The following is a 230,686-nucleotide window of genomic DNA, read 5'->3' as shown; positions in this document are numbered from 1 at the left end:
CGAGACCGGCGCGGACGCTCCCGGCGGGATCGACGACGACACCCCGCCGCCCATCACCACCAACCCGCGCGCGTTCCGGGCGCTCGTGCGCGGCGCGCTCTTCCGTCGCGTCGAGCTGGCGGCCCGCGAGCGCTACGCGGCCCTCGGCGCCCTGGGCGACCTCGACACCGAGGGCGCGGCCTGGGACACGGACCGCTGGGCGGACGCCCTCGACCCGTACTACGACGACCACGACGAGATCCTCACCGGCTCGCCAGCGCGCGGGCCGGGCCTGTTCCAGGTCACCGAACGGGCCGCGACGTGGGAGGTCCGCCAGCTGCTGGACGACCCGGCACGCGACCACGACTGGCGTATCGACGCCGTCGTCGACCTCGCGGCCTCGGACGCGGCCGGCGAGGTCGTGCTGCGGATCGCCGCCGTCGGGGCGCTCTGAGCCCACGTCCCGACGTCGACCGACGCGCTCCCAGGCGGCTCGGCAAGGTAAGCCAATCCTGCGTTTGCGCAGGTCAGGGCAGCCAAACCTGCGATGACAGATCCGCGGGCGGCCTCTACCTTTACCCCGTGACCACTCAGACGATCCCGGACCTTGGTCCCACGCGCATGGTGATCGACGGCGCGAGCGCCACACGCCTCAACTGGCTGCGCGCCGCCGTGCTGGGCGCCAACGACGGCATCGTCTCCATCGCCGCGCTGGTCGTCGGTGTGGCGGCTGCCTCGTCGTCGCTGTCGGCCATCGCGATCTCGGGGGTCGCGGGGCTCGTCGCCGGCGCCCTGTCGATGGCCTCGGGCGAGTACGTGTCAGTCAGCAGCCAGCGCGACGCCGAGCGGGTCCTGGTCCAGCGCGCCAAGGAGGGCGGCGGCTCGGGCGAGCACCACCTCACCAACGCCTGGCACGCGGCCGGGGCGTCGCTCGCGGCGTTCTTCGTCGGCGGGATCATCCCGCTCGTCGCGGTGCTCGCGACCCCAGCGGCCGCACGGGTCGTCGCGACGTTCGTCGCCGTCGTCGTCGCGCTCACGCTCACCGGGTACGTCAGCGCGCGGCTCGGTGGCGCGCCCGTCGCCCGCGCGATGGCGCGCAACGTCGTCGGCGGCGGGCTCGCCATGGCCATCACCTATGGCGTCGGCAACCTCGTCGGCCTGGCGTTCTGACGCACGGGGCGGCACCGCGGCGCCGTAGCCTGCTCCGGTGAGCAAGCCGCACCACACCCCTTCGGGCACCCCCGCCCTCGTCGCGCTCGCCGCTGCGGGCGTGCCCCACACCGCGCACGTCTACGAGCACGACCCCTCGACCCCGGTGGGCTACGGCCTCGAGGCGGCTCAGGTGCTCGGCATCCCGCCCGAGCAGGTCTACAAGACCCTCATGACCACGGTCGACGGCGCGCTCACGGTCGCGGTCGTGCCCGTGACGGGCATGCTCGACCTCAAGGCGCTCGCCCAGGCCGTCGGCGGCAAGAAGGCCGCGATGGCCGACAAGAGCGCCGCGGAGCGGGCCACCGGGTACGTCGTCGGGGGGATCTCCCCGCTCGGGCAGAAGACCGCACATCCGACGGTGGTGGACGAGACGGTGTGGCTGTTCGACACGGTGTTCGTCTCGGGCGGTCGGCGCGGCCTCGACGTCGAGCTGCCGCCCGACGACCTCGTGCGCCTGACCGGCGCGACCGTCGCGGACATCGCCCGCGGCTGAGCTCGCCCGCCGCCGGCTCGCGCTCCGTCAGCGGCCGTACGCCGCGAACGCGCGGTCCGTCGGCACGATCTCCTTGCCGAGCGGCATCAACGAGATCGGGATGAGCTTGAGGTTCGCGATGGCGAGCGGGATGCCGACGATCGTCACGGCGAGCGCGGCTGCGGTCGTGAGGTGCGCGATCGCGATCCACACCCCGGCGACGAGGACCCAGATGATGTTGCCGAGGGCCGACCAGCCACCGGCGTTCGGCTTGTCCACGATCGTCCGACCGAACGGCCACAGCACGTAGTTGGCGATCCGGAACGAGGCGATGCCGAAGGGGATCGTCACGATCAGCACGCAGCACAGGACGCCGGCCAGCGCGTACCCGACCGCGAGCCAGAATCCCGCGAGCACGAGCCAGATCAGGTTGAGGAGAGTCTTCACGCCCCCACTGTCCACCACCGGCGACGCCTCCGACATCGGGGATCGCCCTGAACCTGGCGCCGACCACCCCAGGGATCACCCCGGTAGGGTCGCCTCGTGATCTCCGACGACGAACGCGCCGAGGTCGCGCGCCGCCTCGCGCGGGTCCGCGACCGGATCGCCGCCGCCGAGGTCGCCGCCGGTCGCCCGGCGGGGTCGGTGCGTCTGCTGCTCGCGACCAAGACCGTGCCCGTCGAGCTGGTCCGGGCAGCGCTCGAGGCGGACAGCGTCGCCCGGGCTGCCCTGGTGACCCGCGACGGCGGGCACCCCCCCGTCGAGGCCGTGATCCTCGGGGAGAACCGCGTCCAGGAGCTCGTGGCCAAGGCGCCGCACCTCGCCGACCTCTCCCCCGAGCTGCACCTCATCGGTCCGCTCCAGTCGAACAAGGTCGCCGCGGCGTCCCGCTGGGCGTCGTGCATCGAGTCGGTCGACACCTTCGCGCTCGCAGGCCGTCTCGCCGGCCGTGCCGTGGTGTCCGGGCGCGTCCTCGAGGTCTTCGTCCAGGTCAACGTCTCGGGCGAGGCGACCAAGCACGGCGTGGCTCCCCGGCACGCTGTCGAGCTCGCCGTACAGGTCGCGGCACTCGGAGGCCTGCGGCTGCGCGGCCTCATGACGGTCGGCGCCAACACGCCCGACGAGTCAGCCGTCCGGGCCGGCTACGCGCTGCTGCGCGAGCTCAGCGAGGAGATCGTCCGCACCGGAGGAGCCAGCACCTCTGGCGCGACCGAGCTGTCGATGGGCATGAGCCGAGACCTGGAGCTGGCGATCACCGAGGGCGCGACGATCGTGAGGACCGGGACCGCGGTGTTCGGCACCCGGCCGCGCTGACGCGGCTGGAGCTGTTCCTCACGGGCCGACCGGCTGCGCACGCGGCCCGACCAGCCGCGCGGTCACCGCAGGGCCCCGACCAGCCGCGCGGTCACCGCAGGGCCCCGACCAGCCGCGCGGTCACCGCAGGGCTCCGACCGCCGCCCACGCCAGCGCACTGTCGACGAGCTCGGCTCTCAGCTGATGCGGGAGCGCTTCCACGGCGACCCATCCGAACCGCTCGGCGGCCGCATCGACGTCGCCGAGCAGCCCGCCGACGATGCGACCTGCATAGACGATGCGGATCGCGTGGGTGTCGGTCGACGCCGAGCGCCGGTTCGACGGGACGAGTGAGGCACGCCACGAGTCGACCCCGAGCACGTCCCTGACCTCCACGACGAGCGACGTCCGGGTCAGGACCTCGCGCCGGACCGCGGTCGGCGGGTCTTCCCCGAACTGGAGCGCACCGCCAGGCAGCGTCCACGCGGGTCCGTTGGGGCTGCGCCACCGCTCGAGCAGCACCCGGCCGTCATCGACACAGAGCGCGTAGGCCGCGACTCGTGTCGCGCGGTCGCGCCCCTCGACGGTCCCCTTCATCGCACTCCCTCCGAGGCGCGGCCACGATGCCGCGCTCTGGCACGCTATCAGGACGAGGAGGGCCCGCAGAGTGCCTCGTCCGGGTCGACGCCGGTCCGCGGGGTCACGCCTGGGACAGGCGCCGGCAGGGCAGGTGCGCCCGCCGCTGCGGCACCGTCAGGCACCGGGGCCGGGGCCGCGCCACTCCCGACAGCCGCCGGTGTCGGGGCGGGGACGGGGGCCGGTGCAGCCGCCGCCCCCGCCGTCGGCTCGACGACCGGTCCACCCACCGGCGCGTCGACCGCTCCGGTGATCGGCTCGTCGGCCGCGATCCGCTCCCACAACGTCGTCGCGTCGTCGGTCAACACGATCCGCCCCTTCGTGCCCGACCCCCACGGCACCGTCACGAACGTCACCGTCGACGGATCGATGCCGCGCAGCCCCCACGCCAGCCCGGGCAGCCCCGCCGCCAGCCCGTCGGACATCGTCAGGGAGCGAGTACCCGCGTCGAGAAAGCGGGCGAGGCTGACCGGGCTCGTCAGGACGTCTGCCGACAGGGCCTTGCGCACCACGGCCGCGATGAAGTCCTGCTGGCGCGCGATGCGCTGGACGTCGGAGCCGTCACTGCCGGTGACGTACCGCGCACGCACGTAGTCGAGCGCCTGCGGCCCGTCGAGGTCGTGCCAGCCGGCGGCCAGGTCCAGCTCGGTGTTGTCCTTGTAGTCCTTGAGCGCCGTCGGGACGCACACGCGGATCCCGCCGATCGCCTCGACCATGCCCTGGAAGCCGGCGAAGTCGACCAGGGCGAACTCCGTGACCGCCAGGCCCGTCGTGGCGGCCATGGTGGACATCGTGCACGCCGCGGCCAGGCCGACGTCCCCGGTGCTCCCCCCGATCGAGAACGCCGCGTTGAACTTGTCCGTGCGGGGACGCGACATCCTGCCCGCGGGGTCGCGATCGAGATGGCACGCGGGGATGCTCGCCTCCGAGTCGCGCGGGATCGACACCGCGTCGACCCGGCTGCGGTCGGCTGCGATGTGGACGACGATCGTCGTGTCGGCGCGCATCCCGTCGACCTCGCCACCGATCGCCGCGTTCTCACCCGAGCGCGTGTCCGAGCCGACCATCACGAACGTCACGGCTCGCCCCGCCGACAGGTCCGTCGCGGGCAGGTCCGTCGGCGACCCCGTCGGCGCGGCGATGAGTCCGTCGAGCGATCCGACGGTGCCGACGTTCCCGCGCAGCCGGGACACGGCGACCGCGGTCGCTGACCCGCCGAACGCGAGCACCGCGACGACCACGAGCGCGACGCGACGCCCCGCCGCCGAGCGGTCGCGCCGGGCGTGCGAGTGGCGCGGGGTGTGGGACGGGCGGGACCGCGCCAGATCGGGCATGGCGACACGCTAGGAGACCGACGACCGGCGCGGGCCTCGTTGCTGTGGACGGACCGTGAAGATGCGGTGCGCCCGGTCGCGGCCGGTCAGGGGACGCGTGCGGTCCACTCCGGGGTGCCGAACTTCGTGGCGACCAGCTCGGACGCGCGCGCCAGCTCGTCGTCGCTCAACGCGCCGTCGACCGTGGCGTACCGGGACCGGAAGTGCGCCTTGAACGCCTCGATGACCTGTTCGCGCGGGAGCCCGGTCTGCGAGCGCACGGGGTCGACGCGCTTGTTCGCGCTCGTCGTGCCCTTGTCGGACAGCTTCTCGCGACCGATCCGCAGCACCTCGAGCATCTTGTCGGCGTCGATGTCGTACGCCATGGTCACGTGATGGAGCACCGCGCCCCCGGCGAGGCGCTTCTGCGCTGCTCCGGCGATCTTGCCCGCGGGCGAGGCGATGTCGTTGAGTCCCGCGTAGGCAGCCGTGACGCCCATGTCGGCGAGCGCGCCCAGCACCCAGTCGTCCAGGAACGCGTAGGACTGCTCGAACGACAGCCCGTCGACCAGGGACGCCGGGACCACGAGGGAGAACGTGATGCAGTTCCCGGCCTCCATGAACATCGCGCCGCCACCCGAGATGCGCCGGACCACCGTGATGCCGTGCCGTGCTGCACCTTCGGGGTCCACCTCGTTGCGCAGCGACTGGAACGAGCCGATGACGACCGCGGGCTCGACCCACTCCCAGAACCGCAGCGTCGGACCACGCCTGCCGGCGACCATCTCCTCGCTCAGGACCTGGTCGAGCGCGGCATGGACCGCCGGGGGCAGGGGACCTGAGTGGATGAGCTCGAACGTCAGGTCCTGCCAGGAGGTCGCGTGGCCAAGAGCCCGGCGGACCGCGATCGCGACCGCCTCCGGGGTGAAGCCGACCATCGTGACGGGCGCAGACAGGGTGCCGTCGGCGTCGGCGGCCGCGAGCGCCTGCTCGATCGCGCTCGCCAGCTGCGGCACACGCGCGTCAGCCGCCTGCCCGACGAGCGCCGCGTCCATGACGGCCAACGCCTCGTCCGGGTCGAGGAAGAAGTCGCCGCTCACCGCGACGGCGGCCAACAGGCCGTCGACGACCTCGACCTCCGCAGCGACGAGCTTCCCACCGGGCACCTTGTATTCTCCGCGCACGGCTCCAGCCTAGGTGCCGGTCAGAGGGCCGCGGTCAGGGGGTGCCGGTCAGGGGGTGGCGGTCAGGGGGTGGCGGTCAGGGGGTGGCGGTCACCGGGGGGCCGAGGGTCGAGGCCGCGCGGGCCGCGACCGCCTGGAGGGCCGCATCGATCGTCCCGCCGGAGCCCAGGACGCCGACGTCCGCCTGCGCACCGTTCTGCGGCCGGGCGCTCGCGGTCCAGGTCACGATCGCGTTGCCGACGAGGATGTGCCCGTGGAGCTGTGGCTCGACGACGCCCCCGGCGGCCAGCTCGGTGCGCTGGACGAGCGAGGGGTACACGCCCTGCGCCTCGGTCGCGGGTGACGCCGTCGTGGTCGAGGTCGCGACGCCGGCATCCACCTGGCTGTACACGCCGCACGCGTCGACGGTCGTGACGAGGGTCCGGAAGGCGGCCTCGGCGCTCGGTACGTCCGGCAGCACCGTGACCTGCTGGGAGAGCTCGACGAGCGTCGCTGACCACGACCGTGCGTCGAACGCTGCGGGCGGCTCGGCCACGACGGTGCTCGCGACCGTGCAGGTCGCGGGCTCGATCGTCGATCCGGCAGGCAGCCCCCAGGCGAGCTGGCCCGAGGTGATGGCCGGGGCAAGGCCGGCCGCGGCGGCAGGGATCGCACCGACGACCTCCTCCTGCGAGGCGAAGAGCAGGGCGAGCGTCGTCGCGTCGAAGACCGGCGGCAGCGGGCGGGCCGTCGCGGCGGTGCCGGGGCTCGGGGTCGTGACGGGGGTCGGCGTCGCCCGGCCGGCGGTCGGCGTAACCGAGGTTCGCGCGTCATCCGCGCCTGGTGGCCTCTCGGCAGCCCAGGGCTGGGTGCTCGCGACAGCACCCGCGATGACGACGACGGCGGCGACGACCCACCACGGCCACGTGACACGTCGGCGCGCGCGGTGGCCCGCCGGTGCGTCCGCGTCGCGCGACACCCCGACCTCCCTTCTGCTCCGCCGTCAGCGCGGCGCGATGCCGAGGTGGTGCAGGCCCCAGATCGTCGAGTCGGTGAGCGCCTCCCACGACGCCTCGAGCAGGTTCGGGCCGACCCCGACGGTGCTCCACGACGTCTTGCCGTCGCTCGTCTCGATGAGGACGCGCGTCACGGCATCGGTCCCGTGCATCGCGTCGAGGATGCGCACCTTGAAGTCGATGAGCTCGAACTTCTCGACCTCGGGGTACACGTGGACGAGCGCCTGCCGGAGGGCGTGGTCGAGTGCGTTGACCGGGCCGTTGCCCTCACCGGTCGTGACGAACCGCCGGCCCCCCGCGTGCAGCTTGACTGTCGCCTCAGCGGTCGCCGCAGCTCCCCGGCTGCCATGGCGTTCGACGATCGAGCGCCAGCTCTCGACCTGGAAGTACTCGGGCCGCCCACCGTTGAGCTCCTCGACCAGCAGCAGCTCGAACGAGGCGTCCGCGGCATCGTACGTGTACCCGTTGGCCTCCGCGTCCTTGACGCGGTTGGTGACACGCGTCAGGAGCTCGCCCTGTCCGGCCAGGTCGAAGCCCAGCTCACGACCCTTGAGCTCGATCGTGGCCCGTCCGGCCATGTCGGAGATGAGCATCCGCATGTCGTTGCCGACCGCGAGCGGGTCGGCGTGCTGGTACAGGTCCGGGTCGACCTTGATCGCGCTCGCGTGCAGGCCCGCCTTGTGCGCGAACGCGCTGGCCCCGACGTACGGCTGCCGAGCGAAGGGCGCGATGTTGGTGATCTCGCTGATCGCGTGCGCGATCCGGGTCATCTCACGCAGGCCGCCCTGGCCGTCCGGGCCCTTCGCGAGCAGCTGGCGCCCCCCCTTCAGCTCGAGGTTCGCGACCACCGCGAGCAGGTCGGCGTTGCCGGTGCGTTCGCCGTAGCCGTTGACCGTGCCCTGGACGTGCGTGCAGCCGGCTCCGACCGCCGCGAGCGAGTTGGCGATCGCGCACCCCGAGTCGTTGTGCGCATGGATGCCGAGGATCGCGTTCGGGCCGACCGCGGCGCAGATCTCGGTGACGACCTGGGTGACGCCGTCGGGCAGCATCCCGCCGTTGGTGTCGCAGAGGGCCACGACCTCGGCGCCCGCCTCGAACGCCGCGAGCACAGCGGACCGGGAGTACGCCGGGTTGTCGCGGTACCCGTCGAAGAAGTGCTCGGCGTCCACGACGACGCGACGCCCCTCGCGCACCAGCAGCTCGACGGTGTCCGTGATCATCGCGAGGTTCTCCTCGCCCGTCGTGCGCAGCGCCCGCTCGACGTGCCGCAGGTCGCTCTTCGCCACGAGCGTCACGACCGGCGCCTGCGCGTCGAGCAGCGCCCTGACCTGCGGGTCCTGCCAGGCGACCGCACCAGCCTTGCGGGTCGCGCCGAACGCCGCGAGCACGGCGTTCTTCAGGTCGAGCTCCTTGGCCGCGCGGGCGAAGAACTCGGTGTCCTTCGGGATCGCGCCCGGCCAGCCGCCCTCGATGAACCCGACCCCGACCTCGTCGAGCAGGGGCGCGATCGCGAGCTTGTCCCCGACGGACAGGTTCATGCCCTCCTGCTGGGCGCCGTCGCGCAGCGTGGTGTCGTACACGTGGAACGGACGTGCGGTCTGGCTGGTCACGTGGGCGCTCATTTCCGGGGGCGGTGCTGGGGCCGTTCGCCGTCCTGGTTCCGCGGCGACCTCCGTACCGGCGAGGGGGTGGTGCCGGCGGGCGGGTCTGTGCGGGGACGACGTCGTTGGCGGGCGGGGGTGGTGCCCGACAACAAAAAGACCCCCCGAGGGTGCGGGAGGTCTGCGCGTCTGCGATGTGCAGGCGCGCTACTCGATAATGAGGTGGAGCGAGTGAAGGTGTGTCACAGGCCACATCATGCCACACGGCCCGCGGGGGGTCGCACGCCGGTCCACGGGCCGCGCGGCATACGTGGTGAGAGGGTGCTCGAGCCGTCAGACGAGGCGGTGGAGCCACCCGTGCCGGTCGGTCGCCCGGCCGTACTGGATGTCGGTCAGCTCGGCGCGCACCCGCATCGTGACGCCTCCCGCGGCGCCGTCCGCGACGGTCGTGTCGAAGCCCTCGCCCGCGAGGCGCCCGATCGGCGTGATGACCGCGGCGGTCCCGCACGCGAACACCTCGGCGACAGAGCCGTCCGCGAGCCCGCCCAGCAGCTCCGCGAGCGTGATCCGACGCTCGGACACCTCGTGACCGGCGTCGGTCAGCAGCCGGATGACCGATGAGCGCGTCACGCCCTCGAGGATCGACCCCGTCAGCTCGGGGGTCGACACGCTGCCGTCCGCGTGCACGAGGAACACGTTCATCCCGCCGAGCTCTTCGAGGACCGAGTTCGTCGCGGCGTCGAGGAAGCACACCTGCTCGCAGCCGTGCCCGTAGGCCTCCTGCTGCGGCAGCAGGCTCGCTGCGTAGTTGCCGCCGCACTTGGCCGCGCCCGTTCCGCCGGCGCCCACACGGTGGTAGTCCTGCGCGACCCAGATCGACACCGGCTGCACGCCGTGGGCGAAGTACGGGCCGACCGGCGAGGCGATGACGAGGAACTCGGCCTCGAGCGACGGCCGCACCCCGAGGAACCGCTCGGACCCGTACATGAACGGGCGAAGGTACAGGCTCGTCTCCTCGCCCGACGGGACCCAGTCCACGTCGGTCGACACGAGCGCCGTGATGGCGCCCAGGAAGTCCGCCTCGGTGAGCTCGGGCAGCGCGAGCCGGTGCGCCGAGCGCGCGAACCGTGCGGCGTTGGCCGACGGCCGGAACGTCCAGACGGAGCCGTCGGCGTGCCGATACGCCTTGAGCCCCTCGAAGATCTCCTGCGCGTAGTGCAGCACGGCGGTCGCCGGGTCGAGCAGCAGCGGCCCGTACTTCTCGACGCGGCGGTCGTGCCAGCCGTCGGCCAGGGACCACGACACGCGGGCCATGTGGTCGGTGAAGACCGTGCCGAACGTCGGTGCTGCCATGGCCTCGGCGCGCTCAGCAGCCGGGACCGGGGTGTCGCTGCGACGGATCTCGAAGGTCGACGTCGCGGGTGTAGATGTCGTGCTCATGATCGGAGGCCTTTCACCAGGTGCGGATGCTGACGTTACCGGTGAGGACGGCCGAGGAGTCAGGGGTCAGCCGGCGACGCGTGCCGCCAGGTCGGTGCCCACCTCGGCCGTCGACCGTACTCGCCCCGCTCCGGCGCCGCGGTCGACCAGGTCGGCGGCGACCGCAGCCTCGACCTTCGCGGCGGCCTCGGGCAGGCCCAGGTGGTCGAGCAGCATGGCGACCGAGAGCACGGTGGCCGTCGGGTCGGCCTTGCCCTGGCCGGCGATGTCCGGGGCCGAGCCGTGCACGGGCTCGAACATGCTCGGTGCGGTGCGGTCCGGGTTGATGTTGGCCGAGGCGGCGAGACCGATGCCGCCGGTGATCGCGGCGGCGAGGTCGGTGATGATGTCGCCGAACAGGTTGTCCGTGACGATCACGTCGAAGCGCGACGGGTTCGTCACCATGAAGATCGTCGCTGCGTCCACGTGCAGGTAGTCGACGGTCACGTCGGTGAACTCGGCGTTCACCGCGTCGACCGTGCGCCGCCACAGGTGTCCGGCGTACACGAGCACGTTGTGCTTGTGCACGAGCGTGAGCTTCTTGCGGGGGCGGGCCGCCGCGCGGGCGAACGCGTCCCGCACGACCCGCTCGACGCCGAACGCCGTGTTGACGCTGACCTCGTTGGCGACCTCGTGCGGGGTGCCGGCGCGGATCGCGCCGCCGTTGCCCACGTACGGTCCCTCGGTGCCCTCGCGGACGACGACGAAGTCGATCTCCCCGGGCTGCGCGAGCGGGGACGTCACGCCCGGGTACAGGCGGCTGGGGCGCAGGTTCACGTACTGGTCGAGGGCGAACCGCAGCCTCAGCAGCAGCCCGCGCTCGAGCACGCCCGACGGCACGCCCGGGTCGCCGATGGCGCCGAGCAGGATCGCGTCGTGGGTGCGGATCGCGTCGAGGTCCGTGTCCGTGAGGGTCTCCCCCGTGGCGTGCCAGCGCCGCGCCCCGAGGTCGAACTCGGTCGGCAGCACCCGGACCCCTGTCCCGACCAGCGCCGCGTCGAGCACCCGCAGACCCTGCTCGACGACCTCGGTGCCGATGCCGTCACCCGCCACGACGGCGAGGCGGATGTCACGGGCTGCGCTGTTCTCGACCATGTCGAAAGGCTACCGCTCGTCCCAAGGGTCGGGACGGTTATCTCAGCGGGTGGACGCATCCGGGTAGCGCAGCTCGAACTCCTCGAGCACGACGGGCAGGTCCTCGCTGAACGGCTGACCGCCGTCGTCCGCGGCGCGCCGCCGGAAGTACTCCTCATGACTCGTCCGCCAAGCTGCGAGCGAGCCGTCGCCCTCCCCCTCGGCCGCAGCGAACTCCTCGTCGACCTCACCGAACGGCACGACCCGCACCGACGTGGTCCGGATGAACGCCCGCGGATGTCCCCCGCCGTCGAGCAGGATCGCGGCGCTGCCGACCTCCGGCAGCTCCTCGCCGCCCGCCTCGAACTCCCACAGCGCGGTCGACGTCGCGGTCTTGGCCCCGCTCAGGACGTGCGCGAGCAGCTCGTCGGCCAGCTGGGGCGAGTCGCCGAACGACCACGCCGGCGGCGGCACGGCGCCCGACGGGGTCTCCCCCATCACGACGTCGAAGCTGCCCAGACCCTCATGGCCCTGGGCTGCGGCCCAGAACCTCGAGAGCTCGCCGTCATCCACCGTCTCGCTCATCCCTGAGTCCTCTCGTCGACCGCCGCCGCCCATCCTGCCCGACGATGGCCGCGTGCGCCGTCGGGACGCCGCGTGGGGCGCCCCGACGAACGGGACGCCCCACGCGGAGGTCGAACGAGGAGCCGGGTTCAGCGCCCGGCAGAGCCCTCGACGTAGTCGGTGTCGGCCGGCTTGACCCAGGCGAACAGCTTGCGCAGCTCGCGCCCGACCGGCTCGATCGGGTGGTTCTGACCCTTCGCGCGCAGCGCCTTGAACTCGGGGGCCCCGGCGTCCTGGTCGTCGATGAAACGCTTCGCGAACGCGCCGTTCTGGATGTCCCCGAGGACGGCCTTCATGTTCTCCTTCACGTCGGGCGTGATGACCCGCGGCCCGGAGACGTAGTCGCCGTACTCGGCCGTGTCGGACACGCTCCAGCGCTGCTTCGTGATCCCGCCCTCGTGGATGAGGTCGACGATGAGCTTCAGCTCGTGCAGCACCTCGAAGTACGCGACCTCGGGCTGGTAGCCGGCCTCGGTCAGCGTCTCGAAGCCGTACTGGATGAGCTGCGAGACACCGCCGCACAGGACGGCCTGCTCACCGAACAGGTCGGTCTCGGTCTCCTCGGTGAAGGACGTCTTGATCCCGGCGGCACGCAGGCCGCCGATCGCCTTGGCGTACGACAGCGCGAGCTCCCACGCGCCGCCCGAAGCGTCCTGCTCGACCGCGACGATGACCGGCACGCCGCGTCCGTCGGCGAACTCACGCCGCACGAGGTGGCCGGGGCCCTTGGGCGCGATCATCACGACGTCGAGACCCGGCTCAGGCTTGATGTAGCCGTAACGGATGTTGAAGCCGTGGCCGAAGACGAGCGCCGACCCGGGGTTCAGGTTGGGCGCGATCTCGTCGCGGTACAGGTGACGCTGGACCTGGTCCGGCGCGAGGATGACGACGACGTCGGCCCACTTGACCGCGTCCACGACCGGCAGGACCTGCAGGCCCGCGTCCTCCGCCTTGGAGCGCGACGGCGACCCCTCGCGCAGGCCGACGCGGACGTCGACCCCGGAGTCGTGCAGGTTGAGCGCGTGCGCGTGCCCCTGGCTGCCGTAGCCGATGACGGCGACCTTGCGGCCGGCGATGATGGACAGGTCGGCGTCGTCCTCGTAGAACAGCTCAGCCACGGTGGATCTCCTTGAGGTGTAGCGGTGGTGGGTCTAGCGGTGGTGGGTGTGACGTGCGGGGGCGGGTCTTCAGGCGGTGCGGGCGACCCGTTCGAGCGTGCGATCGGTGATCGACCGCGCGCCACGGCCGATCGCGACGGTGCCGGACTGCACGATCTCACGGACGCCGAACGGCTCGAGCGCGGCGAGCAGCGCGGCGAGCTTGGCGGGGCTGCCCGTGGCCTCGACCGTGACCGCGTCGGGGACCACGTCGACGACATGCGCCCGGAACAGCGTCACGACCTCGAGGACGTGCGTGCGTTGCGTCGTGTCGGCACGGACCTTGACGAGCATGAGCTCGCGCTGGACCGAAGACGCGTCCTCGAGCTCGACGATCTTCAGGACGTTGATCAGCTTGTTGAGCTGCTTCGTGACCTGCTCGAGGGGAAGCGCGTCGACGTCGACGACGACGGTGATGCGCGAGACGTCGTCGTGCTCGGTGGGGCCGACCGCGAGCGAGTGGATGTTGAACGCGCGCCGGGCGAACAGCCCCGCGACGCGCGTCAGCACGCCGGGCTTGTTCTCGACGAGGACGGACAGGGTGTGGCGGGTCATGACGGGTCCTCTCAGTCCTCGCGGTCCCACGCCGGGCTGATGCCCCGCGCGTACTGGATCTTGTCGTTGCTCACGCCGGCGGCGACCATCGGCCACACCATCGCGTCGCGCGAGACGGTGAAGTCGATGACGACGGGCTGGTCGTTGATCTCGAGCGCGCGCTTGATGGTCGCGTCCACGTCGGTCTTCGTCTCGCAGCGCAGTCCCACGCAGCCGTAGGCGTCCGCGAGCTTGACGAAGTCCGGGATCCGCACGGTGCCGTGGCCGGTGTGGAGGTCCGTGTTGGAGTACCGCTCGGAGTAGAAGAGCGTCTGCCACTGGCGGACCATGCCGAGCGACGAGTTGTTGATGACCGCGACCTTGATCGGGATGTCGTTGATCGTGCAGGTCGCGAGCTCCTGGTTGGTCATCTGGAAGCAGCCGTCGCCGTCGATCGCCCAGACGGTCCGGTCGGGCTGGCCGACCTTCGCGCCCATCGCGGCAGGCACCGCGTAGCCCATCGTGCCGAGCCCGCCGGAGTTGAGCCACGAGTTCGGCCGCTCGAACCGGATGAACTGCGAGGCCCACATCTGGTGCTGCCCCACGCCCGCGACGAAGATCGACTCCGGCCCGGACAGCTCGCTGATGCGCTGGATCACGTGCTGCGGCGCGAGGTGGCCGTCCGCCGGCTCGTCGTAGCCGAGCGGGAACGTCTCGCGCCAGTCGTCGATCTGCTTCCACCAGGCACCGAGGTCCGGCTTGCCGTGCTGCACGTGCTCGCGCGCCAGCTCGGGCAGGAGGTCCGCGAGGACCTCGCGGAGGTCACCGACGATCGGGACGTCGACGGCCCGGTTCTTCCCGATCTCGGCAGGGTCGATGTCGGCGTGCACGATCGTCGCGAGCGGCGCGAAGCTCGACAGCTTGCCCGTCACGCGGTCGTCGAAGCGCGCACCGAGCGACACGACGAGATCGGCCTTCTGCAGCGCCGCGACGGCTGCGACCGTGCCGTGCATCCCGGGCATCCCGAGGTTCTGGGGGTGCGAGTCGGGCAGCGCGCCACGGGCCATGAGCGTCGTGACGACGGCCGCGCCCGACGCGTCGACGAGCTTGCGCAGCTCGGCCGAGGCGCCCGACCGGATCACGCCGCCCCCGACGTACAGCACCGGGCGGCGTGCCGTCGCAAGCAGCCGCGCTGCCTCACGGATCTGCTTGGCGTGCGGCTTGGTCACGGGGTGGTAGCCGGGCAGGTCGAGCGTCTGCGGCCAGCTGAACGTCGTGTCCGCCTGCATCGCGGACTTCGCGATGTCCACGAGCACGGGTCCCGGGCGGCCGCTCGCGGCGATGTGGAACGCCTCGGCGATCACGCGCGGGATGTCGTCCGCGTTCGTGACGAGGAAGTTGTGCTTGGTCACCGGCAGGGTGATGCCGACGATGTCCGCCTCCTGGAAGGCGTCCGTGCCGATCATCGACGCGCCGACCTGGCCGGTGATCGCGACCATGGGGATCGAGTCCATGTTGGCGTCGGCGATCGGCGTGACCAGGTTCGTCGCGCCCGGACCCGACGTCGCCATGCAGACCCCGACGCGCCCTGTGGCGTGCGCGTAGCCGGACGCGGCGTGGCCGCCGCCCTGCTCGTGCCGCACGAGGATGTGCCGCAGCCGGGTGGAGTCCATGAGCGGGTCGTAGATCGGCAGGATCGCCCCGCCGGGGATCCCGAAGACGACCTCGACCCCGGCCTCCTCGAGCGAGCGGACGACCGACTGCGCGCCAGTGAGGCTCTCGGGCCCGATCGCCGTGACGGACGTCGGCGCGGCCGAGATGCTCGGCTCGACGGGACGCGCCTCGACGGTCGGGCGGGGGACGCCTGCGCCGAGGTCGGCGTGCGTGGGGGCGCCGGGTGGGGGACCTGGACCATGTTTCTCCCTGGCTTCGCTGCTGGTGGAGCTCGGGTGGTGCTACCTGCCTGGCTGGGTGCCTGCATGAAAAAGCCCCTCGGCCCTGGCACGGGCTGGTCGAGGGGTGAGCGCGCTGACGAGGCCTGACGCGATGCCTCAGTCGGCGCGCCCGGTAACTACTACGAGGAGGATCGTCTGCACGCGAGGGACTCTACGCCGCCCGTCACCGCGATGTCACCTTCCACCCCTGTCGTCTCACATCGTGGTTCACGTGACCGCAGTTCGGACACGGCGGTACACCCGCGTCTCCCACGGCCGCAGGACGATGTCGCCGTCCGGCACCTCGGCGTAGTTGCCGAGCACCAGGTCGCCGCGCACGTCCGCACCCCAGTCCTCGAGCGACACCGTCCGCTCCTCGCGGCAGAAGCTGCCGAGCACCAGGAGCTCGACCCCGTCCAGCGAACGAGTGAACGCGTAGACCGACTCGTCGTCCGGCAGCAGCATCGTGAAGTCGCCGAACGCCACGACCGGGTCGTCGTGCCGGAGCGCGATCAGCCGCCGGTAGTGGTGGAGCACGGACCGAGGGTCCGCCCACTCGGCCTCGGCATTGATGCTCTCGTGGTTCACGTTCACGGCGAGCCACGGCGTGCCCGTCGTGAACCCCGCACGCGGCGACCCGTCCCACTGGACCGGCGTCCGCGCGTTGTCGCGGCTCATCGCCGCCAGCCCGGACAGGAGCGCGTCGTCCGTCAGGTGACCCGACGCGCGGGACTGCTCGACATACCGCAGCGACTCGATGTCCCGGTACTGGTCCAGCCGCGTGAAGTGCGCGTTCGTCATCCCGAGCTCCTCGCCCTGGTAGACGTACGGCGTGCCGCGGTGCAGGTGGAGGACGGTGGCGAGCATCGTGGCCGACTCGCGGCGGTACACGGTGTCGTCGCCGAACCTCGACACGATCCGCGGCTGGTCGTGGTTGTCCCAGTAGAGCGAGTTCCAGCCGACGTCCGCGAGCCCCACCTGCCAGCGCCCGAACGACGCCTTGAGATCGGTCAGGCGAAGCGGTCGCACGTCGAACTTGTCGCCGGGGCGGTGGTCGAGCCCGACGTGCTCGAACTGGAACACCATGTCGACCTCCGCCCGGGCGGGGTCGGTGAACAGGCGCGCGTCGCCGATGGTCACGCCGGGCATCTCCCCCACCGTGAGCAGACGGTCGGGACGGCCGGCGAACACCTCCCGGTGCATCTCGGCGAGGAACTCGTGGATCCGTGGCCCGCACGTGTACGCGGCGCTGCCGTCGCCGTACGCACCGGTCGTCACGGGGCCGTCGGGCAACGACGTGTCCTTGGAGACCAGGTTGATGACGTCCATGCGGAACCCGTCGACGCCCCTGTCGAGCCACCAGCGCATCATGGCGTGCACCGCTCGGCGCACGTCGGGGTTCTCCCAGTTGAGGTCCGGCTGCTTGCGGCTGAACAGGTGCAGGTAGTACTCGCCGCTCGACGGGTCGAGCTCCCACGCCGGGCCCGAGAAGAACGACGCCCAGTTCGTCGGCTCGGCGCCCGGGGCCCCCGCCGTCATGCCGGCACGCGGCGGCCGCCACCAGTACCAGTCGCGCTTCGGGTTGTCCGTCGACGACCGCGACTCGACGAACCACGGGTGCTCGTCTGACGTGTGGTTGACGACGAGGTCCATCACGAGGCGCATGCCGCGCGCGTGCAGGGCGGCGACCAGGGCGTCGAGGTCCGCGAGCGTCCCGAACACCGGGTCGATGTCCTGGTAGTCGCTGGTGTCGTAGCCGTTGTCGTCCTGCGGCGAGCGGTACACCGGCGAGAGCCACAGGACGTCGACGCCCAGCTCGGCGAGGTGGTCGAGCCGGTCGAGGATCCCGCGCAGGTCCCCGATGCCGTCGCCGTTCGAGTCCTGGAACGAGCGCGGGTACACCTGGTAGACGACCGCGCGGGTCCACCAGGGCGCGTTCTCGGGGGTGAACGTCACAGGGCCTCCTCAGCGGCGGCGACCCGCTGGTCGAGCGCCGGCAGCCCGTCGATGCTCGTGGCGTTGCGCGTCGCGCGGTAGGCCGCGAGCTCCGCGTCGGTCGCGCCGGAGCCACCCTGGGGGGAGACATTCACGTGACCGTCCGACGCGAGGGGGGCGGTCCCGACGAAGAAGACCGGCTGCGCTTCGATGAATGCCGACAGCCGAGCGCCGATCTCCGGGTGAACCTTGCTCATCGCTCCGCTCCGTCTCGCTGGGATGCGCCTCGCCGGGTCCCGGCGACCCGCCCGTGCCGGACCTGCACCTCAGATCAGCACGGCACCCTTGGACGCCGACTGCACGAGCTTGACGTACTTGGCGAGCACGCCACGGGTGTAGACGGGCGGCAACGGCTCCCAGCCGACCTTGCGCGCCTCGAGCTCGGCGTCGTCGACCAGCAGGTCGAGCCGGGCGTTCGCGACGTCGAGACGGATGCGGTCGCCGTCGGCGATGAAGGCGATCGGACCCGCGTCGACCGCCTCGGGGGCGATGTGGCCGACGCACAGACCGGTCGTTCCTCCGGAGAAGCGCCCGTCGGTCAGCAGGAGCACGTCCTTGCCGAGCCCCGCACCCTTGATGGCCCCGGTGATGGCCAGCATCTCCCGCATCCCCGGGCCGCCCTTGGGTCCCTCGTAGCGGATGACGACGACGTCACCGGCCACGATCGTGCCGTCCTCGAGCGCATCCATCGCGGCACGCTCCCGCGTGAACACGCGCGCCGTGCCCTCGAACACCTCCGAGTCGAAGCCCGCCGACTTCACGACCGCGCCGTCGGGCGCGAGCGAGCCGTGCAGGATCGTGATGCCGCCCGTGCGGTGGATCGGGTTGTCGAGCGCCCGCAAGATCTTGCCGTCCGGGTCGGGCGGCGCGATGTCCGCGAGGTTCTCCGCGACCGTCCTGCCCGTCACGGTCAGGCAGTCGCCGTTGATGAGTCCGGCGTCGAGCAGCGCCTTCATCACGACCGGCACGCCGCCGACCCGGTCGACGTCGGCCATCACGTAGCGGCCGAACGGCTTGAGGTCACCCAGGTGCGGCACCTTGGCGGCCACGCGGGTGAAGTCGTCGAGCGTGAGGTCGACCTCGGCCTCGTGCGCGATCGCCAGCAGGTGCAGCACCGCGTTGGTGGAGCCGCCGAACGCCATCACGACGGCGATGGCATTCTCGAACGCCGGCTTGGTCATGATCTGCCGCGCGGTGATCCCCTGGCGCAACAGCTCGACGACCGCCTCACCCGAACGATGCGCGAACGCGTCCCGGCGGCGGTCGGCCGACGGCGGCGCGGCGGACCCGGGCAGCGACATCCCGATGGCCTCGGCGACCGACGCCATCGTGTTGGCGGTGTACATGCCGCCGCACGCGCCCTCCCCCGGACAGATCGCCCGCTCGAGGCGGTCCAAGTCGCCGCGGCTCATGAGCCCCTTGGCGCACGCGCCGACGGCCTCGAACGCGTCGATGAGCGTGACGTCCTTCTCGGTGCCGTCCTCGTACTTGACCCAGCCCGGCATGATCGTGCCCGCGTACAGGAACACGCTCGCGAGGTCGAGCCGCGCGGCCGCCATCAGCATGCCCGGCAGGGACTTGTCGCAGCCCGCGAGGAGCACCGACCCGTCGAGGCGCTCGGCCTGCATGACCGTCTCGACGCTGTCCGCGATGATGTCGCGGCTCACGAGCGAGAAGTGCATGCCCTCGTGGCCCATCGAGATGCCGTCGGAGACCGAGATGGTGCCGAACTCGAGCGGGTAGCCGCCCGCCGCGTGGACCCCCTCCTTGGCCGCCTGGGCCAACCGCTGGAGCGACAGGTTGCAGGGCGTGATCTCGTTCCACGAGCTCGCGACGCCGATCTGCGGCTTCGCGAAGTCGTCGTCGCCGAGGCCGACGGCGCGGAGCATGCCGCGCGACGCCGTGGCCTCGATGCCGTCGGTGACGGTTCGCGAGCGGGGCTTGATGTCGATGCCGGGTGCTGCGGCGGATCCGGAGGCAGAGTCGGAGGTCACGGTCATGGTGGCGAGTCTAGGTCGGCCCTCAACCCCTGCGCCTGGCGGGCGGGGACGGCCGGGCGCGGCGCTGCTGTCAGTCGCGCGCCTGCCACGTGCAGATGCACACCTCGTTGCCCTCGCTGTCCGCGAGGACCCAGAACGCGGGCGCTCGGCGGTCGCTGACCAGGTGTCCACCTGCGGCGATCGCCGCTGCGACACGGTGCTCGGCGAGGTCGTGCGGGACCGTGAGGTCGAGGTGGATGCGGTTGCGCTGAGGGCGCGGGACGTCCATCTGCTGGAACCACACGGACGGCCCGAGGCCCGCGGGGTCGACGAGTGCCGGTGACGGGTCGTCCGCGTTCGGCAGCTCCTCGGGCGCGTACCCGAGGACCGCCTGCCAGAACGGGTAGACGCCCGGGATGTCGAGCGCATCGATCGCGATCTCGAGGGTCGCGAGGACTCCGGTGTCCGACGTGATCCCGAGCTCGTCCGCGATCGCCGTGATGGCTGCGGCCAGGGCCACGTCCTTGCTCGTGAGCCCGCCGGCGTCATGGGTGGTCACCGACACCTGGACGGACGGGTAGCTCAGGTGGACGTCCGGATGGTGACCGGCGGTCTCTGCGGCAGCACCGATCCGCGTCGTCAGCTCGAGCCCGCGCTCGAACGAGCCCGTGCGGAACGACGCGTGCAGCCGGTTCAGCAGGACGCGCCAGTGCCTGGCGTCGACCTGATCGGTGGCTTGCGAAGAAGTCAGCATGGTCGTCATGACCCTCAGCGTGGCACCCGCCGCCGACATCCGCGCGGCGCCGTCGGAACAGGGTTGCAGTTGACGTAGCGTCAACTTGTAGCGTCGGATCGTGACGGCGGACCGCCCGCCGTCGGAGGTGGAGGTGGGTGCCGTGCTCGACGAGGCATGGAGCATCGGTGACGTCGCACGGCTCTCGGGCGTCACGTCGCGCACGCTGCGGCACTACGACAGCATCGGGCTCCTGACGCCCGTCGGGACCGCTCCCGGTGGGCGTCGGCTCTACGGGCGCGACGAGCTGGTCAGGCTCCAGCAGATCCTCGTCCTGCGTGAGCTGGGCGTCGACCTGCCGTCGATCGGTCGCGTCGTGCGATCCGGCGACGACCGCCGCGCGCAGCTCGCTGTGCTGCGGCAGCACCACGAACGGCTGCTCGCCGAGCGCGACCGGTACGACCGGCTCGCAGCGACGGTCGCCAGCACCCTGCAGTCTCTGGACGGAGGACGAACCATGGCAGCGAAGGACCTGTACGCAGGCTTCGACAACAGCGAGTACGAGGTCGAGGCGCGCGAGCGCTGGGGCACCGAGGCGGTCGACCGAGGCGCCTCGGCGTGGGAGCGGCTCGGCAAGAGCGGTCAGGCCGAGCACCAGGCCGAGGCCACAGCGATCGGCGAGGGGCTCGCGGCGTGCCTGGCCGACGGGCTCGGTGTCGACGACCCCCGCGTCCAGTCGCTCGTCGCCCGGCACCACGCGCAGGTCGCGCTGTTCTGGGTCCCGAACCGCGAGTCGTACACCGGCCTGGGCCAGATGTACGTCGACGACCCGCGCTTCACTGCGACGTACGACGCGTTCGCGCCCGGGCTCGCTCCGTACCTGCGCGACGCGATGGCCGTGTTCGCCGCTGCCCAGCTCACCTGACCGACGCCCGCGCGTCTCGCGTCCGCGGGACCAACGGCCCACACATCGACGACCGGCCCAAGGAACGCTGGAGGTACCTGGTCGCGCCGATCCGCAACCTGGTACCCCCACCGGGGCGTTCTCCGACCGCTCGACACGGTTGGGGGGCGCCCCGGCCCCATGTCCGAGACCGTCCGGTCGGGCCACAGCGCTCGGTGAGCCAGGCGCCGCCGCTCCTAGCCGAGCTGGGCCGCGCGGAACTCGTCCTCGAGCAGCCCCATCGCGATCACGTCGCACCACCGCTCGCCGTCGCGGGCGGCATCACGCAACCGCCCCTCGACCTGGAAGCCGATGTTCTCGTAGATCGCGCGGGCCCGGGTGTTGATGCTCAGCACGTCGAGACCGACCCGGTGCAGCCCGATGCCGTCGAACGCCAGGCCGAGAACCAGCGCGATCGCCTCCGTGCCGTACCCCCGACCGCGGTAGGCGGGCCGCATGACCAGCCGGATGTTCGCGCTGCTCACGACCTCGTCGATCTCCTTGAGCACGATCTCCCCGAGGTACTCGTCCGAGCCGTTCGCGGTCACGGCGAGGTCGACGCGGCCGTCGCGCGCCGACACACCGGCGCACCAGGCGTCGATCTCCGGTCGGGTGAAGACGGCGGTCGTGCCCGTGAGCCGGTTGCTCTGCGGGTCCTGGACCATCTCCCACATCGCGTCGGCATCCGTCGCACGCACCGGCCGGAGTCGGATCATCTCGCCCTCGAGCGTCGGCTTCTCCATCGATCAGCCCTTCTGGTCGTTGCTCCCTAGGGCGAGCCTAGGGAGCACCTGTGACCATCATGTAACAGATCGAGCACAGCGCCCTGCACCGCGCGCGGACGGCTCACGCCGAGGCGACGCGCTCCAGCACGAGCTCCCGGACGCGTCCGGCGTCGGCCTGCCCGCGGGTGGTCTTCATGACCGCGCCGATGATCGAGCCGACCGGTCCGAGGTTGCCCGACCGGATCTTCTCGGCGATGTCGGGCTGCGCGGCCAGCGCGGCGTCGATCGCGGCCAGAAGGGGACCGTCGTCGGACACGACCTCGAGGCCCCGCGCGACGAGGACCTGCTCGGGGCCGCCCTCACCCGCGAGCACACCCTCGAGGACCTGGCGAGCGAGCTTGTCGTTGATGCGTCCGGCATCGACGAGCGACTGCAGCTCGCCGACCTGGGTCGGGGTGATCGGCAGGTCGGCCAGCTCGACGTCCAGCTGCTTGGCCGTCCGGGCCAGCTCACCCATCCACCACTTGCGCGCAGCGGCCGGGCTCGAGCCCGCCTCGATGGTCGACGCGATGATGTCGATCGCCGACGCGTTGATGACGTCGCGCATCTCGGCGTCCGCGAAGCCCCAGTCGCCCTGGAGCCGGCGGCGGCGTGCCGCGGGCATCTCCGGCAGCGCGGCGCGGATCTGCTCGACCCACGCGAGGTCCGGCGAGACCGGCGCGAGGTCCGGCTCCGGGAAGTAGCGGTAGTCGTCCGAGTCGGACTTGATGCGACCGGCCGTGGTGATGCCGGTGTCCTCGTGCCAGTGCCGGGTCTCCTGGGTGATCGAGCCACCCGCGTCGAGGATCGCGGCCTGCCGCGAGATCTCGTAGCGCACCGCACGCTCGACCGAGCGGAACGAGTTGACATTCTTCGTCTCGGTACGTGTGCCGAGCGGCGAGTCGGACGTCGCCCGCAGCGAGAGGTTGACGTCCGCCCGCACGTTGCCGCGCTCCATGCGCGCCTCGGACACGTCGAGCGCACGGAAGATGTCCCGCAACGTCTGCACGTAGGCGCGCGCGACCTCCGGTGTCCGCTCGCCCGCACCGGTGATGGGTCGGGTCACGACCTCGACGAGCGGGATCCCCGCGCGGTTGTAGTCGATCAGCGAGTACTCAGCGCCCTGGATGCGCCCGGTGGCCCCGCCGACATGGGTGTTCTTGCCGGCGTCCTCCTCCATGTGCGCGCGCTCGATCTCGACGCGGAAGACCGAGCCGTCGTCGAGCTCGACGTCGAGCCACCCGTCGAAGGCGATCGGCTCGTCGAACTGCGACGTCTGGAAGTTCTTCGGGACGTCCGGGTAGAAGTAGTTCTTGCGCGCGAACCGGCACGTCTCGGCGATGGAGCAGTTCAGCGCGAGCCCGATGCGGATCGCGTACTCGACCGCCGTACCGTTGACGACCGGGAGCGCACCCGGCAGGCCAAGCGACACCGGCGAGACCGCGGTGTTGGGCTCGTCGCCGAACACCGCGATCGACGGGCAGAACATCTTGGTGCGCGTGCCCAGCTCGACGTGGACCTCGATGCCGAAGACCGGGTCGTAACGGGCGACCGCGTCGTCGTAGTCGACCAGGTCGACCTCGCGTGTGCCGTTCGTCGTCGTCACCGTGCCACCTCCAGCTCGGGGGCCTTCGCGAGGATGGGGCCGCCCCACTGCGCCTCGAGCAGCGCCTCGAGCGCCGCACCCACCCGGTACAGCCGGTCGTCGGCCTTCGCCGGCGCGAGGACCTGGAAGCCGACCGGCAGGCCGTCGTCGGAAAGGCCGTTCGGCACCGACAGGCCCGGGATCCCGGCAAGGTTCGCGGGGATCGTCGCGACGTCGTTGAGGTACATCGCGAGCGGGTCGTCGAGCTTCTCGCCGAGCTTGAACGCCGTGGTCGGCGCCGTCGGCGACACGAGGACGTCCGCCTGCGCGAACGCTGCCGCGAAGTCACGCTGGATCAGCGTGCGCACCTTCTGGGCGCTGCCGTAGTACGCGTCGTAGTACCCGGCCGACAGGGCGTAGGTACCGAGGATGATCCGGCGCTTGACCTCGTCGCCGAATCCTGCGCCGCGGGTCGCGGCCATGACGCGCTCGGCAGTGACGTTCCCCTCGGACGGCTCGACCCGCAGGCCGAACCGCATGCCGTCGAACTTCGCGAGGTTGCTCGACGCCTCGCTCGGGAGGATCAGGTAGTAGGCGCCCAGCGCGTACTTGAAGTGCGGGCACGACACCTCGACGATCTCGGCGCCGGCGCCGCGCAGCACGTCGAGCGACTCGGTGAACCGGGCGCTCACGCCCGCCTGGTAGCCCTCCCCCGTCAGCTCGGTGATGACGCCGACGCGCAGGCCGGTCAGGTCGCCCGACTGCCCCTGACGCGCCGCGGCGACCAGCCCGGGCAGCGGCTCGTCGATCGAGGTCGAGTCGCGGGGGTCGTGGCCGCCGATGAGCTCGTGCAGCAGCGCCGAGTCGAGAACCGTCCGGGTCACCGGGCCCGCCTGGTCGAGGCTCGACGCGAGCGCGATGAGGCCGTAGCGCGACACGCTGCCATAGGTCGGCTTGACGCCGACCGTGCCGGTGACGGCGGCAGGCTGACGGATCGACCCACCGGTGTCCGTGCCGATCGCGAGCGGCGCCTCGTACGCGGCCACCGCCGCGGCGGACCCGCCACCGGAACCACCGGGGATCCGGTCGAGGTCCCACGGGTTGTGCGTGTTGCCGTAGGCGGAGTGCTCGGTGCTCGACCCCATGGCGAACTCGTCCATGTTGGTCTTGCCGAGGATCGGCAGACCCGCCGCCCGGATCCGCGTGGTGATCGTCGCGTCGTACGGCGGGATCCAGCCCTCGAGGATCTTCGAGCCTGCGGTCGTCGGCATGCCCTTCGTGACGACGATGTCCTTGACCGCGATGGGCACCCCCGCGAGCACGTGCAGCTGTTCGCCGGCGGCGCGTCGGGCGTCGATGTCGCGCGCCGTCGCGAGCGCCTCGGCCCCGTTGACGAACAGGAACGAGTGCAGTGCGGGCTCGACGTCGGCGATGCGGTCGAGGTGGGCCTGGGTGGCCTCGACGCTCGACACCTCGCGCGAGGTCAGCCGCTCCGCGAGCTCGGCGGCGGTCAGCCGCGTGAGGTCGGTCATCAGTCCTCCTCCAGGATCTGCGGGACGAGGAACTTGCCGTCCATCGCCGCGGGCGCACCGGCGAGCACGTCGGCCACCGGCAGCGACGGCTCGGGGACGTCCGCGCGGAACACGTTCGTCAGCGGGAGCGGGTGGCTGGTGGCGGGCACGTCGGCCGTCGCGACCTGGCTGACGCTCGCCACGGCGTCGACGATCACGCGGAGCTCGCCCGCGAGTCGATCGAGCTCCGCAGGCGTCAGGTCGATCCGGGCCAGGGCTGCCACGCGCGCGACCTCGTCGCGAGAGAGGGTGGACATGGCCTGCAGTCTAGAGCGTGCGGTCGCCACCGGGCTGCGCGGTCCGCGTCAGCCGGTGCGGTCGACCGCCGCCATCACCAGCGCGAGCAACGCGTCCGCGTACGCGTCGCCCGCGACGCTCGCCCGGAACCCTCGTGGGCCCCGACCGGGCAGGTCGACAGTCACCTCGTACCCGTCGTCCACGCGCGCCAGGCTGCGAAACGTCCCGCCGAGCAGCTCGCGCAGCTGGTCCTCGCCCGGCAGCCAGACCGCGTCCTCCTGCGAGACCGAGTCCAGGGCCCACTCGGTCGTGCCGTTGAACCCCAGCACCGTCCCCGTCGGGAACTCGTGCGCCTCGATCGTCATCTCGCTGATCGTGAAGACCTCACCGAGGAGCCCGGGGCGTCGGATCGTGAACCGGTCGCCCGACCGCGGGTGCCAGCGCAGGCCGGCGGCCCTGAGCTGCTCTGCGCGGTCCGCGGAGATCATGCCGACATCATCTTCCCGGACGCCCCCGACCGCACGCGGCACAGACCCGAGCGGTCCGGTCCGGCCGGCTCCCGACGGGAGCAGAGTCGGCAACCGGCGCGCGCGGCGGGTCGCGACTACCCGAGCACCGCGCCCGCGAGCTTCCGCACAGGGCGTGCCACGTAGTCGTACGACTCGGCCGGGCTGAACCCGAGCGCCTCGTAGAGCGCGATCGCACCGGCGTTGGCGTGCTCGACCTGGAGGAACGCCCGGCGCGCACCGCGGGCGGTCGCGGCGCGCACCGCCGCGCGAGTCAACGTCTGCGCGACGCCACGCCGACGCGCGTGCCCGGCCACGACCAGGCACGCGAGCGCGACCCAGTCGTCGGCGAACGCGGCGCGGATCACCCCGACGGGCTCCCCGTCGGGATCCGACCCCGAGGGGTCCGTGGGCGCGTACGCCGTGAGGTAGAGCGCTGGGCTGCCCGCGAGGATCGCGACTGCCGTCGAGCGGTCGGGGGCCGACCCACCGGCCTTCACGTCGAGCCAGCAGCGCACCCAGTCGTCGTCGGGCTCGTCGGCCGCGCGCACCGTCACCAGGGACGATCCGGACGCGTCGACCGGCGCGTCCGCGAGCGCAGCCAGATCGGTGCGCACCATGACGATCGCCCCCGACACGCGGTCGTAGCCGCGCGCCCCGAGGATCGTGCCGAGCCCGGCCGGCCGCGACTCGCGCCCGATCCGGAAGATGCTCGGCCGGCCGGCACGCGCGTACAGGTCCTCGACCTCGGCGATGCGGGCGGCGACGTCCTCGGGCTCGTCCGTCGCCACGACGCTGTTCGCGCGGCGCGTGAACCCGCCAGAGGCACCCGCCTGCCACCCCGCGACGTCGTGCACGACGAGCGGACGCCAGGTGGCCGTCTCGACAGTGGCACCAGGTGCCTCCGGAACGGTCCAGGTGAGCACGTGCAGCACGATCTCCTCGTGGTGCCAGTCGCGCTCGGGCACCCGGACGAACCCGAGGCGCTCGTAGAGCCGGTGTGCCGTCACCATGGCCTCCAGCGTCGAGAGCACCACTCTCTGGGCCCCGAGCACGACCGCCTCGCGCAGGCACGCGCGCACGAGCGCCTCGGCGACGCCCCGGCGCCGCGCCTCGGGCGCCACCGCGAGCATCCGGATCTCGACCTCGCCCGGCTCGGCGATCTCGGCGTACGAGGTGCCGACGGGCGCGAGCGTCACGGTCCCCACCACGACCGCGTCGTGACCGGGCTCGGGCGTCAGCACCGCGACCAGCAGTGTCGCCTCGTCCGCCCGGCGACGGGCGTCGAGCAGCTCCGCGCGGTACTCGTCGCCGTCGTCGATGAGCCGGTCCGCGTGGTACGCCTCGGCGGTCAGCGCCCCGGCCGCGGTGACCTCGGCGTCGGACTGCGCGACCCGGACCTCGATCTCACTCATCTGAGTGCTCCCCTTCAGGTGCGGCCTTCGGCCCGGGCCCGGCGGGTACGACGTCGGCCGGTCCGGCGTCCGCCGCCTCCTCGGGCGCGTCGCCGACGGCGCCCGGCCCGCCCTCGAGCAGCCGGACGAACTCGGGCTCGGCGAGAACCCGCAGACCGAGCTCACGCGCCTTGGCCTCCTTGGACCCCGCATTTTCGCCCACGACGACGTAGTCGGTCTTCTTCGACACGCTCCCGGCCGCCTTGCCACCACGCGCGAGGATCGCCTCCTTCGCCTCGTCGCGGCTGAAGCCCTCGAGGCTGCCCGTGACGACGACCGTGAGCCCGTCGAGCGTGCGCGGCGTCGACTCGTCGCGCTCGTCAGCGAGCCGCACGCCCGCCCGCCGCCACGCGGCCACGATCGCCTCGTGCCACTTGTCGGCCCCGTCGGGCTGCTCGAACCAGTCGCGCACGGCCGAGGCGATCGTCGGGCCGACTCCCTCGACCGCGGCGAGCTCGTCCTCGCTCGCGTCCCGGATCGCGTCGAGGCTGCCGAAGTGCCCCGCGAGCGCGCGCGCGGCCGTCGGGCCGACGTGCCGGATCGACAGCGCGACAAGCACGCGCCACAACGGCGTGTCCTTGGCGTTCTCGAGGTTCGCGAGCAGGTTCTCGCCGACCGCGTTGAGGTCGCCGGCGCTGCGCACGCGCCCCTTGACCTTCGAGGCGGTCGAGAGCACGAACTGCGGCACGCGTCGCAGGTCCTCCGCAGTGAGGGCGAAGAGGTCTCCCTCGTCGACCAGGACACCCGCATCGAGCAGGCTCGCGGCGGCCTCCCACCCGAGCGCCTCGATGTCGAACGCACCGCGCGACGCCACGTGGAAGACACGCTCGCGCAGCTGCGCCGGGCACGAGCGCGTGTTGGGGCAGCGGATGTCGACGTCGCCCTCCTTCGCCGGCGCGAGCGGCGTCCCGCACGACGGGCAGTGCGTCGGCATGACGAACGCGCGCTCGGAGCCGTCACGCAGCTCGACGACCGGTCCCACGATCTCCGGGATGACGTCGCCCGCCTTGCGCAGCACGACGGTGTCACCGATGAGGACGCCCTTGCGCCGGACCTCGCTCGCGTTGTGCAGCGTGGCCATCTCGACGGTGGACCCCGACACCAGGGCAGGCTCCATGACGCCGTACGGCGTCACGCGGCCCGTCCGTCCGACGTTCACCCGGATGTCCAGGAGCCGGGTGTTGACCTCCTCCGGCGGGTACTTGTACGCGATGGCCCACCTCGGGGCCCGGCTCGTCGCACCCAGGCGGCGCTGCAGCGCGATCTCGTCGACCTTGACGACGATGCCGTCGATCTCGTGCTCGACGTCGTGCCGGTGCTCTCCGTAGTGGTCGATCATCTGCTGGACCTCGGCGAGGTCGGCGGCGATGCGGGTGTGCGTCGAGACCGGAACCCCCCAGCCCGCGAGCAGGTCGTAGACCTGGGACTGCCGCTCGATCCCGTCGCCGCGGCGGCCGTCCCCCCACTGCAACGCGCCGACGCCGTGCGCGTACATGCGCAGCGGACGTGATGCGGTCACCCGGGGGTCTTTCTGCCGGAGCGAGCCGGCCGCGGCGTTGCGCGGGTTCGCGAACGGGGCCTTGCCCGCCTCCACCTGCGCGGCGTTGAGCTCGGTGAACGCCACGACGGGCAGGAACACCTCACCGCGGACCTCGATGAGGTCGGGGTGGGTCGCCGGGTCGCCGCCGAGGACGTCGGGGATCGTCCCGATGGTGCGGACGTTGAGCGTGACGTCCTCCCCCGTGCGGCCGTCCCCGCGGGTCGCGGCGCGCACGAGGCGACCCTTCTCATACAGCAGGGCGATCGCGAGACCGTCGATCTTCAGCTCGCACAGGTAGTGCAGCCCGCCGTCGGGCAGCGTCTCGAGGTCGCGGTGCGCGCGTTCGGCCCACGCAGCGACGTCCTCGGCCGAGAAGGCGTTGTCGAGGGAGAGCATGCGCTCGACGTGGTCGACGGCGCGGAACTCGGTCGAGAACGTGCCGCCGACGAGCTGGGTCGGCGAGTCGGGGGTGCGCAGCTCGTGGTGCGCGGCCTCGAGCGCCTGCAGCCGGCGCATCGTCTCGTCGTACTCGGCATCGCTCGCGGTCGGGGCGTCACGCACGTAGTACGCGAACTGCAGGTCCCTGACGCGTTCGGCCAGGCGGGCCCACAGGTGCCGCGCTGCGGTCTCGTCGAGGTCGGCGTCCGACCGGTCAGGCTCGGCGGACGACTCGTCGGCGGAGGTGTCGGCGGAGGTGTCGGCGGGGCTCACCCCGACATCATCGCGTGTCCCTCCGACACCTGCGCGCGAGCGGCACCGGGGTTTCACGACGGACCTCGGTCGGCGCGATCCGGTGTCCGACTTCCCTATAGTCGCTCCATGACTATCGAGATGGAGTTCGGCGCCAACGCGGACAACCCGGTCGGTTTCGCCACGTGGGCGTTCCTTCGCGAGCTGAAGTTCGGCCAGGGCGTCAACCTTGAGACCTCGTCCGTCAACGACCAGTACCTGGCCCTGGCGCGCACCGTGCGGCAGTTCCTCACGGGACGCTGGCTCGAGACGCGCGAGCGTCAGCGCGACGCCCAGGCGAAGTCCGTCGTCTACCTCTCGCTCGAGTACCTGCTCGGTCGCCAGCTCGAGAACGCCCTGCTGGCCGCGGACCTCGAGGAGGTCGCCGAGAAGGCCCTCAGCGACCTGGGCATCGACCTCGCCACGCTCCGCGACGCCGAGGTCGAGCCCGGCCTCGGCAACGGCGGCCTCGGGCGGCTCGCCGCCTGCTTCATCGACTCCCTCGCCACGCTCGGTGTGCCCTCGACCGCCTACGGCATCCGCTACGAGTTCGGGATCTTCCGCCAGACGTTCGTCGACGGCCGCCAGGTCGAGCAGCCCGACTCCTGGCTCGAGATGGGATCGCCGTGGGAGTTCCCGCACCCCGAGTCCGCCGTCACGGTGGACTTCGGCGGGTCGGTCGAGGACCACCTGGATGACGACGGCGTGACGCGCAGGCGCTGGGTGTCCGGCCACAGCGTCCTGGCGATCCCCTACAACTACATGGTCCCTGGGTACAAGAACGGCAACGTCAACACGCTGCGGCTCTGGAGCGCTCGGGCGACCCGCGCGTTCGACCTGCAGATCTTCAACTCGGGCGACTACGCCCGCGCAGTCCTCGAGCAGACCACCGCCGAGACCATCTCGAAGGTGCTCTACCCCGAGGACTCGACGCCGCAGGGCAAGGAGCTGCGGCTCCAGCAGCAGTACTTCTTCGTGGCCGCCTCGCTGCGCAACTTCCTGGACGAGGTCCTGCCGGAGGGCTTCGACCTGCACGGTCTGCCCGAGCGGGTCACGTTCCAGCTCAACGACACCCACCCGGTGATCGCGATCCCCGAGCTGATGCGCGTGCTGGTCGACGAGCGACGCTTCGGATGGGACGAGGCCTGGGCGATCGCGCAGCGTTGCTTCGCCTACACGTGCCACACCCTGCTGCCCGAGGCGCTCGAGGTGTGGCCCGTCGAGCTGATCGGCCGGCTGCTGCCGCGCCACCTCGAGATCATCTACCGCATCAACGACGAGTTCCTCGCCCGCGTCCGTGCGGCGCACCCCCACGACGAGCTGCGCGCACGGCGCATGTCCATCGTCCAGGAGCACCCCGAGCGCGCGGTCCGGATGGCCTTCCTCGCCACGGTCGGCAGCCTCAAGGTGAACGGTGTCGCAGCCCTGCACAGCCAGCTCCTTCGCGACAAGGTGCTCGCCGACTTCTCCGCGCTCATGCCGGAGAAGTTCACGAACGTCACCAACGGCGTCACGCCGCGCCGGTTCGTCCGGATGTCGAACCCCGGCCTCTCGGGTCTCCTGACGGAGGCGGTCGGCGAAGGGTGGGTCACCGACCTCGACAAGCTCAAGGGCCTCGAGCCCCTTGCCGACGACCCCGAGTTCCGGCGCCGCTTCCGCGAGGTCAAGGCCGCGAACAAGTCCCGGCTCGTCGACCTCCTCCAGGTGCGCGACGGCATCGAGATCTCGACGGACGCGATGCTCGACGTGATGGTCAAGCGGCTGCACGAGTACAAGCGCCAGATGCTCAAGGTGCTGCACATCGTCACGCTCTACGACCAGGTGACGTCGGGCGAGGTCGCGATCGCCGACGTCACGCCGCGCGCCTTCGTGTTCGGCGCCAAGGCGGCACCCGGCTACCGCATGGCCAAGGAGATCATCGCGCTCATCAACGCGGTCGGCCGGACGGTCAACTCCGACCCGGCGCTCGAGGGTCGCCTGCAGGTCGCGTTCCCGGCGAACTACAACGTCACGCTCGCCGAGACGCTGATCCCCGCCGCCGACCTGTCCGAGCAGATCTCGCTCGCCGGCAAGGAGGCCTCGGGGACGGGGAACATGAAGTTCGCGCTGAACGGCGCCCTGACCATCGGCACGCTCGATGGCGCGAACGTCGAGATCCGCGACCTCGTCGGGGACGACAACTTCTTCCTCTTCGGGCTCACCGAGCCCCTGGTCGCCGACCTCGTGTCGTCGGGCTACCGCCCGTCGTCGTACTACGAGCAGAACACCTCGCTCCGGAGCGCCCTCGACCTCATCGCGTCGGGGACGTTCTCCGGCGGCAACGCCCGCGAGTTCGAGCCGATCGTCGCGAACCTCCTGAACCAGGACAGGTTCCTCGTCCTCGCCGACTACCAGGCGTACCTCGATGCGCAGGCGCGGGTCGACACGGCCTACGCGGACCCGGACGCGTGGACGCGATCCGCCGTCCTCAACGTCGCACGCAGCGGCTTCTTCTCCTCGGACCGCAGCATCCGCGACTACCTGGACCGCATCTGGCACGCCACCCCGGTCGCGGGGCGCGGCTGAGCCATCCGAACGACGGACCCGTCCGACCGACCGACTAGCGTCGCCGGCCGAGAACCCCGACGACCACGACGGCCGCTCCGCCGAGCACAGCCGCGGTGAGCCCGCCCGCCACGACGGCGGGCGCTGCGCTCGCCACGACGACCTCGCGCGGGGCGCCGTCGACGGTCCAGGTGCACACCGACCGAGCCGGGAAGGCCGTGTAGTGGACGGCCGCGTCGTGGGTCCCGGCCTGGTAGGCGACGAGGCACGGCTCGGTCTGGACCCGCCCGGCGTCGAGAGCGGTCACGCCGATCCCGAGCCAGACGACGACCAGGGTGATGATGCCCGCGAGCGCGACGCCCGAGGCGACGAGGAGCACGAGCGCGCGCCTGGGAGAACCTTCGACGGGACGTGCCATGGGACTGGTCAGCCTTCCGCTCGTTCGGCGACGACGAGCGCCGCACGCACCACCCCGGCGAGCTCCGCGCGGGCCTCGTCGGGGGTGGCCTCCGCGGACGGCGCCCGCCCGAGCAGCACGATGCTCGCGAGGCCCGCGAGCGTGAGCCCGACGCGACGCCAGGGTGCCACGACGAGGTCGGCCTGCGCCGGGACGTCCGGGCCGGAGCGACCGGCGGTCGTCTGCGGGGGCAGCTCGAACCAGAGTCCGGTGCCCCGCTCACGGGCCTCGGCAAGGCGCTCCCACCCGCGATCCGAGAACCCCGTCACGTCGAGGGCGAGCGCGTCGGCACCCGAGCCGACGACAGGCGCGATCGCCAGCAGCGCCGCACCTCCGTGGACGACGACACGTACCGCACCCGCGGCTCGAGCCGCGCTCACGACAGTGCCGATCCGTTCAGCCGCGACCTGCGCCTCCACCGGGCGCAGCGCTGAGTACCCGGAGAAGCTCGGCAGCGCACCCGCGACCACCTGCGCCAGCAGCGGCTCGTCGAGCAGAAGCGTGACCTCGGCTCCCGGCACCGCACGCCGCACAGCCTCGACGTGCTGGCCGATCCCGGCGCCGAGCGACTCGGCGAGCTCGGCCACAGCGCCCCGGTCGGCCACGACGCGGTCGCCGCGCGCGAGGTACAGCGACGCAGCCAGGGTGAGCGGGCCCGTGACCGGGACGAGCAGCGGGCCCACATAGCCGTGCGCAGCGACTGCGAGCGCGTCCAGGTCCTCGCGCCGCAGCGAAAGGGCCCGGGCCTGGTCGCGGCCGGGCCGGTCCGCCAGCTTCCAGCCGTGCACGCCGAGCTCGACGGGCAGGTCGAGGAGAAGTGCCGCGGTCGAGCCTGTCGCGTCCGCCGCCGGACCACGCGCAGCCAGCCGCACGGCGAACGGGATGCCGGTGATCCCGTCGGGTGTCTCGGCGAGAGCTCCCATCACCACGTTCTGCGCCTCGAGGACGTCGGTGCCGGGCCACGGGCCGGAACCCGAGACCGCGATCACGCGCGCACGGCGGGGGTCGTCGCGTCGACGGTGGCCTGTGCCAGGACCTGCGAGTCGTCGTACAGGACCAGCGACTGGCCGGCTGCGACCCCCTGCAGCCGGTAGGAGCCTGCCGTGACGTCGACCTCGATCCCACCGTCGCGCAGCGCCCGTGCGCGGACGGCGACGGCCTCGCCGTGCGCCCGGACCTGCACCGCGCAGTCGAACCAGTCGCCGTCGGCATGGTCGCCCGCGAACCACACGCCGGACCCGGCGCGGATGAGCCCGACGTCGAGGTCGTCCGCCGAGCCGACCACGACGGTGCTGGTCACGGGCTCGATCGACAGGACGTACCGGGGCTTGCCGTCGGCGGCCGGTCGGCCGATCGCCAGGCCCTTGCGCTGACCGATCGTGTAGCCGTAGGTGCCGTCGTGCGTGCCCAGGACCTCACCCGCAGCGTCGACGATCGGTCCCGGCTGGGAGCCGAGGCGGTCCCGGAGGAAGCCGCGGGTGTCGCCGTCCGCGACGAAGCAGATGTCGTACGAGTCCGGCTTGGCCGACACCGACAGCCCGCGCTCCGCCGCCTCGGCACGGACCTCGTCCTTGGACGTCGCGTCGCCGAGCGGGAACATCGCGCGGGCCAGCCGCTCGGGGCCCATGACGGCCAGCACGTACGACTGGTCCTTCGCGGCGTCGCGCGCCCTGTGCAGCTCCGGTGGGGCACCGTCGGACCTGACGATGCGCGCGTAGTGACCGGTGCACACGGCGTCGAAGCCGAGCGCGACCGCCTTGTCGAGCAACGCCTCGAACTTGATGTGCTCATTGCACCGCACGCACGGGTTCGGGGTGCGACCCGCGGCGTACTCGGCGAGGAAGTCGGCCACGACCGTCTCCTCGAAGCGCTCGGACAGGTCCCACACGTAGTACGGGATCCCGATGACGTCCGCCGCGCGGCGGGCGTCACCCGCGTCCTCGATCGAGCAGCACCCGCGCGAGCCGGTCCGGAACTGGTCCCGGTTGCGCGACAGCGCCATGTGGACGCCGACCACGTCATGGCCCGCGTCGACGGCCCGGGCGGCCGCGACGGCGGAGTCGACGCCGCCGGACATGGCCGCGAGGACGCGCATCAGGCGGCCCCGCCCGACGAGTGGGCGGCACCGGCGAGCCCGGCGGCCCGCGCCCGGTCGACCACGCCGGGAAGCGCGGATGCGAGCGCGTCGACGTCGGACGCCGTCGAGGTGCGACCGAGCGAGAACCGCAGCGCACCGCGCGCGTCCACCTCGTCGAGCCCCATCGCGAGCAGGACGTGGCTCGGCTGCGGCACGCCGGCCTGGCACGCCGACCCCGTCGAGCACTCGATCCCTGCCGAGTCGAGCAGGTACAGCAGCGAGTCGCCCTCGCACCCCGGGAACGTGAAGTGGGCGTTGGCCGGCAGTCGCCGGGCCAGGTCCGCCGGCCCCCGCAGCACGGCGTCGGGAGCCACGTGACGCACAGCGGCGACGAGCTGGTCGCGCAACGCACCGACGCGGACGGCGTAGGCGGGCTGGTCCGCGACCGCTGCCTCGAGCGCGACTGCCATCGACGCGATGAGGGGGACGGCCAGGGTGCCCGAGCGGACCCCGCGCTCCTGGCCGCCGCCGTGCAGGACGGGGGTCAGCTCGAGGCCACGACGAGCGACGAGCGCACCGATGCCGCCCGGTCCCCCGACCTTGTGGCCGCTCACGGTCAGCGCGTCGAGGCCCGACGCCGCGAAGTCGACCGGCAGCTGACCGACGGCCTGCACCGCATCGGCGTGCACCGGGACGCCGTAGCGGCGCGCCAGAGCGACGACGTCATCGAGCGGCTGCAGCGCGCCCACCTCGTTGTTCGCCCACATGACGGAGATCAGCGCGGCCTGCTCGCCGTGCGCCTCGAGCTCGGCAGCCAGCGCGTCGGGGCGCACGACACCGTCCTGGTCGACGGGCAGCAGCACGATCTCGGCGCCGGCGTGCGCGGCCATCCAGAACGCAGGGTCGATGACCGCGTGGTGCTCGACCGCGGAGACGAGGATGCGCATCCGGGCGGGGTCCTGCCTCCGGCGCGCCCAGAACAGCCCCTTGACCGCAAGGTTGTCGGCCTCGGTACCCCCGCCGGTGAAGATGACCTCGCTCGGGCGGGCACCCAGCGTCGCCGCGATCTGCTCGCGGGACTCCTCGACGACGCGACGGGCCGCCCGCCCCGAGGTGTGCAACGACGAGGGGTTGCCGGTCCGGACCAGCTGCTCCGCCAGGGCCCGTGCCGCCTCGGGGAGCATCGGCGTGGTCGCCGCGTGGTCCAGATATGTGGTCACGCTGACGATTCTACGAACGACGCTGGCACTATGGGTCCGTGAGTGCCGACGACGCCAGCGCACCCCCGCTCGCCTTCAGTGGCCAGCGGCTGGGCTGGGCTGATCTCCCCCGCGCCGTCCGCAACCGGATCTCGACGCTCGCCGGTGCCCGCGTGACCGCCGAGTCGAGCGCCAACTCGGGCTTCAGCCCCGGTTTCGCGGCGATCCTCGAGCTCACCGACGGCCGCGGCGTGTTCGTCAAGGCCGTCTCTCCCGAGCAGAACCCGGAGTCCCCGGACCTCGCGCGCGCCGAGATCCGGGTCGCGGCCGCGCTCCCCCCGCAGGTGCCCGCCCCGCGGCTGTACTGGTGGCACGACGACGGCGAGTGGGTGATCCTCGGTTTCGAGGTCGCGCACGGTCGCCCGCCCGAGATGCCGTGGCGGCCCGACGAGCTGCAGCTGGTCCTCGACGCCCTCATCCCGCTGGCCGACGCCGAGCCGCTGCCCGGGCACGACCTGCCGCGGACCGACGTCAAGCTGGCCGGCGACTTCACCGGTTGGCGCAGGCTGCAGCAGCGGCCCGCCGACGAGATCGACGCGCTCGTGGCGAGGTCGGGAGAGATCGGCGCCTGGGCGCAGGCCAACATCGACCACCTCATCCTGTGGGAGGAGGACTCGCTGCGCGTCTGCACCGGACGCGCACTCGTCCACGGCGACCTGCGCGCCGACAACGCGATGATCGATCCCGACCACCACCGGGTCACGCTCATCGACTGGCCGCACGCCAGCATCGGCGCCCCGTGGCTCGACCTGGCCTTCATGCTGCCGAGCGTCGCGATGCAGGGCGGTGGCGAGCCGCAGACGCACTTCTGGTCCCACCCCGTCTCCGACGGGGTCCCTCCGCAGGACCTCCGGGCCGCCCTTGCGGGGCTGACGGGGTTCCTGACCGCGAGCTCGGTGCTGCCGGCACCGGTGGGGATCCCCAACCTGCGCCGGTTCCAGCGCGCGCAGGCCGCCGCCGCGCTGGAGTGGCTGCGCGAGCTCGCCTGAGCCCGCGCGGCGCCCGCACGGGCCCGCGAGCCGGTCAGCCCTTGAGGCGGCGCAGCTCCGCGGTCGCCTGCGGCAGGACCGTGAACAGGTCACCGACGATGCCGAAGTCGGCGATCTCGAAGATCGGCGCCTCCGGGTCGTTGTTGATCGCCACGATGGTTCCGGCAGACTGCATCCCGCCACGGTGGTGCACCGCACCCGAGACCCCGGCGCCGATGTACAGCTGGGGGGCGACCGTCACGCCGGTCTGACCGATCTGGGCGTCGTGACCGATCCACCCCTCGTCCGTCGCGACGCGCGTGGCACCGACCGCTCCACCGAGCACGTCTGCGAGCTCCTCGAGCAGCGCGAAGTCCCCGTTCGTGCCGCGGCCACCGACCACGACGACCTGGGCCGCCGCGAGGTCCGGACGCGTGGAGGCGGCGCGCTCGGTGTGCTCGGTCACCCGCACCCGCCGTGCGCCGTCGTCCACGGTGACGGCCTGTGCGACGACCGTTGCCGTCACGCGCTCGGCGGCAGGCTCGGCCTGCACCGAGCCCGCCTTGAGCGCGATGACCGCGAGGGGCGTGCGAACCGCGCAGCGCGTGTTCCACGTCCCCGCGAACACGGTCTTCGCGGCCACGACGCGGTCGTCCGCGACCTCGACCGCCGACGCGTCCACGACGACGCCCGCACCCGTGGCGAGGCCGACGCGCGCAGCGACCTCCTTGTTCTCGAACGACGACGTGAGCAGCAGCACCGAGGCCCCCGCGCTCTGCACGAGAGCCGTGAGCCCCTGAGCGAGGACCGGGGTCAGCCGGACGTCCGCATCGCCGACGTCCAGCCGGTGCACGGTCTCGACGCCGTAGGTGCCGAGCAGCTCCAGCGTCCGCGCGTCCGGGTCGGACCCGTCAGCGTCGGCGGTCCAGGCACCGTGCACGGTGCCGAGCGCGCGGGCAGCCGTGAGCAGCTCGAGCACGGGCTGGCGCAGCCCGCCGTCGGCGGCGTGGTCGAGCAGGACCAGCACGGGTCCGGTCACGGGGGTCGTCATCGTCGTTCGTCCTTCGGTCACGGTCTGCGGGCTCAGACGAGCTTGTTCTCGACGAGGTACGCAGCGAGCCGGAGCCCGGCGTCGCCGTCGTCGGTCACGAGGATGCGGTTCTCGCGCGTGGGGCGCCGAGCGGCGTCGACGACCTCGGTGCGCGCACCGGCGTCGCCCACGGTGGTCGCACCCACGCCGAGGTCAGCGAGCGCGAGGACCTCGACCGGCTTCTTGCGGGCGGCCATGATGCCCTTGAAGTTCGGGTAGCGGGGCTCGTTGGCCTGGTCGGTCACCGACACGAGCGCCGGGAGGGTGGCCTCGAGCACCTCGGTGGCATGGTCCAGGTCGCGACGCACGCGGGCGGTCCACCCCGACTCCGTGGCGTCGACCGTGAGCTCGCTCGCGAGCGTGAGCTGCGGCAGGTCGAGCTCGGCCGCGAGCGCCGCGGGGACGAGCGACGTCAGCCCGTCGAGCCCCGCCATGCCGGTGACCACGAGGTCGACGGGCGTCTCGGCACCGAGGCGTCGGACGGCGGCGGCGAGCACGGCGACCGTGCCGAAGACGTCGGAGCCGGCGATCGCGTCGTCGAGGACGTGCACTCCCGCGTCCGCTCCGAGCTGCAGGGCGCGGCGGACCGCGTCGACCGCGTCCGCGGGGCCGACCGTCAGCGCGACGACCTCGCCACCGTGCTGCTCGACGAGCAGGAGGGCGGCCTCGACCGCGTTCTCGTCGAGCTCGTTGATCGTGCCGTCGCCGCCGTCGCGCACCACGCGCCCGTCGGGACCGAGCGCGCGCTCCGACTGGATGTCCGGGACATGCTTGACCAGCACGACGATTCTCACCCGCGGAACGTTACCGTCCCGGGGCACAGGGGCTGCCGCGGTGTCGGCAGCTGGGACGTCCGCGGCCGTGTCGCGACGTGACCTCGGCCTCAGTCATGCCGCGTCATGCCCGATTCGGCGCTCAGGAGCGCCACACTAGGAGTCGTGAGCCCCCGCCCTCGGACCCGCCCGACCCCGCCCCTCGGGGTCCATGTCACCGCCGAGGGCGTCAGCGTCGCGGTGCTCGCCTCGCATGCGGACGCCGTGGAGCTCTGCCTGATCGACCCCGACCCGCGCTCCGCGACCGGGTGGAGCGAGCGCAGGATCCCGCTCGACGGTCCGCGACTGGGCGTCTTCTGGGCGTGGGTCGACGGCGTGCGCCCGGGCCAGCGCTACGGCTTCCGCGCACACGGCGCCTGGGACCCGGCCGCCGGGATGCGCTACAACCCCGCGAAGCTTCTGGTCGACCCGTACGCGCGCGGGCTGGCCGGGGAGGTCACCTACACACCTGAGACGTACGGCCAGGTCGTGGACGACGACCTCGTAGGCGACCCCTACGGGCCGGCCGACGAGCGGGACTCGCTGCCGTTCACGGCGCACGCTGTCGTGGTCGACCCTCGAGGTGGCAACGGCGAGCAGCTGCGTCCCGCGTGCAACCGACCCCACGTCGCGTGGGAGCACACGGTCATCTACGAGGCCCATGTGCGCGGTCTGACACAGTGCCTCGACGCCGTTCCTGAGGAGCTGCGCGGCACCTACGCTGGCCTCGCGCACCCCGCGACGATCGACCACCTGAGCTCGCTCGGCGTGACGACCCTCGAGCTGCTGCCGATCCACGCGTTCGCGTCCGAGCCGCACCTGATCGCCAAGGGACTCGTCAACTACTGGGGCTACAGCACCCTCGGCTTCTTCGCGCCGCACGCGCCGTACGCCACCGCCCAGGCCCGCGAGGCCGGACCCGCCGCGGTCCTCGACGAGATCCGGGCAGCCGTGCACGCGCTGCACGAGGCCGGGATCGAGGTCATCCTCGACGTCGTCTACAACCACACCTGCGAGGGGGGCCTCCCGGGCCAGCACCTCAGCCTGCGCGGGCTCGACGGCTCCCTGTACTACCGGCACGACGGCGGCTACCCGGCGACGCTCGCCGACGTGACAGGGACCGGCAACACCCTCGACTTCCGGCGTCGCGAGGTCGTCCGGCTCGCGATGGACTCGCTGCGCTACTGGGCCGACGAGGTCGGTGTCGACGGTTTCCGGTTCGACCTCGCCGTGACGCTCGGCCGCGCGCACGACGGGTTCGACCCCAACCACGCCTTCCTCACCGCGCTCGCGACCGACCCGCACCTGCACGGCCTCAAGCTCGTCGCCGAGCCGTGGGACGTGGGTCCGGGCGGCTGGCAGACGGGTCAGTTCCCGCCGCCGATGGCCGAGTGGAACGACCGGTTCCGTAACGCGGTGCGCTCGTTCTGGCTCGCGGAGCCGAGCCGTGCGGCGCACGGGCTGCCGGGTCACCGTGTCCGGGAGCTCGCGACGCGGCTCGCGGGCTCTGTCGACCTGTTCGGGCCTAGCGACCCCCAGCTGATCCGGACCCCGTCGGCGTCGGTCAACTACGTGACGGCGCACGACGGGTTCACGCTGGCCGACCTGGTCGCGTTCGAGCACAAGCACAACGCGGCCAACGGCGAGCAGAACCGCGACGGCGCGGACGACAACCGGTCCTGGAACCACGGCATCGAGGGTCCGCTCACGGTCGACACCCCGGGCGCGGACATCGTGCCGCTGCGTCGCCGCTCGATCCGCAACCTCTTCGCCACGCTCGTCCTGTCCGCAGGGACACCCTTGATCACGGCGGGCGACGAGATCGGCCGGACGCAGCGCGGCAACAACAACGCCTACTGCCAGGACAACGAGCTCTCGTGGGTGCGGTGGGATCTGTCGCCGTGGCGCTCCGACCTCCTCGAGACCGCGCGGTACCTGCTGGGCCTGCGTCGCGAGCACGCCGCCCTGCGCACGAGCGAGTTCTTCACCGGCGCGGCCCACGCACCCGGAGCACGGCCCGACCTGGCCTGGTACGGGGCGGACGGCGTCGCGTTCGACCACGCACGCTGGCACGACCCGGCGACCCGGACCTTGCAGATGGTGCGGTCCACGCCGACCGGCCCGGGCCCCGACGACACGTCGACGGTGCTGCTCGTCATCAACGGCTCGCTCGACCCGGTCGACGTGGCGCTGGGCGACGACCGGCCGACCCGGTGGGAGCTGGCGTGGGACTCCGCATGGGAGCACCCCGACGAGCGCTACACGGAGCTCAACGGCTCGCTGCCCCCGGTCACGGGTGACCGGGTCGTCGTCGAGCCGCTCACGCTGCGCGTCTACGTCGCGGTCTGACGCCGGCAGTCGTCGCGGGGCTAGTCTCCCGCCATGACCGACACCGACGTCGTCGTCCTGGGAGCGGGCCTTGCCGGGCTCGTCGCGACCGCCGAGCTCACCGCGGCCGGCCATCGGGTCGTCCTGCTCGACGCCGAGCCCCCCGCGAGCCTCGGCGGCCAGGCCTGGTGGTCCTTCGGCGGCCTCTTCCTCGTCGACTCCCCCGAGCAGCGACGACTCGGCATCAAGGACTCGGCCGAGCTCGCCCTGGCGGACTGGCTCGGCTCGGCCGACTTCGGGGCGGGCGAGGTCGACCGCTGGTCGCGCGCCTGGGCCGAGGGGTTCGTTGACTTCGCGGCCGGCGACCTCCGAGGCTGGCTGCACGCGCAGGGGGTGCGCTGGTTCCCGCTCGTGCAGTGGGCCGAGCGGGGCGGGTACCTCGCGGACGGCCACGGCAACTCCGTGCCGCGCTTCCACGTCACGTGGGGAACCGGACCAGGGCTGCTCGAGCCGTTCGTCCGCCCGCTGCTCTCGGCGCACCGCGACGGCCTGGTCGACGTCCGGTTCCGGCACCGTGCGACCGAGCTGGTGCTGACTGACGGTCGAGTCACGGGGGTGCGCGGCGACGTCCTCGCACGCGACGGTGCCCAGCGCGGCGCGCCCTCCTCACGGGCCGTCGTCGGCGCGTTCGAGGTGTCGGCGCACGCCGTCGTCGTCGCGACCGGCGGCATCGGCGCGAACCACGAGCTCGTGCGGTCGTCCTGGCCCGCCGAGGCCGGCACGCTGCCCGGTCGGATGCTCTCGGGCGTCCCGGACCACGTGGACGGCTCCGGGATCGACCTCGCGCGCGTCGCGGGTGGCGCCGTCGTGCACGCGGACCGCATGTGGCACTACCCCGAGGGCATCACGAACCACTCGCCCGTCTGGAACCGGCACGGCATCCGGATCCTGGCCGGCCCCAGCTCGCTGTGGCTCGACGCGGACGGCGAACGCCTCCCGGTGCCGCTGTTCCCCGGCTTCGACGCGCTCGGGGCGCTGCGGCACCTCACCCGACGCGGCGACGACCACTCGTGGTTCGTCCTCGACAAGACGATCCTGGGCGCCGAGCTCGCGCTGTCGGGCTCGGAGCAGAACCCGGACCTCACGGGCAAGGACCTCCGCCTGCTGCTCCAGCGGGCGCTGCCAGGAGCGGTCGGCCCGGTCGAGGCGTTCGCCGCCCAGTCGCCGGAGTTCCTGTGGGCCGACACGCCAGCCGAGCTCGCCGCGCGCATGAACGCGCTGTCCGGCAGCGACCGCATCGACGGCGCTCGGCTCACGCGCACGATCGAGCTGCGCGACGCACAGGTCGCGACCGGCCTGGGCAAGGACCTCCAGGTCGGCGCGACCGCCATGGCGCGCCGCTACGTCGTCGACCGCCTCATCCGCGTCGCCCCTCCCCACGAGCTGCTCGACCCCAAGCACGGACCTCTGCTCGCCATCCGCCTGTCCGTGCTGACCCGCAAGACGCTCGGTGGGCTGTTGACCGACACCCAGGCGCGCGTGCTGCGCCCGGACGGATCGGTGCTGACCGGCCTGTACGCGGTCGGCGAGGCTGCGGGCTTCGGTGGCGGCGGGGTGCACGGCCACCGCGCTCTCGAGGGGACGTTCCTCGGCGGCTGCCTGTTCTCGGGCCGGACCGCAGGGCGTGCGCTCGCCGCGGACCTGCGCGCGTGAGCCCGTGAGCCCGTGAGCGCGTGACCTCGCAAACCGCGCGAACTGACCGCCCAGGGTAGACACGGCCGACCGATCGGGCCCAGCAGATGACCAGGGGCACGACGTGTGGATAGGTTCGGACCGTGACCACGTCATTCCCTGTGCCGCCCGAGAAGCCTCGTCCCGCACCTCCCACGCTCGCCGCGGCCAGGGACGACGCGGCACCCGCCGTGGCCACCGCCCCCGAGGCCGGGCAGGGTCGCCGCAAAGCCGCCTTCGGGCCGGTCGGACCGCGGATCGGTCGCATCCCCGTGGTCGACGTCTCGCCGGTCGTGGAGGCCGGTCGCTGGCCCGCGAAGGCCGTCGTCGGGGAGGCCGTCCCCGTGCGCGCCACCGTGTTCCGCGAGGGCCATGACGCGGTCGGCGCGACGGCCGTCCTGGTCGGCCCCGACGGGGTCGACCGCTCGAGCGCACGCATGGTCGACGTCGCGCCCGGCCTCGACCGGCTGGAGGCCCGGCTCGTGCCCGACGCCCCCGGCGCCTGGGGCCTGCGCGTCGAGGGCTGGTCCGACCCCTACGGGACCTGGAGCCACGACGCGAAGATCAAGGTCCCCGCGGGGATCGATGTCGAGCTGATGCTCACCGAGGGCGCCCTGCTGCTCGAGCGCGCCGCAGCGGACGCACCGGCCGACGACGCGACAGTGCTCACCGACGCGGCCCGCGCGCTGCGCGACGTCTCGCGACCGCACGAGGTACGGCTCGCCGCCGCGCTCTCGACGCCTGTCCGGTCCGCCCTCGACGCCCACCCGGTGCGCGACCTGGTGAGCGCGTCCTCGACCTACCCGCTCGTCGTCGACCGTCCGCTCGCTCTCGCGGGTGCCTGGTACGAGATGTTCCCCCGGTCCGTGGGCGCCCGGCACGACCCGTCGACGGGCACGTGGACGTCCGGCACCCTGGCCACCGCTGCGCTCGACCTGCCGCGCATCGCCGGGCTCGGGTTCGACGTCGTCTACCTCACGCCGATCCATCCGATCGGGACGACCTATCGCAAGGGCCGCAACAACTCGTTGGACGCGGTGCCCGGTGACCCCGGCTCGCCCTACGCGATCGGTTCGCCGGACGGCGGGCATGACGCGATCGAGCCGTCGTTGGGCACGTTCGACGACTTCGACGCCTTCGTCGCCGAGGCCCGACGGCTGGACCTCGAGATCGCGCTCGACCTCGCGCTGCAGTGCTCGCCGGACCACCCCTGGGTCACGAGCCACCCCGAGTGGTTCACGACCCGCGCGGACGGCACGATCGCCTACGCCGAGAACCCCCCGAAGAAGTACCAGGACATCTACCCCCTGAACTTCGACAACGACCCCGAGGGCATCTACGCGGAGATCCGGCGGGTCCTGCAGGTCTGGATCGACCACGGCGTCACGGCGTTCCGCGTCGACAACCCGCACACCAAGCCGCTGCCGTTCTGGGAGCGGCTGCTCGCCGACGTGCGCGCGGCACACCCGGACGTCATCTTCCTGTCCGAGGCGTTCACCCGGCCCGCCATGATGATGGCGCTCGCCCGCATCGGCTTCCACCAGTCGTACACGTACTTCACGTGGCGCACGACGAAGGTCGAGCTCGAGGAGTACCTCAGCGAGGTCTCAGGCGAGCAGGGGTCCTGGCTGCGCCCGAGCTTCTGGCCGACGACGCACGACATCCTCCCGCCGCACCTGCAGAGCGGCGGGGTCGCGGGCTTCGCCGTGCGAGCGGTCCTCGCCGCGCTGGGCGCGCCGACGTGGGGCATCTACTCCGGCTACGAGCTCGTCGAGAACGTGCCGCGACCCGGTGTCGAGGAGCAGATCGACAACGAGAAGTACGAGTTCCGACCGCGCGACTGGTCCCTCGGCGACGACCTCGGCATCGCGACGCTGCTGCAGCGGCTCAACGAGATCCGGCGGGCGCACCCTGCGCTGCGCCAGCTGCGCAACCTCACGGTGCACCCGACCACTGACGACGCGCTGCTGTGCTTCTCGCGCCGCCTGGACGCCGAGCACTCCCCGACGGGCGCCGAGGACGTCGTGGTCGTCGTCGTGAACCTCGACCCGCACGCCGGGCACACCGGTACCGTCCACCTCGACCTCGCCGCCCTGGGCCTCGAACCCGACGCAACGGTCATCGCGCACGACGTGCTGTCCGACGAGACGTACACGTGGGAGTCCGACGTGTTCGTGAGCCTCGACCCCGTCGTGCGCTGTGCGCACGTCGTGCAGATCGGCCCCAGATGAGCCCCGGCACGCAGCCCACCCCGGTGGTGCCGGCGGCCTTCGGCGGAGTCTCGACCGCGACCGGCCAGCTCGCGCTCGCAGCGCTCCCCAAGCACCGTCAGCCCGTCCCACCAGCACACCCGTCGGGCGACCCGTTGCGCCCGGGGCTCTCCGATGACCCGGAGTGGTACCGGTCGGCGGTCTTCTACGAGGTGATGATCCGGTCCTTCTCCGACTCGTCGGGGATCGGCAGCGGCGACCTGCAGGGTCTCATCGCCCGCCTCGACTACCTGCAGTGGCTCGGCATCGACTGCCTCTGGCTGCCGCCGTTCTACCCCTCGCCGCTGCGCGACGGCGGGTACGACGTCTCGGACTACACCTCGATCGCGGGCCAGTACGGGAGCGTCGCCGACTTCACCGAGCTCGTCGCCGCAGCGCACGAGCGCGGCATCCGTGTCGTCGTCGACGTGGTCATGAACCACACGAGCGACGCCCACCCGTGGTTCCAGGCGTCCCGGTCGGACCCGGAGGGGCCGTACGGCGACTTCTACGTGTGGAGCGACGACGCGACCCGCTACGCGGACGCCCGGATCATCTTCGTCGACACCGAGACCTCCAACTGGACGTTCGACGCGGTGCGACGGCAGTACTACTGGCACAGGTTCTTCAACCACCAGCCCGACCTCAACTTCGAGAACCCGCGCGTCGGTGAGGCGATGTTCGACGTCGTGCGGTTCTGGATGCAGCTCGGCGTCGACGGGTTCCGGCTCGACGCGGTGCCGTACCTGTTCGAGGCCGAGGGCACGAACTGCGAGAACCTCCCCGAGACGCACGGGTTCCTTCGCCGCCTCCGGGCGATGATCGACGCCGAGTTCCCGGGCCGCATCATGCTCGCCGAGGCGAACCAGTGGCCTGAGGACGTCGTGCACTACTTCGGCACCGAGGCCGAGCCCGAGTGCCACATGTGCTTCCACTTCCCGGTCATGCCGCGCCTCTACTACGCGGTCCGTGACCAGCGGGCGGCGCCGATCGTCGACATCTTGGCGGACACCCCGCCGATCCCCCGGGGCGCGCAGTGGAGCACGTTCCTGCGCAACCACGACGAGCTGACGCTCGAGATGGTCTCGACCGAGGAACGCGCGTCGATGTACGGCTGGTTCGCGCCCGACTCTCGCATGCGGGCCAACGTCGGGATCCGCCGCCGCCTCGCGACGCTCCTCGACAACTCCCGCAAGGAGCTCGAGCTCCTCCATGCGCTGCTGCTGTCGTTGCCAGGGAGCCCGTGCCTGTACTACGGCGACGAGATCGGCATGGGTGACAACATCTGGCTCGCGGACCGCGACGCCGTCCGCACGCCGATGCAGTGGACCCCCGACCGCAACGCAGGGTTCTCCACGGCGGACCCCGGCAAGCTGTACCTCCCGCTGGTGCAGTCGCTCGTGCACCACTACGGCCACGTCAACGTCGAGGCGCAGCTCGCGCAGCCGACGTCCTTGCTGCACTGGGTCCACGGCATGCTCACGGTGCGGCGTCGTCATCCCGCCCTCGGGCGCGGCGACTTCGAGGTGCTGCCCACGTCCAACGACGCGATCCTCGCGTTCCGGCGGTACACGGCGGACGAGACGATCCTCGTGGTCGCGAACATGGCAGCGACGTCCCGGGCGGCCAGCGTGCGCCTGCCGGGGCACGCGGGCGCCCAGCTGCACGACGTCTTCGGCGGGGCACCGTTCCCACCGGTCGGACCGGACGGCACGATGCAGTTCACGCTGGGGTCGCGCGAGTTCTACTGGCTCGTCGTCGACCCGGCCGCCGCGCCCGCCGGGTCGGTGTGAGCCTGACGGCCGGGAGGTCCGACGCCATGGATGCACGGGCTGTGACGCACGAGCCGCTCGACGACGCGCTGCTGGGTCTGCTGGGCGAGTGGCTGCGCGGCCGACGCTGGTTCCCGGCCAAGGGCGTCGCCGCCGAGCTGACCTGCGTCGGCGGCCTGACGCTGGTCGACCCGCTCGACGAGGCTGACGTCCGGATCGTCCTCGTGCGCACCGCCGCACCCGGTGTCGACACCGTCCTGCAGGTCCCGTTGGTGCTGCGCGCACCCGGCGGGGACCACGCCGAGCAGACGATCGGCACGCTGGGAGCCGACGCGCCGCGGGGCGGGCGTGCCACGTCCACCGCCGCACGGACCGACGTCGTCGACGGAGCCGGCGACCCCGCGTTCCTGCGGTCGTGGCTCGCAGCTGCGGAGGGCCTGGGGGCCGACGTCGACCCCTCCCGCGCCCAGGTGCTCACCGGCGAGCAGTCGAACACCTCGGTGCTCCTGCCCGGATCAGGGCAGGGGGGTTCAGGCTCGGCCATCATCAAGGTGTTCCGCGCCCTGGCCCCGGGAGCCAACCCGGACGTCGACGTGCCTCGCGCGCTCGCGGACGCCGGGTGGGAGAACGTCCCACGACCGCTCGCCTGGCTCGAGGCGACCTGGCCGTCGGGAGCCTCGACCGTCACCGGCCACCTCGGCGTCGTGAGCGCGTTCGTGCCGGGCGCGCGCGACGGGTTCGAGCTGGCCTGCGCGATGGCGGGTCGGGGCGAGCCGTTCGCGGACCTCGCACGCGAGCTCGGCGAGGTTGTCGCCGGGATGCACGACGCGCTCGGACGGGCACTGCCCGTCGCCGCCCCCCAGGCTGGTGCCGACCGCGCGAGCGAGCTGGCCGGAGCACTGCGCCGGCGGTTCGACTGGGCGGTCGCTGCCGTTCCTCAGCTCCGGCGGTACGCGGACCGTGTCGCGGCCCTCGCCGCGGGGACCCAGGCCGTCCGCGAGCCACCCGCACCCCAGCGCGTGCACGGCGACCTCCACCTCGGGCAGGTGCTCCGCGGCCGCGACCGGTGGTACGTGCTGGACTTCGAGGGCGAGCCACTGGCACCGATCGCGGCGCGCACGCGACCGGACCTCGCGCTGCGCGACGTCGCGGGGATGCTGCGGTCGATCGACTACGCGGCGGCGGTCGGAGGCGCGGGCGGTGCGGGCGGCGATGTCGACGATGGCGGCACGGAACGCACGTGGACCCCTGCCGGGGCCGACCTCGCGTGGGCAGAGCAGGCACGGGTCGCGCTGCTCGACGGCTACCTGCACGGCTCACCCGTCGACGGTGGCACCGCGATCCTGCTGCAGGCGCTCGAGCTCGACAAGGCGCTCTACGAGGCGGTGTACGAGGCTCGCAACCGACCCCACTGGCTCGGCATCCCGCTCGCCGCCCTCGACCGCCTGCTTCCTCAGCCGACTCCTCAGCCGAGCGAGCCCACCACCGAGCCCCGTCCCTGAACCGGTATCGGCTCGGGTCCGAGCTCGGCCTGCAGCCGCGCTCCTGACTGACGCGGGGCGAGCTCGCTCTGGAGCACGAGCGCGGCGGCACCGACGGCGGCCGAGTCCGAGGCGTTCGTGGAGATCGTCACTCGGACGGGGTGGCTCTGCCGTGCGAAGAACGCCGTGCCGAGCAGGTTCTCGACGGCCGGCAGGTACAGCGACCCGGCCAGCGCGAAGGACGGCCCGGTGAGCACGACGAGGTCGAGGTCCATGATGTTCGCGAGCGAGTGCGCCGCGACCGCCAGGTACCGCGCCGAGCGTTGGAGGATCGCGGCCGCGGCGGGCTCCCCGCGCAGGGCGGCCCGCGCGACGGCCGCGAAGCTCTCGGAGACGGGCCGTTCGGCAGGTCCGACGTCGAGCCCCGCGGCCCGCGCCGCGGCCACGACCGCAACGGGTCCGGCCAGGATCTCGACGCAGCCGCGGCTCCCGCACCAGCAGGGCGGTCCGTCGATGTCGACGCAGATGTGCCCGATCTCGCCGGAGTTCGAGCTCGCGCCCCGGTACACCGTCCCGTTGACCAGCACCCCGGCGCCGATGCCCGTCCCCATGTAGAGCGCGGCGAACGCAGACGTCGGCTCGATCCCACCGGCCCAGTACTCGCCGACGGCCGACGCTGTGGCGTCGTTGTCGAGCAGCACGGGCACCCCGACGCCGTCCTCGAGGGCCTCGGCGAGCGGAAACTCCGTCCACGACTCCATGGTCGGGGGCGTCAGCACCATGCCGACGGCCGCCGTGATGGGCCCGGGCGACACGACGCCGAGCCCGAGCACGCGGCTGCGATCGATCCCGGTGCGGGCGATCATGCCGTCGATCTCACGGACGATGCGGGCGACGACCTCCGCGGGGCTGTCCGAACCCGCGCCCGGCTTGCGCCACCGCGTGACGATCGCACCGCCGAGGTTGGAGACCACATACGTGATGCCCGCATGGTCGAGGTGGACGCCGATGGCGAACCGTGCGGTCGGGTCGAGCTGGAGCAGCATGCGGGGCTTGCCGCCCGTCGACTCGGCACGGCCGATCTCCAGGACGAGCCCCTCGTTGATCAGTCGCCGGACGACCGTCGAGATCGTGGCGCCGGTCAGACCGGTGGCGCGCGTCAGCTCGACCCGGCTGATGGTGCCGGCCGCGCGGATGACATCGAGGATCGCCGCTCGACTGCTGGTGTGCGCCATCCCGAGATTGGCACTGGTCACGCACTGCCTCCTCCTCTGCACGCACGACCTGTGCGTGAGTCGCGCACGGCCCGGTGCGTCACGTCCCCAACCTAACGATCTGACGACGACGACGGTGGAGGTCGACACGCGGGATTGACTTACTTTGTTCGGTTGCCTAAGAATGTCACACAGAGCGGGGCGGCCAACGCCACCGCCAGGGCACTGACGCCCGAGTCCCGCCGGCACGTCGAGGTGCCGGGCTGCAGAGAGGATCAACGATGTTCCCTCCCGCACGACGAACGCGACTGCTGACCGTCGCCGCCATCGCTTCACTCATCTCTCTCACCACGGCATGCGCCGGCGGAGGAGACACCTCCTCTGCCGACGCCGCGAGCGCGTCCGGAGGCTCGGGGGCCGCAGCCGCAGCAGCCCCGTCCGGCGACATCACCGTCCTGACGTGGCGGACGGACCTCGTGACCGACGGCACCTTCGACAAGTACAAGGCCGCGTTCGAGGCCAAGTACCCGGAGGTCACGGTCTCCTTCGAGGGGATCACGGACTACGAGGGTGAGGTCAAGACCCGCATGAACACGTCCGACTACGGCGACGTGCTGGCCATCGTGAACACCATCACGCCGGCGCAGATGCCCGACTTCTTCGAGCCGCTCGGCGATGCGGCCGCGATGGAGAAGACCTACCGCTTCCTCACCCCGAAGATCTTCGCGGGCAAGGTCTACGGCATCCCGGTCGTCGGCAACACGCAGGGCATCGTCTACAACAAGAAGGTCTGGGCGGACGCGGGCATCACCGCTGTCCCGACCACGTCCGAGGAGTTCCTCAAGGACCTCCAGGCGATCAAGGACAAGGACCCGTCCGTCGTCCCCCTCTACACGAACTACAAGGACGGCTGGCCCCTGACGCAGTGGGAGTCCCACCGCGGAGAGATCTCGGCCGACCCTGAGTTCGACAACAAGCTGGGCCAGGACGACGCCCCGTGGGCCGAGGGCACCGACCACTTCGTCATCGACTCGCTGCTGTACGACGCCGTGAACCAGAAGCTCACCGAGGCCGACCCGACGACGACGAACTGGGAAGAGTCCAAGAACCTCATCGCGACCGGCAAGGTCTCGGCGATGACGCTCGGCTCGTGGGCCATCTCGCAGATGCAGAAGGCCGCGACCGACGCGGGCAACCCGGCGTCGGACATCGGCTACATGCCGTTCCCCCACCAGAAGGACGGCAAGTTCTACGCAACCGTCGGCGGTGACTACGCCCAGGCCATCAACGTGAACTCCACGCACAAGGAGGCCGCGCGGGCCTGGATCGACTGGTTCAACACCGAGTCCGGGTTCGCGGACGCGCAGGGTGGGCTCTCCCCGCTCATCGACCCCAAGGCGCCGGCCACCCTCGCCGACTTCGAGGCGCTCGGGGTCGAGTACGTGCTGCAGAACCCGGCACCGGCGGGCAAGGAGTCGCTGGTGAACGACATCGACAAGGAGGCCGAGATCGGTCTCTACGCGCCCGAGTTCGTCCAGCGGCTCGTCGACTCCGCTCGCGGAGCCTCAGACGAGACGAAGCAGCAGATCTTCGACGACCTCAACGCCAAGTGGGCTGCTGCCCGGACCACGGTCGACGCCGGCTGACCCAGCCTCCTTCGACCGTACGTCGCACACCGTCGGTGAGTTCATGGAACACGTGGGAGAGTCCGCATGGCTGGAACCTTTGAGACCACCCGGTCGGGGCTGTCGCGACCAGGCCCGGCGGTGACGGGCCCTCCTGCTCCCCTGACGAAGAAGCGAGGGGGGTGGGGCTGGCGAGGGACGCCGTATGTGTTCCTCGCCGCCCCGCTCGTCCTGCTCCTCCTGTTCACCTACTACCCCGTGGTGAACATGTTCTGGTACTCCCTGACGTCCTGGGACGGCCTGGACAAGACGAAGGAGTTCGTGGGCCTCGACAACTACGTGGCGGTCTTCACACGACCCGACATCTTCAAGGTCTTCTTCGTGAGCCTGTTCTACCTGGGCGGGTCGGTCGTGCAGATGGCGCTCGCCCTGTACTTCGCGACGATCCTCAGCTTCAGCACGCGGTTCAAGAGCTTCTTCAAGGGGATCATCTTCTTCCCCTACATGATCAACGGCGTCGCGATCGCCCTGATCTTCGTGTACTTCTTCCAGCCCGGCGGAACCCTCGACTCGCTGCTCGAGCAGCTCGGCGCGGGAGGCCTCGTCCAGCAGTGGCTCGGCAACCCGAGCGTCATCAACGTGTCGCTCGCCGGTACCTCCGTCTGGCGCTACATGGGCCTGAACTTCGTCCTGTTCCTCGGCGCCATCCAGTCGATCCCCGGCCAGCTCTACGAGGCCGCCGAGATCGACGGCGCCAACCGGTGGCAGCAGTTCCGCTTCATCATCGCGCCGGGAATCAAATCGATCATCGGCCTGTCGTTCATCCTCGCGGTCTCGGGGTCGCTCGCGGTCTTCGAGATCCCCTTCATCATGACCGGCGGCGCGAACGGCTCGGAGACCTTCGTCATCAAGACGGTCAAGATGGCCTTCACGCACAACAAGGTCGGGCTCGCGTCGGCCATGGCCGTGGTGCTGCTCGGGATCGTCCTGATCATGACGTGGGTCCAGCGCAAGGTCGTCCCCGAAGAGAAGGTGAACCTGACGTGAGCTACGTCGCCAAGAGCGTCAAGTACGTCACGCTCGTCCTGGCCTCCCTCGTCACGATCCTGCCCATCGTCGTGATCGTGATGGCGTCGTTCAAGACGCACAAGGAGTTCTACGCGTCGAGCCCGCTGAGCCCCCGGCCAGCTGGTTCAACCTCGACAACTACGTGACGGCATTCACCAAGGGCCTCATGCTCCAGGGGTTCGCGAACACAGCCTTCATCCTGCTGTTCTCGATCACCGGGACCATCGTCATCGGCTCGATGGCCGCCTACGCGATCGACCGGTTCGAGTTCCGGTTCAAGAAGACGACAGTCGCCCTGTTCCTGCTCGCCACCCTGGTCCCCGGCGTGACGACCCAGGTCGCGACGTTCCAGGTCGTTCACTCGCTCGGGCTGTACAACACGCGCTGGGCCGCGATCGCACTCTTCATGGGCACCGACATCGTCTCGATCTACATCTTCATCCAGTTCATGCGCGGCATCCCCAAGGAGCTGGACGAGGCGGCGACGCTCGACGGCGCGAACCACTTCACCATCTACCGCCGGATCATCCTGCCGCTGCTCAAGCCGGCGATCGCGACGGTCGTCATCATCAAGGGCATCGGCGTCTACAACGAGTTCTACACGCCGTTCCTCTACATGCCCGCGCGGAACCTCGGGGTCATCTCGACGTCGCTGTTCCGGTTCCGCGGGCCCTTCAGCTCGCAGTGGGAGGTCATCGCGGCGGGCGTCATCATCGTGATCATCCCGACGCTGGTCATCTTCCTGTTCCTGCAGCGCTACATCTACAACGGCTTCACGTCGGGCGCCACGAAGTAGGGGCCTCCCGAGCGGGCCGACACCGCTCACACCCGCGTTGCGCGGACCAGGACCAGGCGCGCAGGGAACCAGACGGGCGCCCGCAGCCCGAGGCTCCCCCATGAGGTCGACGACGACGCTCACGCCCGCGGCCCGCAGGTGGACGATGGTGTCGGCGAGGCTGGGGGCGCTTGCAAGGTCCGGCTCCGACATAGCGGGAGGCGCTCCGTCGACACGTGATTCCTCGCTGGCTCAGCGGTCGCAGGACCGTCCGAGCGCAGTGTTTGACTTACTTTGTTCGCTTGCCTAAGAATTGACCTCACCAGGGTTTCTGCTCGGATGACCGCCCCACCTGGGCGAACGTCGACGGTGCCGCGCGACGTCGCGCGGACGACCACGAGCACCACCCCACGACAGCGGGAGCGGGCCGACGATGATCACGCAGGATCTGCACGACGGCTGGACCCTGCGCGCTGCCGGCGGCCCGGTCCCCGCCGAGATCGCCGCGGCGACCGTCCCCGCCCAGGTGCCGGGGAGCGTCCACACCGACCTGCTCGCGGCCGGGCTGATCCCCGACCCGTACCTCGATCTCAACGAGTCTGCCCTCGCGTGGATGCACCGCGCCGACTGGCGCTACGAGCTGCCCCTGACAGCAACGGCCCCGGCGGGTGACGAGCGCGTGGACCTGGCGTTCGATGGTCTCGACACGGTCGCGACCATCGAGCTCGACGGGGCGGAGGTCGGGCACACCGCCAACCAGCACCGCTCCTACCGCTTCGACGTCCGCGACCTGCTCGGCACGGGCGAGCACACGCTCGCTGTCCACCTCCGCTCGGCGCTCGAGTATGCCGAGGCCGAGCGCGAGCGGCTCGGCAGGCGCCCGTCCGCGTACGAGCACCCCCTCAACATGGTCCGCAAGATGGCCTGCAGCTTCGGCTGGGACTGGGGCCCCGATCTGCAGACCGCAGGCATCTGGAAGGCTGTGCGGCTCGAACGCTGGCGTACGGCCCGCATTGCCCAGGTCCGTCCGCTGGTCACCGTCGACGCGGAGGGGACCGGCCGGGTCGCTGTGCACGTGGACATCGAGCGTGCGGGCCTGGTGGACAACGACGACGTCGCACTCGTCGTGCGCGCATCCCTCGGTGGGTCGGGCGCCGCGTCCGGGGCCGTGCCCGCGCAGGTCGTCATCGCGCAGACCGTCATCGAACCCGGCGCAACCACCGCCGTCGTCCACCTCGAGCTCGCGCACGCCCCGCTGTGGTGGCCGGTCGGGCACGGCGAGCAGCCCCTCGTCGACCTCGACGTGACGATCGACGAGGTCGACGCCGGAGCGGGCGGCGCTCCGCTCGACGAGTGGCACCGTCGCATCGGCTTCCGCACCGTCGAGATCGACACCCGGCCCGACGAGATCGGTGCGCCGTTCACGTTCGTCATCAACGGTCGCCCCATCTTCGCCAAGGGTGCCAACTGGATCCCCGACGACCACCTGCTCACCCGGATCACGCGCGACCGCCTCGCTCGGCGTGTCGACCAGGCGCTCGGCGCGAACCTCAACCTCCTGCGGGTGTGGGGCGGCGGCATCTACGAGACCGACGACTTCTATGACGTCTGCGACGAGAAGGGGATCCTGGTCTGGCAGGACTTCCCGCTCGCCTGCTCGGCCTACCCGGAGGAGGAGCCGCTCTGGAGCGAGCTCGAGGCCGAGGCACGCCAGAACGTCGCGCGGCTGACCCCGCACCCCTCGCTGGTGCTGTGGAACGGCGGCAACGAGAACCTGTGGGGCTTCATGGACTGGGGCTGGCAGGAGAAGCTGGCCGGCGCCACGTGGGGCTACCGCTACTACACCGAGCTGTTCCCGTCCGTCGTCGCGGAGCTGGACCCGACCCGGCCGTACGTCGAGGGCAGCCCGTGCTCCCCCGGCGAGCCGCTCGACGCCGTGCACCCGAACGACCTCGACCACGGCACGCACCACCAGTGGGAGGTGTGGAACCGCGTCGACTACACGGTCTACCGCGACGAGATCCCGCGGTTCTGCTCCGAGTTCGGCTTCCAGGCTCCCCCGACCTGGGCCACCCTCGAGCGCGCGGTCCGCAACCCCGACGGCGCGCCGCTCAGCACGGAGGACCCCGTCTTCCTGCTGCACCAGAAGGCCGAGGACGGCAACGGCAAGCTCGACCGCGGGCTCGCACCGCACCTGGGCGTGCCCACCGACTTCGCCGACTGGCACTGGGCCACCCAGCTCAACCAGGCTCGCGCCGTCGCCTACGCGATCGAGCACTACCGGTCGTGGTGGCCCCGCACGGCCGGAGCCATCGTCTGGCAGCTCAACGACTGCTGGCCGGTGACGTCCTGGTCGGCGGTCGACTCGGACGAACGCCCCAAGCCGCTCTGGTATGCGCTCCGTCACGCCAACGCCGACCGGACGATCACGATCCAGCGCCGCGACGCCCACGACGTGCTCAGCCTCGTCAACGACACCAGCGAGACCTGGCGCGGCACCGTGCACCTGTCGCGTCAGCGCCTCGACGGGACACCGCTCGCGGCGGCCGAGCTGACCGCCCAGGTGGGCGCGCGGTCCGCCGCGACGATCGCCCTGCCCGACGACGTCCGCACGCCCGACGACCCCTCCGGCGAGGTGCTCGTCGCCGAGCTCGACGGCGTCCGGACCTCGCACACCTGGGTCGAGGACGTGGCGCTCCGTCTCGACCCGGACCCGATCGACGCGACCGTGACGCCGTTCGACGACGGCTACCGCGTCGAGGTCCGGGCCAGCTCGCTCGCGCGCGACGTGACCCTCCTGGTCGACCGCCTCGACCCGGATGCGCGCGTCGACGACGCCCTCGTCACCCTGGCTGCCGGAACGAGCGCAACCTTCACGGTCCGCACCACCGCCCGGCTCACCGCAGCCGAGCTCACCGGCCCGTCGGTGCTCCGGTCCGCCAACGACCTCGCCCGATCCCGCACGGCCGCAGGCCCCGACAGCGCGAGGTCGGCGGCATCGGTGCCGGCCCCGACGGTGCAGGTCGCCGCCGAGTTCGGCGGTCCGGTCGCGGGCTGAGGGGGCCGCGCGGTGCCCGGGCCCCCGGTGGCCGCACGGCTAGGCTGGCCGGCGTGACCAGCAGAGCAGATGCCGTCGGGCTCGTCCTCGCGCGCCCGGCGCGGATGCTCGGTCTCGAACCGTTCTTCGGGGAGCTCATCGCCGGCATCGAGGAGACCCTCGCGGGTGAGGGACGCTCCCTGCTCCTGCACGTCGTCCCCGACCACGAGGCCGAGATCCGCGCCTATCGCCGGTGGGGCCAAGGACAGATGGTCGACGCCGTCGTGCTCGTCAACCTTCTGACCGACGACCCTCGGATCGACGTCCTGCGCGAGCTCGCCATCCCGACGGTCGTCCTCGGCGGACCGCGTCGCGACCTGCCATTCTCGAACGTCGGCATCGACAACGCCCAGGCGATGCGCGACGCCCTCTCCCACCTCCTCTCGCTGGGGCACCTCCACCTCGCCCGAGTGAGCGGCCCGCAGACGCTCTTCCACACCCAGGCCCGCACCGAGGCGTTCGTCGCCGAGTGCGAGCGCCATGGCGCCCAGGGCACCGTCATCGAGGGCGACTACTCCGAGGCGTCCGGCACGCGCGCCACCCGCGCCCTCCTCGGCCGGCGGGGAGCGCCCTCGGCGATCATCTACGACAACGACGTCATGGCCCTCGCGGGGCTCGGGGTCGCCTCCGAGATGGGCGTCCCCGTCCCGGAGCGGCTCTCGCTGCTGGCCTGGGACGACTCGGCGCTGTGCCGACTGGCCCACCCACCGTTGTCGGCCATGAGCATCGACGTGCACGCCATGGGGATGCAGGTCGCCGACTGCGTGCTGAACCTGCTCGCCGGCGGGCCGGTCACGTCCCACATGGCTCCGCTCCCGCGACTCATCGCCCGCGGCTCCACGGCTCCCGCAGCGCCGTGACCTGAGGCGTTCGCGGGTTTCCGGTCGCGTCTCGGTGCACCGCGGCACCGTCGGTGGCAGGGTAGGGGAATGACCCGCCACGCGGCCGTTGCCGTCGAACCGCACGATCTCCGCGCCGTCGCCCACGGGACCTCCCACGCACCGCACTCCGTGCTGGGGCCACACGTCGGCGAGTCGTCCGTCACCATCCGCACCCTGCGGCCCCTGGCCGACGCGGTCGTCGTCGTGACGGCGGACCAGCAGGTCGCTGCGACGCACGAGCAGGACGGCATCTGGGTCGCGGTCCTCGCCGTCACCTCAGTTCCCGACTATCGGATCGACGTCACCTACGACAGCCTGACCACGCGTGTCGACGACCCGTACCGATTCCTGCCGACGGTCGGTGAGCTGGACCGCCACCTCGTCCGCGAGGGCCGGCACGAGGAGCTGTGGACCGTCCTCGGCGCGAACACCCACACCTACCCCAGCCCGCTGGGAGACGTCTCGGGGACGGCGTTCGCGGTCTGGGCGCCCAACGCCCGCGCGATCCGCGTCATCGGCGACTTCAACCACTGGCAGGGCTCCACGCACGCGATGCGTTCCCTCGGTGACAGCGGGGTCTGGGAGCTCTTCGTCCCCGGGGTCGGGGCGGGCACGCGCTACAAGTTCGAGATCCTCGGCCGCGACGGCTCCTGGCGCCAGAAGGCGGACCCGCTCGCCAAGGGCACCGAGGTACCGCCCGCGACGGCCTCCGTCGTCGTCGAGTCGCACTTCGCGTGGTCCGACGCCGAGTGGATCGCGACGCGGTCCAGCAGCGACCCGCACACCGGACCCCTGAGCATCTACGAGGTCCACCTCGGGTCGTGGCGTCAGGGCCTGTCCTACCGCGACCTCGCGACCCAGCTCACCGACTACGTCGTCGATCTCGGCTTCACGCACGTCGAGCTCATGCCCGTCTCGGAGCACCCGTTCGGCGGGTCGTGGGGCTACCAGGTCTCCTCGTACTACGCGCCGACGTCTCGGTTCGGCCACCCCGACGACTTCCGTTTCCTCGTCGACACGCTCCACGCGGCGGGCATCGGCGTCCTCCTGGACTGGGTCCCCGCGCACTTCCCCAAGGACGAGTGGGCGCTCGCCAAGTTCGACGGCACGCCGCTCTACGAGCACCCGGACCCCCTGCGCGGCGAGCAGCCCGACTGGGGCACGCTCATCTTCAACTTCGGCCGCGCCGAGGTCCGCAACTTCCTCGTCGCGAACGCGACGTACTGGCTCGAGGAGTTCCACGTCGACGGCCTGCGCGTCGACGCCGTCGCCTCGATGCTCTACCTCGACTACTCGCGCCAGCCCGGCGAGTGGCACCCCAACGTGTTCGGGGGCCGCGAGAACCTCGAGGCGATCGCCTTCATGCAGGAGGCCAACGCGACCGCCTACCGGAGGACCCCCGGCGTGATGATGATCGCCGAGGAGTCCACCGCATTCCCTGGCGTCACGAGCCCGACGGACGTCGGCGGTCTGGGCTACGGCCTCAAGTGGAACATGGGGTGGATGAACGACACGCTCCGCTACGTCGCCGAGGCGCCCATCAACCGCCGCTACCACCACCACGAGGCAACGTTCTCGATGGTCTACGCGTACTCCGAGCGGTTCATCCTGCCGATCAGCCACGACGAGGTCGTCCACGGCAAGGGTTCACTCCTGCGCAAGATGCCCGGCGATGACTGGCAGCAGCTCGCGGGCGTCCGCTCCCTGCTCGCCTACCAGTGGTCCCACCCCGGCAAGCAGCTGCTCTTCATGGGCTGCGAGCTCGGTCAGGGCACCGAGTGGGCCGAGTCCACGAGCCTCGACTGGTACCTCCTCGACCACGAGCCGCACCGAGGCGTCCAGAGCGTCGTGAGGGACCTGAACCGCCTGTACCGCGCGGTCCCCGCCCTCTGGGAGCTCGACCATGACCCGGCAGGCTTCGAGTGGATCGACTCCGGAGACGCCGACCACAACGTGCTCGCGTACCTCCGACACGACTCCAACGGTGGGACCGTCGCGGTCGTCATCAACTTCGCCGGCGTCCCTCACGAGGGCTATCGGCTCGCCCTGCCTCACGGCGGGAGCTGGATCGAGGCGCTCAACACCGATGCGCGCGACTACGGCGGGTCCGGGGTCGGCAACATGGGTGCTGTCCACGCCGATGCCACTCCGCATCACGGACGACCGTTCTCGGCAGTCCTGACCATCCCCCCGTTGAGCGGTCTCTACCTGATCCCCGAATAGGTCCCCGCACTCATCGCCGAGTAGCTCCCCGCGCAATCCCCGCTGGCGCCAGCACGTCCATCCAGGTCGCGCACTACCCACAACCCCGGTCGTGACCGAGGCGATCATCACCAGCGACGAACGCGTGCCATTCTCGGTAACGCCAGTGCCCGGCCGGCTCCCCCATCAGTGGAAACAGCCGCGCCTGCACAGAACTGCGTCAGCCGAGCCATCATCTCCGACGGACCGACGGGCGTGGCGAGCCAAACGCGCGCAACCCTCGTCGCCGACTCGACCGTCACGCAGACTCGACCGTCACGCAGACTCGACCGTCACGCAGACTCGACCAGCGCAAGCTGGCTCGGACGCGCCATCGAGCTCGGCCGAGCGACGACAACGCTGAACGGTGAACGTGAACGGTGAAGTCTGCGCGCAGATGGGCAGTCAGCGGGGTTGAACAAACAGAAAGAGCCACCCCTTGCGGGGTGGCTCTTTCTGAATGATGTCCGGCGGCGACCTACTCTCCCACACCCTGGCGAGTGCAGTACCATCGGCGCTGAGGGGCTTAGCTTCCGGGTTCGGAATGGGACCGGGCGTTTCCCCCTCGCTATGACCGCCGTAACTCTATGGAGATATGAAATCGGGTGTTCCCGTTCGTATCTCGGGAACCGCACAGTGGACGCGTAGCACACAAGTTGGTGTGATGAAGTTGTCGGCTTATTAGTACCGGTCAGCTTCGTGGGTCTTGAGTCCCCACTTCCACATCCGGCCTATCAACCCAGTGGTCTAGCTGGGAGCCTCTCGGGACAAGTCCCATGGAAACCTCATCTTGAAGCAGGCTTCCCGCTTAGATGCTTTCAGCGGTTATCCCTTCCGAACGTAGCCAACCAGCCGTGCTCCTGGCGGAACAACTGGCACACCAGAGGTTCGTCCGTCCCGGTCCTCTCGTACTAGGGACAGCCCTTCTCAAGTTTCCTGCGCGCGCAGCGGATAGGGACCGAACTGTCTCACGACGTTCTAAACCCAGCTCGCGTACCGCTTTAATGGGCGAACAGCCCAACCCTTGGGACCTACTCCAGCCCCAGGATGCGACGAGCCGACATCGAGGTGCCAAACCATGCCGTCGATATGGACTCTTGGGCAAGATCAGCCTGTTATCCCCGGGGTACCTTTTATCCGTTGAGCGACGGCGCTTCCACAAGCCACCGCCGGATCACTAGTTCCGACTTTCGTCCCTGCTCGACCTGTCAGTCTCACAGTCAAGCTCCCTTGTGCACTTGCACTCGACACCTGATTGCCAACCAGGCTGAGGGAACCTTTGAGCGCCTCCGTTACATTTTAGGAGGCAACCGCCCCAGTTAAACTACCCATCAGGCACTGTCCCTGATCCGGATTACGGACCGAGGTTAGATATCCAGAGCGACCAGAGTGGTATTTCAACGTTGACTCCACCGACACTGGCGTGCCGGCTTCACAGTCTCCCACCTATCCTACACAAGCCGCACCGAACACCAATACCAAACTATAGTAAAGGTCCCGGGGTCTTTCCGTCCTGCTGCGCGTAACGAGCATCTTTACTCGTAGTGCAATTTCGCCGAGTTCACGGTTGAGACAGCGGAGAAGTCGTTACGCCATTCGTGCAGGTCGGAACTTACCCGACAAGGAATTTCGCTACCTTAGGATGGTTATAGTTACCACCGCCGTTTACTGGGGCTTAAATTCTGAGCTTCGCCTTGCGGCTGACCCGTCCTCTTAACCTTCCAGCACCGGGCAGGCGTCAGTCCGTATACATCGTCTTGCGACTTCGCACGGACCTGTGTTTTTAGTAAACAGTCGCTTCTCCCTGGTCTCTGCGACCCTCAATGCTTCCCCCAGCTAGTGGGTTCACACGTCGGGCCCCCCTTCTCCCGAAGTTACGGGGGCATTTTGCCGAGTTCCTTAACCATGATTCTCTCGATCGCCTTGGTATTCTCTACCTGATCACCTGAGTCGGTTTAGGGTACGGGCGGCTTGAACCTCGCGCCGAGGCTTTTCTAGGCAGCATAGGATCACCCAATCATCCCGCGTTCGCGGTCACCATCAGCTCTCAGGCTTCACGAGAGGCGGATTTGCCTACCTCTCACCCTACAACCTTGGACGTGGACTACCATCGCCACGCTGGGCTACCTTCCTGCGTCACCCCTGTTAATACGCTTACCTACTGCCGGTTCGGGTCGCGCGCTCCCCCGTCCGGTGTCCCCGAAGGGACGATGGACGGCTTCGGGCGCTTAGCATCACCGGGTTCGGTATGGGCGGTTCTTCGCCGGTACGGGAATATCAACCCGTTGTCCATCGACTACGCCTGTCGGCCTCGCCTTAGGTCCCGACTTACCCAGGGCGGATTAGCCTGGCCCTGGAACCCTTGATCATTCGGCGGACGGGTTTCTCACCCGTCTTTCGCTACTCATGCCTGCATTCTCACTCGTGTGGCGTCCACCGCTGGGTCACCCCGCGACTTCACTCGCCACACGACGCTCCCCTACCCATCCACACGCCTGAACCCCGAAGGGCTGAGCTATTGTGTGAATGCCACAGCTTCGGCGGTATACTTGAGCCCCGCTACATTGTCGGCGCGGAATCACTTGACCAGTGAGCTATTACGCACTCTTTCAAGGGTGGCTGCTTCTAAGCCAACCTCCTGGTTGTCTGTGCAACTCCACATCCTTTCCCACTTAGCATACGCTTAGGGGCCTTAGCTGGTGGTCTGGGCTGTTTCCCTCTCGACTACGGAGCTTATCCCCCGCAGTCTCACTGCCACGCTCTCACTTACCGGCATTCGGAGTTTGGCTAACGTCAGTAACCTGGTGAGGCCCATCGGCTATCCAGTAGCTCTACCTCCGGTAAGAAACACGTGACGCTGCACCTAAATGCATTTCGGGGAGAACCAGCTATCACGGAGTTTGATTGGCCTTTCACCCCTAACCACAGGTCATCCCCTCGGTTTTCAACCCAAGTGGGTTCGGTCCTCCACGCGGTCTTACCCGCGCTTCAACCTGCCCATGGCTAGATCACTCCGCTTCGGGTCTAGAGCACGCGACTGAATCGCCCTATTCGGACTCGCTTTCGCTACGGCTTCCCCACACGGGTTAACCTCGCCACGTACCACTAACTCGCAGGCTCATTCTTCAAAAGGCACGCTGTCACCCCTGCTAGGGAGGCTCCAACGGATTGTAGGCACACGGTTTCAGGTACTATTTCACTCCCCTCCCGGGGTACTTTTCACCTTTCCCTCACGGTACTTGTCCGCTATCGGTCACTAGGTAGTATTTAGGCTTACACAGTGGTCTGTGCGGATTCACTCCGGGTTTCTCGGGCCCGGAGCTACTTGGGATCCCCTTCGGGAGGCCACGCCATTTCGTCTACGGGGGTTCCACCCTCTGTGCCGGGCCTTTCAATGCCCTTCGACTATAACGCGGCTTTCTGACTCCCTGATCGGACGGCAGTCCGAACGGAAAGGTCCCACAACCCCGCACACGCAACGCCTGCCGGCTTTGACACGTGTACGGTTTGGCCTGATCCGCTTTCGCTCGCCACTACTCACGGAATATCTCTTCCTGCCGGTACTGAGATGTTTCACTTCCCGGCGTTCCCTCCACGCACCCTATATATTCAGGTGCGGGTCACTGGACATGACTCCAGCGGGGTTTCCCCATTCGGAAATCCTCGGATCACGGTTCGTTTGCCAACTCCCCGAGGCTTATCGCAGGCTACTACGTCCTTCATCGGCTCCTAGTGCCAAGGCATCCACCCTGTGCCCTTATAAACTTGATCACAAAAACTATAAAGATGCTCGCGTCCACTGTGCAGTTCTCAAGCTACGAACGATCCCCGTCCTCCCCGGCGCCTACCCCCGCACTCACCCGCGCATCAGCGCAGACCAGCTCAAGGGGCGGTTCATCCGGACCCGACAGGCCCGTGTGCAGCCACCCTCACCCCCCGACAACCACCGACCACAGGTCGACGACCACCGAGACGATCTCCGGGTGACCCGAGCGAACCGGCCTCAGCCTGTTCCCTCAGGACCCAACAGCGTGCCCAGCCGACCACCCCTCCAGCCCCACCCGTTCCACCCCCGGGTAAACCCGAGGAGTACTAAGCCAGGACCAGCAGATGAGCCGGCCATAGTCGATGTTCCACCCGTGAGCTCCACCCCAGTCACAGACGGACCGGGCATGGGCCTGGACATCGCCACCGGCCACGAAGGACCGACGCGCCTGCCAGATGCTCCTTAGAAAGGAGGTGATCCAGCCGCACCTTCCGGTACGGCTACCTTGTTACGACTTAGTCCCAATCGCCAGTCCCACCTTCGACGGCTCCCTCCCGTAAGGGTTGGGCCACCGGCTTCGGGTGTTACCGACTTTCGTGACTTGACGGGCGGTGTGTACAAGGCCCGGGAACGTATTCACCGCAGCGTTGCTGATCTGCGATTACTAGCGACTCCGACTTCATGGGGTCGAGTTGCAGACCCCAATCCGAACTGAGACCGGCTTTTTGGGATTCGCTCCACCTCGCGGTATCGCAGCCCTTTGTACCGGCCATTGTAGCATGCGTGAAGCCCAAGACATAAGGGGCATGATGATTTGACGTCATCCCCACCTTCCTCCGAGTTGACCCCGGCAGTCTCCTATGAGTCCCCGGCATGACCCGCTGGCAACATAGGACGAGGGTTGCGCTCGTTGCGGGACTTAACCCAACATCTCACGACACGAGCTGACGACAACCATGCACCACCTGTACACCGACCTTGCGGGGAGCACATCTCTGCACTTTTCCGGTGTATGTCAAGCCTTGGTAAGGTTCTTCGCGTTGCATCGAATTAATCCGCATGCTCCGCCGCTTGTGCGGGCCCCCGTCAATTTCTTTGAGTTTTAGCCTTGCGGCCGTACTCCCCAGGCGGGGCACTTAATGCGTTTGCTGCGGCACGGAACTCGTGGAATGAGCCCCACACCTAGTGCCCAACGTTTACGGCATGGACTACCAGGGTATCTAATCCTGTTCGCTCCCCATGCTTTCGCTCCTCAGCGTCAGTTGCGGCCCAGTGACCTGCCTTCGCCATCGGTGTTCCTCCTGATATCTGCGCATTCCACCGCTACACCAGGAATTCCAGTCACCCCTACCGCACTCTAGTCTGCCCGTACCCACTGCAAGCCCGAGGTTGAGCCTCAGGTTTTCACAGCAGACGCGACAAACCGCCTACGAGCTCTTTACGCCCAATAATTCCGGACAACGCTTGCGCCCTACGTATTACCGCGGCTGCTGGCACGTAGTTAGCCGGCGCTTCTTCTGCAGGTACCGTCACTTTCGCTTCTTCCCTGCTGAAAGAGGTTTACAACCCGAAGGCCTTCATCCCTCACGCGGCGTCGCTGCATCAGGCTTGCGCCCATTGTGCAATATTCCCCACTGCTGCCTCCCGTAGGAGTCTGGGCCGTATCTCAGTCCCAGTGTGGCCGGTCGCCCTCTCAGGCCGGCTACCCGTCGTCGCCTTGGTAGGCCATTACCCCACCAACAAGCTGATAGGCCGCGAGTCCATCCCTGACCGATAAATCTTTCCAGACACACAGATGCCCGTGCGTCTCATATCCGGTATTAGCCGTCGTTTCCCACGGTTATTCCAAAGTCGGGGGCAGGTTACTCACGTGTTACTCACCCGTTCGCCACTGATCAGACAGAGCAAGCCCCGTCGTCACCGTTCGACTTGCATGTGTTAAGCACGCCGCCAGCGTTCGTCCTGAGCCAGAATCAAACTCTCCGTAGATGTCTACATGGCACCCCACCACCAAAGCGGCAGAGCAACCGACACACGAAACGACCCCACCCCCAAAGGGCAGGACCAGTTAATTCGGCTGTAGAGGAACCCTCCCACGGAGGCAGGAGAGATCCCTCAGTCAACCAAGACCCACCACCACGCAACCCCCACCCCGAACGGGACAAGAACCACACGACGATGAACCATCTTGGCATCGACTACTTGGCACACTGTTGAGTTCTCAAGGAACAGACGCGCATCCCGCAAGGCCCTTCGACCCGCCCGGAGGCAACCGTTCTAACTTAGCGGAGTGGACTCCCTCCGTCAACTTGCTCGTTTCCGAGCTCGCTGCGGGGGTACCATCTCCTCCCGGACACAACAGCGTCGTGGCGACAGAGCCGCCATCTGTGTTGAGCCGGGGGTGGTCGCCCTCCGGGACCAGCCACCGCTGCGGACCATCTCTGGTCCTTCTCGGTGTCCGTTCCTCCCTGCCGGGCGACAACGTGAACACTACGCAGCGCTCCGGTGAACCGTCAAATCGCTTCGACGTGACGCCGATCACGCGCATGGACCCTGACCAGCGCAGATACCCAGGATTCGGGCATCGGTGCGCTCAGTAGAGCGCGCTGGCCAGAGCCCGACGAGCCGGCCCGACCCGCGGGTCGTCGCTGCCGACGACCTCGAACAGGTCGATCAGCCGGAGGCGGACGGCCTCGCGCTCCTCCCCGGCTGTTGCGCGCACCAGGTCGATGAGGCGGGTGAACGCGTCGTCGACGTTCCCGCCGAGCACATCGAGGTCCGCGACGAGCAGCTGCGCATCGACGTCGCGCGGGTCCGCCGCTGCTGCAGCTCGAGCAGCAGGCAGATCGGCATCGGTCGTCCGCACCAGAAGGTTGACCTGGGCCAGACCCGCGCGGGCCATCCCGTCGCGCGGGTTCTCACGGAGGGCCTGGGCATACGCGTCCGCTGCTCCTGCCAGGTCGTCCCGTTCGATCGCGTCGAACGCGGCCTGGTGCAGCGGCGGGAGCGGCGGCTCCTCCGGTTCCGTCGGCGGCTCCTCGCTGGTCTGCGCGGATGCGCCGACGGTCCCGGTCACACCGTTGGCTGTCGCCGCAGCGATGACCTGGTCGAGCACGCCGCGCACCTGCTCGAGGGGGTGCTGTCCCTGGAACAGCGGCAGCGGCTGACCCGCGATCACCGCGACGACGGCCGGCACAGCCTGCACCGACACCTGGAACGCGGCCGCGACCTGCGGGTTGGCCTCGGCGTCGATGCGGGCGAGCACGAACTTGCCGGCGAAGTCGTCGGCAAGGGTGCCGAGGTCACGCGCGAGCGCGATGCTGACCTCGCTCCAGGACGCCCACAGCAGCACCACGACCGGGTGCTCGGTCGAGCTCTCGACCAGCGCACCGAAACCTGCCTCATCGACGTCGACGACGTACGCGCCAGCCACGGCCAGTCCGCCCGGGCTTCCCGGCGGCGGTGTGGCCGGACGCGTGAGCGCAGCGAGATCGACTGCACCACGGACGTCGAGGCGCGGGGTGTTGACGGGGGGCTGACTCATCGTTGCGACTCCTGCGTGTAGCGGTTCGTCACTCGCCGGTGACGGAGGTCAGAGAGTGCTCCGCTGCGAGCACCTGGATCTGCGTGGTCGTCGAGCCCGCCGGCGGCACGTAGAACGCGACGACGTCGGTCCAGGTCCGCACCGAGCTCTTCGTGACGCTCGCTCGACCGGCCAGCGCCGCCTCGAACGGGTCGTCGAGCGCGACGCTGCCCTGCGCGACCGCGATCGTCGTCTGGGTCGTCACGGCCCCCACGACGATGGCCCCGCCATCGGCGGTCGCAAGAGCGACGATGCCGCCGTCGACGGGCGTGTAGGTCTCGGTGACCGTCGCGACCGCCTTGAGGCTCTCGGAGTACGCCGCCCGCCTGGTCTCGATGTACGTGCGGAAGAAGTCGGCGGGGAAGGCGCTGGCGAACGTCGAGGCATCACCGTTGGCAAGGACGTCGGCGTACTGCGCGAGCGTCTCGGCCGGGCTGAGCAGGAGGCCGGTGGCATCCATCGCGACCGGTGCGCTGCCGTGGGCCGTGTCTGCGGTCGCCGGCATCTTCACGCCGGCACCGAGACGCGCCCAGCCCCACAGCCGGTACGGGTCGCGCGCGGTCGCCTGCGTGAGCACGAGGAGACGGGGTGCCTGGAGGTCGTCCGGCTGCTCGGTGACCACGAGCTCGGTCCGCGGCCAGGTCGTGGTGTCCGGCACCACGAGAGTCTGGGCCTGGGTGGGCAGCACGGTCGGCGGCTTGGCACCGGCGGTCGCCGTCGCGCGCACGTACTCAGCGGTCCGGATCGCGAGCGCCGGCCCGATCAGCCGTTCGGGGAGGCCCGCCGGGTCGAGCGTGGCGTCGGCAGCCGCGAGCACCTCGCTGATCCGCGACAGGACACCCTCCGACTGGGCGACGCTCAGCACCGGCAGCGCGACCGCAGGCGCCGCAGCGGGCTCGGGCTGCGGCAGCGATGCGGCACATGCACCGAGCGACAGCGCGAGTGCAGCAGTCACTGTCACTCGCGCGACGTGGCGAAGCCCGGCCCTCATCGGTGCGTCCCCTCGTCGGTGGCTCCTGCGGCGTCATCTGCTCCCCCGGCGTCATGCCCGGGAAAGCCCCATGCGCGGCGCCAGGCATCGGCGCGCGCGCTGGGCGGTTCACCCGATGGCTCGTCCGTCGGCTCGTCGGGGATCACGGGCTTGCCTGCAGACCACGTCGGGCGCAGCGCGGGTGTCCGGCGCGACCTGCCAGCCACGTCGGCGTCCGGCCGTGCGGCGTCCGACCGTGCGGCGTCCTGAGCCGAGGTGGGAAGAGCGACGCCAGGACCAGCAGCGGGGTGCTGCGACGGCGACTGACCCTGCGCACCGCCAGGTACCCAGCCGCCCGGTGCGACCGGGGTGCCGGCCGCGGCCCGCGCGGCACCCGGGACGGCCGCACGCCGGAAGTAGCTCGGCAGGGCGGCCGTCGAGGACGTCTGACCTGAGAGCACGTCCGGCGGCGCGGCGTGCGGGGGCATCGGCGCGGCGGACGGCTGACCGCGTCGAGTGCGCGAGTCGTCGACCGGCGGCGTCGACGTGGCGGCCGCAGAGATGTCGGGCTCACGTCCGCCACGAGGGACGTTCGCGCCTCGTCCTGCGTCGCGGTGCGCGGCGGCGTGGACGTCCGCCGGTACTGGACCTTCCTCCCGTGCCGGAGCGTCGGCGGGCGCCGGGCCGGTCGCCACGGGAGGACGAGCGTCGTCCACCCCAGCTGGAGCCTCGCGCGGGGTCTCACGTCCCGCTCCGGGGATCAGCAGCGGCTGCGCCCCGGTCGCGGGGGCGTCGGCCCCGCGGCTGCGTCGGCGCGTGGCCGCGCCGATGGCCGCCTCCGCCTCGCGCATCTGCCGGCGCGTGAGCACGACCGTCTGCGTCGCGTCGACCGAGACCGCGCCCGCTCCGGGGCTGGAGACCGCGACGGTCGGCATGGCGCCCGTGAGCACCGGGTGCCACTCGGGCTCCGTCAGGCCGCGTCGGGCACGGAGCCACAGTCGCGAGGCGAGACCCAGCCCAGCAAGGAGGAGAAGGGCGCCGCCGACGACGCCAGGCCACAGCCACGGTGTCGTGACGGTGCGCGGCCACGCGAGCTCGATGACCGGCGACGGCTCGCCCAGGCTCGCGACGAGCAGGCTCCAACGGCCCGGCTGAGCACTCCACGTGAGCGTTGCTGTGCCGTTGCCGGTCGCCTGCGCGACCCACAGGTCAGAGCCGGACGGGTCGGCGACCGCTGTGGTGGCGCCGGCGGCGGCATCGGCCATCGCGGACGCGGAGGGATCGGTCGCGGCGGGTTCGGTTGTGGCGGGCTCGGTGCCGGTCGACGCAGCGGGGGTCGGAGCCTGCGCGGCCACGGCCTCGGTCCGCAGAGCGTGCCAGCCCGCCAACCCGGTGACCTGGGCGTGAGCATCCGTGCCTACCCAGCCGGCGACGTCGGTGTCACGACCGACGGCGATCACCACGGGCGTGTCGTTCGCGGCGTGCACCGTGACCGTGACCGGGTCGCCGGCGAGCTCGAGGACCCCCGGGTCCGCGACCACCAGGTGCGCATCCGGCGAGGCCGTCGCAACCAGGATGTCGTCGCCCCGCCACACGGTCGACGAGGCGACCCCGAGGCCGATGGCCAGGAGACCGAGCACGCCGAGCACAGCGGCGATGAGTCGTTGGAGCACGCGGGATCCTCTCGAACGTGACAGTCCAGGATAGGCAGGTGCCCGCGGCCAGGCAGAACGAGCGTCCCCAGGGCCGCTCGTGACGAACCCGTACCGGGTGCGCACGAGGACCGTTACCCTGGCACCAGACTTGTCGCCGACCGAACCGGCGCCTCTCCCGAGGTCGTCACGGACCGGCGCCCGCGCGCTCAGGAGGATCTTTCGTGCCAGAGGACCGTTCGCCCTTCCCCGTGGTCAACTTCCGCGGTTACGACCGGGATGCGGTCGACGGTCGGCTCGCCGCGCTCGAGCAGGCACTCGCGGACGCGCGCGCGCAGGTCGAGTCGCTCGACTCCCGCGCGATGCAGGTCTCGGGCGAGCTGTCTGAGGCGCACCGCCAGCTCCGCGAGGCCGAGCGCCCCACCTACTCAGGTCTCGGCTCACGGATCGAGCAGCTGCTGCGGTCCGCGGAGGAGCAGTCGTCCGACGTCGTCCAGCAGGCCAACGCCCAGGCGTCCGACTCCCTGGCACGCGCCAAGCTCGCGTCGGGTCAGCTGCGGGCCCGCGCCGAGAACGAGGTCGCGGAGCTTCTTGCCACGGCTCGCCGTGAGGCCGAGGAGCTCCGGAGCACCTCGACGACGGAGGCCGAGAGCACGCTCACCGCTGCGCAGCGTCGTGCCGAGGAGCTCGTCGGGTCGGCAGAACGTGAGGCCGCGCGGATCCAGAGCGCCATCACGACCGAGGAGAGCGAACGTCGCAGCTCCCTCGAGCGCGAGCTCGGCACCCTGCGGGCCACGGTCGAGCGCGAGGCGACCGAGCTGCGGATCTCGACCGAGCGGGCCGCGAGCGAGCTGCGCGGCACCACCGAGACCGAGACGACTGCCCAGCGCGAGGAGGCCGAGCGGTACGCGCAGGATCTCCGACAGAGCGCGGACGCCGACACGACGGCCCTGCGCCAGCGCGTCGAGGCCGAGCTGGCTGCCGCCCGCGGCGACGCTGAGAGGTTCGCCGCGATGCAGCGCTCGGTCGCCGCGACCGAGGTCGCGGAAGCCCGGCAGGCCCTCGCGGCCGAGCTCACGTCGCAGCGCACGGCCGCCCAGGAGTTTGCCGACAACGTCCGGGCCCGGGCCGAGCGCGAGGCGGCAGCGCTGCAGCAGCGCGTCGCGGCCGAGGTCGCCGCGCTGCGTGCCGAGGCCGAGCAGTACTCCGGGTTCGTCCGTGCGAGCGCCGAGCGCGAGACGGGCGAGATGCGCGCCGCGACGGCCGACGAGATCGCGGCGCTGCGGACCGAGACCGAGCAGACGGTCGCTGCCCTGCGGCTCGAGGCGGAGACGTACGCCACCGAGCTGAGGTCCCAGGCCGAGCGCGAGACGACCGAGCTGCGCGAGCGGGCGGCGCACGAGACCAGCCACCAGCGCGACGCGGCCGTCCGGGCGACGGCAGAGCTGCGCGACACGACCCAGCGCGAGACGACCGAGCTCACCGAGCAGACGCAACGTGAGGTCGCCGAGCTGCGCGAGAGCACGCGCGTGGAGGTCGAGCGACTGCTCACCGAGGCTCAGCGGACGGCGGCCGAGCTGACCGCGACGGCCAAGGCGAAGGCCGACGCGCTGGTGCGGCAGACCGAGAAGACGCTTGCTGACGCCGAGCTCAGCATCGCGGCGCGTCACGAGGAGGCCGAGCGGTCGGACGCCGATCGGCACACGACGGCTCGGTCCGAGACCGAGCGGCTCGTCCGCGACGCCGAGGCGCACGCCACCGAGGCCGAGCAGCGGGTCGCCAAGGCCCTGGAGCAGGCCGAGAAGGTGCGGATCGACGCCGAGACGCACGCGAAGGAGCTGCTCTCCAACGCGCGGCGCAACGCCGACCGGGTGGTCGCCGAGGCGCGCGAGCACGCCGAGAACTCCCTGTCGGAGGCGATGACCGAGTCGGAGCGCGAGCGCACGAGCGCGCAGCGGCAGGTCGAGGACCTCAACCGCCAGCGCGAGTCCATCACGTCCTACCTCGACGAGCTGCGCAACCTGCTCGGCAACGACCCGATGCCGAGCAAGCAGGCGCTCGAGCGCGCGCAGAAGGTCGAGGCACAGTTCGCCGACAAGCAGACGGGCGCACAGCCCATCGTGCCCGCCCGCGGCGCGGGTGGCGGGACCGTCGGCACCGCGGACAGGACACCGGCCGGCCAGCCCGCATCCCGGCCGGCTGCTCGACCGGCAGGGAAGGGCCGCCCGGCCCCGGTCTCGGCGGCGGCCCAGGTCGGCAGCGACGCGCCGGCCGATGCCTCGCCGCGCCAGGAGCCGACCGGGCGCAAGGTCGGCGACTCAGCTGGTCACGGTGGCGCCGAGAACGCGGCGACCGGCGCCGACGACGGCCCTCGGGACGACACGGCCGCTGACCCCCAGAGCGAGTCCGGGCCGCAGGGCGACGCTGTCCCGCAGGGCGACGATGCACCGGTCCCCGGCCGCTGACACCGCGGGAGCCGCGACGATCGGCTCACGCGCGTGACCGCCCCCGGCGACAGCACCACCTGGCGCGAGCAGCGCCGGGAGGCAAGCGCCGTCCATGCAGACGCTCTGGAGCGTCGACGGGCGGCCGAGGCCGCCCGGGCTCACGCACTCATCGCCGACTTCCTCGTGGACGTCAAGGCCCGGCGGGTGGCGCCGGTCCCGCTGCAGGCGCGCAGCTACGACGGCCGTCATCGCTACCGGACCCCGCTGTTCGGGTGGTACCTCCGACGCGACAAGAACGTCGCGATCGGCACCGACGGGAACTACTACGTCCTCGGCGTCCCCACAAGCCTGCGGGCCCAGCTGCGCGGGACGTCGGTCGTCCCACGCGATGCGCCGCTCGTCGTCGGGGCCGGCGGCAAGGACGGCGAGTCGCTCGACCTCAAGGACGCGCTCGCCCGTGTGCTGAGCTCCTAGGCCGAGCTCCTAGGCCGAGCTCCACGGCAAGGCTCCCGGGCGCTCCCGGGCGTCAGCTCCGGGCGCGCTGGTCCTCCACGTCGGCCCGACCGGCGAGCTCGCTGATCGCGTCGGCCACAGCGTCCGGGTCCTCGATCGCGGTCAGGTGGCCGGCATGCGGGACGACGACGAGCTGCGATGCGGCAAGCGCCGCCACCATGTGCTCGGCCGCGGCGACCGGCGCCGCGACATCCTCGTCACCCACCAGGACGAGCGCCGGCCCCTCGAACTGGTGCAGCACGGCGGTGCGGTCGGGGCGAGCGGCCATGGCCCGCTGGGACCACGCGACGCCGGCCGCCGACTGCTGCCCGATGAGGGCGCCCACACGGTCGACGAGCTCGGGGTGCAACGTCCGGCTCGACTCCCCGAGGAGTGCCGTCGCCATCGGACGCACGGCGTCCACGGTCCCCGACGACTCGAGCTCCGCCGCGACCCGAAGCCTGTTCGCGCGCGCCGCGTCGTCGTCCGCGGTCGATCGCGTGTCGAGCAGGCCCAGACCGGCGACGAGCGCCGGGTGGCGGTCGAGCAGCGCCAGCGCCACGTACCCGCCCATCGACAGCCCGACGACGATCGCCCGCTCCAGGCCGACCGCCGTCAGGGTCTGCGCGACCGCGTCGGCCGCATCATCGAGCGACGGGGCTGACGTCCCCAGTCCTGCCGAGCGGCCGAGGCCCGGGAGGTCGACGGCGAGCACGGTGCGCGCACCGGCGACGAGCGGTGCCATGTCGTCCCACATCCGCGAGTCGAGCGGGAAGGCGTGCAGGAGCACCAGCGGCAGCAGATCGGAGGGGCCCGTGCGGTAGGTCAGGACGTCGAGTCGGGTCGTGGGTGTCATGCGGACTCCTCGGCCGGGTCGGTGACGGTTCCCGACCAGTGGGTGGGCAGCGGCAGCGGGTGGCCGGGCAGGACGTGTCCGACGATCTCGTCGAGCACGCGTCGGACGGCGGGCTCCCCCACCCACAGGTGCTTCGCTCCGTCGACCCCGATCACCTCCGCGTGCCGGACCCGTGCGAAGCGGGCACGCGCCTGCTCCGGTCGCAGGTAGTCGTCGAGCTCGGGAACGAGGACGACGAGGGGCTTGCCGAACGCGTCCCACGCGTCCAGGTCGGCGTCGGTCGCGCGGTGCAGCGGCGGCGACAGGAGGATCGCTCCCTCGATGCCCGGGTCACGGCCGTGCATGAGGGCGAGCTCGGTCCCGAACGACCAGCCGACGAGCCAGCGACGCGGGAGGTCGTGGAACTCGGCGAACTCGATCGCGGCGTGCACGTCGAACCGCTCCGCGTCGCCACCGTCGAACGTGCCTTCGCTCGTCCCCCGCGGGCTCGCGGTCCCGCGGGTGTTGAAGCGCAGCACGGCCAGGTCGGCGAGCGCGGGAAGGCGCCACGAGGCCTTGCGCAGCACGTGGGAGTCCATGAAGCCGCCGTGCGTCGGCAGCGGGTGGAGGGTCACGAGCGTCGCGGCCGGCCGCGCGGGGCCGCCGTCGGCGCCGAGCGGTCGAGCGAGCTCACCGACCAGCGTCAGACCGTCGGCGGTGTGCAGCTCGACGTCGTCGCGACAAGCGGGAAGGACCGTCAGCGACCTGATCTCGGCGCCGCCGGCCGGCCGTGCGTGGGGGTGCGTCCGTGGGGTGCTCATCAGGCTCGAGCCTACCGAGCGGGCCGCCGACGGTCGCGTGCCGCCCAGCACGCGACGTGCCAGTGGCGCCGGTCGGCGAGCGCCGCCTCGGCGCCGAACAGCCCGTCGGACGCCCAGGCGACGACGTGCGCCGTCCCCGGTGCGATGAGCTGGTCGCACCCTGGGCACCGGTACTCGCGGTCAGAGCCGGGCACGCGTTGCACGGTCCAGTCGCCGCCCGGACCGGTCTCGCTGCTGCGCCCGCCCCGCGCGCGATCCACGTCGAGCGGCACAGGCTCGACGCCGTACGGGCGCTTCGTCGACCTCCGGCTGCTCGGCATGGTGCCCATCCTCCCCCGATGGCTCGCGCGGCGGAGGCTCAGCCCAGGCTCGCGGCCGACTCGATCGTCGGGATCGCGTGGGCGCGGATGAGCTCGGCGTACCAGTGCGCCGAGTCCTTCGGCGTGCGCTCGAGCGTGTCGTAGTCGACGCGCACGATGCCGAACCGGCGGTCGTAGCCGTACGCCCACTCGAAGTTGTCCATGAGCGACCACACGAAGTAGCCGCGCACGTCGGCGCCGTGGTCGATGGCCTCCCCGACCGCGTCGATGTGGTCGTGCAGGTAGGCCACGCGGTCGAGGTCGTGCACGCGACCGTCCGGCGACACCTCGTCGTGGAACGCGGCGCCGTTCTCGGTGACGACGAGGGGCAGGCCCGGGTAGGTGGTGTGGAGGTCGACGAGGAGCTCGGTGAGGCCCTCCGGCTCGATGTTCCAGCCCATCGCGGTGTGCGGGCCGGGCAGCGGGAGCCACTCGATGTCGTCGGTCGCGGGCCAGGCGCTCAGGGCTGAGGACTTGTGGCCGTCGGGCCCCGGTGTGCCGTCGCCCGGCACGCGCACGGCGTCCGACTTCCGCACGAGACCGGTCGCGTAGTAGTTCACCCCGAGGACGTCGAGCGGGATCGAGATGAGGTCGAGGTCGCCCGGCTGCACGAACGACCAGTCGGTGACCGACGCGGTGTCTGCGATGACGTCCGCGGGATAGGCACCGTCGAGCAGCGGACCGAGGAAGACCCCGTTGGCGAGCCCGTCGATCCGACGCTTCGCGTCGAGGTCCGCCGGCGAGTCGGACGCCGCGCGGGTCACGTGCAGGTTGAGCGTGATCGAGATCTGGGCGTCCGGTCCGACGACGTCGCGGACGGCGCTCCCCGCGAGGCCGTGCGCGAGGTTGAGGTGGTGCACGGCGGCGAGGGAGTCGGCGTGGTTCTCGCGGCCGGGGGCGTGCACGCCGGCTGCGTAGCCGAGGTAGGCCGAGCACCACGGCTCGTTGAGGGTCGTCCAGATCTTCACCCGGTCACCGAGCACCTCGGCCGCCTTGGCCGCGTAGTCCGCGAACCGGTACGCGGTGTCACGCGCCGGCCAGCCACCCGCGTCCTCGAGCGCCTGCGGGAGGTCCCAGTGGTAGAGCGTGACGACCGGGTCGATGCCGGCGTCGCCGAGCTGGTCCACGAGGCGGGAGTAGAAGTCGAGGCCCTTCGGGTTGAAGGCACCCGAGCCCGTGGGCTGGATCCGCGGCCAGGCGAGCGAGAACCGGTACGCGTGCAACCCGATCCGCTTCATGAGGGCCACGTCGTCGACCATGCGGTGGTAGTGGTCCGCCGCCACCGCGCCGGAGTCGCCGTTGAGGACCTTGCCGGGAGTCGCGGAGAACGTGTCCCAGATCGACTGCCCGCGACCGTCCTCGTCGACGGCGCCCTCGACCTGGTACGAGGCGGTCGCCGAGCCCCAGAGGAAGTCGGCGGGGAACTGGCGTCCGGAGGGGCGCGCTGTCGTCATCGGTCAGTCCTTCGTGATGGGTCAGGGTGTGACGGGCGCCGGGTGCGGCACGGCGGCCCACTGCGTATCGAATCGATACGATACACGGCTCGGGCCCGACCCGCGAGGTCCCGACCCGAGCCGTGCAGCGACGCGCGGCGACCGCGCGAAGCTTCCTCAGACGGCGACCTCGACCGACGACTGACCGGCCGCTGCGCGCACCTCGGCGCCACCGATGACACGCACCGACCAGGGGCAGGTCGCGCCGGACGCGTCGACCCTGATGCGGTCGCCGTCGCGCTCGACCGTGAACGTCGCGCCCTCGGCGCCCCCCGGCCGCGGGACCGTCGTGACCGACCGGTGCCCGTCGGGGATCTCGAAGAGCTGCAACGTGACACCGTCGACGTAGTCGTAGTCGGGGCGGTCCGTCCGCGCACCCACCGGGAGCACCGTGCCCGGCCGGACCAGCAGCGGCAGCGAGTCGAAGCCGTGACGCTCGTTGACCCAGCGCGGACCCGTCAGGCGCTCGCCTGTCAGGAGGTGCGTCCAGGTGCCCTCGGGCACGTAGAACGACACGTCACCCACCGCGTTGAACACGGGCGCGACGAGCAGCGCGTCGCCGAGCATGTACTGCGTGTCGATCCCCGCTGTCCCCCGGTCGCCCGGGAACTCGAGAATCATCGGCCGCATGACCGGCGCCCCCGCGGTGTGCGCCTCGCCGCCGACGCGCGCGAGGTACGGCATGAGCGACAGCTTGAGCTTGGTGAAGAGGCGCGTGACGTCGACCGCCTCCTCGTCGAACGCCCACGGCACCCGGTAGGAGTCCGAGCCGTGCAGCCGGCTGTGCGAGGACAGCAGGCCGAACGCCAGCCACCGCTTGAACACCGCGGGGTCGGGAGTGCCCTCGAAGCCGCCGATGTCGTGGCTCCAGTAGCCGAAGCCCGACATCGCGAGGGAGAGCCCGCCGCGCAGCGACTCGGCCATCGACACGAACGTCGACTCGCAGTCGCCGCCCCAGTGCACCGGGAACTGCTGGCCGCCGGCTGTCGCGGAGCGAGCGAACAGCACCGCTTCGCCCTCGCCCTTCTCCTCCTCGAGCAGCTCGAAGACGGCCTTGTTGTACAGGTGCGTGTAGTAGTTGTGCATCCCCGCGGGGTCGGAGCCGTCGTGCCAGACGACGTCCGTGGGGATCCGCTCGCCGAAGTCGGTCTTGAACGCGTCGACGCCCATGTCGAGCAGACCCTTGAGCTTGCCCTGGTACCAGGCGGTCGCGTCCGGGTTGGTGAAGTCGACGAGGCCCATGCCGGCCTGCCAGAGGTTCCACTGCCAGACAGAGCCGTCCGGGTTCTTGACGAGGTAGCCCAGCTCGCGCCCCTCCGCGAACAGCGCCGAGCGCTGGGCGATGTAGGGATTGATCCACACGCAGATCTTCAGGCCCTTGGCCTTGAGCCGGGCCAGCATGCCCTCGGGGTCCGGGAACGTCGCGGGGTCCCACACGAAGTCGCACCAGTGGAACCGGCGCATCCAGAAGCAGTCGAAGTGGAACACCGACAGCGGCAGGTCACGCTCGGCCATGCCGTCGATGAAGCTCGTGACCGTGGTCTCGTCGTAGTCGGTCGTGAACGAGGTCGACAGCCACAGCCCGTAGGACCACTCCGGCACGCGAGCAGGTCGTCCGGTCAGCGCCGTGAGCTTGCGCAGGATGTCCTTCGGGGTGGGGCCGTAGATGACGTAGTAGCGCAAGGACTGACCCTCGACGCTGAACTGTGCCCGGGACACCACCTCGGTGCCGACCTCGAACGAGACCTTCTCAGGCTGGTCGACGAACACGCCGTACCCGGCGTCGGTCAGGTAGAACGGGACGTTCTTGTAGGCCTGGTCCGACGCTGTGCCGCCGTCTGCGTTCCAGATGTCGACCGTCTGGCCGTTCTTCACGAACGCGCCGAACCGCTCGCCCAGCCCGTAGACGTGCTCGCCGACACCGAGCGTCAGCTGCTCGCGCACGAAGTGTCGTCCGGCGGCGTCCGTGATCACGCCGACGCTGCGGGAGGTCGACGTCGTCAGCTGGCGGTCGCCCGTCACGAAGTCCACGTTCCACTCGCCCTCGGTCGCGACCCGCGCCGTCAGCGCACCCGAACGGAACGTCGCGACCGGTTCACCCGTGCGGTCGGGTCCAGACACCATGACGTCGGCCGAGCCGGCCGCGAGCTCGAACCTCGGGCCCCGGTTCACACCACCCTGGAAGTGCTCGATCGTCACCCCGACGACGTCCTCCATGGGCGAGTGGAAGGACACCGTCACGAGCGGACGGTTCAGGGTGTCACCCCGCTTCTCGAGCGGCCCGGTCGCGGCGTACACCGTGAGGGACTCCGGCTCCACGACCACGTCGTCGACCGCCTGGGGCCGCAGGATCGTGACGCCGGGCAGAACCTGCCAGTAGCCATCGTTGAACTTCATGACGTCCTCTCGATCAGCGCGATGGCGTCCTCGGGTCCGAGGTCGACCGCGCCCGTGGTGTCAGTACCTGTGAGCAGGTCTCGATGCATGCCGGCCAGCACGACGGTGCGCGGATCGGCAGTGAAGCTGTGCAGGGGCAGCACGCGCCATGGCTCCCGCTGTTCGCTCATCTCATCGTCGAAGCGTTTCGACATCCTAGAGCGTCCCGCTCGATCATGTCCAGGACGGAGTCCCATGAAAGTGGGCATCGGATCCCCCACTTGGCCGTCGAACCGCTTGCGCGTCGAATCGATCTGTCGCGCACCACGCTGGTCCCTCTCGGGGCCATTCTCGGCGCTAAGGTAGGCGCGGAGGCGCCCCGACGCGCCAGGCGGCGGCCACCCGGCCGGACGCACGACCGAGCAGACAGGCGCACGGTGGCAACGATCGACGACGTGGCGCGAGCGGCTGGGGTGTCGACCTCGACGGTCTCGTACGTGCTCTCCGGAAAGCGCCCCATCTCCGCGGCAACGCGCCTCCGCGTCGAGCGCAGCATCCGCGACCTGGCCTACCGGCCGCATGCCGGCGCACGCGCACTCGCGTCGAGCCGCACGAATGTCATCGGGCTCATGGCGCCGCTGCGGGTCGACGTGAACGTCAGCGTCATCATGCAGTTCGTGACCGGCGTCGTCACGGCCGCCCGAACCTTCGACCACGACGTGCTGCTTCTCACGCAGGACGACGCCACCGGGCTCGAACGCGTCGCCGACGGCTCGATGGTCGACGCGCTGATCATGATGGACATCGAGGCCGACGACCCTCGCGTCCCCGTCCTGGTCGGGCTGCGCCAGCCGGCCGTGCTGATCGGCCTGCCCCGCGACTCCGCGGGCTTGTCGTGCGTCGACCTCGACTTCGACGCCGCGGGACGGGTCGCGGTGAGGCACCTTGCGCGGCTCGGGCACCGGCGGATCGCCCTGCTCGGTTCGCCCCGGGCCGTCCTCGAGCGCCACACGTCCTACGCGGACCGCATGCTGCGGGGGTTCACGGCCGAGTCCCGGGAGCTCGCCCTCGTCTCGGTCGCCGTGTCCTGCGAGTCGTCGCACACAGGAGCGATCGCCGCCGTCGACGAGGTCCTCGCGAGCATGCCCGACGTCACCGCACTCGTGGTGCACAACGAGGTCGCGCTGCCGGCCGTCATCGCGACGCTGCGCGAACGCGGCCGCCGCGTTCCCGACGACATCTCCCTCGTCGCCGTGTGCCCGGAAGACGTCGCCGTCGGACAACCGCTCCCCCTCACCTCGGTGGACATCCCTGCACATGTGATCGGACGCGTTGCCGTGGAGATGGCGATGGCTCGGGTCGAGGGCGAACAACCGGCCGAGACGCGCCTGCTGCTCCCGGTCCTGACCGAACGCCAGAGCACGGCAATGCTGGACTGAGCCGCTCGATCGGTCGACCGCGGCTCTCCGAGCCGACGTCACCGACTCGCCGTCCCGCTACTTCACCGCACCGGCCGTGATCCCCCGGGTGAGCGTGCGCTGGAAGATCAGGAAGAAGATGACCGCCGGCAGCAGGCTGATGAGCGAGCCGGCGTTGATCGTCGGTGCGTCCATGAGGCGGTCGCCCTGCAGCGACGCGAGCGCCACCGGGATCGTCTGGGTGCGGTTGTCGATGAGCATGACGAGCGGGATGAAGAACTCGTTCCACGTCCAGATGAAGAAGAAGATGACCAGCACCGACAGCGTCGGACGGCTGATCGGGAAGACGACGCGCCACAGGACCTGCCAGCGGCTCGCGCCGTCGAGCGCCGCGGCCTCGAGGATCGACGGCGGGAACGTCCCGAACACCGACGACAGCAGGTAGGTCCCGAACGCGCTCTGGATGACCGTGAAGATGATGATCACCGACAGCTGGTTGTTGTAGAGCCCGGTCGCCTTCGCGAGGTAGTAGAGCGGGTAGATCAGCGCCTCCTGCGGCAGCATGTTCGCGAACAGGAAGATCGCGACGATCCACAGCCGGCCGCGGACGCGCCCGATGCCCAGCGCGTACGCGTTGAGCAACGACACCACCGTCCCGAGCAGAGCGACCGCGCCGCTGATGACGATCGAGTTGACGAGCTTCTCCGGGAAGTTGACGCGGTTCCAGAAGTTCACGAGACCGTCGGTGTACAGCTTGCTGGGCAGGCTCAGCGGACCGTTGGCGGAGTACTCGGCGGGCGACTTGAACGCGTTGAGGACCATGATCACGAACGGCACCATCATGGCGAGCGCGACGAGCACCGTCAGGGCCAGGACGACCCAGCGCAGCGCGCCACGGTGGAACCGGTCGCGCGGTCGGCGTGCGGCGACCGGTGACGGACCCGCAGGGTCCAGGACGAGGACGTCGGCAGCCATGTCAGCGGCCCTCCTTGCGCTCGCTCGCCGCTTGCGCCCGCATGAACACGGCGGCGACGACGATGACGATGAGGGTCAGGACGGTCGCGATCGCCGCACCGTAGCCGACCTGGGACTTGGGGAAGAAGTTCTGGTACGAGAAGTACGACGGCACGTTCGTCGTGTTCTCCGGGCCACCCTTGGTGAGCACGTAGATCGGGCCGAAGACCTTGAGCGCCGCGATCGTGCACGTCAGCGTCACGACGAACGTCTCCGGCTTGATCTGCGGCAGGGTGATCGCCCGGAACCGGTCCATCCACCCGGCACCGTCGAGCTCGGCGGCCTCGTACAGCTCGGGGTCGACCCGCTGGAGCGCCGCCATGAAGATGACCACCGGGTAGCCGATCTGCACCCAGATCATGACCAGCATGACGGTCGGCAGGGCGGTCTTCGTGTCGCCCAGCCAGTTGAGCGCGAGCGAGTCGAGGCCGATTCGGCGCAGGATCACGTTCAGGGCGCCGGTCTGGGGGTTGAGGATCCAGCCCCACAGGATGCCGGCGACGGCAACGGGCAGGATCTGCGGGAGGTAGTAGGTCGCCCGCAAGGTACTGGCGACCCGGCCGGGGAACCGGCGTCCCAGGTAGTCGAAGAGCACCGAGGCGAGGAGCAGGCCGAGGATGGTCGGGATGACGACCATGGCCACGATCATCGCTATGGAGTTGCGGAATGACAGCCAGAACGTGTCGTCCTGGAGGAGCCGTGAGTAGTTCTTGAGCCCGACCCACTTCGGGTCACCGATGCCGGCCCACTTCGTCATGCTGAAGTAGAGGTTCATGACGAACGGGACGAGGATCACCCCGACGAACAAGATCCCGCCGGGCAGCAGGTAGGGCCAGTAGCTGAGCTGTCCCGTCCGCTTGCGCCGTCGGCGCGCTGTCGCGCCGGACGCCTGTGTCGGCGCCTGCACCGCTGTCGTCATGTCGCTCGTCCCTCCCGATCGGGTCTCAGGTGCTGCTCGCGTGCGGCTGCGCGGGTGGCGCCGACCCCAGGAGTCGGCGCCACCCGCATGCACAGGTGCGGTGTCAGCCCGCGTTGGCGACGCCGTCGTCGTAGGCGGTGCCGATCTCCGTGAGCACGTCCTGCGGCGACTTCGACTGGTTGATCAGCGACTGGAAGCCGGCGACCAGCACGTCGTAGTAGCCAGGGACGGGCCAGTCCGGGTAGAACGCGAGACCGTCGTTGTCCAGCACGTCGTTGAACGCCGTGATGAGCTCCTGGCTCTTCGGGTCGGTGATGTCCGAGGCTGTCGCGGCGACCGGGAGCCCGCCATTGTTGCCGAGGATCGCCTGGATCTCGGGCCGCATCGTGATGTCGATGAAGTCGTACGCGAGGTCCTTCGCCTTCGACTTCGCCGGGACCACCCAGATGTTGCCCGACGAGCCCGCGTTGAGCTTGTTGCCCGGGAAGTTGAAGACGCCCCAGTCGAAGCCCGTGATGTCCGTCGTGAACCGGCCGTACCACCAGCTGCCGGAGACGAAGATCGGCGAGGTGCCGTTGATGAAGCTCAGACCTGCGTCCTCAGCCTTGAGGCTCGCGGAGTCCGTCGCGATGTAGCCCTTCCTGACCCACTGGTCGAACGTCTCGGCACCGTACTTCAGCGGGTCGGCCTGGAAGTCGACCTTGCCCTTGTACATCTGGTACGAGTCGACGAAGCTGCGGTCGGCCTTGCTGAGCGCGAGCTCGTAGTAGAGCTGACCCGCGGGGTATTCCGCGCCGGCCATCGCGAGGGGCGTGACCCCAGCGTTCTTGAAGGTGTCGAGGGCTGCCGTGAACTCGGCGAAGGACGTGGGCACGGCGATGTTGTTCGCCGCGAACATGGCCTTGTTGTAGTAGACCGTGACGAACTCGCCGTAGTTCGGGACGCCGTACCAGCTGCCCGACCCCATGACGCCCTTGTCGTCGTAGCGCGCTGTCGTCTGCAGGCTGGAGGCGAGCTTGGTGTCCCAGCCGCGCGTCTTGGCCACGTCCGTCAGGTCCGTGAGGAGCCCCTGCGAGGCGAGCAGGCCTGCGGTCGCGTTGCCCTTGTTGTACTCCATGATGTCGGGGCCCTGGTCCGAGCTGAGCACCATGCCCGCGGTCTGCTGGATCTGCTCGAACGCCTTCTGCTCGAACTCGACCTTGACGCCCGGGTGCTCGGTCTCGAAGACCTTGATCGACTCGTTCCAGGCCTTGCCCATCGCGCTGTCGGCGCCCTCGTAGTGCCACAGCTTGAGGGTCGTGGCGCCGGAGGTCGCCTCCGCCGAGGTCTCCGACGAGCTGCCCCCGCTGCAGGCCGTCAACGCGAGCGGGAGCGCCGCGATCGCGGCGACCAGTCCCAGGCGCTTGCTGAAACGCACCATCTTCGTCCTCCTCATTGAGTATTCGATCGTGTCATGCGGTTCGAGAGGGCGACCCGGGGAGGGCTCCACTCGATGGAAACATCAGTCCGGTGGGGGTCCCCCAGCACCTGGCTCGATTGCCTGGCGGGGCGACGGTGTCCCGGCCGAAGCGTTCATCGAAGCGCTTCGATGATTCGAGCATGCGCCTGAAGACGCGCGCAAGTCAAGTTGCGGAGTGTCACCGTTCGGTCACAGTCCCGGAGCCCGCAGTCGCCAGAGCGCCGCGCACCGCCCTCAGAAGAGGCGCGAGTCCACGTCGTCGACGCCGCGCATCGCGTCGTAGTCCAGGACGAGGCACAGGATGCCGCGGTCGGTCGCGAGTACCCTGGCCTGCGGCTTGATCTCCTGGGCGGCGAACACCCCGCGCACCGGCGCGAGATGCGGGTCCCGGTTCAGCAGCTCGAGGTAACGGGTCAGCTGCTCGACCCCGTCGATGTCCCCGCGGCGCTTGATCTCGACGGCCACCGCTACGCCGTCCGCGTCGCGGGCAAGGATGTCGACAGGACCGATGGCCGTCGGGAACTCACGACGGACCAGCGTGTGCCCGGCCCCGAGCGCCCCGATCTGAGCCGCGAGCAGCTCCTGGAGGTGCGCCTCGACCCCGTCCTTCACCAGGCCCGGGTCGACCCCGAGCTCGTGCGCCGAGTCGTGCAGCACCTCGTGGACCTCGATGACGAGCCGGTCGTCGCTCTTGGTGTGCTGCACCGTCCAGACCTCGGCGGCGCCGCGCTCGGTAGCGTCGTCATCGGGCGAACCGATGGCCAGCGTGCACGGCGGGCTCATCCAGTTGAGCGGCTTGTAGGACCCGCCGTCCGAGTGCAGCAGCACGCTGCCGTCGGCCTTCACGAGCACGAGCCGGGTCGCCAACGGGAGGTGGGCGTTGAGGCGCCCGGAGTAGCGGGCGGAGCACCGGGCGACGACGAGCCGCATCGACCCCTCCTTCAGATGACGTGTCCTTCAGATGACGTGTCCGTCAGATGACGTGACGGGCTGCCGGCGGCGCGGCCTCGAGCCATGACGCCAGTCCTGCATACGCCTCGGCGGACATCAGCAGGTCGAACGCGTCGTCGTCGGTCCGACAACGCACCACGAGCTGCCCCTCGTAGCCACGCGCGTCCGCGACCGCGTGGTGCTCGAGGACGAGCATGCCCGACCGCAGCCACGACCGGGTCGGACGCGGGGCCAGCGACCACCAGCGCCACCAGTACAGGCTCTCAGCGCCGTACTGGCCGATCCCGGCGATCCACGGTGCGTTCGGGTCGGTCGCACGGCTGAACGCGCACTCGAACGAACCGACGCGATGCGACAGCGTCCGCACCCGCGACGCGCCCAGGGCCAGCACGCCGAGCACCAGCAGCACGACAGCACCGAGCACGAGCGCAGCATGAGCACCCGTCACGGCCGGACCGTCAGTGCGCGGCGGTGTCCGTGGCGGCCTCGACCGAGTCCACCACGACCGTCACCTGGTCGGAGTCGACGGACAGGAACCCGCCGTCGACCATCCATCGCAGCGCCTCGCCGTCCGACGTCTTCACGCGCAGCTCGCCGCGTCGCAGGACCGTCAGCACGGGCGTGTGGCCCACAAGGATGCCGATCTCGCCGTCGGCGGCGGGCGCACTCACGAGCCGGGCGCGACCCGACCAGATCTTGCCGTCAGCAGCGACCAGGTCGACCTCGAGGTCAGCCATGCGGGACTCCTTAGGGATTGCCGGAACGCGGGTTCCGGGACGGGATCGAGGACCTACGGGGTCAGACCCCGTACTCCTTCTGGATCCGCGCCCAGTTGCGCTCGAGGTCCTCGAGGCCGCCGATGTTGAAGAACGCCTGCTCGGCCATGTGGTCGAACTCGCCGTCCGCGATCTTGCCGAACGCCTCGACCGTCTCCGCGACGGGGACCGTCGAGCCGACGACACCGGTGAACTTCTCGGCCATGTAGGTGTTCTGCGAGAGGAACTGCTGGATGCGGCGGGCCCGGGCCACGACGGTCTTGTCCTCCTCGGACAGCTCGTCGACCCCGAGGATCGCGATGATGTCCTGGAGCTCCTTGTTGCGCTGCAGGATCGACTTCACGCGCGTCGCCGTGTCGTAGTGCGCCTGGCCCACGTACCGCGGGTCGAGGATGCGGCTCTTGGACGCGAGCGGGTCGACGGCCGGGTACAGGCCGCGCGAGGCGATCTCACGGCTCAGCTCCGTGGTCGCGTCGAGGTGCGCGAACGTCGTCGCCGGTGCGGGGTCGGTGTAGTCGTCGGCGGGGACGTAGATCGCCTGGAGCGACGTGATCGAGTGCCCGCGCGTCGAGGTGATGCGCTCCTGGAGCTGGCCCATCTCGTCGGCGAGGTTCGGCTGGTAGCCGACCGCGGACGGCATCCGGCCGAGCAGCGTCGAGACCTCGGAGCCCGCCTGCGTGAACCGGAAGATGTTGTCGATGAACAGCAGCACGTCCTGCTTCTGCACGTCGCGGAAGTACTCCGCCATCGTCAGGGCCGACAGCGCGACGCGCAGACGCGTGCCCGGCGGCTCGTCCATCTGCCCGAAGACGAGCGCCGTCTTGTCGAAGACCCCCGCCTCCTCCATCTCGACGATGAGGTCGTTGCCCTCACGGGTGCGCTCACCGACGCCGGCGAACACCGAGACGCCGCCGTGGTCCTGCGCGACGCGCTGGATCATCTCCTGGATGAGGACCGTCTTGCCGACGCCCGCACCGCCGAAGAGGCCGATCTTGCCGCCGAGCACGTACGGCGTCAGCAGGTCGATGACCTTGATGCCCGTCTCGAACATCTGAGTCTTGGACTCGAGCTGGTCGAAGGCCGGCGGCTTGCGGTGGATCGGCCAGCGCTCGGTGATCTCGAGCTTCTCGCCCGGGGCCAGGTTGAGCACGTCACCGGTCACGTTGAAGACGTGTCCCTTGGTGATGTCCCCGACCGGGACGCTGATCGGCGCGCCGGTGTCCGTCACGAGGGCGCCGCGCACGAGGCCGTCCGTCGGCTTGAGCGCGATCGCCCGCACGAGCGAGTCGCCGAGGTGCTGGGCGACCTCGAGCGTCATGGTGAAGGACTTCTCGTCCTCGCCCTGCGACGACAGGTCGATGTTGACCGTGAGGGCGTTGTACATCTCGGGGATCTGGTCCGACGGGAACTCGATGTCCACGACGGGGCCGATCACCCGGGCGACGCGGCCGACTCCGGGCGTGCCCGACTCGGTCGGCGTGCCGTCGACGGTGGTGGCGGTCATGTCCTGCCTCGCTTCGCTCGACCGGAGCGGACTCCGGCGTGGTCTGGGTCGTGCGGTGCTGCTGCGCGTGCTGGGGTCAGGAGGCGAGTGCGTCGGCGCCCGACACGATCTCGCTGATCTCCTGGGTGATCTCGGACTGACGTGCCTGGTTCGCCAGCCTCGTGTACAGGCGGATGAGCTCTTCAGCATTGTCGGTCGCTGTGTGCATGGCTCGCTGCCGGGCCGCGAGCTCGGACGCCGCCGCCTGCAGCATGCAGGAGTAGATGCGGCTGCGCACGTAGCGCGGGAGCAGCGAGTCGAGCACGGCCTCGGGGCTCGGTTCGAACTCGTAGAGCGGGAGCACCTCGTTCGTGCCCACCGGCGCGACGCCCTCGACGACCTCGAGCGGCAGCATCCGGATGACGCGGGGGCGCTGCGTCACCATGTTGACGAACTGCGTGTAGACGACGTGCAGCTCGCCCACGCCGCCCTCGTCAGCGGGTGCCTGGAAGGCCTCGAGCAGGACGCCTGCGATCTCGTCGGCCACCTCGACGTCCGGGGCGTCCGACCCGCCGGTCCACTGGCCGGTCAGCGCGCGACGACGGAACGAGTAGTACGAGACCGCGCGGCGCCCGAACACGTACAGCGCGACCTCCTTGCCGGCGGCCTCGAGCCGCTCGACCAGGCGCTCGGCCTCGCGGATGGCGCTCGCGGAGTACGCGCCCGCCATCCCGCGGTCGGACGCCACCAGCAGCACCGCGACGCGGTTCGTGTCGCTGCGCTGCGAGAGCAGCGGGTGCGACACGGTCGAGTGCGTGGCGAGCGCCGAGACGGCGTGCGTGATCGCCCGCGACGCCGGGGTCGCGTGGTGCATGCGATCGCGTGCACGTCCGATCCGCGACGCAGCGATCAGCTCCTGGGCGCGGAACATCTTCTTCAGCGCCTGGGTCGACTTGATGCGCTGCTTGTAGACGCGCTGGGTTCCGGCCATCCTCAGGCCTTCTTCTGCCGGACGATCTGCTCCTGGTCGATCTCGACCGCCTCGTCGGCGACGTCGCCACCGACGAGCGGCGACCCGTCACCCTTGAGGAAGCCGTTGCGGAAGTCGTCGACCGCCGCGCCCAGTGCCGCCTCGGTGTCGGCCTCGAGCTTGCCCGACGACTCGATCGTCGTCAGCACGTCGCTGTTGCGCCGCAGGTGGTCGAGGAGCTCGGTCTCGAAGCGCCGGACGTCGGCGATCGGGACGTCGTCGAGCTTGCCCTTGGTGCCCGCCCAGATCGCCGCGACCTGGTCCTCGACCGGGTACGGGTTGAACTGGCCCTGCTTCAGCAGCTCCATGAGGCGTGCACCACGGGTCAGCTGCGCGCGGGAGGCGGCATCGAGGTCCGAGGCGAACATCGCGAAGGCCTCGAGCGAGCGGAACTGCGCGAGGTCGAGCTTGAGCGTCCCGGAGACCTGCTTCATGGCCTTGACCTGGGCCGCGCCGCCGACGCGCGAGACCGAGATGCCGACGTCCACGGCCGGCCGCTGGTCGGCGTTGAACAGGTCCGACTGCAGGAAGATCTGGCCGTCGGTGATCGAGATGACGTTCGTCGGGATGTACGCCGAGACGTCGTTCGCCTTGGTCTCGATGACGGGAAGGCCCGTCATGGAACCCGCGCCGAGCGCGTCCGAGAGCTTGGCACAACGCTCGAGCAGGCGGGAGTGCAGGTAGAAGACGTCACCGGGGTACGCCTCGCGGCCCGGCGGGCGCCGCAGCAGCAGCGACACGGCGCGGTAGGCCTCGGCCTGCTTGGACAGGTCGTCGAAGACGATGAGGACGTGCTTGCCCTCGTACATCCAGTGCTGGCCGATGGCCGAGCCCGTGTACGGCGCGAGGTACTTGAAGCCGGCAGGGTCGGACGCGGGGGCCGCGACGATCGTCGTGTACTCGAGCGCTCCGGCCTCCTCGAGCGAGGCACGCACGGCCGCGATCGTCGAGCCCTTCTGGCCGATCGCGACGTAGATGCAGCGGACCTGCTTCTGGGGGTCGCCCGTCGCCCAGTTGGCCTTCTGGTTGATGATCGTGTCGATCGCGATCGCGGTCTTGCCGGTCTGGCGGTCGCCGATGATGAGCTGGCGCTGGCCGCGACCGATCGGGATCATCGCGTCGATGGCCTTGAGGCCGGTCTGCAGCGGCTCGTGGACGCTCTTGCGGTCCATGACGCCGGGAGCCTGCAGCTCGAGCGCACGACGGCTGTGGGTCTCGACGTCGCCGAGCCCGTCGATCGGGTGGCCGAGCGGGTCGACGACCCGTCCGAGGTAGCCGTCACCGACGGGGACCGAGAGGACCTCGCCGGTCCGGCGGACCTCCTGGCCCTCCTCGATGCCGGTGAACTCACCGAGGACGACGACGCCGATCTCGCGGACGTCGAGGTTCAGCGCGAGGCCGAGCGTGCCGTCCTCGAAGCGCAGCAGCTCGTTGGCCATCGCGCCCGGCAGGCCTTCGACCTGGGCGATGCCGTCGCCGGCGAGGCTGACACGGCCCACCTCCTCGGAGACAGCTCGGGTCGGCTCGTAGGACTTCACGAAGCTGTCCAGCGCAGCGCGGATGTCCTCCGGCCGGATCGTCAGCTCAGCCATTGCTCTTCTCCTGTCGTGGCGCACGCGGTGCGTACGGTCAAACGTGTTCGTGGGACGTCGCGCGCGGCGCGCGGCGCGTCAGCTGGCAAGTTGTCGTCGAGCATCGGCAAGGCGGGCGAAGACGGTCGAGTCGATCACGTCGGGGCCGACCTGGACCCGCAGCCCACCGACCACGTCGGGCGCCACGATGACGTTGAGCTGGATCGCACGACCATAGGTCGCAGCGAGCACGTCGAGGAGGCGATCGCGTTGGGCGGGACTCAGGTCCGTCGCGGACGTCACGGTCGCGACCTGCCGGCTGCGGCGGTCAGCGACGAGGTCGCCGACGTAGCCGAGCGTCGCGACGTAGCGGCGACCGCGAGGAGCAGCGGCCGCGCGCCGGGCCACGACCTGCGTCGCTGCTGTGCCCTGACCGCCGAGGAGCCCGTCGACCAGGGCCACTCGTCCGGCTGCCCGGATCCGCGGCTCGTACAGCCCACGGCGCAGCTCGCGCTGCCCGGCGAGGGCCCGCGTGATCCGGAACAGCTCCTCTTCGACCTTCTGCAGGCCGCCGTCGTTCTCGGCGGACGCGAGCACCGCGTGGAACGCGAGCTCCTCGGCCGCGTCGCCCAGGTCGCCGTCGGTCGACCAGCGCGCGCCGACGAGGTCACGCACCAGCTCGACCGTGCGTGGGTCGGCGGCCGTCAGCAGACGCGCGGCAAGGGCGCCCTTCGCGTCGGCGTCGACCGACGGGTCGGTGAGCGTGCGACGCAACGACGCGGAGGAGTCCAGGGCGTCGACGAAGGCGAAGAGCTCCTGGCCCAACGTCAGCGCCCCCACGCCCGCAGCGGTCAGGACCGGCTCGAACCGGTCCCGGGCCGACTGCAGCGACGCCCGACTCGTGCCGCGCATCAGTTCCCCTTACCGGCGTTCGTCGTGGTGCTGGCCTCGAGCTCGTCGAGGAAGCGGTCGACGACGCGCGACTGACGTGCGGAGTCCTCGAGCGACTCCCCGACGATCTTCGACGCGAGCTGGGTCGCGAGCGAGCCGACGTCCGCACGCAGCGACACGGACGCCTGCTGGCGCTCCGCCTCGATCTGCTTGTGCGCCGTCTCGACGAGGCGCGCGGCCTCCTCGTTCGCCTTGGTCCTGTGCTCCGCGAGGATCTGGCTGCCCTCGGCGCGGGCGTCCTCACGGATCCGGGCCGCCTCGGTGCGGGCGTCCTGGAGCTGCTGGTGGTACGCGGCGAGTGCGATCGCGGCCTCCGCCTGAGCCGACTCGGCCTTGGCGATGCCGCCCTGGATCAGCGCGGTCCGCTCGTCGAGCACGGCCTGGAACTTCGGCAGGACGAACCGGTAGAACGAGAAGGCGATGACTGCCAGGACGACCGTCGACCAGAGGATGTCGTAGGGCTCGGGAATGAGCAGCGCGAGCCCGTCGGGCTCCCCTGTCGTCTCCGCGGCCGTGAGGACTGCCGCGGACAGCGCGGCGGCGATCACTTGAACAGGAACCCGGTGATCAGGCCGAGGAGGCCGAGGACCTCGACGAAGCCGATACCGATGAACATGGTGGTGCGCAGCTGGCCGGCGACCTCGGGCTGACGCGCGATGCCCTCGACGGTCTTGCCGATGAGGATGCCGAGGCCGATGCCCGGGCCGAGCACCGCAAGGCCGTAACCGATGGTCGCGATGTTGCCCGAGACCTCGGCGAGGACGGTGGTGGTTTCCGCAAGTGCCACGGTGACTCGTTCCTTCCGTTCGACGTCGGCCGGGCGGCCGAACGTCAGTTCGTGGTCGGGGACCGTGCGGCCCCCGACGGGGTGGGACTCAGTGCTCCTTCGAGACCGACAGGTTGATGTAGACCGCCGTGAGGATCACGAAGATGTACGCCTGGAGGGTCGCGACGAACACCTCGAAGAGAGTGAAGATGAAACCGCCGGCGAATGTCAGTGCGCCGAAGCCCTTCATCGCGGGAACGGCCTCGAAGATGAAGTACTGCGTCGCCGAGAAGCAGAGCGCCAGCATGAGGTGGCCAGACACCATGTTGGCCATCAACCGGAGCGCGAGCGTCGCCGGCCGGATGACGAACACCTGCAGGAACTCGACCGGGGTGAGCAGCACGTAGAGGAACGGCGGCACGCCCGGGGGGAAGAGGCTGTTCTTGAGGAAGCCACCAAGACCCAGCTCGCGGACGCCGGCGCTCAGGTAGGACACATACGTCCAGGCCGCGAGCATGAGGGGCAGCCCGATCAGCGCCGTGGCCGCGACGTTCAGGCCGGGGACGATCCCCATCAGGTTGAACATGAGGATCGCGCAGAACATGGTCGTCAAGAGGGCGACGAACTTCGGTGCCTTCTCCTTGCCGAGGATCTCCTCGGCGACGTTCACACGGACGAAGTCGAGGATCATCTCGACAACGTTCTGGAACCGTCCCGGGACGAGCGTGGCGCGACGCGCGGCGATCACGAAGATCACGATCAGCGCCGCCGCGGCGATGAAGCGCACGATCTGCAGCCGGTTGATCTCGAAGACCGTGCCGTCGAAAAGGACCGGTCCCGGGAAGATGTCGCCGATCGTCGGCGCGTGGAAGCCGCCGCCGTCACCAGTGGCAAAGGGCACGATCATCGCAAGGCTGGACAGTGCGTTCTCCGAGTCGTCAGCGGTGCCGCACGACCGCGTCACTGCGGGCACGCCGTCGTCACCTGGCGGTCATGGATGTGAGTGAGAGCCTAACCTATGCCCCGCCCTGCACCGGACCGCCTCCGGCCTGCTGGACGCCCGGTTCGACGTACGGAACACGCCCCCGGCTGACGGCCCGGTAGTCGAGGACCGCCGACCCGACGACCCCGACGAGGAGCACCACAGCGAGCACCGGCTTGTCGTAGAAGTCACGGTCCTGGATGAGCGCGAGGACGACGATCACGACGAGGACCTTGCCCAGCCACGCCCCCAGGACGACCGCCGCGAGCTGCTGCACGCTCGCGCGCGCCGTGACGAGCATCGAGATGATCGTCGTCCCCGAGAACACCAGCGCGAGGCCCACACCGATGAGGGCACCCCACACCCCGGGCCGGCCGGCCACGAGGGCGCCGGCCCCCACGCCGAGGACCGCGAGCGCGGCCAGGAGCACGAGCATGTCCCGCAGCGCGCGCCGGAAGACCGCGGCGGCCGCCGACGACGGGACGGGCTGGGCTGCGGACTGGCGTGGTTCGGTGGTCATCTGACGGTCTCCGGGGTGACGGGGGCGACGCGTGCGCCGCGCAGGGGGCCGAGCGTGAGCAGGACGGCGACGACGACGCCGACACCGAGAGCCACGAACGCGACAGTCGTCGAGACGACCACCAGCGCTGCACCGCCGAACGCGAAGACGGCGGTCCACACGTACATGATCGCCACGGCGCGTCGGTGCGAGTGACCGAGCGCGAGCAGCCGGTGGTGCAGGTGCATACGGTCGGGGTGGAACGGTGACCGACCGGCTCCGACGCGCCTGACGACAGCCAGCACCATGTCGAGGAGCGGGAGCACCAGGACGGCGAGCGGCAGCAGGATCGGGATGAACGCCGGGATCTGCTGGCGCGGGAGCACGACGGTCACGTCGATCTGCCCGGTGACGGTGATGGCCGCCGCGGCGATGACGAGCCCGAGCAGCATCGACCCGGAGTCGCCCATGAAGATGCGTGCGGGGTAGAGGTTGTGCGGCAGGAACCCGAGGCACGCACCGACGAGCACCGCCAGGGTGAGCGTCGCGAAGCTCGAGTAGTCCCCTGGGCTCGCGCCGCGGGTGAGGAGGTAGGAGTAGAGGAAGAACGCCGCTCCACCGATCGCGACCACCCCGGCTGCGAGCCCGTCGAGGCCGTCGACGAAGTTCACCGCGTTCATGGCCACGACGACCGTGAGGACCGTGAGCGCGAGCCACATCCGCTGCGAGCCGAGGAGCACGCCGGCGATCGGCAGCTGGAAGAGCTGGATGCCGTTCCAGGCCATGAAGCCGGCCGCGAGCACCTGCCCCATGAGCTTGGTGACCCAGTCGAGGTCCCAGATGTCGTCGGCGACCCCGAGCAGGCAGACGAGCGTCGCACCACCGACGACGCCCCACACCGGCCGAGGGTTCGTGAAGACCCCGCTCAGGAACGGGAGCCTCGACGCCATGGCCAGGGCAGCGAGCATGCCCGCGAGCATCGCGAGGCCGCCGAGGCGCGGCGTGGGGATCGTGTGCACGTCACGGTCCCGCAACGCTGTGATCGCGCCCGAGCGCAGCGCGATCCAGCGCGCCAGCGGCGTGAGCAGGTACGTCACCGCGGCCGCGATGGCCATGACGAGCAGATAGACCCTCACCGGTCGAGGTCACCCGGCACAGGTCGTGCGACGTCCGGCGCGGCGTCGTTGGGAGCGGCGTCGTTGGGAGCGGTGTCGTCGGGAGCGTTGTCGTCCGGAGCAGCGCCGTCAGGCGCGACGTCCTCGACCGGAGCCACGGCCCGCAAGGCCTCGAGAGAGATCGCGCCGGGCCGCACGATGCGCAGCACGTCGCCGGTCGCGTCGACGATCGTCGATGCGACGCCGCCGGGGATCTCACCGCCGTCGAGGAAGATCGGGACGGACGCGCCGAGCTGGGTGTAGGCCTCCTCGACCGTGCGGCCCGCGGCGCGGCCTGTGCGGTTCGCGCTCGACACCGCGAGCGGACCCGTGCGACGCAGCAGCGCGAGCGCGACCGGGTGGTCCGGCACGCGCAGCGCGACGGTGCCGTAGGTCTCGCCCAGATCCCACGCGAGCGACGGCTGCGCGCGCACGATGAGCGTGAGGCCACCGGGCCAGAACGCCTCGGCGAGAGCACGCGCGGAGTCCGGCACGTCCGTCGCGAGCCCGTCCAGGGTGCGCGCGTCGGGCATCAGCACGGGCGGCGGCATCTGGCGGCCGCGGCCCTTCGCGTCGAGGAGCGCCTGGACCGCGGACGGGGTGAACGCGTCGGCGGCGATCCCGTAGACCGTGTCGGTCGGGAATACCACGAGGTCGCCGCGCGAGATCGCGTGCACCGCCTCGTCGATCGCGGGGCCCCAGGTCGCGGGGTCCGTGGCGTCCTTGATCCGGATGAGGCTCACGCGTGCGAGTCTCCCACGACGTCCCCGCGGGCGGGGCCATCGGTGCCGGGAGGGGTCGGGACCGGGCTCGCGACGCGGCTGCGCCGAGCGACGACCATGCGCGCGCGCCCCGTGAGGTCGGGAAGGGTCCGGACGTCGTCGAACGCCCCGGTCGACCGCACGAGGTCGCGTGCCGCGTCGGCCTGCACCTCGGCGTGCTCCATCACGAACAGCCCGCCCGCTCGCAGCAACCGGGCGGCGGCCGCAGCGATGCCCCGCGGTACCTCGAGCCCGTCCTGGCCCAGGCCGTACAGCGCGACGGCCGGGTCGTGCTTCGCGACCTCCGGGTCGACGGGGATCGCGCCGGTCGGCACGTACGGCGGGTTCGACACCACGACGTCGACCGTCCCGTCGAGCTCGCCGAGCGCCGTGCGCGCATCCCCGCGGACGAGGCGCACCTCGAGCCCGGACCCGGCCACGTTGCGCGCTGCCCACTCGTGCGCAACCCGGTCCAGCTCGACGGCGTGCACCACGGCGGCGGGCACCTCGTGCGCCAGCGCGAGCGCGATCGCGCCCGAGCCCGTGCACAGGTCGGCCACGAGGACCGTCCCCGCTCGCACAACGACGGCGTGCGCCTCGGCGATCGCCACCTCGGCGACCTGCTCGGTCTCGGGGCGCGGCACGAAGACACCCGGTCCGACCGCGAGCTCGAGGCCGCGGAACGGTGCGCGGCCCGTCAGGTGCTGGAGCGGTTCGCGCGCCGCGCGTCGGACCACGAGCTCGCCGAGACCGTCGGGAGCGGGACGACCGAGGACCGCCGCCGCCTGGACCTGCCCACGGCTGACGGTCGTCCCCGCCTCGATGCCCATGAGGTGCGCGGCGAGCAGCTCGGCGTCGACCCGGGGGCTCGGGACACCCGCGCCTGCGAGCAGCACCTCGGCCGCGCGCAGCGCCTCGGCCAGCGGCCCGCCGGTCATGCGTTCGCGGCGGCCAGCTGGGCGGCCTCGTCGGCGTCGATCGCCGACCGCACGACCGGGTCCAGGTCGCCGTCGAGCACGGCGTCGAGGTTGTACGCCTTGTAGCCCGTGCGGTGGTCAGCGATGCGGTTCTCGGGGTAGTTGTAGGTGCGGATCCGCTCGGAGCGGTCGACCGTGCGCACCTGCGAGCGGCGCGCCTGGCTCGCCGCCGCGGCGGCCTCCTCCTGCCTGGCCGCGAGCAGCCGCGCGCGAAGCACGCGCATCCCCTGCTCCCGGTTCTGCAGCTGGGACTTCTCGTTCTGCATCGACACCGTGATGCCGGTCGGCAGGTGCGTGATGCGGACGGCCGAGTCGGTCGTGTTGACCGACTGCCCGCCGGGTCCCGACGACCGGTACACGTCGATCCGCAGGTCGTTCTGGTCGATGGCGACCTCGGCGTCGTCCTCGGGCTCGGGCAGGACGAGCACGCCGGCGGCCGACGTGTGGATGCGCCCCTGCGACTCCGTGACGGGCACCCGCTGCACGCGGTGGACCCCACCCTCGTACTTCAGGCTCGCCCAGACACCTTGCGCGGCATCGGCGAGCGTGCCGCGCGACTTCACGGCGACGTGCACGTCCTTGTAGCCGCCGAGGTCGGACCCGGTCGACTCGATGATCTCCGTGCTCCAGCCCCGCCGCTCCGCATACCGCAGGTACATGCGCAGCAGGTCACCGGCGAACAGCGCCGACTCCTCGCCGCCCTCCCCCGCCTTGATCTCGAGGATCACGTCGCGGCCGTCGTCGGGATCACGCGGGACCAGGACGCGTCGCAACCGCTCGGCCGCCTGGTCGGCGGCGTCCTGCAAGCTCGGCAGCTCCGCGGCGAACGCCGGGTCGGCCTCGGCGAGCTCCGTGGCGTCCTCGACGTCGTCGGAGGCAGCCCGCCACGTGCGGTAGGCCGCGACGACCTGGCCCAGCTCGGCGTACCGGCGACCGAGCTTGCGTGCGCGCGCGGCGTCGGCGTGCACCTCAGGAGCGGACAGCTGGCTCTCGATCATGGCGTGCTCGGCGAGCAACGGCTCCGCCGCGGCGAACGGGTTGCTCATGCGGGGGACCTCCAGGGTCCAGGTGCTGCGGGGTGCTTCGGGTGCCTGCAGACAAGCGAACAGCGCCGGCGCCCTGCGGACGCTGCCATGGAGGGCAGCCGTCCGCCGGGCACCGGCGCTGTCGAGTTGCTAGCTGGCGGCGGTCGTCTTCTTGCCGTAGCGCGCCTCGAACCGGGCCACACGGCCACCGGTGTCAAGGATCTTCTGCTTGCCCGTGTAGAACGGGTGGCAGGCGCTGCAGACGTCGGCACGGATCTCGCCCGACTTCTGGGTCGACCGCGTGGTGAACGTGTTCCCGCACGTGCAGGTGACCTGGGTCACCACGTACGCGGGGTGGATGTCCTTCTTCACAGAAACTCTCCTCGGTGGGTTGTCCCCGGGTCGCGAGCGAGAACCGCTCACGTGAACCGCGGACCGACGAATCATTGTGCCAGAACCGTGCGGGGCGTCGAAATCTTCCCGATCGCCCCGCCCGGTCCCGTCGTGCTCAGTCGTGCTGGTTGTTCGCTCCGGGCGTGGTCTTCTGCACCTGGAGCAGGAACTCCGCGTTGGACTTCGTCTTGCGGAGCTTGTCGAGCAGCAGCTCGATGGCCTGCTGCTGGTCCAAGGCGCCCATGACGCGGCGCAGGGTCCAGACGATCTTCAGCTCGTCGGGCGCCATGAGGATCTCCTCGCGGCGCGTGCCCGATGCGTTCACGTCCACGGCCGGGAAGATGCGCTTGTCCGCGAGCGAACGGGAGAGCCGCAGCTCCATGTTCCCGGTGCCCTTGAACTCCTCGAAGATGACCTCGTCCATCTTGGACCCGGTCTCCACGAGCGCCGAGGCGAGGATCGTGAGCGACCCGCCGTGCTCGATGTTGCGCGCCGCCCCGAAGAACCGCTTCGGCGGGTAGAGCGCCGAGGCGTCGACACCACCGGAGAGGATGCGCCCCGATGCGGGTGCCGCGAGGTTGTAGGCCCGCGACAGGCGCGTGAGGGAGTCGAGCAGCACGACGACGTCCTGGCCGAGCTCGACGAGACGCTTGGCCCGCTCGATCGCCAGCTCGGCGACGATTGTGTGGTCGGAGGCGGGGCGGTCGAACGTCGAGGCGATCACCTCGCCCTTGACCGTCCGCTCCATGTCCGTGACCTCTTCGGGGCGCTCGTCGACGAGCACGACCATGAGGTGGACCTCGGGGTTGTTCGCGGTGATCGCGTTGGCGATCTGCTGCATGATGATCGTCTTGCCGGCCTTGGGCGGCGACACGATCAGACCGCGCTGGCCCTTGCCGATCGGAGCCACGATGTCGATCACGCGAGGCGAGATCTTGTTCGGCTCGTTCTCGAGCCGCAGCCGCTCCTGCGGGTAGAGCGGCGTCAGCTTGGCGAACTCGGGGCGGTCACGCGCCTCGTCCGGGTGCAGGCCGTTGACCGTGTCGAGGCGGACGAGCGCGTTGAACTTGGCCCGCGCCGCGCTGCTCTGGGGCAGCTGCTCCCCCTCGCGCTGCTGGCGCACCGCGCCCGTGATCGCGTCGCCGCGACGCAGGCCGGCCTTCTTGACCTGGCCGAGAGAGACGTACACGTCGCTCGGTCCGGGCAGGTAGCCGGTCGTGCGGACGAACCCGTAGTTGTCGTGGATGTCGAGGATCCCGGCGACGGGCAGCAGGACGTCGTCCTCGTTGACCTCGATCTCCTCGTAACCGGCAAGGTCGCCGCTCGGGCCACGCGTGACGGCGCGCCCACGCTTGGGACGCTCGCGGTCGCGGTACCGGTCGCGGGACCGACGACGGCGGCCGCCGCGCTCGTCGGTGTCGTCGAACGGGGCCTGGCCCTGTCCGCCGGCCTGACCCTGGCCGGAGCCCTGGTTGGCGCCCTGGTTCTGCGTGGTGTCGCGCGCCTGTCGCTGCCCGGACTGCTGCCCGCCGTCCTGGCGCGCACCGTCCTGGCGCGCACCGTCCTGGCGCGCGCTGCCGTCCTGACGCTGGGATCCGTCGGCCCGCTCGCCACCGTCCTGACGCGCGGCCGCGTCGACCTGGGGCGGAAGGCCGATGTCCGTACCCGCGTCACCGCGCGGCGCTCCCGCACCCCGGCCCGATCGGCGCGAACCGCGGCGCTCAGCGGCGACGGTCCCGATCGCGTCGAGGGCGCGCGCGGCACGGTCGTCGCGGGTCTCCCCGGGCGCGAGACGCACGTCGGGGGCCCGCTCGGGCTGCACGCGCTCGGTCTGCACAGGCTCGCTCGCCGCACGCTCGGACTGGCTGCGCTCGGACGGCGCCCGCTCCGTCTCGACGCGCCCGGTCTCGACGCGCTCGGTCTCCACGCGCTCGGCCCGCACACGCTCGGCCCGCACGCGCTCGGTCCGCGGCGCGGCCTGCGCGACGGCGCGCTCGGTCTGCGGCGCGGCCTGCGCGTCGGCGTGCTCGACGGACGTGGTGGTCCCAGCGTGCCCGCCGCCCCGCTTGATCTTGATCGCGTCCATGAGGTCGCTCTTGCGCATCTTGGACGTGCCCGCGACGCCGAGCTGGGCGGCAAGCACCTGCAGCTCAGGCAGGCGCAGCGTAGAGATCGCTGCTCCGCGGGCGGATCCACCGGTGTTGGCGTTCCCGGTGGACTCGATGGTGTCTGTCACGAAGGACCCTTCCCCCTCGTCATCGGCCGGCGTCCTGATTCGGATCGTGGCCTACGCCCGGGCATGGATGCCGGGACGATGATGGAGCCGCACGTGCTGCGTACGACGACGTCTGCGCACGTGGGCTGGATCGCTCCCGCTCGTCGTAGCTCTCGCGGCATCCGTCGCCAGATGGACTGAAGATCATCTGGAGCGCGGCACGCCGGAACGGAGCACGAGGTCCGGGGAACGACTCATGTTAGCACCGCGGCACCGACGGTTGTCCCGGGATCCGCGTCGTCGCGCGGGCGTTCACCCGATGGGCTGACGTCAGCCGACCTGCCAGGCACGCGCCCCGTCCAGGTCGACGCCCGGCCGCAGCACCCGCCAGCCGCCCATCTGACCGCCGAACGCAGCGGCGATCGCCTCGTCCGCGTCGGTCCGGCCGTCATCGGTCCGGCGCGCGAGCGCGAGGACCGTAGGTCCGGCGCCCGAGACCACCGCCGCGACACCGCGCGCGCGCAGCGCGTCGACGAGCGCGAGGGAGTCGGGCATGACGGCCCGACGGTAGCCCTGGTGCAGTCGGTCGACGGTCGCAGGGAAGAGCAGGTCCGGGCGTCGGCCGAGCGCCTCGACCAGGAGTGCCGCGCGCCCGGCCTGCGCGGCGGCGTCCGTGTGCGGGACGGTCGCCGGGAGCACACCCCGGGCAGCCTTGGTCGCGAGCCGCGAGCCGGGCACGATGACGACGGGTTCGATGTCGGCGTGCACGGCGAGCCGGACGGCGCGTGGGCGCACCGCCGTCGGATCCGCGTCGTCGGCCTCGAGCCACGCGATCGTGGCGCCGCCGAGGATCGCGGGCGCGGCGTTGTCGGGGTGCCCCTCGAGAGCGCAGGCGATGGCGAGGACGGCGTCGTCGTCGAGTGCCTCGGGCTCGGCGAGCAGGGCCCGCGCGAGCAGCACGCCGCCGACGGCGGCCGCCGCGGACGAGCCGAGGCCCCGACCGTGCGGGATGCGGTTGACGCACGTCAGGTGCAGGCCCGTCTGCGGAGCCCCGACGTGGTCGAGGGCGAGCCGCAGCGCGCGCACGACGAGGTGGTCCTCGCCGAGGGGGACCTCCCCCGCACCCTCGCCCGTGACCTCGACCACGACGTCGGGCGATCCGAGCGCGCGCACGTCGAGGTCGTCGTGCAGCGCGAGCGCGAGGCCGAGCGCGTCGAACCCGGGGCCTAGGTTCGCGCTCGTCGCCGGCACGCGGACCCGCGCGTGGTCGTGCCCCAGCCTCATGTGCGGCGCCGCTCAGCCGAGCTCGAGCGCGTCGGCGATCGCGACGACGTCGGCGGACACGCGCATCGGCGTGACCTCCGAGCCGTCCGCCGTGCGCAGGGCCCACTGCGGGTCCTTGAGCCCGTGACCCGTGACGGTCACGACGATGCGTGCGCCCACGGGGACGCGACCCTGCGCGGCCAGCGCGAGGATGCCCGCGACGCCCGCGGCCGACGCGGGCTCGACGAACACCCCGACCTTGCTCGACAGGATCTTGTGGGCCGCGAGGATCTGCTCGTCCGTGACGGCCTCGATGAGACCGCCCGAGGTGTCGCGCGCGTCGATCGCCTGCTGCCACGAGGCGGGGTTCCCGATCCGGATCGCCGTCGCGATGGTCTCGGGCTCGGTGACCGGGTGGCCCAGCACGATCGGTGCCGAGCCCGCCGCCTGGAAGCCCCACATCGCGGGCGTCCGGGTCGCGACCGCTGGCAGCGAGCTGCCCGCGTCGAGCCCCGCGTACTCGCGGTAGCCCTTCCAGTACGCCGTGATGTTGCCCGCGTTGCCGACGGGCAGCGCGTGGATGTCGGGAGCGTCGCCGAGCGCGTCGACGACCTCGAACGCACCCGTCTTCTGGCCCTCGATCCGGTCGGGGTTGACCGAGTTCACCAGCTCGACGGGGTACGCCTCAGCGAGCTTGCGGGCCGCGACCAGGCAGTCGTCGAAGTTGCCGTCGACCTGCAGGAGCCGAGCGCCGTGCGCGATCGCCTGGCTCAGCTTGCCCATCGCGATCTTGCCGTCGGGGACCAGCACCGCGCAGAGCATGCCCGCCGCCGTCGCGTACGCCGCGGCCGACGCCGAGGTGTTGCCGGTCGAGGCGCACACCACGACCTTGGCCCCACGCCCCGCCGCCGACGAGATCGCGGTCGTCATCCCGCGGTCCTTGAACGAGCCCGTGGGGTTCATCCCCTCGACCTTGAGGTACACGTCCGCCCCGGTGAGCGCGGAGAGCGCGGGCGCGGGGACGAGCGGCGTGCCGCCCTCGCCCAGCGTGATCACGCGGCGCTGCACGTGCTCCGGGAGTCGGTCTGCGTACTCGGCGATGACTCCTCGCCACTGGTGTGCCATCAGGCTCCCTCGACTCGCAGGACAGAGATGACGCGGCGCACGGAGTCGAGCTCGGCGATCGCGGCGACCGTGCCCGCGAGCGCCTCCTCGGAGGCCTCGTGCGTCGTGATGATGAGGAGCGCGACGCCGTCGCGTCCCTGCGCCCCAGGCAGCTCGGGCACCTGGCGGATGGCCTCGATCGAGACGCCGCGGTCACCGAGGGTCGTCGCCACCTGCGCGAGCACCCCGGGACGGTCGGTCACGTCGAGCCGGATCTGGTAGCGCGTGCGGGCGGCCGACGCGGGCAGCACCGGCAGGGCCGCGTACGACGACTCGACCGGACCCCTGCCGCCGAGCACGCGGTGCCGCGCGACCGACACGACGTCGCCGAGCACCGCCGAGGCCGTCGGCGCGCCGCCGGCCCCACGCCCGTAGAACATGAGCTCGCCAGCAGCCTCGGCCTCGACGAACACGGCGTTGAACGCACCGCGGACGCCCGCCAGGGGATGGGCCACGGGCACGAGCGCGGGGTGCACGCGCACCTGGATCCCGTCGCCCTGGCGCTCGGCGATCGCGAGCAGCTTGATGACGTAGCCCGTGCGCTCGGCCCAGGCCACGTCGTCCGCCGTGACGGAGCTGATGCCCTCACGGTCGACGTCGTCGATCGACACCCGCGTGTGGAACGCGAGCGACGCGAGGATCGCCGCCTTCGCCGCGGCGTCGTACCCCTCGACGTCGGCCGTCGGGTCGGCCTCGGCGTAGCCGAGCGACTGGGCCTCGGCGACGGCCGCGTCGAGGTCGAGCCCCTCGGTCGCCATGCGGTCGAGCACGTAGTTGGTCGTGCCGTTGAGGATGCCCAGGACCCGCAGCACGCGGTCGCCGACGAGCGACTCGCGCACGGGTCGGACGATCGGGATCGCGCCGGCGACGGCCGCCTCGAAGTACAGGTCCACCTGCGCGGCGTCCGCAGCGGCGTACAGCGTGGGACCGTCCTGCGCGAGGAGCGCCTTGTTGGCGGTGACGACCGCGGCACCGTGAGCGATCGCGCTGAGCAGCAGGCTGCGCGCGGGCTCGATGCCGCCCATCACCTCGACGACGACATCGGCCCGCGTCACGAGCTCCGCGGCGTCCGTCGTCAGCAGCGCACGGTCGACGACGGGGTCACGGTCGGCCGCGAGGTCGCGCACGGCGACCCCCACGAGCTCGAGCGGAGCGCCGACGCGAGCCGCGAGGTCGGCGGCCTGCGTCACGAGGAGGCGCACGACCTCGGTGCCCACGACCCCGGAGCCGAGGACGGCGACCCGCAGCGGTGCGGGGCCCGGCTGCGAACGACCGGCAGCCGCCTGCCCATCAGGAGCTGTCACTGCGTCCGCCTCCGCCTCCGGGCCGCGCCCGGTCGGTCGTCGTGGTCAAGGAGTCCGGTCGACAGCTCGCCTCGCGGCGCTGTCCGGAACGCCTCAAAGGATAGGGGGCGTCAGCCCTGGTCGAGGGCCAGGAGGTCGTCCTCGGTCTCGCGACGGACGAGCACCCGGGTCGCACCGTCGGTCACGGCCACGACGGGTGGGCGTGGGACCTGGTTGTAGTTGGACGCCATCGAACGCCCGTAGGCCCCGGTCGCGGGCACCGCCAGCAGGTCGCCGGGTGCCACGTCGGCGGGCAGCTGGACCTCGTGCACGACGATGTCGCCGCTCTCGCAGTGCTTGCCCACGACGCGGCACAGCGCGAGGGGTGCCGAGCTCGTGCGCGACGCCAGCTCGGCGTGGTACTGCGCGCCGTAGAGCGCCGGGCGCAGGTTGTCGCTCATGCCGCCGTCGACCGAGACGTACGTGCGCACCCGCCCGTCGTCGAGCGTCACGGGCTTGACCGTCCCGACCGTGTAGAGCGTGCAGGTCGTGGGTCCGACGATGGCCCGACCGGGCTCGACGGAGACGCGCGGGAGCGCGGTGCCGAGCTCGGCGCACGCCGCGTCGACCGCCGCGGCCATGTCCTTCGCGATGCGGTCCGGGTCGAGCGGCACGTCGCCCGGCAGGTACGCGATGCCGTACCCGCCGCCGAGGTCCACCTCGGGCACGAGGTAGCCGGTCTCCGCTGCCAGCTCGGCGCGCAGCCGCAGCACCTTGCGCGCGGCCACCTCGAAGCCCGACGGGTCGAGGATCTGCGAGCCGATGTGGGAGTGGAGGCCGAGCAGGCGCAGCTCGGGGCGGGCCAGCACCGCCCGCAGCGCCGCGACCGCGGGGCTCGGCGCGCCGTCCGGACCGGGGACGAGCGACAGCCCGAACTTCTGGTCCTCGTGCGCGGTCGAGATGTACTCGTGCCCGCCGGCGTGCACGCCCGTCGTGACCCGGACCATGACCGGCGCGGGCTCGCCCCGACGTGCGCGGACGGCCTCAGCGATCCGCTCGACCTCGCCGAGGGAGTCGACGATGAGCCGCCCGACGCCGGCCTCGAGCGCTCGGGTGATCTCCGCGTCGGACTTGTTGTTGCCGTGCAGGCCGATGTCCGCGCCGGGGACACCCGCGCGCAGCGCGATCGCGAGCTCGCCGCCGGTGGCCGTGTCGACCCGCAGACCCTCCTCGTGGGCCCAGCGCGCGACCGCGACGGACAGGAACGCCTTGCCCGCGTAGTACACGTCGACGTCGGTCCCGATCGCGGTGAACGCCGCGGTGAAGGCTGAGCGGTAGGCGCGTGCCCGGGCCCGGAAGTCGGCCTCGTCGAGCACGTACGCCGGTGTCCCGTGCTGTGCCGCGAGCGCGCGCAGGTCGACGCCCGCGACCGCGAGCGCGCCGTCGGGCAGGCGCGTGGTTCCGCTCGACCAGGGCGCGCCCGTCACATCCGCTCCGGCGCGCTCACGCCCAGCAGCTCGAGCCCGTTCGCGAGGACCTGACGGGTCGCGTCGTTGAGCCACAGCCGCGTGCGGTGGGTGTCCGAGACGACCTCGTCCCCGAAGGGCGCGACCCGGCGCTGGTCGTACCACTTGTGGTACGACCCGGCGAGCTCCTCGAGGTAGCGCGCGACGCGGTGCGGCTCGCGCAGCTCGGCCGCGTGCGCGACGACCCCCGGGAAGCCGGCGATCTGCCCGAGCAGCACGGACTCCGAGGGGTGGTCCAGGAGGTTCGCGTCGAAACCGTCGGCACGGTCGACGCCCGCCTCGGCCGCGTTGCGCGCCACGTTGACCGTGCGGGCATGCGCGTACTGCACGTAGAAGACCGGGTTGTCGTTCGTCGCGGTCACGAGCAGGTCGAGGTCGATGTCGAGGGTCGAGCTCGCGGCGGACCGGGCGAGCGCGTAGCGGGCGGCGTCGATCCCGACCGCGTCGACGAGGTCGTCGATCGTGACGATGTTGCCCGCGCGCTTCGACATCCGGACGGGCTCGCCGTCCTTGACGAGGTTGACCATCTGGCCGATGAGGATCTCCAGGTTGACCCACGGGGTGTCCCCGAAGGCCGCGCACATCGCCATCATGCGGCCGATGTACCCGTGGTGGTCCGCGCCGAGCATGATGATGACGCGGTCGAAGCCGCGCTCGCGCTTGTCGAGGTAGTAGGCGAGGTCCCCCGCGATGTAGGCGGCGTTGCCGTCCGACTTGACGATGACGCGGTCCTTGTCGTCGCCGAAGTCGGTCGTGCGCAGCCACGTGGCGCCGTCGGCCTCGTAGATGTGGCCGAGCTCGCGCAGCCGCGCCACGGCCCGGTCGACCGCCCCCGACTCGTGCAGCGAGTCCTCGTGGAAGTACACGTCGAAGTCGACCCGGAAGTCGTGCAGCTTGGCCTTGATCTCGCCGAACATCTGGTCGACGCCGCGGGAGCGGAACACCTCCTGCGCCTCGGGCTCGGGCAGCGTGCGCGGGTCCGGCTGGCCGTCGGCGACCGCTGTGGCGATGACGGAGTCGGCGATGTCGGAGATGTACTGGCCGCCGTAGCCGTCCAGCGGCGCCTCGGCGCCCATCGCGCGGGCGAGCAACGACCGGGCGAAGCGGTCGATCTGCTCGCCGTGGTCGTTGAAGTAGTACTCGCGGGTGACCTCGGCCCCGGCCGCCTGCAGCAGCCGCGCGAGAGAGTCGCCCACCGCCGCCCAGCGCACACCACCGATGTGGATGGGTCCGGTCGGGTTCGCCGAGACGAACTCCAGGTTGATGCGCTCCCCCGCGAGCACCGTGCCGCGGCCATAGGCGGGCCCGGCGTCGACCACGGTGCGGGCGAGCTCGCCGGCCGCGGCCGTGTCGAGCGTGATGTTCAGGAAGCCGGGACCGGCGACGTCGACCTTCGCGACGCCCGGGTGGTCGCCCAGCCGGCGCGCAAGCTCCTCGGCGAACGCACGGGGGTTCGTCCCGGCCTTCTTGCCGAGCTGCATCGCGACGTTCGTCGCCCAGTCGCCGTGCTCGCGCTGACGGGGTCGCTCGACGCGCACCTGCGCGGGCACGGCGGACGGGTCGAGCGCGAACGTGCCGTCGTCGACGGCGGCCACGAGGGCAGCACGGAGGGCCTCGGAGAGCTCAGCGGGGGTCACCGGACAAGGGTAGCGAGCCGTCGGCGGGCCCCCGTCCGCCCCACGTGTCCTCGAGCATAACGGGCCGGCACGCGACCCAGCCTGCGGCGAGCAGCACCACGAGGGTCACGAACAGGAACCCGAACGGCGCCTCCCACCGACCCGTCGACCCATAGAGGACACCGACGAGCAGCGGTCCGATGGCCGCGATGGCGTAGCCCACGCCCTGCGTGAACCCTGAGAGCGAGACGGCACCGGCCGACGTGCGAGTGCGCAGGTTGATGAGCGTCAGGAGCAGCGGGAAGGTGCCGGGACCGAGCCCGATCAGCACCATCCAGAGTCCCACCGCCGCCGAGGGAGCGACCAGCAGCCCGGCGTACCCCACGACCCAGCAGCCGACGAAGGCGGTGGCGACCCAGAACGGGTTGCGCAGCCTCGTCGCCACGAGGGGCACGACGAGGGAGGCGGGCAGGCCGAAGATCGCGACGACCGCGAGCCACCGGCCGCCCGCGGCCTCGCCGAAGCCCGCGTCGATGAGGAGCTGCGGGATCCACGCAAAGATCACGTACGAGTTGAGCGAGTTCATCCCGAACGTCACGGCGAGCCCCCAGGCGAGCGGGCTGCGCCACACGCGCCCCTCCCCGCGGTGCCGCGAGTCGAGCGCCGGGGTGTGCCGGGGCGAGCGGCGCAGGACGCCCGCGAGCGCCGCGCGGGCCGTCGCCGACCGCACGACGACGACGAGCCACGGGACCGCCGCGACGACGCCGACCGCACCCCAGGACCCGAGCGCCACGCGCCAGCCGAGCCGGTTCGCGAGGGGGACGGCGAGCAGCGGCGGGATCGCCGTGCTGAACGACATCGCGACCGAGTAGACGGCGGTGACGGGGCCGATCCGGTCGGGGAAGTACCGCTTGACGAGCGGCGGGAGCAGGACGTTGCCCATCCCCATGCCCGCGAGCGCGATGACGGACCAGCCGAGGAAGCCTGCCGAGGTCGTCGCGGTCGAGCGCGCGACCTCGCCGAGCACCGAGACGAGCGTGGCGACGACCAGGGTCGGCTCGAGCCCGAGGCGCCGCGACACCATCGGTGCGAGCGAGCCGAACAGCGCGAACGAGGCGACGGGGATGGTGCCGAGCACGCCCGCGAGGGTCGGCGAGAGCGCGACGTCGACGCGCACGGCGTCGAGGATCGGGCTCACGGCGGCGACCGCGATCCGCAGGTTGAGTGCCACGAGCACGATCCCGACGAGGACGACGACGCGGCCTCGCCACCAGGCGGTGCGCCCTGTGAGTAACATCCGGACCAACTTCGCGCTCGGTCTGACAGGGCGGCGTCGGGGCGAGTGGTGCTGCACCGGCACATGTGACAAGGAGAATACCTGGGATGATTCGTCGCACCGGATTGATCGACGGCGCGGTCGACACGCTACGTGAGCGGATCACCGCGGGTGAGTGGCCGGTCGGCACGCGGATCCCGCCGGAACCCGCCCTCGCCGAGCTCCTCGGGGTCGGCCGCAACACCGTGCGTGAGGCCGTGCAGTCCCTCGTGCACGCCGGCCTGCTCGCACGGCGCCAGGGGTCCGGCACCTACGTGCTCTCGACCTCCGAGCTCACCGTGACCATCGGACGGCAGATCGCCGACGCGCACCAGCGCGACGTCGTCGAGGTCCGACGCAGCCTCGAGGTCGAGGCCGCCCGCCTCGCCGCGAACCGGCGGACCGCGACCGACGTCGCCCTGCTGCTCCAGATGCGGGACGCGCGGGCCCACGCGCACGCCCTCGGAGACCTCGACGCGATGGTCTCGACCGACCTCGAGCTGCACCTGGCGATCGCGCGCACGGCCCGCAACCCCGTGCTGCTCTCGCTGTACGAGAGCCTCCTGGACGCCATCAGCGCGAACATCCGGTTCAACTTCGAGCGGCCCGTGTCCAACGGGTCGGACGACACGGGGCACGACGACCTCGTCGCCGCGATCGGCGCGGGCGACGAGCCGCGCGCCGTCGCGGAGGTCGAGACGTACCTCTCGAGGCAGCTCGCGCGCGGCTGATCTCGCGCTGGTCGCGCGCGATCCCCAGCACGCGTCGGCGGCACCCGCCGACGCGTGCTGATAGTCTCGTGCACCGCATCAACTGCTGATCGATCGGCCATCTCCTCGGAGCTTCCGCGGAGCCGGGCCGGAAGGTTCGCCGTTGTCGCCGGCCCGCGTAGCTCAGTGGATAGAGCGTCCGCCTCCGGAGCGGAAGGCCGAAGGTTCGAATCCTTTCGCGGGCACCCCTCATCGCGTGGCACGACCGAGCGCCTGGCACGACGGCGTGCTGTCCCGCACCACCGTGGGTCGTTCTGGCCACGACTCCCCGGGAGGCCCCATGAGTCACGTCGCGCTCTTCGCCCTCGTCGTCGGCGCGGTCGGGATCGCCGCGCTGTGCCGCCGCTGGGGCTGGTCGCCGCCCCTCGTGCTCGTCGCAGCGGGGCTCGTCGTCTCGTTCGTGCCGGCGGTGCCGCGCTTCGAGGTCGACTCGACGATCATCCTCGAGTTCGTCCTGCCGCCGCTGCTGTACTCCGCGGCGCTGTCGAGCTCGTACCAGGACTTCCGCCGCTCGCGGAACTCGATCCTGCGGCTCGGCGTCGGGCTCGTGCTCGTCACCGCGGCCGCGGTCGCGCTCGTCGCATGGGCGATCGTCCCCGAGCTGCCGATCACGGCGGCCCTCGTCCTCGGCGCGGTCGTCGCGCCGCCGGACGCGGTGGCCGCTGTCGCCGTCGGCCGCCGGCTCGGCCTGCCCCGGCGGGTCATGACGCTGCTCACGGGCGAGAGCCTCATCAACGACGCGACGTCGCTCACCCTGTACAAGGTCGCGATCGCGGGCGTGGCGACCGGCGCGACCGTCCCGTCCACAGGCGTGCGTGTCTTCATGGTCGCGGTGCTCGTCGGCACCGGGCTCGGCCTCGTCATCGGGTGGGTCGTGCACCGCCTGCGGCTGCACCTCGACGACCCGGTGGTCGCGTCCACGATCGGGCTCCTCACGCCGTTCGCCGCGTACTGGGCCGCGGAGTCGCTCGGCGGCTCGGGCGTCCTCGCGGTCGTCGCCGCCGGGCTGTACCTCGGGCACACCGCGCCGCAGGCGGGGTATGCGACGCGGCTGTACGAGACGCCGGTGTGGTCGACGGTCGACCTGCCGCTCGAGGCGTTCACGTTCGCCCTCATTGGCGTCCAGCTCAAGTGGGTCCTCGGCGACGTCATCGCCTCCGACCAGGGGCTCGGCATCGCGATGGCGCTCTCGCTCGCCGTCCTCGCCACCGTGGTCCTCGTCCGACCGCTGTACGTGTTCGCGACAGCCCGGGTGGACCTCATCCGCCTGCGCGGCAGCCACCGCACACCCCACGACGCACTCTCCACCTCCGAGCACGCCGTCGTCTCCTGGGCCGGGATGCGCGGGGTCGTGACCCTGGCGGCCGCGGCCGCGATCCCGGCGACCGTCAACGGGGCACCGTTCCCCGCCCGGGCGACCCTCCAGCTCGTCGCGTACGCGGTCGCCATCGGGACCCTGCTGCTGCAGGGGCTCAGCCTGCCGTGGGTCATCCGGCGGCGGAGCGTCGAGGAGCACGACGACGCCGAGCGCGACGCGGCCCAGGAGGCCGCGCTGCGCCTCGCGACCGCAGCCGCTGCGCAACGGGTCATCGAGAGCAAGACGGCCGCGTGGTCGCGCGAGCTGGGCGCGACCCAGGCGAAGGCCGTGACCGACGCCCTCGTGCACGCAGGAAACGTGCGCGCACAGGCTGCGGCTGCGATGCTTGACCCAGCGCGCGGTGACGACGACCCCGCCCTTGCCGGTGCACCCGCCGCCCCGGTTCGAGGCAAGCGGGGCCACCGTCTTCGCCGCGAGATCCTCGCCGCACAGCGCCAGGTGCTCGTCGCACGGCGCGACGCCGGCGAGCTGGATGAAGCAGTCATGCGGCGCGTGCTGCGGGAGCTCGACCTCGAGGACGAGCGGATGTCCGCGTCGTGGCTCAACCGCGTGTGATCTGCGCCACAGGACTTTAGACACATCGAATCGGGCAATGCGTCGCATAGCCTCGTGTACGAGGTCAACGGAGATCTCGTTCACTCACCGACAACGTGGGGAGCACCCCGTGACCAGCTTGACCACCCCTGACGCCGCAATTGCTGGCGCCATCGACCAGCTCGTCGAGGGCGCGAACAAGGCCCTCGCCGAATACGCACGCTTCACCCAGGAAGACATCGACCACATCGTGCGGAAGGCGTCCGTCGCGGCGCTGAACCAGCACGGTGAGCTCGCGCTCCTGGCGGTCAACGAGACCGGTCGCGGCGTGTTCGAGGACAAGGCCGTGAAGAACATCTTCGCGTGCGAGCACGTCACCAACTCGATGTCCTCGCTCAAGACGGTCGGCGTGATCAACCGCGACGACCTGGCGGGCATCATCGAGATCGCGGAGCCCGTCGGGGTCATCTGTGGCGTCACGCCCGTGACCAACCCGACGTCGACCGCGATCTTCAAGGCCCTCATCGCCCTCAAGACGCGCAACCCGATCGTCTTCGGGTTCCACCCGAGCGCGCAGCAGTCGTCGGTCGCCGCGGCCCGCGTCGTCCGCGACGCGGCTGTCGCCGCCGGCGCACCCGAGAACTGCATCCAGTGGGTCGAGGAGCCGTCGCTCGCGGCGACGTCCGCACTCATGAACCACCCGGGCGTCGCGCTCATCCTGGCGACCGGCGGCAACGCGATGGTCCGCGCGGCGTACTCGTGCGGCAAGCCCGCTCTCGGCGTGGGCGCCGGAAACGTGCCCGCATACATCGAGAAGACGGCAAAGCTCAAGCGCGCCGTCAATGACGTCGTCCTGTCGAAGGCATTTGATAACGGAATGATCTGCGCCTCTGAGCAGGCCGTCATCATTGACGACGAGATCTATGACGCCGCGATGGCCGAGTTCGACGTCCTTCACGCCTACCGCGTGAACAAGAAGGAGAAGGCGCTCCTCGAGAAGTTCATCTTCGGTGTCGAGGCCAAGGGCAAGAACTGCGGCGAGGCCAAGCTCAACGCCTCGGTCGTCGGGCAGCTGCCCAGCTGGATCGCGGAGAAGGCCGGCTTCACTGTCCCGGCCGACACCTCGATCATCCTTGCCGAGGTCAGCGGGGTCGGACCGGACGAGCCGCTGACGCGCGAGAAGCTGTGTCCCGTGCTCGCGGTGCTGCGCGCCAAGTCGACCGAGCAGGGCCTGACCTACGCCGAGCAGATGGTCTCGTTCGACGGCCTCGGCCATTCGGGTGCGATCCACACGCAGGACGACGCGCTCATCGAGGAGTTCGGCAGCCGGGTCAAGGCGGTGCGCATCATCGTCAACGCGCCCTCGTCGCTCGGTGGCATCGGTGACATCTACAACTCGTTCATCCCGTCGCTGACCCTGGGTTGCGGCTCCTACGGCCACAACTCGGTCTCCAACAACGTCTCGGCGGTGAACCTGGTGAACATCAAGCGGATCGGTCGCCGCAACAACAACCTGCAGTGGTTCAAGGTCCCGGCCAAGACGTACTTCGAGCCGAACGCGATCCGCTACCTCTCCGACATGGCTGACGTCGAGCGCGTGACGATCGTCACCGACTCGACGATGACCACGCTGGGCTTCGTCGACAAGATCATCGACGTCCTCAACCGCCGGTCGAACAAGGTCGCGCTGCAGATCATCGACCAGGTCGAGCCCGAGCCGAGCGTCAAGACCGTGCAGGCCGGTGCCGCGCAGATGCGCCACTTCCGTCCCGACACGATCATCGCCCTCGGTGGCGGCTCGCCCATGGACGCCGCGAAGGTCATGTGGCTGCTGTACGAGCACCCCGAGATGGTCTTCTCCGACCTGAAGCAGAAGTTCTTCGACGTGCGCAAGCGCGCGTTCAAGTTCCCGGTGCTGGGGGAGCTCGCCAAGCTCGTGTGCATCCCGACCACGTCGGGCACGGGCGCCGAGGTCACGCCGTTCGCCGTCATCTCCGACCCGGAGACCGGCAAGAAGTACCCGCTCGCGGACTACGCGCTGACCCCGACGGTCGCGATCATCGACCCGATCCTGACCGCGAAGATGCCGCGCTCGCTCGCCGCCGACTCGGGCTTCGACGCCCTGACGCACGCGACCGAGGCCTATGTCAGCGTGTACGCGAACGACTTCACCGACGGCATGGCGCTCCAGGCGATCCGCCTGATCTTCGACAACCTCGCCCAGAGCGTCAACGGGGTCCCGGAGACCCCCGAGACGGCCGCGGCGCGCGAGAAGATGCACAACGCCGGGACGATCGCGGGCATGGCGTTCGGCAACGCGTTCCTCGGGATCGTGCACGCGATGGCCCACGTCGTCGGCTCGACGTTCCACCTGGTGCACGGCCGCACGAACGCGACCCTGCTGCCGCACGTCATCCGCTACAACGGGACCGTGCCGACCAAGCTCACGAGCTGGCCGAAGTACGAGAGCTACGTCGCGCCGGAGCGGTTCCAGCAGATCGCGGCCATGCTCGGCCTGCCGGCGACGACACCGGCCGAGGGCGTCGAGTCCTACGCCCTCGCGGTCGAGTCGCTGCGGGCCAAGGTCGGGATCCCCGCGTCGTTCCAGGCGCAGGGTGTCGACGAGCAGGACTTCATCGGCCGCCTCGACGAGGTCGCCATGGGGGCCTACGAGGACCAGTGCGCACCCGCCAACCCGCGGATGCCCATGCTGGCCGACATGAAGGACATCATGACGGCCGCGTACTACGGCACGTCGCTCGGCGAGGTGCGCAGCCGTCGGGAGCTCCCGGCCGCTGTCGCCGAGGTCGCCGAGCCCGTCGCCGAGGTCGCCGCCTCGACCGAGGGTGATGTCGTCACAGCCTGACAGCTCAGCGCCTGACCGAGCGCCCCGCCCCGCAGATCACTGCGGAGCGGGGCGCTCGTACGTCCGGGCCCGTCACCCGACCTGGGCCAGGACCCGCGACAAGGCACACTGGTCGGAGCACACCCATCACCGACCCTCCTGGAGGCGCTCGTGCGCACCGCGACCACCCTGACCGCCCGCACGACCGCATCGCTCGCCGCGTGCGCCGTCGCCGTGACCCTGGCCGTCGCCGGGTGCTCGGACGTGCGCGACCAGGCCGGCGCGCTGACGACGCAGGCGCAGTCCGCGGTGGAGAGCGCCAAGGCGCTCGCCGACGGCTTCGCGGCGCAGGTCGACCGCGCACGCACGGACCTGGCGGCGGCACGGACCGCGATCGACGACGCCAAGGCTCAGCTGGGCTCGCTCGACGCGACCGCTCGCGCGACCGCGCAGGACGCGGTCGATCAGGCCACGGCTGCCCTCGACTCGGCGAAGACCGCGCTCGACACCGCGTCCGCCGACGGCGCCGGCCCCGCAGCCGACCAGCTCGCCGCCGCCCAGAGCGCTCTCGACGCCGCACGCACGAAGCTCGACGCCGCCGCCGCGTCGACCGACGGCGGCGCCCGCAGTGCGATGGACGCGCTGGCCGCGCAGGTCGAGGCGCTGCGGGTCGAGGTCGAGAAGGCCACGACCCCCTGAGGTCTGTCCCGGCCTGCGCCGGGTGAATTACAGGATCAGCCACCGGAAGTGTTGTCTCTCGCCCCACCGCTGCCGATCCTCAGAGGTATGACCACCATCCGGCCCCCGGAGCGCATCACGCGCCATCATCACCTCGAGTGGTGGGTGGTGACCGCCTGGGGATCGATCGCCCTGGTCGTGGCGGCGGGCGTCGCGGCCGCCGCCGGCGTCGGCTGAGCAGCGGCCCGCGCACCGCCGCGGCTCAGGTGGTCCAGCCGCCCGAGCGGTAGGCCGGGGTCGCCAGCGCGAGCACGAGCAGAGCCGCCAACGATGCGCCTGCCATCACCCCCGTCATCGCCACCGTCGTGCCGCCCAGGACGCCGACGAGCGGGGCCACGGTCCCGGACACGAGAGCCTGCGTCCCGCCGATGAAGGCCGCCGCGGTCCCGGCCATCTCGCCGTGCCGGCCGAGCGCGAGCGCCGAGGCGTTGGGGGGCGTGACGTTGACGAGCGCGAGAGCGAGCCACAGGACGACGAGCAGCGCGGGCAGCCCGCCCGCGCCGGTGGCGCCGATGCCGAGGAGCACGAGCCCGAGCGCCAGCGACACCGGCACGATGACGCGGATGATCCGGATCGGCGCATAGCGCCGGACGAGCCAGGCGTTGACCTGCGCCCCGCCGACGAGGCCCAGGCCGTTGACGGCGAACAGCAGCGCGAACTGGTTCGCGGACAGCCCGTACCCCTCGCGCAGCACGAAGGGAGACCCGACCACGTAGCTCATGAGCCCCGCGGCGCCCAGACCCGGCAGGATGGCGAGCGCGAGGAAGTGACGGTCGCGCAGCAGCGTCCGGTAGCCCGCGAGCGCCGAGCTCAGGCCGCCGTCGCGCCGCCGCTCCCCCGGCAGCGTCTCGGGCAGCCGGCGCCACACCACGACCCACAGCCCGACGCCGAACACCCCGAGCGCGACGAACACGCCCCGCCAGCCGACCTGACCCGCGATGAGGCCGCCGATGCTGGGGGCGAAGAGCGGCGCGACCCCGATGACGAGCATGAGCCGCGACAGCAGCCGGGATGCGTCGGAACCCACGAACCGGTCCCTGATGACGGCCATCGCCACCACCGAGGCCGAGGCGTTGAAGAACCCCTGGGCGACGCGAAGCGCGACGAGCGGCAGGATCCCCGGCGCGATCGCGCACAGCAGCGAGGTCAGGACGTGCAGCGCGATGCCGACGAGCACGGGCCTGCGCCGCCCGAACCGGTCCGACATGGGACCGATGACGAGCTGTCCGACGGCGCCGCCGATCATCATCCCGGTCATCGTCAGCTGGACGGCCGCGGTGCCTGTCCCGAGGTCGCGCGCCACGTCCGGCAGCGACGGCAGGTAGATGTCGGTCGAGACCGCCGGGAGGGCTGCCATCGAGCCGAGCAGCAGGACGTACCTGGCATGGGGGCGGTACGTCGGGGTGGGCGTGACCGCGGGTGTGCTGGTGCTCATCGCAGCCGATCATCCCATCGCGACGAACGTGAGGCGAATCGATTCGATCGGCAGGGGTCGGGGGTCTGCGAGAGGCTGAGGCCATGTGTGGTCGGTATGCCTCGTTCCGGGAGGACCAGCAGATCGCCGACGAGTTCGCGATCGCCTCGGTCGCCGACGACGTGCGCCTCCTGCCGCCGTCGTGGAACCTCGCACCCACCGACCCGGTCCGGATCGTCGTCGACCGGCCCGAGCGCCTCGAGGACGGGACGCACGGCGCGCTCACGCGCCAGCTGCGCACCGCGCGCTGGGGACTCGTGCCGTCGTGGGCGACGGACCCGTCGATCGGCAACCGGCTGATCAACGCCCGCGTCGAGAGCCTGCTCGGCAAGCCCGCCTTCAAGCGACCGTTCGCGCTGCGCCGGGCGCTGCTCCCCGCCGACGGCTACTACGAGTGGCAGGCGCCCGAGCCGGGTGCGCTGACGCGGACGAAGCAGCCCTACTACCTCCACCCGGCTGACGGCGGGCCCCTCGCACTCGCGGGGCTCTACGAGTTCTGGAAGGACCCCACCAAGGCTGACGACGACCCCACGCGCTGGCTCGTGTCCGCGACGATCATCACGACCGCGGCGACCGGTGAGCTGGCGCGCATCCACGACCGTCGCCCGCTCATGCTCCGCCGGGAGGCGTGGGACGCGTGGCTCGACCCCGCCGTCGACGCCGCCGGGGCCATGGAGCTCGTGCTCGGACCCGTACCCGAGGTCGTCGCGACCGCGATCTCGACGGCGGTCAACGCGGTCGCCAACGACGGGCCCGAGCTCATCCGCCCGGTCGACTGACCGCGACCGGGTCGATCGCACCCGGCTCGTCGATCACGCCGCGCGAGTCAGGCCGATCGGTTCGCGACGCGTGGGTCACGCCGAGCGCAGCAGCACCGGGGCGATCGGCCCGATCCCCGCGAGCTCGCGCTCGGGCAGCGTCTCGACCACGAACCGCGCGTCGCCTGCGAGCAGCTCGCCCGTTGCCGTGTCCGTGAGGACGGCGCTCGGGTCGGCGATGTCCGTGAGCCTGGCCGCGAGGTTGACCGAGGGGCCGAACACGTCCCCGAACCGGGACAGGACCCGTCCCCACACGAACCCGACGCGCACCGGCGTCACGCCCCGCGCGCCCTCGGCGAGCCCCCGGCGACCTGCTCGAGCTCGACGTCGAGCTCTCCGCCGAGCTCACGGGCGAGCCCGAGCGCGACCTGCGCGCCCGTGACGACGTCGTCGGCCACGAAGAGCACGGCGTCGCCGATCGTCTTGACGACGCGGCCACCCGCGTTCGTCACGACGTTCCGGGCGGCGTACTCGAACCGCTGCACGAACTCGGAGAGGTCCGTCGAGCCGAGGCCCGCGGTCCGCCGGGTGAACGAGACCATGTCGGCGAACCCGACGGCCCGGGCGAGCGGCAGACCGTCCCGGTCGGCGCCGGAGGTGCGCTGCTCGCCGTAGTCGGCGGCGAGCCGTCCGGCGATCGCGGCGAGCTGGCGGCGCCACGCGTGCACGAGCTGCGCCTCGAGCAGGGGGGCGAGGTCGGCGAGCCGGTCGAGGACGAGGAGCCGGGCACTCGTGTCGTCGAGCCCGTACCGGGTGGCCATGTCCTCGACGAGGGCCTCGACCTGCCACAGCGCGAGGCGGTCGGCGGTGTGGCCGAGCGCCCGGGTCAACGACGACGCGGTCCGCAGCGCGAATCCCCGCTCACGGATCATCCGCGACACACGCCCGACCGCGTCGGCGTCCTGCTCGGTGAACACCACGTCGTCCGCCTCGGGGTGCGGGAGCCCCAGCGTCTGCCAGTACAGCCGGACGAAGTCGAGCGGTGCGTCGATCCGCCCCGCGAGGTCCCGCAGCGTCAGCGTGCGCGGACCCCCGAGCAGCACGTCGTCGAGCTCGGCGAGGGTCGAGGCAGCTGCCCCGGCGGGTGTCGACGTGGCGTCGACGGTCGGTGTGCCGTCGGTCGGCGCGTCGTCGGCACGCGCCTCGTCGGCAGGCGGCGAGGCGGCGGCACCCGCGGCAGTCGTCACGTGTGGAGGGTAGTTCACGTCGCCCGGATGTGATGCACGTCACCCGCGCGCACGTGCCGCTCCGTCCCGGTGTCGTCCACCACGACCAGGGCACCGTCCGGGCCGAGCCGCCGCGCGGTGCCCGTCACCTCGTCGCCGCCCGGCAGCTCGACGCGGACCCGGGTGGCGAGCGTCGAGCACACCGAGGCCACCTCGTCGGCGAGCCCCGACGAGTGCACGTCCCCGTCGTGCTCGCGCCACCGGCCCATCAGCTCGTCGAGCGCCGAGACCAGGGCGACGAGCAGGACCTCCCGGTCGACCTCACGCGCGCCGGCCAGCGCGAGCGACGTCCCGCTCGGGACGGGCAGCTCGTCGGCAGCCTGGGACACGTTGACGCCGATGCCGACGACGACCATCCGACCGGCGGACGTCTCGACCAGCTCGCTGAGGATCCCGCCCACCTTCCGCACGCGGCCCCACCCGTCCAGGTCGGCGTCGTCAGGGGCGGGGACCATGACGTCGTTGGGCCACTTGAGCGACGCCTGCACTCCCGCTGTGGCGCGGAGCGCGGTCACGGTCCCGAGGCCGGCGAGCAACGGGATCCAGCCGAACGACGAGATCGGCCCGTCGGGCTGCAACGCGAACGACACGGTGAGCGCGGCCCGGGGCGGCGTCAGCCAGGTCCGACCCGCACGGCCCTGGCCGTCGTCCTGGTGGTCCGCGACCAGCATGCTCGGTGCGGGCCAGTCGTTCGGCTCGGCGTGCAGCCGTGCGATGAGCTCACGGTTCGTCGAACCGACGCGGTCGAGGACCTCGACGCGCGCCAGCGGGCCCGCGGGCGCCAGGAGCAGCGACCTCACGACCGACGCTCGCAGCGGCCGACGCTCGCCGACCAGATCCTCGCCCTGCCCACCGGTCACCGCGTGCTCGCTCATGCCACCATCCTCGCGCGGACCGGGTCGAGACTCCACGGGTGGCGACCCGTCGGCGCGGCCTTGTCGGGACCCCACGAGCCCGCTGCCCCGACACGGTCGTCCGTCAGCATCCTGTCGGGCGGCTCGGACGTCTAGCCTCGGAGGGTGACCGACCCGACCCCCGCTGCAGGCCCGGCTGCTTCCCCGGCCGCTTCCCCGGCCGCCTCCCCTGCTGCAGACCCGAGCCCTCGGCTCAGCACGACCGCCGACAAGCTCGCCGACCTCGCGACGCGCCACGAGGCCGCCGCGGTGGCCGCTGAGGCTGCTGCGGCCGTCAAGCAGCACGCGCGCGGCAAGAAGACCGCCCGGGAGCGGATCGACGCGCTCCTCGACCCGGACTCGTTCACCGAGCTCGACGCGTTCGTCAAGCACCGCTCGGTCAACTTCGGCCTCGACAAGAAGCGGATCGCGGGCGACGGCGTCGTCGTCGGGCACGGGACCGTCGACGGCCGGCCCGTCGCCATCTACTCGCAGGACTTCACGGTGTTCGGCGGGAGCGTCGGCGAGGTGCACGGCCAGAAGATCACCAAGGTCATGGACCTCGCGCTGCGCATGGGCGTCCCGCTGGTCGGCATCAGTGACGGCGGCGGGGCGCGCATCCAGGAGGGTGTCGCCGGCCTGACGCAGTTCGCCGAGATCTTCCGGCGCAACGTCGCGGCGTCGGGCGTGATCCCGCAGATCAGCCTCATCCTCGGCCCCTCGGCCGGCGGCGCGGTGTACTCCCCCGCCCTGACCGACTTCATCGTGATGGCCGACGGCACCTCGAACATGTTCATCACCGGCCCCGACGTGATCCGCGCCGTCACGGGTGAGGACGTCGGATTCGAGGAGCTCGGCGGCGCCACGACGCACAACACGAGGTCGGGCGTCGCGCACTACCTCGCGGCCGACGAGAACGACGCGCTCGACTACGTGCGTTCGCTGCTGTCGTACCTGCCCGCGAACAACCTCACCGACCCCCCGACGTACGCGCACGAGTCGGATCTCGGCGTGACAGCCGGGGACGAAGAGCTCGACACGCTGGTCCCGGACTCCGACTCGCAGCCCTACGACATGCGCACCGTCGTCGAGCACGTGCTCGACGAGGGCGTGCTCCTCGAGGTGCAGCCGCTGTACGCGCAGAACATCCTGATCGGGTTCGGGCACGTCGAGGGTCACCCCGTCGGCATCGTGGCCAACCAGCCGCTCGCGATGGCGGGGACCCTGGACATCAACGCCGCGGAGAAGGCCGCGCGGTTCGTGCGGACGTGCGATGCGTTCAACCTCCCGGTCCTCACGTTCGTCGACGTGCCCGGGTTCCTGCCCGGTACCGACCAGGAGTGGAACGGCATCATCCGGCGCGGCGCGAAGCTCATCTACGCGTACGCAGAGGCGACCGTCCCGCTGGTGACGGTCATCACGCGCAAGGCCTACGGCGGTGCGTACATCGTGATGGGCTCCAAGCAGCTCGGCGCCGACGTGAACCTCGCCTGGCCGACCGCGCAGATCGCCGTCATGGGTGCGGGCGGCGCGGTGAACATCCTGCAGCGCGGCGCGCTCAAGGCCGTCGCCGACGCGGGCGGGGACGAGGAGGCCGAGCGGGCGCGGCTCACGGCCGAGTACGAGGACGCCATCGTCAACCCGTGGGACGCCGCCGAGCGCGGGTACGTCGACGCCGTCATCGCGCCGTCGCGCACGCGCGGGGAGATCGTCCGGGCGTTGCGGCTGCTGCGCACCAAGCGCGCCACGACGGTCCCCCGCAAGCACGGGAACATCCCCCTGTGAGGCAGACTCGACGCGTGAGGACATCATGAGCGACCACGACCACGACCACGACGAGCACGGCGAGCACGGGGACAGCCCGGCGCACGGCGCGGAGCCCCTGCACGGGGTCGACCCGAGCGACCTGCACGGCGTCGTGGACGCGCTGTCGGCGAGCCTGCACGAGTACATCGACGCTGCGGTCGGGGTGCGGGCCGAGTTCGGCGCGCACGAGGCCGACGAGGACCCGCGCATCCTCGCGCTCGAGTCGCGCGTCTCGAACCTGAACGCCGAGCTGTACGACGTCCTACACGACAGGCTCGGCCTGCACTCGGACCTGACCGGCATGACGTGGGACGACGGCACCGAGGCTGACGCCGACCTGCCCCCGCAGGAGGAGGAGCTCGACACGTTCCACCTCGGCTTCGTCGTCGGGCCGCCCGCGGGCACCTCGGACCTGTCGATGGACTCGGTGCTCGGGATCGTGGACGACGGCGGCGCCGAGATCGCCCGTCGCCTCACCGACCGTGGGTTCGACGTGACCGAGTGGGGCGCGTCGCGCGGCGTGCCGGTCGAGTTCGAGCCGGACGACGACGAAGAGGACGACATCGAGTGAACGGCCCCGAGCCCGGCGCGGACGGACGCGCGAGCGTCCGGGTCGTCCGCGGCGCACCCGACGACGTCGAGCTCGCGGCCCTCGTCGCCGGCCTGGTCGCCGCGTCGGGCCGGTCCGACGACACTGACGAGCCCGTGACGCGGTCGATGTGGGTGGACCGGGCCCGGGCGATGCGCGGCGACCCCGTGCGCGCCGCTCCGGGGCCGGACGCCTGGCGTTGGAGCCTGCGCGGCTGACGTGCGTGGTGCGTCGCGGGTCGCGAAACGCCCTGCTCCGGGCGCGGCCGACCGCTAGCCTCGCCGAGTGATCCGCGCCTGGTACGCCGAAGCCGTCGCCCCGCGGATCTCGATCCTCCGGCTGCTGCCCACCGCCGGCCCCGCCCTGGTCGCCACGCTGGTCACGCTCAACCTCGTGCTCGGGCTCCTGCCGGTGGCGTTCGTCGTCGCGACGAGCATCGTCGTCGGGCGGGTCCCGGCGGCCGTCGCGGGGGGCATCGGCTCGCCCGCGTGGGACACGCTCGTCCGGGACTTCGTGCTCGCGGCCGTCGCGTTCTGCGGTCAACAGCTGCTCGCACCCGCACAGGGCGCGCTCGGCGTCCGGATGAAGCGCCGCGTCGACGGCCTCCTCCGTGACCGGATGCTCGCGAGCACGCTGCGGTCGACCGGCATCGGCCCCATGGAGGACCAGGCCACCCTCGACGCGCTCAGCGAGGCGACCCGGCACATCGACTCCGACTTCCAGACGGGCGGGGACGCCTGCGCCGGCCTGCTCGCGCTGATCGCCCGGTACGTGCGGCTCACCGGGTTCACCGTCATCGTCGCGGTGGTGTCGTCCTGGGGTGCCGCGCTGGCCCTCGTCGCGGCCACGATGCTCTTCCGGTACGGGCAGCGCGGCGGGCTGCGCAGGTACTCGACCGTGTGGCGCGACGTCACCGGCATCCGACGACGCGCCGAGTACCTGCGAGACGTCGCGATGGGGCCCGGCAGCGCGAAGGAGATGCGCGTGTTCGGGTTGTCGGGCTGGTTCGGCGACCGGTACGAGGACGCGACGGTCTCGATGCTCGCCCCGGTCAGCGCCCGGCGGCGCGCGCTGTACCTGCGGCCCTACCTCGGGTACACCGCGGTCGGCCTGGCGATCGGCGCGGGCGTGCTCGTCGTGCTCGCACGGGGTGCCGCCGCGGGCGACCTGACCCTCACCGGTCTGACGCTCGGCCTGCAGTCGGTGGTCGCCGCCCTCCTGCTCGGGGAGTACTACCCCGAGTCCGACGTCTCCACGCAGTACGGCATGCAGTCCGTCAGCGCGCTCGAGGAGTTCGAGGCGCGCATCGCTCTCGCTCACGACCTGGGGCGATCCGACGGTGTCGTCGGCGTCCCGCCGACTGGCCACGGCATCGCCGTGCGCTTCCGTGACGTCGGCTTCCACTACCCGGGCAGCGACAGGACCGTGCTCGACGGTCTCGACCTCGACCTGCCGGCCGGCCGCAGCACGGCGATCGTCGGCATCAACGGCGCCGGCAAGACGACGCTCGTCAAGCTCCTCACCCGCCTGTACGAGCCGACCTCGGGCTCGATCACGTCCGACGGGGTCGACCTCGCCGACCTCGACGTCGCGGCCTGGCGGCGGCAGGTCAGCGTGATCTTCCAGGACTTCGTGCGCTACGAGCTGTCGGCGGCGGACAACATCGCGCTCGGCGCGGTCCACGTCCCGCGCGACGAGGCGGCCGTGCGCGTCGCGGCGGACCGTGCGGGGATCCTCGAGGCGCTCGACCCGCTGCCGCTGGGCCTGGCCACTCCCCTGTCGCGCGCCTACACGGACGGCACCGACCTGTCCGGAGGTCAGTGGCAGCGGGTCGCGATCGCCCGCTCGCTCTACGCGCTCGCAGCCGGGGCACGGGTGCTCGTCCTCGACGAGCCGACCGCGGCTCTCGACGTGCGCGCCGAGGCGGCGTTCTTCGACCAGTTCGTCGAGCTCACGCACGGGGTGACGACCGTGCTGATCTCGCACCGCTTCTCGAGCGTGCGACGCGCCGACCACATCGTCGTCATCGACGCCGGCCGAGTCGTCGAGCAGGGCTCCCACGACGAGCTGATGCGCTCGGACGGGCACTACGCGCGGCTGTTCCGGCTCCAGGCCGAGCGCTTCGCCGCGGGGCTCGACGCGGACGGCCGCCCCGGTGACGAGGACGACACCGCCCTCGCAGCACCGGATCGGGCCACGGCCGGTGCCACGACGACGGAGGACCGGTCATGAAGCAGACGCTTCGCGGCTCGTTCGAGCTCATGCGGCTCGCGTACCGCCTGGACCGGCGCCGTCTGCTCGTGGCGCTCGCGCTCATGCTGCTGCAGTCGTCCGCACTGCCGCTCGCCGCGCCCGCGCTGGCCGCAGTGACCGATGCCGCAGTCGACCACGACACGGGCGGCGCGAGCCTCGCGGCGGTTCTGGTAGCCGCCATGGTGATCGCCTCGCTGACCGCCGGGCACTTCGCGCACATCTTCTACTTCGAGCTCGGCGACCTCGCGGTCATGCGCCTCGAGCGCGAGCTCATCGACCTGTCGAACGCCTCGCCGGGCATCGAGCACCACGAGCGACCCGACTACGCCGACAAGATCCAGGTGCTGCGGACGGAGCTGGCCCGGTCCGGCTGGGGCTCGATGCAGGCGCTGCTCTCCAGCGTGGGGCTCGGCCTGGCGATCGTCATCACGGGCGTCCTGCTCGCGGGTCTGAACCCCTGGCTGCTCACGCTGCCCGTGGCTGCAGTCCCACCCCTCCTGCTCGGGCGTCGCGCGGAGGCTGCAGTCGCCGACGCACGGGAGCGCGCAGCCCTGGACAACCGGCGCGCGCGCCACCTGTTCGCGCTCGCCACCGACGCCGGCCCGGCCAAGGAGCTGCGCGTGTGCGGGCTGACCGAGGAGGTCAGGTCCCGGCACCTGCACGCGTGGGACAGCGCGACGGACACCCTCTGGCGGGGTGAGGTGCGCGCGAGCGTGCTGCGCGTCGCCGGTCAGCTCGCCTTCGCGCTCGCCTACGTCGGTGCGACCCTGCTCGTCGTGCGCGACGCGGTCGCCGGCCGCCGGTCGGTCGGCGACGTCATCCTGGTGATCACGCTCGCCGCGCAGGTCAACTGGCAGGTCACGTCGGCGGTCACGATCCTGCAGCAGCTCCAGCGCACGGCCCGCACGATGGCCGACCTCGCCTGGGTTCGCAGCGTCGTGCGCCCGCGCCGCGGACCGACGCCCGGTGGCGGACCGACAGTCCCCGCACCCGACGAGATCCGCACCGGGATCGCGTTCGAGCAGGTCGCGTTCACGTACCCGGGAACCGATCGGCCCGTCCTCGAGGGCGTCGACCTGGTGCTCCCGGCGGGCTCCACCGTCGCCGTCGTCGGCGAGAACGGCGCGGGCAAGACGACCCTCGTCAAGCTGCTGTGCCGCTTCTACGACGCGACCGCGGGGACGGTGCGCGTCGACGGGATCGACCTGCGCGACATCGACACCGCCGAGTGGCGCACCCGCATCGCCGCCGGGTTCCAGGACTTCTCGCGCTTCGAGCTGCTCGCCCGCGAGAACGTGGGCGTCGGGAACCTCCCGGACATCGCGTCGGACACCGCCGTGCTCGCGGGGCTGCGGCGCGCGCGCGCCGAGGGCGTGCTCGACCGGCTCGACGACGGTCTCGACACGCAGCTCGGCACGACCCACACCGACGGTGCCCAGCTCTCCGGCGGCCAGTGGCAGAAGCTCGCCCTCGGCCGCGCCATGATGCGCGAGGCTCCGCTCCTGCTCGTCCTCGACGAGCCGACCTCGGCCCTCGACGCGCAGGCCGAGCACGAGCTGTTCGAGCAGTACGCGCTCAACGCGCGCCGCGTCGGCGGACTCACGGGTGCGATCACCCTGCTCGTGTCGCACCGGTTCTCGACGGTGCGGATGGCCGACCTCATCGTCGTCGTCGCGGACGGTCGGGTCAGCGAGTCCGGCTCGCACGACGAGCTCGTCGCGCTCGGCGGGCTGTACGCCGAGCTGTTCGACCTTCAGGCGGCGGCGTACCGGTGAGCGGCTCGGTCAGCACGTCACCGCACCGGGCACAGCCGGGCTGACGCAGAGCCCAGCAGACGCTCGGTCGACCTGACGCAGAGCCGGTCGACTCGGGTCGCCCGCACCGGTGCCCGGTGGTAAGACGTGGAGTGTTCTCGCGGGGCAGCGAGGGGGGTCGTCATGCGCGTCATGCATCGGGTCACCGTCTTCCAGCGGCGGACGTCGCCGAGCGCCATGGTCTCGAGCCGCACCGGGCGGACACGGGCGGTGGCCAGACCCGCCGCGACCGGCGGGCCGCCCCCGGGCCCGTCGTCGACCGTGTCGGCAGCGCGGCCGCCGTCGACGGTGCCGCGCCCACAGCCGTGGTCGACAGAGCCGTTCCCGCCGACGGTCGGGTGGCGCCTCGGCGTGCTGCGCCGCGTGGAGGCCATGGAGGCCGAGCTCGAGATCTACGAGCAACAGCTCGTGACCGGCGCCACCGGGCTGCGGCTGCGCGCGACGCTCGACGCTGCGAAGACCGCCTGCGGGACGCGACCGTCGACCCTGAGCGAGGGCTGGTCGGGGTGCCGCGTCGAGCGCGCCTGGCAGCGCGTCCACGAGGCCCGGGCGCTCATGCCGGTGATCGCACCGGCGAGCGAGCTCCCCCGGCTTCGCACGTTCGCGAAGGACGCGGCCGCTGCGGGCCTGTCGAGGACCGACGGACGGCGCGTCGCGATCGAGGCCGACGCCCTCGGGTCGCGACTCGCCCTAGGCGATCCGCACGACGGTGACCGCTGGCTCATCTCCGACACGATCCGCGGCGCGTACGAGCGGGCCGACGAGCGGTACATCGCGCTGCGGGCGTGGCGCAACCGGCTCTACCTCACCGCCCTGGGCCGTCGCGGCGCTCGCGGGCCTCTGTCTCGCCCTCACGCACTGGCCGGCCGTCGTGCCGCTGTGCTTCGAGCAGGCGACCGGCACCGTCCCCGCGGACGGGACAGCACCGGCCACCGTCCCGCTGTGCCCCACAGGTCTGCAGGTCGCCGGAACCGCCCCGACGTCGCGGGACGTGCTCGTCGTGGTCGTCGCCGGCCTGGTCGGAGCCGTTCTCGTCGCGATCGCTTCGATCCGCAAGGGCTCCCCGACCACCTCCACCTACCGCCTGACGCCGGCGCTCACCGCGCTGAGGCTGCCGCTCGGCGGGATCACCGCGGTCGTCGGCCTGCTCCTCGCCCAGGGCGCGACGAAGATCGGGATCGAGCCGATCACGTCACAGGCGGAGCTCCTCATCGCCGCCGTGGTCTTCGGCATCGCGCAAGAGCCGATCACGAACCTGCTCGAGGCGCGGGCGCGCAAGGTGCAGGACGAGGCGACCGACACGGGCTCCTCGGACGCCGACTCGTCAAAGTGAGAGGGGGTCGCGCAGCCTGACGATATGGTCAAGCAATGACCACGATCACCTCAGGACTGGGCGCGACACGGCACCGCGACGCTTCTCCCATCGACGCGATCGCCGACGCCTACGTCGCCACCTCGGCGGCTCTCGACCCGCTGGCGGCGACCGCGATGGGGATCTCGGGCCACGACCACGAGATGACCGACCTGTCCCCGGCGGGCCACGCCGCCCGCGCCGACGCGGCCCGCGGCACGCTCGTCGCCCTCGACGCGCACGCCCCGAGCGACTCGACCGACGAGGTCACCCTGGCCGCGATGCAGGAGCGCCTCGGCCTCGAGCTCGAGCTCCACGCCTCCGGCGAGCTCCTCGCCGACCTCAACAACATCGCCTCACCCGTCCAGGGGCTGCGCGACGTGTTCGACCTCATGCCGACCGGGTCGATCGAGGGCTGGGAGAACATCGCCGCGCGCCTCAATGCCCTCCCCGTCGCTGTGGACGGGTACGTCGAGTCCCTGCGCGAGTCGGCGTCGCGCGGTCGCGTCGCCGCGATCCGCCAGGTCACGGATGCGATCGCGCAGGCGGGCGAGCTCGCCGACCCCACGTCGTCGTTCTTCACGTCGTTCGTGCACGGTCCCGCGGCGGACCTCGTGCTCGACGACTCGTCCTCGTGCTCGCTCGTGCGCGCCGAGCTCGAGCGTGGCGCGACCGCCGCCCGCGCCGCCTACGCGACGCTGACGGCGTTCCTGCGCGACGAGCTCGCCCCGCAGGCTCCCGAGGCCGATGCCGCGGGCCGTGACCGCTACGAGCTGTGGTCCCGCTACTTCCTCGGTGCGACGGTCGACCTCGAGGAGACCTACCAGTGGGGCCTCGAGGAGCTCGCCCGCGTCGTCGACGAGCAGGAGCGGGTCGCGGAGCAGATCGCCGGCCCGGGGGCCACGGTCGACCAGGCCGTCGCGGTGCTCGACGCCGACCCCGCGCTGATCCTGCACGGCACGGCCGAGCTGCGGGCATGGATGCAGGAGACGTCGGACGCGGCGATCGCCGCCCTCAACGGCACGCACTTCGACATCCCCGTGCCCGTGCAGACCCTCGAGTGCCTGATCGCGCCGACGCACAACGGCGGCATCTACTACACCAGCCCGAGCGACGACTTCAGCCGCCCCGGCCGCATGTGGTGGTCGGTGCCGCCGTCGGTCACGACGTTCAACACGTGGCGCGAGAAGACGACCGTCTACCACGAGGGCGTCCCGGGCCACCACCTGCAGGTCGGGCAGGCCGTGCACCAGCGCGACACCCTCAACACGTGGCGCCGGCTCGCGAGCTGGACCTCGGGGCACGGCGAGGGCTGGGCGCTCTACGCCGAGCGGCTCATGGCCGACCTCGGGTTCCTCGACAACCCCGGCGACCGGCTCGGGATGCTCGACGGCCAGCGCATGAGGGCCGCGCGCGTCGTCCTCGACCTCGGCGTGCACCTCGGCCTGCGGGCGCCTGAGCGGTGGGGTGGCGGGATCTGGGACGCGGACAAGGCGTGGACCTTCCTGCGCGCCAACGTCAACATGCCCGAGGCGTTCGTGCGCTTCGAGCTGCACCGTTACCTCGGGTGGCCTGGACAGGCGCCCTCGTACAAGATCGGCCAGCGACTGTGGGAGCAGGCACGCGACGACGCGGCTGCCGCGACCCGCGCTCGCGGCGAGGCGTTCGACCTGCGGGACTTCCACGCGCGGGCGCTGAACCTGGGTTCGCTCCCGCTGGACATCCTGCGCTCGGCACTCGCCTGACCAACCCGGCGATCGGCCGGGCCAGCAGCTGGCCCGGCCGAGACGGTCAGCCGAAGACGGCCGCGCCGTACTTCAGCAGGATCAGCGCGACGAGCACGATGAGCACCGCGGCAACGACGAACAGGTCGTTGTCGGCATCGACGAACTCCCGGACGGACCGCTCGATCCGCTTGGGCATCCACAGGTTGCCCTCGCGGATGTTGAAGTGCGTGAGCGTCGAGAACACGAGGGTCGTCGAGAGCGTCACGAGCAGGCACCAGGGGCACAGCGCGTGGATGACCATCATCGACTGCTGGAAGAGCCAGTACGCGAACAGCACGCCGATCGTGTAGACGACCTGCGCGGACATCATGAACCAGCGGGGGAACCGTGCGCCGCCGAGGCTCGCGACCGCGATCGTGATCACGACCGGCTCTGCGATCAGCCCGAGGAACGCATTGGGGAAGCCGAGCAGGCTCGCCTGCCACGAGAGCCCGACGGTGCCGCAGCTGATGACCGAGTTGATGTTGCACGCCAGCGTCGCGGCGGGGTCCCTGGCCAGGGCGATCGCATCGACCGACAGCACGAACGAGGCCGTCAGGCTGACGAGCGCCGAGAAGAGCATCGTGCCGAAGATCCAGCGCCGGGACTGGCGGAGCTCGTGGAACCGGCTTCTCGACTCCGGCAGTGCCTCCGGGTCGCTCACGTCGCTCACGTCGATCATCGCTGTTCGGTCCTCAGGTCGGGTGCTGGTGCCGGCTCGGGTCGGCCGGGGCGGCGGCGCGGACGCACGTGCCACCGCATCATCGCCCAGAACCAGGCCGCGGGTCGAGGGCCCAACGTCCCCGGCCTCGGTAGGCTCGCTCGCCGTGACCCGAATCGTCCTCGCCTCCGCCTCCCCCGCCCGCCTCGCGACCCTGCAGTCCGCCGGCATCGACGCGATCGTCGCGGTCTCGCGCGTCGACGAGGACGCAGCGCTCGCGGCCGCGCGTGAGCGGTTCGGCGCGATCGAGCCCGCCGACGCGGTGCTGCTGCTCGCGCAGGCCAAGGTCGAGGACGTCGCGCACTCGATCGCCGACCTCGCGCCCGACCTCGCCGACGCCGACGACCTGATCTTCCTCGGCTGCGACTCGATGCTCGAGATCCACGGCGAGATCGTGGGCAAGCCTCTCGATGCCGCCGACGCGACCGCGCGGTGGCGGGCGATGCGAGGCCGCAGCGGCGTGCTCCACACGGGGCACTGGATCATCGACGACCGCCTGCCGGTGAGCGACGGCGGCCAGGGGACGGCGGGGACCCTCGGCGCGACCTCGTCCACGGTGGTGCACTTCGCGGACCTGTCGGACGCCGAGATCGACGCGTACGTCGCGACGGGCGAGCCGCTCGTGGTCGCGGGCGCCTTCACGATCGACGGCCTCGGCGGAGCGTTCGTCACGGCGATCGAGGGAGACCACCACGGTGTCGTCGGGGTGAGCCTGCCGCTGCTGCGCGAGCTGCTCGGCGAGGTCGGCGTCCTGGTTCCGGACCTCTGGCGACACTGACGACTGCCGGCCCGCTGGGCGCCAGTTGTCACCTCCGCACAAACCGAGCGCGCCCGGACCAACGGTGGCGGCGCGTCGTCGTCGGATACCTCCAAAGGCGACGCGTCCACGCATAGGCGGTCCACCAATCTTCGCGGCGCGACCGCGGTGCGGGTGAGATGTCCGGGCCGCCCGCGTTACGGTGAGCCGTGCCCGCCATCTCCAAGGTCCTCATCGCGAACCGCGGCGAGATCGCTGTCCGCATCGCCCGTGCCTGCCGCGACGCCCGGATCGGCTCCGTCGCGGTCTATGCCGACACCGACCGCGAGGCGCTGCACGTGCGCGTGGCGGACGAGGCGTTCGCGCTGTCCGGTGCGCGGGCTCAGGAGACGTACCTCGACATCGCCAAGCTGCTCGACGTCGCGCGCCGCTCCGGAGCCGACGCCGTCCACCCGGGCTACGGCTTCCTCGCCGAGAACGCGGACTTCGCGCGGGCCGTCATCGAGGCGGGCCTCGTGTGGATCGGACCGCCCCCGGCGGCGATCGAGGCGCTCGGCGACAAGGTCAGCGCCCGGCACATCGCCGCCCGCGCGGGCGCACCGCTCGTCGCCGGCACGCCCGACCCGGTGACGGGCACCGCCGAGATCCATGCCTTCGCGGCCGAGCACGGCCTCCCGGTCGCGATCAAGGCGGCCTTCGGCGGCGGCGGGCGCGGGCTGAAGGTCGCGCGCACGTTCGACGAGATCGACGAGCAGTTCGAGTCGGCGGTCCGCGAGGCCACCGCGGCGTTCGGTCGCGGCGAGTGCTTCGTCGAGCGGTTCCTCGACCGGCCACGGCACGTCGAGACGCAGTGCCTCGCGGACGCCCACGGCACGGTCGTCGTGGTCTCGACGCGCGACTGCTCGCTCCAGCGCCGGCACCAGAAGCTCGTCGAGGAGGCGCCCGCGCCGTTCCTCACGGACGCGCAGAACGCCGAGCTCGTGAGCTCGTCCGTCGCGATCCTGCGTGAGGCCGGGTACGTCGGGGCGGGCACGTGCGAGTTCCTCGTCGGGGCCGACGGGACCATCTCGTTCCTCGAGGTCAACACGCGGCTGCAGGTCGAGCACCCCGTGACCGAGGAGGTCAGCGGGATCGACCTCGTGCGCGAGCAGCTGCGGATCGCGGCGGGCGAGCCGCTCGGCTACGACCACGTCGCGACCCGTGGGCACTCGTTCGAGTTCCGCATCAACGGCGAGGACCCCGCCGCGGGGTTCCTGCCGGCGCCCGGACGCATCACGCGCCTGCGGTTCCCCGCCGGGCCCGGCGTGCGGGTCGACTCGGGTGTCGTCGAGGGCGACACGGTCTCGGGGCTGTTCGACTCGATGATCGCGAAGGTCATCGTCACGGGATCCACGCGCGCGCAGGCGGTCGAGCGGGCCCGGCGCGCGCTCTCCGAGCTCGAGGTCGAGGGGATCCCGACCGTCATGCCGTTCCACCGCGCGGTGCTCGAGGAGGCCGACTTCGTGCCGGCCGACCCCGCAGAGCCGTTCCGTGTGCACACGCTGTGGATCGAGACGGAGTTCGGGGACCGGCTCGCGTCGCTCGTCGCTCCGACCCACGAGACCACCGCGGGTTCCAGCGGGGCGGGGGACGCCACCGACGAGGACGAGGACGAACCGATCGCGCTCGAGCGGGTCATCGTCGAGGTCGGCGGGAAGCGGCTCGAGGTCGTCCTGCCGGCCGCTCTCGGCTTCGGCCGCGGACGTCCCGGCAACCAGGCTCGTCGCCCCGTGCGCCGCCAACCCGTGAGATCGGTCGCGAGCACGAACGGCGCCACGCTCTCGTCGCCGATGCAGGGCACGATCGTGAAGGTGGCGGTCGTCGACGGCGCGGAGGTGGCCGAGGGTGACCTCATCGTCGTCCTCGAGGCCATGAAGATGGAGCAGCCGCTGCTCGCCCACCGCGCGGGTCGCGTCACGGGGCTCGTGGCCGCGGTGGGCTCGAGCGTGGGCGCCGGGACCACGATCTGCGACATCGTCGTCTGAGCATGGCGTCAGCGCCGCAGGGTGCCCCCCGGCACCCGTCACCTGGCGACGGCTGGGTGGAGTGCGCGTGCGGTCGCCGGCACTGGGGTCTGCACGGAGCGGCGGGCCTCCTCCTGGCGCGGCGCTCGCCCGAGGGGTCCGGGTGGGACGTCGTGCTGCAGCACCGGGCCCTGTGGAGCGACCAGGGCGGCACGTGGGGCATCCCTGGCGGAGCCCGGGCACCGGGCGAGTCCGCGGTCGAGGCTGCGCTGCGGGAGGCCGGCGAGGAGGCGGGCATCGATCCGGGGTCGGTCCGCGTGCTCGGCTCCCAGGTGCTCGACCACGGGAGCTGGAGCTACACGACCGTCCGCGCCGAGGCCGTCGGCCCGCTCGAGCCTCGCCCGACCGATGCCGAGAGCCTCGAGATCGCGTGGGTCGCGACCCACGCCGTGGCCGACCGCCCTCTGCTGACGGCGTTCGCCGCCGCGTGGCCCGGGCTGCGCGCTCAGGTGGAGGGCTCAGCGCCCGTCGCGTGAGCCACCGAGGTTGTGACGACCCTCACAGCGCGCGCATCGCGGACGGCCTCGCCCGGCTCGGCAGCCATGCCGTACAGTCGACGTAAGGTAAGGCACTCCTCACTTAGCCAAGCCTCACTCGTGACTCCTGAGACCCCTGCGGAAAGCTGCCATGCTCGCCAACTTCCTCATCGGCCTGCGCGAAGGCCTCGAGGCCGCGCTCGTCGTCGGCATCCTCGTCGCCTACGTCGTCAAGACCGGCCGGCGCGACCTGCTCCCCGCGGTGCGGGCCGGTGTCGCCGTCGCCGTGACCGTCTCGCTCGCCTTCGGCGCGGTCCTCACGTTCGGGCCGCAGGGCCTGTCGTTCGAGGCGCAGGAGGCCATCGGCGGGTGGCTGTCCATCGCCGCGGTCGGCCTCGTCACCTGGATGATCTTCTGGATGGCGCGCACCGCGCGCTTCCTCAAGTCCAACCTGCAGCACGGCCTCGACGCCGCCATCGCCGCCGGCAAGCGGGCCGTCGTCGTGATGGCGCTGTTGGCCGTCGGGCGCGAGGGCCTCGAGACCGCGCTCTTCCTGTGGGCCGGCGCCAAGGCGACCGGCACGTCGACGTCGCCGCTGCTCGGTGCAGCACTCGGGCTCGCCGCAGCGATCGCGCTCGGCTGGCTCGTGTACCGCGGGGCCGTGCGCCTGGACCTGCGGGTCTTCTTCGCGTGGACCGGGCTGTTCCTCGTCGTCGTCGCCGCCGGGGTGCTCTCCTACGGGGTGCACGACCTGCAGGAGGCCGGCATCCTGCCCGGGCTGCACGCGCTCGCGTTCGACGTCTCGACGTCGATCCCCCCGACGAGCTGGTACGGCACGCTCCTCAAGGGCGTCTTCAACTTCTCCCCCGCGACCACGTGGATCCAGCTCGCGGCGTGGGTCGCCTACCTCGTCCCGACCGCGACCGTCTTCATCCGCACGACCTGGGGCACACCGACCCGCGCATCCCGCCCCGCCGCTGTACCGGCCGGCGTCCCCGCCTGACCTCCCCCCCGCACCGCCAGCCCTGCCGTCCCGGAGGACACCCATGCCCCGCTCCGCCCTGTCCGCAGCAGCCTGCGCCGCGCTCGTCCTGCCGTTCGCGGCGGGCTGCGTCGCGAACACGCCTGCGAGTACGTCCGCGGCCGGGTCGGGCGCGGTGACGGTCGACTCGTCGGCGACCGCGTGCACGCTCTCGGCCGCCACGGCACCGTCCGGCACCCTGACGTTCTCGGTGACGAACTCGGGCACCGACGTGACCGAGTTCTACGTGCTCGCGGCGGACGGTCTGCGGGTCGTCGCGGAGGTCGAGAACCTCGGTCCCGGCCTGACCCGGGACCTCGTCGTGCAGGCCCGGCCCGGCACCTACGTGACGCAGTGCAAGCCCGGCATGGTCGGCGAGGGCATCAGGTCGGACTTCACCGTGACGGACTCCGGCACGACGGTCGGGCCGACGGGCGACACGGCCACCCAGCTCGCCGAGGCCGAGGAGTCCTACGTCTCCTACGTCAAGGACCAGGTGGGCACCCTGATCTCCGGAACCCAGGAGTTCGCCGCCGCCTACGTGGCCGGGGACGACGCCACGGCACGCGACCTCTACGCCGCGACCCGCCTGCACTGGGAGCGCATCGAGCCCGTCGCCGAGTCGTTCGGCGACCTCGACCCGTTCCTCGACCTGCGCGAGGCCGACCTCGAGGCGGGCCAGGCGTGGACCGGCTGGCACCTCATCGAGAAGGACCTGTGGGCCCCGGCTGCCGACGCGAACGGCGGCGTGGCGTACACCCCGCTCACGCAGACCCAGCGGGAGGCGGCGGCCGCGGGCCTCGTCGCGAACACCCAGGCCGTCGTCGACGCCGTCAACGCGCCCGGCTTCACCTTCGAGGCGTTCCAGATCGCCAACGGCGCGAAGGCCCTGCTCGACGAGGTCGCCACGGGCAAGATCACCGGCGAGGAGGAGATCTGGTCGCACACCGACCTGTGGGACGTCCAGGCCAACCTCGACGGTGCCCGCGTCGCGTTCGAGGTGCTGCGCGACGTCGCCGACGCCGCCGACCCCGAGCTCGTCAAGACCCTCGACGCGCGCTTCACCGACCTCGCCGCGCTCGTGTCCGCGCAGGGGTCGGCCGAGACCGGGTTCACGTCGTACGACGCGCTGAGCACCGACCAGGTCAAGCAGATCGCCGCCGCGGTCGACGCCGTGAGCGAGCCGCTCTCGCGCCTGACCGCCACCGTGACGAGCGCGTCCTGACCGGGCAGCCGCGCGAGGAGCGGACCGCCGTCGACGCCGACGAGCGCCATCCGGTCGAGGGGCACGCCGTCGAGGGGCCAGCCGTCGAGAGGCACAGCGTGTCGCGGCGCGCCCTGATCGGGTTCGCCGGGGGCGGGCTCGCGGCGATCGGCGTGGCCGCAGCCGGAGGGTTCGCGGCGGGCCGCGAGCGCGCCGGACAGACCGCGTCAGGGCAGCACGCGGGCGCCACGACGACCTATCCGTTCACGGGCACGCACCAGGCCGGCATCGTCACCCCGGCCCAGGACCGCATGTACATCGCGGCGTTCGACCTCACGACCACCTCGCGCGACGAGCTCGTCGCGCTGCTGCGCACCTGGACCGCCATGGCAGCGCGACTCACGCAGGGGCACCCCGCGGGTCCGTTCGGCCCGGCGTCCGGCCCGTACGACGCGCCGCCCGACGACACGGGTGAGGCGGCCGACCTGCCGCCCGCGGGCCTGACGATCACGTTCGGGTTCGGACGATCGCTCTTCGTCGGCACACCGGCACCGGACGGCACGCCCGGCGTGGACCGGTTCGGCCTCGCGCACCGGCTGCCCGGCGGGCTCGTCGAGCTGCCGCACTTCCCGAAGGACACGCTGGACCCCGCACGCAGCGACGGGGACCTCGTCGTGCAGGCGTGCGCCGACGACCCTCAGGTGGCGGTCCACGCGATCCGCAACCTCTCCCGCGCCGCGTTCGGGACCGCGGCGATCCGGTGGACCCAGCTCGGCTACGGCCGCACGTCCTCGACGTCGACCGCGCAGGCCACGCCCCGCAACCTGTTCGGCTTCAAGGACGGCACCGCCAACCTCAAGGCCGAGGAGCCCGCGGCGGTCGAGGAGCACGTCTGGGTGCCGGCCGCCGACGCCACCGCCGACGCGAGCGACCCCGGCACGGACTCCGCCTGGATGACCGGCGGCTCCTACCTCGTCGCGCGCCGCATCCGCATGGTCATCGAGACCTGGGACCGGACGTCGCTGCGCGAGCAGGAGACGCTGATCGGCCGCACGAAGGGCGAGGGCGCCCCGCTGTCCGGCGGCACCGAGCTCACCGAGCCCGATCTCGCGGCGACGGGCCGTGGCGACGCGCCGCTCATCGCCGCGACCTCGCACGTCCGGCTCGCGCACCCGAGCACCAACAACGGCGTACGGATGCTCCGACGCGGCTACAACTTCACTGACGGCAACGACTCGCTCGGCCGTCTCGACGCAGGGCTGTTCTTCATCGCCTACGTCCGCGACCCGCGCACGCACTACATCCCGATGCAGACGACGCTCTCGCGGGACGACGCCCTCATGGAGTACCTCCTGCACACCGGCTCCGGGCTGTTCGCCGTGCCGCCGGGCCTGCCGGCGGAGCTGCTCACGGCCGACGGGTCACCGCGTACCGGACCCGACGCGCCGTACGTGGGCCAGGCGCTGTTCGCCTGACGGCCACGGCGCCGCCGTCCCGGCCGCGCGGTACGGTGACCGCCGTGACCTCCATGCCTGACGGCTCGACCCGGCCGCCGGCCCCGCCGCGCACCCCGCTGTCCGCGCGGACCCGCGCGCTCGCCCGTGCCGCGGCCCGCGCCCGTGCGGCCCGGACCGACCCCACCACACCCCCGACGCCGGCACGGCGACCCGCGTGAGCCTCGTCGCCGTCCTCACGGTGCTGACCTTGGAGATGGTGCGAGCCGGCGGCCCGCTGGTCGACAGCGCCCCGATGGGCGGCTCCGCCGGCGCGACGACGGTCGGCGCGTACCTCCTGGCCGGCGTGGCAGCAGCCGTGCTGCTTCTCGCGACCGGCCGGCGCGTCACCGGGTCGCCGGACGGCCGCACGGTGCTCGCTGGAACGGTTGCCGCGGCGGTCGCCCGGCTCGTCGCCCAGGGGCTCGACGGTGAGGCCCGCGTCGTCGTCGGGCTCGTGGCTCTCGCACTCACGGTGGGTGTCCTGACGCTCACCGTGGCGTTCGTCGCCGGCCGAGCCACAGGTGGCCGGCAGGCCGCGCTCGGTCTCGTGCTCGGCTCAGGGCTCGCGACGGGGCTTGCGCTGAGCCTCGGGACGTGGGACGCCTTCTGGCGCCACGGGCCCGTGGGCTGGGTCGTCGTCAGCGTGCTGACGGTCGGTGCCGTGGCCCTCGCGCGCGTGCTGCGGGTCGACGGCTCCACCGGGCGCCCGCGCCGGCTGTGGATGCTCGGCCCGTGCCTTGCCCTCGCGACGACGGTCGTCGCCAACCCGGCGTTCGTCGCCGCCCAGACCGGCGAGCCGCTGCGTGACGTCGGGCCGGTGCTCGTGGTCGCGCACGTCGTCACGGTCTGGCTGCTGCTCAGCCCCCACCTGCTGACCGGGACCGTGCGCATCGCGGCGGCGCTCGCCGTCCCCGTCGCCGCCCTCGGCGCTCTCGTCCTGACGGGCGGCGTGGAGCTCGTTGCTGTCGTCGTGCTGCAGCTCGCCGTCGGCGTCGCCCTCGCCACCGGGCTGACGACGCACCGCGTCGCTCCACTCGGCGTTCCGGGCACGGCGCTCGCGGTCGGCGTCGTCGGCCTCGGGGTCGCCGTCCCGTTGCTCGTCGCCCTCGCTGACCTCGACGTCCCGCTCGGCCTGCCCGACCAGGTCGTCGCGCTCGCGGCAGGGCTCGCGCTCACCGTCGCCGGGCTGCGTCGTCGGGTTCCCGCGGCGCCGGTCACGGCCGGGTCGACGGACCTGCCCATGACGCCGGCCGAGCCTGCTCAGCCGTTCCGGTCGAACGCGATCCGCATGCTCGTCACTCCCGCGGTCGTGCTCGCCGTCGTGGGCTGGTGGCCCAGCTCGGCGGCCGCGCCGGCCCCGGCGCTCGCCCGCGGCGACTCGCTCGTCGTCGTCGACTGGAACCTGCACCACGGCGTCGCGCCCGCGGCCGACGTCGACCCGGAGCTCATCGCGCGCACGATCGAGGCGCACGACCCCGACGTCGTCACGCTCCAGGACGTCTCCCGCGGGTCGGTTCTCGGCGGCGGTCTCGACCTCACGACCTGGCTGTCCCACCGGTTGGGGATGCAGGTCGTCGTCGCCCCCGCCGACGACCGCCGGCGCGGGACCGCGATCCTCGCCCGGTCGGCGCTCACCGACCCCGTCGTGACACCGCGGCCGACCGGTGCGCTGCCGCAGCGGGCCTCGGCGGTGTCGGCCACCGTGACGCTCGCGAGCGGGACAGCGGTCCGCGTGACCTCCGTCCAGCTGCAGGATCGTGCTGACGACGACGCCCCGAGCCTCGACGAGCTGCACGCGCTCCTCGCAGCGTTGGAGGCAGACGGACCGGCGGTCCTGGCGGGCGACGTGTTCGCCGAGACGGGCTCGCCCGAGGCCGACGTGCTCGAGGGGGCAGGCTGGACGAGCGCGGTCGACCCTTCCGGCGCCCCCGCCCCGACCTACCCGAGCGACCACCCGCAGAGCGCGGTCGACGTGGTGCTCGCGCAGGGCCTGCAGGCGACGCACGCCGACGTGCCGACGACCCCGCGCTCGTCCGACCACCTGCCGGTCGTCGTGACGCTGCGGCCGATCGGCTGAGGACCTGCCCGACCTGACGACCGACCGACCACCCGGCCGGGCGCCCGATCGGACGCCGCGCGAGGAGCGAGCCGCGGGTCAGTCGTCCTGACGCTGGTGCAGCATCCGGGCGACCTCGGCGATCGACCCCGAGACCGACGGGTAGACGGTGAACGAGCTCGCGACCTCGTCGGCGGTGAGCCGGTGCGAGACCGCGAGCGTGATCGGGAAGATGAGCTCGCTGGCGTTCGGTGCGACGACGACGCCCCCGAGCACCTGCCCGGTCGGGTGCGCGAACAGCTTGACGAACCCGTGGCGCATGCCGAGCATCTTGGCGCGCGGGTTCTGGGCCAGCGCCAGCGTGCTCGTGACGTAGCGGGAGCCGGCCGCCTTGAGCTGCGCCTCGCCGTAGCCGACGGTCGCGATCTCCGGCTCGGTGAAGATGTTCGCGGCGACGGTCCGCAGCGACAGGGGCATGACCGAGTCTCCGAGCGCATGGGACATCGCGATGCGGCCCTGCATCGCGGCCACCGACGCCAACGGCAGCACGCCCGTGCAGTCCCCCGCCGCGTACACGCCGCGCACCGACGTGCGGGAGACCTTGTCGACCTCGACGTGGCCCGACGCGCTGAGCCGCACGCCCGCCTCGACCAGACCGATGCCCGACGTGCTGGGCACCGAGCCGACCGCCATGAGCACGTGGGACCCCTCGACGGTGCGTCCGTCGGTCAGTGTCACGACGACCCCGTCGGCCGTGCGCGTCGCGGACTGCGCGCGCGAGCGCGCCATGAGCGTCATGCCCTGGCCGCGGAACACCTCCTCGATGACGTCGGCCGCGTCGGCGTCCTCACCCGGCAGGACGCGGTCGCGGCTCGAGACGAGCACGACCTCGGAGCCGAGCGCGAGGTACGCCCCGGCGAACTCCGCACCCGTGACGCCGGACCCGACGACGATGAGCCGCTCGGGCAGGCTCGTCAGCTCGTACAGCTGCGTCCACGTGAGGATCCGCTCACCGTCGGGCTCGCCGCCCGGAAGCACGCGTGGGACGGCGCCGGTCGAGACGAGCACGACGTCGGCGTCCAGCGCGTGCTCGCGCCCGCCCGCCTCCGTGGCCACGACACGGCGCGGCCCGTCGAGCCGACCCGAGCCGATCACCATCCGGACACCCTCGCGCTCGAGCCGTGCGTGCACGTCAGCCGACTGCGCGGCCGCGAGCGCCTTGACCCGGACGTTGACCTCACCGAGGTCGACCCGATGCTGCTCCGACTCCCTGATCGCCCGGGTCCGGTCGAGGCGCGCGTGCGTGGCCGCGGGGGCGTCGAGGTGGATGCCCAGGTCGGGGGCGCGATCGGCGATCGTCATCCACTCGGCCGTCGCGATGAGCGTCTTCGACGGCACCACGTCGGTGAGGACGGCCGCCCCGCCCAGCCCGTGCCGCTCGACCACGGTGACGTCAGCGCCGAGCCGACGCGCGACGAGCGCCGACTCGTACCCGCCGGGTCCGCCTCCCAGGATGACGACGCGGCTCGACTGGAGGTCCTGATCGGGTGTGCCCACGTCGCCATTCTGCCCGGCGCGTGCCCACCCGGCCGTGCGGTGCCCGCCCGATGCGCGCGCAGGACCGGTCAGGGCCGATAACCTGACCGCCATGGCCGACCTCGACGACCCGATGACCGATCCCTTCGACGTGGCGCGACTCGCGGCGCAGTACCTGGCGGAGGTGACGGGCGTCGCGCAGCACGACGTCGCGCTCGTGCTCGGGTCGGGCTGGGGCGGCGCTGCCGACCTGCTGGGCGAGACGGTCGCGGAGGTCCCGAGCCACGAGGTGCCGGGGTTCATGGCACCCGCCGTCGTGGGCCACGTCGGGACGATCCGCTCGATCCGCATCGCGGCTCCCGACGCGGCGCCGGACGCACCCGCGCGCCACGCACTGGTCCTGGGGTCCAGGACCCACCTGTACGAGGGCAAGGGCGTGCGACCGGTCGTGCACGGCGTCCGCACGGCCGCCGTCGCGGGAGCCCGCACCGTTGTCCTGACGAACGGGTGCGGCGGCCTGAACCCCGCCTGGGGCCCGGGCACGCCGGTCCTCATCCGCGACCACATCAACCTCACGGCAACGTCACCGCTCGAGGGCGCCACGTTCGTCGACCTCACCGACCTGTACTCGCCGCGCCTGCGGGACCTGGCACGCACGGTCGACCCGAGCCTGGACGAAGGCGTGTACGTGCAGTTCCGCGGCCCGCACTACGAGACCCCGGCCGAGGTCCGGATGGCCGGTCGCCTGGGCGGCGACCTCGTGGGCATGTCGACGACGCTGGAGGCGATCGCGGCGCGGCACGCGGGGCTCGAGGTGCTGGGGCTCTCGCTCGTCACGAACCTGGCGGCCGGCATCACCGGCGAGCCGCTCTCCCACGGCGAGGTCATCGAGGCGGGGCGCGAGGCCGGTCCGCGGATCAGCGCCCTGCTGGCCAAGATCGTCCAGGCGCTCTGACCCTCTGGCGCGACGGCTCGTCCGCCCCGGCGGTGGCGCCCGTCGCAGCCCGGTGCTGCCCGGTGGGGCCGGGGTCGGTAGGTTGTGGGCATGTCGATCGTGCAGCCGGAACCGTGGGAACTGCTCGCCCAGCGCGTCGCCGCGTGGATCGAGGACGATCCGGACGCCCAGACCAGCGCCCAGCTGAGCGCGCTGCTCGCGACGGCCAGCCAGCCGCTCACGGACGTCGGTGCGCACCGCGACGGCTCGGCGCGCACCCCGCGCGAGGAGTCGCTGGTCCAGGACGTCGCCGGCGCACGTGCCGACCTCGCCGACCGGTTCTCCGGCCTGCTCCAGTTCGGCACCGCGGGGCTGCGCGGTGAGCTCGGCGGCGGACCGCACCGCATGAACCGCGCGGTCGTCATCCGCGCCGCGTCGGGGCTCGCGGACTACCTGCTCGGTGAGCTCGACGGGCTGACCCCGGCCCCGCGCGTCGTCGTCGGCTACGACGCCCGGCACCGCTCGTCCGACTTCGCGCTCGACACCGCGGCGGTGCTCACGGCCGTCGGCCTCGAGGTGCTCGTCCTGCCCTCGGCGTTGCCCACGCCGGTCCTCGCGTTCGCCGTCCGCCACCTCGACGCGGACGCGGGCGTGATGGTCACCGCGAGCCACAACCCGCCGCAGGACAACGGCTACAAGGTGTACCTCGGCGGCCGCGTCGTGACGGGGTCCGGTCAGGGCTCGCAGATCGTCCCGCCCGCCGACGCCGCGATCGCCGCGGAGATCGCCCGGGTCCCGTCCGTCGCCGCGGTGCCCCGCGCCGAGTCCGGCTGGACCGTCCTGGGCCCCGAGGTGCTCGACGCCTACGTGGCCTCGGTCACGTCCCTCGCCGACCCCACGGACGAGGCACGAGCCCGCGCGGGACGCGTCCGCATCGTGCTCACCCCGATGCACGGGGTGGGCGGCGTCACAGGCCAGCGTGTCCTGGCGACGGCCGGGTTCACCGACGTGCACATCGTCCCCGAGCAGGCCGAGCCCGACGGCGACTTCCCGTCGATCCCGTTCCCGAACCCCGAGGAGGCCGGCGCGATCGACCTCGCGACCGCGCTCGCGGGCGACCTCCGCGCCGACGTGGTCATCGCGCTCGACCCCGACGCCGACCGGTGCGGTGTCGCCGTCCGCGACCCCCGCGCCCGCTCGTACCGCGGTCCCGACACCGCTGCCGCCGAGGGCTGGCGCATGCTGCACGGCGACGAGGTCGGCGCGCTGCTGGGCCGGCTCGCCGCCGACCGGGCGCTGCGCTCACCCGCCGGCGCCGACGGGATGGCGCTGGCCAGCTCGATCGTGTCCTCGCGCCAGCTCGCGCAGATCGCCGCGTCGGCGGGCCTGCGTCACGTCCAGACCCTCACGGGCTTCAAGTGGATCTCCCGCGTCGAGGGGCTCGTGTACGGGTACGAGGAGGCCATCGGCTACTGCGTCGACCCCGCGCACGTGCGCGACAAGGACGGCATCTCCGCGGCGCTGCTCGTCGCAGGCCTTGCCGCCGAGCTCAAGGCCTCGGGTCGCACGCTCCTCGACGCGCTGGACGACCTCGCACGGGCCCACGGCCTGTATCTGAGCTCGCAGCTCGCCGGCCGCTTCGAGGACCCTGCCGGCATCGTCGCGGCGATGGGCCGGCTGCGGGCCGCGCCCCCGACGAGCCTCGACGGGTCGCGCGTCGTGGAGGTCGTCGACCTCGAGTCGGGTACCGAGGCGGAGCGGGACGGGCTGCCGCCGACGGAGGGTGTCCGGCTGCTCGCCGAGGACGGCACCCGCGTGATCGTCCGCCCGAGCGGCACCGAGCCAAAGGTCAAGAGCTACCTCGAGGTCATCGTCCCGGTGGCGTCCGCCGCGACCGACGACGAGATCACGGCGGCTCGCACGACGGCGCACGCGCGCCTCGACGCCGTCCGCGCCGACATGGTGAGCGCGCTGGGCCTCTGACCGCGGGGCCCCTGACCGCAGGGCCGAGACCCCTGGAGCTCGTGCCGGCCGGTTCCGGTCAGCTGCTCCGCCCGCACGACGCGGTGAGCGTCGTCGGGTCGGCCGTCGTGGACCCCGCGACGCCGAACGTCGCCGACGCACCCGGCTCCAGCTGGGCGTTCCACGACAGGCTCGCCGCGGTCACCGACCGGCCGTCCGTGGTCGGAGCCGCTCCCCACATGGTCCCGAACGTTTGCCCGTCCGCCATCGTCCAGGAGACCTTCCACCCGTCGATCGCGGCGGCGCCCGCTCCTGCATCGTCCGGTCGCCCCGGTCATCGTCCTGGGTCGACGGACGGCCGTGCGCGGAGCCTGAACGGCTCAGACCGGCCCCGACGCACGCGCCGGTCGCCCGCGCTGGCCCTGACAGTGGCGGACCCCCAGTGGGTCGTCAAAGCCCACCCACCGGGAACCGCACACTTCACCCGCAAACGGTCAGTCGCTCCCGGGGCGGGTGCCCACCGGGAAACCGTCGAGGATGGCCGCCGTGCCCGACAGTCCCAGCCGGGTCGCGCCTGCCTGGACCATCGCGAGGGCGTCCGCCGTCGTGCGGATGCCGCCCGACGCCTTGATGCCGAGCCTGCCACCGACCGTCGCGGAGATGATCTCGACGGCACGTGCCGTCGCTCCCCCCGCGGGGTGGAAGCCCGTCGACGTCTTGACGAAGTCCGCACCTGCGGCCTCGGCCGCGCGGCTGGTCTCGACGATCTCGTGGTCGCTCAGCGCCGCAGACTCGATGATGACCTTGAGCACCGTCGGTGCGGGGGCGGCGGCGCGGACCATGGCGATGTCCTCGCGGATCGACTCGAAGTCCCGCGCCTTGGCGGCCCCGATGTCGATGACCATGTCGACCTCGTCGGCGCCGTCCGCGACGGCCCGGGCTGCCTCGGCAGCCTTGATGGCGCTGCGGTGCTTGCCGGACGGGAAGCCGACGACGGTCGCGACCTTGAGACCGTGGGCGTCGATCGGCAAGAACGACGGCGAGACGCAGACCGCGTACACGCCGAGCCGGACGCCCTCCGCGACGAGCGCGCGGACGTCGGCCGCAGTGGCCTCGGGCTTGAGGAGGGTGTGGTCGACGAACTGAGCCAGTGCGAGCGAGTCGAGCGGATTGCTCATGCGCGGTGCCTTCCGATGGTGTCTGCTGCGAAGGCCGGGAGAATGACCCGGTCGATGAGGTCCTCGCGCTCGTCGTGGTGGAGGAATGCGTGCTGCGCGGCCGTCACCGTGACGTCGCACACGTCGGCGACGGTCCAGGCGGCCTGCTCGGCGAGGAGCGTCAGCTCGCGCGTGAGGGACGTCCCCGACTGCAGCCGGTTGTCGGTGTTGATCGTCACGGCGAAGCCGAGCCGCTTGAGCAGGGTCGCGGGGTGCCGGGCGATCGACGCGGCGGCCCCGGTCTGGACGTTGGACGACGGGCAGATCTCGAGCGGGATCCGCCGGTCCCGCACCCAGTGCGCGAGCAGCCCGAACCGTCCCCGGGCCTGCACGCCCGGCGTGCCCGCGTCGAGCAGCTGGACGTCGTCCATGATCCGCACGCCGTGCCCGAGCCGCTGCGTCCCGGCGAGGTGAACCGCCTCCGCGATCGACTCGAGCCCCCCGGCCTCGCCAGCGTGGACCGTCGTCGGGAAGCTCGCGTCGCGAAGCGTCTGGAAGGCCGACGCGTGACGGGACGGCAGGAACCCCGACTCTGCTCCGGCGATGTCGAAACCGACGACGCCGTTGTACCGGTTGGCGATGGCGAGCGCTGCGAGCTCGTCTCCGCGGTCCGCGTGTCGCATCGCCGTGATGATCGTTCCGATGCGGATCGTGCGCCCGTGCAGCGCGGCCTCGGCGACGCCTTCCTCGAAGCCCTCCTGGACGGCGTCGACGACCTGCTGCAGGGACAGCCCGCGCCGCTGGTGCTGCTCGGGCGCGTACCGCTGCTCGGCGTACACGACGCCGTCCGCCGCAAGGTCGATCGCCGCCTCGCGAGCCACCCTGTGGAGGTTCCCGACCGTCTGCATGACGGCGAGGGTGTGCGAGAACGTGTCGAGGTACTCCTGGAGCGACCCGGCGCTGGCGGCCGTGACGAACCAGTCAGCGAGCTCGGTCGGGTCGCTCGCGGGTAGGTCGTGGCCGATCTCAGCGGCCAGCTCGAGGATCGTGGCGGGTCGCAGCCCGCCGTCGAGGTGGTCGTGGAGCAGCACCTTGGGAAAGCCGGCGAACAGCCCGGGCGCAGACATCATGGAGCCACCGTAGCGGGCACGGTCAGCGGTAGTCGTCCGCATCGTCGTCCGGGATGTCGAGGACTTGTTCGACGACGTCCGCCTCGTTGGCGTCGTCACGCTCGTCAGGTCGCGCGTCCGACGGCTCGTACTCCTCCGGCTCGTCCGGGACGTCCGTCAGGTCGGGTTCGTCGACCTCGTCGGGGACCTCTGGAACAGTGGTCATGAGTCCTCCTGTGTCGTTCGAGCACCCGGCACCGCGTCCATCCATCGTGGCCCGGCTGGTCGCCGACCGCCACTCCCACCGGCCCCGCCACTCCCACCGGCCCCGCCGACCTCGCCGGCTACGGCCGGACCGGGAGGAGCGCCCAGCACGCGTGCGACCAGCCGCCGAGCGCCGGGACCGGGCCCCCGGGGCTCGTCACCTCGTCGGTCGTCAGGGGCAGGAGGCGGCCGCTCGACGGCTCGTACACGGTGAAGCCGTCGGCGGTGCGGGCCGTGAGGAGCACGACGTGCCGCGGGATCGCGGTGGCGAGCCCCATGGACAGGTCGCCGCCGGTGTACAACGGCACCGGCACCCCCCGGTCGAGCGCCCGTGCGGCGCGCGCGAGCACGACGGCCACCTCGTCGGACCGGGTGTCGTCGACGAGGACCGAGCGGTAGGCGACGCCGGGGAACCGCGCGACCCGGGCAGCCCCCCACGGGGGCGTGCCGAGCGCCCGGGGCCACGGGAGCAGGCCGAGCACCGCGCGAGCGGTGCTACGAGCCTTGAGCGCCTGCTGGAGATCGCCGAACCGCACGGCCGGGCCTGCGGCGTCGTCGACGCCGTCGAGCTCGGCGGGCCGGTACCCCGCCAGGGTGCGTCCGGTCACGAGCCAGTACGCGAGGGGCGGGTCACCGGCAGCTGCGAGCATCGCGAGCACGGACGAGCCGCACGTCGTGCCGTCGGTCTGCCGGGCAGCCGCCGTCCCGAGCCGCAGCATGTCCGTGCCAGGAGCCGGACGCAGGGGGTGGGTGACCTGGGCACGCTCGCGCGCGTCCAGCTCGCTCACCGCATCGACCAGCGCGTCCGCCGACTTCGCCGGCGCCCCGGCGAGCAACGCTCGGGCGTGCAGGTCAGCCGGGACCCGGTCGACGATGCCCACGGGGAGGACCGGCGCAGGCTGATCAGCCTGCTCGGCAGGCAGCGTCGGACCCCGCAGCCCTCGGAGCACCGACGTCAGCTGGAGGTGTCCGAGGAGGGGCATCGGACCAGTCTGCCGCACGTCCGACGCGCAACGACCGACGCGCAACAGCCGGACCGGCGGGCCGGGCCGGTGCGCGCTACGACGCCGCGATCCGGTCCAGCACGAGCGCACGGGGCGACGCGGCAGCCACCGAACCGGCGGCGCTGATCCCGATCGCGCCCTCGAGCGCTTCCCGGGCGCGCGCGAACCGCTCCGGGGTGTCCGTGTGCAACGTGAGGAGCGGCTGGCCCGCGCGCACCCGGTCGCCCGGCTTCGCATGCAGCTCGACGCCGGCGCCCGCCTGCACCGGGTCCTCCTTGCGCGCCCGGCCGGCACCGAGCCGCCACGCGGCGACCCCGACGGCCAGCGCGTCGAGCGAGTCGAGCACGCCGTCGGCCTCAGCGAGCACCTGCTCGCTCTCGCGCGCGACCGGCAGGGTCGCGTCCGGGTCCCCGCCCTGGGCCGCGATCATCCGGCGCCAGACGTCCATCGCGCGACCGTCGGCCAGCGCCGCAGCCGGGTCCACGTCCGGACGCCCCGCCGCCGAGAGCATCTCGCGCGCCAGCGCCACCGTCAGCTCGACCACGTCGGACGGTCCCCCACCGGCGAGCACCTCGACCGATTCCCGCACCTCGAGCGCGTTCCCGGCCGTGAGCCCGAGCGGTGTCGACATGTCGGTGAGCAGCGCGACCGTCAGGACGCCCGCGTCGGTCCCGAGCTCGACCATCGTGCGCGCGAGCTCGCGGGCCCGCGTCGCGTCCTTCATGAAGGCCCCCGACCCGACCTTCACGTCGAGCACGAGGGAGCCCGTGCCCTCGGCGATCTTCTTGCTCATGATCGAGCTCGCGATGAGCGGGATCGCCTCGACCGTGCCTGTCACGTCCCGCAGCGCGTACAGCTTGCGGTCCGCGGGTGCGAGCCCCGACCCCGCCTGGCAGATGACGGCACCGACGTCCTCGAGCTGCGCCATCATCTCGTCGTTCGTCAGCGCGGCACGCCAGCCGGGGATGGACTCGAGCTTGTCGAGCGTCCCACCGGTGTGGCCCAGACCGCGTCCGGACAGCTGCGGCACGGCGACGCCGAACACGGCGACGAGCGGTGCGAGCGGCAGTGTGATCTTGTCGCCGACGCCGCCCGTGGAGTGCTTGTCGGCCGTCGGGCGCGACAGCCCGGAGAAGTCCAGGCGCTCGCCGCTCGCGATCATCGCCGCGGTCCAGCGAGCGATCTCGGCCCGGTCCATCCCGTTGAGCAGGATGGCCATGGCCAGCGCCGACATCTGCTCCTCGGCCACGGCACCGCGCGTGTACGCGTCGAGGACCCAGTCGATCTGACCGTCGGAGAGGCGACCGCCGTCCCGCTTGGTGCGGATCACGTCGACCGCGTCGAACTGCTCGCTCATGAGTTCCCTCGTTCCACCAGGTCGTCCGGCCCGAACGCGTCGGGCAGCACCTCGGTCATCGGCTTGATCCCGCTCACCGTCTCGACGAGCAGGCCGGGCCCGCCGTGCTCCCACAGGAGCTGGCGGCAACGCCCGCACGGCATGAGCGCGGTGCCGTGGGCGTCGACGCACGCGAACGCGACGAGCCGGCCGCCACCGCTGACGTGCAGCGCCGACACGAGGGCGCACTCGGCGCACAGCGTCAGGCCGTACGACGCGTTCTCGACGTTGCAGCCGACGACGATCCGCCCGTCGTCCACGAGCGCCGCGGCACCCACCGGGAAGTGCGAGTACGGGGCGTACGCGTGCGACATCACGTCACGTGCGGCGGCCCGCAGGGCCTCCCAGTCGATCTCGATGGTCATCGACGCCGCCTCACTTCACGTAGGGGATGCCCTCGGCGGCCGGTGCGCGGACGCGTCCGACCAGGCCGGCGACGGCGAAGATCGTCACGGCGTACGGCGTCATCAGCATGATCTGGCTGGGGATCGGGGTGCCGATGATGCCGAGCACGACCTGCAGGTTGTCGGCGAACCCGAACAGCAGGGCGGCTGCGAGAGCACCCTTGGGGCTCCACCGGCCGAGGATCATGGCGGCCAGGGCGATGAACCCCTTGCCGCCCGTCATCTCCTTGCCGAACGCCAGCCCGGCAGCCACCGTGAAGAACGCCCCACCGAGGCCGGCCACGGCCCCGCCGAGCAACGTGTTGCGCATGCGCGTGCGGTTGACCTTGATGCCGACCGTGTCGGCCGCCTTGGGGTGCTCGCCGACCGCCCGCATCCGCAGTCCCCACCGGCTCCGGAAGAGCATGAGCTGCAGCACCGCGACCACGATGTACATGACGTAGACCAGGGCGGTCTGCTGGAACAGCACCGGGCCGATGATCGGGATCTTCGAGAGCCCGGGGATCGACAGGATGGGCAGCCGCGGCGGGGAGTTCCACGTCGCGGCGTTGACCTTGAGCACCGTCGAGAACAGGTAGCTGGTGACGCCGACCACAAGCACGTTGAGCACGACGCCGACGATGATCTGGTCGACCCGGTACTTGATCGAGAACAGGACCAGGAGGAGCCCGACGAGGACGCCCGCGACGGGGGCCGCGAGGAGACCGAGGTACGCGTTCTGCGTGAGCGTGGCCACGACGGCGGCCATGAACGCCCCCGCCAGCAGCTGACCCTCGATCGCGATGTTGATGATGCCCGAGTGCTCGCACAGCAGCCCGGAGAGCGACCCGAAGACGAGCGGGGTGGCGAGGAAGAGCGAACCGGCGAGGAGCCCGGTGACCGGGAGCGGGTTGACCTTGTCGGCGACCGCCCAGGTGAGGAACGCGAACACCTCGGCCAGGCCGAACACGATCGGGAGCCATGGCCCGACGTGCCGACGGGTCCGGGTCGCCAGCAACGAGACGACCGCGCACGCGAGAGCCACCAGGGTCAGGGCGATCGCCGTGGTCTTCGAGTGCACCTCCACGGGGGCGATCTTGAAGAAGTCCGTCCCGGTCGCGAACGTGAACGTGGTCGACTTCCCGCTGGCGGGCAGCAGGCCGAACAGCACGAGCGATACGACGGCGATGCCCCCGTACAGGGCGGGCGTGCGCCACTTGATCGGCTGGAGCGCCAGAGCGCGGGACGACGGCCCGGGTGCGGCCGCGGTTCCCCGCGGCGGTGCGGTCACGGTGCTCACGCGGCGACCTCCTTGACGGTGCGGCTGGCCCGACGGGACAACCCGGGGGTCGAGAGCCGGAACACGGATCTGACGAGCGGCGGCGCCGCGATGAACAGCACGATCAGGGACTGCACGACGAGCACGATGTCGATCGGCGTGCCGGTCCGGGCCTGCATCGCGAACCCGCCGGCCCGCAGCGCACCGAACAGGAGCCCGGCGAGGAACGTGCCGAGCGGCTTCGACCGGCCGAGCAGCGCGACGGTGATCGCGTCGAACCCGAAGCTCGCGGCGACGCCGGCTGTCAGCACCTTCTCGGTCCCGAGCACCTGCGCCGAGCCGGCCAGGCCGGCGAGCGCACCCGCGACGACCATGACCCAGACGTAGTTCGCGTTGACCGAGATCCCGGCGGTCCGCGCGGCCTTCGAGTTCGCCCCGACCGCCCGGAAGCGGAAGCCGATCGTCGACCGGTCCATGAGCCACCACACGCCCACCGAGGCAGCGATCGCCACGAAGAACCCGGCGTGCAGCCGGAACTGCCCGCCCAGCAGCAGCGGGTACAGCGCGCTGGACTTCAGCGGCGGCGAGATGGGGTTGTTGCTGCCCGGTCGTTGGAACGCCGACGTGGTGAGCAGGTAGCCGACGAGATACACGGCGATGTTGTTGAGCATGATCGTGACGATCACCTCGTTGGCACCCGTGCGCGCCTTGAGGAAGCCCGCGATGCCGGCCCAGAGGCCGCCGCCGATCGCGGCACCGAGCGCCGCGACCAGGACGTGCAGCCCGACGGGGAGGTTGAACGTGAACCCGACGTAGCCGCCGAAGATCCCGCCGAGGATGATCTGGCCCTGCGCGCCGATGTTGAACATGCCGGCCCGGAAGCCGATCCCGAGGCCGAGGCCCGCGAGGATGAGCGGGACCGCCACGGTCATCGTCTCGGTGATCGGCCTGATCGCGCGGACGAACGTCGGAGCGCCGGTGTCGAAGATGGATCCCTGGAACAGGGCGACGTACGCGTTGGACACCGCGTGCCAGGCTGCGGACAGGAAGTCTCCCGGCCGGGCGAACAGGTACGTGGCGCTCGACTGGACCGCCTCGTCGGCGGCCGCGATGAGGACACCGGAGATCACGAGGGCGAGAACGATCGCGAGGGTCGTGACCAGCCAGCTGCTCTGGAGCATCTCGCGCAGGAGCGTCTCGCTGCGCGAGGGCTCCGGCGCGGCCACCTCAGGTGCGGGAGCCGGCGCGGGCGTGGGTGCCGGTGCGGCTGCAGAGTGGCTCACGAGTTCTCCTCCTCGGCGGCACGGAGGTCGGCTTCGCCGAGGACCGTGTGGTGTTCGGCTGCGTGGGCCTCGGCCTCGTCGAGCGGCACGCCCGCCAGCATGAGCCCGAGCACGTCACGATGGGTTCCCGGGCCCACGATGCCGACGATGCGGCCGCGGTAGAGGACCAGGATGCGGTCCCCCAGGGCGAGGACCTCGTCGAGCTCGGTCGAGATGATGAGCACCGGCGTCCCGTTGTCGCGCTCGGCGATGATCCGCTTGTGGACGAACTCGATCGAGCCGACGTCCAGGCCGCGCGTGGGCTGCGACGCGATCAGCAGCCGCAGCGGGCGGGACATCTCCCGGGCGAGCACGACCTTCTGCTGGTTGCCGCCCGAGAGGGTCTTGATCGGGTCCTGGACCGAGGTCAGCCGCACGTCGAACTCGTCGGCACGCTGCGTGGCGTTCGCGGCGACCTTCGTGGGGTCGAGCGAGATCCCGGTCGCGAACGGGGGCTGGTCGTGCAGGTCGAGGATGAGGTTCTCCGCGACCGAGAACGGCTCGATGATGCCGTCGGTCGAGCGGTCCTCAGGGACGAAGCCCACCCCGGCGTGCAGCGTGTCCCGGACGCCTGCCCCGACCAGCTCGTCGCCGTCGAGGAGGATCGACCCTGCCACGGGCTTCTGCAGCCCGAGGATCGCCTCGGCGAGCTCGGTCTGCCCGTTGCCCTGGACGCCCGCGACCGCCAGGATCTCGCCGCGCGCGACCTCGAAGGACACGTCGTCGAGCTGGAGCACCCCCGCGTGGTCGATCACCGACAGGCCGGTGACCTTCAGGGCCACCTCACCCGGCTCGGCCGGCGTCTTGGCGACGCCGAGGTCGACCGCGCGGCCGACCATGAGCGAGGCCAGCTCGGTCTCGGGCGCGGTCGGTGGCGCGCTCCCGACGACCTTGCCGCGGCGGATGACGGTGATGACGTCGGCGACGGCGCGCACCTCGCGGAGCTTGTGGGTGATGAAGACGATCGACGTCCCGGCCGCCTTGAGCTGGCGCATGATGCCGATGAGCTCGTCGGTCTCCTGCGGGGTCAGCACCGCGGTGGGCTCGTCGAGGATGAGGATGTTGGCGTTGCGCGACAGCGCCTTGATGATCTCGACGCGCTGCTGGGCACCGACGGTGAGGTTCTCGACGAGGGCGTCGGGGTCGACGTCGAACCCGAACCGGTCGGAGATCTCGCGGACGAGCTTGCGCGCACCAGCCAGGTCGATGACGCCGCCGGCACCGCGGACGGGCTCGTGCCCGAGGACGACGTTCTCCGCGACCGTGAACACCGGGATCAGCATGAAGTGCTGGTGGACCATGCCGATGCCCGCGGCCATGGCGTCGCCCGGGCCGGCGAACCTGACCGGCGCGTCGTCGATCAGGACCTCACCGTCGTCCGGGTCGTAGAGGCCGTAGAGCACGTTCATCAAGGTGCTCTTGCCGGCCCCGTTCTCCCCGAGGAGCGCATGGATCTCGCCAGGGGCGACCACAAGGTCGATGTGGTCGTTGGCCACGAGGCTGCCGAAGCGCTTGGTGATCCCCCGCAGTTCCAGCTTCACGTGACATGGCTCCTTCGTCATGGTGGTTCTTGCACCCTAGTGGCGCGCGCGACGCCGCTGCGAGCGGCGGGCACACGCGCCGATGGCCCGAGCAGGCGACCTGCCCGGGCCATCGGTTCATGCTGCAGTGCTCAGTGCACGCGAGGTGCTCGGTGCACGTTCAGAGCGTCAGTTGGCGCTCGGCGAGTCGACCTTGAGGCTGCCGTCGATGATCGAGGCCTTGAGCGCGGTGACCTTGGTCTTGACGTCCGCGGGGACCTGCGCATCGAGGTCGTGGAACGGGGCGATGTCGATGCCCTTGTTCGCGAGCGTGCCGACGTACGGCTCCGAGGTGTACTGGCCGTCGGCACCCTGCTTGACGGTGTCGTAGACGGACTGGCCGATCTCCTTGATGACCGAGGTCAGGATGATCGACTTGTACTCGGGCGCCGTGTTGTACCAGTCGGCGTCCACTCCGACGATCATGACGTTGCCGGCGGCCTTGGCAGCCGCAGCGGCGCCGAGCCCGACCGGACCGGCGACGGGCATGATGACGTCCGCGCCCTGGTCGATGAAGCCCTTGGCGAGGTTCTGCCCGTTGGCCTGGTTGTCGAAGTCACCGGTGAACGAGCCGGTCTGCGCGGCCTTGTCCCAGCCGAGGACCGCGACGGTCTTGCCGAAGTCCGCGTTGTACTTCGCGACGCCGTCGGAGAAGCCGTCCATGAAGATCGAGACGGACGGGAGCTGCATGCCGCCGAACGTGGCAACCTTGCCGGTCTTCGAGGTGCCCGCGGCGACGTAGCCGGCGAGGAATGCGGCCTCCTGCGTGTTGAAGAGCAGCGGCTTGCCGTTCTCCAGCGTGACGGGCTTGAAGTCCGCGTCGGAGAAGGCGCTGTCGACGAGCGCGAAGTCGATGGTCTTGTTCGCGTTGGCCGCGGTCTGGATCGCGCCGGCGAGGTTGAAGCCGACGCCGATGATCAGGTTGCAGTCCTGCGACACGAGGTTGTCGACGTTGGGCGTGAAGTCGGTGTCCGCGGTGGACTCGACCTTGACCTCCTCGATGCCGAGGTCGGCCTTGGCCTTGTCAAGGCCCTCTGCACCCGACTGGTTGAAGGACTTGTCCTCGAACCCGCCGGCGTCCGAGACCATGCAGGCCTTGTAGCTGACGGCAGCCGCGGTCGTCGCGCCTGCGCTCGGTGCGGTGGTGGTCGTGGCCGTGGGCGCGCTGGCACACGCGGTCAGCACGAGCGCGGTGGCTGCGCCGAGCGCGGCCACCTGGATGATCTTCTTCACGCGAAACTCCCCGTTGTCGTCATTCGTCGCGACGTGAGCCGTCCGTGCCCGGAGCAACGCTGCACCAGACACGGACGGAGCCGCCCGGCGTCCATGCCCCGCACTGTAGTGAGCCGGGCGTTACGGGACGGTTACCGGGCGGTAGCCGCGGGCTTCCGTTATCCACTTGGAACAATCGGCCACGGGATGGGACGAGGCGTCCCGACCTTCGGGACGATCGCGCAGGTCAGGCGTGTCAGGCGCCTCAGACGCCTCAGGCGCGCCCGGCGAGCATGGCCACGCGGGCGAGAAGCAGGACCGCGGCGTCGATCGCCCGCTCGTCGATCCGCAGGTCGCCCTGGTGGATGTCGTACGAGCGCCCCCCCGGCCTGCGGGTGCCGAGCCGGGCCATGGACCCGGGGACCTTGGTCAGGTACCACGCGAAGTCCTCGCCGCCGAGTGACTGCTCGGTCAGCAGCACCGAGGACTCCCCCAGGACGTCGCGGGCCGCGGCCTCGAGCACGGCGGTCGCCCGCTCGCCGTTCTCGACCGGCGGGACCCCGCGCTGGTGGGTCACCTCGGCCTCGACCTCGTACGGCTCGACGACCTGCCGGACCGCGTCGTGGAAGACCTCCGACGCCTTCTCCCACGCCCGGACGTCGAGGCACCGCAGCGTGCCGCGCACCGTCCCCCGGGCGGGGATCGCGTTGTGTGCCGTCCCGGCGTGGATCTCGCCCCAGGTCAGGTTGACCCCCGAGCGCGGGTCGAGCCGGCGCCCGAGGATCGCCGGGACCTGGGTGACGACCTGTCCGAGCGCGAACACCACGTCGCCCGTCAGGTGGGGACGCGAGGTGTGCCCGCCGGGACCGGTCAGGGTCACGGCGACCTCGTCGGACGCCGACGTGATGGGACCGATGCGGGTGCCGACCTGGCCGACGTCGACCTTCGGGTCGCAGTGCACCGCGAAGATCTGGCTGACGCCGTCCAGCGCCCCCGCGGCGATCACGTCGAGCGAGCCGCCCGGCTGGACCTCCTCGGCCGGCTGGAAGATGAGCCGCACCCCGGTCGCGAGCTCACCCGCGGCGGCGAGCTCGGCGAGCACGAGGCCCGCACCCAGCACGCCGACGGTGTGGACGTCGTGACCGCAGGCGTGCGCGACGCCCGGCACGGTCGAGGACCACGCGAGACCGGTCGTGTCCTGGAGGGGCAGCGCGTCGAGGTCGGCCCGCAGCGCGACCCGGCGACGTCCCGTGGCGACCGGGGTCGGCCCGATGTCGCACACGAGCCCCGACCCGGGCAGCAGGTGCGGTGAGAGCCCGGCCGCCCGCAGCCGGTCGGCGACGACCCTCGTGGTGCGGGTCTCGGTGCGCGCGAGCTCGGGGTGCGCGTGCAGGTCGCGGCGGATCGCGACGAGCTCCGCACGGAGCGCATCGACGCGAGGGATCAGGCTGGCAGCGTCGGAGGGCACGCTCCGAGGGTAGTCGCGCGGGTCAGAGCAGGTCGTCGCGTCCGCGGGCGCGCCAACCGTCGACGGCTGCCTTGACCTGCTGCGCGTGCTCACGCGTCGTCACGAGCACCGCGTCGGGCGTGTCGACGACGACCGCCCCCGGCACGCCGAGCACCGTCACGGTGCGGCCAGAGCCGGGCACGACGAGCGAGCCGTCCGCGTCGATCCGCAGCACGAGCGCGTCGTCCCCGAGCGTGCTCGACCCGGTCGTGACCGAGCCTGCGCGCACGGCCAGCAGGCCCCCGAGCGACTCGAAGTCACCGACGTCGTCCCAGGTGAAGTCGCCCGGGACGACGGCGACCCCGCCCGCGGCGGCGACCGGCTCGGCGATGGCGTGGTCGATCGCGATCTTCGTCAGCCCGGGCCACACGCGTGCCAGCACCGGCTCGCGGTCGGGGCCGTCCCAGGCTCCGGCGATCTCGCGGAGCCCGTCGTGGAGCGTCGGGAGCTGGGCCGCGAGGTGGTCGAGCAGCACGCGCGCCCGCACGATGAACATGCCCGCGTTCCAGCGGTACTCGCCCGTCGCGAGGTAGGCGGTCGCAGTCTCCTCGTCGGGCTTCTCGGTGAACCCCGCGGCGTGGCGGACGTCCGGCGCGCCCTCGATCCCGAGCGGTTCGCCCGACCGCACGTACCCGAAGGCCGTCGACGGCTCGGTCGCGGCGATCCCGACGGTCACGAGGTACCCGGCCCGCGCCGCTTCGACACCCTGGCGCACCGTCTCGGCGAAGGCGTCAGCGCCCTCGATCACGTGGTCGGCGGCGAACGAGCCGAGCACGACGTCGCCGTGGCGCGCCTCGAGCAGCGCGGCCGCCAGACCGATCGCCGCCATGGAGTCGCGCGGGGACGGCTCGGCGAGCACGTCGCTCGCCGCCAGCTCGGGGAGCTGCGCCGCGACGGCCCGCGCGTGCCGCACACCGGTCACCACGAGGACCCCGCCGGGGCCGGTCAACGGCAGGAGCCGGTCGACGGTGCCCTGGAGCAGGGTCCGGCCCGTGCCCGTGAGGTCGCGCAGGAACTTCGGCTCGCCGGCGCGTGACAGCGGCCACAGCCGCGTGCCGGCACCGCCCGCCGGGACGACGGCGTGGAAGCCGGGGATCGGTGAGGTCATGCGGGCCAGGGTAGCGAGGAGCCGTGGGACCCCGTGCCACGCCGCCCGGGCCACGACGTAAGGTGACACCTCGTCAGGACGTGCGCCGCAGCACATGACGCGGCGCCGTGTTCACTACACTCGTCGGGAAGCGGACGTCGTCGTCCCTTCTCCGACTCGACATCGGCTCGCACTTCGACTCGCCAGGAGGCCTTTCCGTGCCCACCGCGCCGGCCGGCACGCTCTATCGAGGGCGTGAAGGCATGTGGTCGTGGGTCGCGCATCGCGTGACCGGCGTCCTGATCTTCTTCTTCCTGCTCGTCCACGTGCTCGACACGTCCCTCGTGCGCGTCTCCCCCGAGGCGTACAACGCGGTGATCGGCACGTACAAGAACCCGGTGATGGGCCTCGGTGAGGCCGGCCTCGTCGCCGCCATCGTGTTCCACGCCTTCAACGGCATCCGGATCATCCTCGTGGACTTCTGGGCCAAGGGCCCCAAGTACCAGCGGGTCATGCTCTGGGTCGTCATCGGCCTGTTCGTGGTGACGATGGCGGGCTTCCTGCCCCGGCACCTGATGAACGTGTTCGGAGGCGAGTGATGACGACCACCTCGATCCCCGCCCCGCGCTCGCCCCGGGTGCGCACGACCCGGCGCACCACGCGCGGCAACGCCGAGCTGTACGGCTGGATCTTCATGCGCGTCTCGGGCGTCGTGCTCGTCGTGCTGATCTTCGGCCACCTCTTCACGAACCTGATCGCCGGCCAGGGCATCAAGGCCGTCGACTTCGGGTTCGTCGCCGGCAAGTGGGCGTCGCCGCTGTGGCAGGTCTGGGACCTGCTCATGCTCTGGCTCGCGATGATCCACGGCAGCAACGGCGTGCGCACGATCATCAACGACTACGCCGAGCGTGACCACACCCGCCTCGTGCTGAAGGTCGTCCTCGTCGCGGCGTTCCTGATCACGGTCGTCCTCGGCACGCTCGTCATCTTCACGTTCGACCCGTGCCCCGCGGGCAGCCCGACCGACCTGCTGCCCTCGTTCTGCTCCGCCTGACAACCCCGAACCGCCTCGAGGAGGCATCGCCACCGATGCAGATCCACCAGTACGACGTCGTCATCGTCGGCGCCGGCGGAGCGGGCATGCGTGCCGCGCTCGAGTCCTCGACGCGCACGCGCACGGCCGTGATCTCCAAGCTGTACCCGACGCGCTCGCACACGGGCGCCGCGCAGGGCGGCATGTGCGCGGCCCTCGCGAACGTCGAGGAGGACAACTGGGAGTGGCACACGTTCGACACCGTCAAGGGTGGCGACTACCTCGTCGACCAGGACGCCGCGGAGGTCATGGCCAAGGAGGCCATCGACGCCGTGCTCGACCTGGAGAAGATGGGCCTGCCGTTCAACCGCACCCCTGAGGGCAAGATCGACCAGCGGCGCTTCGGCGGGCACACGCGCAACCACGGCGAGGCCGCCGTGCGCCGGGCCTGCTACGCGGCAGACCGCACGGGCCACATGATCCTGCAGACGCTGTACCAGCAGTGCGTCAAGAACGACGTCGAGTTCTTCAACGAGTTCTACGTGCTGGACGTGCTGCTCAGCCACGACCTCGTGACGGGTGAGGTGCCCGAGGGCGAGGACGTCGCCGTCAGCGGTGTCGTCGCCTACGAGCTCGCGACCGGCGAGATCCACCTGTTCCGCGCCAAGTCCGTCGTCATCGCGACCGGCGGCGCGGGCAAGATCTTCAAGACGACCTCCAACGCGCACACGCTGACGGGCGACGGCATGGCGCTCGTCTACCGGCGCGGCGTGCCGCTCGAGGACATGGAGTTCTTCCAGTTCCACCCGACAGGCCTCGCGGGGCTCGGCATCCTGCTCTCGGAGGCCGCACGCGGCGAGGGCGGGATCCTGCGCAACGCCGACGGCGAGCGGTTCATGGAGCGGTACGCCCCGACGATCAAGGACCTCGCCCCGCGCGACATCGTGGCGCGGTCGATCGCGCTCGAGGTCCGCGAGGGCCGTGGAGCGGGCCCCAACAAGGACTACGTGCTGCTCGACCTCACGCACCTCGAGCCGGCCCACATCGACGCCAAGCTCCCGGACATCACCGAGTTCGCGCGCACCTACCTGGGCGTCGAGCCGTACACCGAGCCCATCCCCGTGTACCCCACCGCGCACTACGCGATGGGCGGCGTGCCGACCACCATCCACGCCGAGGTGCTGCGCAGCAACGCCGAGGTCGTCCACGGCCTGTTCGCAGCGGGCGAGGTCGCCTGCGTGTCGGTGCACGGCTCGAACCGGCTGGGCACCAACTCGCTCCTCGACATCAACGTGTTCGGCAAGCGCGCCGGCATCGCCGCCGCCGCCTACGCGGCAGGTGCCCCGTGGGTCGAGATGCCGGACGACCCCGAGATCGGCGTCGTCGCCGAGCTCGAGGAGATGCGCACCCGCGCCGACGGCGACCGCGTCTCCGACGTTCGCCGCGACCTGCAGCAGACGATGGACACGAACGCCCAGGTGTTCCGCACGGCGGAGTCGCTGCAGCAGGCGCTGGCCGACATCCGCGCGCTGCAGACCCGGTACCGCAACGTCTCGGTCCAGGACAAGGGCCGGGCGTTCAACACCGACCTCCTCGAGGCCCTCGAGCTCGGATTCCTGCTCGACATCGCCGAGGTCGTCGTCGTCGGCGCCCTCAACCGCGAGGAGTCCCGCGGCGGTCACTTCCGCGAGGACTTCCCGAAGCGTGACGACGCCCAGTACATGCGGCACACGATGGCGTACCGCCGTCCGCCGGGCGCCGTCGCACCGTCGTCCCCCGTCGGCAGCGAGGCGGCGGCCGTCGTCGCGGCGACGAGCCGGTCCGGGGCCGAGGTAGCCACCAGCCGGCCGGGGGCGGCGACGCCCGGCACGTTCGACGTCGCGCTCGGGTACAAGCCCGTGGTCGTGACCCGCTACCAGCCGATGGAGCGTAAGTACTGATGACTGCCACTCTCGACAGCGCAGCCCCCACGCCCTCGCCGGAGCCCAAGCTCGGTGCGGTCCCGAGCTTCGACGTGACCCTGCGCATCCGCCGGTTCCTGCCGGAGTCCGGCAAGGACGAGGCGTACTGGGAGGAGTTCACGGTCACTGCGTACGGCACCGACCGGCTCCTCGACGCGCTGCACAAGATCAAGTGGGAGCACGACGGCTCCCTGAGCTTCCGGCGCTCGTGCGCGCACGGCGTCTGCGGGTCCGACGCGATGCGCATCAACGGCCGCAACCGGCTCGCGTGCAAGGTCCTGCTCAAGGACCTCAACCCCGACAAGCCGATCACGGTCGAGCCGATCAAGGGCCTGCCCGTGATCAAGGACCTCATCGTCGACATGGAGCCGTTCTTCGCGTCCTACCGCGAGATCATGCCGTTCCTGGTGACGAACGGTCACGAGCCGACGCGCGAGCGGCTGCAGTCCGTCGCGGAGCGCGAGCGGTTCGACGACACCACGAAGTGCATCCTGTGCGCCGCGTGCACGTCCTCGTGCCCCGTGTTCTGGACCGACGGGCAGTACTTCGGGCCGGCGGCGATCGTCAACGCGCACCGGTTCATCTTCGACAGCCGTGACGAGGGCGGGTCGCAGCGCCTCGAGATCCTCAACGACAAGGAGGGCGTCTGGCGCTGCCGGACGACCTTCAACTGCACCGAGGCGTGCCCGCGCGGCATCGAGGTCACCAAGGCCATCCAAGAGGTCAAGCGGGCGATGATCACCCGCGCGATCTGACGTGCCGTCCGGGGCCGAGCCACTCGACGAGGTTCCGCTCCCCGGCGGCAACGTCGGCGGCGTGGTGCGGGTCGGCGACACCGTGCGGCGGCCGACCGGTCCGTGGACGCCCGCCGTGCACGCCCTGCTCGCGCACGTCGCTTCGCGGGGGCTCGACGGCGTGCCGCGGGTGCTCGGCACGGACGCCGCGGGACGCGAGATCCTCACCTACCTCGACGGCGTCGTCATCGAGCTCGAGCACGTCACCGACGGTCAGCTCAGGTCCGGCGCCGCCTGGCTCGGCCGCTACCACGCGGCCGTCAGCGACTTCCGCCCGGGCCGCCTGCGCTGGCGGTTCGAGGACCGTGACCTGCGGCCCGGTGAGATCGTCTGCCATCACGACGCGACCGCGTACAACATGCTCGCGGGCACGGGCGAGCACCGCGACGACGTGGTCGGCGTCATCGACTGGGACGTGGCCGGGCCGGGCGTCCCGCTCGACGAGCTCGCCATGCTCGCCTGGAGCGGCGTCCCGTTCTACCGCCACGTCGACCCCGTCGAGGCCGCCCGGCGGCTGCGCGTGATCACCAACGGGTACGCGTCGTCCGCACGCTGGGCCGGCCCGGGACCGCTCCCGACACCGGCCGACGTCGCCGACCACATCCCCGTCCGGATGGGGGCCGCGACCGCTCGGATCGCCGCCGGGCAGCGCGCCGGGGACACCGGGATGCTCAACCTCGCTCGGATCGGGGAGCCCGCCGCCACCATCGCGGCCGTCGCGGCCTATGCCGAGCGTCTGCCACGTCTGCGGGCCGCGGTCGAAGCGCAGCCTCGCTGACCACGGCGGGACCCACGTCGGTGCTGCCGCCTGCGGGACGCTCCGGAGCCGCCCCTGCCACCGCGGCAGGAGGGTCGGCCGTCCATGCGGCGGCGAGCAGCACGATGCGGGCGATGAGGTTGATCCACACGAGCAGCGTCACGACGGCCGCGAACGACGCGAGCACCGCGTTCTGCCGGGCGCCGCCCGCCACGACCGACGTGCCGAGCAGTCGCACGACCCCCACGCCGACGGCGCAGATCAGCGCGCCCTGCCGCAGGTCCGGCCACGGCGGGTGGATGCCGGCAAGCACGCGCACCACCAGCACGAACGTCGCCGCGTCGACCACGAGCGCGACGCCGAAACCCAGGACGGTCGTCGCGACGCCGACCCCGGCGCCGAGCCCGACCAGGCGCAGCAGCCAGCCGGCGGCGGAGGTGACCGCAAGGCCGAGGACCGCGGAGACGAGGAACGCCAGCGCCACGCCGACGAGGCCCGCGACCTCGCGCAGCTTGCCGGTCAGCACGTTGCCGCCCGCGCTGCGCTCGTCGAACATCGCCCGGACGGCCGTGCGCAGCGCGGCCAGGGCCGACGTCGCACTGAGCAGGAGCACGACGACCGCAACGAGTCCCGCGACGTTGAGCCCGGCCCCGAGGACGAGCTCGTCCGGCTTGACGAGGCCGTCGCCCGACCCGGAGTCCACCAGACCCGGGAGCGAGGCCGAGACCGTGCGCAGGACGTCCTGGCGGAGCTGGGCGTCGCGACCGATGACCGCCACGAAGGCCGTGTACGCGATCGTCAGGGCGGCGAAGACCGAGAAGAGCGCCGCGTACGCGATACCGCCGGTCAGCACGCCACCACCGGCGGCACCGAAACGAGCGTTCGCCCGGCCCGCCCGGGTCAGCTGCCACCACGCGAGCACGGCCCGAGCACGTGCCACCGAGCCGCCCTTCACCCCGAGCGGCGCACCTGCTCCGGCATCAGCTCGTGGCGTCTCCATGCCGCGACCCTACGAGGAGCCCGGCACTCCGGCACCCGGTACGACGCGAGACCCGTGCAGACGAGCCGCCGCGACGTCAGCTGCCCCGGTCAGCGGGAAGTCCCGGACCGGGCGCCACACCTCGTCGTCGCCATACTCGTAGCTGTGGAACGCGTGGACGACGAAGGTCGCGTCGAACCGGCTCAGCTCGACGAACGCGAGGTCGAGGGCCGCCTCCGACACCTCGTGCGCGACGGTGACGTGCGGGTGGTAGTTGAAGCGCAGGCCCTGCTCGAGCGGACCGGTCCGAATGTGGCGCTCGAGCGCCTCGCAGCCCGCGATGCCCTCCACGACCTGGACGAACACGACCGGCGACACGGGACGGAACGTCCCGGTGCCCCGCAGTCGCAGGACGAACGGCCGGTGGTGCGACGCGACCTCTTCGAGGTGCCGCTCGACGGCAGCGAGATCGCCCGGCTCGACCGCGGTCGGCCCGAGGAGCGTGATGTGCGGAGGGATCGACGGTGCAGCCGGGTCGCCGACCCGTCCGCGCGCGGCCTGGAGCGTCGCGGAGTACGGCTGGGGCACCGTGACGGCGACGCCGATCCGGAGCTGCTCCCCCGACGTCTCCGGCAGGTTCACACCGCCCCCCGGACGCGCACCCGGCGGGGCAGGAACCCGCTGCGGTCGTACACGCGGGCCAACGTCCCGCGGGCGATGTCCCGCGCACGCTCGGCCCCTCGGCCAGGACGTCGTCGAGCGCCTCGGGGTCGGCAAGGTAGGCGTGCGCGCGCTCCTGGAAGGGCGTGATCGCCTCGACGACCAGGTCGGCCAGGTCCTTCTTGAGGTCGCCGTAGCCCTTGCCCTCGTAGTCCGCCTCGAGCGAGCGGATGTCGCGACCCGAGAGGGCCGAGAAGATCGTCAGCAGGTTCGCGATGCCAGGCTTGGCCTCGGCGTCGAACCGGATCTCCCGCTGGGCGTCCGTCACGGCGGACCGGATGCGCTTGGCGATCACCTTGGGGTCGTCGAGCAGCTCGATGATGCCGTTGGGGCTCGTCGAGGACTTGCTCATCTTGGCCGTCGGGTCCTGCAGGTCGTAGATCTTCGCGGTGGCCTTGACGATGTACGCGTCGGGGACGACGACGGTCCCCGGGCCGAACCGCGCGTTCAGCCGCTGCGCGAGGTCGCGGGCGAGCTCGAGGTGCTGACGCTGGTCCTCGCCGACAGGGACGAGCGCGGTGTCGTAGAGCAGGATGTCCGCGGCCATGAGGACCGGGTAGGTGAAGAGGCCGACGGTCGTGCCCTCGGCGCCCTGCTTCCCGGACTTGTCCTTGAACTGCGTCATCCGGCTGGCCTCGCCGAAGCCCGTGTGGCACGACAGGACCCAGGCCAGCTCGGCATGCTCGGCGACGTGCGACTGCACGAACAGGATCGACCGCTCGGGGTCGACGCCCGCAGCGAGGTACTGGGCCGCCGTGCGCCGGGTGCGCTCGCGCAGCACCGCGGGTTCCGGGGACACCGTGAGCGCGTGCATGTCCACGACGCAGTACAGCGGGTCGTAGGACTCCTGGAGCGCGACCCACTGCGTCAGGGCGCCGAGGTAGTTCCCCAGGTGCAGGGAATCGGACGTGGGCTGCATCCCCGAGAAGATGCGTGCTCTCTGCGTCACGGAAGACATTCGACCATTCTGTCAGTGCGGAGGGACGGGACCGGACACCAGCTGCGGATCAGGTCGCCTCGTCGTCGTAGGGTGCCTGCCCGGCGGCAGCCTGCCCCGACTCGACGGAGCCGCCGCCTGCTGCCGCTGACGCCGCACCGGCAGGCGCCGCGGCCGCGGTGCCAGCAGCGGCCGTGGTGCCAGCAGCGGCCGCCGTGCCGAAGGTCGTGGCGCGCTTGAAGCCGGTCACCGCGGGCATCACGTCGTCGAGCAGCGCGTCCCGGACGATGCGGCGCGGGTCGTACTTGCGCGGGTCGAGAGCGGCCCAGTCGACGTCCTTGATGTCCTCGCCGAGCTCGTCGTCCACACGGCTCTTGGTCTCCTGGAGGAACACCTTGGCGCGCTTGACCAGCTGCGCGAGCTGCTCCGCGTACTTCGGCAGACGCTCGGGGCCGATGACGAGCACAGCGACGACGAGCAGGATGATGAACTCGCCGCCGTTGATGTCGAACACGGCTTCAGGTTACCCGGTGGTCAGCTGGTCGCGGACTCGTCGAGGACCACGCGCACATCCCGCTCGGACGACGCAGTGCGCACCCGCAGCACGACGGCGTCGCCCGGGGTCTTGGCACGGATCGCCACGATCAGCTCGTCGGGCTCCGTGACCGGACGACCGTCGATCGCGAGGATGACGTCCCCCCGACGGATCCCCGCCCGGTCCGCCGGCCCGCCCGGCGACACGGCGGCCGTCGAGCCCTGGTCGTCGGTCGACACCTGGACGCCCTCGCCGACGTACCGCTGGTCGAGCAGCACCCCGATGATCGGGTACGTCGCGTGCCCTGTCTCGATGAGCTGCTCGGACGTGCGGCGGGCCTGGTTCGAGGTGATCGCGAAGCCGAGCCCGATGCTCCCGCCGGCGGTCGACAGCGACCCGGGCGGCTGGGCGATCGCCGAGTTGATGCCGACGACCTCGCCTGCTGCGTTGACGAGCGGGCCGCCCGAGTTGCCGGGGTTGATGGCCGCGTCGGTCTGGATCGCGTTGATGAACGCGGTGTCGGACGAGTCACCGGCCGACACCGGCCGGTTGAGAGCGCTGACGATGCCGGTCGTGACGGTGCCCTCGAGACCGAGCGGCGCACCGACCGCTACGACAGGGTCGCCCACGACCACGTCGTCCGAGTTGCCGAGGACCAGCGGCACGAGCCCGGTCCGGTCGACCTTGACCACGGCCAGGTCGTAGTCGGCCGTCGCGCCGACGACGGTCGCTGCGGACTCGCTGCCGTCCGCGAAGAGGACCTCGATGGTCGTGCCGGCCACGTCGCTGCCTGCCACGACGTGGTTGTTCGTGAGGATGTACCCGTCCTGGCGCAGGACGAACCCCGACCCGGTCGCTGAGCCGTCCGGGCCCGTGACCTGGATCGACACGACGCTCGGCAGGACCCGCGCCGCGATCCCCGCGACCGACTCGGGTGCACGGTCGCCCGCGCCCGTCCCGATCGCCGCCGGGAGCCCGGCGTCGACCAGGTGGTCGTCGGCGAGCAGCCGGGTGCCGACCACGCCTCCGATGGCACCGGCCACGAGGGCGAGCACGACGACCAACGCGATGCCGCCGAACGACAGCCCACGACGACGACCGGGCCGCTCGGCTGCGGAGCCGGCCACGACGACGGCCGGGGGCGGCGGGTATCCGGTCCCCCAGACCGGCGCGGGCGCCCCCACGTACGGTGTGCTCGGGGGCGGCGCGGCCGGGTCGGGAGCACGCCTCGACGGCGGCGCGAACGGGTTCGCGGGCTGCTCGGGGGTCGTCGGCTGCTCGGGGCTCGTCGGCTGCTCGGGGGTCGTCATGGCTGGACGAGCGTCTGCGTCATGGTGCCCCATCCTCGCGTGATCCGTGCGGGCACGCCTTGGTCGTACGCGTCGAGCGGGAACTGCGCGACCAGCGTCTCGACGTCGCCGGACCCGGTCGCAGCCACGACCTCGACGACGGTGTCGCCGGACTGCCATGCGGCGTGCCACGGTGTCGCGCCGAGCACGTACACCGTGCGGTCGGCGACGACGCGCCGTTCGGTCCCGACGAGCGCGTCGGTGTCGAGGCGGCCGTGCCGCTCCGTCACGACGAGCGTGCCCTCCGGGCCGACGAGGTCCACCTCGAGCGTCGTCTCGTCGAGGAGCCGGACGGCCGTCACCGTCCACCCGACGGGGACCTGCGTGGGCGCAGTCCAGCCGTGCGCCCTCATCCACGCGATGTAGTCGGTCGCGCCTGCGGTGCCGGTGTCGTCTGCGACGACCCGCACGAGCGGGTGCCACGACCCGGACGACACCGCACCCGAGGTGCCCGCGACGACGGCGGGCGCGGCGAGCGGCGTCGCTGCCCCGAGCAGCGCGAAGGACTGGGCCGGGCCGTCGGTCGGCAGGACGGCGGGCCCGTCACCCAGCGCGAAGAGCGTCACGACCATGACCCCGAGGCCGGTGAGCGAACCGACGGTGATCCGGCGGATGGACCGTCGAGCGGTCAGGTCGCCCGTCAGGGTGTGCGCGGGAACGCCCCGGTCGAGGCGGGGGCCCCCTCCCCACGAGGCGCCGCCGGCGGTCGGGTAGGCGAACGGGTCGACGCGCACCGGTCCGCCCTCGCGCGGCGCTGCGCCCGCGAGCGAGAGCAGTCGAGCCGTGAGGTCGGCGGTCGGTGCGACCGAGTCTGCCGAGGCCACGGCGCGTCGTGCCGCGCGCGCCGCCGCGAGCTCGGAGGTGCACAGGCAGCACGTCGCGACATGGGCCAGCGCGCGCTCGGTCGCAGCGGGAGACAGCTGCCCGTCAGCGAGAGCGCTGATGCGGTCGCCGAGGTGGCTCATGGCGCACCCACCTCCTCGACAGTCTGCAGCTCGAGCGGACCGGTGGGGGCGCGGTGCTCGAGCGAGACCCGCAGCCGGGCGCGTGCCCGGTGGATCCGCGAGCGCACGGTGCCCAGCTTGATGCCCAGGGTGACGGCGATCTCCTCGTACGACAGCCCCTCGATGTCGCACAGCACGACCGCCGCGCGGTACTCGGGCGAGAGGTCGTCGAGTGCGTGCTGCACGTCGCGGTCGAGGTTCGCGTGCTCGAACGCGCGCTCCGGGGTCGAGGGGCCCTCGGCGGTCGGGTAGCGGTCGGCCTCGTCCCCCATCACGTCCATCCGGATGCGGGCACGGCGGCGGACCTGATCGAGGAAGAGGTTGGTCGTGATGCGGTGCAGCCAGCCCTCGAACGTCCCGGGCGTGTACGTCGACAGCGACCGGAACACCCGGACGAAGACCTCCTGGGTGAGGTCCTCGGCGTCGTGCTGGTTCCCGGTGAGCCGGTAGGCCAGCCGGTACACCCGCGCGGAGTGCTCGCGGACGATCTCCTCCCACGACGGGGCCAGCCAGGCGCCGTCCGGGCTGCTGATCGTCATGAGCTTCCTTCCGCAGCGCGCAGGTGCGCGTCGTGCCATTGTCCCAGGTTCGCCCTGCTCGTTCGAACTGGGCCGGCTCCGGGCCGACGCGGCGCCCTCCCACGGCCTCCCACGCTCCGGCGAGCCGCGGCGATAGGCTGCCGAGGACCGCACCTGCACGTCCCACGCTCTTCCAGGAGGACACCATCTCCAGCGACAAGGCCCAGAGCTGGGTGTACTCGGAGGGCTACCTGCCCGAGGACGACACGCTGCTGCGCGCTCGCGAGCGGGCGGGTCAGCTCGGCTGCACGCCGGTCCTGCCGGGTTCCGGTGCCGTCCTGCGTGTGCTCGCGGCGGCGGCCCAGGCCCGGGCGGTCGTGGAGATCGGCACGGGCGCCGGTGTCGGCTCGCTGTACCTCCTGCGCGGGATGCCCGACGACGGCGTCCTGACGACCATCGACGTCGAGGTCGAGCACCAGCGCGCGGCGAAGGAGGCGTTCGCCGAGGAGGGTGTCCGCTCGACCCGCACGCGCACCATCTCGGGGCGCGCTCTCGACGTGCTCCCCCGGCTGACCGACGGCGCCTACGACCTCGTGTTCGTCGACGCCGACAAGGAGAGCTACCCCGAGTACGTCGAGCAGGCGCTGCGTCTGCTGCGTCCGGGCGGGGTCCTCGCGGTGGACAACGCGCTGTGGCACGACCGGGTCGCCGACCCGGCGCGGCGCGACGAGGTCACGACGGTCATCCGCGAGATCGGGCGCACCGTGCGGGACGACCCGCGCCTGGTGCCGGCACTGGTCCCGAGCGGCGACGGCCTGCTGGTCGCAGTCCGGCGCTGAGCGGGCGCAGCTCAGGTCGATCAGACCGCCGCGGCGAGGTAGCTCAGCAGCAGGCGCGCGCCGAAGCCCGTCGCACCCTCGCTGATCTCGTGCTTGTCCGCGCTCGCCCGGGCGGGTCCGGCGATGTCGAGGTGGACCCAGTGTCGCGACCCCACGAACTCCCGCAGGAACAGCGCGGCGGTGATCGAGCCGGCGCCGTACGAGCGATCGGACGCGACGTGCCGCAGGTCGGCGACGTCCGAGTGCACAGCGTCGCGGTACTCCTCGACGAGCGGCATGTGCCAGACGGGCTCGCCGGAGGCGACCGCTGCTGCCTCAAGGGCGGCGACCAGCTCGGGGTCGGCCGAGTACAGCGCGGCCTGCAGCTTCCCCAGGGCGATGCTCGCGGCGCCCGTCAGCGTCGCGACGTCGATCAGGACGTCCGGGTCGAGCGTCGCATCCGAGAACGCGAGCGCGTCCGCGAGCACGATGCGGCCCTCGGCGTCGGTGTTGGCGATCTCGACCGTCGTGCCGCCGTAGATCCGCAGCACGTCGCCCGGGCGGTAGGACGCGCCGCCCACATGGTTCTCGGCGAGCGGAAGGACCGCGGTCACGCGGTGCGCGACGCCCGCAGCGGCCGCGCCGAGCACCGTCGCGAGCGCGACGGCCGCACCGGCCATGTCGGTCTTCATCGGCACCATGGCTTCGCGCTTCTTGATCGACAGGCCGCCCGTGTCGTAGGTGATGCCCTTGCCGACGACGACGACGTGACGCCACCCGCCGGACGGAGCCTCGGCCGTCGGGGTGTACTCGACGGTCACGAGCCGCGGCGTCGACGCGGAGCCTGAGCCGACCGCGAGGATGCCCCCGAACGCCTCGGCGGCGAGCTCCTTCGGTCCACGCACGGTGACCGTGAGCCCGGCGGCCTCGGCGAGCCGCACCGCCTGGTCGGCGAGCCACGCGGGGTCCTTGATGTTCGACGGGGTGTTCGCCAGGTCCCGGACCAGCCAGGTGGCGCTCGCCGCGATCCCGGCCTCCGCGACAGCGGCCGCGATCTGGTCGGCGCGCGGGTCGTCCTCGGTGCCGAGCAGCACCAGCTGTCCGGCCGGGCGCTGGCTCTCACGGTCCTCGGGCGACGGCTCGGCGGCCTGCGAGGGCATCCGGTAGGCACCGAGGAGGTATCCCTCGACGAACGCGCGCACCGCGGCGGGTGCCTGCACGCCCGCCTCGGAGGCCACCGAGGTGACCACACGCCGCAACCCGCGCGTCGCGCGAGCCAGGGCGGCGCCGGACCGGCGCAGGTCGGCCGGGGTGCCCGCACCGACCCCCACGAGCACGATGCGCGGGGCGAGCCCGTGCCACGGGAACTCCCCGCCAGCCTCGCGACGCCCCACCGGGTGCGGGAGGTGCACCGTGTACGCCTCGCCCGGTGCACCGGTCAGACCGGCGCGCTCAGCGAGCTCGGCGAGCGCGATGCCGTACCGAGCCGCAGCATCGGCAGTCCCCGCGCGCGGCTGCAGATCGCTCTCCCCCGGGACGGCAGGCGCGACCGGCACCGCGAGCGCGTCGACGTCCGCGTCCAGCAGCAGGGCAGTCCCCGCCACCGACCCGACCTCGACGACCACCCCCGGCAGCGCTCGACCGATGCTCGTGCGCGCTCGCGGACCCCTCACGCGTGCCAACGGGTCAGCTGACGACAGACGTCAGGGCCTCGCCCAGCTCACGCGCCTCGGTGGCGTTGAGCTCGACGACCAGACGGCCGCCACCCTCGAGCGGGACGCGCATGACGATGCCGCGGCCCTCCTTGGTGACCTCGAGCGGGCCGTCACCGGTCCTCGGCTTCATCGCGGCCATGCGGGGATCTCCTTGTCGTCGCTTCGACCGGCCGCTCGTCGCGTGAGCGCCTCGCCCGAGGGTGAGCGCGCACGTCGACGACCTCAGCAACCGGATGTCCACCGGAGAGTCTAGTTCACCCGCACCGCCTGCTGCGGCCCCGACGTGCACCCACCCAGGTGAGAGCGCTGGGCCGGAGGTGTCAACGCGGCACCGGCCTCACGGCGGCCACCCGCTCGGCGGGGTCAGTCGCCAGGTGTTGTAGATCCACACGATCTGCAGCCCGGCCATGAGGACGGCCACAAGAACGAACCAGAGCCGTCGACGCGTCGGCGGCCGCGTGACGAGCCCCGCGGTCACCGCACCGAGCGGGAACGCGAGCAGCAGGAACCGGGCGAGGCTGCTGCCCGGCTCGATCGCCCCCACGATGTACGCCAGGTACGCCGCGGACCACACGTGCAGCTCGCTGCCCAGGCGCCAGGCCGCCGGAACGACGAGGCACGCGATGACGAGGCCGAAGCCGACGACGAGGATCAGCGGCGCCCAGTCGCCGAACCAGAACCGGGACACGTAGCCCCACGGGACGAACGGCTGGATCTCGCGGACCCCGCGCCACGAGCCCTGGGTCTGCAGGTACCCGTCCGACTCGCCGGTCACCCAGCCGCAGATCAGGGGCCACGCGACGCCGGACACCGCCGCGGTGCCGGCGAGCAGCCCCAGCCCCCCGACGTCGGGCAGCGTGAGGCGGTCCTCACCGCGTCGGCTCGCCCGCCACCGCACCAGGCCGTGGACGACGACGACGACAGCCATCGGCAGGGCGACCGCGCGGGTGAAGCCGAGCGCCAGCACCGCGAGCGAGGCCCACGCGTACCGACGCTCGACGATCGCCAGCAGGGACGCCGCGACGAGCAGCAGCGCGAGGGACTCGGTGTACCCGATCTGCAGGACCGCGGCGGACGGGAACAGCCCGAGCAGCACGACCGTCGCCAGGGGAAGGCCCGGGCGCGCGGCCACAGCGCGCGGCGCACCCCGCTCGATGAGTCGGTAGATCACGACGGCGGCGATCGCCCCGAGCGCGAGCGCGACGAGCGGCGCCGCGACGTACCAGGGTGCTCGGCTCACGATCATGACCCCGCGCACGAGGAACGGGAACAGCGGGAAGAACGCCCACGGGTTCTGCTGCACGAGCCCGTCCGCGCCGTGCGGCAGCACCGCCGGGTAGCCCTGCTCGGCGATCGTGCGGTACCAGGTCGCGTCCCACATCAGGCCCGTGAAACGCAGGTACGACGGCTTGGCCGGCGTCCAGTAGTTCTCGACCTGGAACTGCGCGACGACGACGAGGACGACGGCGCTGAACAGCCTCGTCGCGAGGTACGCACCGAGCGCGCGTCCCCACCACGGCCACCGGCGCGGATCGGCCCGCACCGACCACGACGACCTCGTCACCGTCGTCGTCTCGACGGCGCTCGAGGCCTCGGCGTTCATGCGAGCCCCCGGACGGCCCGGGCCGGGACTGCGTCCCCCCGGACGGCTGCGACCATGTCGAGCGTCCGACGTGTCGCCCGCACGTCGTGCGCGCGGAACACCCGTGCTCCGAGCCAGGCCGCGACCGACGTGGCCGCGAGCGTGCCCTCGAGCCGCTCGTCGGGCGGCAGGTCGAGGGTCTCCCCCACGAAGTCCTTCCGGGACAGCGCCACGAGCACGGGGTACCCGAGCGCCACGAGGGCCTGCGTGCGCCGCACGAGGTGCAACGAGTGCCAGGTGTTCTTGCCGAAGTCGTGCGTCGGGTCGACCAGGACGCTCGCCGAGTCGATCCCGAGCCCGACCGCGCGCGCGGCTGCGGCGGCCAGCACGCGCACCACGTCGTCGACGACACCGTCGAGAGGTTCGCGCGGGTCACCCGGGCCGCCCACGCCGGGATCGCTGCGGGGGTACTCGACGCGGAGCGGATCGGTCCGCGGTCGCGCGCCGCCGGTGTGCGAGCACACGACACCGATGCCGAACTCGGCTGCCACCTCGACGAGGTGTGGGTCGTGGCCGGCCCACGTGTCGTTGAGCAGGTCGGCCCCGGCGAGCGCAGCCGCTCGCGCAACCTCCGACCGCCACGTGTCGACGCTCACGAGGAGGTCGGGGTGGCGCGCACGCACGCGCTCGACGAGCGGCACGACGCGGGCGATCTCCTCAGCGGCGTCCACGCGCGGCCCACGGCCGGCCCGGACGCCGCCGAGGTCGACGACGTCGGCGCCCTCCTCGACGGCGCGCGCGACAGCGGCGTCAGCCCCCGCCTCGTCGTGCCGTGCCGGCGCGTAGAACGAGTCGGGCGTGCGGTTGACGACCGCCATCACGACGGGACGGTCCGGTCCGAACGTCCGCCCCCGAAGACGGACGTCCGCTCCCGCTGCGGGCACGCCGCCGATGACTGCGCCGGTCATGACGTGCCGACGGTCACGAGCCGTTGCTCTCGGCGGCCTTCCGACGGGCCTTGGCCTCCCGGCGCACCGCGTCGAGCTCCTCCTTGCGCAGCTCGGCTCCTCGCTCGCACACGATGCGGACGGCCTCGTCGGGGTCGTCGACGACGTGGAGGAGCTCCAGGTCGGCGGGGCTGATCATGCCGCGATCGACGACCGGGCCGGCGATCCAGTCGAGCAGCCCCTGCCAGTACACGCTGCCCACCAGCACGATCGGGAAGCCAGTCACCTTGTGCGTCTGCACGAGCGTGAGCGCCTCGAACAGCTCGTCGAGGGTCCCGAACCCGCCAGGAAGCACCACGAAGCCCTCGGCGTACTTGACGAACATCATCTTGCGCGCGAAGAAGTACCGGAAGCTGATTCCCAGGTCGACCCACTGGTTCATGCTCTGCTCGAACGGCAGCTCGATGCCGAGCCCGATCGACAGGCCTCCGGCCTCGCTGGCACCCTTGTTCGCGGCGGCCATGACGCCCGGACCGCCGCCCGTGATGACGGCGTACCCGGCCTCCACGAGACCTCGGCCCACCGCTTCGCCGATCTCGTAGTCCGGGTGGTCGGCCGCGACCCGAGCCGAGCCGAACACGCTGACTGCGGGCCCGATCTCGGCGAGCGCCCCGAAACCCTCGACGAACTCGCTCTGGATGCGCATGACCCGCCACGGGTCGTCGTGCAGCCAGCCCGTGTCACCGTCGCCCGCGAGCAGTCGCTGGTCGGATGTCGTCTTCGGGATCTGGCCGCGCCGCAGGAGCACCGGGCCCTTGCGGTAGCCCGTCCCTGGGGCTTCCAGGGCGTCGTCGCTCGTCATGGCACCGACTCTAGGGGGTCGTGATGTGGGTGGGTGGCGTGGCGTGCCCGATGGGTGCGGTGGTCAGCAGCCGGGGCCGTGGGGGTGGGTGAGGCAGGTGTCGGCGACGAGGTGGGTGCGGCGTTCGACGACGGTCAGGGCCGGGTGGGTCGTGGTGGTGGTCGCTGTGCCGGTGATGGGCCGCCAGGTGGTGTCTCCGGCGATCTGGTAGGTGCCGGTCCAGGTCGTGGTCAACGTCAGGGTGTAGGTGCCGGGGGCCTGGTAGGGGTGGCCGTGGGACCCGACCGGGTAGACGCTGCCGGGGGTCGTCGGGGGCGTGCTGCCGTCGGTCGGGTAGGGCAGGCCGGGGTCGGGGGTGTCGAGGGGCGATGTGTCGTCCCCGAAGTCCCAGCGGTAGGTGGTGGGGGTGGCGTGCACGGTGACGGGGTGGCCGAGCAGGGTGGTGGTCAGGTCGACCGGGGTCGGGTCGGCGCTGACGATGATCCCGTACCCGACCAGGACGTACCCGGTGCCGGGTTGCACGGTGGTCGCGGTGGGGGGCAGGGGTAGGCGCCGGAAGTCGGCGGTGGTCAGGGCGGGCAGGACGTCTTGAGGGCAGGCTCCGGCCGTGAGGTACGTCCAGGGGGTCCACGCAGCGGTCGCGCTGGTCCGGGTGCGGGTCCACAACGGGTCCAGGGCGGTGACCCCGACCCCGCAGAACACCGCGGGCACCGCCCCGCTCGCGGCCCCGCACGGACCGTTCAACGCGGTGGTCAACGGCACGGTTGTCACGTCGCACTGCACGCCCCGGGCGTACTCCACCAGCACCGCCACCGGATCACCCGCCGCCACCGCCACCGCATGCGCCGCCACGAGCTCAGCGGCGCGGCGTGCCGTGACGATGACCGCGTCCTCGTCGGACTCGCCTCCGAACACTTCGGATCTCGCGGGTGCGGCGCAGCTGATGAGGGCCAGCGTCACAAGCGCGCTCGCGTATCCGGATCGGGCACGCATCCGGAGGGAAGTCACGGTGAGTCCACCTGAACTGCGCGAACACGCCAGGTGTTCTCTTCACGAACCACTACCAAGTGCATCAGGTAGGACTTCGTGTCCAGCCCAGCGTCGATGAGCGTGCCCGCATCGTCGATGACAGACCAGGGGCCCTGCGTGGCGTTGATGTCTACGCTGAACCACGCACCCGGGTCGACCTCGACGCCCGTCGCGAAGTTGACGACTGTGTCGGTCCCGACTTGGTGCTGGTGCTGCCCGTGCATCCTCTCGGCGTTCGTCACGACGCTCGCGCAGAAGATGCAGTCGGAGTGGGCGAGCGCCTTCCAGTCGGTCAGATCCCCCGTGTTGTACACGTAGGGGTACAGGGACAGGAAGTACTCGGCCGTCGCGATCGCTCCGTCCAGGTCGACCGTGTCCATCGCGGCCGGGCGCTCGGGCTTCGTCGTCGTCGTCGGGCTGGGCGAGGCGGCGGGGGTCGGTGTCGGCGAAGCGGCGACCGTCGGGACAGCGCTGGTCGAGGTGGCCACCGGGGCGGAGCCGCCGAACGAGCAGCCGCCGAACAGCCCTAGCGTCAGTATCACCGCCAGCGCGACCCTGACCGGGCGCGAGGAGACGACGTCGGGCACGGGCAGGGTGCGGGGCATGCCCGAGAACCTACCGATAACCACCCAACCCGGTCAGCCGATCTCACATCCCTGTGGACGGCAGAACCTCAGGCTCAGGCCGTCAACCACGCCCGCAGCGCGTCGTGGCAGGCAGTGAGGTCACCGACGGGGCACCGCTCGTCGGCCTTGTGCGCGAGCAGCGGGTCGCCGGGGCCGAAGTTCACCGCGGGGATGCCGAGCTCGGAGAAGCGGGCGACGTCGGTCCAGCCGTACTTGGGAGCAGGCACCCCGCCCGTCACCTCCAGGACGGTGGAGGCGAACGCTGCGGCAACCGGGTCGTCGAGTCCGGGCCGGGCGCCGGCCGCACCGTCGACCACGACGACCTCGTAGCCGTCGAACACCTCGCGGACGTGCGTCTCCGCCTGGGCGAGCGAGCGCGAGGGCGCGAACCGGTAGTTCACGGTCACGGTGCACGAGTCGGGAACGACGTTGGTCGCGACGCCGCCACGGATCGTGACGGCGTTGAGACCCTCGCGGTAGACCAAGCCGTCGACCTCGACCGCGGCGGGTTCGTACGCCTCGAGCCTGCGCAGCACCTCGCCGGCGCCATGGATGGCGTTGACGCCCGTCCACGACCGAGCGGAGTGCGCCGCGACGCCCAGCACGCGGACCTCGACGCGCAGCGTGCCGTTGCAGCCGCCCTCGATGCCGGCAGCGGTGGGCTCGCACAGGATCGCGAAGTCGCCTGCGAGCCAGTCGGGGTGGTTCCGCGCGACCCGGCCGAGCCCGCTGAGCGCCGCCTCGACCTCTTCGTGGTCGTAGAAGACCCAGGTGACGTCACGCGTCGGCTCGGCGAGCGCGGCGGCGAGGGCGAGCTGCACCGCGACGCCGCCCTTCATGTCGACCGTCCCGCGTCCCCAGATCTCCGCCCGCGAGCCTTCGCCGACGATGCGGGTCGGGAGGTTGTCCGCGACCGGCACGGTGTCGATGTGACCGGCGATGATGACGCGCGACACGGCACCGAGGCTCGTCCGCGCGACCACGGCATCGCCGTCGCGCAGGACCTCCAGGTGGGGGTGCTCGCGCAGCGCCGCCTCGATCGCGTCGGCCAGGGCAGTCTCCTGACCGCTCTCGGAGGGCGCGTCGCAGAGCGCGCGCGTGAGGGTGACGAGGTCGCCCGTCAGGTCGAGCAGCGCGGGAGCAGCGGGAGCGGGCGCACGGTCGGTCACGTCCACGACCCTACCCATGCCCCGTCTAGAGTGACCCGCATGTCCGACCGCAACGCGTGGGCCTTCGGCCTGGCCACAGTGACCCCCGACGGCACGACGCTCGACGTCTGGTACCCCGCACCCGTTCTCGGTTCGGCTCCTGAGGACGCGGTCGCACCTGACGACCTGCTCGCGGCCCAGCGCGTGGACGACGCGCGCGGCGTGCGGACCGTCGTCGTGCGCACGCAGGTCGACCTCGACGCGGCGCCGGCCGACACCGCCGACGCGTACCTGCGGCTGCACCTGCTCTCGCACCGTCTTGTCCCGCCGCACGGCCAGAACCTCGACGGGATCTTCGCGGTCCTCCCCAACGTCGTCTGGACGGACCGCGGTCCGTGCGCGGTCGACGGCTTCGAGGCGACCCGGGCACGGCTGCGCGCCGCGACCGGCGTCCCGGTGACCGTCCACGGCGTCGACAAGTTCCCGCGCATGGTCGACTACGTCGTCCCGAGCGGCGTCCGGATCGCCGATGGCAACCGCGTGCGTCTCGGCGCGCACCTCGCCGTCGGCACGACGGTCATGCACGAGGGATTCGTGAACTTCAACGCCGGCACGCTCGGGGTCTCGATGGTCGAGGGTCGGATCTCCTCAGGCGTCGTCGTGGGCGACGGCAGCGACATCGGCGGTGGCGCGTCGATCATGGGGACCCTGTCCGGAGGCGGACGGGAAGTCGTCTCTATCGGTCGGCGCTCGCTGCTCGGTGCCAACTCAGGCCTCGGGATCCCGCTCGGGAACGACTGCGTCGTGGAGGCGGGCCTCTACGTGACGGCCGGCACGAAGGTCACGCTCGTGGGCTTCGCCGACGCGTCCGGGGTGGTCAAGGCCCGTGAGCTCGCCGGGACCGACAACATCCTGTTCCGTCGCAACTCCCTGACGGGCGGCGTCGAGGCAGTCGCGCGGTCCGGTGCCGGTGTCAAGCTCAACGCCGCACTGCACGTCAACTGAGGCAACCGGTGGCACGCAGTCGACGACGTCGTCGGGCGCGACGCGGGTTGGCCCGGGTCGCAACCACCGCGCTGCTCGGCGTCGCGCTCCTGGTCGGAGCGGTCGTCGTCGTCGTGAACGTGCTCGGCCGGTCGGACGGTTCGCGGTCGGTCACCGAGTCGTGCGGCGTCCAGGTCGACGGGACCCGCTGGCTCCTGTCGACCGTCCAGGGCGACAACGCCGCACTGCTCGCGGCGGTGTCCGTCCGTCGCGGCCTGCCCGCGCGCGCCGCGACGATCGCGATCGCGACGGCCCTGCAGGAGTCGAAGCTGGTCAACCTCAGCTACGGCGACCGCGACTCCGTCGGGCTGTTCCAGCAGCGGCCGTCGCAGGGCTGGGGAACGGTCGAGCAGATCATGGACCCCGTCTACTCGACGGGTCGCTTCTACGACGGGCTGGTCGCCATCGCCGGCTACCAGGACCTGCCGATCACGGACGCCGCCCAGAAGGTGCAGCGATCGGCATTCCCCGAGGCGTACGCGCAGCACGAGACACGGGCCCGCGCGTGGGCCTCGGCGCTCACCGGCTGGTCGCCCGGCTCGCTCACCTGCACCCTCCACGCACCCAGCGGTGCCGGGTCGAGCGACGTGTTCACGGCGCGCGTGGACCGGGACCTCGGGGCGCTGCCTCTCACGGTGGCCGCGGCGACCGACCAGGCACCCGCGGCCGTCGTCGTCGACGCGCGATCGCTCGGAGGCGGGACGGGCGCGGTCGCGGACGACGTGCGCGGGGGCTGGGCGTTCGCGCAGTGGGCCGTGGCAGTCGCTGCCGACCAGCGCGTGACGACCGTGCGCGTGGCGGACCAGGTGTGGTCGCGGAAGGACGCCGGATGGTCTCCGACGAGCACCGCGCCCCTTGCGAGCGGATCCGTCGAGGTCACATTCGCCGCTGCCGCGTGAACGGTCCCGCGACTCGGCACGCGCCGAGCTGCGGGACCGGACGACCGATCAGCGCACGGACACCGGGACGTAGTCGCGCTCGGTCGCGCCCGTGTAGATCTGGCGGGGGCGACCGATCTTCGTCTGCGGGTCGTTCATCATCTCGCGCCACTGCGCGATCCACCCGGGCATGCGCCCCAGCGCGAACAGCGGCGTGAACATCGACTCGTCGAACCCCATGGCCTTGTAGATGAGGCCCGTGTAGAAGTCGACGTTCGGGTAGAGCTTGCGCGAGATGAAGTAGTCGTCGCTCAGCGCGATCTCCTCGAGGCCCATCGCGATCTCGAGCAGCTGGTCGTTCTTGCCGAGCGCCGAGAGGACCGCGTCGGCGCTCTGCTTCACGATCGCCGCGCGCGGGTCGTAGTTCTTGTAGACGCGGTGGCCGAAGCCCATGAGGCGGACGCCGTCCTCCTTGTTCTTGACCCGGTTCATGAACTCGGTCGCGTCGCCGCCGTTGGCCTGGATCTCGGTGAGCATCTTCAGCACGGCCTCGTTGGCGCCGCCGTGCAGAGGGCCCGACAGCGCGTTGACCCCAGCAGCGACCGAGGCGTACAGGTTCGCGTGGCTCGAGCCGACGATGCGGACCGTCGACGTCGAGCAGTTCTGCTCGTGGTCGGCGTGCAGGATCAGCAGCTTGTCGAGCGCCTTGACGATGACCGGGTCGGCTTCGTACTGCGAGTACGGGACCGCGAACGTCATCCGCAGGAAGTCGTCGACGTAGCCGCGCGAGTAGTCCGGGTAGAGCAGCGGCTCGCCGCGCGTGGTGCGGTGCAGGTAGGACGTGATGGTGCGGGTCTTGGCGAGGATCAGGACCGTCGCGAGCTCGACCGTCTCGGGGTCGAACGGGTCGAGGGACTCGGGGTAGAACGCGGAGAGCGCGTTGATCGCCGAGGACATCACGGCCATCGGGTGCCCGTTGCGCGGGAACGTCCCCATGAAGGTGCGGAAGTCCTCGTGGACCAGCGTGTGCCGGTTGACGCGCTCGACGAAGCCATCGAGGTCGACCGGGCTCGGGAGCTCACCGTGGATGAGGAGGTAGGCGACCTCGAGGAAGCTGGAGTGCTCAGCGAGCTGCTCGATCGGGTACCCGCGGTAGCGCAGGATGCCGGCGTCGCCGTCGATGTAGGTGATCTGCGACTCGCACGACGCCGTGTTCATGAACCCCGGGTCGACCGTCACGAGGCCGGTGTCGCGCAGCAGGGACGACACCACGATGCCGTCGCCGCCCTCGGTGGCCCGGACAACGGGAAGCGGGTGCACCTCGCCGTTGGTGATCAGCTGCACGTCTGCCGTGTCGGCATCGGTCATGGTGTTCCCTCCTGCGGCCCGGCGTGGGCGGTCGTCCGCTCGCACCGTTCGTGTCGCTGCTTACGGCCAGTCCGGACGGCTGGTCGGCCGTCGTTGGCCGATGCTGACGCTACCTTTGCCAAGCCGATGCTGACGAATCATCACCGGGCCCATGGTCCCGGTGTGACCACGATCACATCGTGGCGATCGGGCGGGAGCGCGCGGCCCCGGACAACGTCCGGATCCCCGGCTCACGCCCCGGTCAGGCGTGCCGCCGCCTCGCGCACCCGTTCGTCCGACGCAGTGAGCGCGATGCGCACGTGACCCGCCGCGGCCGGCCCGTAGAACGACCCCGGCGCGACGAGGATGCCGAGCGAGGCCAGGTCGGCGACGGTCGACCAGCAGTCCTGACCGCCCCCCTCCGGCCGCACCCACAGGTACAGACCGGCGTGCGACCCGTCGACCACATAGCCCGCCTGCTCGAGCGCGGACCGCAGCACCGCACGACGCACCCGGTACCGCTCGCGCTGCTCGGCCACGTGGTCGTCGTCCCGAAGGCCCGCCGCGGTGGCCGCCTGGACGGGTCCGGGAACGATCATGCCGGCGTGCTTGCGGACCTCGAGCAGCTCGGCGACGAGGACGGGATCGCCTGCGACGAACGCCGACCGGTACCCCGCGACGTTCGACTGCTTGGACAGCGAGTACACCGCGAGCAGGCCCGTGAGGTCGCCACCCGTGACCCGTGGGTCGAGGATGCTCGGCACTCCTGCGGACACCCAGGGCTCGTCCCAGGCGAGCTCGGCGTAGCACTCGTCCGACGCGACGACGACGCGGTGGCCGGTACGACGGGCGGTTGCGCGAGCCGCGTCCACGACGGCCCGCAGCTCGTCGACCGACAGCACCCGACCGTCCGGGTTGCCGGGCGAGTTGAGCCAGACGAGCCGGACGGCGTCGGCGACCGTGTCGGCCGACTCCCCCGACTCGGGCGTGAGCAGCCCGACGACGTCGTCCATGGCGACCGGCGCCGCGCCCGCCAGGCGCGCGCCGACGTCGTAGGTCGGGTACGCGCACGCGGGATGCACGACGACGTCGCCGACGCCGAGACCCAGCAGCGACGGCAGCCAGGCCACGAGCTCCTTCGAGCCGAGGGTCGGCAGCACCGCAGCCGGGTCGAGCCCACGGACCCCCCGGCGCCGCACGAACCAGTCGACGACGGCCTCGCGGAGGTCGAGCGTGCCGTGCGTCGTGGGGTAGCCCGGCGAGTCGGAGGCGGCCGCGAGGGCGTCCCGGACGACCGCCGGTGTCGGGTCGATCGGAGTCCCCACCGACAGGTCGACGATGCCACCCGGGTAGGCGCGAGCCTTCTCGGCGAACGGGACGAGCGTGTCCCAGGGGAAGTCCGGCAGGTCTCCGGTGCGCAAGCCCATGGATGCGTGCGTCAGGCTTCGTGCACCTGGAGCGGCAGCACGGCGATGATCGGGTGGTCCTTCTCGATCATCCCCAGCTTCGCGGCGCCGCCGGGCGAACCCAGGTCGTCGAAGAACTCGACGTTCGCCTTGTAGTACTCGCTCCACTGCTCGGGGACGTCGTCCTCGTAGTAGATCGCCTCGACCGGGCACACCGGCTCGCACGCACCGCAGTCGACGCACTCGTCCGGGTGGATGTAGAGCGATCGCTTGCCCTCGTAGATGCAGTCCACGGGACACTCGTCGATGCACGCCTTGTCCTTGACGTCAACGCAAGGCTGGGCGATCACATACGTCACGGTCGATCCTCCGCGGGGCCCGGGGGCGATCAGGGGTTGGGGTTCTAGTATCCACCAGGTGCGCACCATGACCATCTCGCGTCCACCGGCGGCCGGATGAACCAGCCCTGGCGGACGCTGACCCCCGGCAAGCGCGTCGTCGTCCGACGGCGTCTCGGCCCCGACGAGGAGCTGCTCTACAGCGACGTCCTCGGGGAGCTCCTCGTCGTCGACGACGACGGCGTACTCATCGAGACCCGTCGCGGGCAGGTGCACGTCCCCGGGCACGACATCGCCCTGGCCAAGGTCGTCCCGCCCGCACCCGCGCGCAGGCCCCGGCGCGACTGACGCACGTCGCGGCGGGGCTCAGCTCACGGCGCGGGCGTCACCCCGTCCGTCGGAGCCGGCCCGCAGATGATCTTGTTCTGCGGCTTGTACGTCCACGTGAACGACTTGGTCTCCTTGACGGCGCCGTCCAGCGACAGGGTGCGCGTCGTCGTCACCTTGAACCCCGGGTTGCCGGCCGACGACGCGACGCAGGTCGGTGACTGCGAGTACACCGTCGTCGGCGTCTTGACGTTCGACCGCGCACTCGTCGACGTCTCGACCACCCAGTACTTGGTGCTCCAGATCCGCACGTGCACCTGGTTGTCCGCGACCCACGCCTGCACGAGCGCGCCGTACGGCGTGGTGTTCTTCCACTTCATGTCGAGCACGCCGGTGTAGATCGTCGCCTCACGCCCCTCGGGGTAGCGCGAGAACCACTCGGTGTGCGGACGGTGCTCGATGTCCTCGTACCCCGCGAGGTAGGCCGCGTTGAAGGTCGTGGTCGAGACCTGCGAGAGACCGCCGCCCATCCCCTGGACGTGCTCGCCGCCGACCAGCACCCCGGCATTGATGTAGCCGTTCTCGGCCGTGACCGGGCCGAGCGCCTCGGTGAGGCTGAAGGTCCCGTCGGGCAGCACGAGCGTCCCGTTGATGTTCGCCGCGCCGTTGGTGATGTTGGCGGTCCGCTTCGGCTCGGACGTGAGCGGCGTCGCGAACTCCGACACGATCTCCTTGACGCCGAGCGCCGTCAGCTTGTCGGTCGACTGCGCCGGGTCGGTCTGGACCAGCGCGACCGTCGCGGTCCGGTCGCTGGCGACGGCGGCCGCAGCGACGGCGTCAGCCAGCACCTGGGGGTCGAGCGTCGTGCCGGCCTGGCCCGGCACGATCACGGGTGCGTCGTTCTGGAACTCGAAGTGCGCGTCCGCGGCCGCCGTCAGCAGGTTGGTGGTCCGGCTCAGCACCTCGGTGACCAGCTTCGGGCCGTCGAGCTTGAGGGCCAGGGCGGAGTCCTCCGCCACGAAGCTCGCCACCGAGGCCAGCGCCTTGACGGGCAGGGACACGAGCTGACTGTCGACCTGCACCGCGACCGGGGCCGACGTGACGCGCGTCGCGACCTCCGTCATCGCCTTGTCGGTCTCCGCCTGCGTGATGTCCGGCTCGATCGCGACGGTCGCGAGCGTGAGCGGGCGTGCAGCCGTCAGCCACTGGGTGCGCAGGGTGTCCGCTGCAGCGGCGGCGTCGAGCTCCCAGCCGTCGACCGCCGCGGTCTCGTGCGGCGTCCCGTCGGCGAACACGATGGCTCCGTCGACCGGCGCCTGGCTCAGCGAACCACCGAGGGCCTCGACCGCAGACGTCAGCGCGGCGTCGTCGACGTGCGTGACCGGCTCCTGGATGCCGACCCCGAACAGCAGGTTCCACAGCCGCACCGGGTGCAGGTCGAACCCGACGAGTCGCGACACCGTCGCGGGTGCGTCGAGCGTCAGCCCGGCGCTCGCCGGGTCGACGGTGCCCGTGACGTCCCCCGCGGTGACCGCGATGGGCTCGGTCGTCACCGAGGTGAGCCCAGCCTGGAGCGCGGCGACCGCGGCGGCCTGGTCCAGCCCGCCGATGTCGACGCCGGCCACGGTGGCCCCACGCGGGACCTTCGACGCGACCGCGTAGCACGCACCGACGTAGACGGCTCCGAGCACGATCACGATCGACAGGATCCACAGCAGGACCCGCGGCCAACGACGTCGGCCCGAGTCCGCCGCGAACACGTCGAGCGGGGACGACGACTCCTCGGCGACCTGGGTGACGCGCCCCGGGAACGGACTGAAGTCGCCCGATGTCGTCGCGGACCCCACGGGCGCGGGCGCGGCCCGCTTCACCGCCGACACCGCCGGCCCGACGGGGGCCTGGGCGCTAACCGGGGGCTGCACCGGCCCCAGTGCCGGGGCCGGCGTGGCGCCGGGGGCGGCGACGGCTGGGGTGGCAGTGACGACCGGGCGGCCCGGGATGCCGGGGACGCGGACGACCTGCCCGGGGACCGGCGTGACGCTCTGCGCGGGTGGGGTGCTCTGCGCGGGCGGGGTGGCCACCGGCGGTGCCGTCGCGACCGGGGGTGCGGTGACCGCGGGGGGCGCCGTGACCGCCGCGGGTGTCACGGTCGCCGGCGGCGCGACGGCCTCGCGGGGTACGACGGGCACGACGGGCACTGGGACGATCGGGATCTCGGGTGGAGTCGTCGTCGGGACGTTGACGGCACCCGCAGCCGCGACGGCATCGAGCAGAGGGGTGCGCGTCGGGCCGGTCGTGCGCGGTGCGTCGGTCGGCGCCATGATCGTCGTCGCGGTGCCGTCCGCGACCGCGCGGTCGAACGGGGCAGGTGGCTGCGGCACGACCGGGCGCGCAGGCTCGGCCACGACGACGGGCTCCGCGTCAGCCGCAGGCTCCTGCGCCGCCTCGGGCTCGTGCTGAGGCGCTGCCTCGGCGACCTTCGCCGGAGCAGCGTCGGTCGAGGGCCTCGGCTCGTCGTCGATCGACGGCTCCGCCACGTCGGCCACGGTCTTCTGCTCGTCGGCCGCGGGCTCGCCCTCGAGCGACAGCTCCGGCTCGGCGTCGATCGACGCCTCCGGGTCCACGGGGGGCTCAGGATCGGCGGCGGGCGCGCCTTCCGCCGGGACCTCGGCCTCGATCGCGGCCTCGGCCGCCGGCCCGTCATCGTCTACTGCCACGGGCTGGTCCACCGGCTCGTCCACGTCTTCGTCCGTGGGCTCGGGCCCGTCCACGGGCTCGTCCTGCGGCTCGTCCACGGGCTCGGGCTCGTCCTGCGGTTCGTCCACGGGCTCAGGCTCGTCCCGCGGCTCGTCCACGGGCTCCTCCGTGGGCTCGGCCACGGTGTCCTGACCCGACGGCTCGTCCACGACGTCGGCGCCACCGGTCACGGCGCCGTCGGGCAGAGCCTCGGTCGCGTCCGGGACGGGCTCGCTGCCCGTCGTCGCGACGTCCTCGCGCGCATCGGCTCCGCGCTCGATGCTGCTGCCCATCGGTGTTCCCCCTGCTGCGTCGTGCCGTCGGCCTGTGCGGGCTCGATTCTATGGGCGGAAGCGCACCCACCAGGGCCGTGCCGCGCCATGTGGACCGTCGCGATCCCTGGTCAGACGACCGGGCGCATGCGACCCCGCAGGTGCACGATCCCGCCGGCGGTCGGGGCACCTTGCCGCGCCTCGAGCACGGTGCCGACGACGATGTCGTGGTCCCCCGCCCGATGGACGGCCGCGGTTCGGCACTCGAACCACGCCGAGGCGTCGTCCACCCAGGCTGCACCCGACCTCGGCGCGCGGGTGTGCGGCACCCGGACGAGCTGGCCGACCGCGGGGCGTCCGGGCGACGCGAGCCACGTCGCGACCGGCTCCGCGGTCTCGGCGAGCACGCTCACGGCCCACAGGTCGACGTCGTCGAGCGCCTCACGGAACCGCGCGTCCACATGGACGCAGAACAGCAGCATCGGAGGCTCGAGCGAGACGGACGTGACGGCGCTGGCCGTCATGGCGTAGTCGATCCCCCGCCAGTGCACCGCGACGACGACGACGCCGGCGGGCAGCCGAGCGATAGCTGCGCGGTACACGTCCGGATCGGCCGCGCGACCCGACCCGTCACCAGGACCCACCGCGCCAGCGGTCGAGTCGGGCGCGTCCGTCATGGCCTCGGCGACCGGGCCCGACGGGTGCGGACCATGGGCTCGTCGCTGAACCAGCGACGGGGTGCGAACGCTGCGACGCCCGTGACAAGTGCGGCCCCGATGATCCACACCCAGCCGATCGAGTCTCCGGCCGGCACGAGGACGTCGCCCCCCGGACCGCTCTGCGACAGCACCTGGACGAGCAGGAACAGGCCGCCCGCGTACGCGACGAGGGACACGTAGCCGGACCACGCGCGGACCGCGACACCCGCCGCGAGCACGAGGACCAGGGCGATCACGACGCCCCACGGCGAGATCGCACGGTGCGCGACGGTCCCCACCGTGCCGACCACGGCACCGAGGACGAGGGCGACGGCGGCGCGCACGAGGGCTCCGCCAGTGAAGGGCTGCACGGTGGTCAGGCTACCCGCCGCACCCCGGCCGGCCATGCGACACCGTCGCCGGTCGAGCCAGGTGCGAACAGGTACTCCTCGATGCCGAGCACGGGCGCGAGGACGTCGTTGCTGAGCGCGTAGGAGCCGACGACGGCGCCGAGCCCGCTGTGCGCATCGCCGACCGACGCCACGGTCGTCACGCCCTGGACCTGCGTCCCGTGGGCGCGCAGCGCCGCGGCGAGCCGCGCGAGGACCGGTCGGACGTCGACTGTGAGGTCGACGTCGCTGTCCGGGACCACGACCGACGGCACGGGCCCAGAGGGGTCCGGGAGTCCTGCGCGGAGCTCGCTCGCCGACAGCTGCAGGTCGGTGGCGAGCTCGCGGTACGCCGCGCGCAGCGACTCCTCCCCGCGGACGGCCCACAGCAGTGCGGCGACGGCGTGTGACGGCCCGACCTCGGTGCCCCAGTCGGCGTCGGCCGCCAGCGCGACGGCGCGTGCCGTCACCTCCTGCGCCCGGACGTGATCCGGGTGGCCATAGCCGCCGCCGGGCTCGTAGGTGACGACGACGGCCGGACGGCGGTCCCGCAGCACGCGGGCGAGCCGACCCGCGGCGTCGTCGAGCGGGACAGCGACGAACGCGCCGTCGGGCAGGTCGTCGCGGCGACCCGCCTGGGCGACGCCCGCCCACGCCATGCCGGAGTCCGTGAACCGCGCCGAGCTCGCAGCGGAAGGCGCTGCGGCGCGGCCGGTCACCGGGGCGACGGTGTCGAGGAAGAGGTGATCGGTGACGCCGAGCGCCTCGAGGGCCGCCGCCAGCTCGCGCTCGCGGTGGGCGGCCAGTGCAGGCCCGTCCCCCTCGAGGTGCGCGAGCGCCGAGCCGATGACCTCGCCGAGCTCACCGCGCGTGCACGTCACGACCGTCACGGGCAGGCCGGCGTCGGCCCACGTCGCGAGCAGCGCGCCCGTCGCGAGCGTCTCGTCGTCCGGGTGGGCGTGGACAGCCAGCAGCCCACCCGGCGACGAGCCAGTCATCGTGCGGTCAGGCCCGCTTGGTCCGCGCGAACACCCGTGCGCGCTCGGACTGGTCGAGGATGACCTTGCGGATGCGGACCACCGTGGGGGTGACCTCGACGCACTCGTCCTCGCGGGCGAACTCGAGGGACTCCTCGAGCGTGAGGTGGCGCGGCGGGGTGAGGTTCTCGAACGTGTCGCTGGAGGCAGCGCGCATGTTCGTGAGCTTCTTCTCCTTGGTGATGTTGACGTCCATGTCTTCGTTGCGCGAGTTCTCGCCGACGATCATGCCCTCGTAGACCTCCTGCGTGGGGTCGACGAAGAACGACCCACGCTCCTGCAGGTTGACCATCGCGAACGGCGTGACGGGGCCCGAGCGGTCGGCCACGAGCGACCCGTTGATGCGCGTCTCGATGGCGCCGACCCAGGGCTCGTAGCCCTCGGCGATCGAGGACGCGATCCCGGTGCCGCGCGTGTCGGTGAGGAAGCGGGTGCGGAACCCGATAAGTCCACGCGCCGGGACCATGAAGTCCATGCGGACCCAGCCGGTGCCATGGTTCGCCATCGTCACCATGCGGCCCTTGCGCTGCGCGAGCAGCTGCGTGACCGCGCCGAGGTACTCCTCGGGGACGTCGATCGTCATGCGCTCCATCGGCTCGTGCGTCTTGCCGTCGACCTTGCGCGTGACGACCTGCGGCTTGCCGACCGTGAGCTCGAAGCCCTCGCGGCGCATCTGCTCGACGAGGATCGCGAGCGCGAGCTCCCCGCGGCCCTGGACCTCCCAGGCGTCCGGACGCTCGGTCGGGAGCACCCGCAGCGAGACGTTGCCGACGAGCTCCTTGTCGAGGCGGTCCTTGACCTGGCGGGCCGTGACCTTGTGGCCCTTGCCACCCCGGCCGGCGAGCGGCGAGGTGTTGATGCCGATGGTCATCGAGATCGCCGGGTCGTCGACCTTGATGAGCGGCAGCGGCCGCGGGTCGTCGGGGTCGGTGAGGGTCTCGCCGATGGTGATGCCCTCGATGCCCGCGACGGCGACGATGTCACCGGGGCCGGCCGACTCGGTGGGGACCCGCTCGAGCGCCTTGGTCTCGAGCAGCTCGGTGATCTTGACGTTCTGCAGGGTGCCGTCGGCACGCGCCCACGCGACCGTCTGGCCCTTGCGGATCGTCCCGTTGAAGACGCGGAGCAGCGCGAGACGCCCGAGGAACGGCGAGGCGTCGAGGTTGGTGACGTGTGCCTGCAGCGGCGCGTCCGCGTCGTACGTCGGGGCCGGGATCTTGTCCAGGATCATCTGGAACAGCGGCTCGAGGTTGGGGCTGTCCGGCATCGTGCCGTCGGCGGGCTGCACGATCGACGCGCGGCCGGCCTTCGAGGCCGCGTACACGACCGGCACGTCCAGGATGGCGTCGAGGTCGAGGTCCGGGACGTCCTCGTGCAGGTCGCTCGCGAGACCGAGGAGGAGGTCCATCGACTCGGTGACGACCTCGCTGATGCGGGAGTCGGGCCGGTCGACCTTGTTGACCAGGAGGATGACCGGCAGCTTCGCCTCGAGCGCCTTGCGCAGCACGAAGCGCGTCTGCGGGAGCGGGCCCTCCGACGCGTCGACGAGCAGCACGACGCCGTCGACCATCGACAGGCCGCGCTCGACCTCGCCACCGAAGTCCGCGTGGCCCGGGGTGTCGATCACGTTGATCGTGATGCCCTCGGGGTGGCCGTGGGCCGCCGCCGCCGGTCCGGTGTAGTGGACCGCGGTGTTCTTCGCGAGGATCGTGATCCCCTTCTCGCGCTCGAGGTCGCCCGAGTCCATCGCGCGGACCTCGACGTGGGCGTGCTCCCCGAACGAACCCGACTGCCAGAGCATGGCGTCGACGAGGGTTGTCTTGCCGTGGTCGACGTGGGCCACGATCGCGACGTTGCGCAGGTCGGAGCGCACACTCTTGCCGGCAGGCACAGACATAGAAAACTCATCTCAGGGAGGTGGGGATCGCACCGCTTCATGAGGCGCGGAGTAGATTCTACGCGCCCGCGCCGCGGATCCGCTTCATTCGGCCTCAGCCGCCCCTCGACAGCGCCCGGCGGGCGCCGCTCGACCGCCTCCCGCGGGCGCCTCTCAGAGGCCCGTCGGCGGGATCCTCTCCTCGCCCAGGTGGTCGAGCTTGTCGGCCGCCTCGCGAGCACTCGCGGCCTGCTCGATCTCGTCCTGCTCGTGCTGCGCGGCGACGATGAGGGCGTCGCGTGCCTCGCGCCGACGCCGCTGCTCGGCGGGGTCCGGCACCGGCACGGCTGACAGGAGCCGCTGCGTGTAAGGGTGCTGCGGGTCGTTCACGATCTGCTCGGTGCGGCCGACCTCGACCAGCTTGCCCTGGTGCATGACGGCGATGCGGCTCGCGAGGATCTCCACGACGGCGAGGTCGTGGGAGATGAACAGGCACGCGAAGCCGTGCTCACGCTGCAGCTCCTGGAAGATGTCCAGCACCGTGGCCTGCACCGACACGTCGAGCGCGGACGTCGGCTCGTCGGCCACGAGCAGCTTCGGCTCGAGCGACAGGGCCCGCGCGATGCCGACCCGCTGGCGCTGACCGCCGGACAGCTCGTGCGGGTAGCGGTTGCGCATCGAGCGGGGCAGCTGCACCTGGTCGAGCAGCTGCTCGACGCGCTGGCTCAGCGCCTTGCCCTTGATGCCGTGGTGCAGGAACAGCGGCTCACCGATGGACTCGCCGATCGGCAGGCGCGGGTTCAGCGACGACCCGGGGTCCTGGAACACGATGCCGACCTGGCTGCGCAGCGGCGCGAGGTCCTTGCGCTTCGCGCCGACCATGTTCACGCCGGCGATCGTCAGCTCGCCGTGCGTCGTCGGCAGCAGTCCGACGACCGCGCGCCCGATCGTGGTCTTGCCCGAGCCTGACTCACCGACCAGTCCGACGACCTCGCCGTAGCCGATCGTCAGGTCGACGCCGTCGACCGCGCGGAAGGCCGGGGTACGCCCGCGGCCCGGGTACTCGATGACCATGCCGCGCGCCTCGAGGACCAGCGGGTGCGCCACGGCCGCCTCGGCGGGCCCGGGCGTCGGCTCGCTCGTCGTCGCGGCGAGGGGACGCGCCGTACCCAGGTGCGGCACGGCGTCGAGCAGCTTGCGCGTGTACGGGTGCTGCGGGTTCCCGAAGATCTCCTCCGACGTCCCGTGCTCGACGACGCGCCCGTCCTTCATGACCAGGATGGTGTCCGCCATGTCCGCGACGACGCCCATGTCGTGCGTGATGAGGATGATCCCCGAGTCGATGCGGTGACGCAGGTCCCGCATCAGCTTGAGGATCTCGGCCTGCACGGTGACGTCGAGCGCCGTCGTCGGCTCGTCGGCGATGAGCAGCCGCGGGTCGCACGCGAGCGCCTGGGCGATCATGGCGCGCTGACGCTGCCCGCCCGAGAGCTGGTGCGGGTAGGAGTCGAACCTGCGGGCGGGGTCGGGGATCTCGACCAGGGTGAGCAGCTCGACGGCCCGCGCCCGAGCCTCCTTCGGGGACAGCGTGAAATGGGTGCGCAGGGTCTCGACGATCTGGAAGCCGACCGTGTAGACCGGGTTCAGCGCGGTCATCGGCTCCTGGAAGATGACCGCGATCTCCTTGCCGCGGATCTGGCGAAGTCGGTGCGAGGGCATCCCGATGAGCTCGCGGCCGTCGATCTTCGCGCTGCCGCGGGCACGCCCGTTCGGCGGGAGCAGCCCGATGAGCGACATCGACGACTGCGTCTTGCCCGAGCCGGACTCGCCGACGATCGCCAGCACCTCGCCGGGTCGGACGTCGTAGTCGAGGTCGATGGCTGCGGGGTACCACTCGCCGTCCACGTAGAAGTCGACACCCAGGCCTCGGACGCTCAGCACGGGCTCGGCCTGCTGCGCGGGGACGGGGGCGTGCGCGGTGTCAGTGGCCACGGGAGATCAGGTCCTTCCTGGCGGCATGCGGCGCACCTGCGGACGCGTCGGGCATGTCTGGGAGCATGGGCGCATGGGTCCTGAGCGAGTCTTTGCCGCGACGTCGGGACGAGTGCTCAACGTCGTGGCGGCCGTGGCTGCGCTCGCGGCGCTGGTCGGGTCGGCCGCCTCGGGCGGCCTGGGCGAGCTGCTGCGGTACGGGGCGATCCCCGTGCTGGGGCTCGTCGTCGTGTGGGCGCTGTTCTGGTGCCCGCAGGTCGAGGTGTCCGACGGTGAGATCGTCCTGCGCAACGTCCTGCGCACGGTCCGCATACCCTGGCCGACGTTCCGCGGCGCCGACACCCGCCTGTCGCTCTCGATCGACACGACCGACGGCACGTTCACCGCCTGGGCTGCGCCGGCCCGCAGCGCCCTGGGGGCCCGCGCTGACGCGGCAACCCCTCGCGGTCCCCAGCTCGCCCCGCCGTGGCGAGGTCGCAACCAGGCCGACGGTCACACCGCCGACGTCGTCGCCCTCGAGATCGCGGCACGCCGGGAGAGCCTCGAGCGTGCCGGCCACCTGCGCCCCGGACCGCCGCCGACCGGTGTGCACGTCACGACGACGTGGCACCTGCGCACCATCGCGGTCGTGGCGGTGCTCGCCGTGCTCGCCGTAGCGGGAGCCGTGCTGGGCTGAACCGGTCACCGTCACGCCCCCGACCCGAGGCTCGTGCCGGACCCGGGGACGTCCGCCGGACGCGCCGTCGTCGTCGCCTGGCTCGCGGCCCGCGCGGCGAGGCTCTTCTCCATCTTGCGCTGCGACGGGATGCGCTTCTGGCGCGGGTCGAACGCGTCGCGCAGGCCGTCACCGATGAAGTTCACGCTGAGCGCGATGACGACGATGAGGAGGCCCGGCCACCAGAAGAGCCAGGGGCGCGTCGCGAACGCCTCCTGGTACTGGTTGATGAGCTGCCCGAGCGACACGTTGGGGTACCGGATGCCGAGGCCCACGAAGCTCAGTGCGGTCTCGAGCAGGATCGCCGAGCTCATGAGCAGCGTCTGGTTGACGATGATGACGCCGATCGAGTTCGGCAGCATGTGCTTGAAGATGATGCGCACGTCGCTGGCACCCGCGACCCGGGCCGCGTCGACGAACTCCCGCTCGCGCAACGACAGGAAGTCGCCACGCACGAGTCGCGCAAGGGTCGTCCACGAGGCGAGCCCGAGGAACACCGCCAGCAGGTAGGCGCCGCCCTGACCGCTCGCCAGGCTGCCGAGGACCGCGCCGAGGACGAGCACGGGGATCGTGATGACGAGGTCGGTGAACCGCATCAGCCAGCTGTCGAGGTGACCGCGGAAGTACCCGGCGACCGCACCGACCAGGATGCCGACCACCGTCGACACGAGGCCCACGATCACCATGACGGTCAGCGACGTCTGGGTCCCGCGCATGACCCGCGCGAACACGTCGCGGCCCGCCTCGTCCTGGCCGAACGGATGGTCGCCGATGGCGAACCCGACCCCTCCGAGCCACGTGGGCAGGTGCATCGTCGGCGCCCCGCCGGCGTTGACCAGCGAGCCCGTCGCATTCGGGGCGAACCTCCACCACCCCGTCCACGGGCCGATCCCGACCGAGGTGAACGCGAGCAGGACGACGAACGCGAGCGCGACCATGGCCGCGACGGCGGCACGGTGGCGGACGAAGCGGGAGCGGACGATCTGCCCCTGCGACAGGCCCTCGACCTGCTTGAGCTCGATCGAGGTCTCGAGGCCCCCGGTGACGTCGGGCTCGGGGCTCGGCGCGTCGCCGTGCGCGGCGGGGTTCGGTGGCGTGCTCATGCGTTCACCCGGATCCGTGGGTCGAGAGCGGCGTAGATGAGGTCGGCGACGATGTTGGCGAGGATCGCGAGCGTCGCGGTGATGACGAGGTACGCCATGATCGGCTCGATCTCCGCGTTGTGCAGCGACCTGATGAACAGCTGACCCATCCCCGGGCGGCCGAACACCTGCTCGGTGATGATCGCGCCGCCGAACAGCGCCACGATGTCGAGCGGCACGATCGTCGCGAGCGGGATCAACGAGTTGCGGAAGCCGTGACGCATCACGACGGTCCGCTCGGAGAGCCCCTTGGCTCGCGCAGTACGGATGTAGTCCTGGCCCATCACCTCAAGCATGCTGGCCCGCGCGTACCGCGTGTACCCGGCGAAGCTGATGAGCAGCAGGGAGATCGTCGGCAGGACGAGGTGGGTGTAGCCGTCGAGCGTCTGCACCCAGAAGTCACCGCCGAGGTTGGGCGTGGTGTCGCCGACCGTGGCGATGGGGCGGCCGCCGATCGCCTGCGAGCCGAAGAAGTCGGGCCAGACCCGCATGACGCGGTCGATGAAGATCATCGTCGCGACGATGACGGCGGTGATCGCCGCCGTGCGCGCGGACTGCGCCCAGTCGGGACCTCCCCACAGCCGCCCGACCGCGTAGCCCGAGAGGGCCGCGACGACGCCGAGGCCGAGGGTGAGGGGCCAGCCGAACGTCACGTACGCGAACAGGTACTGCAACGGGGTGTAGAGCGCGAGACCGAGCACCACGACGGACAGGGCGGAGTACAGCGCACGCCGATGGCGCAGCCCGGTCGACAGCGTCGTCACGCCGAGTGCGACGGCGACGCCCACGACGGCGATGAGCACGGGGCCGAGGTTCGGCGAGCTCCACCAGTCGCTCGACCAGAGGTAGAGCAGCACGGCGACCGTGGCGACGAGCGCCAGGACGAACGTGAGCAGCCTGCGCCGCCATGCCCCGCCCATCGCGAGCGACCAGATGAGTCCGAGGACCACCCCCGCGACGATCATCGACGACCAGGACTGGACGGGGTCGGCGAGGAAGGTGTTGAAGCCGATGGCCCCCCACTGCTTGAGGAGCACCGCGACCCAGAAGGCGGGCAGCGAGTAGAGCAGGAACGACACGAAGGTGATCAGGTAGTCGAACGCCGAGTACTGACGCAGCGCGCTGACGATGCCGACGGCGACCCCGAAGAGGATCGCGAGGACTGTGGCCGCTCCGACGAGCTGGAGCGTCGAGAGCATCGCGCCGCCGAGCTTGTCGTTGACCGCCTGGCCGCTGCGCCAGGCCGATCCGAGGTCACCCGTGACCGCGTTGCCGAGCCACTTGACGTAGCGCACGACGACGGGCGTGTCGAGGTCGAGGAGCTGTCGACGAGCTGCGATGAGCTGGGCCTTGTTGCGCGCCGTGCTCTCCTCGAGGTCCTGGAGGGGACGGATCGACACGCTGACGAGGATATACATCAGGAAGCTCGACGTCAGGAGCGTGGCGAGGCCCTGGAGCAGCCGTCGCCAGAGAAAGGTGAACATCGGGAGCGATACCTCGCAGTGACAGCGGAACCCACCGTGGCCGCGTCATCGTACGCGGCGCTCACCTCCGCGACCGGGGCTTGTGGCCATGGCGCGCGGGTGCCTCGTGGAGCGTGTGGGGTTCAGTGGCGGTGGACCGGGTCGCGGTCCGTGGACGACGACGCACGGAGGGCACCGGAACCGGGTGGTTCCGGTGCCCTCCGTGCGTGTCACACGCTGGTGGCGCCCAGCGCGCTGGAGCTGCTCAGCTGGTCGGCGTCGGGGTCGCCGATGCGGCGGTCGTCCCTGTCGTCTTCCACTCCCAGAAGTTCGCGAAGATCGTCGGGGAGATCGAGCTCGGCGAGACGCCGGTGACGTTCTTGTTCCAGGCCTGGATGGCGGGGAACTGGAAGATCGTCGTACCGAACGCGTCGGCCCACAGGACCTTCTCGACCGCGAGCTGGTAGTCGAACTGCTTCGCCGGGTCGGTCTCGGTCTGCAGACCGTCGAACTCGCTGTCGACCGCGGCGCTGGAGTACTTGCCGTAGTTGTTCAGCCCGCCCGTGCGGTAGTTCGCGTCCGACTCCGTCACCGCGGTGGACTGGGACTGCCAGCCGAACAGCGACGCGTCGTACTGGTCCTGGCCGGTCTGCAGCAGGGTGCCCCACTCGGCTGCCGGCTTGCTGGCGTCGACGAGCTCGAAGCCTGCCGCCTTGGCGGACTCCTGAATCAGCGCGAACTCCGTCTGACGGCGCGTGTTGTCGGCGTTGAAGGCGAACCGGACCTTGACGGGCGTGGTGACTCCCGCATCGGCCAGGAGCGCCTGGGCACCGGGGACGTCCGCGGCGTCGGAGTAGGCCGACGAGCCGTTCTCCTTGACCATCGTGTCGTAGTTGACCGAGCCGGGCAGCAGGATGAACGAGTTGCGGACCTTGGCGTCGGGGTTCAGCGGCTTGATGAGGTTGTCCACGATCTGCTGGCGCGGGATCGCCTTGAGGAACGCCTGGCGGACCTTGAGCGCCGTGGCGGCGTCGCCACCGTACGTCGCCGGGTCGAACGGACCACCGTTGGCGTGGACGAGGTCGACGTGCTCGTACGTGCCCTCGATGCCGAACGCCGTGTCGACGTTCTTCAGCGCCTCGATGGCGGTGCGGACGTCGGCCGTGGCCTGCGGGCCGATGATGTCGACCTCGCCGTTCTCGAGCGCCGTGACCTGGGCCATCGGGTCGTCGATGAAGCGCACGGTGACGCGCTCGACCGACGGCTTGTGCGCACCCTTGTACTTGGGGTTCGCCTCGAGCGTCAGGTACTGGTTCTCGGCGTAGTCCTTCAGCACGTACGCGCCGGTCGAGAGGTAGAGCTCGGGGTCGGCCGGGAGCTTGGTGAACTCGAAGCCCGAGTTCCAGAACTTCGACACCTTGCTCAGCGCGGCGGTGTCGTTGTCCTGGATCGCCGTGAGGATCGCAGCCTTGCCGGCAGCGGCGTCGGCGGCACCGAGCGCCTTCTCACCCACGACGTGCGCCGGGACGGCCGGGCCCTGGAAGTCGAGCTCCCAGTCGGCGTACTGCTTCGAGTAGACGAAGGTGATCGACCTGCCGTCGTCGGAGATCTTCGGCGTGTCGGTGATCAGAGCACGGCTCGGGTTGGTGCCGTCGAAGTAGACGCCGGCGTCGATCTCGTCCTGGTTCGTGATGGCACCGGTCTCCGGGTCCTCCTGAGCCACGACGTTGTTGAACACGTCCGACGTGGCGGCCCACTCGAGGAGCAGGTCGGTCGCGTCGACGGGGGTCCCGTCCGACCAGGTGGTGTCGGCGCCGACCGTGTACTTCACCGTGAGCGGGTCGTCGCTCGTCTTCTCGTACGTGCCGTAGGAGGTGTCGTGAACGAGCTTGAGGTCCTTGTCATAGGTCCAGAAGCCTCCGTCCATGAGCGACGTGATGACCGCGTTCTGGGTGGCGTTGCCGTTGGCCGAGCTCGTGTTGAGCTCGTTGAGCGGCGCCTCCCAGGCGATCGTGACAGCGCTGTTCTCCTGGATGCCCGAACTGGTCTTGGCCGGTCCGGAGCAGGCCGTGAGCACAAGCACGCCCGCTGCCAGAGCCGCTACCGCGGCGGCCGATCGCCTGATCTTCAATGTTCCTCCTGGAGAGTTGGCGCGCCTCGCGCGAGCTGCGCACACGGGACCGGAGGACGTGCCCCGCGATGGCTGCGGTCGGGCAGGAGCGCCATGGGATGACCTCACGCTAGTAAGGCAACTCTGGACAAATGTCGCGAGCCCGACACCGGCTCCCGATCGTTACGCGATCGAGACTGGACGGTAGCGTCCAGCATACGAGATGCGCAATTGCGTCACAGGCAGGAAACATCCGGGCCGCGCCCGGGGGTCGTCACACCCCGAAGATGTCGAGCTTCGCGCCAGGGATCGCCTCGAGCAGCTCACGCGTGTAGTCCTGCTGCGGGTGGTCGAACACCTCGTCCGTCGTCGCCTGCTCGACGATCTGCCCCGACTTCATGACGCAGACCTCGTCGGCGATCTGGCGCACGACAGCGAGGTCGTGCGTGATGAACAGGTAGCTCAGCCCGAGCTCGGCCTGCAGGTCGTTGAGCAGTGTGAGGATCTGCGCCTGCACCAGCACGTCGAGCGCCGAGACGGCCTCGTCGCAGACGATCACCTCAGGCTCGAGCGCCAGCGCACGCGCGACGGCGATGCGCTGCCGCTGACCGCCCGACAGCTCGTTCGGGTACCGCCGCAGGGTCGCCTGCGGCAGGGCGACCATGTCGAGGAGCTCACGGACCTTCTTCTCCCGGGAGACCTTGTTGCCGATGCGGTGCGTCCGCAGCGGCTCCTCGATGGTCCGGAAGATCGAGTACATGGGGTCGAGCGAGCCGTACGGGTTCTGGAAGATCGGCTGGACCCGGCGACGGAACGCGAACAGCTCCTTGCGACCGAGCGTGCTCATGTCGGTGCCGTCGAAGAACACCTTGCCCGACGTGGGGTCGAGCAGGTTCAGCACGATGTTCGCGACCGTGGACTTGCCCGAGCCGGACTCCCCCACGAGCGCGAGGGTCGTACCGGCCCGCAGCCGGAAGGACACGTCGTCGACGGCCTTGAAATCGGTGTGCGACCCCGGCCGCGCGCCGCGCAGCTGGAAGACCCGGGTGAGGTTCTCGACGCGCAGCACCTCGGCGCGCGCGGTGCTGACACCGTCGCCCCCGGTCTGGGCGAGCAGCTCGGTCGCCTCGACACCGGCGGCCTTGGCACTCTGGATGCGCCGCGACGCGAGCGACGGTGCGGACGCCACGAGACGCTGCGTGTACGGGTGCCGGGGGGCCGCGAGGATCTGCCGGGCGGGCCCGGACTCGACGACCTTGCCGCGGTACATCACGACGAGGTGCTCCGCGCGCTCGGCTGCGAGGCCGAGGTCGTGCGTGATGAACAGGACAGCCGTCCCGAGCTCCTCGGTGAGGCCCTGCAGGTGGTCGAGGATCCGGCGCTGCACGGTGACGTCGAGGGCCGACGTCGGCTCGTCGGCGATCAGCAGCTGCGGCCGGGCGGCGAGAGCGATCGCGATGAGCGCGCGCTGGCGCATGCCGCCGGAGAACTCGTGCGGGTACTGCGTGGCGCGCCGCTCGGCGTCCACGAGTCCCGCCTCGCTGAGCAGCCCCGCGACCCGGTCGGTCGCATCCGAGCCCTTGACGGTCGCGCGGACCTTCTCCGCGGCGTCGGGGAGCCCCGCTGCGCTGAGGATCGCGACGACCTGGCTGCGGGTCGTCGCGCCGACGACGAGCGCCTCCGAGGCCGCGTCGACCGCAGACTGCGCCTGGTCAGCCCCCCGCGCGCCGGTCAGGGCGGTGCGGAGCGCGGCGAGCAGCACCTTCTTCGCCTTGCGGCCCAGGTACAGGTCGTCGCCGTTACCGCCGACCTCGACCATCGCCTCGTCGGTGATGAGCGCCTCGGTGAGCGAGTTCCGCGTCGCCCGGCTGACGTCGACGTGGTTCGCCTTGAGGGCTTCCTTGACCTGGTAGCCGATCTTCCACACCGGGTTGAGGTTCGACATCGGGTCCTGCGGGACGAGGCCGATCTGCTGGCCGCGCAGCGCGACGATCTCGCGCTTGCTCGCCTTGGTCACCTCGGTGCCGTTGAACAGGATCGAGCCGCCGGTGACCTTCCCGGTGCCGGGCAGCAGGTCGATGATCGCGTGCGCGAGGGTCGACTTGCCCGAGCCCGACTCGCCGACGATCGCCACGGTCTGGCCGGGGTAGATCGTCAGGTCGGCGCCGCGGACGGCGCGCACGGTGCCGCCGGCGGTCTGGAAGGAGACCTCGAGGTCGCGCACGGCGAGCAGCGGCGCATCGCCGTGCCTGTGGTGCTGCGGGACGACAGAGGCCGGTGTGGTGAGGGAGTCCGTCATCGCGTCCGCGCCTTCGGGTCGAGGGCGTCGCGCACGGCGTCGCCCATCATGATGAAGCTGAGCACGGTCAGCGCGAGCGCCCCGGCCGGGTAGAACAGCACCGACGGCTGCGTGCGGATCGACGACTGCGCGTGCGAGATGTCCGCCCCCCACGACATGACGGTGCCCGGCAGCCCGATCCCGAGGAACGAGAGCGTGGCCTCAGCCACGATGAAGGTTCCGAGCGACACCGTCGCCGTGACGATGATCGGCGCGGCGGCGTTCGGCAGGACGTGCTGGACCAGGTTGCGGAGCCGGGATGCGCCGAGCGCGGTCGCCGCCGTGATGAAGTCGGCGTTCTTGACCGACATCACGGCGCCGCGCGTGATGCGCGCGATCTGCGGCCAGCCGAACACGCTCAGCACGAGGACCACGGTGACGACCGTGCGCTTCGTGCTGAAGACCTGCATGACGACGATGGCGGCCAGCACCAGCGGGATGGCGAAGAAGATGTCGGTGACCCGGGACAGCAGCGCGTCGAACCACTTGCCGTAGAACCCGGCCAGTGCCCCGACGATGCCGCCGAGCACGACCACCGCGATCGTGGTCAGGACGCCGACCGTCACCGACGCGCGAGCGCCGTAGATGACCCGCGAGTACACGTCGCACCCCTGGAAGTCGTACCCGAACGGGTGACCGCCCGTCGCCGGGCCGAGGCTGTGCTTCAGCTCGCAGAACGCCGGGTTCACGCTCGTGAACAACCGGGGGAAGGCCGCCACGACGACGACGAGCAGGATGAGCACGGCCGAGACCCAGAAGATCGGCCGCGTGCGCAGCGTCTGCCACGCGTCGTGCCACAGGCTCGCTGGGGGCGCGCTCTCGTCGACGCTGTCGACGGCGTCCAGCGCCACGTCGAGCTGCGCGAAGAAGTGGGCCTGATCGGTACGGGCGACGTCAGACATAGCGGATCCTCGGGTCAAGGACCGCATACAAGAGGTCCACGAGCAGGTTGGCGACGATGTAGACGATGACGAGCACCGTGACCAGGGACACGACCGTCGGCGCCTCCGACTGCTGGATCGCGCGGTACAGCGCCTGGCCGACGCCCGGCACGTTGAAGATGCCCTCGGTGATGATCGCGCCGCCCATCAGACCACCCAGGTCCGCACCGAGGAACGTCACCACCGGGATCAGCGAGTTGCGCAGCACGTGGACCGTGATGACCCGGCTGCGGGACAGCCCCTTCGCCGTCGCGGTCCGGACGAAGTCCGCGCTCATGTTCTCCGCGACCGACGTCCGGGTGAGTCTGAGCACGTAGGCGAAGGACACCGATCCCAGCACGATCGCGGGCATGAGCAGAGTCCGCAGCGACACGTTCCCGCCGACGGTCGTCGGCAGCCAGCCCAGCTTGACGCCGACGACGAACTGCATGACGAACCCGATCACGAAGACGGGGACGGCGATGACGGCGAGGCTGACCAGCAGGAAAGTCGCGTCGAAGATGCCGCCCTTGCGCAGACCGGCGATCAGGCCGACGACGATCCCGAAGAACGCCTCGAAGGCCAGCGCCAGAAACGCGAGCCTGATGGTCACCGGGTAGGCCGTGGCGATGAGGTCCCGGACCGGCCGACCGTTGAAGGCCGTGCCGAAGTCCCAGTGCAGCAGCCCCTTGAGGAAGAGCACGTACTGCGTCAGGAACGGCTGGTCCAGGTGGTAGTGCGCCCGGAGCTGCTCGACGACCGCAGGGTTCAGCCCGCGGTCCCCGCCGAGCGCGACGATCGGGTCGCCAGGCAGCGCGAAGACCATGAAATAGATGAGCAGCGTCGCCCCGAAGAAGACCGGGACCATCTGCAAGAGCCTGCGCCCGACGTACCAGGCCATCAGGTCTCCTCCTCGAATGGATAGGGGCGCGCCGACAAGGGGCGACGGCGGGCCACTTTAGTCTGAGCCGACGGCTGACGACGACTCGGGACATGAGAAGGGGTGGGGACCCGCGGGTCCCCACCCCGTCTCGTCACTGCAAGGTCAGCTCTTGTGGACCTGGTAGAGCAGCGGGACGCTGTTCCACCCGAACTCGACGTTGCTGACCGTCTCGGCGGAGCCGCCGGTCACGTTCGAGTACCACAGGGGGATGGCCGGGAGGTCCTGGAACAGGATCTCCTGGACCTGGTCGAAGACCTTGTTCGCGGCGTCGACCGAGCTGGCTGCCTGGCCCTGCTTCAGCAGGTCGTCAACCTTCGGGTTCGTGTAGTCGCCGTCGTTCGAGCCGGCGCCCGTACCGTAGAGCGGGCCGAGGAAGTTGTACAGCGACGGGTAGTCCGCCTGCCAACCGCTCCGGAACGCGCCCTTGATGGTGCGAGCAGTGACGTCGGCACGCAGGGCCTTGAACGTCGGGTAGCTCTGACCGGCCGCGTCGATGCCGAGGGTGTTCTTGATGCTGTTGGTCACCGCGTCGACCCAGGCCTGGTGGCCGCCGTCGGCGTTGTACCCGATCGTGAACGTGCCCGACCACGGCGCGATGGCGTCAGCCTCGGCCCAGAGCTTCTTGGCCTCGTCCGCGTTGTAGTCCAGCACCTCGGAGCCCTTGATGGTCTCCGACCAGCCCGCGATGACCGGGGACGTGAAGTCCTTGGCCGGCGTGCGGGTGCCCTGGAAGATCGCGTCGGTGACTTCCTGGCGGTTGATCGACATCGAGATCGCCTGGCGGCGGAGGTTGCCCTCGGCGCCGGTGAAGTGCTCGAGGTTCTGCGGGATCGTGAACGACTGGAAGATCGCAGCCGGCTGGTTGATCGCGCGGTCACCGAGGTCGGTCTTGTAGGTCGCGTAGGCGCTGTTCGGGACGCTGTCGAGCACGTCGAGCTGCCCGGAGAGCAGGTCCTGGTAGGCGGCCTCGACGGTCGTGTAGAACTTGATCGACACGCCACCGTTCTGCGCCTTGCGGTCACCCGTGTAGTCCGGGTTCGGGATCAGGTCGATGCTGACATTGTGGTTCCACGCCGTGTCCGACTCGACCTTGTACGGGCCGTTGCCGATCGGGTGCTCGCCGTACTGCGTGACCGACTCCGCGCTCACGAGCGCCTCGGCGGGCATCGGGTAGAACGCCGAGTAGCCGAGCCGCAGCGGGAAGTCCGCCTCGGGCTGCTTGAGCTTGACCGTGAAGGTCGTGTCGTCGACGACAACGAGGCCCGTGAGCTCCGTGTCGGCGTCGTAGCTGAAGCCCTCGATGCCCTCGAAGAAGTAGCTGGACAGCTGGGCGTTGCTGAGCTTCGCCCCGTAGTTCCAGGCGTCCACGAAGTTCTTCGCCGTGACAGGCTCACCGTTCGTGAACTTCTGGCCCGACTTGATCTTGATGGTGTAGTTCTGCGAGTCGGTCGTCTCGATCGACTCGGCGGCGTCGTTGTGAGGGGCGCCCTTGGCGTCGTAGTACACGAGACCTGCGAAGATCAGGTCCTCGATCTTGCCGCCGCCGACCTCGTTGGTGTTGGTCGGGATGAGCGGGTTCTGCGGCTCGCTGCCCCAGGCGCTCACGATGCCGGTGCTCGACGCGGCCTCGGTCGTCGCCGCGGTGCTGGGAGATGCCGTGGTGCCGCCGCCGCTGCAGGCCGCGAGCGCCAGTGCGCCGACTGCGAGGCCGGCCACGAGGCCACCAATTCGCCTGATCTTCAATGTTCCTCCTGGGAATTCGGAACGCACCGGGCAGTGGATCGTCGGCCGAGCGTCCGGCCGACGTCCGAGCGAGCACCGATGTGCGCCATAGGTTGGTTTCAACGTTAGCGAGCACGTACCGGACATTCGATGGAAGTCCGGCACCGGCCTCGGATCGTTACATGATCGATACTGGACAGTAGCGTCCAGTATACGAGACGTCCATCTGGGAAACCTGCCGGAAACATGCGGTGACCTGCATGCGCGCCCCTCATATCACGATGACCTGGTCTTGACTGACGGTCATCGGGATCCAAGACTCGTACGGTCGTCCCCGGGCCACGCTGTGCATCCCACTCGCCGCAACCGACGAGCACAACGCGGTGGGCAAGGCGGAGCGAGGACTTGCGGCGTGCGCGTGCGGAGAGCGGTCGTGGGCGGTCGATGAGAGGTTGTCTTCCATGCCCCCACCTGAACCGAAGGCCGAGCTCCACCGGTACCTGCAGGCTGCGCGCGAGGCGCTGCTGTGGAAGCTCGACGGCCTGCCTGAGTACGACGTCCGCCGCCCGCTCACCCCGACCGGCACCAACCTGCTCGGACTCGTCAAGCACGTGGCGAGCGTCGAGCTCGGGTACTTCGGCGAGACGTTCGGGCGCCCGTCCGACGAACCCCTCCCCTGGTTCGCGGCCGACGCCGAGCCGAACGCCGACATGTGGGCGACGGCAGAGCAGTCACGGGCCGACGTGGTCGCCCTCTATCACCGCGTCTGGGTGCACTCCGACGCCACGATCGCTGCGCTGGACCTCGAGGCCGTGGGACACGTGCCCTGGTGGCCGGCCGAGCGGAACGAGGTGACGCTGCACCGAATGCTCGTTCACATGGTCGCCGAGACCAACAGGCATGCGGGGCACGCCGACATCGTGCGCGAGCTCATCGACGGCAAGGTCGGGCTTCGTGCGGACAACGACAACCTTCCGCCGGTCGACGAGGCGTGGTGGGCCGACTACCGCGACCGGCTCGAGCGCGCTGCTCACCAGGCCACCCAGAGCGCTCCGGCGCCTGGTCCGCAGGAATGACCGCCCGCCACCGGATGCGCGTTCGTGCGATGTCCGGTCGGTGATGCCACTCGAGGTTGATGCAGAGAGCACCACTGGACGACGCGCGCGAGGCGCGAGGCGTCAGCTGAAGCCGATGGCGCGCTGCGCGACCCGGTACGCCAGCACGGACACCCGACGTCCCGCCGGGCCGGGCAGGTTGGAGACCTGGCCGAGCGCGGTCCAGCGGACCTTGCTGTAGAGCCAGGGGTCCTGGCGCCGCAGCTCGGACCAGAGGCGGTCCTTCTCGGCCAGCGACGACCGGGTGCCCGCACGGATCAGCAGGATGGAGGACACCGCGCACGTGATCTCCAGGTAGTGCAGCAGGTACCCGCGCAGGCGTCGGTCGTCGACCCTGTTGCGCGATACGTGCTCGAGCATCAGCCAGTTCACGCGCAGCTGCTGGTCCAGGCGCCGCAGCATGACGGCCTCCTGCACCGACTGGTCCGCCCGCCCGATGAAGTACCGGTAGAGGTCGACGTCCAGGTAGTACAGCGTGTGCACGTGGGCCAGCGGTACCAGGGCGTAGAGGTTGTCGACGTAGAACGTGTGCTCCGGCAGCCGCAGGCCGGCCCGCCGCAGGACGTCGGTCCGGTACGTCAGGGCGTGCATCATCAGGTACTGCCGCTTGGCGAAGTGCCGGGTCTGGGACCAGGTGAGCACCCGGTCCCGCGGCAGCGCCCCGGTGTACCGGACGACGGTCTTGTTCTTCTTGCCGACCTTCTCGTAGACGAAGTTCGACACGAGCATGTCGACCTCGCGGCCGCCCGCCGCGAATCCGCGCAGCGCGTCGAGCACCTGGGTGAACGCGTCGGCGTCCAGCCAGTCGTCCGCGTCCACGACCTTGAGGTACTCGCCGCGGGCGTGGTCCAGGCCGGTGTTGATCGCCGACCCGTGCCCGCCGTTCGGCTTGCTCAGCAGCCGCACGAGCTCGGGCGACCGGTCGACGTACTCCTGGGCGAGGGCGGCCGTGCCGTCGGTGGAACCGTCATCCACCACGAGGATCTCGACGTCGTCACCGAACCCGACGATCGAGTCCAGGGCGCGCGCCAGGTACGCCTCGGCGTTGTAGGCAGGGACGACGACCGACAGCACGGGGTTCACGAGGCGCGGACCTCCGCGGTCGCAGGGGCGACCGACTCCTCGGGGGTGGACGTGAAGATGACCTTGAAGATCGGGAAGAACACCCAGAACGAGATGGCCGAGGTGATGATCATCGTGACGAAGTCCGCGAGCGTCTCACCGGTGCCGCCCAGACCCCAGGTGTCGATGAACAGGTCGTAGATCGGCGTCTTGTACAGACCCTGCGCCGCCGCGGCGGCCAGGGTGATGAGGACGTAGGCGATCGCGTACCAGGTGGCGGCCTTCGCGACCGAGGAGTTCGACTTGAACGTGATGTTCCGTTGGGCGAAGAAGTTGATCACCTGCGCGATCAGCAAGGTGATCTGCACGGCCAGGAAGTATGCCAGCCCGCCGCCGCCGGCCGGCAGGGCGCCCGCGGCGTAGTCGAACACCCAGTAGGCGGACCCGTCACGGTTCGAGCCGATCTGCCAGAGCTGGAACGTGGTGTCCACCAGCGCGGTCTTGCCGAAGCCCCACTTGATCAGTGGCATGAGTGCCAGCTGGAGCACGGTGATGCCGTTGCTCAGCACGAAGAACACGGTGAACTGAGCGACGCCGGGGCGCTTCTCGGCGAATCGACTCCAGGCGTCGCGGAGGCGGGTGAACATGCGAGTCTCTCTCTTCCGGGGGTCAGACGTCGCTGCGCAGGGCGCGGACGGTGGCGCGGTTGGCGCGCCGGTTGCGGACGAAGGCACGGATCGTGGCGCCCGCGCCGGCGAGGAACCGTCCGTTGACGATGCTCACGACGCCGTCGACCATCTCGGCCGACACCATGCCGTTCGTCATCTTCCCGATGGCGCGCGGCGGCATGTTCAGCAGGAACATGATGTTCAGGTCGGGCTTGCCCTTGCGCTCGGCCACGTCGCGGCGCCACGCCAGCACGCGGTAGGCCACGCGGGCCAGCGGGGACCGCGCGTCGGCCATCCGGTCCAGGGCGTCGTTCACGCCGAGCGGACCGGACCACGAGGACACGGGCAGCGGCCGGCCCAGGAGGGCGACGAAGTCGGTGTCCGGCACGTCGTGCACGTCGCCGGTGCGGTATCGCTCCGGCACGTCGTCGACCCGTGCGGGCACGGTGCCGACCACGTCGAGGCTGACCGACACGGGCAGGTCGTCGACGTGGGCGCCCGCCAGCACCAGCCACGCGCCCTGCTCGACCTGCCACGCCCCGGATGCGGTGTCCCAGTGCCGGAACGCCGCCTCACCCAGCGGCACCGCCACGGTGGCCGACTTCCCCGGCGCCAGCGATACCCGGGCGAACCCGGCGAGCGTGCGCACCGGGCGGTGGACCCCGGGCGAGACCCGGTGCACGTACAGCTGCACGACGTCCGCACCCGCCACGGCCCCGGTGTTCGTCACGGTGACCGTCGCCTCGTCGGCCGTCGCGGACAGGTCGGAGTACGCGAACGTCGTGTACGACAGCCCGAACCCGAACGGGAACGCCACCGGCACCTGCGCGGTCGTGTAGTACCGGTACCCGACGTACAGGCCCTCGCGGTACTCCGCCGTCCGCCCGGTCGCCGGGAACTTCCCGGCGGTCGGGGTGTCCGCGAGCACGACCGGCACCGTCTCGGCCAGCCGGCCCGAGGGGTTCACGACCCCGGTCAGCACGTCCAGGAGCCCGCCGGCACCGGCCTGACCGGACAGATAGCCGTGCACCAGCGCCTGCGCCGAGCCCAACCACGGCGTCTCGATCACACCGCCGCCGGCCAGGACCACCACCGTGCGCGAGTTCACCGCGGCGACGGCCTCGAGGACCTCGACCTGCGCCGCGTCCAACGACAGCGTCGACCTGTCCAGACCCTCGGACTCCGCGATCTCGTCCAGCCCGAGGAAGAGCAGCACCACGTCCGCCCTGCGTGCGGCCTCGACGGCCTCGGCGCGCAGCGCGGCATCCGGGGTCCCGTTGCGGCGGAACCCCGGCACGAAGGTCGTCATCGTGAGGCCGGACTCCCCCACCATGTCGAGCACCGAGTCCAGCCGGGTCGGGTTCACCGCGGACGAGCCGGCGCCCTGGTAGCGCGGCGTGCGGGCGAAGTCCCCGATCACGGCGACCCGCGTCCCTGGCGCCAGCGGCAGGAGCGCGCCGGAGTTCTTGAGCAGCACCGCCGAGCGCGCGGCGACCTCGCGGGCCAGCGCATGGTGCTCGACGGCGTCCACCGCGGGTGCCGTCCCGGGCTCCCGTGACTCCACGACCAGCCGCACCATCTCCTGCACGCGGGCGTCGACGTCGGCCTCAGCGAGGCGTCCGGACTGCACCGCGGCGACGATCTGCCGCGCGGAGCCCAGTCCCGCGGCAGGCATCTCCAGGTTCGATCCGGCGCGCACGCCCTCGACCAGGTCGTTCGACCCGCCCCAGTCGGTCACGACCGCCCCGCCGAAGCCCCACTCGTCGCGCAGGACGTCGGTGAGGAGGAAGCGGCTCTCGTTCGCGTACACCCCGTTCACCAGGTTGTACGCCGACATGATCGCGCGCGGGTGGGCCTCGGTGACCACGATGCCGAACGCCGTCAGGTAGATCTCACGCAGCGTGCGCTCGTCCACGACCGAGTCCGAGACCATGCGGCGCAGCTCCTGGGAGTTGGCCGCGAAGTGCTTGGGGCACGCCGCCACGCCGTGCGACTGGATGCCGCGCACGTACCCGGCGGCCATCGTCCCGGCCAGCAGCGGGTCCTCGGAGAAGTACTCGAAGCCGCGTCCGCCGAGCGGCGAACGCTTGACGTTCAGGCCCGGCCCGAGCAGCACGTCCACGCCCTGCGCGGCCGCCTCGGCACCGAGGGCCATGCCGACGGTCTCGGCCAGCTCGACGTCCCAGCTGTTCGCGACGGCAGCGGCCGTCGGGAAGCACGTCGCCGGCTCCGAGCCGTTGAGCCCCAGGTGGTCGGCGGAGCCCACCTGCTTGCGCACCCCGTGGGGTCCGTCCGCGAGCCACAGCGACCGCAGCCCGTGGCGCGGCAGGTCGTGGGTCTCCCACACCGACTTGCCGGTCAGCAGGGCGGCCTTCTCCAGCAGTGACAGGTTCTCGATCATGACGTCCTCGACGATCGTGCGCGGCGGCCAACATGGACACGGACCGGGGCTGGGTGGGTTGTGGGAGGGCGTGCCGGGTCATCGCCCCGACACGGATCCGACGCGCGGTCCGTGCCGAGGCGAGCAGGCACCCGTACGCGGCTAGGCGGCAGACCCCGCAGCGGGCTTGCGGTGCCGCAGGACCCGACGCGTCACCAGGAACGCACCGGCCAGCACGAGCAGACCGATCAGCACCGACGCGATGATCTGGATGTAGACCCACGTGGGCGGCGTGTAGTCGACCGTGGCGCCCGGCGCGATCCCGTTCATGGCGTTGGAGTTCGCGACCGTGAACAGGATGTTGTGGGTCGCGTCCCGGATGTCGCTGACCGCCTTGGCCGACTCGCTGTCACTGAAGGACTTCGACGGCTGGAAGGTCAGCGTGAGGTCCGTCCCCGCGCTGATGCCCTGGTTCGGGTTCATGTAGGGGTAGAGGTTGAAGTCGGAGATCGCGAAGCCCTCGAAGCCCCACTCCCCCCGGAGCACGGTCGTCATGAGCGCGGACGAGCCACCGGTCCAGGTGGCGCCGATCCGGTTGAAGGAGCTCATGATGCCGCCCGCGCCGACCGTCGTCTCCGAGATGGTCCCGGACTCGTCGGACACGTACTTGACGTTCATCGTGATGTTCTTGACGGCCATCTCGAACGGCTTGAGGTAGACCTCGCGGATCGTCTGCTCGGTCGCCCAGGTGGCGATGCCGTTGTTGACACGGTTCGTCTCCTGCTCGTTGAGCGCGAAGTGCTTGAGCGTCGTGTAGACGCCCTTCTCCGCGGCCCCGTTGGCCACCGACGTCAGCATCGCGCCGGAGAGGATCGGGTCCTCCGAGTAGTACTCGAAGTTGCGACCAGCGAACGGAGACCGGTGGAGGTTGGTCGCCGGTGCGTACCAGCCGTTGATGCCCTTCTGCAGCGCCTCGTTCCCGAGCATCTGCCCCATCGCCGCGCCGAGGTCGACATCCCACGTCTGCGCGATGAGGACCTGCGACGGGTAGGCCACCCCGTTGATCGACGAGTTGATGAAGGAGGAGAAGCCCGCCGGACCGTCGGGCTCGAGCGTCTGCGGCTTGGCGATCGACTCGATGGCCGGAGTCTGGTAAGCGCCGTTGAGCAGCATGTCGGTCATCTCGCCGACCGAGAGGGAGTCGAGCAGCTTGTCCCACTGCGGGTCGTCCTTGGCCAGGCCGCGCAGGTCGACGAGCGTCGCGTCGGATCCCGCCTCCGTCGTCGGCATCTCACCGCCGAACGCGGCGGCTGCTGCCTCGGCGTCCCACGCGGCGAACCCGGCCATGACGGCGTCGCTCGCGACGTAGAGGTCCGGGGTCGGCGCCGTCGGGAACGTGCCGGCGAAGTCCGCGCGCGACATCGAGCGGATCTTGCCCTCCTCCGCGGTGGCACTGAACTGCGCCGAGACGTCGTCGAACTGGTTCGTGACCTCGCTGAGGTCCGTCGACCGGTGCTTGTCACCGGAGTACACGACGTCCGAGTCGACGGTGTAGGTGAGGGGCTCCAGCCCCGGCGCGACGGTGTGCGAGTCGGTGCGCAGGCTGATGGTGTAGTCGCCGGCCTCGAGGACGTACGCCTTGTTGTCCAGGTAGTCGTAGGACGCCATGTCCTCGACGGCGAGGTCGATCGTGACGGTCTCGCTCGCGCCGGGCTCGAGGAGTCCGGTCTTGGCGAAGCCGCCCAGGACGACCTCCGACTTCTCGATGCCGCCGTCGGTGTAGGGCGCGGTGTAGTACAGCTCGACGACGTCCTTGCCCGCGGCGGCGCCGGTGTTGGTGACCTCGACGGTCGTGGAGATGGTCCCGTCGACCTCACCGGCCTCCGTGCCGACGACCTTCCAGGAGAAGTCCGTGTAGCTCAGCCCGTACCCGAACGGGTAGACGACCGAGTCCTCGTAGTCGATGAACCCCTCGGCGGCCGCGGTCTCGTAGTAGCGGTAGCCGAAGTAGATGCCCTCCGCGTAGTTCACGAACGGGGCGTCGGAGGTGACCGTCGCGTTGGAGGTCGACTTCTCGACGGTCGAGACCGGGTAGGACGCCTCGATGTTGTCGTAGAGGAACCCGCCGAAGTTCACGAACGTGGGGTCGGCGGTGAAGTCCGCAGCCCAGGTGTCGGCGGTGCGGCCGGACGGGTTCACGTCGCCGGCGATGATGCGGCCGAGCGCGTTGAGGCCGGTCGCACCCGGCGAGCCGGCCAGCAGGATCGCGTCGACCTCGGGGTCGTCCTGGAGCGCGCCCATCTCGATCGTCGTCGACGCGTTGACCACGACGACCACGGTGTCGAAGTTCGCCTTCGCCAGGGCCACGAGGTCCTTCTCGTCCTTGTTCAGCTCGAGCTGGTGCTGACCCTCGACGGCGTTGTCGTCCCAGTTGGTCATGTCCTGCGTGAGGTCGCCACCCTCGCCGCCGGGGCGGCCGATGTAGATGACGGCCGCGTCGGGGAACTGGGCGAACGACGCCGACTGCGCCTCGTACTGGCTGACCGGCAGCTCGCCGATGTTGTAGGAGGACGCCCCCGGGTTGTCCATCTCGATGTGGCCGCGACGGTTCTCGTCGGCGAACGCCTCGATCGTGGCGAAGACCTGGTCGTTGACCTGGAACCCGGCGTTCTCGAGACCACCGCGAGCGGTGACCGCGGACTTGGTGTCGACCGAGCCGGAGCCGGAACCACCGAACACGGGGTCAGCGGCCGCGCGGCCCAGCATCGTGACCTTCGAGCCCGCGGCGAGGGGCAGCGCGCCGGACTCGTTCTTCGCCAGGACGACGCCGGCACCCGAGATCTCCTCGACGAGGGTCTTGGCCGCCGCGTCGACCTCGTCGATGCTGGCGAAGTCGGACGTGTAGTACTGGGTGTCCCAGTCGGCGGACTCGGCCGCGTTCGTGAACGTGTACGTGCCGGATCCCAGCTGGGAGGCGACCCATCCGCCGGCGACGTTGAGCGCCACGTTGGCGACCACGGTCACCACGGTCACCGTGGCGAGCACCGGGACCCAGATCCACAGGTACTTCTTGTTCGACATCGGCGTCTTCGTCCGACCGGCGGTCTTGCTCGCCTTGGCGTTCACTGCAGTCCTCCTTGAGTGCGGGCCGCCGACCGGGCTGAACGCGGCGGTCGGAGCCGTTCATTGCGGCCGCACGATCAGTCAGATCTGCGGCGGGCCGTCGTCGTTCGCCCTGAGGGGGCGAGTCCCCGCCCAGCGGGGCGGGGACCTCGGCCCTCGGCTGAGCCCGACGGACGGGGTGTCGGACGGCTACTTGGTCTTCTCTGTGATGCTGCCGTCCTGGTCGATCTGCCACGTCTTGCCGGTGGCGGCCGACTCGGCCTCGATCTTGTACGTGCCGTCCGTGATCGTGACGGTTCCCTGCACGCGCTTCGCCGCGTCCGAGGCGGTGTAGGGCACGACGAGCAGCCCGTACTTGACCGTCGGCGCCTCGACATCGCTGGCCAGCATGATCTGGGCCCAGCTGTCGTCCTCAGCCAGTGCGTCGGCGACGGCCTTGCGCGCGTTCTGGAGGTCGTCGGTCACGTCGACGGCGGCCTGGCTGCTCGCCGAGGTGCTCCCCGAGCTGCTGCTGTCGTCGCTGTCGCTGCCGCATGCCGCGAGCCCGAGGACGCCGGTGACGGCGACCAGCAGGCCGAGACCGGTGCTCAGCACCTTGTTGCTCTTCACGTCTGCTCCTTGTGATGTCTGGCTGCGGGCCAACCCCGCGGCCGGTCGTGCGCACCGAGGGTGTCACGCGTCGTGGCCGGGCCGGCCGGCCCGCTCGGTGCGGGGTGGCCGGCGGCGTGCGCCGCCGGCCACCCCCGAGATGATCGCGTCGACTACTTCGCGATCGGCCCTGCGTAGTTCAGTCCGAAGCCGAACTTCCAGTCGCTGCCGGCGGCGTCGACGTAGGTCGTCATGTCCTCGCCGACCCCCTCGGACTGCGCCTCGACGGCGTCCATGTCGAGCGGGAAGCCGAGGGGCAGGCGCCCCTGGGGCTCGTGCAGACCCGCCGCGACCGTGAGCGTCGCGAGGTCGCTGACGCCGAAGCCGACCAGCACGGCGTCGGACGCGGCCTCGAACTCGGTCGGGACGACCGGGTTGTTCGCCTTGACGACGGTGACCAGCGGGATGTCCTTGCCGGACGCCTCGACTGCGGCGACCGCACGCTCGAAGGCGTGGATGTCCGCCTCGTTCGAGATCTTCGAGGTGTTGCCGAAGTAGGAGCGGTTCTCCTTCGTGCCGTCCGCGAGGATGTCGCCACCGATCGAGGTCGTGCGCACGTTCGCTCCGTCAGCGGTGTACGGCGCCCACTGCAGGGAGAGCGGGTACCACGCCCCGGTCGTCGCATCCAGACCGGATGCGGAGAACGGGTTGCCGTTGTTCGGCGAGCGAAGCCCGACGAGCACCAGGTCGACGTCGGACAGGTCCGGAGCCGTCTCCGAGACGACCTTGCCCTCGGCGTCGAGCACGACGGTGTCGGTGACGACGGTGCCGAAGATCGTCTTGGCCGCATCGATGCTCAGCGACGCACCTTCGCTGTAGACCGCCGGACCGAAGAGTCCGCCCATGCCCACGTCGTAGGTGTGCGGGATGTACACGGTCTTGTCCGACCAGTCACCCTCGGCTGCCTTGGCGATCGTGCCGTCGTTCTTCACCATGACGACCGAGTTGAGCTGGGCGTCGAAGCCCGCCTTGACGTTCGCGGCCGAGCCGACCGTCGCCAGGGACTTGTCGAGCTCGACGTACGGAGCGTCGAACAGGCCGGGCGCGAAGTACATCGTGAGGATGCGGGTGCCCGACTCGGCCCACCGCGCGTCAGCGTCGATGTCGACCGTGCCGGCCGTGAACTCCGCCTGCCACAGGTCGTAGGCCTTGAGGATGTACTCGGCGCTGTTGACGCCACCGAACATGTCGATGCCGTTCTTCAGGACCGTGAGGTAGCGGTCCTCGGGGGTCATGGACTCGGCGCCCCATGCTGTCCCGAGGAAGGCGCCCTCGTCGGTGATACCGGTCATGACCGCCCAGTCGGTGACGATCGCGCCGTCGAAGCCCGCGTCCTCACGGATCATGCGCATGAGCTCGGTGTTGTACGCGGTGCCGATGACCTTGTCACCGGCGACGGGGCTGCCGTCCTCGTCCAGCCCGATCGAGTACGACGTCATCATCGCGAGCGAGTCCTTCGCCGCGGCGAACACGGACAGGGCGTCGTCGAGACCCTCACCCGAGAGCGCGTACTTGCCCACGGTGGTGTGGGACTCGCGACCGCCCTCGCCCGCACCGTCGCCCGGCGCGTGCTTGATGGTCGTGGGAACGCTGTTCTCGCCCCAGCCCAGGTAGGTGCCGTCCTCGGCGTAGGTGCCCTGGAAGCCCTTGACGTACGCGGCGGCCAGCTCGGCAGCCAGCTCCGGGTCCTCCCCGAGCGTGCCGGCGACGCGCAGCCAGCGCGGCTCGGTCGCAAGGTCGATCTGCGGGCTCAGGGCGTTGGAGATGCCCAGCGCGCGGTACTCGTCGGAGACGACGCGACCGAAGTCCTCGACGGTCTTCGCGTCGAAGGTCGCGGCGAGACCCAGCACCGACGGCCAGAGCGACACGCCTGCGCCGGTCTCGATGTAGGCCGAGCCCGACTGCGCCTCGGAGCGGGGGTCCGAGCTGAAGTTCGCCGGGATGTAGGGCTCGGTGGCCGTGGCGATCGACTCGGTGTACGCCTGCACCGCGTTGACCCAGGTGACGTTCTCGGTCACGTCGGACCCGCCGGCGTTGAGCACGTTGCGGAGCTTGTCCTTGGACAGGTAGGTCTGCTGCGCCTCGGTGAGACCGTCGGCAGGTGTGCGCTCGTGCGAGCTGAAGAGCATCAGCCCGGAGATCTGCTCGGGGGTCAGCTGGGACGCGAGGTCGGCGGCGCGCGCCTTCGCGTCGAGGCGCCAGTCCTCCCACGTGTCCAGCTTGCCGTTGGCGTTCATGTCCTTGAACGCGTACGTCGAGCCGTCGACCTTCTCCTCCAGCAGCTTGATGCCGCTGTCGGCGCCGTACGAGAGCGTCGTCCCGGTGCCGGGGTTGTCGACGACGACGAACTTCGTCGTGCCGTCCGTGACCTCCCGCGTCGTGAACGTGCCGGCCTCACTGGTCGTGCTGGCGGTGTCGCTCGGCGCGTCGGCCGTGCAGCCCGTCAGGGCAAACAGGGCGATCCCGGCGACCGCAGCCATTCCCTTGGCGCACGCCGCCTTGCCATCGAGCCGTCGAGCCGTCGTTGTCGTCTTCATTGACCTTCCCTTGTCGTCTAGGGCCATGCCCGCGCCCGCGGTGTCGCGCCGTCGTCGGGCGATCCAGCGGTAGGTGCGCGAAACAGCTCACACTGTCGAACCGATCACGGTCCTGGACGTCGTGGTCCTGGGGCCGTGCGGTGAACGTAACAACGGCCGACAGGGCCTCCGGCGCCGGGTGCACGGACCGTCGTTTTGGGTGCACGAACTGTTGCGCGGGGGCCATCAGGTCACGGAGAGGTCACGAGAATCGGGCCTCGTGGGGGCCGCGGCCTAGACTCGTCGCGCCCGGAACGCCCGCCGCGGCCCCTCAGGACCGGAAGGCCGCCCCATGGATCTGCTCGTCGTCGGAGCCGGCCTGTTCGGCCTCACGATCGCCGAGCGCGCCGCCGCCGCCGGACTGCGCGTGACCGTGATCGACCGGCGGGACCACATCGGCGGCAACGCGTTCAGCAGCGTGGACGAGGCGACCGGCATCGAGGTGCACCGCTACGGCTCGCACATCTTCCACACCTCGAACGAGCGGGTCTGGGAGTACGTCAGCCGGTTCACCGCCTTCACCGACTACCGGCACCGCGTGTACTCGACGCACGCCGGTCAGGTCTTCTCGCTGCCGATCAACCTCGGCACGATCAACCAGTTCTTCCAGGCCGCCATGGGACCCGCCGAGGCGCGGCGGCTCATCGCCGAGCAGGCCGCCGAGGTCGACCCCGGTGTCGCGACGCACCTCGAGGACAAGGCGATCTCGCTCATCGGCCGACCGCTGTACGAGGCCTTCATCCGCGACTACACGACCAAGCAGTGGCAGACCGACCCGCGCGAGCTGCCGGCGTCGATCATCACGCGGCTGCCCGTCCGGTACACGTACGACAACCGCTACTTCGTCGACACCCACGAGGGCCTGCCGGCCCGCGGGTACGCGTCCTGGTTCGAGGCGATGGCCTCCCACCCGCGCATCGACGTGCGGCTCGGCACCGACTTCTTCGACGACGACCACGCGTGGGGCAAGGGACGGGTCCGCGGGCAGGTGCCCGTCGTGTACACCGGGCCCGTCGACCGGTACTTCGACCACAGCGCCGGGCCGCTCACGTGGCGGACCCTCGACCTCGAGACCGAGACGATGCCGGTCGAGGACTTCCAGGGGACCAGCGTGATGAACTACGCCGACCTCGATGTGCCGTACACCCGCATCCACGAGTTCCGGCACTTCCACCCCGAGCGCGCAGACCGGCACGCGCGGGACCGCACCGTGATCATGCGGGAGACGTCCCGGTTCGCGGGACCGGGCGACGACCCGTACTACCCGGTCGCCACCGCGCAGGACCGCGAGCGCCTGCGCGCCTACCGCGACCTGGCCGCCGACGAGCCGGACGTGCACTTCGGCGGACGACTCGGGTCCTACCAGTACCTCGACATGCACATGGCGATCGCGTCGGCGCTGTCGATGTGGGACTCCGGGGCGCTACAGCACTGATCCGGTGACCGTGTGCGCGTCCGGCCCGTCGTGCCCCGGACTGGCGGGCCCGGGCCCGGTGAGACCCGCCCGTTGGGACGGGAGACGGGGACCCGCCGACCGGTCCAGCGGTATCGGCACCAGGATGCGCAGCACGAACCACCGGTCCTCGACGTTCACCGTCATCGACCCGCCGTACTTCTCCGCGGTGTACCTGATCGACTTCAGCCCGTACCCGTGCCGGCTCCGGTCCGCGCGGCGGGTCACGATGTCGCCGTCCTCGGTGTGCAGCTCCCCGGTGAAGTAGTTCTCGAACGTCAGCAGCGCGAAGCGGTCCCGTGCGTACACCGCGACCTTGATGAGCCGCTGCTCGGGCTCCGGCACCGCGAGGGCCCCGTCGATCGCGTTGTCCAGCGCGTTGCCGAACACCGCGGCCACGTCCATCGCCGACATGAAGTCCAGCAGCCCGCCGTCCACGACGTACGTCAGGTCGATGCCGCGCTCGGCGCACTCGAGGCTCTTGGTCGTGAAGATCACGTCCAGCACACCGTTGCCGGTGTCTGCCTGCGCCCCGTAGACGGAGACGCTCTTCTCGAGGTCGTCCAGGTACGAGGCCCGCCGACCGGGATCGCCCTCGGCGCGGATCACGCCGATCTGGTGCTTGAGGTCGTGGTACTTGCGGTGCACGATCCCGATGCTGCGCTTGGACTGCAGGTACTGCTCGTGCTGGAGGCGCAGCATCTCGTCGATCGCCCGCACCTCCGCCCGGGAGCGGTGCTGCAACCTCTGCTCCTGGTGCGCGTACAGCGCGACGAACCCGCACAGGTCGACCAACGTGCGGATGTAGAAGATCTCCAGGCCCAGCCGCCCGCTGAAGGGTGTGTTCGCGTTGAGGAAGCTGATGTTGCTCATGAAGAACGTCACCAGCGCGATCGCGACCGCCGAGGCGAGCTCCCCCACCGTCACGTCGAGCGCATGCGCGGGTCGGAAGTGCCGGGACTCGATGTGGTACGCCCCCACGTACGCCACCGCGTACACCAGCACGAAGAACGCGACCTGCCACGGCAGGCCGGGGCGGCCTTCGGCCAGGAAGAAGAAGCAGTGCATCTGCCAGTGCAGCGCCGCCACGAGCTCCGCGAGCACCAGCGCCCGCGCCGCGAAGTACCCCGCGTCCCGCGCCGACCCGGTCGTGGCCCGGACGATGAACCCGAACATCGTCGCCACCGCGAGGGCCATCCCGACGGTCCACAGCCGCAGCGGGAGGACGGCCGCGAGCTCCTGCATCCCCATCTGCACACCGAGCGCAGCGACCGCGAGCACCACGAACCGCCCGCGCGGCAGCCGGCGGCGGCGCAGCAGGATGTAGACCAGGCACGCCAGCCACTCGGCGAGTCCCGTCAACGCCCGAGGGATGTCGGGGAGCGTCTCGATGATGCCGGGGAGCGTCTCGATGCTCATGTCGCCCGCGCCCCGAGGTAGTCGGTCAGGGCCGCCAGGAACGCCTTCTTGCGCGGCCTGCTGATCAGCAGGTCGTGCCCGCCGACCATGAGCGCGCTGCTGCCGTGGACGCCGAGCACGTGCCGCAGGTTCACCACGTAGCCGCTGTTGCTGCGGAAGAAGCTCCGGCCCGCCAGCTCCGCCTCCAGCGCCTTCAGCGGGGCCACCACCGAGTGCTTGCCGTCCACGGTGTGGACGACCGTGCGGTGCTTCACGCTCTCCAGGAACACGATGTCGTCGGTGGCGACCCGGACCACCCCGCCGTCCACCGTGAGCAGCAGGTAGTCGGCCGTCCGACGGCGCAGCCGGACGAGCGAGCGCTTGATCTCCTGGGAGAAGGCGAAGTACGGCACTGGCTTGAGCACGTAGCTCAGCGCGTCGACCTCGTAGCCGTGGATCGCGTACTGGGTCATGTTCGTGATGAAGATCAGCAGCACGTCAGGGTCGACCTGGCGGATCCGCTGCGCGGCGCTGAACCCGTCCAGCCCCGGCATCTCGACGTCGAGCAGCAGGATGTCCATGTCGGCGCGGTAGCCCGCCACGAGGTCGGCGCCGTCGGCGAACTGCGTCACCGCGAACTTCTCGTCGTGCTCGTACTCGTACCGGCGAAGGTAGTCGACGAGCAGCGCCGAGCTCGCGGGGTCGTCCTCGACGATGCCGATGCTGATCACTGTGCCGCTCTCTGGGGTCTGCGCCCCCCACATGTGTGCCTCGGCCGAGCGCAGCCATGGGTGCCGCGCGGAACCCTGGTCACGCGTGCGGCTCCAGCGAGTCGCGTCGATGCTAGGCGAGAGCGACTTGGGGTGTCATCTTCGTCCGAGCTCCCCCGTCGAAGCGGAACGCCTCGTGATGGCCCAGGAGCCCGCGCTGTTCGCCTGGGTCGTCCGCAGCGTCGTCGCGCGCGGGCGACGCCACCACCCGGCGGTGACGTTTGGCTGGACAACGAATCGACCGCTTCGGCCCGACTCGTGCCGGCGCTCGTCGGTGGACCGCGCCACGTTCGCGACCACCCGCCTGAGCAGGTCGAGCAGCGTCGGCTGCTCGACCTCCGTTCGGCGGTGCTCAACGGCAGGCGAGGTCGATCCTTCCGACGAAGCCCCGCCGGCCTCGCAGACGCGCTCGGGGCCGGTGCCGGCGGTGCCGGACTCCGGCGCGGGGGATGTGGCGCGCGGCGGGTGGGAGTAAGGTTCGCCTAACGCCGCGATGTCGATGTTGATGATCGGCTGGAGGACGCGATGGCCAAGAGACTGCCTCCCCCGGGCCGGTGCCCGCGGGACAGCACCCCGGCTGCGACACCTCGGGGATGATCCTCGTCCATCGGATCTTCCGCTGGCTGTATCGGGAGCTCCCCCAGCTGGTGCGCGCGGTCGAGCCCGGCGACACCGCGCGCTCGGCGGTCGTCGGCCGCTACGCCCACCTCGACTTCTTCGCCCTGCACATGCACCACGAGACCGAGGACATGGTGCTCTGGGACAGGCTGGTCGCGCGCGAACCCGCCTGCACCCTGCACGTCGGTCAGATGCGAGCGCAGCACGCCGAGGTCGCGGTGCGGCTCTCGCGGATCGAGCCCCAGCTGGAGCCCTGGGTGGCCTCCGCCGATCCCCGGCTTCGCGACGCCTTCGCCACCGACATCGAGGAGCTCCGCGACCTGCTGTCGGCGCATCTCGGGCAGGAGGAGGACGACATCCTCCCCGTCGCGGGGGACGTGATGTCGCAGCAGGAGTGGGACTTCATGGAGGAGCACACGCGCGCCACCCTCATGGCGCACCGCAAGGAGCTCGGGAAGGACGTCCTGTCGCTGCAGCTCGGGCTGCTGATCGCGAGCGTTCCCGAGGCCGAGCGAGAGAACTGGGTCCGCGTCAACGTGCCCGCCCCGATCCGGCTCCTCTACCTCCTGCTCATGAAGCGGAGGTACGACAGCGCGATGCGGGAGCTCTACCCCGACCGTCCCGTGCCCACGATGGTGTGACGCAGCGACCCCCGACGCGGAGGAACTCATGTGGCGACGCGTGACGCTCGAGGTCCGCCTCGATCACCCGCCGTCGCGCGTCTACCCGTACTTCGCCGATCCGGGTCGATGGCCCGAGTTCGCGCCCGCGGTCGACACCCGCCGCCCGTTGGACAGCGGTCCGCTGCAGGTGGGGAACCGGCGGGCCGCCGTCGACCGCATCGGGCCGTTCCGGATCCGGTTCACCGACGTGCTCGAGGTCGTCGAGCCCGACCGGCGGGTCGTGTGGCACTCGACGTCGCCGTGGAACTCCCGCGTCGAGTACGTCTGCACGCCCGACGCCGGGGGCACGCTCGTCCATGCCGACTACGGCGGTGACGTCGCGGCCGGGCTCCGGCTGGTGGCGCTCCTGCCGACGTTCGTGCTGGCGCGGATCCTGCGGCGCGACTTCACCGGCCTCCGCCGGGTGCTCGAGGCGGCAGACCGGGCTCGCGCCCGCAGCCGAATCTCAGGTCCGGACCCTTCAGTAGGGTGAACGCGTTCCACAAGCACTCGTGACGGGGGCACTGATGGCAGTACGTGTCGACCTCAACATCTCGCTCGACGGTTTCGCGACCACGACGGATCAGACTCCCGAGACCCCGTTCGGCGAGGACTGGCCGCGCCTTGTCGGCGCCTACGTCGCGACCAGGACCTTCCGTGAACGCGTCTTGCACGACACCTCGGGCGAGGGCACGACAGGCGTGGACGACGAGTATGCGAGGTCATACTTCGCTGAGATCGGCGCCGAGATCATGGGTGCGGGGATGTTCGGCCTGCACACCTTCCCTGACGACCCCGACTGGCGAGGGTGGTGGGGCGACGAACCCCCGTTCCGGGTCCCGGTGTTCGTTCTCACACACAGCGCCCCACGGCCATCGATCGTGATGGCCGGCGGCACGACCTTTCATTTCCTCGCTGCCACACCACAGGTGGCGCTCGACCGCGCGCTGGAAGCGGCCGCGGGCAAGGACGTCCGTGTCGGGGGCGGAGCCACCGTTGCGCGCGACTTCCTGCGGGCAGGGCTCGTCGACGAGCTCCACGTCGCGATCGCACCGATGATCCTCGGTCGCGGCATCCGCCTCTGGGACGACCTGCGCGGGCTGGAGTCCGACTACGACGTCACCGCTGAGACCGCCGAGAGCGGCACCGTCCACCTGACATTCCGACGGTAGGACGCAGCCCGCCGCCTCGATGATGCCCGCGACGGCAGGCCGGAGCTCGGCTACACGTTGAAGCGGAACTCCACGACGTCGCCGTCGTGCATCACGTAGTCCTTGCCCTCGATGCGCGCCTTGCCGGCCGCACGCGCCGCGACGATCGAGCCGGCCGCGACCAGGTCGTCGAAGCCGATGACCTCGGCCTTGATGAAGCCGCGCTGGAAGTCGGTGTGGATGACGCCCGCGGCCTGCGGGGCGGTCCAGCCCTGGTGGATCGTCCAGGCGCGCGTCTCCTTGGGCCCGGCGGTCAGGTAGGTCTGGAGGCCGAGGGTGTGGAAGCCGACGCGCGCGAGCTGGTCGAGACCGGGCTCGGCCTGGCCGTTGTCGGCGAGCATCTCCTTGGCCTCGTCGGGCTCGAGCTCGACGAGCTCGGACTCGAACTGGGCGTCGAGGAAGATCGCGTCGGCCGGGGCCACGAACGCACGCAGCTCGTCCTGCAACGCGGTGTCGGCGAGACCGGCGTCGTCGGTGTTGAACACGTAGATGAACGGCTTCGCCGTCATGAGCTGGAGGCGAGCGAGCTGCTCCGGGTCGATGCCCGCCTTGACCGCACCCTGGGCGAGGGTCTGGCCGGTCTCGAGGAGCGCCTGCGCCTGCTGGGCGGCCTCGAGCAGTGCGGCGTCGGCCTTCTTGGCGCGCACGTCCTTCTCGAGCCGAGGCACGGCCTTCTCGAGCGTCTGGAGGTCTGCGAGGATCAGCTCGGTGTTGACGGTCTCGATGTCGTCCTTCGGCGAGACGCGGCCGTCCACGTGGACGACGTCCGGGTCCTGGAAGACGCGCGTGACCTGGCAGATCGCCTCAGCCTCACGGATGTGCGCGAGGAACTTGTTGCCGAGCCCCTCCCCCTCGCTGGCGCCCTTGACGATGCCCGCGATGTCGACGAACGACACCGTCGCCGGCAGGATGCGCTCGCTGCCGAAGATGCCCGCAAGGACCTCTAGGCGTGGGTCCGGGAGCGGCACCACACCCACGTTGGGCTCGATCGTCGCGAACGGGTAGTTCGCCGCGAGAACCTGCGCCCGGGTCAGGGCGTTGAAGAGGGTGGACTTGCCGACGTTGGGCAGGCCGACGATGCCGATGGTGAGTGCCACGGCGCGAATTCTACGGGGCGCCCGCGGGCCCGCCCGCCGTCAGGCGAACGAGACGAGCGTCTGGAGGAGCTGCGGGGCGCGTCGGTCGTACAGGTCGCCGCCCAGGCGCACACCCACGACGAGCAAGGTCCCCCCGAGGCCGACGCCGACGACGAGAGCCAGGACACCGAGCAGCGCCGAGCCGGTCACGACCGCCGCGATGCCCAGGGCGACCTCCGGCAGCACCAGGACGATGAGCACCAGCCCGCCGAGGGTCTGCGTCACGAGCGAGGCCGTCGAGCCGCCCTGCTTGGACGAGAACGGGCTCTCCCCCACCTGGGGGACCTGGTAGACGACGCGCGCCGAGATCACGCTGGCGACCCCGAGCGCCGAGGTCTGCAGGCCGAGCGCGACGCCGAGGATCGGAGCGGCCGCGTCCCACCGGCCGGCCACGGCGATCGACAGCAGGGTCATCGCGACCACGACGGGCACGCCGAGCAGCCCGGCCGCCAGCACCCTGCCGGTCCGGTCGACCCGGCCGCGGATCGGGGCCGCGACGTGCATCCAGAACGACGTCCCGTCGTACGCCACGTCCGCGGAGATCGACCAGCCGAGCATGTAGGCGACCACCGGACCGACCGCGAGCATCGCCGAACCGCCACCGAAGGCGAACCACAGCACGACCGGCACGAAGGGCACGAACGCGACGCTGATCGCGTACCGGGGGTCGCGCGCCCAGTAGGTGAGGCTGCGCGCGGCGACCGCGAACGTCGGGGTCGCCGGAAGCCGTCCGAAGAAGCCGAGGCCGTGCGTCCGGGTGCGCGTCCGGCCGCGCCCGGTCCCCCGGACGAGCGTCGCGTCGAGACCCCACGACCACGCGACCACCAGCGCCGTGAGGGTCGCCGCGCTGATGACGACCTTGAGCCCGGCGGCGGCCCATTCGCCGTCGGCCGCGTCGGCGGCCAGTGCCCACGGAGCGCCGAACGGGGTCCACCCGGCCGCCCGGGCGATGCTCGGCCACACGTCCTCGGCCGAGGCGATCCCCCGCGCCAGGACGTTGAGGATCGGGCCGAGCAGGAAGAGCGGCAGGAGCACGACGGCCGCGACCACCTCCCGGAACCGCCGACGGGTCACGAGCGGGGCGAGGAGCGTCGTCGTCGCGCGTGCGCCCACGACGCACGTCGCGAGCGCGAGCACCGCGCCGACGAGCGCGAACGGCACGGCGACGGGGTGCTGACGCCAGGTGACGGTCGTCGTGAGCGCGACGAGGGCGGTGGTCACACCCGGCACCCCCACGACGCCCGCGAGCGCGAGGCCCGTGAGCAGGGGCCGGCGCGGGATCGGGAACGTGGCGAACCGGGCCGGGTCGAGCGTCTCGTCGACGCCGAACGCGAGCACCGGCAGGACCCACCAGCCGAGGACGAGCATCCCGCCTGCCAGCACGAGGACGGTCCGGATGAACTCCGCGTCCTGCGTGCTCAGCACCACCAGCCCCGTGAGCGCGCCGGTGACGATCGCGACCCCGTACAGCGCGGCGACGACGAGCCCGACGACCTGCCAGACGCTGCGTCGCAGACCGTTGAGGAGCAGCCTCAGCTTGAGTCGGACGAGGTGCGCAACCACGCGAGGCCCTCTCCGTTCGAGCGACCGCCCACGAGCTCGACGAACCGGTCCTCGAGCGTCTCGCCCGCACGCACCTCGTCGACCGGCCCGGCGGCGAGCACGTGACCTGCGGCGATCACCGCGACGTGGTCGCACATGCGCTGGACCAGGTCCATGACGTGGGAGGACACGATGACCGTCCCGCCCGAGCGGGCGTAGTCCGTGAGGATGTCCCGGATGTTGGCGGCCGAGATGGGGTCGACGGCCTCGAACGGCTCGTCGAGGACGAGGAGGCGGGGCGCGTGCACGAGAGCGCAGGCGAGGGCGATCTTCTTCGACATGCCCGCGGAGTAGTCGACGACGAGCGTGTCGGCATCCGCCGCGAGGTCGAGCGTCGCGAGGAGGTCCGACGTGCGTGCTGCGACGGTCTCGCGGTCTATGCCCCGCAGGAGGCCGGCGTACGTGATGAGCTGCGCGCCGGTGAGCCGGTCGAACAGCTTGACGCCGTCGGGGAGCACGCCGAGCAGCGCCTTGACCCCGATCGGGTCCGCCCACAGGTCGCGGCCCTGGACCAGGACCTGGCCGTAGTCGGGACGCAGCAGGCCGGTCGCCATGGACAGCGTCGTGGTCTTGCCGGCGCCGTTGGGGCCCACGAGCCCGTAGAACGACCCGACCGGCACGACGAGGTCCACGCCCACGACCGCGATCTTGTCGCCGAACTTCTTCCACAGGCCCCGGACCTCGAGCGCGGGCGGCACCGAGACGTCGGGAAGGGGCATCGGGCCAGGATAGGCGGCCCGACCTGCCAGGCGAGGCGATTCGCGGTGCCGCTCGTCGGTGCTGACCAGGGTGGCTGTCGGACGTGCCTGGCAGGCTGCGTGGCATGGAGCTCTGGACTGCTGGTGCCGCGCTGCTCATCGGGGTCGCTGTCGGCGTGCTCGTCGGCTGGATGGCCCGGGCGTCGGCGGCGAGCGACCGGCTGCGCGCCGCCCAGGTCGACGCCGCGCAGTCGCGAGCCCGGCTCGACGCCGAGCGTGCCGCGCACGCCGAACGGCTGGCGGCCCTCGCCGCCGACAACGAGCGCCAGTCGGAGCAGTTCCGCGCGCTCGCCGCCGACGCCCTCGCGAACAACAACGAGCAGTTCCTCGCGCTCGCCCATCAGCGGCTGTCCGCGAGCCAGCAGACCCAGGTCGGGGAGCTCGCGCAGCGCGAGCAGGCGGTCAAGGCCCTCGTCGAGCCGCTGACCCGGACGCTCGAGGCGGTGCGGACCGAGCTCACCACCGCCGAGAAGGCTCGGCTCGAGGGGCACGCGGCGCTCGGCGAGCAGGTCCGCGCGATGCGCGAGTCGTCCGAGCACCTGCGCAGCGAGACAGCGCAGCTCGTGATGGCGCTGCGCTCGTCCCAGGTGCGCGGCCGGTGGGGAGAGCTGCAGCTGCGCCGGGTCGTGGAGTCGGCCGGGATGCTCGCACAGGTCGACTTCGTCGAGCAGAGCCAGGTGCGGACCGACGACGGGCTCCTGCGCCCCGACATGGTCGTGCGGCTCGCGGGCGGCAAGAACGTCGTGGTCGACGCCAAGGTGGCGTTCCTGGGCTACCTCGAGGCGACGCAGACGACCGATGAGCGGGTCCGCGTCGAGCGGCTGGCTGCGCACGCCCGCCACATGCGCGCCCACATCGACGACCTCGCGGGCAAGCGGTACTGGGACCAGTTCGCCCCGGCACCCGAGTTCGTCGTGATGTTCGTCCCCGCCGAGTCGTTCCTGCACGCGGCGCTCGAGCAGGACCCCGGCCTCGTCGAGTACGCGTTCGAGCGCAACGTGGTGATCGCCTCCCCGATGACGCTGCTCGCGCTGCTGCGCACCATCGCCTACGCGTGGCGGCAGGACGCGCTCGCCTCGAACGCCCAGGCGGTGCTGACCCTCGGCAAGGAGCTGCACGGTCGGCTCGCGACGATGGGTCTGCACCTCGCCAAGCTCGGACGGGCGATCGATGCCGCAGCCGGTGCGTACAACCAGACCGTCTCGTCGCTCGAGACGCGCGTGCTCGTCAGCGCCCGGAGGTTCGCCGACCTCAACGTCGTGGACGGCGACCTGCCCACGCCGGCGACCGCGAATCCCCAGCTCTCGGCGGTGAGCGCGCCCGAGCTCGTGGCCTCGGCGACCGAGCAGGTCGTCGCGCTCGACGACCTCGCCCCCAGCACCTCGGCCGCATCCGGCTCGTGAGAAGGCACCCTGAGTGCCCGTTCTACCCGCAATGATGGTGGTATGACCGATGTCACCGACTCTGGCACCGACTCCGCCGGGACCACGGCGGCGCCCGGCGTCGTGAGCGTGTTCCTCACCACCCTCCCCGTCGACCAGCTCGACCGGTACCGCGTGCCGGTCGAGGCGGGCGACGATGCGAACGCCCTCGAGGCCGATTCGGGGCTGGTCGGGGTCGACGTCGACGTGCTCGAGGTCGACGGCTTCGCCGAGGACCCCGACGACCCTCTCACCGAGCTTCTCGGCTACTCGGCGGGCGAGTCGTTCGCCGACGCCGCTGCGCTCGACCTCGGCCGGCTGCGCGACGACGACCACACCGGCCTGGTCCTCGTGTACGACCACGACGCGCGCCTCGGCCCCGGTGTCCGCAAGGGTTCAGGCCTGACGCTCGTGGGCGTCTACAGCTACGACTGGCGCGTCTGACCGTCGGGCGAGTCGGTCGACGTATCAGTCGACAGTCCGGGCACTCCTTCACCTTGTCGCACGGCGGTCCGCCGGTTCGTCCGGCGCACGGCCACCTCATCGATGAGTGGAGGACGTTGTGCCTGGACACTTCACGCACGTCTACACCGCACGACAGCTGGCCGACTGGCTCGCGCACCAGGAGTCCTTCAACCCCCTCGACAGCGGCGAGGACGTCCCCGGCATCTTCGGCGGCCTCCAGGGCCTGGATCCCGCCCGCTGCAGCGCGGTGATGACGACGTGGCCCGTCTACACGAACATCGGTGCGATCGGCCCGGACCTGTTCTTCTTCTGCCAGGACTACGGCAGCGGACCGCTGGCCGCGTTCGAGTTCCAGGACGACCTGATCATGCTCGCCATGGCCGTCTACTACTGGGTCGACAAGGCCAAGGACGAGGAGTGGGAGCCGCTCCTGGTGATCCTCGCCGAGGTCGACCAGACGTTCGCGCGCATCGTCCGGCTGCTCGTCAAGCTGAAGAAGATCTGGGACGACTTCGTCAAGGTCTGGGACGAGACGATCGGTCCGATCGTCGACACGGCGACCGAGATCCTCGACGACCTCACGGGCGGGATCCTCAGCGCCGCCGGACAGGCGATCGACGAGCTCATCACCGCCCTCACGCAGGTCGCCGAGGAGGAGCTGCTCACGTTCGCGGACATCTTCTCGTGGTTCTCGCTGAAGATGCGCGCCGGCTGGGACGAGAAGTCGTTCGTGTGGAGCGACATGCTGCACTACCGCAAGACCACCGAGATGGCGCGCAACCTGTTCCTCGAGGCCCAGCGCCAGTTCGACGAGGACGGCGACGCGGAGAAGCTCGAGCAGTTCCAGGCGTTCAACCTCGGATGGGTTGCCCACCTCGGCACCGACACCATCGACCACTCGTTCGTCAACGAGCAGTGCGGCGGCCCGTTCCGCACCCACTGGCAGCGCCACCACCTCATCGAGAACCACATCGACGCCTGGAACTACCGCCAGGCGGGCGACGGTGGCCTGCTGGCGTCGGACCCGCTCGCGGCGAACGAGGTGTACCCCGACCTGTCCCGCAGCGCCTTCGTGTACGCGGTCGCGCTCGACGACGAGAACCCCAATGGCTGGACGCGGCCGGCGACGCTGCCCGAGGACCACGCGGCTGCGAAGGACGCCGTCGACCAGGACGGGTTCATGCCTGCCTGGCTCGCCGACGGCATCGTGCGCGCCCTCATCGCGACGTACCACGACGGCGACTCCGCCGAGCCGGCGAACCTCGGCGGCGGGCTGTTCCAGTCAGGGCTCGGCGGCATCAAGGGCAAGCTCCAGAAGATCCTCGACGACGCCGGCATCCACCTCGACAAGCCGCTCGACGACGTGCTCGCGGCCGTCGCCCCCGACCCGGGCTTCGACGTGCCGCACGGCTACCCGCTGCCGTGGCAGGTCCAGACGTCCTACCGGTTCATGATCAGCTTCTACCGGCTGTCCTTCTGGGGTGGCTTCGACCTCGACAAGCCCACGAAGCCGGACGTCATCATCTGGCCTCCGGCGAGCGACTTCGAGGACCTCGCGAGCGTGCCGGACTTCTCGGGCCGAGCAGCGGCGACCCGCTGCAGGACGTCTGCTCGGCGATCAAGTCGTTCTTCGACTGGCTCGCGCACGAGGCGGAGGCCATCGCCAAGCTCGTCGGGGACCTCATCAAGGCGGTGCTGAGCCCCGGCACCTACCCGATCCGGTGGGGCCTGTACCAGCTGGCCATGTGGGCCTGGGACATCGTCAACAACACCCACGAGATCCTGGCGCACACGGGGTTCGTGCTCCCGCACGGGGAGCTCAGCAAGGACGGCGAGCTCGTCCAGCCGAACGAGATCGACCACTCCCTCATCCAGCTCGGCAACACCGTCGACCAGGCGTTCCTGCAGGCCCTCGCCGACGCGACCGACCCGTTCGGCAACCTCGACCGCGACCCGTCTCTCATCATCGAGCCGACCAACCCGCGCAACGACCAGTACCCGTTCCTGCCGGTCCGCCCGCGCCAGCTCGGCAGCGAGGACGCCGACGAGTTCCACCGCCCGTGGGCCTACCCGATCCTGTCCCGGCGACCCGACGGACAGCTCTACGTCACCCCCACCGAGGTCTCGGACGTGCAGGCCGAGCTCGACCACGCCGGCGTCGACCGCCGGACCCAGGCGCGGGTGCACAAGCTGCTCGGGACCCACGAGGGTCGGACCGTCTCCGGTCCCTACCCGAGCGGCGCGCTGCCGCACGACGTGTTCTTCCGGACCGACAAGCCCGTCGCACCCGGCGAACGCGCGGCGTACGAGCGCGCGACGGCCCCCGCAGTCACCGACGCGCTCAACGAGCAGGCGATCGGGCGCGACCCCGCGACCGACCACAGCCCGCTCGGTGACGCCATCCCCTTCAGCGCCTACCTGATGGGCCGCATCCTCGACCCCGACCTCGGGCCTGTCCCTGACTTCAACCTCGACGCGGACCGCGGGTACGGCTACCGCTGCTGGGACTGGATCCGCGGGGACACGACCGGCGAGAACGGGCGGCACCAGCCGTACGCCAAGCCCGTCGTGGAGTCCGAGGGCAGCCCCGACTGGCACGGCGCATCACCCGACGCCATGCAGCAGCCGATCCGCACGCGCTACCTCGACACCGCGAGGGGGGACGAGTGATGTCGCACCACGACGACGACACGCACGAGCACGACCACGAGCACGAGCACCGAGGGCACGACGACCGGCACCCCGACGGGTGTCGCTGCGGCTGCCGCACCCAGGCCGTCACCCGACTCGTCGAGGCCGTCATCGAGCTCGTCGGCGACCCGTGCGACTGCGGGTGCAGCGACTGCCACCGGCACGGCGGCCATGACGCTCGGCACGGTGGCTGCGGGCACGGTCACGATCACGGCGGCGGGCACGGCGGGCACGGACCCGGCGGACGCCCCACGCGACACCCCGGGACGAACGACGGCGGTCTCGGGGACCCCCTGACGCCCGGCGACCTGCACCACCCGCCCGGCAGGGGCCACTGGCCCGGCGACCGCAAGGACATGGGGCTGCCCTACCTGTTCCTGCGGGCCCACCCCGGCGACACCGGGACCCGGCCGGTCGTCGGACCGTTCTGGGAGAGCCCGGACGTCTACATCCTGGCGGGCGTGCACCCTGCCGTGGCCCCGGCGATCCCGCCGCAGCTGGGCCAGACCGCACTCGCGGGCGCCGACAACACCGTGTACGCGCACGTCTGGAACCTCGGCCACCAGGCCGCGCGGGAGGTGATCGTCGAGTTCTACTGGTGCGACCCGTCCCTGGGCTTCAACCCTGTCGGCGCGCACCTGATCGGCTCGACCGTCACCTGGCTCGGCAAGCGCGGCGAGCCCGACTGCCACAAGGTCGTGAAGTGCCCGGAGAGCTGGGCGGCGACGTACCTCAACGGCGGCCACGAGTGCCTGCTGGTGCGCGCGTGGGACGTGTGCGCCGACCCGCTGACGACTCCGGAGTGGGACGCGTCGATCAACCGTCACCTCGGCCAGCGCAACATCCACGTGGTGCCGGCCGGCACGTCGCAGGGCGGCCCGGTCAAGCTCTCGGTCGGGCAGCTCTTCGGGCAAGCGGCGACGATCACGGTCGCGCGGCACGCCCCGACGACGATGCCGTGGCTCCAGCTGCACGGCGGTGTCAGGGGCCAGTTCCCCGGGCAGGCCGTCGGGACCGGCGCGCTCACGCTCGGCGCTCCGGGCCAGCTCGGCGGGACCGGCCCCATCACCGCGACCGGCGACGACGCGCACGTCATGTTCGCGACCGGCGACGCGCCACCACCGCCCGGACAGGCCCACGTCTACCGGGTCACAGCGCAGCAGCAGGGCGCCGTCGTCGGTGGGTACACGGTGGTGCTGATGGGCTGACGCCTCAGACGGGCTGGACACCCAGCTCGCCACGGGACTCGCGCCGCGGACGCTCGACGGGGGTCCCGGCGTTCTTGAGGTCGGCCCGCAGCTCCCGCGGGAGCGAGAACATGAGGTCCTCGGTCGCGGTGCGAACCTCTTCGACGTCGGCGAAGCCGTGGGTTGCGAGGCTCGCGAGGACGTCCCGCACGAGGATCTCGGGGACCGACGCGCCGGACGTGACACCGACCGTCGTCGCGCCCTCGAGCCAGGCCGGGTCGATCTCGGCGGCGGTGTCGATGCGGTACGACGCGCGCGCGCCCGAGTCGAGCGCCACCTCGACGAGGCGGACCGAGTTCGACGAGTTGGCAGAACCGACGGTGAGCACGACGTCGCACTCCGGAGCGAGCTTCTTGACCGCGACCTGCCGGTTCTGCGTCGCGTAGCAGATGTCGTCGCTCGGCGGGTCCTGCAGCGTCGGGAACCGCTCGCGCAGCCGACGCACGGTCTCCATCGTCTCGTCGACCGACAGGGTCGTCTGGGAGATCCACACGACCTTGTCGGGGTCGCGGACCGTCACCGCGTCGACCTCGTCGGGCGAGTTGACGACCTGGATGTGCGCGGGCGCCTCACCCTGGGTGCCTTCGACCTCTTCGTGGCCCGCGTGACCGATGAGCAGGATGTCGTAGTCGTCCGACGCGAACCGGACCGCTTCCTTGTGGACCTTCGTGACGAGCGGGCACGTCGCGTCGATCGTCACGAGCGACCGGGCGGCCGCGGCGGCGTGGACCGCCGGAGAGACCCCGTGGGCCGAGAACACGACGCGCGCGCCCTCGGGCACCTCGTCGGTGTCGTCCACGAAGATCGCGCCGCGCGCCGCGAGCGTCTCGACGACGAACTTGTTGTGGACGATCTCCTTGCGCACGTAGACCGGTGCGCCGTGCAGGTCGAGCGCCTTCTCGACGGCGATCACCGCACGGTCGACACCGGCGCAGTAGCCGCGCGGTGCCGCCAGCAGGACGCGCTTGCGGCGCAGGGGCTCGGTACCGGGGTTCACCCCCTGAGTCTAGACAACGGTGCCGATGAGGCCTCCCCCACCCTTGCCCTCGGCGGGCGACGCGGCCGGCGAGGGGCTGTCCCACCCGCATGACAGGGTGGGGGCGTGACGGATCACACGGTGGGCGCGCTGCCCGAGAAGGCGATCGAGACGACCGCCGAGCGGCCCTGGCCGGTCCGGCTGCTGTCGGCGAAGATCTCCGACTACGTCGCTCGGATGTCACCTGTCTGGGTCGAGGGGCAGATCGTCCAGCTCAACCGGCGGCCCGGCGCGGGGATCGCGTTCCTCACGCTGCGGGACACCGACGCCGACATGTCGCTCCCGGTGTCCATGACGGCCGGCGTCCTCGCGGCCGCCGCGACGCCGCTCGCCGAGGGCGCCCACGTCGTCGTCCACGCCAAGCCGGTGTTCTGGACGAAGCGCGGGACGCTGCAGCTCAGCGCGGACGACGTCCGGGCGATCGGCGTCGGCGAGCTGCTGGCCCGGATCGAGCACCTGAAGCGGGTCCTCGCCGCCGAGGGCCTGTTCGACGCCGACCGCAAGGTCCCCCTGCCGTTCCTCCCCCGCGTCGTCGGTCTCGTGTGCGGACGCGAGTCCAAGGCCGAGCACGACGTGGTCGTCAACGCCCGGGCCCGCTGGCCCCAGGTCGAGTTCGTCATCCGTGAGGTCGCCGTGCAGGGGGTCGGCGCGGTACCGCAGGTCAGTGCCGCGATCGCGGAGCTGGACGCCGACCCGCGCGTCGAGGTCATCGTCGTGGCGCGCGGCGGCGGCGCAGTCGAGGACCTCCTGCCGTTCAGCAACGAGACCCTCGTCCGGGTCGCCGCCGCGTGCCGGACGCCGCTGGTCAGCGCCATCGGCCACGAGACCGACACGCCGCTGCTCGACCTGGTCGCGGACTACCGCGCGTCGACCCCGACCGACGCCGCCAAGCGCATCGTGCCCGACGTCTCCGAGGAGCGGGCCCGGCTCGTGCAGGCCAGGTCGCGGATGCGAGCGGCACTCACGCACCGGTTCGCGCGCGAGCAGGCCGGTCTCGACGCGCTGCGCAGCCGACCCGTCCTCGCGACACCGGCCACGCTCGTCGACGGACGCGAGCGTGAGGTGCACCGCCTGCGGGTCGCCGCCGGGAACGCGCTCGACCGGGTCCTGACCGGTGCGGCGGGGCAGTGCGGCCGGCTCGCCGCGCAGGTCCGTGCGCTCTCGCCGGCGGCGACGCTCGAGCGCGGGTACGCGGTCGTCCAGCGGGCGAACGGCGCGGTGGTGCGCGACCCGGCCGAGGTCAGCCCGGGTGACGCCCTCCGGGTGCGGGTCGCCCGCGGGGAGCTGCACGCGACGGTCTCCGGGAGGTAGCCACCTCGCCGGAAGCCAGCGGGAGGCGGCGCCGACCGCGGCCCGGGTCGCCCGGCGTGGGCGCCGACTGGTTGACTGTGCGCGTGCCGACGAAGCCTTCAGCGGGAGCATCCCAGCCCGCACCCACCCAGCCAGTCCGCAGCGAGCCGACGAGCCCGCGACCTGACGCCATCGACCTCACGGGGCTCAGCTACGAGCAGGCCCGGGACGAGCTCGTGGCCGTCGTGGCCCGGCTCGAGGCGGGCGGCGCGAGCCTCGAGGAGTCGCTCGAGCTGTGGGAGCGCGGAGAGGCGCTCGCCGCCCGCTGCCAGGAGTGGCTCGACGGCGCGCGGCGACGGCTGGACTCGTCGCGCGGGGACGGCTCCGCGACGCAGGACGCTGCCGACGCAGCCGACACCGATGCCGACGCGCAGCAGCCGGGCGGTGCGCGATGACCCACGACGACGCGGCGAACGCAACGGTCGCCCCCGGGCGCTGGTGGTCGGTGAGGCCCTCGTCGACGTCGTGCGCCGCACCGACGGCTCGGTCGCGGAGCACCCGGGCGGCAGCCCCATGAACGTCGCGATCGGGCTGGGCCGGCTCGGGCGCGGTGTCGACCTGCTGACCTGGCTCGGCGACGACGACCGCGGCGACGCGGTGCGCCGTCACCTCGAGGCCTCCGCCGTGCGGGTCCTGACGGGCGACACGTCCCCGGCGTCGACCTCGGTCGCGACCGCGAACCTCGACGCGGCAGGCGTCGCGACCTACGACTTCGACCTGGTCTGGGACCTGCCGACGCACTGGGACGAACCCGACGTCGCCCCGATCGTCGTGCACACGGGCTCGATCGCGGCGGTGCTCGCGCCGGGAGGGTCGGCAGTCCTCCGGCTCGTCGCGGAGCACCGCACGACGTCGACCATCACCTACGACCCCAACCTGCGGCCCGCGCTCATGGGCACACCCGAGGCGACACGTCCGCGAGTGGAGGCGCTCGTGGCGCTGTCGGACGTCGTCAAGGTCAGCGACGAGGACCTCGAGTGGCTGCACCCCGGTGTCGCGCCGAGCGACATCGCCGAGGAGTGGGCACGCCTCGGGCCCGGCCTCGTCGTCGTGACGCACGGCGGCGACGGCGCGTTCGCCTGCACCGCCGCGGGTGTGCGGCTCGCCGTCCCGGCCCCGCGCGTCGAGGTCGCCGACACCGTCGGCGCGGGCGACTCGTTCATGGCCGGCCTGATCGACGGGCTCTGGTCCGCCGGCCTGCTCGGCGCGGACCGCCGCGGGGCCCTCGCCGACGTGAACGCAGCCACGCTCCAGCACGTGCTCGCCCGGTGCGCGCGCATCGCGGCCATCACCGTGTCGCGGGCGGGCGCGAACCCGCCCTCGTCGGTCGAGCTGGGAGAGGGCTGACATGACCCTCACACCGGCACAGGCGTGGGCCGCGCTGCGCGACGGCAACGACCGGTTCGTCCGCGGGGCGATGGAGCACCCCTCGCAGGGCATCGACCACCGGGCGTCGCTCAGCGAGGAGCAGCACCCGTTCGCCGTCATCTTCGGGTGCTCCGACAGCCGCGTCGCCGCCGAGATCATCTTCGACCAGGGGCTCGGTGACGTCTTCGTCGTCCGGACGGCGGGCCACGTGCTCGACACGACGGTCATCGGCTCGATCGAGTACGGCGTCGAGCTGCTCGGCGCGTCGCTCGTCGTGGTGCTCGGCCACGACAGCTGTGGCGCCGTCGCAGCAGCGACCACGGCGCTGACCACCGGTGAGCTGCCGCGGGGCTTCGTGCGCGCCATCGTCGACCGCGTCATCCCGAGCATCGTCAACATCGCGGGCGGCGAGGACCGGCGCGCCATCGCCTCGCTCTCCGCGGCGGAGCTCGGCCACGAGCACGTGCGGCACACGGTGGAGATGCTGCGGGGCTACTCGGCTGCGCTCGCGGCCGCCGTCGACGAGGGCCGATGCGCAATCATCGGCCTGGAGTACACGCTCGCCGACGGTCGGGTGCACCTCGCCGAGACGCTCGGGGACATCGGCGCCTGAGCCGCAGGCGGCCGACCTGCGTCCACCCCG

The 230,686-nt window shown here is 71.4% G+C and carries 195 protein-coding genes, 1 tRNA gene, 3 rRNA genes and 2 pseudogenes (1 of these 201 cut by a window edge); 70 read left to right on the top strand and 131 right to left on the bottom strand.

Annotated elements, in window-relative coordinates; genetic code table 11:
- From DDP54_RS12695 to ybaK, 3 genes are all read left to right on the top strand, one after another.
- Nucleotides 1-433: the final stretch of a DEAD/DEAH box helicase gene (locus tag DDP54_RS12695; protein WP_242448389.1), read on the top strand. 2,129 nt of this gene lie to the left of the window's left edge; the window shows 433 of its 2,562 coding nt (coding positions 2,130-2,562); its start codon lies beyond the left edge, outside the window; it ends in the stop codon at nucleotides 431-433.
- Nucleotides 434-561: 128 nt separating this feature from the next.
- Nucleotides 562-1,149, top strand: a complete 588-nt coding sequence (locus DDP54_RS12690) for a VIT1/CCC1 transporter family protein (RefSeq protein ID WP_347338522.1) — start codon at nucleotides 562-564, stop codon at nucleotides 1,147-1,149.
- Between the two features lie 37 nt (nucleotides 1,150-1,186).
- The gene (gene ybaK, locus DDP54_RS12685) at nucleotides 1,187-1,684 is read left to right on the top strand and encodes a Cys-tRNA(Pro) deacylase (protein ID WP_109132043.1); all 498 of its coding nucleotides are present in this window, start codon (nucleotides 1,187-1,189) and stop codon (nucleotides 1,682-1,684) included.
- A 27-nt stretch (nucleotides 1,685-1,711) separates the two neighbouring features.
- Here the strand turns inward: ybaK and DDP54_RS12680 are convergent, their stop codons facing one another.
- Nucleotides 1,712-2,110 (bottom strand): YccF domain-containing protein, encoded by a 399-nt coding sequence (locus DDP54_RS12680; RefSeq protein ID WP_109132580.1) that lies wholly within the window; start codon nucleotides 2,108-2,110, stop codon nucleotides 1,712-1,714.
- 96 nt (nucleotides 2,111-2,206) lie between these two features.
- Between DDP54_RS12680 and DDP54_RS12675 the strand changes: the two genes are divergently transcribed.
- Complete coding sequence (locus DDP54_RS12675; protein WP_347338520.1) at nucleotides 2,207-2,977, top strand: YggS family pyridoxal phosphate-dependent enzyme; 771 nt, start codon at nucleotides 2,207-2,209, stop codon at nucleotides 2,975-2,977.
- A 120-nt stretch (nucleotides 2,978-3,097) separates the two neighbouring features.
- On the opposite strand, the gene DDP54_RS12670 is transcribed toward DDP54_RS12675, so the two are convergent.
- The 15 genes and pseudogenes from DDP54_RS12670 to DDP54_RS12600 form a co-directional block, all read right to left on the bottom strand.
- Nucleotides 3,098-3,553, bottom strand: coding sequence for an NUDIX domain-containing protein (locus DDP54_RS12670; RefSeq protein WP_109132042.1), 456 nt, complete (start codon nucleotides 3,551-3,553; stop codon nucleotides 3,098-3,100).
- Nucleotides 3,554-3,600: 47 nt separating this feature from the next.
- Nucleotides 3,601-4,926, bottom strand: coding sequence for an LCP family protein (locus tag DDP54_RS12665; RefSeq protein ID WP_109132041.1), 1,326 nt, complete (start codon nucleotides 4,924-4,926; stop codon nucleotides 3,601-3,603).
- Between the two features lie 86 nt (nucleotides 4,927-5,012).
- Nucleotides 5,013-6,089, bottom strand: coding sequence for a biotin/lipoate A/B protein ligase family protein (locus tag DDP54_RS12660; RefSeq protein ID WP_109132040.1), 1,077 nt, complete (start codon nucleotides 6,087-6,089; stop codon nucleotides 5,013-5,015).
- A 76-nt stretch (nucleotides 6,090-6,165) separates the two neighbouring features.
- Nucleotides 6,166-7,047: a hypothetical protein gene (locus tag DDP54_RS12655; RefSeq protein ID WP_109132039.1), complete on the bottom strand. Its 882-nt coding sequence runs from the start codon at nucleotides 7,045-7,047 to the stop codon at nucleotides 6,166-6,168.
- Between the two features lie 24 nt (nucleotides 7,048-7,071).
- Nucleotides 7,072-8,694 carry a citramalate synthase gene (cimA, locus tag DDP54_RS12650; RefSeq protein WP_277949594.1) on the bottom strand — a complete coding sequence of 541 codons (1,623 nt, stop codon included), beginning with the start codon at nucleotides 8,692-8,694 and terminating at the stop codon, nucleotides 7,072-7,074.
- 324 nt (nucleotides 8,695-9,018) lie between these two features.
- On the bottom strand, nucleotides 9,019-10,125 hold the full coding sequence (locus DDP54_RS12645; RefSeq protein ID WP_109132037.1) for a branched-chain amino acid aminotransferase: 1,107 nt from the start codon (nucleotides 10,123-10,125) through the stop codon (nucleotides 9,019-9,021).
- A 66-nt stretch (nucleotides 10,126-10,191) separates the two neighbouring features.
- Entirely contained in the window at nucleotides 10,192-11,259 is a 1,068-nt protein-coding gene (locus DDP54_RS12640; RefSeq protein ID WP_109132036.1) for a 3-isopropylmalate dehydrogenase, read from the bottom strand.
- A gap of 42 nt (nucleotides 11,260-11,301) precedes the next feature.
- Nucleotides 11,302-11,823, bottom strand: a complete 522-nt coding sequence (locus DDP54_RS12635; protein WP_109132035.1) for an ASCH domain-containing protein — start codon at nucleotides 11,821-11,823, stop codon at nucleotides 11,302-11,304.
- Between the two features lie 128 nt (nucleotides 11,824-11,951).
- On the bottom strand, nucleotides 11,952-12,980 hold the full coding sequence (ilvC, locus tag DDP54_RS12630; protein WP_109132034.1) for a ketol-acid reductoisomerase: 1,029 nt from the start codon (nucleotides 12,978-12,980) through the stop codon (nucleotides 11,952-11,954).
- Nucleotides 12,981-13,049: 69 nt separating this feature from the next.
- Nucleotides 13,050-13,574 (bottom strand): acetolactate synthase small subunit, encoded by a 525-nt coding sequence (gene ilvN, locus DDP54_RS12625; protein ID WP_109132033.1) that lies wholly within the window; start codon nucleotides 13,572-13,574, stop codon nucleotides 13,050-13,052.
- Nucleotides 13,575-13,585: 11 nt separating this feature from the next.
- Nucleotides 13,586-15,468: pseudogene (locus tag DDP54_RS12620) on the bottom strand (acetolactate synthase large subunit).
- A gap of 247 nt (nucleotides 15,469-15,715) precedes the next feature.
- Entirely contained in the window at nucleotides 15,716-17,443 is a 1,728-nt protein-coding gene (locus tag DDP54_RS12615) for an alpha-glucosidase (RefSeq protein WP_109132031.1), read from the bottom strand.
- On the bottom strand, nucleotides 17,440-17,679 hold the full coding sequence (locus DDP54_RS18930; protein ID WP_109132030.1) for a hypothetical protein: 240 nt from the start codon (nucleotides 17,677-17,679) through the stop codon (nucleotides 17,440-17,442). The genes DDP54_RS12615 and DDP54_RS18930 overlap by 4 nt, the downstream gene beginning before the upstream one ends.
- A gap of 69 nt (nucleotides 17,680-17,748) precedes the next feature.
- Nucleotides 17,749-19,482, bottom strand: coding sequence for a dihydroxy-acid dehydratase (ilvD, locus tag DDP54_RS12605; protein WP_109132029.1), 1,734 nt, complete (start codon nucleotides 19,480-19,482; stop codon nucleotides 17,749-17,751).
- Nucleotides 19,483-19,552: 70 nt separating this feature from the next.
- Complete coding sequence (locus tag DDP54_RS12600) at nucleotides 19,553-20,224, bottom strand: VOC family protein (protein ID WP_109132578.1); 672 nt, start codon at nucleotides 20,222-20,224, stop codon at nucleotides 19,553-19,555.
- Between the two features lie 91 nt (nucleotides 20,225-20,315).
- Here DDP54_RS12600 and DDP54_RS12595 point away from each other — a divergent pair, with 91 nt between their 5' ends.
- Complete coding sequence (locus DDP54_RS12595) at nucleotides 20,316-21,119, top strand: MerR family transcriptional regulator (protein ID WP_197711393.1); 804 nt, start codon at nucleotides 20,316-20,318, stop codon at nucleotides 21,117-21,119.
- 215 nt (nucleotides 21,120-21,334) lie between these two features.
- On the opposite strand, the gene DDP54_RS12590 is transcribed toward DDP54_RS12595, so the two are convergent.
- The 7 genes from DDP54_RS12590 to ligA form a co-directional block, all read right to left on the bottom strand.
- Nucleotides 21,335-21,880, bottom strand: a complete 546-nt coding sequence (locus DDP54_RS12590) for a GNAT family protein (RefSeq protein ID WP_109132028.1) — start codon at nucleotides 21,878-21,880, stop codon at nucleotides 21,335-21,337.
- A gap of 103 nt (nucleotides 21,881-21,983) precedes the next feature.
- On the bottom strand, nucleotides 21,984-23,507 hold the full coding sequence (gene gatB, locus DDP54_RS12585) for an Asp-tRNA(Asn)/Glu-tRNA(Gln) amidotransferase subunit GatB (protein ID WP_109132027.1): 1,524 nt from the start codon (nucleotides 23,505-23,507) through the stop codon (nucleotides 21,984-21,986).
- Entirely contained in the window at nucleotides 23,504-25,018 is a 1,515-nt protein-coding gene (gene gatA / locus DDP54_RS12580) for an Asp-tRNA(Asn)/Glu-tRNA(Gln) amidotransferase subunit GatA (RefSeq protein ID WP_109132026.1), read from the bottom strand. Before gatA ends, gatB begins: the two co-directional genes overlap by 4 nt.
- Nucleotides 25,018-25,314, bottom strand: coding sequence for an Asp-tRNA(Asn)/Glu-tRNA(Gln) amidotransferase subunit GatC (gene gatC, locus DDP54_RS12575; protein ID WP_109132025.1), 297 nt, complete (start codon nucleotides 25,312-25,314; stop codon nucleotides 25,018-25,020). The genes gatA and gatC overlap by 1 nt, the downstream gene beginning before the upstream one ends.
- A gap of 48 nt (nucleotides 25,315-25,362) precedes the next feature.
- A complete protein-coding gene (locus DDP54_RS12570; RefSeq protein ID WP_109132024.1) occupies nucleotides 25,363-25,782 on the bottom strand; it encodes a pilus assembly protein CpaE in 420 nt (139 codons plus the stop codon).
- Between the two features lie 116 nt (nucleotides 25,783-25,898).
- Nucleotides 25,899-27,215, bottom strand: a complete 1,317-nt coding sequence (locus DDP54_RS12565; RefSeq protein WP_109132023.1) for a GNAT family N-acetyltransferase — start codon at nucleotides 27,213-27,215, stop codon at nucleotides 25,899-25,901.
- On the bottom strand, nucleotides 27,208-29,505 hold the full coding sequence (gene ligA, locus DDP54_RS12560) for an NAD-dependent DNA ligase LigA (RefSeq protein ID WP_109132022.1): 2,298 nt from the start codon (nucleotides 29,503-29,505) through the stop codon (nucleotides 27,208-27,210). Before ligA ends, DDP54_RS12565 begins: the two co-directional genes overlap by 8 nt.
- Before the next feature lie 120 nt (nucleotides 29,506-29,625).
- On the opposite strand from ligA, the gene DDP54_RS12555 reads away from it, so the two are divergent.
- The gene (locus DDP54_RS12555; RefSeq protein WP_242448467.1) at nucleotides 29,626-32,088 is read left to right on the top strand and encodes a glycogen/starch/alpha-glucan phosphorylase; all 2,463 of its coding nucleotides are present in this window, start codon (nucleotides 29,626-29,628) and stop codon (nucleotides 32,086-32,088) included.
- A gap of 34 nt (nucleotides 32,089-32,122) precedes the next feature.
- Here DDP54_RS12555 and DDP54_RS12550 read toward each other — a convergent pair whose 3' ends face one another.
- The 4 genes from DDP54_RS12550 to DDP54_RS12535 are packed head-to-tail and all read right to left on the bottom strand — an operon-like array spanning nucleotide 32,123 to nucleotide 35,821.
- A complete protein-coding gene (locus DDP54_RS12550; protein WP_146192428.1) occupies nucleotides 32,123-32,485 on the bottom strand; it encodes a hypothetical protein in 363 nt (120 codons plus the stop codon).
- An 8-nt stretch (nucleotides 32,486-32,493) separates the two neighbouring features.
- On the bottom strand, nucleotides 32,494-33,513 hold the full coding sequence (locus DDP54_RS12545) for a hypothetical protein (protein ID WP_109132019.1): 1,020 nt from the start codon (nucleotides 33,511-33,513) through the stop codon (nucleotides 32,494-32,496).
- Complete coding sequence (gene mnmA, locus DDP54_RS12540; RefSeq protein ID WP_109132018.1) at nucleotides 33,510-34,619, bottom strand: tRNA 2-thiouridine(34) synthase MnmA; 1,110 nt, start codon at nucleotides 34,617-34,619, stop codon at nucleotides 33,510-33,512. The genes DDP54_RS12545 and mnmA overlap by 4 nt, the downstream gene beginning before the upstream one ends.
- Nucleotides 34,619-35,821, bottom strand: a complete 1,203-nt coding sequence (locus DDP54_RS12535) for a cysteine desulfurase family protein (protein ID WP_109132017.1) — start codon at nucleotides 35,819-35,821, stop codon at nucleotides 34,619-34,621. Before DDP54_RS12535 ends, mnmA begins: the two co-directional genes overlap by 1 nt.
- Nucleotides 35,822-35,859: 38 nt before the next feature.
- On the opposite strand from DDP54_RS12535, the gene DDP54_RS12530 reads away from it, so the two are divergent.
- The gene (locus tag DDP54_RS12530; RefSeq protein ID WP_109132016.1) at nucleotides 35,860-36,849 is read left to right on the top strand and encodes an aminoglycoside phosphotransferase family protein; all 990 of its coding nucleotides are present in this window, start codon (nucleotides 35,860-35,862) and stop codon (nucleotides 36,847-36,849) included.
- A 34-nt stretch (nucleotides 36,850-36,883) separates the two neighbouring features.
- Here the strand turns inward: DDP54_RS12530 and DDP54_RS12525 are convergent, their stop codons facing one another.
- Together DDP54_RS12525 and DDP54_RS12520 are read right to left on the bottom strand one after the other, a co-directional pair.
- Complete coding sequence (locus DDP54_RS12525; protein WP_109132015.1) at nucleotides 36,884-37,879, bottom strand: electron transfer flavoprotein subunit alpha/FixB family protein; 996 nt, start codon at nucleotides 37,877-37,879, stop codon at nucleotides 36,884-36,886.
- 32 nt (nucleotides 37,880-37,911) lie between these two features.
- Entirely contained in the window at nucleotides 37,912-38,712 is an 801-nt protein-coding gene (locus DDP54_RS12520) for an electron transfer flavoprotein subunit beta/FixA family protein (protein ID WP_109132014.1), read from the bottom strand.
- 105 nt (nucleotides 38,713-38,817) lie between these two features.
- On the opposite strand from DDP54_RS12520, the gene glgX reads away from it, so the two are divergent.
- The 5 genes from glgX to DDP54_RS12495 all read left to right on the top strand — a co-directional run bounded on the left by glgX (nucleotide 38,818) and on the right by DDP54_RS12495 (nucleotide 48,312).
- The gene (glgX, locus tag DDP54_RS12515) at nucleotides 38,818-41,079 is read left to right on the top strand and encodes a glycogen debranching protein GlgX (protein WP_109132013.1); all 2,262 of its coding nucleotides are present in this window, start codon (nucleotides 38,818-38,820) and stop codon (nucleotides 41,077-41,079) included.
- Between the two features lie 33 nt (nucleotides 41,080-41,112).
- Nucleotides 41,113-42,771 carry an FAD-binding dehydrogenase gene (locus DDP54_RS12510; RefSeq protein WP_109132012.1) on the top strand — a complete coding sequence of 553 codons (1,659 nt, stop codon included), beginning with the start codon at nucleotides 41,113-41,115 and terminating at the stop codon, nucleotides 42,769-42,771.
- Between the two features lie 275 nt (nucleotides 42,772-43,046).
- Complete coding sequence (locus DDP54_RS12505; protein ID WP_242448466.1) at nucleotides 43,047-45,020, top strand: alpha-1,4-glucan--maltose-1-phosphate maltosyltransferase; 1,974 nt, start codon at nucleotides 43,047-43,049, stop codon at nucleotides 45,018-45,020.
- Entirely contained in the window at nucleotides 45,017-46,831 is a 1,815-nt protein-coding gene (treS, locus tag DDP54_RS12500) for a maltose alpha-D-glucosyltransferase (RefSeq protein WP_109132010.1), read from the top strand. The genes DDP54_RS12505 and treS overlap by 4 nt, the downstream gene beginning before the upstream one ends.
- Before the next feature lie 26 nt (nucleotides 46,832-46,857).
- Nucleotides 46,858-48,312 carry a phosphotransferase gene (locus DDP54_RS12495; protein WP_109132009.1) on the top strand — a complete coding sequence of 485 codons (1,455 nt, stop codon included), beginning with the start codon at nucleotides 46,858-46,860 and terminating at the stop codon, nucleotides 48,310-48,312.
- Here the strand turns inward: DDP54_RS12495 and DDP54_RS12490 are convergent.
- Nucleotides 48,276-49,547, bottom strand: a complete 1,272-nt coding sequence (locus tag DDP54_RS12490; protein ID WP_242448388.1) for an ROK family transcriptional regulator — start codon at nucleotides 49,545-49,547, stop codon at nucleotides 48,276-48,278. The genes DDP54_RS12495 and DDP54_RS12490 overlap by 37 nt on opposite strands.
- Before the next feature lie 239 nt (nucleotides 49,548-49,786).
- On the opposite strand from DDP54_RS12490, the gene DDP54_RS12485 reads away from it, so the two are divergent.
- The 7 genes from DDP54_RS12485 to glgB all read left to right on the top strand — a co-directional run bounded on the left by DDP54_RS12485 (nucleotide 49,787) and on the right by glgB (nucleotide 59,174).
- Nucleotides 49,787-51,151: an extracellular solute-binding protein gene (locus DDP54_RS12485; protein ID WP_109132007.1), complete on the top strand. Its 1,365-nt coding sequence runs from the start codon at nucleotides 49,787-49,789 to the stop codon at nucleotides 51,149-51,151.
- 186 nt (nucleotides 51,152-51,337) lie between these two features.
- Complete coding sequence (locus DDP54_RS12480) at nucleotides 51,338-52,177, top strand: sugar ABC transporter permease (RefSeq protein WP_347338519.1); 840 nt, start codon at nucleotides 51,338-51,340, stop codon at nucleotides 52,175-52,177.
- The gene (locus tag DDP54_RS18925; protein WP_347338518.1) at nucleotides 52,174-52,344 is read left to right on the top strand and encodes a hypothetical protein; all 171 of its coding nucleotides are present in this window, start codon (nucleotides 52,174-52,176) and stop codon (nucleotides 52,342-52,344) included. The genes DDP54_RS12480 and DDP54_RS18925 overlap by 4 nt, the downstream gene beginning before the upstream one ends.
- Entirely contained in the window at nucleotides 52,341-52,994 is a 654-nt protein-coding gene (locus DDP54_RS12475) for a carbohydrate ABC transporter permease (RefSeq protein WP_347338517.1), read from the top strand. The genes DDP54_RS18925 and DDP54_RS12475 overlap by 4 nt, the downstream gene beginning before the upstream one ends.
- A gap of 412 nt (nucleotides 52,995-53,406) precedes the next feature.
- Entirely contained in the window at nucleotides 53,407-56,031 is a 2,625-nt protein-coding gene (locus DDP54_RS12470; RefSeq protein WP_109132005.1) for a glycoside hydrolase family 2 TIM barrel-domain containing protein, read from the top strand.
- A gap of 53 nt (nucleotides 56,032-56,084) precedes the next feature.
- Nucleotides 56,085-56,930, top strand: a complete 846-nt coding sequence (locus tag DDP54_RS12465; protein ID WP_242448387.1) for a substrate-binding domain-containing protein — start codon at nucleotides 56,085-56,087, stop codon at nucleotides 56,928-56,930.
- A 69-nt stretch (nucleotides 56,931-56,999) separates the two neighbouring features.
- Complete coding sequence (gene glgB / locus DDP54_RS12460; RefSeq protein ID WP_109132004.1) at nucleotides 57,000-59,174, top strand: 1,4-alpha-glucan branching protein GlgB; 2,175 nt, start codon at nucleotides 57,000-57,002, stop codon at nucleotides 59,172-59,174.
- 483 nt (nucleotides 59,175-59,657) lie between these two features.
- Here the strand turns inward: glgB and rrf are convergent.
- The 6 genes from rrf to DDP54_RS12430 all read right to left on the bottom strand — a co-directional run bounded on the left by rrf (nucleotide 59,658) and on the right by DDP54_RS12430 (nucleotide 69,184).
- Nucleotides 59,658-59,774 (bottom strand): 5S ribosomal RNA (gene rrf / locus DDP54_RS12455).
- Between the two features lie 79 nt (nucleotides 59,775-59,853).
- Nucleotides 59,854-62,963 (bottom strand): 23S ribosomal RNA (locus DDP54_RS12450).
- A 461-nt stretch (nucleotides 62,964-63,424) separates the two neighbouring features.
- Nucleotides 63,425-64,947: ribosomal RNA gene (locus tag DDP54_RS12445) — 16S ribosomal RNA — on the bottom strand.
- The 16S, 23S and 5S rRNA genes sit together here, the layout of an rRNA operon.
- Before the next feature lie 604 nt (nucleotides 64,948-65,551).
- On the bottom strand, nucleotides 65,552-66,502 hold the full coding sequence (locus tag DDP54_RS12440) for a tetratricopeptide repeat protein (RefSeq protein ID WP_109132003.1): 951 nt from the start codon (nucleotides 66,500-66,502) through the stop codon (nucleotides 65,552-65,554).
- A 28-nt stretch (nucleotides 66,503-66,530) separates the two neighbouring features.
- Nucleotides 66,531-67,496 carry a hypothetical protein gene (locus tag DDP54_RS12435; protein WP_242448386.1) on the bottom strand — a complete coding sequence of 322 codons (966 nt, stop codon included), beginning with the start codon at nucleotides 67,494-67,496 and terminating at the stop codon, nucleotides 66,531-66,533.
- Nucleotides 67,497-67,528: 32 nt separating this feature from the next.
- Complete coding sequence (locus tag DDP54_RS12430) at nucleotides 67,529-69,184, bottom strand: hypothetical protein (RefSeq protein ID WP_109132001.1); 1,656 nt, start codon at nucleotides 69,182-69,184, stop codon at nucleotides 67,529-67,531.
- 203 nt (nucleotides 69,185-69,387) lie between these two features.
- Here DDP54_RS12430 and DDP54_RS12425 point away from each other — a divergent pair, with 203 nt between their 5' ends.
- Both DDP54_RS12425 and DDP54_RS12420 read left to right on the top strand, forming a co-directional pair.
- Nucleotides 69,388-71,628 (top strand): hypothetical protein, encoded by a 2,241-nt coding sequence (locus DDP54_RS12425; RefSeq protein WP_242448385.1) that lies wholly within the window; start codon nucleotides 69,388-69,390, stop codon nucleotides 71,626-71,628.
- A 33-nt stretch (nucleotides 71,629-71,661) separates the two neighbouring features.
- Entirely contained in the window at nucleotides 71,662-72,084 is a 423-nt protein-coding gene (locus DDP54_RS12420) for a hypothetical protein (RefSeq protein WP_109132000.1), read from the top strand.
- A gap of 52 nt (nucleotides 72,085-72,136) precedes the next feature.
- On the opposite strand, the gene DDP54_RS12415 is transcribed toward DDP54_RS12420, so the two are convergent.
- The 6 genes from DDP54_RS12415 to DDP54_RS18000 all read right to left on the bottom strand — a co-directional run bounded on the left by DDP54_RS12415 (nucleotide 72,137) and on the right by DDP54_RS18000 (nucleotide 78,201).
- Nucleotides 72,137-72,958 (bottom strand): alpha/beta hydrolase, encoded by an 822-nt coding sequence (locus tag DDP54_RS12415; RefSeq protein WP_109131999.1) that lies wholly within the window; start codon nucleotides 72,956-72,958, stop codon nucleotides 72,137-72,139.
- Nucleotides 72,955-73,758, bottom strand: coding sequence for an alpha/beta hydrolase (locus DDP54_RS12410; protein ID WP_109132575.1), 804 nt, complete (start codon nucleotides 73,756-73,758; stop codon nucleotides 72,955-72,957). Before DDP54_RS12410 ends, DDP54_RS12415 begins: the two co-directional genes overlap by 4 nt.
- An 11-nt stretch (nucleotides 73,759-73,769) precedes the next feature.
- A complete protein-coding gene (locus DDP54_RS12405; RefSeq protein ID WP_109131998.1) occupies nucleotides 73,770-74,078 on the bottom strand; it encodes a hypothetical protein in 309 nt (102 codons plus the stop codon).
- 38 nt (nucleotides 74,079-74,116) lie between these two features.
- Nucleotides 74,117-75,571: a beta-glucosidase gene (locus DDP54_RS12400; RefSeq protein ID WP_109131997.1), complete on the bottom strand. Its 1,455-nt coding sequence runs from the start codon at nucleotides 75,569-75,571 to the stop codon at nucleotides 74,117-74,119.
- Between the two features lie 156 nt (nucleotides 75,572-75,727).
- Complete coding sequence (yicI, locus tag DDP54_RS12395) at nucleotides 75,728-78,007, bottom strand: alpha-xylosidase (RefSeq protein ID WP_109131996.1); 2,280 nt, start codon at nucleotides 78,005-78,007, stop codon at nucleotides 75,728-75,730.
- Nucleotides 78,004-78,201 carry a hypothetical protein gene (locus DDP54_RS18000; protein WP_146192427.1) on the bottom strand — a complete coding sequence of 66 codons (198 nt, stop codon included), beginning with the start codon at nucleotides 78,199-78,201 and terminating at the stop codon, nucleotides 78,004-78,006. The genes yicI and DDP54_RS18000 overlap by 4 nt, the downstream gene beginning before the upstream one ends.
- A 222-nt stretch (nucleotides 78,202-78,423) precedes the next feature.
- Here DDP54_RS18000 and DDP54_RS12390 point away from each other — a divergent pair, with 222 nt between their 5' ends.
- Entirely contained in the window at nucleotides 78,424-79,425 is a 1,002-nt protein-coding gene (locus DDP54_RS12390) for a LacI family DNA-binding transcriptional regulator (protein WP_109131995.1), read from the top strand.
- 57 nt (nucleotides 79,426-79,482) lie between these two features.
- Here the strand turns inward: DDP54_RS12390 and DDP54_RS12385 are convergent, their stop codons facing one another.
- From DDP54_RS12385 to DDP54_RS12260, 26 genes are all read right to left on the bottom strand, one after another.
- A complete protein-coding gene (locus DDP54_RS12385; RefSeq protein ID WP_109131994.1) occupies nucleotides 79,483-80,379 on the bottom strand; it encodes a carbohydrate ABC transporter permease in 897 nt (298 codons plus the stop codon).
- A gap of 1 nt (nucleotide 80,380) precedes the next feature.
- The gene (locus DDP54_RS12380; protein WP_109131993.1) at nucleotides 80,381-81,337 is read right to left on the bottom strand and encodes a sugar ABC transporter permease; all 957 of its coding nucleotides are present in this window, start codon (nucleotides 81,335-81,337) and stop codon (nucleotides 80,381-80,383) included.
- A gap of 103 nt (nucleotides 81,338-81,440) precedes the next feature.
- On the bottom strand, nucleotides 81,441-82,757 hold the full coding sequence (locus DDP54_RS12375; RefSeq protein WP_109131992.1) for an extracellular solute-binding protein: 1,317 nt from the start codon (nucleotides 82,755-82,757) through the stop codon (nucleotides 81,441-81,443).
- 273 nt (nucleotides 82,758-83,030) lie between these two features.
- Nucleotides 83,031-83,726, bottom strand: a complete 696-nt coding sequence (gene nucS / locus DDP54_RS12370; protein WP_109131991.1) for an endonuclease NucS — start codon at nucleotides 83,724-83,726, stop codon at nucleotides 83,031-83,033.
- A gap of 43 nt (nucleotides 83,727-83,769) precedes the next feature.
- Nucleotides 83,770-84,195 (bottom strand): DUF2550 domain-containing protein, encoded by a 426-nt coding sequence (locus DDP54_RS12365; RefSeq protein ID WP_242448384.1) that lies wholly within the window; start codon nucleotides 84,193-84,195, stop codon nucleotides 83,770-83,772.
- A 10-nt stretch (nucleotides 84,196-84,205) separates the two neighbouring features.
- On the bottom strand, nucleotides 84,206-84,484 hold the full coding sequence (locus tag DDP54_RS12360; RefSeq protein WP_109131990.1) for a F0F1 ATP synthase subunit epsilon: 279 nt from the start codon (nucleotides 84,482-84,484) through the stop codon (nucleotides 84,206-84,208).
- Nucleotides 84,485-84,545: 61 nt separating this feature from the next.
- Nucleotides 84,546-86,027 carry a F0F1 ATP synthase subunit beta gene (atpD, locus tag DDP54_RS12355; RefSeq protein WP_109131989.1) on the bottom strand — a complete coding sequence of 494 codons (1,482 nt, stop codon included), beginning with the start codon at nucleotides 86,025-86,027 and terminating at the stop codon, nucleotides 84,546-84,548.
- A 76-nt stretch (nucleotides 86,028-86,103) separates the two neighbouring features.
- A complete protein-coding gene (locus DDP54_RS12350; RefSeq protein ID WP_109131988.1) occupies nucleotides 86,104-86,997 on the bottom strand; it encodes a F0F1 ATP synthase subunit gamma in 894 nt (297 codons plus the stop codon).
- A 2-nt stretch (nucleotides 86,998-86,999) separates the two neighbouring features.
- Nucleotides 87,000-88,628, bottom strand: coding sequence for a F0F1 ATP synthase subunit alpha (gene atpA, locus DDP54_RS12345; protein WP_109131987.1), 1,629 nt, complete (start codon nucleotides 88,626-88,628; stop codon nucleotides 87,000-87,002).
- A 78-nt stretch (nucleotides 88,629-88,706) separates the two neighbouring features.
- Nucleotides 88,707-89,519: a F0F1 ATP synthase subunit delta gene (locus DDP54_RS12340; RefSeq protein WP_109131986.1), complete on the bottom strand. Its 813-nt coding sequence runs from the start codon at nucleotides 89,517-89,519 to the stop codon at nucleotides 88,707-88,709.
- Nucleotides 89,519-90,106, bottom strand: coding sequence for a F0F1 ATP synthase subunit B (locus tag DDP54_RS12335; protein WP_109131985.1), 588 nt, complete (start codon nucleotides 90,104-90,106; stop codon nucleotides 89,519-89,521). Before DDP54_RS12335 ends, DDP54_RS12340 begins: the two co-directional genes overlap by 1 nt.
- A complete protein-coding gene (gene atpE, locus DDP54_RS12330; RefSeq protein WP_109131984.1) occupies nucleotides 90,103-90,345 on the bottom strand; it encodes an ATP synthase F0 subunit C in 243 nt (80 codons plus the stop codon). The genes DDP54_RS12335 and atpE overlap by 4 nt, the downstream gene beginning before the upstream one ends.
- Nucleotides 90,346-90,433: 88 nt before the next feature.
- On the bottom strand, nucleotides 90,434-91,297 hold the full coding sequence (gene atpB, locus DDP54_RS12325) for a F0F1 ATP synthase subunit A (RefSeq protein ID WP_347338516.1): 864 nt from the start codon (nucleotides 91,295-91,297) through the stop codon (nucleotides 90,434-90,436).
- Between the two features lie 43 nt (nucleotides 91,298-91,340).
- Nucleotides 91,341-91,826, bottom strand: a complete 486-nt coding sequence (locus DDP54_RS12320; protein WP_109131983.1) for a hypothetical protein — start codon at nucleotides 91,824-91,826, stop codon at nucleotides 91,341-91,343.
- On the bottom strand, nucleotides 91,823-92,941 hold the full coding sequence (locus tag DDP54_RS12315) for an MraY family glycosyltransferase (protein WP_109131982.1): 1,119 nt from the start codon (nucleotides 92,939-92,941) through the stop codon (nucleotides 91,823-91,825). The genes DDP54_RS12320 and DDP54_RS12315 overlap by 4 nt, the downstream gene beginning before the upstream one ends.
- A complete protein-coding gene (locus DDP54_RS12310) occupies nucleotides 92,938-93,702 on the bottom strand; it encodes an L-threonylcarbamoyladenylate synthase (RefSeq protein ID WP_109131981.1) in 765 nt (254 codons plus the stop codon). The genes DDP54_RS12315 and DDP54_RS12310 overlap by 4 nt, the downstream gene beginning before the upstream one ends.
- Entirely contained in the window at nucleotides 93,699-94,658 is a 960-nt protein-coding gene (prmC, locus tag DDP54_RS12305) for a peptide chain release factor N(5)-glutamine methyltransferase (RefSeq protein ID WP_109131980.1), read from the bottom strand. The genes DDP54_RS12310 and prmC overlap by 4 nt, the downstream gene beginning before the upstream one ends.
- A complete protein-coding gene (gene prfA / locus DDP54_RS12300) occupies nucleotides 94,655-95,743 on the bottom strand; it encodes a peptide chain release factor 1 (RefSeq protein WP_109131979.1) in 1,089 nt (362 codons plus the stop codon). Before prfA ends, prmC begins: the two co-directional genes overlap by 4 nt.
- A 129-nt stretch (nucleotides 95,744-95,872) precedes the next feature.
- Nucleotides 95,873-96,094, bottom strand: coding sequence for a 50S ribosomal protein L31 (rpmE, locus tag DDP54_RS12295; protein ID WP_109131978.1), 222 nt, complete (start codon nucleotides 96,092-96,094; stop codon nucleotides 95,873-95,875).
- A 136-nt stretch (nucleotides 96,095-96,230) separates the two neighbouring features.
- Nucleotides 96,231-98,351 carry a transcription termination factor Rho gene (gene rho, locus DDP54_RS12290; RefSeq protein WP_109131977.1) on the bottom strand — a complete coding sequence of 707 codons (2,121 nt, stop codon included), beginning with the start codon at nucleotides 98,349-98,351 and terminating at the stop codon, nucleotides 96,231-96,233.
- A 309-nt stretch (nucleotides 98,352-98,660) separates the two neighbouring features.
- A complete protein-coding gene (gene thrB, locus DDP54_RS12285; protein WP_109131976.1) occupies nucleotides 98,661-99,614 on the bottom strand; it encodes a homoserine kinase in 954 nt (317 codons plus the stop codon).
- Nucleotides 99,615-99,626: 12 nt separating this feature from the next.
- Nucleotides 99,627-100,718 (bottom strand): threonine synthase, encoded by a 1,092-nt coding sequence (thrC, locus tag DDP54_RS12280; protein ID WP_109131975.1) that lies wholly within the window; start codon nucleotides 100,716-100,718, stop codon nucleotides 99,627-99,629.
- A complete protein-coding gene (locus DDP54_RS12275; RefSeq protein WP_109131974.1) occupies nucleotides 100,718-102,061 on the bottom strand; it encodes a homoserine dehydrogenase in 1,344 nt (447 codons plus the stop codon). Before DDP54_RS12275 ends, thrC begins: the two co-directional genes overlap by 1 nt.
- A 110-nt stretch (nucleotides 102,062-102,171) precedes the next feature.
- Nucleotides 102,172-103,527 (bottom strand): diaminopimelate decarboxylase, encoded by a 1,356-nt coding sequence (gene lysA, locus DDP54_RS12270; protein WP_197711391.1) that lies wholly within the window; start codon nucleotides 103,525-103,527, stop codon nucleotides 102,172-102,174.
- Nucleotides 103,524-105,203 carry an arginine--tRNA ligase gene (gene argS / locus DDP54_RS12265; RefSeq protein ID WP_109131973.1) on the bottom strand — a complete coding sequence of 560 codons (1,680 nt, stop codon included), beginning with the start codon at nucleotides 105,201-105,203 and terminating at the stop codon, nucleotides 103,524-103,526. Before argS ends, lysA begins: the two co-directional genes overlap by 4 nt.
- The gene (locus DDP54_RS12260; RefSeq protein ID WP_109131972.1) at nucleotides 105,190-106,479 is read right to left on the bottom strand and encodes an MFS transporter; all 1,290 of its coding nucleotides are present in this window, start codon (nucleotides 106,477-106,479) and stop codon (nucleotides 105,190-105,192) included. Before DDP54_RS12260 ends, argS begins: the two co-directional genes overlap by 14 nt.
- A gap of 86 nt (nucleotides 106,480-106,565) precedes the next feature.
- Here DDP54_RS12260 and DDP54_RS12255 point away from each other — a divergent pair, with 86 nt between their 5' ends.
- The 6 genes from DDP54_RS12255 to DDP54_RS12230 all read left to right on the top strand — a co-directional run bounded on the left by DDP54_RS12255 (nucleotide 106,566) and on the right by DDP54_RS12230 (nucleotide 112,939).
- Nucleotides 106,566-107,228: a FadR/GntR family transcriptional regulator gene (locus DDP54_RS12255; RefSeq protein ID WP_109131971.1), complete on the top strand. Its 663-nt coding sequence runs from the start codon at nucleotides 106,566-106,568 to the stop codon at nucleotides 107,226-107,228.
- 151 nt (nucleotides 107,229-107,379) lie between these two features.
- Nucleotides 107,380-107,452: transfer RNA gene (locus tag DDP54_RS12250), tRNA-Arg, on the top strand.
- A 95-nt stretch (nucleotides 107,453-107,547) separates the two neighbouring features.
- Nucleotides 107,548-109,200 (top strand): Na+/H+ antiporter, encoded by a 1,653-nt coding sequence (locus DDP54_RS12245; protein WP_109131970.1) that lies wholly within the window; start codon nucleotides 107,548-107,550, stop codon nucleotides 109,198-109,200.
- Between the two features lie 109 nt (nucleotides 109,201-109,309).
- On the top strand, nucleotides 109,310-112,045 hold the full coding sequence (gene adhE / locus DDP54_RS12240) for a bifunctional acetaldehyde-CoA/alcohol dehydrogenase (RefSeq protein ID WP_242448383.1): 2,736 nt from the start codon (nucleotides 109,310-109,312) through the stop codon (nucleotides 112,043-112,045).
- A 150-nt stretch (nucleotides 112,046-112,195) separates the two neighbouring features.
- Entirely contained in the window at nucleotides 112,196-112,723 is a 528-nt protein-coding gene (locus DDP54_RS12235; RefSeq protein WP_109131969.1) for a hypothetical protein, read from the top strand.
- 87 nt (nucleotides 112,724-112,810) lie between these two features.
- Nucleotides 112,811-112,939 (top strand): molybdopterin oxidoreductase, encoded by a 129-nt coding sequence (locus DDP54_RS12230; RefSeq protein WP_109131968.1) that lies wholly within the window; start codon nucleotides 112,811-112,813, stop codon nucleotides 112,937-112,939.
- Nucleotides 112,940-112,964: 25 nt separating this feature from the next.
- Here the strand turns inward: DDP54_RS12230 and DDP54_RS12225 are convergent, their stop codons facing one another.
- A complete protein-coding gene (locus tag DDP54_RS12225) occupies nucleotides 112,965-114,197 on the bottom strand; it encodes a multidrug effflux MFS transporter (RefSeq protein ID WP_109131967.1) in 1,233 nt (410 codons plus the stop codon).
- 83 nt (nucleotides 114,198-114,280) lie between these two features.
- On the opposite strand from DDP54_RS12225, the gene DDP54_RS12220 reads away from it, so the two are divergent.
- On the top strand, nucleotides 114,281-115,015 hold the full coding sequence (locus DDP54_RS12220; protein ID WP_109131966.1) for an SOS response-associated peptidase: 735 nt from the start codon (nucleotides 114,281-114,283) through the stop codon (nucleotides 115,013-115,015).
- Between the two features lie 75 nt (nucleotides 115,016-115,090).
- Here DDP54_RS12220 and DDP54_RS18670 read toward each other — a convergent pair whose 3' ends face one another.
- From DDP54_RS18670 to DDP54_RS12210, 3 genes are read right to left on the bottom strand one after another with little or no spacing between them, the layout of a single operon-like run.
- Entirely contained in the window at nucleotides 115,091-115,333 is a 243-nt protein-coding gene (locus tag DDP54_RS18670; RefSeq protein ID WP_242448382.1) for a hypothetical protein, read from the bottom strand.
- Nucleotides 115,330-116,241, bottom strand: a complete 912-nt coding sequence (locus DDP54_RS12215; RefSeq protein ID WP_242448381.1) for an adenylate/guanylate cyclase domain-containing protein — start codon at nucleotides 116,239-116,241, stop codon at nucleotides 115,330-115,332. The genes DDP54_RS18670 and DDP54_RS12215 overlap by 4 nt, the downstream gene beginning before the upstream one ends.
- A 14-nt stretch (nucleotides 116,242-116,255) precedes the next feature.
- Nucleotides 116,256-117,155, bottom strand: a complete 900-nt coding sequence (locus DDP54_RS12210) for a biotin--[acetyl-CoA-carboxylase] ligase (RefSeq protein WP_109131965.1) — start codon at nucleotides 117,153-117,155, stop codon at nucleotides 116,256-116,258.
- A gap of 144 nt (nucleotides 117,156-117,299) precedes the next feature.
- Here DDP54_RS12210 and DDP54_RS12205 point away from each other — a divergent pair, with 144 nt between their 5' ends.
- From DDP54_RS12205 to DDP54_RS12165, 7 genes are all read left to right on the top strand, one after another.
- Complete coding sequence (locus DDP54_RS12205; protein ID WP_109131964.1) at nucleotides 117,300-118,958, top strand: acyl-CoA carboxylase subunit beta; 1,659 nt, start codon at nucleotides 117,300-117,302, stop codon at nucleotides 118,956-118,958.
- A gap of 25 nt (nucleotides 118,959-118,983) precedes the next feature.
- Nucleotides 118,984-119,550 (top strand): hypothetical protein, encoded by a 567-nt coding sequence (locus DDP54_RS12200; protein ID WP_109131963.1) that lies wholly within the window; start codon nucleotides 118,984-118,986, stop codon nucleotides 119,548-119,550.
- The gene (locus DDP54_RS12195; protein WP_109131962.1) at nucleotides 119,547-119,786 is read left to right on the top strand and encodes an acyl-CoA carboxylase epsilon subunit; all 240 of its coding nucleotides are present in this window, start codon (nucleotides 119,547-119,549) and stop codon (nucleotides 119,784-119,786) included. Before DDP54_RS12200 ends, DDP54_RS12195 begins: the two co-directional genes overlap by 4 nt.
- Nucleotides 119,787-119,853: 67 nt before the next feature.
- Nucleotides 119,854-121,800, top strand: a complete 1,947-nt coding sequence (locus DDP54_RS12190) for an ATP-binding cassette domain-containing protein (RefSeq protein WP_197711389.1) — start codon at nucleotides 119,854-119,856, stop codon at nucleotides 121,798-121,800.
- The gene (locus DDP54_RS12185; protein WP_109131961.1) at nucleotides 121,797-123,596 is read left to right on the top strand and encodes an ABC transporter ATP-binding protein; all 1,800 of its coding nucleotides are present in this window, start codon (nucleotides 121,797-121,799) and stop codon (nucleotides 123,594-123,596) included. Before DDP54_RS12190 ends, DDP54_RS12185 begins: the two co-directional genes overlap by 4 nt.
- Before the next feature lie 910 nt (nucleotides 123,597-124,506).
- Complete coding sequence (locus tag DDP54_RS12170; protein ID WP_109131958.1) at nucleotides 124,507-124,968, top strand: hypothetical protein; 462 nt, start codon at nucleotides 124,507-124,509, stop codon at nucleotides 124,966-124,968.
- Between the two features lie 35 nt (nucleotides 124,969-125,003).
- Nucleotides 125,004-126,731, top strand: a complete 1,728-nt coding sequence (locus tag DDP54_RS12165) for a DUF885 domain-containing protein (RefSeq protein ID WP_109131957.1) — start codon at nucleotides 125,004-125,006, stop codon at nucleotides 126,729-126,731.
- Between the two features lie 46 nt (nucleotides 126,732-126,777).
- Here DDP54_RS12165 and DDP54_RS12160 read toward each other — a convergent pair whose 3' ends face one another.
- Nucleotides 126,778-127,434 (bottom strand): vitamin K epoxide reductase family protein, encoded by a 657-nt coding sequence (locus tag DDP54_RS12160; RefSeq protein WP_109131956.1) that lies wholly within the window; start codon nucleotides 127,432-127,434, stop codon nucleotides 126,778-126,780.
- A gap of 145 nt (nucleotides 127,435-127,579) precedes the next feature.
- On the opposite strand from DDP54_RS12160, the gene DDP54_RS12155 reads away from it, so the two are divergent.
- The 8 genes from DDP54_RS12155 to DDP54_RS12125 all read left to right on the top strand — a co-directional run bounded on the left by DDP54_RS12155 (nucleotide 127,580) and on the right by DDP54_RS12125 (nucleotide 136,567).
- Nucleotides 127,580-128,251 carry a Maf family protein gene (locus DDP54_RS12155; protein ID WP_109131955.1) on the top strand — a complete coding sequence of 224 codons (672 nt, stop codon included), beginning with the start codon at nucleotides 127,580-127,582 and terminating at the stop codon, nucleotides 128,249-128,251.
- Nucleotides 128,252-128,439: 188 nt separating this feature from the next.
- Nucleotides 128,440-130,254 (top strand): biotin carboxylase N-terminal domain-containing protein, encoded by a 1,815-nt coding sequence (locus tag DDP54_RS12150; protein WP_197711388.1) that lies wholly within the window; start codon nucleotides 128,440-128,442, stop codon nucleotides 130,252-130,254.
- Nucleotides 130,255-130,256: 2 nt separating this feature from the next.
- Nucleotides 130,257-130,769, top strand: coding sequence for an NUDIX domain-containing protein (locus tag DDP54_RS12145; RefSeq protein ID WP_109131954.1), 513 nt, complete (start codon nucleotides 130,257-130,259; stop codon nucleotides 130,767-130,769).
- Nucleotides 130,770-130,920: 151 nt separating this feature from the next.
- Nucleotides 130,921-131,772: an iron uptake transporter permease EfeU gene (efeU, locus tag DDP54_RS12140; RefSeq protein ID WP_109131953.1), complete on the top strand. Its 852-nt coding sequence runs from the start codon at nucleotides 130,921-130,923 to the stop codon at nucleotides 131,770-131,772.
- 43 nt (nucleotides 131,773-131,815) lie between these two features.
- The gene (gene efeO / locus DDP54_RS12135; protein ID WP_109131952.1) at nucleotides 131,816-133,015 is read left to right on the top strand and encodes an iron uptake system protein EfeO; all 1,200 of its coding nucleotides are present in this window, start codon (nucleotides 131,816-131,818) and stop codon (nucleotides 133,013-133,015) included.
- A gap of 98 nt (nucleotides 133,016-133,113) precedes the next feature.
- Nucleotides 133,114-134,469 carry an iron uptake transporter deferrochelatase/peroxidase subunit gene (gene efeB / locus DDP54_RS12130; RefSeq protein ID WP_109131951.1) on the top strand — a complete coding sequence of 452 codons (1,356 nt, stop codon included), beginning with the start codon at nucleotides 133,114-133,116 and terminating at the stop codon, nucleotides 134,467-134,469.
- Nucleotides 134,470-134,513: 44 nt separating this feature from the next.
- Nucleotides 134,514-134,669 carry a hypothetical protein gene (locus tag DDP54_RS18205; protein WP_158274519.1) on the top strand — a complete coding sequence of 52 codons (156 nt, stop codon included), beginning with the start codon at nucleotides 134,514-134,516 and terminating at the stop codon, nucleotides 134,667-134,669.
- Nucleotides 134,666-136,567 (top strand): endonuclease/exonuclease/phosphatase family protein, encoded by a 1,902-nt coding sequence (locus DDP54_RS12125; protein WP_109131950.1) that lies wholly within the window; start codon nucleotides 134,666-134,668, stop codon nucleotides 136,565-136,567. The genes DDP54_RS18205 and DDP54_RS12125 overlap by 4 nt, the downstream gene beginning before the upstream one ends.
- Before the next feature lie 78 nt (nucleotides 136,568-136,645).
- On the opposite strand, the gene DDP54_RS12120 is transcribed toward DDP54_RS12125, so the two are convergent.
- Complete coding sequence (locus tag DDP54_RS12120) at nucleotides 136,646-138,103, bottom strand: NAD(P)H-quinone dehydrogenase (protein WP_242448380.1); 1,458 nt, start codon at nucleotides 138,101-138,103, stop codon at nucleotides 136,646-136,648.
- A 91-nt stretch (nucleotides 138,104-138,194) separates the two neighbouring features.
- On the opposite strand from DDP54_RS12120, the gene DDP54_RS12115 reads away from it, so the two are divergent.
- Both DDP54_RS12115 and DDP54_RS12110 read left to right on the top strand, forming a co-directional pair.
- Nucleotides 138,195-139,037 (top strand): purine-nucleoside phosphorylase, encoded by an 843-nt coding sequence (locus tag DDP54_RS12115; RefSeq protein ID WP_109131948.1) that lies wholly within the window; start codon nucleotides 138,195-138,197, stop codon nucleotides 139,035-139,037.
- 90 nt (nucleotides 139,038-139,127) lie between these two features.
- Complete coding sequence (locus tag DDP54_RS12110) at nucleotides 139,128-140,999, top strand: phospho-sugar mutase (RefSeq protein WP_109131947.1); 1,872 nt, start codon at nucleotides 139,128-139,130, stop codon at nucleotides 140,997-140,999.
- 58 nt (nucleotides 141,000-141,057) lie between these two features.
- Here DDP54_RS12110 and DDP54_RS12105 read toward each other — a convergent pair whose 3' ends face one another.
- From DDP54_RS12105 to DDP54_RS12045, 13 genes are all read right to left on the bottom strand, one after another.
- Nucleotides 141,058-141,273, bottom strand: a complete 216-nt coding sequence (locus DDP54_RS12105) for a cellulose binding domain-containing protein (RefSeq protein WP_277949606.1) — start codon at nucleotides 141,271-141,273, stop codon at nucleotides 141,058-141,060.
- Nucleotides 141,274-141,472: 199 nt separating this feature from the next.
- Entirely contained in the window at nucleotides 141,473-142,156 is a 684-nt protein-coding gene (deoC, locus tag DDP54_RS12100; protein ID WP_109131945.1) for a deoxyribose-phosphate aldolase, read from the bottom strand.
- Entirely contained in the window at nucleotides 142,153-143,265 is a 1,113-nt protein-coding gene (locus DDP54_RS12095; RefSeq protein ID WP_109131944.1) for an adenosine deaminase, read from the bottom strand. The genes deoC and DDP54_RS12095 overlap by 4 nt, the downstream gene beginning before the upstream one ends.
- Before the next feature lie 22 nt (nucleotides 143,266-143,287).
- On the bottom strand, nucleotides 143,288-143,470 hold the full coding sequence (locus tag DDP54_RS12090) for a hypothetical protein (protein WP_109131943.1): 183 nt from the start codon (nucleotides 143,468-143,470) through the stop codon (nucleotides 143,288-143,290).
- A gap of 118 nt (nucleotides 143,471-143,588) precedes the next feature.
- A complete protein-coding gene (locus DDP54_RS12085; protein WP_109131942.1) occupies nucleotides 143,589-144,491 on the bottom strand; it encodes a hypothetical protein in 903 nt (300 codons plus the stop codon).
- 76 nt (nucleotides 144,492-144,567) lie between these two features.
- Entirely contained in the window at nucleotides 144,568-145,869 is a 1,302-nt protein-coding gene (locus tag DDP54_RS12080) for a thymidine phosphorylase (protein ID WP_109131941.1), read from the bottom strand.
- Nucleotides 145,866-146,273 carry a cytidine deaminase gene (locus tag DDP54_RS12075; protein ID WP_109131940.1) on the bottom strand — a complete coding sequence of 136 codons (408 nt, stop codon included), beginning with the start codon at nucleotides 146,271-146,273 and terminating at the stop codon, nucleotides 145,866-145,868. The genes DDP54_RS12080 and DDP54_RS12075 overlap by 4 nt, the downstream gene beginning before the upstream one ends.
- Nucleotides 146,274-146,283: 10 nt before the next feature.
- Entirely contained in the window at nucleotides 146,284-147,582 is a 1,299-nt protein-coding gene (locus tag DDP54_RS12070) for an ABC transporter permease (RefSeq protein WP_242448465.1), read from the bottom strand.
- 5 nt (nucleotides 147,583-147,587) lie between these two features.
- The gene (locus tag DDP54_RS12065) at nucleotides 147,588-148,853 is read right to left on the bottom strand and encodes an ABC transporter permease (RefSeq protein WP_242448379.1); all 1,266 of its coding nucleotides are present in this window, start codon (nucleotides 148,851-148,853) and stop codon (nucleotides 147,588-147,590) included.
- On the bottom strand, nucleotides 148,850-150,433 hold the full coding sequence (locus tag DDP54_RS12060) for an ABC transporter ATP-binding protein (RefSeq protein ID WP_109131939.1): 1,584 nt from the start codon (nucleotides 150,431-150,433) through the stop codon (nucleotides 148,850-148,852). Before DDP54_RS12060 ends, DDP54_RS12065 begins: the two co-directional genes overlap by 4 nt.
- Nucleotides 150,434-150,601: 168 nt before the next feature.
- Nucleotides 150,602-151,705, bottom strand: coding sequence for a BMP family ABC transporter substrate-binding protein (locus DDP54_RS12055; RefSeq protein ID WP_109131938.1), 1,104 nt, complete (start codon nucleotides 151,703-151,705; stop codon nucleotides 150,602-150,604).
- A gap of 253 nt (nucleotides 151,706-151,958) precedes the next feature.
- Complete coding sequence (locus DDP54_RS12050; protein ID WP_197711387.1) at nucleotides 151,959-153,152, bottom strand: amidohydrolase; 1,194 nt, start codon at nucleotides 153,150-153,152, stop codon at nucleotides 151,959-151,961.
- 22 nt (nucleotides 153,153-153,174) lie between these two features.
- On the bottom strand, nucleotides 153,175-154,299 hold the full coding sequence (locus DDP54_RS12045) for a mannose-1-phosphate guanylyltransferase (RefSeq protein WP_109132566.1): 1,125 nt from the start codon (nucleotides 154,297-154,299) through the stop codon (nucleotides 153,175-153,177).
- 197 nt (nucleotides 154,300-154,496) lie between these two features.
- Between DDP54_RS12045 and sdhC the strand changes: the two genes are divergently transcribed.
- From sdhC to DDP54_RS12020, 5 genes are read left to right on the top strand one after another with little or no spacing between them, the layout of a single operon-like run.
- Nucleotides 154,497-154,877, top strand: coding sequence for a succinate dehydrogenase, cytochrome b556 subunit (sdhC, locus tag DDP54_RS12040; RefSeq protein WP_109132565.1), 381 nt, complete (start codon nucleotides 154,497-154,499; stop codon nucleotides 154,875-154,877).
- A complete protein-coding gene (locus DDP54_RS12035; protein WP_109131936.1) occupies nucleotides 154,877-155,332 on the top strand; it encodes a succinate dehydrogenase hydrophobic membrane anchor subunit in 456 nt (151 codons plus the stop codon). Before sdhC ends, DDP54_RS12035 begins: the two co-directional genes overlap by 1 nt.
- Before the next feature lie 35 nt (nucleotides 155,333-155,367).
- Nucleotides 155,368-157,251 (top strand): succinate dehydrogenase flavoprotein subunit, encoded by a 1,884-nt coding sequence (gene sdhA, locus DDP54_RS12030; RefSeq protein ID WP_109132564.1) that lies wholly within the window; start codon nucleotides 155,368-155,370, stop codon nucleotides 157,249-157,251.
- A complete protein-coding gene (locus DDP54_RS12025) occupies nucleotides 157,251-158,027 on the top strand; it encodes a succinate dehydrogenase iron-sulfur subunit (protein WP_109131935.1) in 777 nt (258 codons plus the stop codon). Before sdhA ends, DDP54_RS12025 begins: the two co-directional genes overlap by 1 nt.
- Nucleotide 158,028: 1 nt before the next feature.
- Complete coding sequence (locus tag DDP54_RS12020) at nucleotides 158,029-158,844, top strand: phosphotransferase (protein WP_109131934.1); 816 nt, start codon at nucleotides 158,029-158,031, stop codon at nucleotides 158,842-158,844.
- On the opposite strand, the gene DDP54_RS12015 is transcribed toward DDP54_RS12020, so the two are convergent.
- From DDP54_RS12015 to sigE, 7 genes and pseudogenes are all read right to left on the bottom strand, one after another.
- A complete protein-coding gene (locus DDP54_RS12015; protein WP_109131933.1) occupies nucleotides 158,738-159,823 on the bottom strand; it encodes a YihY/virulence factor BrkB family protein in 1,086 nt (361 codons plus the stop codon). The two genes, DDP54_RS12020 and DDP54_RS12015, sit on opposite strands and share 107 nt — an antisense overlap.
- A gap of 9 nt (nucleotides 159,824-159,832) precedes the next feature.
- Nucleotides 159,833-160,390: a 2'-5' RNA ligase family protein gene (locus DDP54_RS12010; RefSeq protein WP_347338534.1), complete on the bottom strand. Its 558-nt coding sequence runs from the start codon at nucleotides 160,388-160,390 to the stop codon at nucleotides 159,833-159,835.
- Between the two features lie 50 nt (nucleotides 160,391-160,440).
- Nucleotides 160,441-161,480 (bottom strand): annotated as a pseudogene (gene trpS, locus DDP54_RS12005) (tryptophan--tRNA ligase).
- 49 nt (nucleotides 161,481-161,529) lie between these two features.
- A complete protein-coding gene (locus tag DDP54_RS12000; protein WP_109131931.1) occupies nucleotides 161,530-161,973 on the bottom strand; it encodes a Sec-independent protein translocase TatB in 444 nt (147 codons plus the stop codon).
- Between the two features lie 20 nt (nucleotides 161,974-161,993).
- The gene (locus DDP54_RS11995; protein WP_242448378.1) at nucleotides 161,994-163,304 is read right to left on the bottom strand and encodes a trypsin-like peptidase domain-containing protein; all 1,311 of its coding nucleotides are present in this window, start codon (nucleotides 163,302-163,304) and stop codon (nucleotides 161,994-161,996) included.
- Complete coding sequence (locus DDP54_RS18665; protein WP_242448377.1) at nucleotides 163,301-164,308, bottom strand: zf-HC2 domain-containing protein; 1,008 nt, start codon at nucleotides 164,306-164,308, stop codon at nucleotides 163,301-163,303. Before DDP54_RS18665 ends, DDP54_RS11995 begins: the two co-directional genes overlap by 4 nt.
- Nucleotides 164,305-164,886, bottom strand: coding sequence for an RNA polymerase sigma factor SigE (gene sigE / locus DDP54_RS11990; protein ID WP_197711386.1), 582 nt, complete (start codon nucleotides 164,884-164,886; stop codon nucleotides 164,305-164,307). The genes DDP54_RS18665 and sigE overlap by 4 nt, the downstream gene beginning before the upstream one ends.
- Nucleotides 164,887-165,071: 185 nt before the next feature.
- Here sigE and DDP54_RS11985 point away from each other — a divergent pair, with 185 nt between their 5' ends.
- Entirely contained in the window at nucleotides 165,072-165,704 is a 633-nt protein-coding gene (locus DDP54_RS11985; RefSeq protein ID WP_109132563.1) for an O-methyltransferase, read from the top strand.
- A gap of 20 nt (nucleotides 165,705-165,724) precedes the next feature.
- Here the strand turns inward: DDP54_RS11985 and DDP54_RS11980 are convergent, their stop codons facing one another.
- The 8 genes from DDP54_RS11980 to dapE form a co-directional block, all read right to left on the bottom strand.
- Nucleotides 165,725-167,287 (bottom strand): leucyl aminopeptidase family protein, encoded by a 1,563-nt coding sequence (locus DDP54_RS11980; RefSeq protein WP_347338515.1) that lies wholly within the window; start codon nucleotides 167,285-167,287, stop codon nucleotides 165,725-165,727.
- A gap of 82 nt (nucleotides 167,288-167,369) precedes the next feature.
- Complete coding sequence (locus DDP54_RS11975) at nucleotides 167,370-167,537, bottom strand: DUF3117 domain-containing protein (RefSeq protein WP_081784823.1); 168 nt, start codon at nucleotides 167,535-167,537, stop codon at nucleotides 167,370-167,372.
- Between the two features lie 198 nt (nucleotides 167,538-167,735).
- Entirely contained in the window at nucleotides 167,736-169,001 is a 1,266-nt protein-coding gene (locus tag DDP54_RS11970) for a hypothetical protein (protein ID WP_109131927.1), read from the bottom strand.
- Nucleotides 168,998-169,948: a dihydropteroate synthase gene (gene folP, locus DDP54_RS11965; RefSeq protein ID WP_109131926.1), complete on the bottom strand. Its 951-nt coding sequence runs from the start codon at nucleotides 169,946-169,948 to the stop codon at nucleotides 168,998-169,000. The genes DDP54_RS11970 and folP overlap by 4 nt, the downstream gene beginning before the upstream one ends.
- 13 nt (nucleotides 169,949-169,961) lie before the next feature.
- On the bottom strand, nucleotides 169,962-170,789 hold the full coding sequence (locus DDP54_RS11960) for a TIGR00730 family Rossman fold protein (RefSeq protein WP_109131925.1): 828 nt from the start codon (nucleotides 170,787-170,789) through the stop codon (nucleotides 169,962-169,964).
- Between the two features lie 63 nt (nucleotides 170,790-170,852).
- Entirely contained in the window at nucleotides 170,853-171,704 is an 852-nt protein-coding gene (locus DDP54_RS11955; protein WP_146192426.1) for a hypothetical protein, read from the bottom strand.
- 89 nt (nucleotides 171,705-171,793) lie between these two features.
- Complete coding sequence (locus tag DDP54_RS11950; RefSeq protein ID WP_109131923.1) at nucleotides 171,794-172,423, bottom strand: DUF6318 family protein; 630 nt, start codon at nucleotides 172,421-172,423, stop codon at nucleotides 171,794-171,796.
- 74 nt (nucleotides 172,424-172,497) lie between these two features.
- Nucleotides 172,498-173,613, bottom strand: coding sequence for a succinyl-diaminopimelate desuccinylase (gene dapE / locus DDP54_RS11945; protein ID WP_242448376.1), 1,116 nt, complete (start codon nucleotides 173,611-173,613; stop codon nucleotides 172,498-172,500).
- A 39-nt stretch (nucleotides 173,614-173,652) separates the two neighbouring features.
- On the opposite strand from dapE, the gene dapD reads away from it, so the two are divergent.
- Together dapD and DDP54_RS11935 are read left to right on the top strand one after the other, a co-directional pair.
- A complete protein-coding gene (dapD, locus tag DDP54_RS11940; RefSeq protein ID WP_109131921.1) occupies nucleotides 173,653-174,597 on the top strand; it encodes a 2,3,4,5-tetrahydropyridine-2,6-dicarboxylate N-succinyltransferase in 945 nt (314 codons plus the stop codon).
- 8 nt (nucleotides 174,598-174,605) lie between these two features.
- Nucleotides 174,606-175,535: a hypothetical protein gene (locus tag DDP54_RS11935; RefSeq protein WP_109131920.1), complete on the top strand. Its 930-nt coding sequence runs from the start codon at nucleotides 174,606-174,608 to the stop codon at nucleotides 175,533-175,535.
- Between the two features lie 48 nt (nucleotides 175,536-175,583).
- Here DDP54_RS11935 and DDP54_RS11930 read toward each other — a convergent pair whose 3' ends face one another.
- From DDP54_RS11930 to fdxA, 3 genes are all read right to left on the bottom strand, one after another.
- A complete protein-coding gene (locus DDP54_RS11930; protein WP_109131919.1) occupies nucleotides 175,584-176,882 on the bottom strand; it encodes a citrate synthase in 1,299 nt (432 codons plus the stop codon).
- A 230-nt stretch (nucleotides 176,883-177,112) separates the two neighbouring features.
- A complete protein-coding gene (dapC, locus tag DDP54_RS11925) occupies nucleotides 177,113-178,288 on the bottom strand; it encodes a succinyldiaminopimelate transaminase (protein ID WP_109131918.1) in 1,176 nt (391 codons plus the stop codon).
- A gap of 11 nt (nucleotides 178,289-178,299) precedes the next feature.
- Nucleotides 178,300-178,626, bottom strand: a complete 327-nt coding sequence (fdxA, locus tag DDP54_RS11920; protein ID WP_109131917.1) for a ferredoxin — start codon at nucleotides 178,624-178,626, stop codon at nucleotides 178,300-178,302.
- A gap of 96 nt (nucleotides 178,627-178,722) precedes the next feature.
- Between fdxA and DDP54_RS11915 the strand changes: the two genes are divergently transcribed.
- A complete protein-coding gene (locus tag DDP54_RS11915; RefSeq protein WP_109131916.1) occupies nucleotides 178,723-178,953 on the top strand; it encodes a hypothetical protein in 231 nt (76 codons plus the stop codon).
- Nucleotides 178,954-178,976: 23 nt separating this feature from the next.
- Here the strand turns inward: DDP54_RS11915 and DDP54_RS11910 are convergent, their stop codons facing one another.
- From DDP54_RS11910 to DDP54_RS11885, 6 genes are all read right to left on the bottom strand, one after another.
- The gene (locus DDP54_RS11910; protein ID WP_109131915.1) at nucleotides 178,977-181,961 is read right to left on the bottom strand and encodes a VanW family protein; all 2,985 of its coding nucleotides are present in this window, start codon (nucleotides 181,959-181,961) and stop codon (nucleotides 178,977-178,979) included.
- Nucleotides 181,962-182,071: 110 nt separating this feature from the next.
- Nucleotides 182,072-182,542 carry a flavin reductase family protein gene (locus tag DDP54_RS11905; RefSeq protein ID WP_242448375.1) on the bottom strand — a complete coding sequence of 157 codons (471 nt, stop codon included), beginning with the start codon at nucleotides 182,540-182,542 and terminating at the stop codon, nucleotides 182,072-182,074.
- Between the two features lie 71 nt (nucleotides 182,543-182,613).
- Nucleotides 182,614-183,009 carry a hypothetical protein gene (locus DDP54_RS11900; protein WP_146192424.1) on the bottom strand — a complete coding sequence of 132 codons (396 nt, stop codon included), beginning with the start codon at nucleotides 183,007-183,009 and terminating at the stop codon, nucleotides 182,614-182,616.
- 5 nt (nucleotides 183,010-183,014) lie between these two features.
- On the bottom strand, nucleotides 183,015-184,025 hold the full coding sequence (locus tag DDP54_RS11895; RefSeq protein ID WP_109131912.1) for a PIG-L family deacetylase: 1,011 nt from the start codon (nucleotides 184,023-184,025) through the stop codon (nucleotides 183,015-183,017).
- A 7-nt stretch (nucleotides 184,026-184,032) separates the two neighbouring features.
- Nucleotides 184,033-185,961: a translational GTPase TypA gene (gene typA / locus DDP54_RS11890; RefSeq protein ID WP_109131911.1), complete on the bottom strand. Its 1,929-nt coding sequence runs from the start codon at nucleotides 185,959-185,961 to the stop codon at nucleotides 184,033-184,035.
- Nucleotides 185,962-186,114: 153 nt separating this feature from the next.
- Entirely contained in the window at nucleotides 186,115-187,932 is a 1,818-nt protein-coding gene (locus DDP54_RS11885; protein ID WP_109131910.1) for an ABC transporter ATP-binding protein, read from the bottom strand.
- A 73-nt stretch (nucleotides 187,933-188,005) separates the two neighbouring features.
- On the opposite strand from DDP54_RS11885, the gene DDP54_RS11880 reads away from it, so the two are divergent.
- Nucleotides 188,006-188,608, top strand: a complete 603-nt coding sequence (locus DDP54_RS11880) for a PH domain-containing protein (RefSeq protein WP_158274518.1) — start codon at nucleotides 188,006-188,008, stop codon at nucleotides 188,606-188,608.
- An 11-nt stretch (nucleotides 188,609-188,619) separates the two neighbouring features.
- Here DDP54_RS11880 and DDP54_RS11875 read toward each other — a convergent pair whose 3' ends face one another.
- The 7 genes from DDP54_RS11875 to DDP54_RS11845 all read right to left on the bottom strand — a co-directional run bounded on the left by DDP54_RS11875 (nucleotide 188,620) and on the right by DDP54_RS11845 (nucleotide 199,306).
- Nucleotides 188,620-189,750: an ABC transporter permease gene (locus DDP54_RS11875; protein WP_109131908.1), complete on the bottom strand. Its 1,131-nt coding sequence runs from the start codon at nucleotides 189,748-189,750 to the stop codon at nucleotides 188,620-188,622.
- Nucleotides 189,747-191,273, bottom strand: coding sequence for an ABC transporter permease (locus DDP54_RS11870; RefSeq protein WP_109131907.1), 1,527 nt, complete (start codon nucleotides 191,271-191,273; stop codon nucleotides 189,747-189,749). The genes DDP54_RS11875 and DDP54_RS11870 overlap by 4 nt, the downstream gene beginning before the upstream one ends.
- A gap of 244 nt (nucleotides 191,274-191,517) precedes the next feature.
- Nucleotides 191,518-193,383, bottom strand: coding sequence for an ABC transporter family substrate-binding protein (locus tag DDP54_RS11865; protein WP_242448374.1), 1,866 nt, complete (start codon nucleotides 193,381-193,383; stop codon nucleotides 191,518-191,520).
- Nucleotides 193,384-193,636: 253 nt separating this feature from the next.
- Entirely contained in the window at nucleotides 193,637-195,661 is a 2,025-nt protein-coding gene (locus tag DDP54_RS11860; protein ID WP_109131906.1) for an ABC transporter ATP-binding protein, read from the bottom strand.
- Nucleotides 195,658-196,602, bottom strand: coding sequence for an ABC transporter permease (locus tag DDP54_RS11855; protein WP_197711385.1), 945 nt, complete (start codon nucleotides 196,600-196,602; stop codon nucleotides 195,658-195,660). The genes DDP54_RS11860 and DDP54_RS11855 overlap by 4 nt, the downstream gene beginning before the upstream one ends.
- Entirely contained in the window at nucleotides 196,595-197,521 is a 927-nt protein-coding gene (locus DDP54_RS11850; protein WP_109131905.1) for an ABC transporter permease, read from the bottom strand. The genes DDP54_RS11855 and DDP54_RS11850 overlap by 8 nt, the downstream gene beginning before the upstream one ends.
- Nucleotides 197,522-197,665: 144 nt before the next feature.
- Nucleotides 197,666-199,306, bottom strand: coding sequence for an ABC transporter substrate-binding protein (locus tag DDP54_RS11845; RefSeq protein WP_197711384.1), 1,641 nt, complete (start codon nucleotides 199,304-199,306; stop codon nucleotides 197,666-197,668).
- A gap of 440 nt (nucleotides 199,307-199,746) precedes the next feature.
- Here DDP54_RS11845 and DDP54_RS11840 point away from each other — a divergent pair, with 440 nt between their 5' ends.
- A complete protein-coding gene (locus DDP54_RS11840; RefSeq protein ID WP_109131903.1) occupies nucleotides 199,747-200,361 on the top strand; it encodes a DinB family protein in 615 nt (204 codons plus the stop codon).
- A 102-nt stretch (nucleotides 200,362-200,463) separates the two neighbouring features.
- Here DDP54_RS11840 and DDP54_RS11835 read toward each other — a convergent pair whose 3' ends face one another.
- From DDP54_RS11835 to DDP54_RS11810, 6 genes are all read right to left on the bottom strand, one after another.
- Entirely contained in the window at nucleotides 200,464-201,483 is a 1,020-nt protein-coding gene (locus DDP54_RS11835; RefSeq protein WP_197711383.1) for a glycosyltransferase family 2 protein, read from the bottom strand.
- A complete protein-coding gene (locus DDP54_RS11830; protein ID WP_109131902.1) occupies nucleotides 201,480-202,109 on the bottom strand; it encodes a hypothetical protein in 630 nt (209 codons plus the stop codon). Before DDP54_RS11830 ends, DDP54_RS11835 begins: the two co-directional genes overlap by 4 nt.
- Before the next feature lie 22 nt (nucleotides 202,110-202,131).
- Nucleotides 202,132-204,531, bottom strand: coding sequence for a glycoside hydrolase family 3 C-terminal domain-containing protein (locus tag DDP54_RS11825; protein ID WP_109131901.1), 2,400 nt, complete (start codon nucleotides 204,529-204,531; stop codon nucleotides 202,132-202,134).
- A gap of 141 nt (nucleotides 204,532-204,672) precedes the next feature.
- Nucleotides 204,673-207,636, bottom strand: coding sequence for a glycoside hydrolase family 3 protein (locus tag DDP54_RS11820; RefSeq protein ID WP_242448373.1), 2,964 nt, complete (start codon nucleotides 207,634-207,636; stop codon nucleotides 204,673-204,675).
- Between the two features lie 186 nt (nucleotides 207,637-207,822).
- Nucleotides 207,823-208,242 (bottom strand): hypothetical protein, encoded by a 420-nt coding sequence (locus DDP54_RS11815; RefSeq protein WP_109131900.1) that lies wholly within the window; start codon nucleotides 208,240-208,242, stop codon nucleotides 207,823-207,825.
- Between the two features lie 152 nt (nucleotides 208,243-208,394).
- Nucleotides 208,395-210,818, bottom strand: coding sequence for a glycoside hydrolase family 3 N-terminal domain-containing protein (locus tag DDP54_RS11810; RefSeq protein WP_109131899.1), 2,424 nt, complete (start codon nucleotides 210,816-210,818; stop codon nucleotides 208,395-208,397).
- Nucleotides 210,819-211,149: 331 nt separating this feature from the next.
- On the opposite strand from DDP54_RS11810, the gene glf reads away from it, so the two are divergent.
- On the top strand, nucleotides 211,150-212,292 hold the full coding sequence (gene glf, locus DDP54_RS11805) for a UDP-galactopyranose mutase (RefSeq protein WP_109131898.1): 1,143 nt from the start codon (nucleotides 211,150-211,152) through the stop codon (nucleotides 212,290-212,292).
- On the opposite strand, the gene DDP54_RS11800 is transcribed toward glf, so the two are convergent.
- Both DDP54_RS11800 and DDP54_RS11795 read right to left on the bottom strand, forming a co-directional pair.
- Nucleotides 212,281-213,729 (bottom strand): ATP-binding protein, encoded by a 1,449-nt coding sequence (locus DDP54_RS11800; RefSeq protein ID WP_109131897.1) that lies wholly within the window; start codon nucleotides 213,727-213,729, stop codon nucleotides 212,281-212,283. The two genes, glf and DDP54_RS11800, sit on opposite strands and share 12 nt — an antisense overlap.
- A complete protein-coding gene (locus DDP54_RS11795; protein WP_197711382.1) occupies nucleotides 213,726-214,439 on the bottom strand; it encodes a LytTR family DNA-binding domain-containing protein in 714 nt (237 codons plus the stop codon). The genes DDP54_RS11800 and DDP54_RS11795 overlap by 4 nt, the downstream gene beginning before the upstream one ends.
- A 632-nt stretch (nucleotides 214,440-215,071) precedes the next feature.
- On the opposite strand from DDP54_RS11795, the gene DDP54_RS11790 reads away from it, so the two are divergent.
- From DDP54_RS11790 to DDP54_RS11780, 3 genes are read left to right on the top strand one after another with little or no spacing between them, the layout of a single operon-like run.
- On the top strand, nucleotides 215,072-215,737 hold the full coding sequence (locus DDP54_RS11790; protein ID WP_146192423.1) for a hemerythrin domain-containing protein: 666 nt from the start codon (nucleotides 215,072-215,074) through the stop codon (nucleotides 215,735-215,737).
- A gap of 28 nt (nucleotides 215,738-215,765) precedes the next feature.
- Nucleotides 215,766-216,251 carry an SRPBCC family protein gene (locus DDP54_RS11785; protein WP_109131894.1) on the top strand — a complete coding sequence of 162 codons (486 nt, stop codon included), beginning with the start codon at nucleotides 215,766-215,768 and terminating at the stop codon, nucleotides 216,249-216,251.
- Between the two features lie 31 nt (nucleotides 216,252-216,282).
- Nucleotides 216,283-216,930 carry a dihydrofolate reductase family protein gene (locus DDP54_RS11780; RefSeq protein WP_197711442.1) on the top strand — a complete coding sequence of 216 codons (648 nt, stop codon included), beginning with the start codon at nucleotides 216,283-216,285 and terminating at the stop codon, nucleotides 216,928-216,930.
- Nucleotides 216,931-216,980: 50 nt separating this feature from the next.
- Here DDP54_RS11780 and ychF read toward each other — a convergent pair whose 3' ends face one another.
- Genes ychF through DDP54_RS11765 form a run of 3 tightly spaced genes read right to left on the bottom strand, consistent with a single transcriptional unit; the run spans nucleotide 216,981 to nucleotide 220,426 of the window.
- Nucleotides 216,981-218,066: a redox-regulated ATPase YchF gene (gene ychF, locus DDP54_RS11775; protein ID WP_109131892.1), complete on the bottom strand. Its 1,086-nt coding sequence runs from the start codon at nucleotides 218,064-218,066 to the stop codon at nucleotides 216,981-216,983.
- A 39-nt stretch (nucleotides 218,067-218,105) separates the two neighbouring features.
- Nucleotides 218,106-219,668, bottom strand: a complete 1,563-nt coding sequence (locus DDP54_RS11770) for a hypothetical protein (RefSeq protein ID WP_109131891.1) — start codon at nucleotides 219,666-219,668, stop codon at nucleotides 218,106-218,108.
- The gene (locus tag DDP54_RS11765; protein WP_109131890.1) at nucleotides 219,638-220,426 is read right to left on the bottom strand and encodes an ABC transporter ATP-binding protein; all 789 of its coding nucleotides are present in this window, start codon (nucleotides 220,424-220,426) and stop codon (nucleotides 219,638-219,640) included. Before DDP54_RS11765 ends, DDP54_RS11770 begins: the two co-directional genes overlap by 31 nt.
- Before the next feature lie 104 nt (nucleotides 220,427-220,530).
- Between DDP54_RS11765 and DDP54_RS11760 the strand changes: the two genes are divergently transcribed.
- The 4 genes from DDP54_RS11760 to DDP54_RS11745 all read left to right on the top strand — a co-directional run bounded on the left by DDP54_RS11760 (nucleotide 220,531) and on the right by DDP54_RS11745 (nucleotide 225,021).
- Complete coding sequence (locus DDP54_RS11760) at nucleotides 220,531-221,868, top strand: DNA recombination protein RmuC (RefSeq protein ID WP_109131889.1); 1,338 nt, start codon at nucleotides 220,531-220,533, stop codon at nucleotides 221,866-221,868.
- A gap of 42 nt (nucleotides 221,869-221,910) precedes the next feature.
- Nucleotides 221,911-222,330, top strand: coding sequence for a hypothetical protein (locus DDP54_RS11755; RefSeq protein WP_109131888.1), 420 nt, complete (start codon nucleotides 221,911-221,913; stop codon nucleotides 222,328-222,330).
- Nucleotides 222,331-222,448: 118 nt separating this feature from the next.
- Complete coding sequence (locus tag DDP54_RS11750) at nucleotides 222,449-224,050, top strand: hypothetical protein (protein WP_146192422.1); 1,602 nt, start codon at nucleotides 222,449-222,451, stop codon at nucleotides 224,048-224,050.
- Nucleotides 224,044-225,021 (top strand): hypothetical protein, encoded by a 978-nt coding sequence (locus tag DDP54_RS11745; RefSeq protein WP_109131886.1) that lies wholly within the window; start codon nucleotides 224,044-224,046, stop codon nucleotides 225,019-225,021. Before DDP54_RS11750 ends, DDP54_RS11745 begins: the two co-directional genes overlap by 7 nt.
- Here DDP54_RS11745 and DDP54_RS11740 read toward each other — a convergent pair.
- A complete protein-coding gene (locus DDP54_RS11740) occupies nucleotides 224,991-225,275 on the bottom strand; it encodes a hypothetical protein (RefSeq protein WP_146192421.1) in 285 nt (94 codons plus the stop codon). The genes DDP54_RS11745 and DDP54_RS11740 overlap by 31 nt on opposite strands.
- 123 nt (nucleotides 225,276-225,398) lie before the next feature.
- On the opposite strand from DDP54_RS11740, the gene DDP54_RS11735 reads away from it, so the two are divergent.
- On the top strand, nucleotides 225,399-226,250 hold the full coding sequence (locus DDP54_RS11735; protein ID WP_109131884.1) for a hypothetical protein: 852 nt from the start codon (nucleotides 225,399-225,401) through the stop codon (nucleotides 226,248-226,250).
- A 4-nt stretch (nucleotides 226,251-226,254) separates the two neighbouring features.
- On the opposite strand, the gene DDP54_RS11730 is transcribed toward DDP54_RS11735, so the two are convergent.
- Nucleotides 226,255-227,286, bottom strand: coding sequence for a 4-hydroxy-3-methylbut-2-enyl diphosphate reductase (locus DDP54_RS11730; protein ID WP_109131883.1), 1,032 nt, complete (start codon nucleotides 227,284-227,286; stop codon nucleotides 226,255-226,257).
- 105 nt (nucleotides 227,287-227,391) lie between these two features.
- On the opposite strand from DDP54_RS11730, the gene xseA reads away from it, so the two are divergent.
- The 4 genes from xseA to DDP54_RS11710 all read left to right on the top strand — a co-directional run bounded on the left by xseA (nucleotide 227,392) and on the right by DDP54_RS11710 (nucleotide 230,656).
- Nucleotides 227,392-228,636 (top strand): exodeoxyribonuclease VII large subunit, encoded by a 1,245-nt coding sequence (xseA, locus tag DDP54_RS11725; RefSeq protein ID WP_109131882.1) that lies wholly within the window; start codon nucleotides 227,392-227,394, stop codon nucleotides 228,634-228,636.
- 170 nt (nucleotides 228,637-228,806) lie between these two features.
- Complete coding sequence (locus tag DDP54_RS11720) at nucleotides 228,807-229,070, top strand: exodeoxyribonuclease VII small subunit (RefSeq protein ID WP_109132558.1); 264 nt, start codon at nucleotides 228,807-228,809, stop codon at nucleotides 229,068-229,070.
- On the top strand, nucleotides 229,060-230,022 hold the full coding sequence (locus DDP54_RS11715; RefSeq protein WP_242448372.1) for a carbohydrate kinase: 963 nt from the start codon (nucleotides 229,060-229,062) through the stop codon (nucleotides 230,020-230,022). The genes DDP54_RS11720 and DDP54_RS11715 overlap by 11 nt, the downstream gene beginning before the upstream one ends.
- Before the next feature lies 1 nt (nucleotide 230,023).
- Nucleotides 230,024-230,656, top strand: coding sequence for a carbonic anhydrase (locus DDP54_RS11710; RefSeq protein WP_109131880.1), 633 nt, complete (start codon nucleotides 230,024-230,026; stop codon nucleotides 230,654-230,656).
- The last annotated feature ends 30 nt before the right edge of the window (nucleotides 230,657-230,686 follow it).

The sequence above is a fragment of the Cellulomonas sp. WB94 genome, assembly GCF_003115775.1.
In the GTDB taxonomy this organism is placed as follows: Bacteria; Actinomycetota; Actinomycetes; order Actinomycetales; family Cellulomonadaceae; genus Cellulomonas_A.
The sequence above is the reverse complement of the archived record's forward strand: the minus strand, read 5'-3'. Positions and strand labels throughout refer to the sequence as shown.

Coding starts and splice junctions, on each gene's coding strand:
- DDP54_RS12320 (WP_109131983.1), bottom strand. CDS start 91,826: ATGACCACCGAACCACGCCAGTCCGCAGCCCAGCCCGTCCCGTCGTCG.
- DDP54_RS12085 (WP_109131942.1), bottom strand. CDS start 144,491: ATGCCCCTCCTCGGACACCTCCAGCTGACGTCGGTGCTCCGAGGGCTG.
- DDP54_RS12600 (WP_109132578.1), bottom strand. CDS start 20,224: ATGACGACCATGCTGACTTCTTCGCAAGCCACCGATCAGGTCGACGCC.
- DDP54_RS12210 (WP_109131965.1), bottom strand. CDS start 117,155: ATGAGCGAGCACGCGGTGACCGGTGGGCAGGGCGAGGATCTGGTCGGC.
- DDP54_RS11765 (WP_109131890.1), bottom strand. CDS start 220,426: ATGCCCCTTCCCGACGTCTCGGTGCCGCCCGCGCTCGAGGTCCGGGGC.
- efeU (WP_109131953.1), top strand. CDS start 130,921: ATGCTCGCCAACTTCCTCATCGGCCTGCGCGAAGGCCTCGAGGCCGCG.
- DDP54_RS11825 (WP_109131901.1), bottom strand. CDS start 204,531: ATGATCGAGAACCTGTCACTGCTGGAGAAGGCCGCCCTGCTGACCGGC.
- sdhA (WP_109132564.1), top strand. CDS start 155,368: ATGCAGATCCACCAGTACGACGTCGTCATCGTCGGCGCCGGCGGAGCG.
- DDP54_RS12470 (WP_109132005.1), top strand. CDS start 53,407: ATGATCACGCAGGATCTGCACGACGGCTGGACCCTGCGCGCTGCCGGC.
- DDP54_RS11840 (WP_109131903.1), top strand. CDS start 199,747: ATGCCCCCACCTGAACCGAAGGCCGAGCTCCACCGGTACCTGCAGGCT.
- DDP54_RS12570 (WP_109132024.1), bottom strand. CDS start 25,782: ATGATCTCCGCGGACCGCGCAGAGCAGCTCAGGGCCGCCGGCCTGCGC.
- DDP54_RS11860 (WP_109131906.1), bottom strand. CDS start 195,661: ATGACGGACTCCCTCACCACACCGGCCTCTGTCGTCCCGCAGCACCAC.
- DDP54_RS11735 (WP_109131884.1), top strand. CDS start 225,399: ATGGGGCTGCCCTACCTGTTCCTGCGGGCCCACCCCGGCGACACCGGG.
- DDP54_RS12590 (WP_109132028.1), bottom strand. CDS start 21,880: ATGGAGAAGCCGACGCTCGAGGGCGAGATGATCCGACTCCGGCCGGTG.
- DDP54_RS12510 (WP_109132012.1), top strand. CDS start 41,113: ATGACCGACACCGACGTCGTCGTCCTGGGAGCGGGCCTTGCCGGGCTC.
- DDP54_RS12405 (WP_109131998.1), bottom strand. CDS start 74,078: ATGCCGAGCAGCCGGAGGTCGACGAAGCGCCCGTACGGCGTCGAGCCT.
- glgX (WP_109132013.1), top strand. CDS start 38,818: ATGCCCGATTCGGCGCTCAGGAGCGCCACACTAGGAGTCGTGAGCCCC.
- DDP54_RS11855 (WP_197711385.1), bottom strand. CDS start 196,602: ATGTCTGACGTCGCCCGTACCGATCAGGCCCACTTCTTCGCGCAGCTC.
- DDP54_RS12260 (WP_109131972.1), bottom strand. CDS start 106,479: ATGTTACTCACAGGGCGCACCGCCTGGTGGCGAGGCCGCGTCGTCGTC.
- DDP54_RS11975 (WP_081784823.1), bottom strand. CDS start 167,537: ATGGCCGCGATGAAGCCGAGGACCGGTGACGGCCCGCTCGAGGTCACC.
- DDP54_RS18930 (WP_109132030.1), bottom strand. CDS start 17,679: ATGAGCAAGGTTCACCCGGAGATCGGCGCTCGGCTGTCGGCATTCATC.
- DDP54_RS11810 (WP_109131899.1), bottom strand. CDS start 210,818: ATGAAGACGACAACGACGGCTCGACGGCTCGATGGCAAGGCGGCGTGC.
- DDP54_RS12375 (WP_109131992.1), bottom strand. CDS start 82,757: ATGGTGCGTTTCAGCAAGCGCCTGGGACTGGTCGCCGCGATCGCGGCG.
- DDP54_RS12555 (WP_242448467.1), top strand. CDS start 29,626: ATGGAGTTCGGCGCCAACGCGGACAACCCGGTCGGTTTCGCCACGTGG.
- thrC (WP_109131975.1), bottom strand. CDS start 100,718: ATGGCACACCAGTGGCGAGGAGTCATCGCCGAGTACGCAGACCGACTC.
- DDP54_RS12115 (WP_109131948.1), top strand. CDS start 138,195: ATGGCCGACCTCGACGACCCGATGACCGATCCCTTCGACGTGGCGCGA.
- DDP54_RS11915 (WP_109131916.1), top strand. CDS start 178,723: ATGAACCAGCCCTGGCGGACGCTGACCCCCGGCAAGCGCGTCGTCGTC.
- efeO (WP_109131952.1), top strand. CDS start 131,816: ATGCCCCGCTCCGCCCTGTCCGCAGCAGCCTGCGCCGCGCTCGTCCTG.
- ilvN (WP_109132033.1), bottom strand. CDS start 13,574: ATGACCCGCCACACCCTGTCCGTCCTCGTCGAGAACAAGCCCGGCGTG.
- DDP54_RS12145 (WP_109131954.1), top strand. CDS start 130,257: ATGGCGTCAGCGCCGCAGGGTGCCCCCCGGCACCCGTCACCTGGCGAC.
- DDP54_RS11870 (WP_109131907.1), bottom strand. CDS start 191,273: ATGTTCACCTTTCTCTGGCGACGGCTGCTCCAGGGCCTCGCCACGCTC.
- DDP54_RS12185 (WP_109131961.1), top strand. CDS start 121,797: ATGAAGCAGACGCTTCGCGGCTCGTTCGAGCTCATGCGGCTCGCGTAC.
- DDP54_RS12645 (WP_109132037.1), bottom strand. CDS start 10,125: ATGAGCACGACATCTACACCCGCGACGTCGACCTTCGAGATCCGTCGC.
- DDP54_RS12255 (WP_109131971.1), top strand. CDS start 106,566: ATGATTCGTCGCACCGGATTGATCGACGGCGCGGTCGACACGCTACGT.
- DDP54_RS11710 (WP_109131880.1), top strand. CDS start 230,024: ATGACCCTCACACCGGCACAGGCGTGGGCCGCGCTGCGCGACGGCAAC.
- prmC (WP_109131980.1), bottom strand. CDS start 94,658: ATGACCGGCGGGCCGCTGGCCGAGGCGCTGCGCGCGGCCGAGGTGCTG.
- DDP54_RS18000 (WP_146192427.1), bottom strand. CDS start 78,201: ATGTCGAAACGCTTCGACGATGAGATGAGCGAACAGCGGGAGCCATGG.
- DDP54_RS12400 (WP_109131997.1), bottom strand. CDS start 75,571: ATGACGACAGCGCGCCCCTCCGGACGCCAGTTCCCCGCCGACTTCCTC.
- DDP54_RS12025 (WP_109131935.1), top strand. CDS start 157,251: ATGACTGCCACTCTCGACAGCGCAGCCCCCACGCCCTCGCCGGAGCCC.
- thrB (WP_109131976.1), bottom strand. CDS start 99,614: ATGAGGCTGGGGCACGACCACGCGCGGGTCCGCGTGCCGGCGACGAGC.
- DDP54_RS12045 (WP_109132566.1), bottom strand. CDS start 154,299: ATGACCTCACCGATCCCCGGCTTCCACGCCGTCGTCCCGGCGGGCGGT.
- DDP54_RS12080 (WP_109131941.1), bottom strand. CDS start 145,869: ATGAGCGAGCAGTTCGACGCGGTCGACGTGATCCGCACCAAGCGGGAC.
- DDP54_RS12095 (WP_109131944.1), bottom strand. CDS start 143,265: ATGATGTCTGCGCCCGGGCTGTTCGCCGGCTTTCCCAAGGTGCTGCTC.
- DDP54_RS12440 (WP_109132003.1), bottom strand. CDS start 66,502: ATGAGTCAGCCCCCCGTCAACACCCCGCGCCTCGACGTCCGTGGTGCA.
- glgB (WP_109132004.1), top strand. CDS start 57,000: ATGACCCGCCACGCGGCCGTTGCCGTCGAACCGCACGATCTCCGCGCC.
- DDP54_RS12495 (WP_109132009.1), top strand. CDS start 46,858: ATGGATGCACGGGCTGTGACGCACGAGCCGCTCGACGACGCGCTGCTG.
- DDP54_RS12245 (WP_109131970.1), top strand. CDS start 107,548: ATGAGTCACGTCGCGCTCTTCGCCCTCGTCGTCGGCGCGGTCGGGATC.
- DDP54_RS12360 (WP_109131990.1), bottom strand. CDS start 84,484: ATGGCTGACCTCGAGGTCGACCTGGTCGCTGCTGACGGCAAGATCTGG.
- DDP54_RS12035 (WP_109131936.1), top strand. CDS start 154,877: ATGACGACCACCTCGATCCCCGCCCCGCGCTCGCCCCGGGTGCGCACG.
- nucS (WP_109131991.1), bottom strand. CDS start 83,726: ATGCGGCTCGTCGTCGCCCGGTGCTCCGCCCGCTACTCCGGGCGCCTC.
- atpA (WP_109131987.1), bottom strand. CDS start 88,628: ATGGCTGAGCTGACGATCCGGCCGGAGGACATCCGCGCTGCGCTGGAC.
- dapC (WP_109131918.1), bottom strand. CDS start 178,288: ATGGGCTTGCGCACCGGAGACCTGCCGGACTTCCCCTGGGACACGCTC.
- typA (WP_109131911.1), bottom strand. CDS start 185,961: ATGTCTGTGCCTGCCGGCAAGAGTGTGCGCTCCGACCTGCGCAACGTC.
- mnmA (WP_109132018.1), bottom strand. CDS start 34,619: ATGCGCGTCCTCGCGGCCATGTCCGGCGGCGTCGACTCCGCCGTCGCG.
- DDP54_RS12230 (WP_109131968.1), top strand. CDS start 112,811: ATGACCACCATCCGGCCCCCGGAGCGCATCACGCGCCATCATCACCTC.
- DDP54_RS11830 (WP_109131902.1), bottom strand. CDS start 202,109: ATGTTCACCCGCCTCCGCGACGCCTGGAGTCGATTCGCCGAGAAGCGC.
- DDP54_RS11875 (WP_109131908.1), bottom strand. CDS start 189,750: ATGAGCACGCCACCGAACCCCGCCGCGCACGGCGACGCGCCGAGCCCC.
- DDP54_RS12665 (WP_109132041.1), bottom strand. CDS start 4,926: ATGCCCGATCTGGCGCGGTCCCGCCCGTCCCACACCCCGCGCCACTCG.
- ilvD (WP_109132029.1), bottom strand. CDS start 19,482: ATGACCGTGACCTCCGACTCTGCCTCCGGATCCGCCGCAGCACCCGGC.
- DDP54_RS12340 (WP_109131986.1), bottom strand. CDS start 89,519: ATGCGCGGCACGAGTCGGGCGTCGCTGCAGTCGGCCCGGGACCGGTTC.
- DDP54_RS11760 (WP_109131889.1), top strand. CDS start 220,531: ATGGAGCTCTGGACTGCTGGTGCCGCGCTGCTCATCGGGGTCGCTGTC.
- atpD (WP_109131989.1), bottom strand. CDS start 86,027: ATGACCGCCACCACCGTCGACGGCACGCCGACCGAGTCGGGCACGCCC.
- DDP54_RS12110 (WP_109131947.1), top strand. CDS start 139,128: ATGTCGATCGTGCAGCCGGAACCGTGGGAACTGCTCGCCCAGCGCGTC.
- DDP54_RS11970 (WP_109131927.1), bottom strand. CDS start 169,001: ATGAACGCCGAGGCCTCGAGCGCCGTCGAGACGACGACGGTGACGAGG.
- dapD (WP_109131921.1), top strand. CDS start 173,653: ATGTCCGACCGCAACGCGTGGGCCTTCGGCCTGGCCACAGTGACCCCC.
- DDP54_RS12160 (WP_109131956.1), bottom strand. CDS start 127,434: ATGATCGACGTGAGCGACGTGAGCGACCCGGAGGCACTGCCGGAGTCG.
- treS (WP_109132010.1), top strand. CDS start 45,017: ATGAGCCCCGGCACGCAGCCCACCCCGGTGGTGCCGGCGGCCTTCGGC.
- DDP54_RS11785 (WP_109131894.1), top strand. CDS start 215,766: ATGTGGCGACGCGTGACGCTCGAGGTCCGCCTCGATCACCCGCCGTCG.
- DDP54_RS11850 (WP_109131905.1), bottom strand. CDS start 197,521: ATGGCCTGGTACGTCGGGCGCAGGCTCTTGCAGATGGTCCCGGTCTTC.
- DDP54_RS11800 (WP_109131897.1), bottom strand. CDS start 213,729: ATGAGCATCGAGACGCTCCCCGGCATCATCGAGACGCTCCCCGACATC.
- folP (WP_109131926.1), bottom strand. CDS start 169,948: ATGACCGGCGCAGTCATCGGCGGCGTGCCCGCAGCGGGAGCGGACGTC.
- DDP54_RS12075 (WP_109131940.1), bottom strand. CDS start 146,273: ATGACCATCGAGATCGACTGGGAGGCCCTGCGGGCCGCCGCACGTGAC.
- DDP54_RS11755 (WP_109131888.1), top strand. CDS start 221,911: ATGACCGATGTCACCGACTCTGGCACCGACTCCGCCGGGACCACGGCG.
- DDP54_RS12565 (WP_109132023.1), bottom strand. CDS start 27,215: ATGAGTGAGATCGAGGTCCGGGTCGCGCAGTCCGACGCCGAGGTCACC.
- yicI (WP_109131996.1), bottom strand. CDS start 78,007: ATGAAGTTCAACGATGGCTACTGGCAGGTTCTGCCCGGCGTCACGATC.
- DDP54_RS12015 (WP_109131933.1), bottom strand. CDS start 159,823: ATGGAGACGCCACGAGCTGATGCCGGAGCAGGTGCGCCGCTCGGGGTG.
- DDP54_RS11930 (WP_109131919.1), bottom strand. CDS start 176,882: ATGACCGATGCCGACACGGCAGACGTGCAGCTGATCACCAACGGCGAG.
- DDP54_RS12090 (WP_109131943.1), bottom strand. CDS start 143,470: ATGACCACTGTTCCAGAGGTCCCCGACGAGGTCGACGAACCCGACCTG.
- DDP54_RS11995 (WP_242448378.1), bottom strand. CDS start 163,304: ATGACGACCCCCGAGCAGCCGACGAGCCCCGAGCAGCCGACGACCCCC.
- DDP54_RS11790 (WP_146192423.1), top strand. CDS start 215,072: ATGATCCTCGTCCATCGGATCTTCCGCTGGCTGTATCGGGAGCTCCCC.
- DDP54_RS11895 (WP_109131912.1), bottom strand. CDS start 184,025: ATGACTGGCTCGTCGCCGGGTGGGCTGCTGGCTGTCCACGCCCACCCG.
- sigE (WP_197711386.1), bottom strand. CDS start 164,886: ATGACGATCAGCAGCCCGGACGGCGCCTGGCTGGCCCCGTCGTGGGAG.
- DDP54_RS11960 (WP_109131925.1), bottom strand. CDS start 170,789: ATGACGAGCGACGACGCCCTGGAAGCCCCAGGGACGGGCTACCGCAAG.
- prfA (WP_109131979.1), bottom strand. CDS start 95,743: ATGAGCAACCCGTTCGCCGCGGCGGAGCCGTTGCTCGCCGAGCACGCC.
- DDP54_RS12380 (WP_109131993.1), bottom strand. CDS start 81,337: ATGACGACAGCGGTGCAGGCGCCGACACAGGCGTCCGGCGCGACAGCG.
- DDP54_RS12350 (WP_109131988.1), bottom strand. CDS start 86,997: ATGGCCGGAACCCAGCGCGTCTACAAGCAGCGCATCAAGTCGACCCAG.
- DDP54_RS12640 (WP_109132036.1), bottom strand. CDS start 11,259: ATGGTCGAGAACAGCGCAGCCCGTGACATCCGCCTCGCCGTCGTGGCG.
- deoC (WP_109131945.1), bottom strand. CDS start 142,156: ATGAGCAATCCGCTCGACTCGCTCGCACTGGCTCAGTTCGTCGACCAC.
- DDP54_RS12635 (WP_109132035.1), bottom strand. CDS start 11,823: ATGAGCGAGACGGTGGATGACGGCGAGCTCTCGAGGTTCTGGGCCGCA.
- DDP54_RS18665 (WP_242448377.1), bottom strand. CDS start 164,308: ATGAGCCACCTCGGCGACCGCATCAGCGCTCTCGCTGACGGGCAGCTG.
- DDP54_RS12550 (WP_146192428.1), bottom strand. CDS start 32,485: ATGGCACGTCCCGTCGAAGGTTCTCCCAGGCGCGCGCTCGTGCTCCTC.
- DDP54_RS12225 (WP_109131967.1), bottom strand. CDS start 114,197: ATGAGCACCAGCACACCCGCGGTCACGCCCACCCCGACGTACCGCCCC.
- DDP54_RS12385 (WP_109131994.1), bottom strand. CDS start 80,379: ATGGCTGCCGACGTCCTCGTCCTGGACCCTGCGGGTCCGTCACCGGTC.
- DDP54_RS12525 (WP_109132015.1), bottom strand. CDS start 37,879: ATGACGACCCCCGTGACCGGACCCGTGCTGGTCCTGCTCGACCACGCC.
- gatC (WP_109132025.1), bottom strand. CDS start 25,314: ATGTCCACCCTCTCTCGCGACGAGGTCGCGCGCGTGGCAGCCCTGGCC.
- DDP54_RS11880 (WP_158274518.1), top strand. CDS start 188,006: ATGGGTCCTGAGCGAGTCTTTGCCGCGACGTCGGGACGAGTGCTCAAC.
- glf (WP_109131898.1), top strand. CDS start 211,150: ATGGATCTGCTCGTCGTCGGAGCCGGCCTGTTCGGCCTCACGATCGCC.
- DDP54_RS12670 (WP_109132042.1), bottom strand. CDS start 3,553: ATGAAGGGGACCGTCGAGGGGCGCGACCGCGCGACACGAGTCGCGGCC.
- DDP54_RS11910 (WP_109131915.1), bottom strand. CDS start 181,961: ATGGGCAGCAGCATCGAGCGCGGAGCCGATGCGCGCGAGGACGTCGCG.
- DDP54_RS12220 (WP_109131966.1), top strand. CDS start 114,281: ATGTGTGGTCGGTATGCCTCGTTCCGGGAGGACCAGCAGATCGCCGAC.
- DDP54_RS12410 (WP_109132575.1), bottom strand. CDS start 73,758: ATGAGCACCCCACGGACGCACCCCCACGCACGGCCGGCCGGCGGCGCC.
- gatA (WP_109132026.1), bottom strand. CDS start 25,018: ATGACCGACCTCACGCGGCTGACCGCCGCCGAGCTCGCGGAGCGGCTG.
- DDP54_RS12415 (WP_109131999.1), bottom strand. CDS start 72,958: ATGACACCCACGACCCGACTCGACGTCCTGACCTACCGCACGGGCCCC.
- DDP54_RS12200 (WP_109131963.1), top strand. CDS start 118,984: ATGAGCGACCACGACCACGACCACGACGAGCACGGCGAGCACGGGGAC.
- DDP54_RS11950 (WP_109131923.1), bottom strand. CDS start 172,423: ATGCCCCGCACCCTGCCCGTGCCCGACGTCGTCTCCTCGCGCCCGGTC.
- DDP54_RS12485 (WP_109132007.1), top strand. CDS start 49,787: ATGTTCCCTCCCGCACGACGAACGCGACTGCTGACCGTCGCCGCCATC.
- DDP54_RS12165 (WP_109131957.1), top strand. CDS start 125,004: ATGACCACGATCACCTCAGGACTGGGCGCGACACGGCACCGCGACGCT.